Annotated in this window: 221 protein-coding genes, 3 tRNA genes, 3 rRNA genes and 3 pseudogenes (1 of these 230 only partly in view); 126 read left to right on the plus strand and 104 right to left on the minus strand. The window is 69.8% G+C overall.

Going from position 1 to position 224,433, the window contains the following annotated elements; genetic code table 11:
• The 10 genes from dnaA to IT072_RS00050 all read left to right on the plus strand — a co-directional run bounded on the left by dnaA (position 1) and on the right by IT072_RS00050 (position 10,974).
• Positions 1–1,425: a chromosomal replication initiator protein DnaA gene (gene dnaA, locus IT072_RS00005; RefSeq protein WP_223358746.1), complete on the plus strand. Its 1,425-nt coding sequence runs from the start codon at positions 1–3 to the stop codon at positions 1,423–1,425.
• A 426-nt stretch (positions 1,426–1,851) separates the two neighbouring features.
• Positions 1,852–2,997: a DNA polymerase III subunit beta gene (gene dnaN, locus IT072_RS00010; RefSeq protein WP_223358748.1), complete on the plus strand. Its 1,146-nt coding sequence runs from the start codon at positions 1,852–1,854 to the stop codon at positions 2,995–2,997.
• Positions 2,998–3,032: 35 nt separating this feature from the next.
• On the plus strand, positions 3,033–3,920 hold the full coding sequence (gnd, locus tag IT072_RS00015; protein WP_223358750.1) for a phosphogluconate dehydrogenase (NAD(+)-dependent, decarboxylating): 888 nt from the start codon (positions 3,033–3,035) through the stop codon (positions 3,918–3,920).
• A gap of 14 nt (positions 3,921–3,934) precedes the next feature.
• Positions 3,935–5,101 (plus strand): DNA replication/repair protein RecF, encoded by a 1,167-nt coding sequence (gene recF, locus IT072_RS00020; protein ID WP_223358752.1) that lies wholly within the window; start codon positions 3,935–3,937, stop codon positions 5,099–5,101.
• Complete coding sequence (locus IT072_RS00025) at positions 5,094–5,609, plus strand: DUF721 domain-containing protein (RefSeq protein ID WP_223358754.1); 516 nt, start codon at positions 5,094–5,096, stop codon at positions 5,607–5,609. The genes recF and IT072_RS00025 overlap by 8 nt, the downstream gene beginning before the upstream one ends.
• A gap of 123 nt (positions 5,610–5,732) precedes the next feature.
• Positions 5,733–7,742 carry a DNA topoisomerase (ATP-hydrolyzing) subunit B gene (gyrB, locus tag IT072_RS00030; RefSeq protein WP_223358756.1) on the plus strand — a complete coding sequence of 670 codons (2,010 nt, stop codon included), beginning with the start codon at positions 5,733–5,735 and terminating at the stop codon, positions 7,740–7,742.
• 43 nt (positions 7,743–7,785) lie between these two features.
• A complete protein-coding gene (gyrA, locus tag IT072_RS00035) occupies positions 7,786–10,344 on the plus strand; it encodes a DNA gyrase subunit A (protein ID WP_223361030.1) in 2,559 nt (852 codons plus the stop codon).
• On the plus strand, positions 10,334–10,747 hold the full coding sequence (locus IT072_RS00040) for a DUF3566 domain-containing protein (protein ID WP_025159241.1): 414 nt from the start codon (positions 10,334–10,336) through the stop codon (positions 10,745–10,747). The genes gyrA and IT072_RS00040 overlap by 11 nt, the downstream gene beginning before the upstream one ends.
• Positions 10,748–10,813: 66 nt before the next feature.
• Positions 10,814–10,890: transfer RNA gene (locus IT072_RS00045), tRNA-Ile, on the plus strand.
• 11 nt (positions 10,891–10,901) lie between these two features.
• Positions 10,902–10,974: transfer RNA gene (locus IT072_RS00050), tRNA-Ala, on the plus strand.
• A 7-nt stretch (positions 10,975–10,981) separates the two neighbouring features.
• On the opposite strand, the gene IT072_RS00055 is transcribed toward IT072_RS00050, so the two are convergent.
• Positions 10,982–11,446, minus strand: a complete 465-nt coding sequence (locus IT072_RS00055; RefSeq protein ID WP_223358757.1) for an Lrp/AsnC family transcriptional regulator — start codon at positions 11,444–11,446, stop codon at positions 10,982–10,984.
• Positions 11,447–11,539: 93 nt separating this feature from the next.
• Between IT072_RS00055 and IT072_RS00060 the strand changes: the two genes are divergently transcribed.
• The gene (locus IT072_RS00060) at positions 11,540–11,971 is read left to right on the plus strand and encodes a rhodanese-like domain-containing protein (protein ID WP_223358758.1); all 432 of its coding nucleotides are present in this window, start codon (positions 11,540–11,542) and stop codon (positions 11,969–11,971) included.
• Between the two features lie 18 nt (positions 11,972–11,989).
• Here IT072_RS00060 and IT072_RS00065 read toward each other — a convergent pair whose 3' ends face one another.
• Complete coding sequence (locus IT072_RS00065) at positions 11,990–12,853, minus strand: Fpg/Nei family DNA glycosylase (protein WP_223358760.1); 864 nt, start codon at positions 12,851–12,853, stop codon at positions 11,990–11,992.
• 47 nt (positions 12,854–12,900) lie between these two features.
• Here IT072_RS00065 and IT072_RS00070 point away from each other — a divergent pair, with 47 nt between their 5' ends.
• Positions 12,901–13,317, plus strand: coding sequence for an NUDIX hydrolase (locus IT072_RS00070; protein WP_223358762.1), 417 nt, complete (start codon positions 12,901–12,903; stop codon positions 13,315–13,317).
• 19 nt (positions 13,318–13,336) lie between these two features.
• Here the strand turns inward: IT072_RS00070 and IT072_RS00075 are convergent, their stop codons facing one another.
• Positions 13,337–13,537: a PspC domain-containing protein gene (locus IT072_RS00075; RefSeq protein WP_223358764.1), complete on the minus strand. Its 201-nt coding sequence runs from the start codon at positions 13,535–13,537 to the stop codon at positions 13,337–13,339.
• A gap of 108 nt (positions 13,538–13,645) precedes the next feature.
• Positions 13,646–14,188 (minus strand): hypothetical protein, encoded by a 543-nt coding sequence (locus IT072_RS00080; RefSeq protein ID WP_223358766.1) that lies wholly within the window; start codon positions 14,186–14,188, stop codon positions 13,646–13,648.
• Positions 14,189–14,312: 124 nt separating this feature from the next.
• Between IT072_RS00080 and IT072_RS00085 the strand changes: the two genes are divergently transcribed.
• Both IT072_RS00085 and IT072_RS00090 read left to right on the plus strand, forming a co-directional pair.
• On the plus strand, positions 14,313–14,852 hold the full coding sequence (locus IT072_RS00085) for a peptidylprolyl isomerase (RefSeq protein ID WP_223358768.1): 540 nt from the start codon (positions 14,313–14,315) through the stop codon (positions 14,850–14,852).
• A 168-nt stretch (positions 14,853–15,020) separates the two neighbouring features.
• Positions 15,021–15,713 carry a rhomboid family intramembrane serine protease gene (locus tag IT072_RS00090; RefSeq protein WP_223358769.1) on the plus strand — a complete coding sequence of 231 codons (693 nt, stop codon included), beginning with the start codon at positions 15,021–15,023 and terminating at the stop codon, positions 15,711–15,713.
• 246 nt (positions 15,714–15,959) lie between these two features.
• Here the strand turns inward: IT072_RS00090 and IT072_RS00095 are convergent, their stop codons facing one another.
• Positions 15,960–16,211 (minus strand): cell division protein CrgA, encoded by a 252-nt coding sequence (locus tag IT072_RS00095; protein ID WP_223358771.1) that lies wholly within the window; start codon positions 16,209–16,211, stop codon positions 15,960–15,962.
• A 64-nt stretch (positions 16,212–16,275) separates the two neighbouring features.
• On the opposite strand from IT072_RS00095, the gene IT072_RS00100 reads away from it, so the two are divergent.
• The 3 genes from IT072_RS00100 to IT072_RS00110 are packed head-to-tail and all read left to right on the plus strand — an operon-like array spanning position 16,276 to position 17,898.
• Positions 16,276–17,103 carry a class E sortase gene (locus tag IT072_RS00100; RefSeq protein WP_223358773.1) on the plus strand — a complete coding sequence of 276 codons (828 nt, stop codon included), beginning with the start codon at positions 16,276–16,278 and terminating at the stop codon, positions 17,101–17,103.
• Between the two features lies 1 nt (position 17,104).
• A complete protein-coding gene (locus tag IT072_RS00105; protein ID WP_223358775.1) occupies positions 17,105–17,263 on the plus strand; it encodes a hypothetical protein in 159 nt (52 codons plus the stop codon).
• The gene (locus tag IT072_RS00110; RefSeq protein WP_223358776.1) at positions 17,260–17,898 is read left to right on the plus strand and encodes an anthranilate synthase component II; all 639 of its coding nucleotides are present in this window, start codon (positions 17,260–17,262) and stop codon (positions 17,896–17,898) included. The genes IT072_RS00105 and IT072_RS00110 overlap by 4 nt, the downstream gene beginning before the upstream one ends.
• 60 nt (positions 17,899–17,958) lie before the next feature.
• Here the strand turns inward: IT072_RS00110 and pknB are convergent, their stop codons facing one another.
• The 7 genes from pknB to IT072_RS00145 form a co-directional block, all read right to left on the minus strand.
• Entirely contained in the window at positions 17,959–19,653 is a 1,695-nt protein-coding gene (pknB, locus tag IT072_RS00115; RefSeq protein ID WP_223358778.1) for a Stk1 family PASTA domain-containing Ser/Thr kinase, read from the minus strand.
• 91 nt (positions 19,654–19,744) lie between these two features.
• Positions 19,745–21,451 (minus strand): protein kinase domain-containing protein, encoded by a 1,707-nt coding sequence (locus tag IT072_RS00120; protein ID WP_223358780.1) that lies wholly within the window; start codon positions 21,449–21,451, stop codon positions 19,745–19,747.
• The gene (locus tag IT072_RS00125) at positions 21,448–22,902 is read right to left on the minus strand and encodes a peptidoglycan D,D-transpeptidase FtsI family protein (protein ID WP_223358781.1); all 1,455 of its coding nucleotides are present in this window, start codon (positions 22,900–22,902) and stop codon (positions 21,448–21,450) included. The genes IT072_RS00120 and IT072_RS00125 overlap by 4 nt, the downstream gene beginning before the upstream one ends.
• Before the next feature lie 3 nt (positions 22,903–22,905).
• The gene (locus IT072_RS00130; RefSeq protein WP_223358782.1) at positions 22,906–24,318 is read right to left on the minus strand and encodes an FtsW/RodA/SpoVE family cell cycle protein; all 1,413 of its coding nucleotides are present in this window, start codon (positions 24,316–24,318) and stop codon (positions 22,906–22,908) included.
• Complete coding sequence (locus tag IT072_RS00135; RefSeq protein ID WP_223358783.1) at positions 24,302–25,555, minus strand: PP2C family protein-serine/threonine phosphatase; 1,254 nt, start codon at positions 25,553–25,555, stop codon at positions 24,302–24,304. The genes IT072_RS00130 and IT072_RS00135 overlap by 17 nt, the downstream gene beginning before the upstream one ends.
• Positions 25,556–25,557: 2 nt before the next feature.
• Entirely contained in the window at positions 25,558–26,160 is a 603-nt protein-coding gene (locus IT072_RS00140) for an FHA domain-containing protein FhaB/FipA (protein WP_223358784.1), read from the minus strand.
• Positions 26,157–26,897, minus strand: a complete 741-nt coding sequence (locus IT072_RS00145) for an FhaA domain-containing protein (RefSeq protein ID WP_223358785.1) — start codon at positions 26,895–26,897, stop codon at positions 26,157–26,159. Before IT072_RS00145 ends, IT072_RS00140 begins: the two co-directional genes overlap by 4 nt.
• Positions 26,898–27,071: 174 nt before the next feature.
• Between IT072_RS00145 and IT072_RS00150 the strand changes: the two genes are divergently transcribed.
• Positions 27,072–27,155: transfer RNA gene (locus IT072_RS00150), tRNA-Leu, on the plus strand.
• Between the two features lie 76 nt (positions 27,156–27,231).
• On the opposite strand, the gene IT072_RS00155 is transcribed toward IT072_RS00150, so the two are convergent.
• Entirely contained in the window at positions 27,232–27,783 is a 552-nt protein-coding gene (locus tag IT072_RS00155; protein WP_223358786.1) for a TetR/AcrR family transcriptional regulator, read from the minus strand.
• An 82-nt stretch (positions 27,784–27,865) separates the two neighbouring features.
• On the opposite strand from IT072_RS00155, the gene IT072_RS00160 reads away from it, so the two are divergent.
• The gene (locus IT072_RS00160) at positions 27,866–28,846 is read left to right on the plus strand and encodes a ketopantoate reductase family protein (RefSeq protein WP_223358787.1); all 981 of its coding nucleotides are present in this window, start codon (positions 27,866–27,868) and stop codon (positions 28,844–28,846) included.
• 12 nt (positions 28,847–28,858) lie between these two features.
• Here IT072_RS00160 and IT072_RS00165 read toward each other — a convergent pair whose 3' ends face one another.
• The 7 genes from IT072_RS00165 to IT072_RS00195 all read right to left on the minus strand — a co-directional run bounded on the left by IT072_RS00165 (position 28,859) and on the right by IT072_RS00195 (position 35,051).
• Complete coding sequence (locus tag IT072_RS00165; protein ID WP_223358788.1) at positions 28,859–29,743, minus strand: MurR/RpiR family transcriptional regulator; 885 nt, start codon at positions 29,741–29,743, stop codon at positions 28,859–28,861.
• Positions 29,740–30,588 (minus strand): metallophosphoesterase, encoded by an 849-nt coding sequence (locus tag IT072_RS00170; RefSeq protein WP_223358789.1) that lies wholly within the window; start codon positions 30,586–30,588, stop codon positions 29,740–29,742. Before IT072_RS00170 ends, IT072_RS00165 begins: the two co-directional genes overlap by 4 nt.
• On the minus strand, positions 30,585–31,514 hold the full coding sequence (phnE, locus tag IT072_RS00175) for a phosphonate ABC transporter, permease protein PhnE (RefSeq protein ID WP_223358790.1): 930 nt from the start codon (positions 31,512–31,514) through the stop codon (positions 30,585–30,587). Before phnE (IT072_RS00175) ends, IT072_RS00170 begins: the two co-directional genes overlap by 4 nt.
• Positions 31,511–32,308: a phosphonate ABC transporter, permease protein PhnE gene (gene phnE / locus IT072_RS00180; protein WP_223358791.1), complete on the minus strand. Its 798-nt coding sequence runs from the start codon at positions 32,306–32,308 to the stop codon at positions 31,511–31,513. The genes phnE (IT072_RS00175) and phnE (IT072_RS00180) overlap by 4 nt, the downstream gene beginning before the upstream one ends.
• Positions 32,305–33,114, minus strand: a complete 810-nt coding sequence (phnC, locus tag IT072_RS00185; protein WP_223358792.1) for a phosphonate ABC transporter ATP-binding protein — start codon at positions 33,112–33,114, stop codon at positions 32,305–32,307. Before phnC ends, phnE (IT072_RS00180) begins: the two co-directional genes overlap by 4 nt.
• A gap of 76 nt (positions 33,115–33,190) precedes the next feature.
• Positions 33,191–34,216 carry a phosphate/phosphite/phosphonate ABC transporter substrate-binding protein gene (locus tag IT072_RS00190; protein ID WP_223358793.1) on the minus strand — a complete coding sequence of 342 codons (1,026 nt, stop codon included), beginning with the start codon at positions 34,214–34,216 and terminating at the stop codon, positions 33,191–33,193.
• Positions 34,217–34,283: 67 nt separating this feature from the next.
• Positions 34,284–35,051, minus strand: coding sequence for a hydrolase (locus IT072_RS00195; RefSeq protein WP_223358794.1), 768 nt, complete (start codon positions 35,049–35,051; stop codon positions 34,284–34,286).
• A gap of 105 nt (positions 35,052–35,156) precedes the next feature.
• Between IT072_RS00195 and IT072_RS00200 the strand changes: the two genes are divergently transcribed.
• Entirely contained in the window at positions 35,157–35,720 is a 564-nt protein-coding gene (locus IT072_RS00200) for a hypothetical protein (RefSeq protein WP_223358795.1), read from the plus strand.
• Here the strand turns inward: IT072_RS00200 and IT072_RS00205 are convergent.
• Entirely contained in the window at positions 35,701–36,267 is a 567-nt protein-coding gene (locus IT072_RS00205) for a dihydrofolate reductase family protein (RefSeq protein ID WP_223358796.1), read from the minus strand. The two genes, IT072_RS00200 and IT072_RS00205, sit on opposite strands and share 20 nt — an antisense overlap.
• A gap of 38 nt (positions 36,268–36,305) precedes the next feature.
• On the minus strand, positions 36,306–36,566 hold the full coding sequence (locus IT072_RS00210; protein WP_223358797.1) for a hypothetical protein: 261 nt from the start codon (positions 36,564–36,566) through the stop codon (positions 36,306–36,308).
• Positions 36,567–36,750: 184 nt separating this feature from the next.
• On the opposite strand from IT072_RS00210, the gene IT072_RS00215 reads away from it, so the two are divergent.
• The gene (locus IT072_RS00215; protein ID WP_223358798.1) at positions 36,751–37,800 is read left to right on the plus strand and encodes a hypothetical protein; all 1,050 of its coding nucleotides are present in this window, start codon (positions 36,751–36,753) and stop codon (positions 37,798–37,800) included.
• On the opposite strand, the gene IT072_RS00220 is transcribed toward IT072_RS00215, so the two are convergent.
• On the minus strand, positions 37,787–38,233 hold the full coding sequence (locus IT072_RS00220) for a MerR family DNA-binding transcriptional regulator (RefSeq protein WP_223358799.1): 447 nt from the start codon (positions 38,231–38,233) through the stop codon (positions 37,787–37,789). The genes IT072_RS00215 and IT072_RS00220 overlap by 14 nt on opposite strands.
• A 43-nt stretch (positions 38,234–38,276) precedes the next feature.
• Here IT072_RS00220 and IT072_RS00225 point away from each other — a divergent pair, with 43 nt between their 5' ends.
• Positions 38,277–38,504: a hypothetical protein gene (locus IT072_RS00225; protein WP_223358800.1), complete on the plus strand. Its 228-nt coding sequence runs from the start codon at positions 38,277–38,279 to the stop codon at positions 38,502–38,504.
• Between the two features lie 19 nt (positions 38,505–38,523).
• Here IT072_RS00225 and IT072_RS00230 read toward each other — a convergent pair whose 3' ends face one another.
• Complete coding sequence (locus IT072_RS00230) at positions 38,524–38,961, minus strand: MarR family winged helix-turn-helix transcriptional regulator (protein ID WP_223358801.1); 438 nt, start codon at positions 38,959–38,961, stop codon at positions 38,524–38,526.
• A gap of 72 nt (positions 38,962–39,033) precedes the next feature.
• Between IT072_RS00230 and IT072_RS00235 the strand changes: the two genes are divergently transcribed.
• Positions 39,034–41,115 carry a glycoside hydrolase family 10 protein gene (locus IT072_RS00235; RefSeq protein ID WP_223358802.1) on the plus strand — a complete coding sequence of 694 codons (2,082 nt, stop codon included), beginning with the start codon at positions 39,034–39,036 and terminating at the stop codon, positions 41,113–41,115.
• Here IT072_RS00235 and IT072_RS00240 read toward each other — a convergent pair.
• On the minus strand, positions 41,066–41,881 hold the full coding sequence (locus IT072_RS00240; RefSeq protein WP_223358803.1) for a shikimate 5-dehydrogenase: 816 nt from the start codon (positions 41,879–41,881) through the stop codon (positions 41,066–41,068). The genes IT072_RS00235 and IT072_RS00240 overlap by 50 nt on opposite strands.
• 164 nt (positions 41,882–42,045) lie before the next feature.
• Here IT072_RS00240 and IT072_RS00245 point away from each other — a divergent pair, with 164 nt between their 5' ends.
• Positions 42,046–42,204, plus strand: a complete 159-nt coding sequence (locus tag IT072_RS00245; RefSeq protein WP_223358804.1) for an aldehyde dehydrogenase family protein — start codon at positions 42,046–42,048, stop codon at positions 42,202–42,204.
• A 36-nt stretch (positions 42,205–42,240) separates the two neighbouring features.
• Positions 42,241–43,317: a 2,3-butanediol dehydrogenase gene (locus IT072_RS00250; protein WP_223358805.1), complete on the plus strand. Its 1,077-nt coding sequence runs from the start codon at positions 42,241–42,243 to the stop codon at positions 43,315–43,317.
• 172 nt (positions 43,318–43,489) lie between these two features.
• On the opposite strand, the gene IT072_RS00255 is transcribed toward IT072_RS00250, so the two are convergent.
• From IT072_RS00255 to IT072_RS00270, 4 genes are read right to left on the minus strand one after another with little or no spacing between them, the layout of a single operon-like run.
• Entirely contained in the window at positions 43,490–44,164 is a 675-nt protein-coding gene (locus tag IT072_RS00255; RefSeq protein ID WP_223358806.1) for a LysE family translocator, read from the minus strand.
• A 20-nt stretch (positions 44,165–44,184) separates the two neighbouring features.
• The gene (locus tag IT072_RS00260; RefSeq protein WP_223358807.1) at positions 44,185–44,937 is read right to left on the minus strand and encodes an SseB family protein; all 753 of its coding nucleotides are present in this window, start codon (positions 44,935–44,937) and stop codon (positions 44,185–44,187) included.
• 38 nt (positions 44,938–44,975) lie between these two features.
• Entirely contained in the window at positions 44,976–45,812 is an 837-nt protein-coding gene (locus IT072_RS00265; RefSeq protein ID WP_223358808.1) for an amidohydrolase family protein, read from the minus strand.
• Position 45,813: 1 nt separating this feature from the next.
• Positions 45,814–47,157 (minus strand): alpha-L-fucosidase, encoded by a 1,344-nt coding sequence (locus IT072_RS00270; RefSeq protein ID WP_223361031.1) that lies wholly within the window; start codon positions 47,155–47,157, stop codon positions 45,814–45,816.
• 102 nt (positions 47,158–47,259) lie between these two features.
• On the opposite strand from IT072_RS00270, the gene IT072_RS00275 reads away from it, so the two are divergent.
• From IT072_RS00275 to IT072_RS00305, 7 genes are read left to right on the plus strand one after another with little or no spacing between them, the layout of a single operon-like run.
• Complete coding sequence (locus IT072_RS00275; protein ID WP_223358809.1) at positions 47,260–48,624, plus strand: alpha-L-fucosidase; 1,365 nt, start codon at positions 47,260–47,262, stop codon at positions 48,622–48,624.
• Positions 48,625–48,671: 47 nt separating this feature from the next.
• Positions 48,672–49,919 carry an ABC transporter substrate-binding protein gene (locus IT072_RS00280; RefSeq protein ID WP_223358810.1) on the plus strand — a complete coding sequence of 416 codons (1,248 nt, stop codon included), beginning with the start codon at positions 48,672–48,674 and terminating at the stop codon, positions 49,917–49,919.
• A gap of 5 nt (positions 49,920–49,924) precedes the next feature.
• Complete coding sequence (locus tag IT072_RS00285) at positions 49,925–50,911, plus strand: carbohydrate ABC transporter permease (RefSeq protein ID WP_223358811.1); 987 nt, start codon at positions 49,925–49,927, stop codon at positions 50,909–50,911.
• Positions 50,901–51,791: a carbohydrate ABC transporter permease gene (locus IT072_RS00290; RefSeq protein WP_223358812.1), complete on the plus strand. Its 891-nt coding sequence runs from the start codon at positions 50,901–50,903 to the stop codon at positions 51,789–51,791. The genes IT072_RS00285 and IT072_RS00290 overlap by 11 nt, the downstream gene beginning before the upstream one ends.
• Before the next feature lie 29 nt (positions 51,792–51,820).
• Positions 51,821–52,942, plus strand: a complete 1,122-nt coding sequence (locus IT072_RS00295; protein ID WP_223358813.1) for a mandelate racemase/muconate lactonizing enzyme family protein — start codon at positions 51,821–51,823, stop codon at positions 52,940–52,942.
• 2 nt (positions 52,943–52,944) lie between these two features.
• The gene (locus IT072_RS00300; protein ID WP_223361032.1) at positions 52,945–53,937 is read left to right on the plus strand and encodes an aldo/keto reductase; all 993 of its coding nucleotides are present in this window, start codon (positions 52,945–52,947) and stop codon (positions 53,935–53,937) included.
• A 58-nt stretch (positions 53,938–53,995) separates the two neighbouring features.
• Entirely contained in the window at positions 53,996–54,721 is a 726-nt protein-coding gene (locus tag IT072_RS00305) for a GntR family transcriptional regulator (RefSeq protein WP_223358814.1), read from the plus strand.
• Between the two features lie 41 nt (positions 54,722–54,762).
• Here the strand turns inward: IT072_RS00305 and IT072_RS00310 are convergent, their stop codons facing one another.
• Entirely contained in the window at positions 54,763–55,512 is a 750-nt protein-coding gene (locus tag IT072_RS00310; protein WP_223358815.1) for an SDR family NAD(P)-dependent oxidoreductase, read from the minus strand.
• A 44-nt stretch (positions 55,513–55,556) separates the two neighbouring features.
• On the minus strand, positions 55,557–56,405 hold the full coding sequence (locus IT072_RS00315) for a fumarylacetoacetate hydrolase family protein (RefSeq protein WP_223358816.1): 849 nt from the start codon (positions 56,403–56,405) through the stop codon (positions 55,557–55,559).
• 142 nt (positions 56,406–56,547) lie between these two features.
• Between IT072_RS00315 and IT072_RS00320 the strand changes: the two genes are divergently transcribed.
• The 7 genes from IT072_RS00320 (at position 56,548) to IT072_RS00350 (ending at position 64,570) form a co-directional block, all read left to right on the plus strand.
• Positions 56,548–57,840: an enolase C-terminal domain-like protein gene (locus IT072_RS00320; RefSeq protein WP_223358817.1), complete on the plus strand. Its 1,293-nt coding sequence runs from the start codon at positions 56,548–56,550 to the stop codon at positions 57,838–57,840.
• Positions 57,841–57,866: 26 nt separating this feature from the next.
• Positions 57,867–58,196 carry an L-rhamnose mutarotase gene (locus tag IT072_RS00325; protein WP_223358818.1) on the plus strand — a complete coding sequence of 110 codons (330 nt, stop codon included), beginning with the start codon at positions 57,867–57,869 and terminating at the stop codon, positions 58,194–58,196.
• Between the two features lie 52 nt (positions 58,197–58,248).
• Entirely contained in the window at positions 58,249–59,439 is a 1,191-nt protein-coding gene (locus IT072_RS00330; RefSeq protein ID WP_223358819.1) for an ROK family transcriptional regulator, read from the plus strand.
• Between the two features lie 151 nt (positions 59,440–59,590).
• On the plus strand, positions 59,591–61,138 hold the full coding sequence (mmsA, locus tag IT072_RS00335) for a multiple monosaccharide ABC transporter ATP-binding protein (protein WP_223358820.1): 1,548 nt from the start codon (positions 59,591–59,593) through the stop codon (positions 61,136–61,138).
• A 2-nt stretch (positions 61,139–61,140) separates the two neighbouring features.
• Positions 61,141–62,484 (plus strand): multiple monosaccharide ABC transporter permease, encoded by a 1,344-nt coding sequence (mmsB, locus tag IT072_RS00340; protein ID WP_223358821.1) that lies wholly within the window; start codon positions 61,141–61,143, stop codon positions 62,482–62,484.
• Positions 62,485–62,531: 47 nt separating this feature from the next.
• Positions 62,532–63,623: a substrate-binding domain-containing protein gene (locus tag IT072_RS00345; protein ID WP_223358822.1), complete on the plus strand. Its 1,092-nt coding sequence runs from the start codon at positions 62,532–62,534 to the stop codon at positions 63,621–63,623.
• 275 nt (positions 63,624–63,898) lie between these two features.
• Positions 63,899–64,570 carry a GntR family transcriptional regulator gene (locus IT072_RS00350; RefSeq protein ID WP_223358823.1) on the plus strand — a complete coding sequence of 224 codons (672 nt, stop codon included), beginning with the start codon at positions 63,899–63,901 and terminating at the stop codon, positions 64,568–64,570.
• Here the strand turns inward: IT072_RS00350 and IT072_RS00355 are convergent.
• The 4 genes from IT072_RS00355 to IT072_RS00370 are packed head-to-tail and all read right to left on the minus strand — an operon-like array spanning position 64,557 to position 66,621.
• Entirely contained in the window at positions 64,557–64,940 is a 384-nt protein-coding gene (locus tag IT072_RS00355; RefSeq protein ID WP_223358824.1) for a hypothetical protein, read from the minus strand. The genes IT072_RS00350 and IT072_RS00355 overlap by 14 nt on opposite strands.
• A gap of 36 nt (positions 64,941–64,976) precedes the next feature.
• A complete protein-coding gene (locus IT072_RS00360; RefSeq protein WP_223358825.1) occupies positions 64,977–65,282 on the minus strand; it encodes an AzlD domain-containing protein in 306 nt (101 codons plus the stop codon).
• On the minus strand, positions 65,279–66,019 hold the full coding sequence (locus IT072_RS00365; protein ID WP_223358826.1) for an AzlC family ABC transporter permease: 741 nt from the start codon (positions 66,017–66,019) through the stop codon (positions 65,279–65,281). The genes IT072_RS00360 and IT072_RS00365 overlap by 4 nt, the downstream gene beginning before the upstream one ends.
• A gap of 47 nt (positions 66,020–66,066) precedes the next feature.
• Complete coding sequence (locus tag IT072_RS00370) at positions 66,067–66,621, minus strand: TetR/AcrR family transcriptional regulator (RefSeq protein ID WP_223358827.1); 555 nt, start codon at positions 66,619–66,621, stop codon at positions 66,067–66,069.
• 90 nt (positions 66,622–66,711) lie between these two features.
• Between IT072_RS00370 and IT072_RS00375 the strand changes: the two genes are divergently transcribed.
• Positions 66,712–67,980 carry an MFS transporter gene (locus IT072_RS00375; RefSeq protein ID WP_223358828.1) on the plus strand — a complete coding sequence of 423 codons (1,269 nt, stop codon included), beginning with the start codon at positions 66,712–66,714 and terminating at the stop codon, positions 67,978–67,980.
• Here the strand turns inward: IT072_RS00375 and IT072_RS00380 are convergent.
• Both IT072_RS00380 and IT072_RS00385 read right to left on the minus strand, forming a co-directional pair.
• Complete coding sequence (locus IT072_RS00380) at positions 67,964–68,986, minus strand: NADPH:quinone reductase (protein ID WP_223358829.1); 1,023 nt, start codon at positions 68,984–68,986, stop codon at positions 67,964–67,966. The two genes, IT072_RS00375 and IT072_RS00380, sit on opposite strands and share 17 nt — an antisense overlap.
• 19 nt (positions 68,987–69,005) lie before the next feature.
• A complete protein-coding gene (locus tag IT072_RS00385; RefSeq protein ID WP_223358830.1) occupies positions 69,006–70,193 on the minus strand; it encodes a MarP family serine protease in 1,188 nt (395 codons plus the stop codon).
• Positions 70,194–70,333: 140 nt separating this feature from the next.
• Here IT072_RS00385 and IT072_RS00390 point away from each other — a divergent pair, with 140 nt between their 5' ends.
• Positions 70,334–70,495 (plus strand): hypothetical protein, encoded by a 162-nt coding sequence (locus tag IT072_RS00390; protein ID WP_223358831.1) that lies wholly within the window; start codon positions 70,334–70,336, stop codon positions 70,493–70,495.
• A gap of 28 nt (positions 70,496–70,523) precedes the next feature.
• On the opposite strand, the gene IT072_RS21215 is transcribed toward IT072_RS00390, so the two are convergent.
• The 4 genes from IT072_RS21215 to IT072_RS00405 all read right to left on the minus strand — a co-directional run bounded on the left by IT072_RS21215 (position 70,524) and on the right by IT072_RS00405 (position 72,906).
• Positions 70,524–70,652: a hypothetical protein gene (locus IT072_RS21215; RefSeq protein WP_263282054.1), complete on the minus strand. Its 129-nt coding sequence runs from the start codon at positions 70,650–70,652 to the stop codon at positions 70,524–70,526.
• A 45-nt stretch (positions 70,653–70,697) separates the two neighbouring features.
• Entirely contained in the window at positions 70,698–71,462 is a 765-nt protein-coding gene (locus tag IT072_RS00395) for a copper resistance protein CopC (RefSeq protein ID WP_223358832.1), read from the minus strand.
• The gene (locus IT072_RS00400) at positions 71,459–72,187 is read right to left on the minus strand and encodes a YcnI family copper-binding membrane protein (protein WP_223358833.1); all 729 of its coding nucleotides are present in this window, start codon (positions 72,185–72,187) and stop codon (positions 71,459–71,461) included. The genes IT072_RS00395 and IT072_RS00400 overlap by 4 nt, the downstream gene beginning before the upstream one ends.
• A gap of 80 nt (positions 72,188–72,267) precedes the next feature.
• Positions 72,268–72,906, minus strand: coding sequence for a hypothetical protein (locus IT072_RS00405; RefSeq protein ID WP_223358834.1), 639 nt, complete (start codon positions 72,904–72,906; stop codon positions 72,268–72,270).
• A gap of 299 nt (positions 72,907–73,205) precedes the next feature.
• Between IT072_RS00405 and IT072_RS00410 the strand changes: the two genes are divergently transcribed.
• From IT072_RS00410 to IT072_RS00420, 3 genes are all read left to right on the plus strand, one after another.
• Positions 73,206–73,874, plus strand: a complete 669-nt coding sequence (locus IT072_RS00410; protein ID WP_223358835.1) for a response regulator transcription factor — start codon at positions 73,206–73,208, stop codon at positions 73,872–73,874.
• On the plus strand, positions 73,871–75,559 hold the full coding sequence (locus IT072_RS00415) for a hypothetical protein (RefSeq protein ID WP_223358836.1): 1,689 nt from the start codon (positions 73,871–73,873) through the stop codon (positions 75,557–75,559). The genes IT072_RS00410 and IT072_RS00415 overlap by 4 nt, the downstream gene beginning before the upstream one ends.
• 319 nt (positions 75,560–75,878) lie before the next feature.
• Positions 75,879–76,889 (plus strand): hypothetical protein, encoded by a 1,011-nt coding sequence (locus IT072_RS00420; RefSeq protein ID WP_223358837.1) that lies wholly within the window; start codon positions 75,879–75,881, stop codon positions 76,887–76,889.
• 18 nt (positions 76,890–76,907) lie between these two features.
• Here the strand turns inward: IT072_RS00420 and IT072_RS00425 are convergent, their stop codons facing one another.
• From IT072_RS00425 to IT072_RS00445, 5 genes are all read right to left on the minus strand, one after another.
• On the minus strand, positions 76,908–78,089 hold the full coding sequence (locus IT072_RS00425) for an RtcB family protein (RefSeq protein WP_223358838.1): 1,182 nt from the start codon (positions 78,087–78,089) through the stop codon (positions 76,908–76,910).
• 313 nt (positions 78,090–78,402) lie between these two features.
• Entirely contained in the window at positions 78,403–79,074 is a 672-nt protein-coding gene (locus tag IT072_RS00430) for an NUDIX domain-containing protein (protein ID WP_223358839.1), read from the minus strand.
• A 66-nt stretch (positions 79,075–79,140) separates the two neighbouring features.
• Positions 79,141–80,154 carry a YihY/virulence factor BrkB family protein gene (locus IT072_RS00435; protein ID WP_223358840.1) on the minus strand — a complete coding sequence of 338 codons (1,014 nt, stop codon included), beginning with the start codon at positions 80,152–80,154 and terminating at the stop codon, positions 79,141–79,143.
• Entirely contained in the window at positions 80,144–80,413 is a 270-nt protein-coding gene (locus tag IT072_RS00440; protein WP_223358841.1) for a hypothetical protein, read from the minus strand. The genes IT072_RS00435 and IT072_RS00440 overlap by 11 nt, the downstream gene beginning before the upstream one ends.
• Complete coding sequence (locus IT072_RS00445) at positions 80,410–80,868, minus strand: phage holin family protein (RefSeq protein WP_223358842.1); 459 nt, start codon at positions 80,866–80,868, stop codon at positions 80,410–80,412. The genes IT072_RS00440 and IT072_RS00445 overlap by 4 nt, the downstream gene beginning before the upstream one ends.
• 66 nt (positions 80,869–80,934) lie before the next feature.
• Between IT072_RS00445 and IT072_RS00450 the strand changes: the two genes are divergently transcribed.
• The 3 genes from IT072_RS00450 to crcB are packed head-to-tail and all read left to right on the plus strand — an operon-like array spanning position 80,935 to position 82,288.
• Positions 80,935–81,462 carry a universal stress protein gene (locus IT072_RS00450; protein ID WP_223358843.1) on the plus strand — a complete coding sequence of 176 codons (528 nt, stop codon included), beginning with the start codon at positions 80,935–80,937 and terminating at the stop codon, positions 81,460–81,462.
• Complete coding sequence (locus IT072_RS00455) at positions 81,438–81,917, plus strand: fluoride efflux transporter FluC (protein WP_223358844.1); 480 nt, start codon at positions 81,438–81,440, stop codon at positions 81,915–81,917. Before IT072_RS00450 ends, IT072_RS00455 begins: the two co-directional genes overlap by 25 nt.
• A complete protein-coding gene (gene crcB / locus IT072_RS00460) occupies positions 81,914–82,288 on the plus strand; it encodes a fluoride efflux transporter CrcB (RefSeq protein WP_223358845.1) in 375 nt (124 codons plus the stop codon). Before IT072_RS00455 ends, crcB begins: the two co-directional genes overlap by 4 nt.
• Positions 82,289–82,294: 6 nt before the next feature.
• Here the strand turns inward: crcB and IT072_RS00465 are convergent, their stop codons facing one another.
• Positions 82,295–82,657, minus strand: a complete 363-nt coding sequence (locus IT072_RS00465; protein ID WP_223358846.1) for a nuclear transport factor 2 family protein — start codon at positions 82,655–82,657, stop codon at positions 82,295–82,297.
• A 70-nt stretch (positions 82,658–82,727) separates the two neighbouring features.
• Between IT072_RS00465 and IT072_RS00470 the strand changes: the two genes are divergently transcribed.
• On the plus strand, positions 82,728–83,228 hold the full coding sequence (locus IT072_RS00470; protein WP_223358847.1) for a hypothetical protein: 501 nt from the start codon (positions 82,728–82,730) through the stop codon (positions 83,226–83,228).
• A gap of 70 nt (positions 83,229–83,298) precedes the next feature.
• Here the strand turns inward: IT072_RS00470 and panD are convergent, their stop codons facing one another.
• Together panD and IT072_RS00480 are read right to left on the minus strand one after the other, a co-directional pair.
• Positions 83,299–83,712, minus strand: a complete 414-nt coding sequence (panD, locus tag IT072_RS00475) for an aspartate 1-decarboxylase (protein ID WP_223358848.1) — start codon at positions 83,710–83,712, stop codon at positions 83,299–83,301.
• 9 nt (positions 83,713–83,721) lie between these two features.
• Entirely contained in the window at positions 83,722–84,174 is a 453-nt protein-coding gene (locus IT072_RS00480) for a MarR family winged helix-turn-helix transcriptional regulator (RefSeq protein WP_223358849.1), read from the minus strand.
• 132 nt (positions 84,175–84,306) lie between these two features.
• On the opposite strand from IT072_RS00480, the gene IT072_RS00485 reads away from it, so the two are divergent.
• The 4 genes from IT072_RS00485 (at position 84,307) to IT072_RS00500 (ending at position 88,882) form a co-directional block, all read left to right on the plus strand.
• Complete coding sequence (locus IT072_RS00485; RefSeq protein WP_223358850.1) at positions 84,307–85,500, plus strand: MFS transporter; 1,194 nt, start codon at positions 84,307–84,309, stop codon at positions 85,498–85,500.
• Positions 85,501–85,586: 86 nt separating this feature from the next.
• Entirely contained in the window at positions 85,587–86,594 is a 1,008-nt protein-coding gene (locus IT072_RS00490; RefSeq protein WP_223358851.1) for a hypothetical protein, read from the plus strand.
• 82 nt (positions 86,595–86,676) lie between these two features.
• The gene (locus IT072_RS00495) at positions 86,677–88,377 is read left to right on the plus strand and encodes a hypothetical protein (protein ID WP_223358852.1); all 1,701 of its coding nucleotides are present in this window, start codon (positions 86,677–86,679) and stop codon (positions 88,375–88,377) included.
• Positions 88,378–88,495: 118 nt separating this feature from the next.
• Positions 88,496–88,882, plus strand: a complete 387-nt coding sequence (locus IT072_RS00500; RefSeq protein ID WP_223358853.1) for an META domain-containing protein — start codon at positions 88,496–88,498, stop codon at positions 88,880–88,882.
• A gap of 77 nt (positions 88,883–88,959) precedes the next feature.
• On the opposite strand, the gene IT072_RS00505 is transcribed toward IT072_RS00500, so the two are convergent.
• The 8 genes from IT072_RS00505 to IT072_RS00535 all read right to left on the minus strand — a co-directional run bounded on the left by IT072_RS00505 (position 88,960) and on the right by IT072_RS00535 (position 94,445).
• Positions 88,960–89,253, minus strand: coding sequence for a ParB family protein (locus IT072_RS00505; RefSeq protein ID WP_223358854.1), 294 nt, complete (start codon positions 89,251–89,253; stop codon positions 88,960–88,962).
• Positions 89,254–89,386: 133 nt separating this feature from the next.
• Complete coding sequence (locus IT072_RS00510) at positions 89,387–90,445, minus strand: NAD(P)/FAD-dependent oxidoreductase (RefSeq protein ID WP_223358855.1); 1,059 nt, start codon at positions 90,443–90,445, stop codon at positions 89,387–89,389.
• Positions 90,442–90,966 carry an isoprenylcysteine carboxyl methyltransferase family protein gene (locus IT072_RS00515; RefSeq protein ID WP_223358856.1) on the minus strand — a complete coding sequence of 175 codons (525 nt, stop codon included), beginning with the start codon at positions 90,964–90,966 and terminating at the stop codon, positions 90,442–90,444. Before IT072_RS00515 ends, IT072_RS00510 begins: the two co-directional genes overlap by 4 nt.
• Positions 90,963–91,262: a 3-oxoacyl-[acyl-carrier-protein] synthase III C-terminal domain-containing protein gene (locus tag IT072_RS21295; RefSeq protein ID WP_327058930.1), complete on the minus strand. Its 300-nt coding sequence runs from the start codon at positions 91,260–91,262 to the stop codon at positions 90,963–90,965. Before IT072_RS21295 ends, IT072_RS00515 begins: the two co-directional genes overlap by 4 nt.
• Positions 91,259–92,065 (minus strand): type III polyketide synthase, encoded by an 807-nt coding sequence (locus tag IT072_RS00520; protein WP_327058931.1) that lies wholly within the window; start codon positions 92,063–92,065, stop codon positions 91,259–91,261. Before IT072_RS00520 ends, IT072_RS21295 begins: the two co-directional genes overlap by 4 nt.
• Positions 92,066–92,182: 117 nt before the next feature.
• Positions 92,183–92,587, minus strand: coding sequence for a RidA family protein (locus IT072_RS00525; protein WP_223358857.1), 405 nt, complete (start codon positions 92,585–92,587; stop codon positions 92,183–92,185).
• Positions 92,584–93,441, minus strand: a complete 858-nt coding sequence (locus IT072_RS00530) for an IclR family transcriptional regulator (RefSeq protein WP_223358858.1) — start codon at positions 93,439–93,441, stop codon at positions 92,584–92,586. Before IT072_RS00530 ends, IT072_RS00525 begins: the two co-directional genes overlap by 4 nt.
• Positions 93,438–94,445, minus strand: a complete 1,008-nt coding sequence (locus IT072_RS00535) for a sugar kinase (protein WP_223358859.1) — start codon at positions 94,443–94,445, stop codon at positions 93,438–93,440. The genes IT072_RS00530 and IT072_RS00535 overlap by 4 nt, the downstream gene beginning before the upstream one ends.
• Before the next feature lie 126 nt (positions 94,446–94,571).
• On the opposite strand from IT072_RS00535, the gene IT072_RS00540 reads away from it, so the two are divergent.
• The 4 genes and pseudogenes from IT072_RS00540 to IT072_RS21350 form a co-directional block, all read left to right on the plus strand.
• Entirely contained in the window at positions 94,572–95,825 is a 1,254-nt protein-coding gene (locus IT072_RS00540) for an alanine racemase (protein WP_223358860.1), read from the plus strand.
• 10 nt (positions 95,826–95,835) lie between these two features.
• A complete protein-coding gene (locus IT072_RS00545) occupies positions 95,836–96,459 on the plus strand; it encodes a bifunctional 4-hydroxy-2-oxoglutarate aldolase/2-dehydro-3-deoxy-phosphogluconate aldolase (RefSeq protein WP_223358861.1) in 624 nt (207 codons plus the stop codon).
• A complete protein-coding gene (locus IT072_RS00550) occupies positions 96,456–98,069 on the plus strand; it encodes an N-acyl-D-amino-acid deacylase family protein (RefSeq protein WP_223358862.1) in 1,614 nt (537 codons plus the stop codon). The genes IT072_RS00545 and IT072_RS00550 overlap by 4 nt, the downstream gene beginning before the upstream one ends.
• Positions 98,070–98,073: 4 nt before the next feature.
• A pseudogene (locus IT072_RS21350) lies at positions 98,074–98,364 on the plus strand (DUF4411 family protein); the annotation flags it as partial.
• A 71-nt stretch (positions 98,365–98,435) separates the two neighbouring features.
• Here the strand turns inward: IT072_RS21350 and IT072_RS00560 are convergent.
• On the minus strand, positions 98,436–99,167 hold the full coding sequence (locus IT072_RS00560; RefSeq protein WP_223358863.1) for a hypothetical protein: 732 nt from the start codon (positions 99,165–99,167) through the stop codon (positions 98,436–98,438).
• An 844-nt stretch (positions 99,168–100,011) separates the two neighbouring features.
• Positions 100,012–100,167 (minus strand): annotated as a pseudogene (locus tag IT072_RS00565) (IS3 family transposase); the annotation flags it as partial.
• Between IT072_RS00565 and IT072_RS00570 the strand changes: the two are divergent.
• The gene (locus IT072_RS00570; RefSeq protein ID WP_226657629.1) at positions 100,161–100,346 is read left to right on the plus strand and encodes an alpha/beta hydrolase; all 186 of its coding nucleotides are present in this window, start codon (positions 100,161–100,163) and stop codon (positions 100,344–100,346) included. The pseudogene IT072_RS00565 and the gene IT072_RS00570 overlap by 7 nt on opposite strands.
• 58 nt (positions 100,347–100,404) lie before the next feature.
• On the opposite strand, the gene IT072_RS00575 is transcribed toward IT072_RS00570, so the two are convergent.
• The 6 genes from IT072_RS00575 to IT072_RS00600 form a co-directional block, all read right to left on the minus strand.
• On the minus strand, positions 100,405–101,556 hold the full coding sequence (locus tag IT072_RS00575) for a mannitol-1-phosphate 5-dehydrogenase (protein ID WP_223358864.1): 1,152 nt from the start codon (positions 101,554–101,556) through the stop codon (positions 100,405–100,407).
• Positions 101,557–101,568: 12 nt separating this feature from the next.
• Positions 101,569–102,006 (minus strand): PTS sugar transporter subunit IIA, encoded by a 438-nt coding sequence (locus tag IT072_RS00580; RefSeq protein WP_223358865.1) that lies wholly within the window; start codon positions 102,004–102,006, stop codon positions 101,569–101,571.
• Positions 102,003–103,622, minus strand: coding sequence for a PTS mannitol transporter subunit IICB (locus IT072_RS00585; protein ID WP_223358866.1), 1,620 nt, complete (start codon positions 103,620–103,622; stop codon positions 102,003–102,005). Before IT072_RS00585 ends, IT072_RS00580 begins: the two co-directional genes overlap by 4 nt.
• A 67-nt stretch (positions 103,623–103,689) precedes the next feature.
• Complete coding sequence (gene ptsP / locus IT072_RS00590) at positions 103,690–105,378, minus strand: phosphoenolpyruvate--protein phosphotransferase (protein ID WP_223358867.1); 1,689 nt, start codon at positions 105,376–105,378, stop codon at positions 103,690–103,692.
• Between the two features lie 2 nt (positions 105,379–105,380).
• The gene (locus IT072_RS00595; RefSeq protein WP_223358868.1) at positions 105,381–105,647 is read right to left on the minus strand and encodes an HPr family phosphocarrier protein; all 267 of its coding nucleotides are present in this window, start codon (positions 105,645–105,647) and stop codon (positions 105,381–105,383) included.
• Positions 105,648–105,704: 57 nt separating this feature from the next.
• The gene (locus IT072_RS00600; protein WP_223358869.1) at positions 105,705–106,013 is read right to left on the minus strand and encodes a PTS IIB subunit; all 309 of its coding nucleotides are present in this window, start codon (positions 106,011–106,013) and stop codon (positions 105,705–105,707) included.
• A gap of 231 nt (positions 106,014–106,244) precedes the next feature.
• Between IT072_RS00600 and IT072_RS00605 the strand changes: the two genes are divergently transcribed.
• Positions 106,245–108,248: an Ig-like domain-containing protein gene (locus tag IT072_RS00605; RefSeq protein WP_223358870.1), complete on the plus strand. Its 2,004-nt coding sequence runs from the start codon at positions 106,245–106,247 to the stop codon at positions 108,246–108,248.
• A 164-nt stretch (positions 108,249–108,412) separates the two neighbouring features.
• Positions 108,413–110,320, plus strand: coding sequence for a BglG family transcription antiterminator (locus tag IT072_RS00610; protein ID WP_223358871.1), 1,908 nt, complete (start codon positions 108,413–108,415; stop codon positions 110,318–110,320).
• A 127-nt stretch (positions 110,321–110,447) separates the two neighbouring features.
• On the opposite strand, the gene IT072_RS00615 is transcribed toward IT072_RS00610, so the two are convergent.
• From IT072_RS00615 to nucS, 4 genes are all read right to left on the minus strand, one after another.
• Positions 110,448–110,852 (minus strand): hypothetical protein, encoded by a 405-nt coding sequence (locus IT072_RS00615; RefSeq protein ID WP_223358872.1) that lies wholly within the window; start codon positions 110,850–110,852, stop codon positions 110,448–110,450.
• Positions 110,853–110,946: 94 nt separating this feature from the next.
• Positions 110,947–111,627, minus strand: coding sequence for an HAD hydrolase-like protein (locus tag IT072_RS00620; RefSeq protein WP_223358873.1), 681 nt, complete (start codon positions 111,625–111,627; stop codon positions 110,947–110,949).
• Positions 111,628–111,664: 37 nt separating this feature from the next.
• Entirely contained in the window at positions 111,665–112,087 is a 423-nt protein-coding gene (locus tag IT072_RS00625; protein WP_223358874.1) for an SseB family protein, read from the minus strand.
• Positions 112,087–112,782 carry an endonuclease NucS gene (gene nucS / locus IT072_RS00630; RefSeq protein ID WP_223358875.1) on the minus strand — a complete coding sequence of 232 codons (696 nt, stop codon included), beginning with the start codon at positions 112,780–112,782 and terminating at the stop codon, positions 112,087–112,089. Before nucS ends, IT072_RS00625 begins: the two co-directional genes overlap by 1 nt.
• A 50-nt stretch (positions 112,783–112,832) precedes the next feature.
• On the opposite strand from nucS, the gene IT072_RS00635 reads away from it, so the two are divergent.
• Complete coding sequence (locus IT072_RS00635; protein ID WP_223358876.1) at positions 112,833–113,879, plus strand: lactonase family protein; 1,047 nt, start codon at positions 112,833–112,835, stop codon at positions 113,877–113,879.
• Between the two features lie 157 nt (positions 113,880–114,036).
• On the opposite strand, the gene IT072_RS00640 is transcribed toward IT072_RS00635, so the two are convergent.
• A complete protein-coding gene (locus IT072_RS00640; protein ID WP_223358877.1) occupies positions 114,037–115,338 on the minus strand; it encodes an MFS transporter in 1,302 nt (433 codons plus the stop codon).
• A gap of 66 nt (positions 115,339–115,404) precedes the next feature.
• Between IT072_RS00640 and IT072_RS00645 the strand changes: the two genes are divergently transcribed.
• Together IT072_RS00645 and IT072_RS00650 are read left to right on the plus strand one after the other, a co-directional pair.
• Positions 115,405–116,472 (plus strand): LacI family DNA-binding transcriptional regulator, encoded by a 1,068-nt coding sequence (locus IT072_RS00645; protein ID WP_223358878.1) that lies wholly within the window; start codon positions 115,405–115,407, stop codon positions 116,470–116,472.
• Positions 116,473–116,605: 133 nt separating this feature from the next.
• Positions 116,606–117,814, plus strand: a complete 1,209-nt coding sequence (locus IT072_RS00650; protein ID WP_223358879.1) for an amidohydrolase — start codon at positions 116,606–116,608, stop codon at positions 117,812–117,814.
• A gap of 120 nt (positions 117,815–117,934) precedes the next feature.
• Here IT072_RS00650 and IT072_RS00655 read toward each other — a convergent pair whose 3' ends face one another.
• Positions 117,935–119,266: an MATE family efflux transporter gene (locus tag IT072_RS00655; RefSeq protein WP_223358880.1), complete on the minus strand. Its 1,332-nt coding sequence runs from the start codon at positions 119,264–119,266 to the stop codon at positions 117,935–117,937.
• 178 nt (positions 119,267–119,444) lie between these two features.
• On the opposite strand from IT072_RS00655, the pseudogene IT072_RS21355 reads away from it, so the two are divergent.
• The 10 genes and pseudogenes from IT072_RS21355 to IT072_RS00705 form a co-directional block, all read left to right on the plus strand.
• Positions 119,445–119,966: pseudogene (locus IT072_RS21355) on the plus strand (MBL fold metallo-hydrolase); the annotation flags it as partial.
• Positions 119,967–120,144: 178 nt separating this feature from the next.
• Positions 120,145–120,756 carry a hypothetical protein gene (locus tag IT072_RS00665; protein WP_223358881.1) on the plus strand — a complete coding sequence of 204 codons (612 nt, stop codon included), beginning with the start codon at positions 120,145–120,147 and terminating at the stop codon, positions 120,754–120,756.
• Between the two features lie 26 nt (positions 120,757–120,782).
• Positions 120,783–121,514: an HNH endonuclease family protein gene (locus IT072_RS00670; protein WP_223358882.1), complete on the plus strand. Its 732-nt coding sequence runs from the start codon at positions 120,783–120,785 to the stop codon at positions 121,512–121,514.
• Positions 121,515–121,612: 98 nt separating this feature from the next.
• A complete protein-coding gene (locus tag IT072_RS00675; RefSeq protein ID WP_223358883.1) occupies positions 121,613–122,440 on the plus strand; it encodes a hypothetical protein in 828 nt (275 codons plus the stop codon).
• A gap of 107 nt (positions 122,441–122,547) precedes the next feature.
• Positions 122,548–123,465 (plus strand): ABC transporter ATP-binding protein, encoded by a 918-nt coding sequence (locus IT072_RS00680; protein WP_223358884.1) that lies wholly within the window; start codon positions 122,548–122,550, stop codon positions 123,463–123,465.
• Complete coding sequence (locus tag IT072_RS00685) at positions 123,462–125,150, plus strand: ABC transporter permease (protein ID WP_223358885.1); 1,689 nt, start codon at positions 123,462–123,464, stop codon at positions 125,148–125,150. The genes IT072_RS00680 and IT072_RS00685 overlap by 4 nt, the downstream gene beginning before the upstream one ends.
• Before the next feature lie 8 nt (positions 125,151–125,158).
• Entirely contained in the window at positions 125,159–125,632 is a 474-nt protein-coding gene (locus tag IT072_RS00690) for a GbsR/MarR family transcriptional regulator (RefSeq protein WP_223358886.1), read from the plus strand.
• Between the two features lie 145 nt (positions 125,633–125,777).
• Positions 125,778–126,179, plus strand: a complete 402-nt coding sequence (locus IT072_RS00695) for a hypothetical protein (RefSeq protein ID WP_223358887.1) — start codon at positions 125,778–125,780, stop codon at positions 126,177–126,179.
• Between the two features lie 17 nt (positions 126,180–126,196).
• On the plus strand, positions 126,197–128,170 hold the full coding sequence (locus IT072_RS00700; RefSeq protein WP_223358888.1) for a M13 family metallopeptidase: 1,974 nt from the start codon (positions 126,197–126,199) through the stop codon (positions 128,168–128,170).
• A 122-nt stretch (positions 128,171–128,292) separates the two neighbouring features.
• Positions 128,293–129,204: a serine hydrolase gene (locus IT072_RS00705; protein WP_223358889.1), complete on the plus strand. Its 912-nt coding sequence runs from the start codon at positions 128,293–128,295 to the stop codon at positions 129,202–129,204.
• 25 nt (positions 129,205–129,229) lie between these two features.
• On the opposite strand, the gene IT072_RS00710 is transcribed toward IT072_RS00705, so the two are convergent.
• The 5 genes from IT072_RS00710 to IT072_RS00730 form a co-directional block, all read right to left on the minus strand.
• Positions 129,230–130,288: an NAD-dependent epimerase/dehydratase family protein gene (locus tag IT072_RS00710; protein WP_223358890.1), complete on the minus strand. Its 1,059-nt coding sequence runs from the start codon at positions 130,286–130,288 to the stop codon at positions 129,230–129,232.
• Positions 130,289–130,386: 98 nt separating this feature from the next.
• A complete protein-coding gene (locus tag IT072_RS00715) occupies positions 130,387–132,963 on the minus strand; it encodes a bifunctional lysylphosphatidylglycerol flippase/synthetase MprF (RefSeq protein WP_223358891.1) in 2,577 nt (858 codons plus the stop codon).
• Positions 132,964–133,079: 116 nt separating this feature from the next.
• A complete protein-coding gene (locus IT072_RS00720) occupies positions 133,080–134,468 on the minus strand; it encodes a glycine--tRNA ligase (RefSeq protein WP_223358892.1) in 1,389 nt (462 codons plus the stop codon).
• Between the two features lie 91 nt (positions 134,469–134,559).
• Positions 134,560–135,186: a GNAT family N-acetyltransferase gene (locus IT072_RS00725; protein ID WP_223358893.1), complete on the minus strand. Its 627-nt coding sequence runs from the start codon at positions 135,184–135,186 to the stop codon at positions 134,560–134,562.
• Positions 135,187–135,206: 20 nt separating this feature from the next.
• Positions 135,207–136,508: a glutamyl-tRNA reductase gene (locus IT072_RS00730; protein ID WP_223358894.1), complete on the minus strand. Its 1,302-nt coding sequence runs from the start codon at positions 136,506–136,508 to the stop codon at positions 135,207–135,209.
• 113 nt (positions 136,509–136,621) lie between these two features.
• On the opposite strand from IT072_RS00730, the gene hemE reads away from it, so the two are divergent.
• The 11 genes from hemE to hemL all read left to right on the plus strand — a co-directional run bounded on the left by hemE (position 136,622) and on the right by hemL (position 146,517).
• Entirely contained in the window at positions 136,622–137,773 is a 1,152-nt protein-coding gene (gene hemE / locus IT072_RS00735) for a uroporphyrinogen decarboxylase (RefSeq protein ID WP_223358895.1), read from the plus strand.
• Entirely contained in the window at positions 137,770–139,356 is a 1,587-nt protein-coding gene (gene hemG / locus IT072_RS00740) for a protoporphyrinogen oxidase (RefSeq protein ID WP_223358896.1), read from the plus strand. The genes hemE and hemG overlap by 4 nt, the downstream gene beginning before the upstream one ends.
• Positions 139,357–139,375: 19 nt before the next feature.
• The gene (locus IT072_RS00745; RefSeq protein WP_223358897.1) at positions 139,376–139,681 is read left to right on the plus strand and encodes a hypothetical protein; all 306 of its coding nucleotides are present in this window, start codon (positions 139,376–139,378) and stop codon (positions 139,679–139,681) included.
• A gap of 28 nt (positions 139,682–139,709) precedes the next feature.
• A complete protein-coding gene (locus tag IT072_RS00750; RefSeq protein ID WP_223358898.1) occupies positions 139,710–140,120 on the plus strand; it encodes a phage holin family protein in 411 nt (136 codons plus the stop codon).
• A complete protein-coding gene (locus IT072_RS00755) occupies positions 140,110–140,325 on the plus strand; it encodes a DUF3618 domain-containing protein (RefSeq protein ID WP_223358899.1) in 216 nt (71 codons plus the stop codon). The genes IT072_RS00750 and IT072_RS00755 overlap by 11 nt, the downstream gene beginning before the upstream one ends.
• 55 nt (positions 140,326–140,380) lie before the next feature.
• Positions 140,381–141,112: a hydrogen peroxide-dependent heme synthase gene (gene hemQ, locus IT072_RS00760; RefSeq protein WP_223358900.1), complete on the plus strand. Its 732-nt coding sequence runs from the start codon at positions 140,381–140,383 to the stop codon at positions 141,110–141,112.
• A complete protein-coding gene (locus IT072_RS00765; RefSeq protein WP_223358901.1) occupies positions 141,109–142,287 on the plus strand; it encodes a ferrochelatase in 1,179 nt (392 codons plus the stop codon). The genes hemQ and IT072_RS00765 overlap by 4 nt, the downstream gene beginning before the upstream one ends.
• Positions 142,284–143,285 carry a hydroxymethylbilane synthase gene (hemC, locus tag IT072_RS00770; protein WP_223358902.1) on the plus strand — a complete coding sequence of 334 codons (1,002 nt, stop codon included), beginning with the start codon at positions 142,284–142,286 and terminating at the stop codon, positions 143,283–143,285. Before IT072_RS00765 ends, hemC begins: the two co-directional genes overlap by 4 nt.
• Positions 143,282–144,073, plus strand: coding sequence for a uroporphyrinogen-III synthase (locus IT072_RS00775; RefSeq protein ID WP_223358903.1), 792 nt, complete (start codon positions 143,282–143,284; stop codon positions 144,071–144,073). Before hemC ends, IT072_RS00775 begins: the two co-directional genes overlap by 4 nt.
• A 126-nt stretch (positions 144,074–144,199) precedes the next feature.
• Positions 144,200–145,171 carry a porphobilinogen synthase gene (gene hemB / locus IT072_RS00780; protein WP_223361033.1) on the plus strand — a complete coding sequence of 324 codons (972 nt, stop codon included), beginning with the start codon at positions 144,200–144,202 and terminating at the stop codon, positions 145,169–145,171.
• Positions 145,168–146,517, plus strand: coding sequence for a glutamate-1-semialdehyde 2,1-aminomutase (hemL, locus tag IT072_RS00785; RefSeq protein WP_223358904.1), 1,350 nt, complete (start codon positions 145,168–145,170; stop codon positions 146,515–146,517). Before hemB ends, hemL begins: the two co-directional genes overlap by 4 nt.
• 25 nt (positions 146,518–146,542) lie before the next feature.
• On the opposite strand, the gene IT072_RS00790 is transcribed toward hemL, so the two are convergent.
• From IT072_RS00790 to IT072_RS00810, 5 genes are all read right to left on the minus strand, one after another.
• Positions 146,543–146,773, minus strand: a complete 231-nt coding sequence (locus IT072_RS00790) for a hypothetical protein (protein ID WP_223358905.1) — start codon at positions 146,771–146,773, stop codon at positions 146,543–146,545.
• 28 nt (positions 146,774–146,801) lie between these two features.
• Positions 146,802–148,058, minus strand: coding sequence for a sugar ABC transporter permease (locus tag IT072_RS00795; protein ID WP_223358906.1), 1,257 nt, complete (start codon positions 148,056–148,058; stop codon positions 146,802–146,804).
• Positions 148,055–148,897 carry an ATP-binding cassette domain-containing protein gene (locus tag IT072_RS00800; protein WP_223361034.1) on the minus strand — a complete coding sequence of 281 codons (843 nt, stop codon included), beginning with the start codon at positions 148,895–148,897 and terminating at the stop codon, positions 148,055–148,057. Before IT072_RS00800 ends, IT072_RS00795 begins: the two co-directional genes overlap by 4 nt.
• Positions 148,898–149,009: 112 nt before the next feature.
• A complete protein-coding gene (locus IT072_RS00805; protein ID WP_223358907.1) occupies positions 149,010–150,122 on the minus strand; it encodes an ABC transporter substrate-binding protein in 1,113 nt (370 codons plus the stop codon).
• A 147-nt stretch (positions 150,123–150,269) separates the two neighbouring features.
• Complete coding sequence (locus IT072_RS00810) at positions 150,270–151,451, minus strand: ROK family transcriptional regulator (protein ID WP_223358908.1); 1,182 nt, start codon at positions 151,449–151,451, stop codon at positions 150,270–150,272.
• Positions 151,452–151,566: 115 nt separating this feature from the next.
• On the opposite strand from IT072_RS00810, the gene IT072_RS00815 reads away from it, so the two are divergent.
• Entirely contained in the window at positions 151,567–151,953 is a 387-nt protein-coding gene (locus IT072_RS00815; protein WP_223358909.1) for a hypothetical protein, read from the plus strand.
• A gap of 42 nt (positions 151,954–151,995) precedes the next feature.
• Here IT072_RS00815 and IT072_RS00820 read toward each other — a convergent pair whose 3' ends face one another.
• The gene (locus tag IT072_RS00820; protein WP_223358910.1) at positions 151,996–152,385 is read right to left on the minus strand and encodes a DUF1304 domain-containing protein; all 390 of its coding nucleotides are present in this window, start codon (positions 152,383–152,385) and stop codon (positions 151,996–151,998) included.
• Between the two features lie 24 nt (positions 152,386–152,409).
• Here IT072_RS00820 and IT072_RS00825 point away from each other — a divergent pair, with 24 nt between their 5' ends.
• Positions 152,410–153,648 (plus strand): FAD-dependent oxidoreductase, encoded by a 1,239-nt coding sequence (locus IT072_RS00825; protein ID WP_223358911.1) that lies wholly within the window; start codon positions 152,410–152,412, stop codon positions 153,646–153,648.
• A 48-nt stretch (positions 153,649–153,696) separates the two neighbouring features.
• On the opposite strand, the gene IT072_RS00830 is transcribed toward IT072_RS00825, so the two are convergent.
• The 3 genes from IT072_RS00830 to IT072_RS00840 all read right to left on the minus strand — a co-directional run bounded on the left by IT072_RS00830 (position 153,697) and on the right by IT072_RS00840 (position 156,001).
• Positions 153,697–154,077: a DUF1304 domain-containing protein gene (locus tag IT072_RS00830; RefSeq protein WP_223358912.1), complete on the minus strand. Its 381-nt coding sequence runs from the start codon at positions 154,075–154,077 to the stop codon at positions 153,697–153,699.
• A 35-nt stretch (positions 154,078–154,112) separates the two neighbouring features.
• Complete coding sequence (locus IT072_RS00835; protein ID WP_223358913.1) at positions 154,113–155,135, minus strand: MDR family oxidoreductase; 1,023 nt, start codon at positions 155,133–155,135, stop codon at positions 154,113–154,115.
• 89 nt (positions 155,136–155,224) lie between these two features.
• Complete coding sequence (locus tag IT072_RS00840) at positions 155,225–156,001, minus strand: isocitrate lyase/PEP mutase family protein (RefSeq protein WP_223358914.1); 777 nt, start codon at positions 155,999–156,001, stop codon at positions 155,225–155,227.
• Between the two features lie 46 nt (positions 156,002–156,047).
• Here IT072_RS00840 and IT072_RS00845 point away from each other — a divergent pair, with 46 nt between their 5' ends.
• Entirely contained in the window at positions 156,048–157,493 is a 1,446-nt protein-coding gene (locus IT072_RS00845) for an LssY C-terminal domain-containing protein (RefSeq protein WP_223358915.1), read from the plus strand.
• Positions 157,494–157,555: 62 nt separating this feature from the next.
• Here the strand turns inward: IT072_RS00845 and IT072_RS00850 are convergent, their stop codons facing one another.
• Together IT072_RS00850 and trhO are read right to left on the minus strand one after the other, a co-directional pair.
• Positions 157,556–159,142: a cation:proton antiporter gene (locus IT072_RS00850; protein WP_223358916.1), complete on the minus strand. Its 1,587-nt coding sequence runs from the start codon at positions 159,140–159,142 to the stop codon at positions 157,556–157,558.
• An 89-nt stretch (positions 159,143–159,231) separates the two neighbouring features.
• Positions 159,232–160,134, minus strand: coding sequence for an oxygen-dependent tRNA uridine(34) hydroxylase TrhO (trhO, locus tag IT072_RS00855; protein WP_223358917.1), 903 nt, complete (start codon positions 160,132–160,134; stop codon positions 159,232–159,234).
• 170 nt (positions 160,135–160,304) lie between these two features.
• Between trhO and IT072_RS00860 the strand changes: the two genes are divergently transcribed.
• Positions 160,305–161,084, plus strand: a complete 780-nt coding sequence (locus IT072_RS00860) for a polyprenol monophosphomannose synthase (protein WP_223358918.1) — start codon at positions 160,305–160,307, stop codon at positions 161,082–161,084.
• Positions 161,085–161,107: 23 nt separating this feature from the next.
• Entirely contained in the window at positions 161,108–161,641 is a 534-nt protein-coding gene (locus IT072_RS00865; RefSeq protein ID WP_223358919.1) for a YbhB/YbcL family Raf kinase inhibitor-like protein, read from the plus strand.
• An 83-nt stretch (positions 161,642–161,724) separates the two neighbouring features.
• Here the strand turns inward: IT072_RS00865 and IT072_RS00870 are convergent, their stop codons facing one another.
• Positions 161,725–162,360 (minus strand): LysE family translocator, encoded by a 636-nt coding sequence (locus IT072_RS00870; protein WP_223358920.1) that lies wholly within the window; start codon positions 162,358–162,360, stop codon positions 161,725–161,727.
• A gap of 30 nt (positions 162,361–162,390) precedes the next feature.
• Here IT072_RS00870 and IT072_RS00875 point away from each other — a divergent pair, with 30 nt between their 5' ends.
• Genes IT072_RS00875 through IT072_RS00885 form a run of 3 tightly spaced genes read left to right on the plus strand, consistent with a single transcriptional unit; the run spans position 162,391 to position 166,033 of the window.
• Complete coding sequence (locus IT072_RS00875) at positions 162,391–163,962, plus strand: MmgE/PrpD family protein (protein WP_223358921.1); 1,572 nt, start codon at positions 162,391–162,393, stop codon at positions 163,960–163,962.
• Positions 163,962–164,861: a methylisocitrate lyase gene (prpB, locus tag IT072_RS00880; RefSeq protein WP_223358922.1), complete on the plus strand. Its 900-nt coding sequence runs from the start codon at positions 163,962–163,964 to the stop codon at positions 164,859–164,861. The genes IT072_RS00875 and prpB overlap by 1 nt, the downstream gene beginning before the upstream one ends.
• Positions 164,862–164,905: 44 nt before the next feature.
• Positions 164,906–166,033 (plus strand): bifunctional 2-methylcitrate synthase/citrate synthase, encoded by a 1,128-nt coding sequence (locus IT072_RS00885; protein ID WP_223358923.1) that lies wholly within the window; start codon positions 164,906–164,908, stop codon positions 166,031–166,033.
• A gap of 61 nt (positions 166,034–166,094) precedes the next feature.
• Here the strand turns inward: IT072_RS00885 and IT072_RS00890 are convergent, their stop codons facing one another.
• Positions 166,095–167,282, minus strand: coding sequence for an acetyl-CoA C-acetyltransferase (locus IT072_RS00890; RefSeq protein ID WP_223358924.1), 1,188 nt, complete (start codon positions 167,280–167,282; stop codon positions 166,095–166,097).
• Positions 167,283–167,493: 211 nt separating this feature from the next.
• Between IT072_RS00890 and IT072_RS00895 the strand changes: the two genes are divergently transcribed.
• A complete protein-coding gene (locus tag IT072_RS00895; protein ID WP_223358925.1) occupies positions 167,494–168,258 on the plus strand; it encodes a JAB domain-containing protein in 765 nt (254 codons plus the stop codon).
• Here IT072_RS00895 and aspS read toward each other — a convergent pair.
• On the minus strand, positions 168,188–169,516 hold the full coding sequence (gene aspS, locus IT072_RS00900) for an aspartate--tRNA(Asn) ligase (RefSeq protein WP_223358926.1): 1,329 nt from the start codon (positions 169,514–169,516) through the stop codon (positions 168,188–168,190). The two genes, IT072_RS00895 and aspS, sit on opposite strands and share 71 nt — an antisense overlap.
• A 106-nt stretch (positions 169,517–169,622) precedes the next feature.
• Between aspS and IT072_RS00905 the strand changes: the two genes are divergently transcribed.
• The 10 genes from IT072_RS00905 (at position 169,623) to IT072_RS00950 (ending at position 183,405) form a co-directional block, all read left to right on the plus strand.
• A complete protein-coding gene (locus IT072_RS00905; protein ID WP_223358927.1) occupies positions 169,623–170,351 on the plus strand; it encodes a histidine phosphatase family protein in 729 nt (242 codons plus the stop codon).
• Positions 170,351–170,974, plus strand: a complete 624-nt coding sequence (locus IT072_RS00910) for a TlpA family protein disulfide reductase (RefSeq protein WP_223358928.1) — start codon at positions 170,351–170,353, stop codon at positions 170,972–170,974. Before IT072_RS00905 ends, IT072_RS00910 begins: the two co-directional genes overlap by 1 nt.
• A 1-nt stretch (position 170,975) precedes the next feature.
• Positions 170,976–171,716, plus strand: coding sequence for a cytochrome c biogenesis CcdA family protein (locus tag IT072_RS00915; protein ID WP_223358929.1), 741 nt, complete (start codon positions 170,976–170,978; stop codon positions 171,714–171,716).
• Positions 171,700–173,325 carry a cytochrome c biogenesis protein ResB gene (gene resB / locus IT072_RS00920; protein WP_223358930.1) on the plus strand — a complete coding sequence of 542 codons (1,626 nt, stop codon included), beginning with the start codon at positions 171,700–171,702 and terminating at the stop codon, positions 173,323–173,325. The genes IT072_RS00915 and resB overlap by 17 nt, the downstream gene beginning before the upstream one ends.
• Before the next feature lie 9 nt (positions 173,326–173,334).
• Positions 173,335–174,405 carry a c-type cytochrome biogenesis protein CcsB gene (ccsB, locus tag IT072_RS00925; protein ID WP_223358931.1) on the plus strand — a complete coding sequence of 357 codons (1,071 nt, stop codon included), beginning with the start codon at positions 173,335–173,337 and terminating at the stop codon, positions 174,403–174,405.
• 735 nt (positions 174,406–175,140) lie between these two features.
• Positions 175,141–176,664, plus strand: a 16S ribosomal RNA gene (locus IT072_RS00930).
• A gap of 411 nt (positions 176,665–177,075) precedes the next feature.
• Positions 177,076–180,188: ribosomal RNA gene (locus IT072_RS00935) — 23S ribosomal RNA — on the plus strand.
• A 134-nt stretch (positions 180,189–180,322) separates the two neighbouring features.
• A 5S ribosomal RNA gene (rrf, locus tag IT072_RS00940) occupies positions 180,323–180,439 on the plus strand.
• Together the 16S, 23S and 5S rRNA genes form the textbook arrangement of a ribosomal RNA operon.
• A 133-nt stretch (positions 180,440–180,572) precedes the next feature.
• Positions 180,573–182,411 (plus strand): hypothetical protein, encoded by a 1,839-nt coding sequence (locus IT072_RS00945; protein WP_223358932.1) that lies wholly within the window; start codon positions 180,573–180,575, stop codon positions 182,409–182,411.
• Positions 182,386–183,405 (plus strand): HAD-IIA family hydrolase, encoded by a 1,020-nt coding sequence (locus IT072_RS00950; RefSeq protein ID WP_223358933.1) that lies wholly within the window; start codon positions 182,386–182,388, stop codon positions 183,403–183,405. The genes IT072_RS00945 and IT072_RS00950 overlap by 26 nt, the downstream gene beginning before the upstream one ends.
• An 18-nt stretch (positions 183,406–183,423) precedes the next feature.
• Here the strand turns inward: IT072_RS00950 and IT072_RS00955 are convergent, their stop codons facing one another.
• Positions 183,424–184,416: an o-succinylbenzoate synthase gene (locus IT072_RS00955; protein ID WP_223358934.1), complete on the minus strand. Its 993-nt coding sequence runs from the start codon at positions 184,414–184,416 to the stop codon at positions 183,424–183,426.
• 56 nt (positions 184,417–184,472) lie between these two features.
• On the opposite strand from IT072_RS00955, the gene IT072_RS00960 reads away from it, so the two are divergent.
• From IT072_RS00960 to IT072_RS00970, 3 genes are read left to right on the plus strand one after another with little or no spacing between them, the layout of a single operon-like run.
• A complete protein-coding gene (locus tag IT072_RS00960; protein WP_223358935.1) occupies positions 184,473–185,384 on the plus strand; it encodes a 1,4-dihydroxy-2-naphthoyl-CoA synthase in 912 nt (303 codons plus the stop codon).
• A 10-nt stretch (positions 185,385–185,394) separates the two neighbouring features.
• Complete coding sequence (locus IT072_RS00965; RefSeq protein WP_223358936.1) at positions 185,395–186,579, plus strand: AMP-binding protein; 1,185 nt, start codon at positions 185,395–185,397, stop codon at positions 186,577–186,579.
• A 26-nt stretch (positions 186,580–186,605) separates the two neighbouring features.
• Positions 186,606–187,592: a 1,4-dihydroxy-2-naphthoate polyprenyltransferase gene (locus IT072_RS00970; RefSeq protein ID WP_223358937.1), complete on the plus strand. Its 987-nt coding sequence runs from the start codon at positions 186,606–186,608 to the stop codon at positions 187,590–187,592.
• 10 nt (positions 187,593–187,602) lie between these two features.
• Here IT072_RS00970 and IT072_RS00975 read toward each other — a convergent pair whose 3' ends face one another.
• Positions 187,603–187,905, minus strand: coding sequence for a DUF4229 domain-containing protein (locus IT072_RS00975; protein ID WP_223358938.1), 303 nt, complete (start codon positions 187,903–187,905; stop codon positions 187,603–187,605).
• Between the two features lie 42 nt (positions 187,906–187,947).
• Between IT072_RS00975 and IT072_RS00980 the strand changes: the two genes are divergently transcribed.
• Both IT072_RS00980 and menD read left to right on the plus strand, forming a co-directional pair.
• Positions 187,948–188,301: a PLD nuclease N-terminal domain-containing protein gene (locus tag IT072_RS00980; RefSeq protein WP_223358939.1), complete on the plus strand. Its 354-nt coding sequence runs from the start codon at positions 187,948–187,950 to the stop codon at positions 188,299–188,301.
• Positions 188,294–190,135: a 2-succinyl-5-enolpyruvyl-6-hydroxy-3-cyclohexene-1-carboxylic-acid synthase gene (menD, locus tag IT072_RS00985; RefSeq protein WP_223358940.1), complete on the plus strand. Its 1,842-nt coding sequence runs from the start codon at positions 188,294–188,296 to the stop codon at positions 190,133–190,135. The genes IT072_RS00980 and menD overlap by 8 nt, the downstream gene beginning before the upstream one ends.
• Here the strand turns inward: menD and IT072_RS00990 are convergent.
• The gene (locus IT072_RS00990; RefSeq protein WP_223358941.1) at positions 190,125–191,534 is read right to left on the minus strand and encodes an aldehyde dehydrogenase family protein; all 1,410 of its coding nucleotides are present in this window, start codon (positions 191,532–191,534) and stop codon (positions 190,125–190,127) included. The two genes, menD and IT072_RS00990, sit on opposite strands and share 11 nt — an antisense overlap.
• Positions 191,535–191,759: 225 nt before the next feature.
• On the opposite strand from IT072_RS00990, the gene IT072_RS00995 reads away from it, so the two are divergent.
• Positions 191,760–192,719, plus strand: a complete 960-nt coding sequence (locus tag IT072_RS00995) for a helix-turn-helix domain-containing protein (protein ID WP_374758279.1) — start codon at positions 191,760–191,762, stop codon at positions 192,717–192,719.
• A gap of 48 nt (positions 192,720–192,767) precedes the next feature.
• Here the strand turns inward: IT072_RS00995 and IT072_RS01000 are convergent, their stop codons facing one another.
• Positions 192,768–194,216, minus strand: coding sequence for an APC family permease (locus IT072_RS01000; RefSeq protein WP_442786796.1), 1,449 nt, complete (start codon positions 194,214–194,216; stop codon positions 192,768–192,770).
• Between the two features lie 302 nt (positions 194,217–194,518).
• Between IT072_RS01000 and IT072_RS01005 the strand changes: the two genes are divergently transcribed.
• Positions 194,519–196,498 carry a primary-amine oxidase gene (locus tag IT072_RS01005; RefSeq protein WP_223358944.1) on the plus strand — a complete coding sequence of 660 codons (1,980 nt, stop codon included), beginning with the start codon at positions 194,519–194,521 and terminating at the stop codon, positions 196,496–196,498.
• A gap of 11 nt (positions 196,499–196,509) precedes the next feature.
• Here IT072_RS01005 and IT072_RS01010 read toward each other — a convergent pair whose 3' ends face one another.
• Positions 196,510–197,004 (minus strand): hypothetical protein, encoded by a 495-nt coding sequence (locus IT072_RS01010; protein WP_223358945.1) that lies wholly within the window; start codon positions 197,002–197,004, stop codon positions 196,510–196,512.
• Between the two features lie 132 nt (positions 197,005–197,136).
• Between IT072_RS01010 and IT072_RS01015 the strand changes: the two genes are divergently transcribed.
• Positions 197,137–197,841 carry a helix-turn-helix transcriptional regulator gene (locus IT072_RS01015; protein WP_223358946.1) on the plus strand — a complete coding sequence of 235 codons (705 nt, stop codon included), beginning with the start codon at positions 197,137–197,139 and terminating at the stop codon, positions 197,839–197,841.
• On the opposite strand, the gene IT072_RS01020 is transcribed toward IT072_RS01015, so the two are convergent.
• Positions 197,778–198,173, minus strand: coding sequence for a VOC family protein (locus tag IT072_RS01020; protein ID WP_223358947.1), 396 nt, complete (start codon positions 198,171–198,173; stop codon positions 197,778–197,780). The genes IT072_RS01015 and IT072_RS01020 overlap by 64 nt on opposite strands.
• Positions 198,174–198,305: 132 nt before the next feature.
• Between IT072_RS01020 and IT072_RS01025 the strand changes: the two genes are divergently transcribed.
• Positions 198,306–198,851: an acyl-CoA thioesterase gene (locus tag IT072_RS01025; protein WP_223360879.1), complete on the plus strand. Its 546-nt coding sequence runs from the start codon at positions 198,306–198,308 to the stop codon at positions 198,849–198,851.
• On the opposite strand, the gene IT072_RS01030 is transcribed toward IT072_RS01025, so the two are convergent.
• Positions 198,852–200,222 (minus strand): FAD-binding oxidoreductase, encoded by a 1,371-nt coding sequence (locus IT072_RS01030; protein ID WP_223358948.1) that lies wholly within the window; start codon positions 200,220–200,222, stop codon positions 198,852–198,854. It lies immediately after the preceding gene.
• Positions 200,223–200,310: 88 nt separating this feature from the next.
• Between IT072_RS01030 and IT072_RS01035 the strand changes: the two genes are divergently transcribed.
• Complete coding sequence (locus tag IT072_RS01035) at positions 200,311–201,270, plus strand: DNA-3-methyladenine glycosylase family protein (protein ID WP_223358949.1); 960 nt, start codon at positions 200,311–200,313, stop codon at positions 201,268–201,270.
• 15 nt (positions 201,271–201,285) lie between these two features.
• Here IT072_RS01035 and IT072_RS01040 read toward each other — a convergent pair whose 3' ends face one another.
• Positions 201,286–201,840 (minus strand): SRPBCC domain-containing protein, encoded by a 555-nt coding sequence (locus tag IT072_RS01040; protein WP_223358950.1) that lies wholly within the window; start codon positions 201,838–201,840, stop codon positions 201,286–201,288.
• A gap of 108 nt (positions 201,841–201,948) precedes the next feature.
• Complete coding sequence (locus tag IT072_RS01045; RefSeq protein WP_223358951.1) at positions 201,949–203,544, minus strand: phytoene desaturase family protein; 1,596 nt, start codon at positions 203,542–203,544, stop codon at positions 201,949–201,951.
• Positions 203,545–203,672: 128 nt separating this feature from the next.
• Here IT072_RS01045 and IT072_RS01050 point away from each other — a divergent pair, with 128 nt between their 5' ends.
• Both IT072_RS01050 and IT072_RS01055 read left to right on the plus strand, forming a co-directional pair.
• Positions 203,673–207,443, plus strand: coding sequence for a proline dehydrogenase family protein (locus tag IT072_RS01050; RefSeq protein WP_223358952.1), 3,771 nt, complete (start codon positions 203,673–203,675; stop codon positions 207,441–207,443).
• A 4-nt stretch (positions 207,444–207,447) separates the two neighbouring features.
• On the plus strand, positions 207,448–208,302 hold the full coding sequence (locus tag IT072_RS01055; RefSeq protein ID WP_223358953.1) for an aldo/keto reductase: 855 nt from the start codon (positions 207,448–207,450) through the stop codon (positions 208,300–208,302).
• A 25-nt stretch (positions 208,303–208,327) separates the two neighbouring features.
• Here the strand turns inward: IT072_RS01055 and IT072_RS01060 are convergent, their stop codons facing one another.
• The 4 genes from IT072_RS01060 to IT072_RS01075 all read right to left on the minus strand — a co-directional run bounded on the left by IT072_RS01060 (position 208,328) and on the right by IT072_RS01075 (position 211,524).
• Complete coding sequence (locus tag IT072_RS01060; RefSeq protein ID WP_223358954.1) at positions 208,328–209,761, minus strand: sensor histidine kinase; 1,434 nt, start codon at positions 209,759–209,761, stop codon at positions 208,328–208,330.
• On the minus strand, positions 209,758–210,516 hold the full coding sequence (locus IT072_RS01065) for a response regulator transcription factor (RefSeq protein ID WP_223358955.1): 759 nt from the start codon (positions 210,514–210,516) through the stop codon (positions 209,758–209,760). The genes IT072_RS01060 and IT072_RS01065 overlap by 4 nt, the downstream gene beginning before the upstream one ends.
• An 88-nt stretch (positions 210,517–210,604) precedes the next feature.
• Positions 210,605–211,030, minus strand: a complete 426-nt coding sequence (locus IT072_RS01070; protein ID WP_223358956.1) for an SRPBCC family protein — start codon at positions 211,028–211,030, stop codon at positions 210,605–210,607.
• A 56-nt stretch (positions 211,031–211,086) separates the two neighbouring features.
• Positions 211,087–211,524, minus strand: coding sequence for an Lrp/AsnC family transcriptional regulator (locus tag IT072_RS01075; protein ID WP_021763688.1), 438 nt, complete (start codon positions 211,522–211,524; stop codon positions 211,087–211,089).
• A 316-nt stretch (positions 211,525–211,840) separates the two neighbouring features.
• Here IT072_RS01075 and IT072_RS01080 point away from each other — a divergent pair, with 316 nt between their 5' ends.
• From IT072_RS01080 to IT072_RS01105, 6 genes are read left to right on the plus strand one after another with little or no spacing between them, the layout of a single operon-like run.
• Positions 211,841–212,107: a hypothetical protein gene (locus IT072_RS01080; RefSeq protein WP_223358957.1), complete on the plus strand. Its 267-nt coding sequence runs from the start codon at positions 211,841–211,843 to the stop codon at positions 212,105–212,107.
• Positions 212,107–213,957 (plus strand): alpha/beta hydrolase, encoded by a 1,851-nt coding sequence (locus IT072_RS01085; RefSeq protein ID WP_223358958.1) that lies wholly within the window; start codon positions 212,107–212,109, stop codon positions 213,955–213,957. Before IT072_RS01080 ends, IT072_RS01085 begins: the two co-directional genes overlap by 1 nt.
• Positions 213,954–214,475 (plus strand): hypothetical protein, encoded by a 522-nt coding sequence (locus IT072_RS01090; RefSeq protein ID WP_223358959.1) that lies wholly within the window; start codon positions 213,954–213,956, stop codon positions 214,473–214,475. The genes IT072_RS01085 and IT072_RS01090 overlap by 4 nt, the downstream gene beginning before the upstream one ends.
• A complete protein-coding gene (locus tag IT072_RS01095; RefSeq protein WP_223358960.1) occupies positions 214,472–215,203 on the plus strand; it encodes a hypothetical protein in 732 nt (243 codons plus the stop codon). Before IT072_RS01090 ends, IT072_RS01095 begins: the two co-directional genes overlap by 4 nt.
• A complete protein-coding gene (locus tag IT072_RS01100) occupies positions 215,200–215,487 on the plus strand; it encodes a WXG100 family type VII secretion target (RefSeq protein ID WP_223358961.1) in 288 nt (95 codons plus the stop codon). The genes IT072_RS01095 and IT072_RS01100 overlap by 4 nt, the downstream gene beginning before the upstream one ends.
• A 43-nt stretch (positions 215,488–215,530) precedes the next feature.
• Positions 215,531–217,012: a peptide MFS transporter gene (locus IT072_RS01105; protein WP_223358962.1), complete on the plus strand. Its 1,482-nt coding sequence runs from the start codon at positions 215,531–215,533 to the stop codon at positions 217,010–217,012.
• Between the two features lie 48 nt (positions 217,013–217,060).
• On the opposite strand, the gene IT072_RS01110 is transcribed toward IT072_RS01105, so the two are convergent.
• Complete coding sequence (locus IT072_RS01110) at positions 217,061–217,570, minus strand: hypothetical protein (protein ID WP_223358963.1); 510 nt, start codon at positions 217,568–217,570, stop codon at positions 217,061–217,063.
• A 172-nt stretch (positions 217,571–217,742) separates the two neighbouring features.
• On the opposite strand from IT072_RS01110, the gene IT072_RS01115 reads away from it, so the two are divergent.
• The 6 genes from IT072_RS01115 to IT072_RS01140 all read left to right on the plus strand — a co-directional run.
• Positions 217,743–218,612 (plus strand): LysR family transcriptional regulator, encoded by an 870-nt coding sequence (locus IT072_RS01115; protein ID WP_223358964.1) that lies wholly within the window; start codon positions 217,743–217,745, stop codon positions 218,610–218,612.
• 156 nt (positions 218,613–218,768) lie between these two features.
• Positions 218,769–220,058 (plus strand): sugar ABC transporter substrate-binding protein, encoded by a 1,290-nt coding sequence (locus tag IT072_RS01120; protein WP_223358965.1) that lies wholly within the window; start codon positions 218,769–218,771, stop codon positions 220,056–220,058.
• Positions 220,059–220,062: 4 nt separating this feature from the next.
• On the plus strand, positions 220,063–221,040 hold the full coding sequence (locus IT072_RS01125) for a carbohydrate ABC transporter permease (RefSeq protein ID WP_223358966.1): 978 nt from the start codon (positions 220,063–220,065) through the stop codon (positions 221,038–221,040).
• Positions 221,037–221,864, plus strand: a complete 828-nt coding sequence (locus tag IT072_RS01130; RefSeq protein ID WP_223358967.1) for a carbohydrate ABC transporter permease — start codon at positions 221,037–221,039, stop codon at positions 221,862–221,864. Before IT072_RS01125 ends, IT072_RS01130 begins: the two co-directional genes overlap by 4 nt.
• A gap of 10 nt (positions 221,865–221,874) precedes the next feature.
• A complete protein-coding gene (locus IT072_RS01135) occupies positions 221,875–223,389 on the plus strand; it encodes a glycoside hydrolase family 3 protein (RefSeq protein WP_223358968.1) in 1,515 nt (504 codons plus the stop codon).
• Positions 223,386–224,433 carry the 5' portion of an anhydro-N-acetylmuramic acid kinase gene (locus IT072_RS01140; protein ID WP_223358969.1) on the plus strand. Its footprint extends 173 nt past the window's final position, so 1,048 of the gene's 1,221 nt are visible here — the first part of the coding sequence; it begins with the start codon at positions 223,386–223,388; its stop codon lies beyond the right edge, outside the window. The genes IT072_RS01135 and IT072_RS01140 overlap by 4 nt, the downstream gene beginning before the upstream one ends.

The raw sequence follows: 224,433 nt of genomic DNA on the forward strand, positions 1-224,433 counted from the left end.
ATGGCAGGCGGCGAAGAGTCCATTTCTGCGGCATGGCAGTCCGTGCTCGGAAAGCTCGAGACGGACGACCGCATCACCCCTCAGCTCTATGGATTCCTCAGCTTGGTCGAGCCCAAGGGCATCATGGCCGGCACCTTCTATCTGGAGGTGCCGAATGAGTTCACGCGCGGGATGATCGAGCAGCGCAGCCGCGTCCCCCTCCTGAGCGCGATCGGCGCCCTCGACGAGGCCCTCGCCGTCAACACCTTCGCCATCGTCGTGAATCCCGAGATCCAGCAGGAGACGATGGCCGGCCCGGCCGAGCCGGAGCCCGCCCCCTATCTCGAGAACGCATCGCCGAATGTGTCGCCGCCGACCGAGATCACCGCACCGCCGCGCAACGGCGACACGCGCCTCAACTCCAAGTACAGCTTCGACAACTTCGTCATCGGCCAGTCCAACCGGTTCGCCCATGCGGCCGCCGTCGCCGTCGCCGAGGCGCCCGCGAAGGCCTACAACCCCCTCTTCATCTACGGCGACTCCGGCCTCGGCAAGACCCACCTCCTCCACGCCATCGGCCACTACGCGATGAGCCTCTACCCGGGGATCCGCGTCCGGTACGTGTCGAGCGAGGAATTCACGAACGACTTCATCAACTCGATCGCGAACAACCGCGGCTCCTCGTTCCAGGCGCGCTACCGCAATATCGACATCCTCCTGATCGACGACATCCAGTTCCTGCAGCGCGCGGTGGAGACGCAGGAAGCCTTCTTCCACACCTTCAACACCCTCCACGACCACAACAAGCAGGTGGTCATCACCAGCGACCTGCCGCCGAAGCACCTCACCGGCTTCGAGGACCGCATGCGCTCGCGGTTCGAGTGGGGCCTGATCACCGACGTCCAGGTGCCCGACCTCGAGACCCGTATCGCGATCCTCCGCAAGAAAGCGCAGAGCGAGAAGATCCAGGTTCCCGACGACATCCTGGAGTTCATGGCCTCGAAGGTGTCGAGCAACATCCGCGAGCTCGAGGGCACGCTCATCCGTGTCACGGCCTTCGCAAGCCTCAACCGCACGCCGGTCGACATGCCCCTGGTGCAGACGGTCCTCAAAGACCTGATCACGCTCGACGACGACAATGTGATCGCGCCGACCGACATCATCACCAACACCGCGGAGTACTTCAAGCTCAGCGTCGACGACCTCTACGGCTCCAGCCGATCGCAGGCGGTGGCGACCGCGCGCCAGATCGCGATGTATCTCTGCCGCGAGCTGACGAACCTGTCCCTGCCCAAGATCGGACAGCTCTTCGGCGGCCGCGACCACACGACGGTGATGTACGCCAACAAGAAGATCAGCGAGCTCATGAAGGAGCGGCGCTCGATCTACAACCAAGTGACCGAGCTCACCAGTCGGATCAAGCAGAACCACCGCTACGGCAAGTAGCCCTCCGGCGCGCGACGCGCCGTCGAGATCCGAACAGTTATCCACAATTTCGTCCCCAGAGTGGGGAGAGATCGTTATTAACACGTGTGGATAACTTGTGGAGAAGCTCCGGAAAGTCGGCCGATTAATGGGGACGAACTGTCGAGGGCTGTGAAAAGCCGCTCGGAGCGGTCGAGCTCGCTCGGCTTGTGAACAAGCGGATTCCTCAGGTCATCAACAAGTCCCACAGCTGTAGATCCCTGTGATCTCCTGGTCTCAACAGAGTTATCCACAGTTTCCACAGCGGTTAACACGATTATTCATTAACCCTTCTCAGTTAAGGCCGGCCGACAACCTCAAGCGCTCGGTCGAATCACAATTTCTCGCTCAGAAGGCAAGCGCTAGGATTCTTTCGATCCGTATCCGTCGGCTGGCAGGGGTGTCTTCGTGAAGTTCCAAGCAAACCGGGATGTCTTCAGCGAGGCCGTCTCCTTCGCAGTGAAGCTCCTCCCGCAGCGGACGACACTGCCCATCCTGAGCGGCGTACTCATCGAGACGACGGACACCGGCCTCCAGCTGTCGTCGTTCGACTACGAGGTGTCGGCGCAGACCGAGATCCCGGCCGACGTCGAAGAACCGGGTCGCGTGCTCGTCTCGGGTCGACTGCTGGCCGAGATCGCGGCCAAGCTGCCGAACGCCCCCGTGCGGTTCTCGACGGACGACTCCAAGATCAGCGTGCGAGCCGGATCCGCCAACTTCACGCTGCTCTCCATGCCGGTCGAGGAATACCCGAGCATCCCGCAGGTGAGCGGGGACGCGGGGCTGGTCCCGGCGGAGGAATTCGCCGAGGCCGTCGCCCAGGTGGGCGTCGCCGCGTCCCGGGACGATGTCACCCCGGTCATCACGGGTGTGCAGCTCGAGGTGGGGGACAACACCCTCGGTCTCGTCGCCACTGACCGCTACCGCGTGGCCATCCGCCAGATCGACTGGGACAACGGCACCACCTCCGGGGAGGCCCAGACTGCGCTCGTCCCCGCCCGCACGCTGACAGAGATCGGCAAGACCTTCGGTCACAGCGGAACGGTCTCCGTCTCGATCACCAACCGCGACGACCGTGAGCTGATCGCCTTCACCGCGGACAAGAAGACCGTCACCTCGCTCCTGATCAAGGGCAACTTCCCGCCCGTGCGCCGGCTCTTCCCCGAGCAGGTCGACAACTACGCGGTGCTCAACACCGCCGAGCTCATCGAGGCGACCCGACGTGTCGCCCTCGTGCTGGAGCGCGAAGCCGCGCTCCGCTACACCTTCACCGCCGACGGACTGACGCTGGAAGCGATCGGCTCCGAGCAGGCTCAAGCATCCGAGAGCATCGACGCTCTCCTCACAGGCCAGGAGACGGTGGTTTCGCTGAAGCCGCAGTTCCTGCTCGATGGTCTCGGTGCCGTGCACTCCGAATTCGTGCGCATCTCTTTCACCAAGACCGAGAACCCCAACAAACCGGGACCTGTGCTCATCACGAGCCAGACCTCCAAGGACCAGGCGGGCTCGGACTCCTACAAGTACCTGCTGCAGCCCAACCTGCTCCTGCGCTAGGAACGGTCCCACTCCACGAGAGAAGAAGGACAATCATGCACATCGGCCTCATCGGTCTCGGACGTATGGGCAACAACATGCGCGCCCGCCTCGAGAAGAACGGCATCGAGGTCACCGGCTACGACACCAACCCCGCGGTGTCGGATGTCCCGACCCTGGCCGAGCTGGTCGCCGCGCTCCCCGCGCCGCGCACGGTGTGGGTCATGGTCCCGGCCGGCGAGATCACCGACTCCGTCATCCGCGACCTGGAGCCGCTCCTCGAGAAGGGCGACCTCGTCATCGACGGTGGGAACTCGCGCTTCACCGAGGACTTCAAGCACGCCGAATTGCTCGCGCCCAAGGGCGTCGACTTCATGGACGCCGGCGTCTCCGGCGGTATCTGGGGGCTCGAGAACGGCTACGGCCTGATGGTCGGCGGCTCCAAGGAGCAGGTCGAGCGGGTCATGCCGGTCTTCGACGCGCTGCGTCCGGAGGGCCCGCGCGAGGAGGGCTTCGTCCACGTGGGCGATGTCGGCGCCGGCCACTACGCGAAGATGGTCCACAACGGCATCGAGTACGCGCTCATGCAGGCGTACGCCGAGGGCTACGAGCTGCTGGACACGCGGAAGGACATCATCCACGACGTCACCGGCACCTTCAAGGCCTGGCAGCGCGGAACCGTCGTGCGCTCCTGGCTCCTCGATCTGCTGGTGCGCGCTCTCGAGCAGGACCCGGAGTTCGAACACATCGAGGGCTACGTGCAGGACTCGGGCGAGGGCCGCTGGACCGTGGAGGAGGCGCTCAACAACGCCGTTCCGGTTCCGACGATCAGCGCCTCGATCTTCGCGCGCTTCGTCTCCCGTCAGGAGGACTCGCCCGCGATGAAGGCTGTCGCCGCGCTGCGGAACCAGTTCGGCGGCCACGCGGTGAAGGCCGTCGACTGACGAGCTAACCCTCTGTGCGAGTTACACATCTCTCCCTGACCGACTTCCGCAACTATCGCACTGCGGAGGTGCCGTTCGCGGCCGGCGCGAATCTGTTCGTCGGCCGCAACGGCCAGGGCAAGACGAATCTGGTCGAGTCGCTCGGCTACCTGAGCACCCTCGGGTCGCATCGGGTGTCGAGCGACCAGGCCATGATCCGCAAAGGGGCGGACTCCGCGATCGTGCGTTCCCGCATCCAGCACGAGGGGCGTGAACTCCTCGTCGAAGTGCAGCTGAACCGCGGGACGCCCAACCGAGCGCAGGTCAATCGCGCGGCGATCAAGCCACGCGAGCTGCCGCGATACTTCTCGAGCGTGCTGTTCGCCCCCGAAGACCTCTCCCTGGTGCGCGGGGAGCCGGGGATCCGCCGGCGGTTCCTCGATCAGCTGCTCATCCAGCGGAACCCGCGGTTCGCCGGCGTGATCGCGGACTACGAGCGCGTGCTCAAGCAGCGCAACACCCTCCTGAAGTCGGCGCGTGCGTCGCGCGTCAAAGCCGACCAGCTCGGGACGCTCGACATCTGGGACGACCGGCTGATCTCCCTCGGCGCCGAGCTCATCGACGCGCGTCTGGATCTGATCGCGCGACTCAGCGACCCGCTCGTCGCGGCGTATCGCTCGGTCGCCGGGGACGATCACCATCCCCGCCTCCTCCCACAGCTGACCATCCGTGGCGCGCATGTCGAGGACGACGAGGACGGTGACGCCGACGTTGTAACCGACTCGTCTGGTTTCGAGACGGCGGAGCTCTTCCGCCAGGCGCTCACCGCGGTGCGACCCACGGAGCTCGAGCGCGGGTTGACGCTCGTCGGACCGCATCGTGACGATCTACTCTTCGAGCTCAATGGCCTGCCCGCGAAGGGCTACGCGAGTCACGGCGAGTCGTGGTCCTTCGCCCTTGCGCTGAAGCTCGCCTCGGCCGAGCTGCTGCGGCACGAGTCGACCACAGGGGACCCGGTCCTCATCCTCGACGATGTTTTCGCGGAGCTCGACCAGACCCGGCGCCGGATGCTCGCAACCGCCGTAGGAGGTTACGAGCAGGTGCTCATCACCGCGGCCGTCTACGACGACGTACCCGAGGCGCTGGCCGCGCACACCGTGCGGATCGAGGCGGGGGCGGTGGTGGAGGCGACCGATGCCTGAGCGGACCGGGGCGTCCGGCGCACCGGCGCCGTTGGATGAGGCGTCGAGCGTCTACCTCCGCATGAAGGAGCTCTTCACGGGGACGCCGTCGCGCAGACGTCGCACAACGGTGCGGCAGGACGAGGTCGGCGGCAGCAAGCCGTTCGGCTCGGGCCGCGACCCGCGCGGGCTCGGGGACGTCGTCGACGCTCTCGCCGCTCAACTGGGCTGGACCTCCGCTCTCGCGCAGTCCGACCTCCTCGAGGGGTGGCGCGAACTCGCCGGCGAGGAGACCGCGAGACACGCCGTCCCGGATGCCATCACCGACGGGGTCCTCGTCGTGCGCTGCGAGTCGACCGCGTGGGCGACGCAGCTCCGGATGATGCGCCAGGAGCTGCTGGTGCGCATCGGTGAACGGTTCCCTGAGGCCGACATCCAATCGATCCGGTTTCAGGGGCCGGACGCCCCCTCGTGGAAACGTGGTCCCAGGTCGATTCCAGGGCGCGGCCCACGCGACACTTACGGTTGAGTGCACAAAAGAGGTAGACCGAGCGAAGAAAACGCGTCAGAAGGGCATTTTCCGCCATTTCCCCATTCCGCCCACGGTAGAATGGAGAGTCACTGTTGAGTGCGGTCAGGAGCCTAATTTCATATGACGATGGAACCGAACGGGACCGAGGCGGAACACGACTACGGCGCGAATGAGATCCAGATCCTCGAGGGTCTCGAAGCCGTCCGCAAGCGACCCGGAATGTACATCGGTTCCACTGGTCCCCGCGGTCTGCACCACCTGGTCTACGAGATCGTCGACAACTCGGTCGACGAGGCGCTCGCCGGTCACGCGGACAACATCGAGGTGACGATCCTCCCGGACGGCGCGGTGCGCGTGTTCGACAACGGCCGTGGCATCCCCGTCGACGAGCACCCGGTGCAGAAGAAGTCGACCGTGGAGGTGGTGCTCACCATCCTGCACGCCGGAGGCAAGTTCGGCGGCGGCGGGTACGCGGTCTCGGGCGGCCTGCACGGTGTCGGCAGCTCGGTGGTCAACGCGCTGTCCTCCCGGCTCGACGTCGAGGTGCGCCGCCAGGGCTTCTCCTGGCACCAGAGCTACCGGAACGGCGTGCCGGAGGCCCCGCTCGCGCAGGGCGCGCCGACCGACGAGACCGGCACGACCATCACCTTCTGGCCGAGCACGGACACCTTCGAGACCGTCGTGTTCGACTACGACACCCTGCGCACCCGTTTCCAGCAGATGGCGTTCCTCAACAAGGGGCTGCGCATCGCGATCACGGACGAGCGCGCCCCGGAGATCGTGCCCGTGGAAGGGGAGGTCGACGAGGAAGGCGAGGAGTTCACCGCTCGCAGTGAGGTCTTCCTCTACGAGCAGGGTCTCACCGACTACGTTCACTACCTCAACTCGGCCAAGAAGGCGGAAGTCGTGCACGACGAGATCATCTCGTTCGAGTCCGAGGACACGGAGCGCAAGATCGCCCTCGAGGTCGCCATGCAGTGGACGACGAGCTACAACGAGAGCGTCTTCACCTACGCCAACACCATCAACACCCACGAGGGCGGAACCCACGAAGAGGGTTTCCGCGCCGCGCTGACCACGCTGGTGAACAAGTACGCGCGTGAGAAGAACATCCTCAAGGAGAAGGACGACAACCTCTCCGGCGACGACGTGCGCGAGGGTCTCACCGCGGTCATCTCGGTGAAGCTCTCCGAGCCGCAGTTCGAGGGGCAGACCAAGACGAAGCTCGGCAACACGGAGGCGAAGGCGTTCGTGCAGAAGGTCGTCGGCGACCAGCTCTCCGACTGGTTCGATCGCAACCCGAACCAGGCCAAGGAGATCATCCGCAAGGCGCTGCAGGCAGCGACCGCCCGCATCGCCGCCCGCAAGGCGCGTGAGACCGCGCGCCGCAAGGGACTGCTCGAGAGCGGCGGGATGCCCGGCAAGCTCAAGGACTGCCAGTCGAAGGACCCGACGCTCTCCGAGATCTTCATCGTCGAGGGCGACTCGGCCGGCGGCTCCGCGGTGCAGGGCCGCAACCCCGAGACGCAGGCGATCCTCCCGCTCCGCGGCAAGATCCTCAACGTCGAGAAGGCCCGGCTCGACCGCGCCCTCGCGAACAACGAGGTGCAGGCGATGATCACCGCTTTCGGCGCGGGCATCGGCGAGGACTTCAACCCCGAGAAGGCGCGGTACCACAAGATCGTGCTCATGGCCGACGCGGACGTCGACGGCCAGCACATCACCACGCTGCTGCTCACGCTGCTGTTCCGCTACATGCGGCCGATGATCGAGCTCGGCTACGTCTACCTGGCGCAGCCGCCGCTCTACCGGCTCAAGTGGTCGAACGCCGAGCACGAGTACGTGTACTCCGACCGCGAGCGCGACACGTTCCTGTCGGACGGCCTCGCCGCCGGCAAGCGCATCCCGAAGGACAACGGCGTGCAGCGCTACAAGGGTCTCGGCGAGATGGACTACAAGGAGCTGTGGGAGACCACCATGAACCCGGAGACGCGCACGCTGCTCCAGGTGACGCTCGACGACGCGGCCGCCGCCGACGAGATCTTCGCCACACTGATGGGCGAGGACGTCGAGTCGCGCCGCTCGTTCATCCAGACGAACGCGAAGGACGTGCGGTTCCTTGACATCTGACGAATCGACGCCCGACGAGAACGGCACCACGGGAGAGAACATCGTGACGGACGAAGAGAACGCCGGCGCCGCTTTCGGCGTCCACGGCAAGATCGACCAAGTCGATCTGCAGTCGGAGATGAAGCGCTCCTACCTCGACTACGCCATGAGCGTCATCGTGGGTCGCGCGCTTCCGGAGGTGCGCGACGGCCTGAAGCCGGTGCATCGCCGTGTGATCTATGCGATGTTCGACGGCGGTTACCGTCCTGACAAGGCGTTCTCGAAGTGCGCCCGTGTGGTCGGCGACGTCATGGGCCAGTTCCACCCGCACGGCGACTCCGCGATCTATGACGCCCTCGTGCGTCTGGTGCAGCCGTGGAGCCTCCGCTACCCGCTCGCGCTCGGCCAGGGCAACTTCGGCTCGCCGGGCAACGATGGCGCGGCTGCCCCGCGGTACACCGAGACGAAGATGGCGCCGCTCGCGCTCGAGATGGTCCGCGACATCGACGAGGAGACCGTCGACTTCCAGGACAACTACGACGGCCGCACCCAGGAGCCGGCCGTGCTCCCGAGCCGGTTCCCGAACCTGCTGGTCAACGGTTCGGTCGGCATCGCGGTCGGTATGGCGACCAACATCCCGCCGCACAACCTGCGCGAGGTCGCGGACGGCGCGCTCTGGCACCTGGCGCACCCGGAGGCGTCCCGCGAGGAGCTCCTGGAGGAGCTGATCAAGCGGATCAAGGGACCGGACTTCCCGACCGGCGCGCAGATCCTGGGTGTCAAGGGCATCCAGGACACCTACCGCACCGGCCGCGGCTCCATCACGATGCGCGCCGTGGTCAGCATCGAGGAGATCCAGGGCCGCGTCTGCCTGGTGGTCACCGAGCTCCCTTACCAGGTCAACCCCGACAACCTCGCGATCAAGATCGCGGAGCTGGTCAAGGACGGCCGCGTCGGCGGCATCGCCGACATCCGCGACGAGACCTCGGGTCGCACCGGGCAGCGCCTCGTCATCGTGCTCAAGCGCGACGCGGTGGCGAAGGTCGTGCTCAACAACCTGTACAAGCACACGCAGCTGCAGGAGAACTTCGGCGCCAACATGCTGGCGATCGTGGACAAGGTGCCCCGCACACTCGCACTCGACGGCTTCATCACCGCCTGGGTCGACCACCAGATCGAGGTCATCGTCCGCCGTACCCGGTTCCGTCTCCGCAAGAAGGAGGAGCGGGCCCACATCCTGCGCGGCTACCTCAAGGCGCTCGACGCGCTCGACGAGGTCATCGCCCTCATCCGTCGCTCGCCGACCGTGGAGGACGCCCGCGAGGGGCTCAAGTCGCTGCTCGACGTCGACGACATCCAGGCCGACGCCATCCTCGCGATGCAGCTGCGCCGTCTCGCCGCGCTCGAGCGCCAGAAGATCATCGAGGAGCACGACCAGATCGAGCTCGAGATCGCGGAGCTCAAGGCGATCCTCGAAGACCCGGCGCGCCAGCGCACGATCGTGAGCGAGGAGCTCGCCGAGATCGTCGAGCGGTTCGGCGACGACCGTCGCACGGAGATCATGTTCGGCTTCGACGGGGACATGAGCGTCGAAGACCTCATCCCCGAAGAGGAGATGGTCGTCACCGTCACCCGCGGCGGTTACATCAAGCGCACCCGCAGCGACAACTACCGTTCGCAGCACCGCGGCGGCAAGGGAGTGAAGGGCGCGCAGTTGCGCGGCGAAGACGTCGTCGACCACTTCTTCGTCACGACCACGCACCACTGGCTCCTCTTCTTCACGAACAAGGGCCGGGTCTACCGTGCGAAGGCGTACGAGGTGCAGGAGGCCGGCCGCGACGCGAAGGGCCAGCACGTCGCCAACCTGCTCGCGATGCAGCCGGACGAGGAGATCGCCGAGATCCTGGACATCCGGGACTACGAGGCGGCGAAGTACCTGGTGCTCGCCACCCGCGACGGCCTCATCAAGAAGACCGCACTGAGCGAGTACGACACGAACCGCTCCGGCGGCATCATCGCGATCAAGCTCCGCGAGGAGGACGAGCTCGTCTCGGCGCTGCTGGTGGAAGAAGACTCGGACCTGCTTCTCGTCTCGCGCAAAGGAATGTCCATCCGCTTCACCGCCTCCGACGACGCGCTGCGCCCGATGGGCCGCTCGACCTCCGGAGTGATCGGCATGCACTTCCGCGGAGAGGACAGCCTGCTCGACGCCTCCGTGGTCTCCGACGAGGGATACGTCTTCGTGGTGACCGAGGGCGGATACGCGAAGCGCACCTCCGCTGACCAATACCGGCTCCAGAACCGCGGCGGTCTGGGCATCAAGGTCGCCAAACTGAGCGATGATCGGGGCGATCTCGTGGGTGCCCTGATCGTCGAGGAGGACGACGAGGTCTTGGTGGTTCTTGCCAGCGGCAAGGTGGTACGCTCTGCCGTGGCCGAGGTACCCGCCAAGGGCCGTGACACCATGGGTGTCGTCTTTGCACGTTTCGCCGAGTCCGACAAGATCATCGCTCTGGCGAAGAACACCGAGCGCAACCTCGATTCGCAGGATCCAGCCGATGACCAGTCTGATGGGTCAGAATCGGAGGCCGTCGGGAAGGAAGAGACCGTAGATGAGCAGTAGCGTCGCCGAGAAACTGGCCAAGAAGTCGTCGCGCCGGCCCGCATCCTCCAAGCAGGTGCGGCTCAAGCTGGTGTACATCGACTTCTGGTCGACCGTGAAGCTCTCGTTCCTCGCCGGCATCTGCCTCGCGATCATCGCGATCGTCGGAACCTTCCTGATCTGGACCGTCCTCGACCGCACCGGGATCTTCGACCAGGTGAACAGCCTGGTGAAGGACATCTCCGGTGCCGGCGGCGGCGACCTGCGCGCCGTGCTCGGGCTGGGCCAGGTGATGGGCTTCTCGCTCGTGGTGGCCATCCTCGACATCGTCGTGGTGACCGCTCTCGGCGCGGTCTTCGCACTCCTCTACAACCTCTCGGTGAAGATCACAGGCGGCCTGCTCGTCGGCTTCACCAACAACTGAACGGCGGGGTCTACTCGATTTCGTTTGCGGTGACAGATCGGTTATTCTCTTATCTGTTGCCCATTCGGGGATATAGCTCAGGCGGTTAGAGCGCTTCGCTGATAACGAAGAGGTCCGAGGTTCAAGTCCTCGTATCCCCACCATCCACCCACCCGGGGCCTTAGCTCAGTTGGTAGAGCGCCTGCTTTGCAAGCAGGATGTCAGGAGTTCGAATCTCCTAGGCTCCACCCTCACTCACTCGCTCGGCGGTTCGATCGGCCGGGCCGGGAACGGACTCGAGTACGCGATGCTCGTCGTCACGCTGCCGAGGGTTCCGATCGTGCCGCTCACCCGTTCGAGGTGGCGCATGGATGTGGCCACCACTTTCAGGATGAAGCAGTCGTCGCCGGTGACGTGGTGGGCTTCCACGACCTCGGGTGTCCCGGCGAGCAGATCGTGGAGCGGGCCGTAGACGCTGCTCGGGTAGCGGAGGCGCAGATAGGCCAGGATGCCGTACCCCAGGCGTTCCGGATCGACGACGGCACGATAGCCGGTGATGACCCCGGCATCCTCCAACCGGCGGACGCGTTCGGCGACCGCACTGCCCGACATGTGGACGGTGCGCGCCAGCTCGGCGATGGACTGCCGGCCGTCGCGCTGCAGCTCGCTGAGCAGGGAACGGTCGACGGCATCGACCTCGAACGGCGGATTCGCGGGCATGAGGCGATTCTTCCACGCGATTCACGGTGTCGTCCGGCGAACGCCGTTCAAATCCCGTTCAGTTCGCAGTGCGACCGCTCTAGCGTTGTGTGCATGACGAACACGACCGAGGCCTCGCGCCATTTCGCCGCCAAGCTCCGCTTCGAGACGGATCCCTCCGACGTGCGTGCCGCTCAGGAGGCGGGGGAGCGGTTCGCACTGATCGACACCCGTGGGGAGGCCGCGTGGAGGCAGGGGCGGGCGATCGGTGCGATCCACCTCCCGACCGCGGAGATCGCCGAGCGTGTCGCGCGGGTGGTCGAGCCCGGCACTCCGGTGGTCGTCTATTGCTGGGGTCCGGGATGCAACGGCTCGACCAAGGCCGCTCTCGCGTTCAGCCTGCAAGGTTACGAGGTGCGCGAGATGATCGGCGGCTTCGAGTACTGGGCGCGGGAAGGGCTGCCCGTGGAAGACGACCACGGCGACGTCACGCGCGCGGCGGACCCTCTGACGGCACCGGTCGACGGGGTGAGCTGCGCCTGCTGACGCCTGAAGCCGTGCCGCTCACTTCACGAGCCGGGAGAGCACGCGATCCGCGAGCGGCTTGCCACCCGTCTGGCAGGTGGGGCAGTACTGGAGAGTGGAGTCGGCGAAGATGACCTGGCGGATCGTGTCCCCGCACACTGGGCAGGGCTCGCCGGTACGACCGTGGACGCGCAGCCCCGACTTCTTCTCGCTCTTGAGCTCCGAAGCGGCGAGACCGTCGGCACGGGCGAGCGCCTCCCGGAGAGTCGACTGCATCGCGTCGTAGAGCCGATCGAGCTCGTCGTCCGACATGGCGGCCGGCTTGAACGGCGACATCAGCGCCGCATGCAGGATCTCGTCCGAGTAGGCGTTGCCGATGCCGGCGATCACCGACTGATTGCGCAGCACGCCCTTGATCTGCGCGCGGCCCTGCCCGGCGAGGATCCTCGCGAACGCGTCGCGCGTGAAAGACGCGTCGAGCGGGTCCGGACCGAGTCGCGCGATGCCAGGGACGTCCGACGGATCCCGCACCACGGAGATCGACAGGCTCTTCTTCGTGCCGGCCTCGGTGATGTCGAGGCCGGAGCCGTCGTCGAGCACGAGGCGCGCGGCGAGAGGCCCTTTTCCCGGGCGACCGGACGGAGGCGGCGGAGGGGTCTCGCGCCACCGGATCCACCCCGCTCGCGCCAGATGGAGGACGACGTGGAGGTCGCCCGCCGAGATGTCGAGGAACTTGCCGTGCCGCGAGACGCCCGCGATGGTGAGGCCATGCAGCGCTTCCACCGGCGGATCGAACGTCTTCAGCGCCGCGAAAGCGGAGATCGTCAGCCGGTCGATGACGCGTCCGGTCAGCCGCGCGTTCAGATCGGCGGCGAGGGCGGTGACTTCCGGCAGTTCGGGCACCACCCCATACTGCTCCTCTCCGCCGACAACGGCAGTAGGGTGTCGCCATGGATATCAGGGTCGCCGCGTACGGCGTCATCGTGGACGACGGTCGCATCCTGCTCGCCCACTGGAACGAAGGCGGACGTTCGGGATGGACGCTGCCGGGCGGCGGCATCGATCCCGGTGAGGATCCGGTGGATGCCGTCGTGCGTGAGATCGCGGAGGAGACCGGCTATGCGGCGGACGCCGGAGATCTGCTCGGCATCGATTCCAAGGTGGTCCCGGCGGAGCAGCGGTTCACACCGGACGCCGGACCATTGCATGCGCTGCGCATCGTCTACCGGGCAACGGTCGTGGGCGGCACGCTGGCGAACGAGCGGGACGGGTCGACGGACGAGGCGGCGTGGTTCCGGCTCGACGCCATCCCGAACCGGCGGGTCGATCTCGTCGACGTGGCGCTCGGCCTGGCCGGCCTGCGCTGAGCCGGGGGCTGCGAGCCGATCAGACGGTGACGACGTCGCGTCGTTCGCTCGGGATGATGATCCACATCGCGATATAGGCGATGAACTGCGGGCCCGGAAGCAGGCACGAAAGCAGGAAGAGCACGCGGACCGTCGTCGGCGTCAGGCCGAAGCGTTGAGCGAGGCCCGCGCAGACGCCGCCGAGGACGCGGCCGTGGAGGGGACGCTGGAGGATGTTCATGTCTCCAGCTTCGCCGCCCTCGCACCGATCCGCTATCGGGGTAACCCCCGAACGCACCCCGAGACCCCGTCCCGTCGGGACGAGGTCTCGGAGAGGTGAGTCGTGGTGCTACTCAGCGGCGGGGGCCGTGGGCTCCTCGTCGGCGACCCACAGCTCGTCGTCGGCGCGGAACGTCTGCCAGACCGCGTAGAGCACGCCCACGGCGGCGATGGCTCCGAGGCTGATGGCGACGATGGTGCCGGCACCCGGGCCGCTCTTCTTCGCAGGCACCTTCACCTTGCGGGTGATCTCCTTGCGCGCCTTGGCGAAGTCGCCGCTGAAGGCCGCGGCGCGAGCGGCGCGAGCGTGGTCCACCACCGAGAGGGCCGTACCGACCGCGGATCCGACGGCGGGGATGACATCGCCGACGAAACGATCGCGTGCCGCGCCCGCGACCTTGCCAGCGGTCTCTGCGGCCGGGCGCACGTACGAGTCGTAGCCCTCACGAACGCGCGGTGCGATCTCCTCGCGGGTGTAGTAGGCGGCCTGCTTGCGGGCTTCGGCAGCCACGGAGTTCGCGTGCGCGAGCACCTCCTGCTGCTGCCCCCACAGCTCTTCCGCGCTGCTGCGCAGGCGCTTGAGCTCCTTCTTGCGCTTCCGTGTCAGGCTCATCCTGGACCTCCATTGCGTCGGAATAGCGAACCGACTCCATCTTGCCACCGAAAGGGCTGGGGATGGACCGAGAGGTGAAGTCCTCTGCGGATAACCAGCTAACCCCCTGTGTAAGAATTGGGCCATGTCTAAGCACACCGCCGTCGCCACGCTCCACACCAACTACGGAGACATCAAGGTCAACCTCTACGGCAACCACGCGCCGAAGACGGTGCGCAACTTCGTCGGCCTGGCGACCGGTGAGATCGAGTGGACCCACCCGGCGACCGGCGAGAAGACCAGCACGCCGCTCTACGACGGCGTGATCTTCCACCGCATCATCCCCGGCTTCATGATCCAGGGCGGCGACCCGCTCGGCCAGGGAATCGGCGGACCGGGCTACCAGTTCGACGACGAGATCAACCCCGAGCTCGACTTCACGCAGCCGTACATCCTCGCCATGGCCAACGCCGGAATCCAGGGCGGCCGCGGCACCAACGGCTCGCAGTTCTTCATCACCGTCGGACCGACCACGTGGCTGCAGGGCAAGCACACCATCTTCGGCGAGGTCGCGGACGACGCGTCGCGCAAGATCGTCGACAAGCTCGCCGAGGTGCCGACCGACGCACGTGACCGGCCGCTCGACGACGTCGTCATCGAGTCGGTCGAGATCGAGCAGGTCTGAGACCGGACGGGCGAGTCAGCGGAGATGTCTCAGCCCGTCGACGCGCGAGCGAGTTACTGCTATCGGCATCCGGACCGCGTCAGCTATGTGTTGTGCCAGCGCTGCGGGCGCACGATCTGCGGTGAGTGCCAGACGCAGGGTGCCGTCGGCGTCGTCTGCCCGGAGTGCATGGCCGAGCAGCGCGCCACCGCGCCGAAGACCAAGCCGGCCTGGATCCCCCGGCTGACCGGTCAGGGTGCTCCTGTCGTCACCTACGCGATCATCGCGGTGTGCGCGGTCGTGTTCATCCTGCAGTCGCTGCCGGTGATCGGGTCCGAGGTGACCCGTGCCATCCAGTACGCCGGCGTCTACTCGGATCCGCGGGCGTTCGAGCCGTGGCGTCTGCTGACGTCCGTGTTCGCCCACGCGAGCATCATCCACATCCTGCTCAACATGTACACGCTGTGGATCTTCGGCAGCGTCCTCGAGCCGATGCTCGGGAGGCTGCGCTTCCTCGGCCTGTTCCTCATCAGCGGGTTCGCGGGGTCGGTCGGCGTGCTGATGCTGAGCAGTCCCCTGCAGCCGGTGGTCGGCGCGTCCGGGGCCATCTTCGGCATGTTCGGCGCCTTCTTCATCATCCAGCGGAGGCTCGGCGGCAATGCCACGCAGATCCTCGTGCTGGTGGCGCTCAACATCGGCATCGGATTCCTGCCCGGTCTCAACATCGCGTGGCAGGCGCACGTCGGTGGGTTGATCGGGGGCATCCTGGTGGGGCTCATCTACGTGGAGACGCGCAAGCCCTCCCGGCGCAGACTCCAGCTGCCGCTGGTCATCGTGCTGTGCCTCCTGCTGATCGCGCTGAGCCTGATCCGCTTCCTCTGATCCGTGTCGTCGAGCGGTCGTCCGCATTTCCCACAAGGCGTGGATAAGTTATCCACAGGGTTGTTAACAGTGGGGATAATTACACAGATGTAACTCTCCACAGGCTTATTAACACTGGGGAGAACGAGTAACAGTTCGTTGTCCTCAGTGTGGACAACAGCATGTGGATAACTGTGGAAACGAAGAAGCCCGGTCCAGAGCGGACCGGGCTTCTCGACGCGCAGCGTCACAGGCGGGGGAGCGGCGTCACCGCCACCGGGTGGTCATGAGGAAGCCGATGAAGGCGATGCCGAAACCGACGAGGATGTTCCACGCGCCGAGGGCGGGGATGGGGTACTGGTTCTGGCTGACATAGAAGACGATGATCCACACCAGGCCGAGCAGCATGAAGCCGAACATCACCGGCTTGAACCACACCGGGTTCGGCGCCTCCTCTCCGGAGGCGGAGGCGATCCGCGCGCTGCGCTCGGGCTTGGTCTTCGTCTTGCTGCGTGCCATAGCACAACAGTGTAGCGGGACCGGTCTGGGCGTTCCGCCAGCTTTTCCTCCTAGAATCTCCCATATGGCGGACCCGACCGAACCCGAGCTGCGTCGCCCGCGCGGAACCGAGCGTCGTGGCGGCCGGAGCCGGGGCACGAAGCAGCGCAAGCCGCACCGACGGCCCACCGTCGTCGGCGTGCTCGGCGAGATCCTCATCACGGCCGGTGTGCTCGTCCTGCTCTTCCTCGGCTGGCAGATGTGGTGGAACAACCTCGTCGTCGACAAGCAGCAGAGTTCTGCGGCCGCCAGCCAGAGCCAGCAGTGGATCGATGACGCTCTGAAGGCGCCGAAGCCGACTCCGACACCCGATGAGAACGGGAAGATCGACATCCCGGTGATGGCGAAGCCGGCCGACTACCAGGCCTTCGCGGTCATCTACATCCCGCGTCTCGGGGCCGACTGGAAGCGGACGATCCGCCAGACCGTCGACGTCGAGAAGGTCCTCAACAGCTACACCGCCGGCGTCGGGCACTACGCCGACACCCAGATGCCCGGCCAGATCGGCAATTTCGCCGTCGCCGGCCACGACAGCGGGTGGGGCAACACATTCATCGACCTGTCGAAGCTGCACATCGGCGACAAGATCTACGTGCAGACGCAGGACGGCTGGTACACCTACGTGTTCCGCAACTTCGAGTACGTGCAGCCGTCGGCCGTGCAGGTGCTCCTGCCCGTCCCTCGGCAGCCCGAGGCGACACCGACGGAGCGGCTCATGACGATCACGACGTGCAACCCGCCGTTCGCGGCCGGGGAGCGGCTCATCGCCTACAACGTCTTCGACAACTACGCACCGCCCCAGGACGTTCCGAGCGAGATCGCCGCCGTCGTGGGCGCCGGCCAGGGAGGCTGACATGTACGCAGCGCTGTGGCGCATCCTGCCGGGACCGGTGTGGGTGCGCATCCTCATCCTGCTGGTCCTCGTGGTCGCCATCCTGTTCGTCCTGGTGACCTGGGTCTTCCCGTGGGTGGATTCGCTCTTGGGTCCACAGGAAGGTACCGTGGGGCCGTGACCCGCGTACTCGTCATCGACAACTACGACAGCTTCGTCTACACGCTGAACGGCTACCTCCGGGAGCTCGGCGCGCAGACGGAGGTCGTGCGCAACGACGACATCGCCACGGCCGACATCCCGGCACGTCTCGCCGAGTACGACGCGGTGCTGATCTCACCCGGACCGGGCACGCCCGCGGACGCCGGCATCTCGATCCCGGTGGTCGAGCAGGCCCTCGCGACCGGCCAGCCTCTGCTCGGAGTCTGCCTGGGGCACCAGGCGATCGCCGAGGCGTTCGGTGGGGTCGTCACCAACGCCGAGGAGCTGATGCACGGCAAGACGTCGCAGGTCGGGCATGACGACAGCACGCTCTTCGATGGCGTCCCCCAGCCGTTCACCGCGACGCGATACCACTCGCTCGCGGTCGTGGACGGCACGCTCCCCGAGGAGCTCGTCGTCACGGCACGTACGCCGGGCGGCGTCATCATGGCTCTGGAGCACCGCGAGGCGCCGATCTACGGTGTGCAGTTCCACCCGGAGTCGGTGCTCACCGAGGGCGGCTACCGGATGCTCGGCAACTGGCTCGAGGTCGCCGGACTGGCCGGTGCGGCCGAGGCGTCACGCGCCCTGAACCCGCTGGTCAAGTTGGGCTGAGACCGCTCGACTCGGAGGGCCGGGCCTTCTCGCTGCGCACGGCGCAGGCGTGCGGCCGGCTCAGCCCGAGCAGTAGGTCAGATCGACCGTCGAACCCTGTGGGACATCGCCCGGGGCGACCGATTGCGAGTGCACCAACGGGGCGCCAGTGTCCTGCGGGCACGATGAGTCGGGTTTCGGGTTCGCCGTGAGCCCGAGCTGCGAGAGGATGCCTGTCGCAGCCTGGATGGTCTGCCCCGTGAGGTCGGAGAGCGTCACTTTGCCGCTCGAGATCGTGAGCGAGACCGGGTCGCCCTCGTGCGCGTTCCCCGGCGACGTCGGGTCTGTGGAGATGACGATGTTCGCGGCCACCGACGACGAGTTCTCCGAGGTGACGGGACCGACGGTGAGGCCCGCCGCCGTGATGGCGGCCTTGGCGGCATCCAGTGTCATGTTGTGGACGTCGGGGACGCTCACGGTCTTCTTGCCCGTCGAAACGAACAGGTTGATCGTGTCACCCGTCGCGACGACGATGCCCGCACCGGGGTCGCTGCGGATGATCTGGCCCTCGGGATAGGTCGAGCTCGTCTCGGTGGTCTGCGTCCACTTGAGCTTCATCTTCTCGAGGGCGGCGGTGGCCTGGTCGACCGTCTGCCCGGAGAGACTCGGCACGGTGCGCGACGTCTCGGGCATGGTCGTCGTGGGGGCGAGGCGCAGCACCCAGGCGAGCACGGCGACGATGACCACGGCCATCACCGCGATGCCGGCCCAGATCCAGATGACCGGAGGGCGGCGCTGGGTGCGCGTCATCGTCTGGTCCTCGGCGAGCTGGCGGAACGCGGCCTCCGGGCCCGACACCGAGCTCGGCGGGGCGCCGAACAGCGTCTCGGCGAACTCGTCGGTCTCCTTGTGGACGGGAACGCGGCCGGCGGCGGCCTCCTCGAGGTCGGCGCGGAACTCGGCGACCGTCTGGTAGCGCTCGAAGCGGTCCTTGGTCAGCGCGCGCGCCACGACCACGTCCATCGCGGGCGAGACCTTGGGGTTGAGCGTGCTGGGCGCGACCGGCGTCTCGCTCACGTGCTGGTAGGCGACCGCGACCGGGGTGTCTCCCCGGAACGGCGGGCGGCCGGCGAGCATCTCGAACAGGACGACGCCGGTCGAGTAGAGGTCGGTGCGGGCGTCGACGGACTCGCCCTTCGCCTGCTCCGGCGAGAAGTAGCTCGCCGTGCCGAGCACGGCGGTGGTCTGCGCGACGGTCGCCGAGGAGTCGCTGATCGCCCGTGCGATGCCGAAGTCCATCACCTTGACCTGGCCGGTCTTGGTGATCATCACGTTGCCCGGCTTGATGTCGCGGTGAACGACCCCGGCGCGGTGGGAGTACTCGAGGGCCGTCAGGATGCCCTCGGTGATCCGCACGGCCTCCGAGACCTCCAGCGGCCCCTTCTTGATGAGGTCTTTCAGGAGGATGCCGTCGACGAACTCCATCACGATGAACGGGAGCTGGGCCTCGTGGCCGTTGGGCTCGTGCACCGTCTCCTCGCCGGCGTCGAAGACGCGGACGATCGTGGGGTGCGCCATGCGGGCGGCGGCCTGGGCCTCCTGGCGGAAGCGTGTGCGGAAGGCCGGATCCGTCGCGAGCGAGGGCTTCAGCAGCTTGATCGCCACGGTGCGCCCGAGACGCGTGTCGGTGCCGCGGTGCACGTCGGACATGCCCCCGCGCCCGACCAGTTCGCCCAGCTGATATCGGCCTGCGAGCAGGCGGCTATCTGGGCTCAATGCGGACTCCTTCTCAGGCGGTGGCTGTCGGCTAGTGTAGCGGGCTGATTCTGAATGTCTCCCTCGTGCGGGGGCCGTCAGACGATCGCGGTCACGGCGTCGGGGGCGTCGGCGTGCTGCTCGGGTTGATCACGTAGTCGACGGTCGGCGACTGCGCCGACTCCACGGATTCGCCGCAGAAGATCGTGTACGAGAGCTTGTAGGTGCCGGCCGAGGTCGGCGCCCACACGGTCGAGTTGCCGGACGTCGGCGTCTGCTGGGCACCGTTCACGTAGAGTGCCCGGCCGACCAGGTTCTGGCCGGCGGGGCAGGCCGCCGAACCGAAGCTGACGGTGATCTGCGTGGCCGGGTTGGTGAGCGACTGCGGCGACGACGGGTTGGCCGAGACGGTGTCCGTCGGGGTGGGGATGGCCGCGACATCGCCGTAGACCTGCACCGTGACCGTCGAGCCCTTCGGCACCGGGCCGGTCGGGTTCACGCGGTAGACCGTGTTGACCTGTTCCTTGGAGGTCGCCGCGGAGCCTGTCTGCACATCCGCGACCATGCCGAGGTTCTGGAGCATCTGACGGGCCTCGTCCGCGGTCTTGCCGAGGAAGTCGCTCTCCGTGATCTGCGCCGTGTTGGCAGTGGGCGTGGGGGTCGGCGTCGTCGGCTTGGTCGTCGGCGTCTGGCTCGTGGTGGAGGTCTGCGTCGGCTTCGTACCGCTCGGCTGTGCGACCAGCGCGATGATCGTGCCGATCAGGACGAGAGCCAGCAGGGCGATGAGAGCGATCAGCGGCCACGTCCACGGGCTGCGCTTCTTCTCCTCGACCGGCTCCTTCGCCTCCGCCTGCGTCGTCTGAGCCGCGGTGGCCGCCGACGGGAGCACGGTGGTCGACTGCGTCGGCGAGGTCGGCGACGACGGCATCAGCATCGTGGCGGCGTCGGCCGCGGCGACCCCGCCGAGGATGGCGGGAACGGACGCGGCAGCGGCGCGCACGTCGCCGCGGCGCAGTGCCTGGGCGGCGCGCGCGAGGTGGGCGGCGGAAGCCGGCCGGTCCGCCGGGTTCTTCGCGATGCAGGCGAAGACCAGGTTGCGCACCGGTTCGGCGACGGTCGCCGGGAGCTCCGGCGGCGCCTCGTTGATCTGCGCCATCGCGATCGCGACCTGCGACTCGCCGGTGAAGGGGCGACGGCCGGCGAGGCACTCGTACGCCACGATACCCAGCGAGTAGATGTCCGTGGTGGGCGATGCGGGGTGACCGGACGCCTGCTCCGGCGACAGGTACTGCACGGTGCCCATGACCTGGCCGGTGGCGGTGAGCGGGACCTGGTCGGCGATGCGGGCGATGCCGAAGTCCGTGATCTTGACACGGCCGTCGGGCGTGATCAGCAGGTTGCCCGGCTTGATGTCGCGGTGCACCAGGCCGGCGGCGTGGGCGGCATGGAGCGCCGCGGCGGTCTGCGCGACGATGTCGAGCGTGCGGTCGGTGCTGAGCACGTGCTCCCGCTCGAGGATGCTCGAGAGCGCCTCACCGGGGACGAGCTCCATGACGAGGTAGGCGCTGCCCTCCTCCTCGCCATAGTCGTAGACGTTAGCGATGCCCTCGTGGTTGACGAGCGCGGCGTGGCGGGCCTCTGCGCGGAAGCGTTCGAGGAACCCGGGGTCGCCGAGGTACTCGTCCTTGAGGATCTTGATCGCCACCGTGCGGCCGATCACGAGGTCGGTGGCCTGCCACACCTCGCCCATGCCGCCGATCGCGATGCGCGACTGCAGCTCGTAACGTCCTCCGAAGGTGAGCCCTGCTGTGGGTCTCATTTATTCAGCACCGCCTCTAGTACTTTTCTCGCGATCGGAGCGGCGATCGAATTGCCCGTGCCGCTCTGACCCCGTCCACCGCCATCTTCAACGACTACCGCAACCGCGAACCGAGGGTCGTTCGCCGGTGCGAACCCGGTGAACCAGAGCGTGTACGGCTCATCGTCGCCGTTCTGCGCCGTCCCCGTCTTCCCGCCGACCTGGACCCCGTCTATTCTTGCATTGCTGGCCACTCCCTCATTGACGCCGTCGACCATCATCTGCTTGATCGTGTCGGCGTTCTCCTGGGACATCGGCTGCGAGAGCTCCTTCGCCTGGAAACTCTCGATGGTCTGCAGATCCGAGCTGCGGATCGAGTCGACCAGGTTCGGGTACATCAGCTTGCCGCCGTTGGCGACCGCGGCCGACACCATCGCCATCTGCAGCGGGGTGGCCTTGTCGTCCTTCTGGCCGAACGACCCGAGTGCGCGGAACGCCGGGTCCTCGTAGAGCGGGTAGACGCTCTTCTCGACCGGGATCGGGATCTTCAGCGACTGGTTGAAGCCGAATTTGTCGGCCTGGTTCTTGATGGTCTGCGCGTCCAGCTGCATCCCGAGCTCGGCGAACGGGATGTTGCAGGAGAGGATCTGCGCGGTCGCGATGGAGACGGTCTCGCCGGAGCCGCAGGTGGTCAGCGAGTCGTTCTTCACGATGGTGGGGGAGCCGGGCAGCTGCAGCGACGCCGGGTTCGGCAGCTGGCTGTCCTTCGTGTACGTGCCGGTGCCGAAAGCGGTGGCGCTCATGACGGGCTTGAAGGTCGACCCAGGCGGGTTGAGGTCGCCGCCGATGGTGCGGTTGATCAGGGGGTCGCCGGACGCGTCGAGCAGCTGCTGGTACGTGGAGTTGACCGCCTCCGTGTCGTGCGAGGCCAGCACGTTCGGGTCGTAGGTGGGCTTGGACACCATTGCGAGGATGCGACCCGTCTTCGGCTCCATCAGCACGACGGCGCCCTGGTAGTCGCCGAGCGCATCCCACGCGGCCTGCTGCGCGACCGGGTCGATGGTCGTCTCGACCGAGGCGCCCTGGGGGTTCTTGCCGGTGAGGATCGAGTTGATCCGGTCGAAGAACTGCGAGTTGGAGGTGCCGCTCAGCTGCTCGTCGAGCGCGCCCTCCAGGCCCGTGGCTTCGCCGTTGATCGGGTAGAAGCCGGTCACCGCCGAGTACAGCGGACCGTTGCTGTAGACGCGCTGCCACTTGTAGACGTCCTTCGCGGCGACCGACTGCGCGATCGGCTGGCCGGCGACGAGGATGGCGCCGCGCTGGGACGCGTAGCTGTCGTTGCGGGCGCGCGTGTTGCGGGCGTCGGCCGAGAGCGAGTCGGCCTGGAAGACCGTCAGGATGGAGGTCGACACGAGCAGGGCGACGAACATCGCCAGGACGATCATGCTGACGCGTTTGATCTCGCGGTTCATGGTCTAGCTCACCACCAAGCGGGGCTGGTTGCGGACGGTGTCCGACAGGCGCAGCAGCAGCGCGACGATGATCCAGTTCGCCACCAGCGAGGAGCCGCCGGCGGCCAGGAACGGCGTCGTCAGGCCCGTGAGCGGGATGACCCGGGTGACACCGCCGATCACGATGAAGCACTGCAGTCCGACAGTGAACGCGAGGCCCACGGCGAGCAGCTTGCCGAAGTCGTCCTGCCCGGCGAAGCCGATGCGCAGTCCGCGCGCGACGAACACGAGGTAGAGGGCGAAGATCGCGAACAGGCCGGCGAGGCCGAGCTCTTCGCCGATGCTGGCGATGATGTAGTCGCTCTGCGAGACCGGTGTGACCCAGGGCTGCCCCTGGCCCAGCCCGGTCCCGATGAGGCCGCCGTGCGCGAGACCGAAGAGCCCCTGCACCAGCTGGAAGCTTCCGCCGTCGGCGTCGTACACCTTCTGCGCGAACGGGTTCAGCCAGTTCTCGAACCGGTCGTGCACGTAGACCAGCACCTGGCTGGCCACGATCGCACCGCCGACGATGAGCAGGAGGCCGAGGATGACCCAGCTGATACGCGCCGTCGCGACGTACAGCATCACGAGGAAGAGCCCGAAGATGAGCAGGCCGGTGCCGAGGTCGCGCTGGAACACGATGACCGCCATCGACATGAGCCAGACGATGAGGATCGGGCCGAGGTCGCGGGCACGGGGGAAGCGGATGCCCAGGATCTTCGTGCCGACCATCGACAGCGAGTCGCGCGCCTGCACCAGGTAGCCGGCGAAGAAGATCGCGAGGCACAGCTTGGCGATCTCGCCGGGCTGGAAGCTGAACGGACCGATCCCGATCCACACGCGCGCCCCGTAGATCTCCTTGCCGATGCCGGGCAGCATAGGCAGCAGCAGGAGGATGAGCGCCGCGAAACCGAAGATGTACGTGTAGCGCTGGAGCACCCGGTGGTTGCGGATCACGATGATGACCGCGAGCGCGCAGACGATCGCGATGGCCGTCCAGGCGATCTGCTTGACGCCCGCGCTATCCCAGCCGTTGTCGCCGTAGTGGATGTCGATGCGGTAGATCTCGGCGATCCCGATCCCTGTCAGCACGGTCGCGATCGGCAGCAGGAAGGGGTCGGCCTGCGGGGCGACGAACCGCAGCGCGACGTGCATCCCGATCACCAGCACGGACAGGCCGGCGCCGAGGTAGACGAGCGTCAGGTCGACATGGCCGAGTGCGCCCAGCTGGACGAGCACGACGGCGGCCGCGTTGATCGCGCAGGCGATGAGCAGCAGGAACAGCTCCAGGTTGCGGAGCTTCGCGGGTAGGCGCAGCCGCTTGATCGGACCGGTGGCGGTCGTGGCCGCGGCCCGCGCGGCCGATCGTGACTCCGCGACGCTACTGTTTGACGGCATCGCTCAACTGCTCCACGATCGAACGGGCCGCCGCGAGGTCGTCGGCGTTGATGGTCTGCTTGACGAGCTGCTTGTCGTACTCCGGCAGGTCGTCCACCGTCACATCGGTCTGCTCGTAGACGTGCGACAGGCTGATCGGCCCCAGGTCCTGCTGCACGCCCTGGAAGATGGCGACCTTGCCGGCGCTCGACGCCCCGACGAAGAAGCGCGACTGGGTCCACTGATAGCCGATGAACGCGGCGGCGACGATCGCGAGCACGAGCACCACCAGGCCGACCATCCAGGTGGCGCGGCGGCGGCGTGCGCGGCGGGCGTCCTCCTCGATCAGCTCGTCGAGGTAGTCGTCGGACTGCGGCTCGAAATGCGTCGGCCCGGAGGCCGGGCGCACGGGATGCAGGCGGAGGGTCGGCAGGCGCGAGGCGCGCACGGCCGGCTTCGGCTCACTGCCGAACTGCAGCGGTGCCGCGGCCGAGCCGACGGTGATCGGATCCTTGACCACGTCGCCCGGCCCCGTGTCGGCGATGTCGAGGATGACGACGGTGACGTTGTCGGGGGCGCCGGCGTCGAGGCTCTGCTTCAGCAGGCGCTCGGCGACCTGCTTGGGCGCGTCGCGTGTGGCGAGCGCTGCCTGCAGGTCGTCGTTCTTGACCACGCCGCTCAGCCCGTCCGAACAGATCAGCCATCGATCGCCCGGCTTGGTGTCGAGCACCCAGGTGTCGATCTCGGGGGATGCATCGACGTCGCCCAGCACGCGCATCAGGACCGAGCGGCGGGGGTGCACCATCGCCTCCTCCTCGGTGATCCGGCCGCTGTCGACGAGGCGCTGCACGAACGTGTGGTCGATCGAGACCTGCTTCAGCTCGCCGTCGCGGAACAGGTAGATGCGCGAATCGCCGATGTGGGCGAGCGCGATCTGGTCGCCCACGCGGATCAAGGCGCTGACGGTCGTGCCCATCCCGGTGAGCTCGGGATGCTCGAACACCGTCTCGGCGAGCAGGGAGTTGGCGGCGATCATGGCGGATTGGAGGGCGAACTCGGCCTCCGTGGCGGTCGAGTACTCGACGTCGGCCTCGCGGATGCGGCCCACCGCGATCGCGCTCGCGACGTCTCCGCCGGCGTGCCCGCCCATCCCGTCGGCGACCACGAAGAGCCCATGACCCGCGTATCCGGAGTCCTGGTTGTTCGATCGGATCTTTCCGACGTGCGAGAGCGCCGCCGCCCGGTTCGTCGCTGCCACGGCTACCGTCGCAGCTCGAACGTGGTCGTCCCGATCTTGATCGGGGTGTCGAGCGGGACCTGGGTCGGGACCGTCACGCGGCGGCCGTCGAGGAACGTGCCGTTGGTGGAGTCCAGGTCCTGGATCATCCACTCGTCGTTCCAGAGCAACAGCCGGGCGTGGTGGGTCGAGGTGTAGTCGTCGCGGATGACGAGGCCGGACTCGCTGGAGCGGCCGATGGTGATGGGATCGCGGCCGAGCGGGAGCTCCGTGCCGGCCCGCGGGCCGGAGGTGATGACGAGACGATGCGCGGTCTGCACGCTCGCGTTGATGCCGCCGAGAGCGGCGTTCGCGCCGGACGGCAGGGACGACACGGGCGCGTGCCGCTGCACCGGCTCGGTCACGGCTGCTGCGGCGGCGGCGGGGGCGGCACCAGCGGCGGCGGCGGGGCCTCCGCCGGGGAAGGGGGAGGCCGGAGCGGCGGCGCCCTGCGCCTCCGGGAGCTTGCGCACGCGCTGGCCGAACAGGTCGGTGCGGAGCGCGTAGACGATGCCGAAGACGAACAACCAGAGCAGGAGCAGGAAGCCGAACCGCAGGACGAGCAGCGTCAGTTCGCTCGGGTTCACGAGGTGCTCCAGAAGTTGCCCACATCGTGGCGGCGGGTGGCGTCGTCCGGGGCGGAGGCGGGGCGGCCGGGCGCCGCCTGGGGCAGCACGCGGAACACGATGCGGGTGCGGCCGATCGTCACGACGGACTCCGGTTCCAGGATGCCCTTGCGTACCGGCTCTCCGTTCAGCTTCGAGCCGTTGGTGGAGCCGAGATCCTCGACCTGGGCGCGGTGGCCGTCCCACGTGATCATCACATGGCGGCGCGAGATCCCGGTGTCGTCGACGGTGATGTCGGCGTCGCTCCCACGGCCGACGACCGTGCGCGACCGGGTGATCGGGTAGTGGGTGCCGTTGATCTCGAGCACGGGAGTCCAGGCGACGTCGCCCTTCACGTTCTCCGAGTCGATCTGCAGCATCCCCACCGAGATGTCCGCGTCCTCCGCCAGCTCGATCGAGATCCCGCCGGCGAACTGGTAGTGCTGGCTCGTCGCGTGCTTCTGGACGAACGTGATGAGCTCGTCGGTCAGAGCGGCCCCCATGGAGCGCATCCGCTGGTAGTCGGCGGGCGACATGCGCAGCACGAAACGGTTGGGCGCGAGCACCCGGTCACGGGCGACCACGGCGGCCTTCGTGTCGAGCTCCTTGCGCAGCGCGCTGGTCAGCTCCACAGGCTGCAGACCGGAACGGAAGGTCTTCGCGAACGCGCCATTGACAGCGCGCTCGAGCCCCCGCTCGAAGTTGTCCAGTATGCCCACAGTCTCCCGCTCCCGGCTCGCCAGCTACATGCATGTTAGTCGGAACCCTCGGGAACCAGCCTCCGAGCGCCTGACCGTCCGGTGAAGATACACCGATCGGATGAGCCCCGCGACCGGTGGACGCCCGCTGGATTCGTGGTCGGCACGGCTGTCGTGTTACTCTTCCCTGGTTGCGCGCGAGTGGCGGAATTGGCAGACGCGCTGGCTTCAGGTGCCAGTGCCCGCAAGGGCGTGGGGGTTCAAGTCCCCCCTCGCGCACGAGAGTGAAAACGAGAAGGCCTCCGAGAGATCGGGGGCCTTTCGTCATCTCCGGGCCGTCATCCCGCGGGGTCGTTCACGTGCGTTCGCGCACGAGTGCGGCGATGAGCCTCTCGGCGTCGGCCTCCCAGCCGGGGCGGCCGGTGGAGGAGCTGATGCCGTGGAGGGCGGCGAGGATGACGCCGGGGGTGAGGTCGTTGAGGAGGCGCCCGCCCTCGACCGCGGCATCGACCAGGGCGACGATCGACGCGCCGAGCGCGTCGGCGCCCTCCGCCTGAACGTCCGGGCGGTCGCGCATGTGCGTTGCGAGGGTTCGCGCGAGGGCCGGCTCGGAGGCGATGAGGTGCACGAACGAGCGCAGGAAGGCGGCGAGGGCCGCCTCGGGCGGGCTCTCGTCGAGAAGGCGCCGTGCCTCCCGGCCGAGCGCATCGACCTCGTCGCGGTAGATGGCGGCGGCGAGAGCCTCCCGGGTCGGGAAGTGCCGGTAGAGGGTGCCGACGCCGACGCCGGCGAGCGCGGCGAAGTCGTCGAAGCGCCGGTCGGACTCGCCGCGGCGGAAGGCGAGGCGAGCGGCGTCGATGATCGCTTCGCGGTTACGACGGACATCGGCCCGCTCGGCTCTCGTCATCGTGCTGCTTCTTCTCTCGTTGACAAGTGGAGATCGTCTCCATATCGTTCAAGTGGAGATAATCTCCACTTTAACGGAAGCGGTGGCAGCGGTGAAGGTCCTGATGTTCGGGCGTGGGGTGATCGCGTCGATCTATGGGTGGGCGCTGGAGCAGGCGGGACACGAGGTCGAATTCCTGGTGCGCCCGGGGCGCGCTGCCGCGTACGGCGACAGCGTCGAGATGGAGCTGGTCGACCGCCGCCGCGGCTCCGGCAACACACAGGGGACGATCACCTGGTCGCCGCGCTATCGGGAAGAGCTCGTACCGGACGACGGCTTCGACGTCGTCGTCCTGAGCGTGGGACACCACGCGCTGGGGGGAGCGGCGGACTTCCTCGCACCACGCATCGGGAACGCGACCGTGCTCGTGTTCGGCAACGTCTGGGAAGAGCCTCTCGACGCGGTGGCACCGCTACCGGCCAAGCAGCTCGTCTGGGGCTTCCCGCAGGCCGGCGGGGGGTTCGACGCCGTGGGGGTCCTGCATGGCATGTTGATGCGGCGCGTCGTCTTCGGCCCCCTCGACAGGGGCCGGCCGAGCGATCGCGAGCGTGCCGTGCGCGACCTCTTCGCGAGCGCCGGACTGACGGTGGGCGAGCAGCAGGACATCCGAGGCTGGCTCCTCGCCCACTTTGTGGCGGACGTCGGGATGCACGCGGCGGCGCTGCGGGTCGGATCGCTCTCGGCGATGATCGAAAAGCCGCGGAGCTTCCGCGAGGCGTTCCTGATCAGCCGGGAGCTGCTGCCGGTCCTGAGGCGGAGGGGGGTCGACCTGCGCGGGCAGAGGGCCGCGTTGACGCTGCTGCGGAGACCGTCATGGCTGATGGCCGCAGGGGTGGCGCTGGCCACGAGCCTGCCGCTCTTGCGGGTGAGTCTCGCGGCGCACACGGACGCGCTCGCCGCCGAACCCGTGCGGGTGGTGCTTGACGCGCTCGCCGAAGCGCGGAGGCTCGGGGTGCCTGTGCCGCGACTCGAGCGGGCCGCCGCCCTCATCCCGTCGGGCGTCCGGGAGGCCGTGACGGGATGAACACCCCGACTCCTACTCCGCCAGGTTCGTGCTGATCGCGTCGAGAGCGAGGCTCTTCGCGCGGGTGGCGGCGTCGCCGAGGCGGTCGGTCGTGGCGGCGACGAGGCCCTCGATGAGGATGGCCTGGGGGAGTCGGGAGGCGAGCGTGATCTCGTCGCGGAAGGTGAGGTCGGGCATGGTGACGACCAGCGTCAGCGTGGCGGCCTGCGCGATGGGGCTGCGGCCGAACGCGGTGACGGCGACGACGTCGGCGCCGGCGGCCTTCGCGGCGGCGACGGTGCGCAGGGTGACGGCGTTGGAGCCGCTGCCGCTGACGACCAGGAGGAGATCGCCGGGTTCGAGCAGGCGGGCCGTGATCTGCTGGCCGATGACGTCGGACTGGGCCTCCGCGGCGCGGCCGATGCTGGTGAGGCGGGCGGCGGCGTCCGACGCGAGCGGGGCGGAGAGGCCGTTGCCGACGACGACGACGCGGCGGGCGGCGGCGAGCAGGGAGATGGCGCGCTCGATCGAGTCGGCGTCGAGCAGGGCGAGCATGTCGGAGACGCGGTCGGCGAGCTGGGTGAAGGTGTGCGCGACGATGCCGGCCGCGCCGGTGGGCGAAGCGGCGGTCGTCGCCGGCAGAGCCGCGGCATCCCGGGCCAGGAGCACCCGCAACTGCTGGTAGCCGGTGAAACCGAGGCTCTGGCAGGTGCGCACGACCGTCGCCCGGGAGGCGCCCGAGAGGTCGGCGACCTGCTGCGAGCTGAGCTCCACGATCTCGGCCGAGCGCTCCAGGAGCACAGCGGCGACGGCACGCTCCGTGGGGAGCAGTGACGGCAGGAGGCTGCGGATGGTCGCGATGACGGCGCCGGGCCGCTGCTCGCCGGGCCGCTGCTCGCTCTGTCGCGGCTCGCTCATGCGCCGCTTCCCGCCGCGTCGGCGATGCGGGCGACCTCGGTGGCGTCGAGGTCGAAGATCTCCGACCCGTCGTCCGGACCCGGAGCCGGGAGGAACACGACGCGCGGCTCCCCCTCGGCGGGCAGCTCGACGACTGCGAAGCCCGAGCCGACGACGGCGCGCTCGGTTCCTGCGGCCGCGAGGGGGTCCGAGCTGTTCGCGACGCCCGGGGCGACCACGACAGGGATCCCCCGCGCCTGCGCCGCGAGAGCGTGATGGTAGTGGCCGCCGAGGATGAGGCGCACATCGCCGCCGGCGCACACGTCGAGGAGCGCCTCCGGGTTGCTGAGCTCGAGCGCGGCGAGCAGAGCGCTCGACGCGGGCACGGGAGGGTGGTGCAGGGCCACGATGGTACCGTGCGGAGCCGGTACCGCGAGGATCCCGGCGAGACGGTCGAGCTGATCGGTGTCGAGCGCGCCGTAGCCCGCGCCGGGGACGGAGGTGTCCAGCGTGACGATGCGGAATCCGTGGCGCAGGGTCACCGTCTCCCGCGCGCCGAGCACGGCCTCGAATCCGGCGCGGAGGTCGTGATTGCCCATCGCGTAGACGAGGTCGGCGCCGCGGTCGGAGGCGAACGGCGCGAGGCGCGAGGCCAGGAGCCGGTAGCTCTGCTCTCCTCCGTCGTCGGAGAGGTCGCCGGTGGCGGCCACGAGGTCGAGCGTGTCGAGCGACCCGGCGCGGGCGAGTGTCCGATCCAGGGCGGCGAGCGTGTCCACCTGCCCGTAGTGGAGGCGCCCGGCGCTGAACAGGTGGGTGTCGCTCAGGTGCAGGATGCGGAGGCCGGCGGGTGTCTCGGCGAGGGTCACGAGGTCACCCTACTGGCTCGACGGCGAAGCGCGGAGACGACCGGGAGCTCCCACCGGCCGGCGATGATGCGGTGCCGCACCATGCCCGACAGCTGGTCGATGACCATGGTGACCACGACGACCACGAGCATGAGCATCCCGACGACGTCCCAGACGCGGAACTGGATGTTGTCGACCAGCATCTTGCCGATTCCCCCGGCCCCGATGAGGCCCAGGATGGCCGAGGCGCGCACGTTGATCTCGAAGCGGTAGAGCCAGAACGCGAGCACATCGGGCTTGGCGCTCGGCCACACGCCCCAGCGCATGATCCGTACGCGGGAGGCGCCGGCCGCGGTCGCCGCCTCGATCGGGCCGCGATCCACGGACTCGAAGCTCTCGTAGCCCCACTTGCCGAGGGTCCCGATGGAGCCGATCGCGATGGCGAGGGCGCCGGTGTAGGCCGTGAGCCCGGTGACCGACAGCATCAGCACGGCGATGACGACCTCGGGCACGGCGCGCAGCACGGCGAACACCGCGCGCAGCGGCCAGTGCAATACCGCCGGGGTGAGCCCGCGCGTCGCGAGCAGACTGAGCGGGAACGACACGATGATGCCGAGCACGGTGCCGAACCATGCCATGGCGACCGACAGCATCGTGGCCGAGAGGGCGTCGGGGAGCTTGTCCCACGCCGGCGGTAGGAACATCAGCCCGAGATAGTGGGTGAGCTTCTGGGGAAGCTGCAGAAGGGCGTCCCACGAGATGTCGACGCCCCAGAAGGCGGCGACCACGACGGCGGTCACGACAGCCCAGACGATCGCGCGGCCGACGCGCAGCGGGCGCTTCGGGCGCTCCCCACCAGGGCGCTCCCGACCAGGGCGCTCCGGGGATCCCCCGCCCGCGGCCGCACCGGCGACGTGCGAGGCGGTGGTGCCGGTGAGCGCGGTCATCGGAGCAGCTTCCTGCGGGCGATGGAGCTGAGGAGCTCGAGCAGGACGACCAGCACCAGGACCTCCAGGATGATCATGCTCAGGTAGTGGTACTGGTAGAAGGTCCTCACCTTGTCGATGAGCATGCCGAGGCCGCCCGCGCCCACGAGGCCGATGACGGTCGAGGCGCGGATGTTGAGCTCGAGCACATAGATGGTCTGCGACAGGAAGGTGGGGGCGACCTCCGGGACCATTGCGGCGCGGTTGGCGCGGAACCAGGTGGCGCCCGAGGCGAGGGCGGCCTCCTGACCGCCGCGGTCGAGGCCGTCGAGGGCTTCGGAGACGAGCTTGACCAGGATCCCGACGTTGAACAGGACGAGCGCGAGGATGCCGGAGAGGGCGCCTGTTCCGACCACGGTCACGAAGAGCGACGCGTAGAGGAGGTCGGGCACGCTGCGCACGACGTTCATCACGAACCGCACGACGCCGAGCACGACGCCGTGGGGGTTCGTCGCCCGGGAGGCGAGGAACGAGAGCGGGAGCGCGACGACGACGCTCACTGCGGTGGCGATGACGGCCATCTGGACGGTCTGGAGGAGGGCCGGCAGCGTCTCGGGGAAGAACGTGTAGTCCGGCTGGAACAGCTGGATGAAGGTGTTCGATGCGTTCTGCGCGTTGGCGAACAGCGCGCCGACGTCGACCTGCACGGCGACGGCCGACCAGACGGTGATGGCCGCGACGATCAGGACGGCGATCGCCGCCTTCCAGCCCGTGCGCGGCCGCACCGGCCGCAGCGACCCCGGAGCGGTGGTCACAGTTGCACCGCCGGCGCGTCGAGCACGTCGTCCGCGGTCAGCGACCGGCCGTAGATCGACTCGAACACGGCCTCGTCGGCGTCGGCGCCGGTGCCGTCGAAGACGATCTCGCCGCTGCGGAGCCCGATCAGGCGTGAGCCGTAGCGGCGTGCCAGGTCGAGGAAGTGGAGGTTGACCACCACCGTGATGCCGAGCTCCGCGTTGATGCGCTGCAGGTCGCGCATGACGACATGCGAGGTCGGCGGGTCGAGGGAGGCCACCGGCTCGTCGGCGAGGATGACCTTCGGCCGCTGAGCGAGCGTGCGCGCGATGGCGACGCGCTGCTGCTGACCGCCCGAGAGCTCGGACGCGCTGGCGTACGCCTTCGGCACGATCTCGACGCGCTCCAGCGCCTGCATGGCCAGCTCGACATCGTCCTTGGCCCAGGCGCCGAGCAGCGCCCGCCAGGCGGACGTGTGATAGAGCCGGCCCATCAGGACGTTGTTGAGAACCGTGGTGCGCTTGGCGAGGTTGAAGCTCTGGAAGACCATCCCGACGTCGCTGCGGAGCTCGCGCAGCCTGCGCCCGCGCAGGCCGTTCAGCCGGCGATCGCCGACCGTGATCTCGCCCGCGGTGATCGGCACCAGACCGTTGATCGTGCGGATCAAGGTCGACTTGCCCGCGCCCGAGAGCCCGACGACGGCGGCCATCTCGCCCGGGGCGATGTCGAGGCTGACGTCGCGGAGCCCCGCGGAGCCGTTGGGGTAGGTGACCCCGACGTTCTCGAACCGGACGCCGGCGCCCGCCGATGCGGTGGATGCGGTCACTTCTCTCCCTCTCTGCTTCGTCGTGCGGGCCCCGCCGGCGCGCGCTGCGCCGACGGGGCCGCGGTGGTGGGTCGGGTCAGCCGAGGCCGATGCTGGCGGCGGCGTCCTGCGTCTTCTTCAGGCTGGCCGGGTCGGCGTCGACGAGGCCGGTGATCTGGTAGATCGCGGTGAGCGCCTTCACGCCCTCCTCCGTGCTCGCGTAGTCCTTCATCGCGTCGGCGATCTTGGTCTGCCACTTCGCGCTGATCTTGCCGGTGATCGAGACGCCGTCGTTCGGGATCTCGTCGGTCAGGGCGAAGACGACGACCTTCTTGCCGACGTCCGGGGTGTCCTTCGCGACGACGCTGCGGGCGTCCCAGTAACTGGTGCCGACCTCCGCGTCGCCGTTGTAGACCGCGAGGACGCTGGCGTCGTTGGCCGTGACCTGGACGGTCTTGATGTCCTTGTCGACGTCGAGCCCGGCCTTCTTCATGGCCGCGACCGGGAAGATGTAGCCGGCCGGCGAGGCGGCCTGGAGGAGCGAGACGGTCGCGCCCTTGATCTTGGTGATGCTGTCGAGTCCGGCGGGCCCGGTGCCTTTCTCGGTTCCGTTGCAGTAGAGCATGCCGTTGGCGCCGGCGACGGGCTTGTCGGAGCAGTACTTGTCGGGGTCGTTCGTGAAGAACTGGGCGGCGTACGTGCTCTTGCCGTTGCGCTGGGTCTGCAGGGCCGGGACGGCGCCGTACTTGTCGCACGCCTGGCTCATCTGGAGGCTGGGGAGCATGCCGATCTGGGCCTGGTTGCTGCCGATCGCCTCGACCGCGGCCTGGTAGTCCTGCGTGATGACGCCCTTGACCGGGATGCCGAGACGCTGGGTGAGGGCCTCCTCGAGCGGCTTGACCGTCTCGACGAGCTTGCTGGCGTCACCGGACGGGACCAGGGCGAGCGTGAGCTGGGTGGGGTCGGACGCCGAATCGTCCGCAGTGCCGGTGCACGCGGCGGCCGGTGCGGTGGACGATTCGGCCGAGGCGGTCTGCTGCTGCACGCCGCAGCCGCTGAGAGCCAGGGTGGTGAGGAGCGCGAGGCCGGTGGCGCTCGCGGCGGCGGTCTTGCGGAGTTTCATTGCGTTCCCATTCTGTGCGGGTGGTGGGGTCGTGCGATGCGGATGCGGTGGATCGGTGGAGAAGTCGTCAGGCGGAGGCGGGAGTGGACGAGATCGTGCTCCCGACGGGGTGAGCGTCGGCGAATGCGACGGGGTCGGCGGCCCAGGCCGCGATGCCCGGGTAGAGCTCCGGGAACGACGCCGCCACGAGGTTCGCCGGCCCGGCACGGTGGCCGAACCGGTCGATGAGCGCGGTCGCACATCCCGCAGCAGCCGGGGCGGCGAGGTCGTTGCCCCAGATGTCGCCGACCGAGAGCAGCGAGCGCGGGTCGCGTCCGTCCAGCAGGGCGGGCAGCAGGGTCGTCCAGCCCGCCGGCTTGCGCGCCTCGGCGCGCACCCGGTCGATCGAGTCGGCGAGGCCGAGCCCCGCCAGGGTCTCGACGACGCCACCGAGGGGGGCGTTCGTCACGAGGACCCGATCCACCGAGCCGGCGAGCCCGTCCAGGAACGTGGCGAGACCGTCGGGCGCAGTGACGTCGAGCCGGCCGTCGGCGAGCTCGCGGCGGCTGCGCTGGTAGGCGCGCTGGAGCAGCTCCTCGTCCGCGTGGCCCGCGGCGAGCTGGGCCACGGCGGCATAGCCGTCGGCGTACGCGGGGGATCCCGGTTCGCCGTCGAGGAACGCTCCGAGCCGGGCGCGGAGGTCGGAGTCGAGCCGCCCGCCCGCGGAGTCGTCGCGATCGAGGATGCCGGCGATCACGGCCTCCGCGTACGCCCACACGGGCGCGTCGCCGACGCACACCGTCCCGTCGAAGTCGAGGACGAGCACGGGCCTGTGGGAAGAACTTCGGTCGATCACGTTCAGCAGCATAGGTCGCGATGAACGTTCCGTTCATGAAAATCTGGCTGATGAAACGATCGTTCACACAGTGTTCACACGAGGGACCGCCCGTAGACTCTGAGGGTGGTCGACGGCATCCCGGGGTCGAACGAGGCTCTGTTCGATCTGCTCGGGCAGAGCAGCTGGGTGCTCCTTCCGGCGGTCCCCGCGAGAACGGTCGTGGCCGAGCTCGCCGCAGAGGTCCTCGACGACCAGTTCTCCTGGAGCGAGAACCCCCACCTCGGCGAGGGTGGTCGTGTGCTGGTGCTCACCTCCCCGATGAACGGGTGGATGCTGCTCCAGGGCGCGACCGAGACCGTCGGTGCCGTGGCCGCCGAGCTCAGCGAGCGACGCGACGTCTACCGCGCCATGATCGATGTGCGCCTGCCCGTGATGAGCTGGTCGTTCCTGGAGGGCGGCATCCCGGTGAGGACGGTCTCGCTGGAGCTCGGGGACGACGGCGACCTCGTCGCGCGCACCGCGGGCGATCCGCTGCCCTTCGAGCGCGACGGCGCGCTGGATGCGGGAGGGCCGACAGGGCTCGACCCCTTCTTCTACCCGGTGGCCATCCTCGGCGAGCACGGCGTGACGCTGGACGAGCTCGAACGCGCGCTCGACCGGCCGAGCGTCACCGTGCGGATCCGCTGACCCGGTAGCGCAGCAGCACGACGGAGGAGGTGAAGGTGCGCTCCTCCACCAGATCGAGCCGCAGGAACGTCGCGCGGGGGAGTGCCGGGGTTCCACCGCCGACGCTGACCGGCACCACGAACAGCGAGACCTCGTCGACGAGTCCGGCGCGGAGGGCGGCCGCCGCGAGCGTCGGGCCGCCGATCGAGACGTCGGCGCTGGAATCGTCGACCAGGCTGCGCACGGCGACCGGATCGAAGACGGGCTCCAGCCGGGTGCGCGGGGTGGTGACCGCGTCGAGAGTGGAGGAGAAGACGACCTTGTCGGTGTCACGCCAGATCCGGGCGTAGTCGGCGATGACGGGGGGATCGTCCGGGCCGGGCAGTTCCTGCCAGACGCGCATCGTCTCGTACATGCGCCGACCGTAGAGGGCGGTCCCGGTCTCGCGCTCGCGGTCGTTGATGAACGCGTGGACTTCTTCGTCGGGCGCCGCCCAGCCGAACGTCCCTTCGGAGTCGGCGGTGTAGCCGTCGAGCGACGCGATCGCGGAGAAGAGGAGGCGGCCCATGCGCCGACCCTAGGACGCCGGGCCGCCTGCGACTACCCCTAGCCGCTGATGCCCGGGAAGAGCGCGGCCAGCGCGTTGAGCTCGTTGCCGAAGATCAGCGGCACGACCAGATCGATCGCGAGCCAGATCCCGACGGTGAGCAGCGCGGCGCCGGCCGCGACGACGACGAGGACCGCGAACAGCCGGAGGTAGGCGTTCTCCGCGATCGCCGTGAGCACCCCTCGTGCCCGGCGGACCGGCGCTCCGACCTGTGTGACAGGTGCGGTCGCCGTGATGCGGTGGTCCAGCGTCGTCATCATTCTCTCCCTGCGTCCCCCTGAGTCGGACGGACCCCCTCGGCCCGACCGATGAGACAAGTCAAGCCGGGCGCGGGCGCCGTGACATCCTCCCGGGGTCGGGACCAGGTCATCCCTCGGTATGATTCCTTCAGCTCCGAGGCAGCCACGCGCCGATGCAGGAGACTCCGGTGCGAGGGGGACGTCGATGAGGTCACGCAAGCCGCTGTGGATCGCCGTCATCGCGATCGGGACGGTGCTCGTCCTCGGCCTGGGGGCGACGACGCTCGTGCTGTACTTCACGGCACGCGACGCCGCGCGTCCGGAGGCTCTGGTCTCGCGCTACCTGTCCCACGTGCAGCACGGGCAGATCGAGGCGGCGATGAAGCTGGAGGGCAGGAAGGCCGACCCCGCCCAGGTGCTGCTGACCGACGCGGCCTACGCGAAGGTGTCTCAGCAACTGTCGTCGTTCCGCATCGAACGCGTCCGCCCGGTCGCCTCCGACCGCGTACGCGTGGATGCGCAGACCGTGGCCGGCGGTGCGAAGGAGGCGGTGTCCTTCACGCTGACGCACGGCGACGACGGCCCGGTCGGCTGGCTCGGCGTGCACGCGTGGAAGCTCCAGCCCGTGGCGCTCTCGACGGTCACCGTGGCCGTCGGGACGCACGACGCCGTCGACGTGACCATCGCCGGCGCGAAGCTGCACTGGGACGGCAAGGTGCGCCAGCTCCTCGCCTTCCCCGGGCGATACGCGCTCGCTGCTCCGGCCGCCGGCGCCTGGTACTCGATCGCCGGGGCCGACGCGACCGTGACCGGTTTCGGGCAGGGCGTGAACCTGCGCGCCTCCAGCACCCTGACGCCGGCGGGGGTCGACGCGGCGACGGCCGCCACGAACGCCTGGGTGAACGCCTGCCTGGCGGGAGGGCCGCAGCCGAAGGGATGTTCGTTCGGGCTCGACTCCGGTCAGCCCGATGGCGAGACCTGGACCAATGTCCGCTGGGAGATGACCGCCGCGCCCGCCGTCACCTTCTCCGCGTGGGACTTCGACTGCGCACAGGGCACCATCCTGACCGCGGGCTGCTGGCCGGTGACCACATCGACGAAGGGGTCCGCCGACTTCCACGCCGACTACCGTGTCGCCGCGAGCGGGGAGACGGGCGAGATCTACTCGACGACTCCGGGCGACATCGACGTGCAGGGCTCCATCCTGTCGATCGGGCCGGCGGGGGCCGAGTTCCAGTCGATCACGTGGGGTTGACGTCGCACCCGCAGCCGAGCGCGGGTGACGGGATGCTCTCGTCGCGTTCGGCGAGGCGGTGCGCGAGCTGGGCGCGTCGGCGCTCCAGCTCGGCGATCGCGGCGTCCAGCTCCGCGATGCCCTCGCGGTAGGCGGCGACGGAGGCCGGGCACTCGTCGCTGCGGGCGTGTCCCGAGCCGAGGCAGTCGATGAACGGAGCCGCCTTGCCCGGTGGGATGCCCGTCTCGGCGAGGTCGCGGATCTCGAGCACCGCGCGCAGCTGCTCGTCGTCGTAGTCGCGGTAGCCGTTCGGGAGGCGGTCGGGCGCGACCAGGCCCAGCTGCTCGTAGTACCGCACGGCTTTCACCGTCACGCCTGCTCGCCCGGCGAGCTCGCTGATCTGCATGGGAGCCTCCGCCCACAGCGTAAACCCCGACCCCGGGGGCAGGGTCAAGCGCGCTACACTATTAGTTAGTGCCCTAATGAATCGAGGAGACATGTCCGGAGGCTTTGCGCGCTGGTACGCGCGGTGGAACGAGAAGCTCATCCGCGTCGCCGGCCCCGCGCAGCTCGGCGCCGGCCATCCCGAGGGTCCCGACCGCCGCTCGCCCGCCGCGCCCTGCCCGATGTGCGGGCGGCCGATGACGGAGCACACGGTGCTGCGCCCGGGCGGTCAGCGCGACGCGACGCGTCTCGTGTGCCCGGAGGCGCAGGGGGCCGCCTGAATCGTCGCGCGCGCCGGCGCTAGGGTGCGCGTGTGGCCGCGGCGATGATCCCGTGCAGGCTGCCGCGCAGGCTCTCGAGCTCGCTCACTGGCAGGCCGAGACGCTCGACGATGCGGTGCGGGATCTTCTCCGCTTCGGCCCGCAGCGCCCTGCCCGCCGGGGTCAGGCGCACGTCGAGGGCCCGCTCGTCGGCGGTGCTGCGCTTGCGTTCGATGTACCCGGTCGCCTCCAGCCGCTTCAGCAGAGGGGAGAGCGTCGCGGGCTCCAGCTGCAGCGCCTCGCCGAGGTCCTTCACCGATCGCGGCTCCCGCTCCCAGAGGGCCAGCATCACGAGGTACTGGGGGTGTGTAAGCGAGAGCGGCTCGAGCACCGGGCGATACAGCGCGATCACGCTGCGGGCCGCCACGGCGAGGCCGAAGCAGACCTGGTTCTCCAGGGCGAGCAGGTCATCGGACACGGGGCCAGTCTAGGCGCGAGCCGGGGTCGCATCGGTGTTGTCCTCTTCTCGTGTGAATGTTAGTTTCATCGAATGACCAGAACAAGGAAGTCTGTTTCACGTTGGAGTGCCGTCGCGCTCGCCGTCGCGCTGGCGAGCGCCGGTGCGATCGGGGGAGCGTCGGCGGGCGCGGCCGTGGACACGACGCCGCTGACGAAGTGGGTGAGGACGGCGGACGGGTACGGCTACGACCCGGCGCAGCCCGTGATGCTCTACCCGGGGTCGGACCAGCAGGTCCGGATCCCGACCGAGTACGCGCAGCCCGAACGTCAGTTCCGCTCGTCCTGGGTCGCGACCGTCAGCAACCTCAACATCGCGAGACCCACCAGCGAGGCCGACTTCCGCGCGCAGTACACGCGCATCCTCGACCGGTTCTCCGAGGCGAGGCTCAACGCGATGATCTTCCAGGTGCGCCCGGCACAGGACGCCTGGTACCCGTCCCCGCTCAACCCGTGGTCGCAGTTCCTCAGTGGCACGCAGGGTGTCGATCCCGGCTACGACCCGCTCGCGTGGATGGTGGAGCAGACGCACGCGCGCGGGATGGAGTACCACGCCTGGCTCAACCCCTACCGGGTCACGACGACGTCGATCACCTCCGCGGCCGTCCTGGCCGCACTCGGCCTGAGCGCGGACGAGGCCCGTGCTCTGAGCGCGCCGGACGCGGTCCGGGCGCTCGCCGCGGCCGGCCTGCTCTCGGCCGGCAACTACGCGGTCGAGCATCCGGAGCAGGTGCTGATGTTCAACGGGACGCTCTTCCTGAATCCGGGTGAGCCGGCGGTGCGCCAGCACGTGATCGACACCGTGGCCGAGCTGGCCACGAACTACGACATCGACGGCATCCACTTCGACGACTACTTCTACCCGTATCGCACGACCGTCTACTTCGGCGACGCCGGGGAGGACCGTGCAACGTTCGAGGAGTACGGGCTCCCGGCAGGGTACGCGGACACCGCCGACGGAATCGCCCAGTGGCGGCGCGACAACGTCACCGCGCTCGTATCCGGCGTGCACGACGTGCTCGACCGGGTGAACGCCGAACACGGGACGGCCGTGCAGTTCGGGGTGAGTCCGTTCGGGATCTGGGAGCACGCCTCCGTCGACCCGCGCGGCTCGAACACTCCCGCGTCGTCGTCCTCGACCTACTCCCGCTCCGTCTTCGCCGACACGCGCGCGTGGGTGAAGGACGAGTTCGTGGACTACATCGTCCCGCAGGTCTACTGGAGCTTCGATCAGACGGCGGCCCCGTACGGCGAGATCGCGCGCTGGTGGAACGACACGGTGAACGGAACGGACGTGCGTCTCTACATCGGGCACGCGGACTACAAGCACCTGCAGAGCTCGGCGACGGAGGCCGCGTGGGCCAACCCCGACGAGGTGCCGAACCAGCTGCTCTACGACCAGACCCTCCCGAGCCTCTCCGGCGAGGTCTTCTACGGCTACAACGACATCGTGCCGGGGTCGACCACGGGGCTGACCGGTGCCGCTCTGACGGCGATGGAGGCCAAGAACGGCTCGCTCGACCGCATCTTCGGCGACCTCCTCACCGACCGCGTGCTGCCGCCGGCCGACCCGTCGAAGCGGGCGCCGGGACTCCAGGCTCCGGTCGTCACGGCCGGTGACGCGAATGGGATCACCTGGACCGACGGCTCACCAGGTGCCACGAGGGCCTTCGCGGTCTACGTCGACGACCGGCTGCAGTCGGTGCGCTACGCCGACGGATCCGGTGAGTACTCGGTGTCCACCGCATCCGCCGCGGCGCCCGCCGCACGTGCGGGAGGGGTCATCAGCGTGGCCGCTCTGGACCGGGCGATGAACGAGACGGCGCGCATCGCCTTCGCGCCGGCCGAGCCCGGTGGACCGGGCCAGCCGGGTGGGCCGTCGACCCCGTCGGAGGGGAAGGGTGCGGGTGACGGCGCGGCCGGCGACACGTCCGTGGCCGCGGGCGGCGATCAGACCGCGGTCGAGGCCACGAGCCGTCTGGCGAGCACGGGTGCCGACGTCGCACCGGCGCTGATCGTGGCGGGGACCCTGCTCGGTCTGGGGGCGGTCTTGGCGACCGTCGCCGTCACTCGGCGCGCGAGAACTCCGAGGCGCGCGCGACCTGGTCGGCCGTGAGCCGCACGCCGGTGTAGCGCTCGAACTGGCGCGCGGCCTGCAGGGCGATGACTTCCGCACCCGTGATGAGGGTCTTGCCGGCCGCGCGTCCCGCCCGCACGAGCGGTGTCTCGGAGGGGAACGCCACGACGTCGAACACCGTCGAGGCGCGCTCGATGTGCTCCTCGCCGAAGGCCAGCGCCGTCTCGTGGTCGCCGCGCATCCCGAGCGGGGTGACGTTGACGATCACATCGAAGTCGGCGGCCGGCTCGTCGGCGGTCCAGGAGTAGTCGTAGCGCTCGGCCAGCGCCGTTCCCGCCTCCGCATTGCGGGCGAGGACGGTCAGGTCGTCGAAGCCTGCGCCGCGGAACGCCGCGACGACCGCCTTGGCCATGCCGCCCGATCCGCGCAGCAGCACCCGCTGCGCCGGGTCGACCGCGTGCTCGGTGAGCAACTGGGCGACCGCTTCGTAGTCGGTGTTGGAGGCGGTCAGGAGGCCGTCCTCGTTGACGACGGTGTTCACCGACTCGATGGCGACCGCCGACGGCTCCAGGTTGTCGACCAGCGGGATGATCGCCTCCTTGAACGGCATCGACACCGAGCCGCCGCGGAAGCCGAGCGCACGGATCCCGCGCACCGCGCCCTCCAGGTCGCTCGTCGTGAACGCCTTGTAGATGAAGTTGAGGCCCAGCTCGTCGTAGAGGTAGTTGTGGAACCGGGTGCCGATGTTGCTCGGACGGGCGGCCAGCGAGATGCAGACCTGCATGTCCTTGTTCAGGATGGGCATGCGTTCATTGTCGCAGGCGTGCGGGAGGCCACCGGATCCGGTTCTCGTTGTCGTCGACTCGACGGGACCTTCGTCCCGGGATGGCGGGCCCGGGATCGCCGACACTCGTCCTATGGCATCGAACGACCCGCAGGAAGGCTGCGAGGTACTCGCCGGCGGCAGCCGTGCCGACCCACCACCTCTACCCGGCCGGGGCCGCGTTCGGCGGTTACAAGGAGTCGGGCCACGGCCGCGAGACCGACCAGCAGATGCTCCACAACTACCAGCAGGTCAAGAACGTCCTGGCCGACCACGCTCAGAAGCCGCTCGGCTTCTTCGCCTAGCACCACACCGACACGAGTAGACACAGGAGAACGAACATGCGCGCAGCGCGTTGGCACGGCCAGAAGGACATCCGGATCGAGGACGTTCCCGAGCAGAAGCTGGAGCCGGGCACCGTCGGAATCGACGTGGCCTGGTGCGGGATCTGCGGGACGGACCTGCACGAATACCTGGAAGGGCCCATCTTCATCCCGCCGGCGGGGCATCCGCATCCGATCTCCGGAGAGGCCGCGCCCATCACGCTCGGTCACGAATTCTCCGGCGTGGTCACCGCTCTGGGAGAAGGGGTCTCCGACCTGGCGATCGGAGACCACGTCGTGGTGGAGCCCTACATCATCCATGACGACGTGCCCGTGACCGGGGACGCGGAGTACCAGTTGACGCCCGACATGAACTTCATCGGCCTCGCCGGACGAGGCGGGGGCCTCTCCGAGCACATCGTCGTCGAGCGGAGGTGGGTGCATCCGATCGGACCCGACCTGCCTCTGGACGAGGCGGCGCTCATCGAGCCGCTCTCCGTCGGACATCACGCGTTCATGCGGTCCGGCGCGAAAGCAGGACAGGTCGCGCTCGTGGGCGGCGCCGGACCGATCGGGCTGCTCACGGCCGCGATCTGCAAGGCGTACGGACTCACGGTCGTCATCTCCGAGCTCTCCGCGGCACGGAAGGCGAAAGCGGCCGAGACGGGAGTGGCCGACCACGTCCTCGATCCGTCCGACGGCAGTGTCGCCGACCGGGTCCGCGACCTCACGGGCGGCGTCGGGGCGGACGTGGCGTTCGAGTGCTCAAGCGTGAACGCCGTACTCGACACCCTTCTGGATGGCGTACGCCCGACCGGCGTGGTGGTCAACGTCTCCATCTGGGGACACCCCGCGACCGTCGACATGCAGAAGCTTGTCCTCAAGGAGATCGACCTGCGCGGCACCATCGCCTACGCGCACGACCACGCCCGGGTGATCGAGCTCGTACGGGCCGGCAAGATCGACCTGGCGCCTTTCATCACCGGCCGAATCGGCCTCGACGACCTCGTCGACGGCGGGTTCGAGCAGCTCATCCACCACAACGAGAACCACGTGAAGATCCTGGTCTCGCCCCGACCGCTCGCGCGCTCATGACCGCGGTCCGCATCCGCGGAAGCGCTGTCGAGTACCTCGGCCATGCGGGACGGGGCCGAGAGCCCGACAGGGCGGTCCCGTGCGAAGCGCGCGTACGATCTCTATCGTCGACTCGACTCAGCGCGTGCACGATGACCGCAGGAACGCGCAGGCTGACCGTTCCCTCGGCGCCTCACCCCTCGGCGCCGGCGACCACCGTGCCGATCCCGAGCACCGCGAGGATGCCGGCGGAGATGCGCTCGAGAACGCGGGTCACGCGTGGGCGCTTGAGCCAGGCGACCATCCGGGAGGCGAGCAGGGTGATGGCGACGAGGTAGAGGCCGCCGATCGTTGCGTCGACGGCACCGAGCAGCATGGTCTCGCCGAAGCCGGCGTGGGCCGAGACGAACTGGGGCACGACGGCGAGGAAGAACAAGCCGACCTTGGGGTTCAGGAGGGTGGAGAGCAGACCGGCGAGGAGGCTCGGGGTGGAGCCGCGGCGGCGCACCGCGGGAGCGGCACCGCCCGCGACATCCTCCGCGGCCGCGTCGCCGACCGGCCCGGCCGCGGCGGCGCGGGCGCTCCGGCGGGTCGCCAGGAACGCGGACACGCCGAGGTAGATGAGGTAGAGGCCGCCCACGATCTTCACGACCCGGAACAGCTCGGCGGACTGCTCCAGCAGCGTCGCGAGCCCGACCGCCACCAGCGCCGCCCAGACGAGCGATCCGGCGGCGCACCCGGCCGCGGCCGCGAATCCGTCGCGCGCTCGACCCATGCTGTACCGCAGCACGAGGAACGTGTCGGGGCCGGGCGTGAGCGCGAGCACCAGGCAGAGCCCGGCGAACGCCAGGATCGAGAGCGCCGTCATGCGACGATCCTAGGGGGTGGTCAGCTCGCGGCGTCCACCTCGTCGAGCCGCAGCACCGCGGACGGGCCGGCAGGGTCGAGGAGGAGGCCGGCGTAGCCGTCTTCGCGGGCGACGCGGGCGACCGCGGCGACGGTGGTGCCGCGGGCGGTGAGGCCGGGGGACCAGGCGAAGACCTCGGCGGGGGAGGTGAAGACCGGGTGCAAGAGGTCGCCGTCCTGGCCGACGGCCGAGGGGATGGCGCCGTGGCCCTCGTCGAGGCCGACGTAGACGACCGGGGCGGCGGCGACCAGCTGGAGGAACGCGGGCCAGGGGAGATCGCGGTCGACGAGGGCGTTCTTCAGGGCGGCGTTGCGACCCGGCTCGTCGGTCACCTGGCCTCGCAGCTCGTCGGCGTAGGCGATGAGGAGGGCGTCGTCGCCCGGGTCGAGGGCGAGGCCGTCGGCGCGGGACATCGCTTCGGCGAGTACCGACCAGGCCGGCTGGGCGAGCGACCGGAACTCGGCGCCGCGGCGGTAGGCCGCGAGGCGCTCATTGCTCGTGAAGGCGACGAGGAGGTCTTTGCCTGCGGCGTCCGTCTGCTTGGCGAGCGCCAGGGTGTCGCCGGGCCGGAACCCCGCGGACGGGTCGGCGAAGACGGAGGCGCTGATGTCGAGCAGCAGCTCACCCGCGACGCACTGCCGGAGCACGTTCGAGAAGGTGCGGGCCTCTTTGCGGTCGGCCCACGCCTCCAGCGCGGTCTGGACGGGGATGTTGCGGACCAGGCGATCGTTCACCCGTCCAGTATCCCGGAGAGGTCGGCTCTCGGAGCGGCTCAGCGGCCGCCGAGACGGTAGACGCGCTCCGCCGACCCTCCCAGGATCTGCGCGCGCTCGGTCGCGCTGAGTCCGACGATCAGCTCGGCGGCCGTCTCCCAGGTCGCGGCGTACGGCCCCGCGAGGGTGGAGACCGGCCAGTCGCCGCCGTACAGCACCCGCTCCGCACCGAAGGCCGCCAGAGCGTGGTCCGCGAACGGGCGCAGGTCGGCGGCCGACGCCTGCCCGGCCGTGCCGAGAGTGGTGAGGCCGGAGAGCTTGACGGCGACGTTGGGACGCTCCGCGAGCGCCGAGAGGAGGCCGGCCCACGGCTCGCGGGAGGCGGCTCCGACCGGCGGGGTGCCCAGGTGGTCGATCACGAGTTGCAGCTCGGGCAGCTCGTCCGCGATCGCGAGAGCGTGCTCCAGGTGGCGGGGGAGCACACCGATCACGTCGAAGGAGAGTCCGCGCTCGGCGAGCAGCGCCAGGGAGCGGCGCACCGGCGGCCGGCCGAGCCAGTCCGGGTCGGGCTCGTCGTGGATCAGGTGCCGGATGCCGACGAACGTCGGATGCGCGCTCCACTCCTCGACCTGCCGCGCGGCGACGGAGGGGACGAGAAGGTCGACCCAGGCGACCACCCCGGCCACCCGCGGGGAGTCGACCGCGAACATCGCCGCGGAGTCGTCCACGGAGTTCCCTGCCTGGACGAGAACGACGCGGTCGACGCCCGCCTGCGCCAGCAGTGGCTCCACCTCGGCGAACGTGAACGTCCGGTCGATCGGCGCGAGCGCGGAGGTCAGCCAGGGATACTCGACCCGTTCGAGGTCCCAGAGGTGCAGGTGGGCGTCGACCGCCATCTCAGTCGGCCAGGTCGAATCGGACGAGGACCGGGCCGGCGACGGCGGGTTCCGGGAGGCGCGCCACGAGGGCGTCTCCGTCGCGGGTCACCGCCAGAGGGGTGCCGTCGGCGAGGCGGGCGCTCGCCGCATCCACCGCTTCCGAGACGCCGGTCAGGCGCACGTCGCCGGTCGCGTCCACGAACGCGTTCGCGATGCCGCCCGTGCGCGTCCACCGCACCCACGGCTCGTCCGACGGGCCCGCGATGCCGGGATCGAGCGGACGGCTGCCGAAGACGGCGTCGCCGTTCGCCGCGTTCCAGGCGGCGAGGTGCTCGAGGGTGCGGCGCTGGAGGTCGGGCACGGTGCCGCGCGCGGTGAGGCCCACGTTGAGCAGCAGGTTGCCGCCGCGCGAGACGATGTCGACGAACGTGGCGACCGCGGCCGGGCCGCTGAGCAGGTGACGCTCGTCCTCCTGTGTGTTGTGGCCGAACGAGAACCCGATGCCGCGGCAGTTCTCCCATGCGCCGGTGCCCTCCACACTGGTCCCGTTCTGGTACTCGCTGGTGCGGAAGTCCCAGTGCGTCTCCCCCCAGCGGTCGTTCGCGACGCCCTCGGGGCTCGCGGCGTAGAACTTCTCGAACAGGTTCTCCATGCTGAACGGGCCGGAGGGCTTGCCGGCGTCGGGCCACTCGATGTCTCCCCAGAGCACGTCGGGGGAGTAGCGGTCGATGAGGTCCACGACGTGATCGTAGGCGTACTCGGCGTAGGCGGCGTCGACCGGGCGGCCGAACTCCTGGCCCTCGTCGGTGATCGGAGGCAGCTGCGAGAAGTGCCAGTCGAGCCCGCCCGAGTAGTAGACGCCGAAGCGCAGTCCGGCGTCGCGCGTGGCCTTCTCGAAGGCGCCGATCAGGTCGCGCTTGGGTCCGCGGGCCACCGTGTTGCGGCCGTCGGTGCCGGGCGCGTCCCACAGGGTGACGCCGTCGTGATGCTTGGTGGTGGGGACGAAGTAGCCGGCACCGGTGCTCTTGACCAGGGCGAGGAACTCCTCGGGGTCGAACTCGTCGGGGTTCCACTGGTCGAGGAAGTCGTCGTAGGGCGCGCCGCCGTAGACCTCGCGCTGGTGCTCGGCCGCGGGGCTGTCCTCGATGCGGATGGTGTTGAAGTACCACTCGGCGTACGGGTTGTGCGTGAACCAGTACTGCTTCTCGATGGTGCCGAGCTCGCCGATCGGTTCCGCCCAGGCGGGCACGGAGTAGGGGCCCCAGTGTACGAAGACACCGAGCTTGGCGTCCGTGAACCATTCCGGCACGTCCCGTTCGAAGCGGCGGTAGTTCTCGGGGCGGACGGGGTCGTCTTTGAACATTGCCACGCTCTGATGCTCCTTCTTCATTGAATGCATTGTGAGGATTGCTGTCTTCACATATCCTATAGGCAATAGCCATACGACTCAAAGGAGAGCCACGCTGTGACTACCGCACTCGCCGCACCGCCCGCGTCCTTCGTGCGCCCGACCGACTTCACGCTGCCCGGCGGGGAGTGGTTCATCGGCGCGGGCTTCGGCCTGTTCGTCCACTGGGACCACGCGAGTCAGCAGGGGATCGAGATCTCCTGGCCGCTGGTGGGCCGTTCCATCATCCCCGGTTCCGACGGAGTCGAGGACTCCGTCTCGGTCGAGGGGTACCAGTCGAGCGCCCCCACGTTCAACCCGGTCGAATGGGATGCCGTCGCGCTCGCACGTCTCGCCAAGCGGGCGGGCGCCCGCTACGTCGTCTTCACGGCCCGTCACCACGCCGGATACTCCATGTTCCACACGGCGGAGTCGGACTTCGGCATCGAGCACTCGCCGTTCGGGCGCGATGTGACGCGGGAATTCGTCGAGGCCATCCGCGCAGAGGGCATCCGCGTCGGGATCTACTACAGCCTTCCGGACTGGAACCACCCGGACTACCCGGCCTTCACGATGGCCGACCGGCCCTACCCCGAGGAGCACTGGCCGGCCGCCGGGGATCCCGCGAACGCGGGCCGCCCGATCGCCGACGACACCCACCGCCGATCGACACCCGAGCAGTGGGCGCGCTACCAGCGGTACCTGCGCCGCCAGCTCACCGAGCTCCTGACGGACTACGGCACGATCGATCTGCTCTGGTTCGACGGCGAATGGGAGCGGTCGGAGGAGGAGTGGGACAGTGCGGGACTGCGCGCCCTGATCAAGTCCCTCCAGCCCGACGTGGTCATCAACGACCGTCTGCTCGGCCAGGGCGACTACTCGACGCCCGAGCAGGGGTTCCCCGTCACCGCCCCGTCGGGCCCGTGGGAGCTCTGCCTCACGATCGGCCAGATGTGGGCATGGCGGCCGGGCGACACCAAGAGCAAGAGCACGACGTCGCTGATCACGACGCTGATCGAGGTCGCGAGCCGCGGCGGCAACCTCCTCCTCAACATCGGCCCGAAGGGCGACGGGAGCCTCAACGAATCGCAGGTGGCGACGCTCGAGGAGATCGGCGCGTGGATGGACGTGCACTCCGAGAGCGTGGTGGACGTGTCGCCCACGCAGGGCGTCGACTTCTACGGCCCCTCGACCGCGCGACCCGGCACGCTCTACCTGCATCTCGTGCTGCGCCCGATCGAGGAGGTCGTCGTGCGCGGCATCCCGGTCGGCCGGGTGAGCGGGGTCCGCCTGCTCGCGACGGGCGAGCACCTCCCGTACGAGGTCAACCTCGAGGTGCACGAGCAGCCCGCCCCCGGGCAGGACCCGCTCGGCGAGCTTCACATCCCGGCACCGGACGCATCCGGCGCCCCCATCGACGTCATCGCGATCGACTTCGCGTGACCCCCCGCACGATCACAGTGATGAATCCAATGAAGGAGGCACAGCAAGTGACACCACGAAGCACGCGCAAGGCGGTCCGTCTCGGAACCGCCGTCCTGATGGCCGGCGCGCTCGCCGCCCTGGCCGGATGCTCCGGCGGCAATGGCGGAGCAGACGCCAAGGGCCCCATCGCCATGTACACCTGGGTCAGCAGCCAGAGCGACCGCGACCAGTGGCAGGGCTTCATCGACCTGGGCAAGAAGGTCGACCCCTCGCTCGATGTCACGATCGAGGGCCCGAGCTTCAACGACTACTGGACCAAGGTCAAGACGCGCCTCAGCGGCTCCAACCCGCCGTGCCTGCTCACCACGCAGGCCGCGCGCGCCCAGGAGCTCTCGGGGCTGCTCATGCCGCTCGACGACCTCATCAAGAAGTACAAGCTCGACACGTCGGCATTCGACTCCTCGATGCTCAAGGGCATGACGGTCGACGGCACCATCCGCGCCATCCCCTACGACGCCGAGCCGATCGTCCTCTACTACAACAAGGACGCCTTCACGGCCGCCGGCCTCGACCTGCCCAGCACGACCTACACGCGTGAGCAGTTCCTCTCCGACGCCAAGAAGCTGACCACGGGCGACCACAAGGCGCTCGCGATCGCGCCGGGCTTCTTCATCCCGAACGCCTGGGCCATCGCCGACGGCGCGGAGGCGGTCAAGGGCGGGAAGCTCGACCTGACGAACTCGAAGCTCGTCGACCAGGTGCAGTCGTACTTCGACCTGGTGAACAAGGACGGCATCGCCAAGGCCCCCGAAGCGGCCGACGCTTCCGACGCGTCGCAGGCGGCCTTCACCTCCGGTGCCGTCGACATGCTCATCGAAGGCCCGTGGATGTACGGCACCTTCGCGGATGCGGCCAAGTTCGACATGGGCGTCACCATCGTCCCGAGCACGTCGGGAGACGCGCACGGCATGACGGCCGGCTCCGGCTTCGGCATCGCGAAGAACTGCAAGAACCCGGACGCCGCGTTCAAGGCGATCGTCGCGATGACCGACACGAGCGTGCTCAAAGGTCAGGCCGAGAAGCGCGGCATCGTCCCCTCCCGCGCCGACGCGCAGTCCGCCTGGGCGGAGGGCAAGTCGCCGGAGGCGTATGCGGCCGTGCAGGCGCTCCTGAAGAACGCCACCGCACAGCTCACCACGCCCACCTGGAACCAGGTGGAGACCCTGTTCACCCAGTACGGCGTCGAGGGCTACCGGGGTGACAAGACCGCAAAGGACGTGCTGAGCACGATCCAGAACTCGGTGGGGCAGTAGGCAGCATGTCCTCTCCGCTGATCACGGGCGCCGCCGTCTCGAAGGAGACGGCGGCGCCCGCCGCGCCCCCGACCCGTCCGTTCCACGTGCCCCATCCCACCCCGCCGCGCAAGGGCGGCAAGAAACGCCGCGGAGACGGCGTCACCGCGCTGGCGTACCTGTGGCCGGGGCTCGCGGGCTTCGTCTTCTTCATCGTCGTGCCGCTCGTGGGCTCGCTGGTGATCAGCCTCTTCGAGTGGCCGCTCTTCGGCTCGCCGACCTTCGTCGGCATCGCGAACTACCAGAAGCTCTTCTCGGACCCGACGTTCTACACCGTCCTCTTCAACACGGTGATCTTCGCTTTCGTCTACACCGCCCTGAACCTCGTCCTCGCGCTCGCGGTGTCGCTGTGGCTGAACACGCGGGTCAAGTTCGCGGGGTTCTGGCGGGTCATCTTCTTCCTCCCCGCCATCACGCCGATGGTCGCCAACGCGCTCGTCTGGCGACTCCTCCTCAGTGACAACGGCATCGTCAACTCCGCGCTGGCGGGCATCGGGATCGACGGGCCCAGCTGGCTCTCCGACTCCCGGTTCGCCCTCGCCTCCGTCATCGCGATGTCGGTCTGGCAGTCGTTCGGCTACAACGTGATCGTGCTCTCGGCCGGTCTCGGCGGCATCCCGAAGGAGATCCTCGAGGCGTCGCGGATGGACGGCACCAATGCCTGGCAGCGGCTCAAGGGGATCATTCTGCCGATGCTGTCGCCGTCGCTGTTCTTCACCATGACGATGACCATGATCGGCGCGTTCCAGGTGTTCGTGCAGCCGCAGATCCTGACGCAGGGTGGTCCGGGCGAGTCCACGAACACCTTCGTGCTCTACCTGTACCGCAACGGCTTCGTCTTCGACCGGCTCGGCTACGCGTCGGCGCTCGCGTGGATGCTCTTCATCGTCGTCATGCTCATCACCGCGCTCCAGTTCGCGGGACAGAAGAGGTGGGTCAACTATGACAAGTGAGTCCGTCCGCACCCCGGAGCGGATGCGCCCGAAGCCGCGCATGCGCCGCGCCCAGAAGGCCGTCGTCGCGAAGACCTGGCTCAACACCCTGGTGCTCGCCGTCGTCGCGCTGCTCTTCACCTTTCCGTTCATCTGGATGTTCTTCTCGGCCCTCAAGCCGGAGAGCGAGGTGTTCTCGCCCACGCCGTCGTTCATCGGGTCGGAGGTGAAGTGGTCCAACTTCGTCGACGCGTGGACGCTCGTGCCGTTCGGCCGGTTCATCTTCAACGGGTTCTTCGTCGCGGTGTGCGGCGCCTTGCTGTCGGTGATCGTCGCGGTGCTGAGCGCGTACGCGTTCTCACGCCTGCGGTTCAGGTACCGCGACCGCATCTTCCTGCTGTACGTGTTCACGCTCGTGCTCCCGCAGGAGGTGCTGGTGGTCCCGCTGTTCATCATGATGAACCAGCTGGGCCTGGTCGACACCTACGTCGCCCTGATCGTGCCGTTCGCGTTCACCGCGTTCGGGACCTTCCTGCTGCGGCAGTTCTTCCTCACCATCCCGATCGAGTTCGAAGAGGCCGCGATCATCGACGGGGCCTCCCGCTTCCGCACGCTGTGGTCGGTGCTGCTCCCGCAGCTCGCGGCTCCGCTGTCGGTGCTCGGCGTCTTCTCGTTCGTCGGCTACTACAACTCCTACCTGTGGCCGCTGATCATCATCAACAGCCAGGACCTCGCGACCGTGCCCCTCGGTCTCTCGATGTTCACCGGCGAGCACGGCACGCAGTGGAGCCTGATGATGGCGGCCTCCACGCTCGCGATCATCCCGTCGCTGATCATCGTCGCCGTGCTCCAGCGCCAGCTCATCAAGGGCGTCGCGCTGGGCGGCTTCGGCGGCCGCTGATCCCGCCCTCCAGAGAAAGCAGAACGACCATGACCCTTGCCCCGCCCGACACGCGCACCGCAGCCGGCACGATCGTCGGAGCCGACGCGTGGCTCAGCGACCTCGCCGTCGAGACCGTGCGCACGGACGCCGTGCAATCGTTCCTCAAGCAGGAGACGATCTTCGTGCGCCTGCGGACGGCCGGCGGCGTGGACGGCCTCGGCTACAGCTACACGATCGGCACCGGCGGCCCGGCCGTGCTCAGCCTCCTGCGCACCACCCTGCTGGAGGTCGTGACCGGCCTCGACGTCAACCGGCCGGAGGAGGTGTGGCGGGCGATGTTCAACGCGACGCGCGCCACGACGGTCGGGCCGATCACCTCGCTGGCCCTCGCGGCGGTCGACACCGCCGTGTGGGATGCGCGCACCAGGACGGCGGGTGTGCCGCTGTGGGTCGCCGCGGGCGGGGCGCAGCCGAGCATCCCGCTCTACGACACCGAGGGAGGTTGGCTGCACTTCTCGACGGACGAGCTCGTCGCGCAGGCCCTGGAGTCGCGTGCACGCGGGCTCGGCGGCGTGAAGATCAAGGTCGGCAAGGCGCGCGGGCACGAGGACTACGAGCGGCTCGCCGCCGTGCGGGACGCCGTGGGCGACGACCTCGACATCATGGTCGACGCCAACCAGTCGCTGACGGCCGCGGAGGCGATCCGTCGCGCTGCCCTGTTCGAGAAGCTGGACATCTTCTGGTTCGAGGAGCCGCTGCCGGCGGAAGACCTCGCCGGCCACGCGCGGCTCGCCGAGTCCACCAGCGTGCCGATCGCCGTCGGCGAATCGATGTACTCCGTCGGGCACTTCCGGGAGTACCTGCAGCGCGGCGCCGCCGGGATCGTGCAGGTCGACGTGGCGCGCGTCGGCGGCATCACGCCGTGGCTCAAGGTCGCGCACCTCGCGGAGGCGTTCAACGTCGCGGTCGCCCCGCACTTCCTGATGGAGCTGCACGTCTCGCTGTGCTGCGCGGTGCCCAACGCGCTCTACCTGGAGCACATCCCGCAGCTGCGCGCGATCACAACGGCCGAGATGACCATCCGCGACGGGCACGGCGTGCCGTCGGACGAGCCGGGTCTCGGCATACGGTGGGATCTCGACGCGATCGAGGACAGGCGGGTGGCGTGACGATGGCGCAGGCGACGACGAACAGGCGCACGCGGGATTTCGGTCGCGGCGGCCTCACGGTCGGTCCGATCGGCTACGGGGCGGCCGCCCTGGGAGATCTGTACGCACCGCGGCGGGACGAGGAGTGGCCGCGCATCGTGCCCGCCGGCTGGGACGCCGGCGTCCGCTACTTCGACACGGCCCCGCATTACGGACTGGGGCGGTCGGAGGAGCGGCTCGGGGCGGGGCTGCGCGGCCGCCCGCGCGACGACTATGTGCTCTCCACGAAGGTCGGGCGGCTGCTGGAGCCGAACCCCGACTACCGCGCCGGAGACACGGACATCGCGAACCTTTTCGCGGTGCCCGCGACCCTCCGCCGCCGGTTCGACTACTCCCGCGACGGCGTCCTGCGCTCGGTCGAGGACTCCCTGCGGCGGCTCGGCGTCGACCGCATCGACGTGCTGTTCGTACACGATCCCGACGAGCACGAGCGGGAGGCGCTGGAGGGTGCTTTCCCCGCGCTGGAGGAGCTGCGGTCGCAGGGCGTCATCCGGTCCTACGGCGCCGGGATGAACCAGTCGGCGATGCTGACGCGCTTCGTCCAGCAGACCGACCTCGACATCGTGATGTGCGCCGGGCGCTACACCCTGCTCGACCACGCCGCGGAGGAGGACCTGCTGCCCGCCGCCCTCGAGCGGGGCGTCTCCGTCGCCGTCGCCGCGGTCTTCAACTCGGGGATCCTCGCGACCGATCGTCCGGTCGCTGCAGCGAAGTTCGACTACAGCTCGGCGCCGGCCTCCGTGGTGGAGCGCACGAACCGCATCGCCGACATCGCGGCGCCCTACGGCGTCACCGTGCCGCAGCTGGCCGTGCAGTTCCCCCTCCGGCACCCGGCCGTCGCGACCGTGGTCATGGGGGCGGACGCGCCGGAGCAGATCGTCCGCAATGCCTCGCTCGCCGACGCGTCGGTGCCCGAGGAGCTGTGGGGCGAGCTCGCCGCGAGCGGGGTACTGTGACGGGCGATCGTCGATCCTCTATCCTCTCGGAACCCACCACGCGACCTAGGATGTGCACATGAGCATCGAATCCGACACCTCGAACGAGGTGAGAGGCGAGCATTTCCTGCCCGCACGACGAGCTCTCGCCGACGACGTGTACGACGCCGTGCTCGGGCTGCTCATGGACCAGGTGATCGAGCCGGGGAGCCGCGCCAGCATCGACGGCATCGCCCGGCAGCTCGGCGTCTCGCCGACCCCCGTGCGCGAGGCGCTCGCCCGCCTCGAGTCCGAGGGGCTCGTGGTCAAGAAGGCCCTCAAGGGATACACGGCGGCTCCTCTGCTCGACAGCGACGGCCTGCGGGAGCTGTTCGAGATGCGGCGGCTGCTGGAGCCGTATGCGACGCGCAACGCCGCCGGTGAGCTCGACGAGCAGACCCTCGACCAGCTCGGGCAGCTCTGCGAGGAGATGCACCGCAGCGGCGAGGCGTCGCAGACCGGCGAGGACCGCTTCAAGGACTACAAGGACTTCGCCAACCAGGACTCCGAGTTCCACCGCATCATCGCGGAGCACTCCGGCAACGCGCTCCTGGCCGACGCGATCTCGCGCCTCCGTTCGCACATGCACCAGTACCGCATCTACTTCAAGCACGGGGTGGTCGACGAGACCTCCGGCGAGCACGAGGCCGTGCTGGAGGCGCTGCGAAGCGGGGATGCCGCGACCGCCGAGGCCGCGATGCTCGATCACATCACGCGGTCGTATCACCGCATCGCGGCGAGCCTGGAGTCGGCCGAACACGAATAGGCTGCGGACGTTTCAGGGGCGCGGCCGCAGCGAGCCGTGTTTCAGGGGCGCGGCCGCAGCGAATACATGCCGCCGTCGACCGCCAGGATGACGCCGTTGGTGGAGCCCGAGGTGGGCGACGCGAGGTAGGCGACGGCCTCCGCGACCTCCTGCGGCTGGACCAGGCGGCCGCTCGGCTGCCGCGCCTCGAGCGCCGCACGCTCGGCGTCGGGATCGGTGGCGGAATCGAGCAGCCGGCCGACCCACGGAGTGTCGGCCGTGCCGGGGGCGACCGCGTTGACGCGGATGCCGAGCGGGAGGCAGTCGGCAGCGATCGCCAGCGTCATGGCCGAGATCGCGCCCTTCGACGCCGAGTACAGCACACGCTGCGGCAGCCCCGCCCACGCCGCGATGGAGCTGGTGAACACGATGGCGGGCGCCGGTGACTCCCGGAGGTGGGGGAGCGCGTGGCGGACGGTGCGGGCCGAGCCGACGACGTTCACGTTGAGCACACGCGCCCACTCGTCGTCGTCGTTCGCCGTGACGTCTCCCTGCGCGCCGATGCCGGCGTTGGCGACAACCACGTCGAGCCGTCCGGCGTCGCCGACCACCGCGGCGACGGCTTCACGCACGGAGGCGTCGTCGCCGATGTCGCACCGGATGCCGGTGTGCGGCGCGGTGACGCGCGAGGGGTCGAGGTCGAGCGCGTACACGCGGGCGCCCTGCGCCGCGAGCTCGTCGGCGATCGCCCGGCCGAGGCCGGAGGCGCCGCCGGTGACCGCGGCCACCAAGCCGTCGAAGTGCTGGGACATCGGTGTCTCCTTCGTGTGTGCGGGAGGGATGCGATCGGGGCGGCTCAGGCGGGGACGACGGTACTGTGCTGCGCGCCCAGCCCCTCGATTCCGACCTCGACCACGTCGCCGGCCGCGAGATACGGGAAGCGGCCGGAGAGCGCGACGCCCTCAGGCGTGCCCGTGTTGATCAGGTCTCCGGGCTCGAGCACGGTGAACTGGCTGAGGCGGTAGACGATCTCGGCGACCCCGAAGATCAGGTCGCTCGTACTCGAGTCCTGGCGGGTCTCGCCGCCGACGCGTGACCAGAGCCGCAGGCCGGAGCCGTCGCCGACCTCCGCGGCCGGCACGAGCCACGGTCCGAGCGGGTTGAAGGTCTCGAAGCTCTTGCCCTTGCTCCACTGCCCGAGGGAGCGCTCGAGCTGGTACTCGCGCTCCGAGACGTCGTTCGCCACGGCGAATCCGGCGATGTGGTCCAGGGCCTCCTCGGCGGAGGAGAGGTAGCGGGCGCGCGCGCCGATGACGGCGGCGAGCTCGACCTCCCAGTCCGTCGTGGTGGAGCCGGGTGGCAGCAGGATGTCGTCGTTCGGCCCGACGACCGTGTTGGGGTGCTTGTAGAACACGACGATGTCCTTCGGCGGCTCGGCACCCGACTCCCGTGCGTGCGCCGCGTAGTTCATGCCGATGCAGATGACGGCCTGCGGGCGTGCGATGGGCGCGCCGATGCGGAGGCCGGCCGCGTCGAGGACCGGCAGCGTCCCGCCGTTCGCGGCCGCGCTCGCACGAGCCAGGCCGTCCGAGGCGAGGAACGCCCCGTCGATGTCCGCGGTGAGCGGGCGCAGGTCCCACGTCGTCGTCCCGTCGCTCACGGCGGGGATCTCCGCTCCGGGCGCTCCGAGTCGCATGAATCGCATCGAGGGTCCTTTCGCTCGCTGACGCGGGGTCGCTCCCATCCTATTGCTATTTCCTATAGGAATTCAACGTCATCGATAATGCTGGTGTTCATCACCTATATCCAATAGGATGTTGCCGACAGCCGAACGAAAGGACAACGGCGTGAGCATCGTCACCGGCTTCGAGACCTTGGACGTGCGGTTCGAGACGTCCGCCCTGCTCGACGGGTCGGACGCGATGAACCCCGACCCCGACTACTCGGCCGCCTACCTGCGCGTGACCACGGACGCCGGCGACGGGCACGAGGGTCACGCCTTCGTGTTCACCATCGGCCGCGGCAACGACGTGCAGGTCGCCGCCATCGACGCGGTCGCGCACCGGGTCATCGGGCGCGACGTGGAGGGCGTCCTCAGCGATCTCGGCGGCTTCTGGCGCGAGTTCGTGCACGATTCGCAGCTGCGCTGGCTGGGCCCGGAGAAGGGCGTCATGCACATGGCCATCGGCGCCGTCGTGAACGCGTTCTGGGACCTCAAGGCCAAGCGCGCGGGGCTCCCGCTCTGGCAGCTGCTCGCGCGGATGACGCCGGAGGAGCTCGTCGACCTGGTCGACTTCCGCTACCTCAGCGACGCGCTGACGCCGCAGCAGGCGCTGGAGATCCTCCGCCGCGCCGAGCCGGGCCGCGCGGAGCGCGAGGCCGACCTGATCGCCCTCGGCTACCCCGGCTACACGACGACGCCGGGCTGGCTCGGATACTCCGACGACAAGCTCCGGAGGCTCGCCCGTGAGGCGGTCGACGACGGCTTCGAACAGATCAAGCTCAAGGTGGGGGACGACCTCGGCGACGACATCCGCCGCCTGGGCATCGCCCGCGAGACGGTCGGGCCGGACGTCCGCATCGCTATCGACGCGAACCAGCGCTGGGACCGCGACCAGGCGATCGAATGGATCCGCGCCCTCGAGCCGTTCGGCCTGGCCTGGGTCGAAGAGCCGACGAGCCCCGACGACGTGCTCGCGCACGCGGCCATCGCCCGGGCGGTCGCTCCCGTGCCGATCGCCACCGGCGAGCACGGCATGAGCCGGGTGCTGTTCAAGCAGCTGCTCCAGGCCGGCGCGGCCTCCATCGTCCAGATCGACTCCACCCGCGTCGCCGGGGTCAACGAGAACATCGCGATCCTGCTCCTGGCGGCCAGGTTCGGCGTCCCGGTCTGCCCGCATGCCGGAGGCGTCGGCCTCTGCGAGGCGGTGCAGCACTTCTCGATGTTCGACTACGTCGCGGTGTCGGGCTCGCAGGAGGGGCGCATGATCGAATACACGAAGCACCTGCACGAGCACTTCGTCACCCCGGTCGAGCTGCACCGCGGGCGCTACCGTGCGCCGCTCGCCCCCGGGATCGGGATGGAGATGATCCCGGAGTCGCTCCGCGCACACGAGTTCCTGCCGACCCTCGTCGACTGACGACGACCCACCGAAGGAGCACCCGCATGCGCGTCGCCCTCCACTCCGTGCTCCGCGAAGGACACGAGCTCGCCTACGACGAGGCCCACGCCGCAATCCCGGACGACCTGGTCGCGTCGTTCGGCCGCCTCGGCATCCGCGACTGGGCGATCTGGCGGAGCGGGCGGCACCTGTTCCACCTCGTGGAGTGCGACGATTTCGCCGCCGCGATGGCGGCGCTGGAGGACGATCCGGCCAATCGGCGTTGGCAGGAGTCCATCAACCGGCACGTCGGCCACTTCGAGCGGCTCGGCAGCGGAGTGGACGGCCAGGAGCTCCCGCTCGTGTGGGAGCTCTCTCAGCAGCGTGACAGCTGACCGTTACGTTCACAGCTTGACTCCAACCCGAGGATGATTCACGCTTATCCCTATGACCGCCACTCCGGGCCTCGTGCCCCGTGGCGCTCGCAATCCCGGGTCGCAGGGCGCACTGAGGCACCTGAACCAGGAGCGCCTCGTCGAGTTCCTCCTGGCGAACGGCCCCTCCACCCAGGCTGAGCTGGCGCGCGGGACGGGGCTGTCCACCGCCACCGTCTCGAACATCGTCCGGGACATGGCGGTCAAAGGCGTCGTCACCACGACACCCGTCACGTCCAGCGGTCGGCGGGCGCTGCTCGTTCAGCTGAGCGACACCGGAGACATCGCGGTCGGCGTCGACTTCGGCCGCCGCCACGTGCGCATCGTGCTCTGCACGCTCGGGTACGAGGTGCTGGCGGAGCAGGAACTCGTGCTCCCGCTCGGCTACGACGTCACCGGGGCGGTGGCCGACGCCTCCGACCTGCTCGATCGCATGCTCGCCGACGGCGGCCACGACCGCGAGTCGGTGCTCTCGGTCGGCATCGGCATCCCCGGTCCCATCGACCGGCGCACCGGCACGGTGCTGCAGGGCGCGATCCTGCCGGAGTGGGTCGGGGTCAACCTCCGCGACCTCGAGAACGCCTTCCGCTTCCCGGTCGTGCTCGACAACGACGCCAACCTCGGTGCGCTGGGCGAGGTCACCTGGGGCGCCCATCGCGGCGTGCGCAACATCATCTTCGTCAAGATCGGCTCGGGCATCGGCGCCGGTCTGATCATCAACGGCCTCACCTACTACGGCTACCTCGGCATCACGGGGGAGCTGGGGCACACGCCCGTCGTGGACCCCGGCGTCATCTGCCGCTGCGGCAACCGCGGGTGCCTGGAGACGGTGGCCTCGACGACGGTCATGATCGAATCCCTCGGCCGGAGCGGGACGGAGCCGGTGACGACCGCGGACATCCTGCGCCGCGGCCTCGAGCGCGATCCGGCGGCGCTGCGCGTCGTGGGCGACGCGGGGCAGGCGATCGGCCAGGCGATCGGGAGCATCGCCAACGTCATCAACCCCGAGCTGGTGCTGATCGGCGGTCCCCTGGTGGGGCTGGGCGACGCCCTGCTGGAGCCGATCCGGCGCGGGATCCAGCACAACGCGATCCCGATCATCGCCGACACGACGACCGTGAGCGTGTCGTCGCTGGGCGATCGCGCCGAGTCGCTGGGCGCCGCGGCCCTCGTCATCCAGAACGCCCTCGCCGGCGCGGAGTAGCCCCGCCCTCCGCGAAGGCGTACCGTGCACGTCACGCAAACCGTTACCGTCTCGTTGTCTTCACTATTTGACGCCAAGACCAGACATAGCGTTTACTACTTAGGCGCATGACCGAACATGCGTGGCAACAATCCGAAACCAAGGAGCGACGATGTCGTCGAACGCAGTCATCCTCGAGATGCGCGCGATCACCAAGGAGTTCCCCGGTGTCAAGGCGCTGGAGGATGTGTCCCTGACCGTCAAGGCCGATGAGATCCACGCGATCTGCGGCGAGAACGGTGCGGGCAAGTCCACTCTCATGAAGGTCCTCTCGGGCGTGTACCCGTACGGGACCTACTCGGGCGACATCGTCTACCAGGGCGAGGTCATGCGGTTCAAGGACATCAAGTCCAGCGAGCAGCAGGGCATCGTGATCATCCACCAGGAGCTCGCCCTCATCCCGGAGCTCTCGATCACCGAGAACATCTTCCTGGGCAACGAGCCCGGTCGCGGCGGCGTCATCAACTGGAACGAGGCCAAGTCCCGCGCCGTCGAGCTCCTCGCGCGCGTCGGCCTCTCCGACGACCCGGACACGCAGATCAAGAACATCGGCGTCGGCAAGCAGCAGCTGGTCGAGATCGCGAAGGCGCTCAACAAGTCGGTGAAGCTGCTCATCCTCGACGAGCCCACCGCCGCGCTGAACGAGGCCGAGTCGGCCCACCTGCTCGACCTCATCCTGGGCCTGAAGAGCAAGGGCATCAGCTCCATCATCATCAGCCACAAGCTCAACGAGATCGAGCGCGTGGCCGACGAGATCACGATCATCCGCGACGGCCGCAGCATCGAGACGCTCAACGTCAAGGCCGACGGCGTGGACGAGGACCGCATCATCCGCGGGATGGTCGGGCGCACGCTCGAGAGCCGCTTCCCGGAGCACACGCCGAAGATCGGCGAGGTCTTCTTCGAGGTGCGCGACTGGGTCGTCCAGCACCCGCAGGTGCCGGACCGCCTGGTCGTCAAGAACTCCAGCTTCACCGTCCGCCGCGGCGAGATCGTCGGCTTCGCCGGCCTCATGGGCGCCGGCCGCACCGAGCTCGCGATGAGCGTCTTCGGCCGCTCCTACGGCAACTTCATCTCCGGTGAGATCTACAAGGACGGCCGGCAGATCCAGGTGCGCAACGTCTCCGAGGCGATCGCGAACGGCATGGCCTACGTCAGCGAGGACCGCAAGGTGCTCGGCCTCAACCTCATCGACGACATCAAGCAGTCGATCGTCGCGGCCAAGCTGACCAAGATCGCGAAGCACGGCGTCGTCGACGACCTGAAGGAGTACGCGGTCGCCGAGGAGTACCGCAAGAGCCTGCGCATCAAGACGCCGGACGTCGACCGCGGGGTCAGCACGCTCTCGGGCGGCAACCAGCAGAAGGTCGTCCTGGCCAGGTGGATGTTCACCGACCCGGACCTCCTCATCCTCGACGAGCCGACCCGCGGCATCGACGTCGGCGCCAAGTACGAGATCTACGGCATCATCCAGCAGCTGGCCGCGCAGGGGAAGGGCGTCATCGTCATCTCCTCGGAGCTCCCCGAGCTCCTCGGCATCTCCGACCGGATCTACACGATCTTCGAAGGTCAGATCACGAACGAGTTCCCGATCGCGGAAGCGACCCCCGAAGCGCTCCTGAAGAGCATGACATCCGCCAAGAAGAGGGTGACGGCATAACCATGACCACACAGATTTCCGAGAAGAAGAAGTCCGGGGGTATCCGCGACCTCGGCAAGATGTTCGGCAGCGGCCAGTCCACCGGGCGCCAGTTCGGCATCCTGGGCGCGCTCGTCGTCATCGTGGTGTTCTTCCAGATCGTCACGGGCGGCAAGACGCTCGACCCGGTGAACCTCATCAACCTGGTCAACCAGAACGCCTACGTGCTGGTCCTCGCGATCGGCATGGTTATGGTGATCATCGCGGGGCACATCGACCTGTCGGTCGGATCCGTCGCGGCCGTCGTCGGCATCGTGGTCGCCCAGGCGATGACGCAATGGCACATGCCGTGGCCCCTCGCCATCATCCTCGGGCTCGTGATCGGCGCCGTGATCGGCGCCTGGCAGGGCTGGTGGGTCGCCTACGTCGGCGTCCCGGCGTTCATCGTGACGCTGGCGGGCATGCTCATCTTCCGCGGCCTCAACCAGTTCATCGGCAACGCGAACACGATCCCGGTGCCGGACGGCTTCACCTTCATCGGCGGCGGCTTCCTCCCCGAGTGGGGCCCCGACACGGGCTTCAACAACTCGACGCTGCTGCTCGGCCTGATCGTGGTCGTCGCGATCGTGCTGCTCGAGGTCCGCACGCGCCACAACCAGACCAAGATGGGCTCCGAGAAGGCGCCGCTCTGGGTGAGCGTGTTCAAGGTCCTGGTCCTGGGCGCAGTCGTCGTGTACTTCACCTTCCTGTTCGCGAGCGGCCGCGTCGGCACCTCCTTCCCGGTCGCCGGTGTCATCCTCGGCGTCCTGATCATCGTGTACTCGTTCGTCACCCGCAGCACGATCTTCGGCCGTCACATCTACGCGGTCGGCGGCAACTGGCACGCGGCGGAGCTCTCGGGCGTGAAGATCAAGCGCATCAACTTCTTCGTCATGATGAACATGTCGGTGCTCGCCGCGCTTGCGGGCATGATCGCCGTGGCCCGCTCGGTCTCCTCCGGCCCGCAGGACGGTCTCGGCTGGGAGCTCGACGCCATCGCGGCCGTCTTCATCGGTGGCGCGGCCGTCTCTGGCGGCATCGGCACCGTCGCCGGCTCCATCGTCGGTGGTCTGGTCATCGCGGTCCTCAACAACGGCCTCCAGCTGCTGGGAGTCACGAGCGACAAGGTGCAGATCATCAAGGGGCTCGTCCTGCTCATCGCGGTCGGCATCGATGTCTACTCGAAGCGTCGCGGCGGCCCCTCGCTGATCGGCCGGATGTTCGGCGGCGGCAAGAAGCAGGAGGCCAACGCCGTGGGCGCCGACCAGCCCGCCGTGGTCCCCGCGGACGACTCCGCCGAGGCCTCGTCCCGTTCACTGACGAACTGACTTCACCTCACACCTGCACCATCCAACACACAGAAAGTAGAAACGCCATGCGCAAATTCGCACTCGCGACAGTGGCTGTCGCAGCTGCCGCCGCGCTCGCCCTCACGGGCTGCTCGAGCCGTGACGGCTCGTCCGGCTCGTCGACCGCGGCCGGCTTCCCCAAGGACTCGACCATCGGAGTCGCCCTCCCGACCAAGACGTCGGAGAACTGGGTGCTCGCCGGTGGCCTGTTCGAGAAGGACCTCAAGGACGCCGGCTTCAAGGCCGACGTGCAGTACGCCGGCGGCTCCGGCGTCTCCGACCAGCAGTCGCAGATCCAGTCGATGATCACCAACGGCGCCAAGGTCATCATCATCGGCGCCGTCGACGGCGGCCAGCTCGCCGCGCAGGCCAAGGCGGCCCACGACGCGGGCGCCGTGGTCATCGCGTACGACCGCCTCATCCTCAACACGAAGGACGTCGACTACTACGTTGCGTACGACAACGAGAAGGTCGGCGAGCTGCAGGGCCAGGCCCTCCTCGACGGCATGAAGGCCAAGTACCCGGACAAGAAGACCTACAACATCGAGCTCTTCTCCGGTTCGCCGGACGACGCCAACTCGAAGGTCTTCTTCGACGGCGCCATGAAGATCCTCCAGCCGAAGATCGATGACGGCACGCTGAAGGTCGTCTCCGGCCAGACCGACATCAAGCAGACCGCCACTCAGGGCTGGCTGCCGGCCAACGCGCAGACCCGCATGGACACCCTCCTCGCGGCCAACTACGCGTCGACCGAGCTCGACGGCGTCCTCTCCCCGAACGACACCCTCGCCCGCGCCATCATCACCTCGGTGAAGGGCGCAGGCAAGCCGGTGCCGATCGTCACCGGTCAGGACTCGGAGGCCGAGTCGGTCAAGTCGATCATGGCCGGCGAGCAGTACTCGACCATCAACAAGGACACCCGCAACCTGGTGAAGCAGGCCGTCGCGATGGTCTCGTCCCTCCAGAAGGGCGACAAGCCGGAGATCAACGACCCGACGTCCTACAACAACGGCGCGAAGGTCGTCCCGGCCTACCTGCTGAAGCCGGTCATCGTGACCAAGGAGAACGCGGCGGAGGCGTACGCCAACGACCCGACCCTGGAGCCGCTGACCAAGTAGCACCAGCCTCCCGCCCTCGGGCGGACGGCGAAAGGGCCGGAGCGACGATGTCGCTCCGGCCCTTTCCGGTGTCCCCCTGGTTGTCCCCCCTGGCCGAAAACCCGTGACAACCCTATGAGCGGGGTGCCGGACGGGACATCGGGGTCCCCACGGATTCTCGGCACCGTGGAATCCCCTACCGGATGGTTTGTTTTGCGACGGGACGCCGACATGAAGTAGACATATATCAGGGTACCCGCATCCTTCATCCGCCTCACCCGGCCGAAAGAACGCACATGCCCCGCGACACCGAGACACCCACCCGCCCGGTCGCCATCCGATCCGATCGCCGGCTTCTGCGCAACGACGTCTTCGAGCTGCTGCTCGAACGCATCCTCGACGGTTCGCTCGAGCCGGGCGCGCGGCTCAAGGATTCCGACCTGACCTCCTGGCTGCAGGTCTCCCGCACGCCGGTGCGCGAGGCGATCGCGCGCCTCTCGGCGGTCGGCCTGGTCGAGACGGCGCCGAACCGGTTCACGATCGTCGCGCCGCTCTCGCCCGTGGACGTCGTCGACGCGATCGCCGTGCTCCGCCGGCTCTACCCCGACGCGGTGCGGCAGTCCCTTCCCGCTCTCGACGCCGACGCGGATCTGGAAGTCGGCCTGCTCGCCGGCCGTCTGGAACGCGACGACGACCAGAACGCGGTCGAGGTGTTCCTGCGCGTGATGCACGTGGTGCTCGCCTCGCTGCGCAACGCGGTGCTCGCCGAGACGGTGGTCGCCGTGCACCTGCGCGTACTGCGCCATCTGCGACTGGAGCCCGGTGCGGCGAGCGTGCTCCCGCGCCAGCGGGTCCTCGCGTTCGCGGCGGCGTTGCGGGCGCACGATCCTCGGTCCGTGCGCATGGTGGAGCAGGTGCTGGACGATGCGGACGTCGCCGTGGGCGCCCGCGCCCTCAGCTTGCGCTGACCGGGGGAACGGCCGCTGGACGACGCAGGGAGGCCCGGTAGAAGCGCAGCAGCTCCGACGCGCTGGGGCGTTGCGCCTCCATGGTGGTGGAGTCCACCCTCCGTGAGGCCATGTGATGCCGCCACGACTCAGCGGCGCAGCGGTAGTCCCAGGCGACCTTCGCGGCGGCATCCAGGGTGCGGCACCAGCCGATGAGTTCGCGCTCCACGGAGGCGGCGGACCAGGTGACGACCCGGAACCAGATGTCGGGCCGGCCGGGGTCGCCGAACGCGAACCGGCGCACGACCGCGTATGCGGGCCCGGCGGCACCCTGGCGCAGCACCCACTCCGTCGGGTGGGCGTTCGACACGGGATGCCAGGATGCGGTCACGGCGAAACTGTACGAAGGGCCCCCGACACCGTGTCGTCAGGGGAGGAGCCGGATGAGTGCCGCCACCACCGCGGCCGCCGGCACCACCACGATGAACGGCACCCGGAGCGCGTAGAGCCCGGCGGCGATCGCCAGGGCGGGGAGGCGCGCGTCCAGCTCCAGCGACTGCCCGGCCCCGAAGGTCTGAACCGCGATCAGGGCGGCGAGCAGGGCGGCCGTGAGCAGGTCGCTGATCCGGGCGACGGTGGGATGGTCGAGCGCCTTCGGCGGCACCAGCCAGCCGACCGCCTTGAGGGCGAGCACGGCGATGGAGCCCAGCAGGATGATGTTCCAGGTCGTCACGGCTCCACCTCCCGCTCCATCGGGATGGCCTCCGGATGCGGCGGATCGTCGCGCGCGCCGAACAGGTTGAGCGCTCCGACCACGATGGCGACGAGCGCGGCCGCGAGCACCGGGAGCCCCGGCATCAGGAACGGTGTCAGCAGGGTCGCGACGAACGCGGCGGCGACGGCCACCGCTTGCGTCTGGCGGGCCTTGAGGCGGGGCCACAGCAGCCCGAGGAAGGCGGCCGCCGCCGCGGCGTCGAGACCGTAGGCGCGCACGTCGCCGATGAGGTTGCCCAGCAGGGCGCCGGCCAGGGTCATGAGGTTCCAGCCGACGTAGACCACGAGCCCGGTGACCCAGAAGCCCGTCCGCTGCGCGCGGGGTTCGGTCTGAGCGGTCGCGACGGCCGTCGACTCGTCGATCGTCAGCTGCACGGCCGCCGACCTCCGCCAGAACCCATGACCGATGATGCGCGAGAGCCGCAGGGCGTAGAACGAGTTGCGCACCCCCAGCAGCGCGGCGCTCGCGATCGCGGTGCCGCCGGCGGCCGCACCGCCCGAGGCGAGCACTCCGATCAGCGCGAACTGCGAGCCCCCGCTGAACATCAGCAGGCTGAGAACGCACGCCTGCCAGACGTCCAGTCCCGACGCGGTCGCCAGTGCGCCGAACGAGATCCCGTAGGCCGCCGTCGCGAGCCCCACGGCCCAGCCCGAGCGCGCGGCGCTGCGGACCTCGGGGGAACGGTCGTCGGCCATCCTGCGAGACTAGCGCGGCGCGGCGGCACGCGCCGCCGCGGTGGTCGCTAGCGGAACAGGCGCCCGACGAGCCCGTCGGCCGTCGTGTCGTCGAGCGTCCACGGCAGGAAGATGACCCGGTAGATGATCGGTGCGATGACGATGTCGATGATCTCGTCGACGGTGAGGCTGGATTCGGGGTGCCGTTCGAGCAGCATCCCGGCCTCGGTGCGCCGGTTGCGGAGGCAGTCGGACTGGCGTTCGCCGGCGCTCGACGCCCCGCCGCGCAGGAGTGCGGCGTTGACCGGCTTGCGGTAGTGGGCGACGAGTTCGCGGGCCCAGCCGGCGAGGTCGTCCCGCAGGCTGTCCGCCCGTGGGATCGGCCGGTCGGGTTCGAGCCGATAGGTCGCGATGTCGTTGATGAGGGTGGGGAGGTCGCCCCAGCGGCGGTAGATGCTGGTCGGGTTGACGCCGGCGCGCTCGGCGATCATCGGCACCGTGACGCGCTCGCTCCCTTTCTCCTTGACGAGGTCCTCGACCGCGGTGCGCACGTTGTGGATGACCGCGGCGCTGCGGCCCCCCGTGCGCTTGGCGGCGCCCTCGTCGATCGGTGTTTCGGACATGACAACAGCTTAAAGCAAATTCTGTTGCTTTAACTGGTTCGAGCGTTTAGAGTCCACTAAAGCAACCCGATTTGCTTTAAGGAGGCCGTCATGACCACAGCCGACGAGATCTGCCCGACCGGCGCCACCGCGGCGCTGCACGTCGCTCCGCGACCCGCCCGTCGCTCCCTGCGGCTGCGTCCGGTCGCCGCCTTCGCCGGAACGGCACTCGCCTTCGTCGCGGTGGCCCTCGCGGTCGGCGCGCCGAGCCCGCTCTTCGTGCTCTACGAGCAGGAGTGGGGCTTCGCCCCGTGGCTGCTCACGGTCGCATTCGCGATCTACGCCGTGACGCTCCTCATCACTCTGCTCGTCGCCGGGTCGCTCTCCGACCACATCGGCCGGCGACCGGTGCTGATCGGAGCGCTGGCCCTGCAGATCGTCGCGATGCTGATGTTCCTGTTCGCGACCGACATCGGCTGGATCATCGCCGCGCGGGCCGTGCAGGGCGTCGCGACCGGTGCCGCCATGAGCACCTTCACCGCCGCCCTCGTCGAACTGGCGCCCGAGAAGCACAAGAAGCTCGGCGCGACCATCGGAAGCACCGCACCGGTGGGCGGGATCGCCCTCGGTGCGTTCTTCACAGGCCTCGCGGTGCAGTTCACGAGCGCGCCGACCACGCTCGTCTTCGTCGCCCTCGCCGTGCTCTTCGCGGCCGGCGTCGTGGTCGTCGCTGCATCGCCGGAGACCGTGGAGCGGCGACCCGGAGCGCTCCGCTCGCTGGTGCCCCGGCTGGTGATCCCTCGGGCCGCCCGTGGCGAGTTCGTCGGTGCGATCCCGCTCTTCCTCGCGACCTGGATGCTGGCCGGACTGTTCATCGGGCTGTCGCCGTCCATCCTCCACGGCGTCTTCCACCTCGACAGCGGGCTGCTCAACGGCGCGATCGTCGCGGTGCCTCCGGCCGTGGGCGCCGCAGCCGGCCTCCTCCTGACCCGTGCGCCCGCCCGGTTCAGCACGCAGTGGGGGATGGTGGCGATCGTCGTCGGCGTCGTCCTCGCCGGGATCGGCATCGCCGCCGCGGTCCTCCCGCTTCTGTTCGCCGGTGCGACCGTGGCCGGTGCGGGTTTCGGCGCCGGGTTCTCGGCGATGCTGCGCATCCTGGCCCCGCTCGCTCCGAACGACAAGCGGGCCGAGCTCTTCGCCGGCATCTTCCTGATCAGCTACCTCGCCTACGGCGTGCCCGCACTCGTCGCCGGAGAGCTGATCGCCTCCGTGGGGCTGCTGCCGACCGTCCTCGGCTACGCGGTGGCGATCGGGGCCGCGGCCGTCGTCGCGCTGATCGTGCAGACGCTGCGCGCCCGGCGGCTCACACCAGGTCGATGAGCACCTTGCCCACGATGCCGCCCTCGACGGCGTCGTGGGCGGCGGCGGTCTCCGCGAGGGGGTATCGCGTGAGCGGGAGGCCGTGCTCGGCCCCCACGGGCAGGGCGCCGTCCGCGACCGCGGCCGACACCGCGCGCACCGCGGCATCCTTCACCGACGCGGCGGTCGTGTACGTGAGCACGAACTGCCAGCGCAGGTTCTTCGACATGCTGGGCCGGACCGGCACGCTCACCTCGGACTCGCCCGGGGTGTCCGCGTAGATCGCGATGGTGGCGCCGGTCGCGGCGACCCGCACGTCGAGTTCGGCATTCGCCGCGGGGTTGACCTCCACCACGATGTCGACGCCGCGCGGGGCCAGCGCCCCGATGGCCTGCGCGGCGTCGGGATCGGTGTAGTCGACGACATGATGCGCGCCCGCCGCCCGCGCGAGCTCCGCCTTCTCGTGGCTGCTCACGGTCGAGACGACGGTCGCCCCGGCCCAGACGGCCAGCTGGATGGCCGCGTGGCCGACGGCCCCGGCGCCGCCCGCGACGAGCACTGTCCGGCCCGCCAGGCTGCCGGGAGCGAGTTCGGCCGGCGCGTGCTCGTACGATGTCAGCGCGCGGTGGGCGGTCAGCGCCGGGATGCCGAGGCTCGCCCCGACGTCGAACCCGACCTCGTCGGGCAGCGGGACGACCTGCCGTTCGGGAAGCACCACGAGCTCCTGCGCGGTGCCGTCGGGGCGCTGATAGGCCGCATCCCACACCCACACCCGATCGCCCGCGCGGAGGCGGGTCACTCCCTCCCCGACCTCGTCGACGACGCCCGCGCCGTCCTGGTTCGGCACCTGTGGGCGCGCGAGCGGTGCGGGATCCCCGCCGCCGCGACGCGACTTCCAGTCCGTCGGATTGACCCCGGAGACGTGGATGCGCACGCGCACCTGACCGGGACCGGCGTGCGGTTCCTCCCGCTCGCCGAGCACGAGCACGTCGGAGTCGCCGGTGGAGGAGTACGTGACAGCCTGCATGACCCCAGCCAACCACGTGTCAGCCCGCGGAGCACGCCCCCGAGCTGATCGGGGCGCTCCCGACCGAGGAGAGCACGGGGCGCAGCTCGGACAGGGTGAGCGCGTATCCGGTGTCCGGGTCGACGGTGGAGCGGGCGAAGACCACGCCGACGACATCCCCCGACGAGTCGAGGAGCGGCCCGCCCGAGTTGCCCGGCCGGATGGTGCCGCGCAGCGAGTAGATCTCGCGCTCGACGGAGCCGCTCTGATAGATGTCGGTGCCGCGCGCCGTGAGCTGGTCACGCACGCGCTGCGGGCTCACCGTGAAGGGGCCGTTCCCGGGGTAGCCGACCGCGTAGGCCTGCGCACCCGACGCGAGGTCCTGCCCGATGTCGAGCGCGGGCGCACCGAGGCCGGTCACATCGAGCACCGCGAGGTCGCGCGACGGGTCGAAGGCCACCAGGGTCGCCCGATCGAGGGTGCCGCTGCCGGACTCGCGGACCACGATCGAGGATGCGCCCGCGACCACGTGCGCATTGGTCACCACGCGCCCGCGCTGCACCACCCAGCCGCTGCCCTCGGAGTCGACGCCGCAGGCGGGCTTGGAGGCGAGAACGGTGACGACGGACTGCTCCGACCTCGTGACGTCGGCCGGAACCGACGGGTCGGGAGCCGAGATCGTCTTGATCGACTCGTCGCCCTCGAAGACCTTGGGTAAGCCGGCACTGGCGAGCGCATCGTCCATCGCGCCCAGCACGGTCGAGGCGGGCAGCGGGGCGATCCCGTTGAGTGCGGCGACGACGCGGGAGGAGTCGGCCGCCTGCACCACGGTCGCCAGGCTGGTCGACATGGCGAAGCCGGCGACGAGCCACACCACGACGGCCCAGGTCGCGAGGCCGAGGACCGCGCCGATCAGGGAGTCGAGCCAGCGGATCGGGCCGCGGCGCAGCACCTTGCCGAGCAGTGCGGCGATCCCGCCGGCGATGGCGTAGACCACACCGGCGCACACGAGGATGACGACGCCGGCGACGATCGAGCGCTGGGTGACTCCGGTCCAGCCGTAGGAGACGCCCCAGCCGACGACGGTCGGTGCCAGGAACAGGCCGAGCGCGATGCCGCAGCCGAGACCGACGAGCGAACCGGCGGCGCGGATGGCGCCGTTGGTGTAGCCGGCGACCACGGCCAGCACGCCGAGCACCAGCAGCACGACGTCGACCACGATCTCCACGGGCCTTACGATGCCGCACCAGGCTGGGCGCAGCCTCAACCCCGGGTGAGCATCCTCTGGCCCTTGTCTCCGAGCGACCCCGGGGCTACCGTCCGTGGTCCGGTCCGAGAAGGATCAGGCGGCCGGGGAAGGAGCAGACCATGAGCGACGAGCAGCGCGGAGACCTCGATCCCGGCGAGCGGGAGATGACCAGTGCCGACTTGACGGCGCACGACGCCGCGCACGGGAACGAGCCCTCGCAGCAGGATCACCACGATGCCGAGACCGAGGAGGACACCGCTTCGGGTGGTGCGCCGGACTGAGGCGCGTCGACGACGGAGGACGGCCGGATCAGTTCCGGCCGTCCTCCTCGTCTCCATCGTCGATCGACTCGGGCGCCGGTTGCGGCGCCGGGACGATGTCCGGATCCATCTGCTCGTCGGGAACGATGTCCGGCTGGTCGCGCTTCGTTGAGGCCATGCGTGGACGGTACGCCCGCGGAGGCCTCGCGACAACGGGGTCCGGTCAGCTCCCTGCGGCGTCGTCCTTCCCGGCGTCGTCCTTCCCGGCGTCGTCCTTCCTCGGGGCGTCCCCCTGCTCGGGGCCCGAAGGGGTGCCCGCTGCCGCCGGCGGCCTGCGCCGGGCGGTCAGGACGACGATGACCACGCCCGCGATCGCCAGCACGACGATCGCGATCGCGATGCCGATCACCAGGCCGAGCCCGGAGTCGTTCGCGGCCTGCGTCGGCTGCGGCGTGGAGGCCGTCACGAGCGGCTCCGAGCCTCCCGCCGTCGGCTCGGGCGAGCCCGGGTCGGACGCCGCGGGCGTCGCGGTGGCGGGAGCGGTCGCCGCCCCGCAGCCGGTGGTCTCGCTGCCGGCCGCCTCCGGAGTGCCCGCCGGCGGCTGGTAGGCGAACGTGTACGAGTTCGAGACGGTGTGGCCGTCCGCCGAGACGATCTGATACGTGACCGTGTACGAGCCGGCTGCTCCGAGCGCGACGGGCGCGCTGACGTTGCGGTCGGCGACGGTCGCGCATCCCGTTTCGAAGTGGCGCGTCGCCGCGTCGGGGCCGGTGACGGTCAGCAGGGTGCTGGAGCCGTCGCCCGCCAGGTCGAGCACGCGATCGTTGAACGTCAGCGTCACCGTGCTCAGCGGGGCGGTGACCGTCGCATCGGCCGCCGGGTCGCTGCTCACCAGGTAGTCGTGGGCGGACGCGGCGACAGCGGGCAGCACGGCGAGGGCGAGGGCGGCGGCCAGGCCGGCCGCCGCCGCGAGGGCACGACGCATCATGCCCGCACCTTGCCCCGGCGCACGAGCGCCAGCACCGAGATCACGAGGGCGATGGCCCCGAGGGCGAGTCCGCCGATCCCGAGCCCGATCGACACGGCCGTCGCGGCGGTCCCCGCGGAGGTGGAGGCGGGCGTGGTGCCGGTCGTCTCGACCTGCGTCGTCATGGTGCCACCCTCTTCGGCCGGAGCCGGGTCGTTCACGTAGAGCGTGGGGGCGGGGTGCTCGGGCTCCTTGCCGGAGGCGGGAGTCTTGTCCGCCCAGTCGACGACGCTGCCGTCGGAGTAGTACTGGTGCGTCGGCAGCAGGATGGATCCGGTGTCGGGCACCGCGCCGGCGGAGATCGTGAACTCCTGGAACTGCCCGGGAGCGATCTGGGTGCCGTTGTCGGCCGTCCAGGTGATGCGCACCGGCGCTTCGGTGATGGTGCCGTCGTCGGTCTTGACCGGCGTGGCGAGGGTCTCGGTGTCGACGGAGGCCGTCCACCCCGGGATCGGCTGGTAGCTGACGGAGGTGAACGGTGTCGCGGTGGGCAGGTCGACCACGAGCTTCACCGTCCCCGCCGTGGCGGACTCGGTGGGCACCTTGAACGTGAGGGTGGCGTAGCTGCCGGGCGTCGCCGAGTCCGGCGTGACGTGCACGTGGGCGCTGGCCGCGAGCGGTGCGGCGAGGAGCAGCAGGGCGGTGGTGGTCGCCGCGATGGAGGCGGCGAAGGTCGTCTTCTTCATGAGGGTCCTTGGTCTCTTCAGGGTCGTCGAACGCGTGCGCGCGCCGGACGGCCCCGACCGCGAAGAGCGAGTGGATGCCGTCAGAACGCGCCGGCGACGGCCGGAGGCCCGCGATGCCGGAGCCGTGCGAGAGGAAGGCCCAGATCGCGCACGTGCGCCGGCTCGGCCGCGGCGACCGTGGCGACCACGGCGACGACCCGCACCGGAATCGGAGAGGCGCCGGCGACGAGACGCGCGAAACGCAGCACCCCGAGCCGGGCGGTCTCGAACAGGCTCCAGAAGGCGCGCTCGCCGAAGCGCAGCGCGATCACCGTGATGAGCGCCGCGGTGGCGTGCGTCAGCCACATCGACGGCGCCGTGTAGTCGGTGTGCCCGGCCGGCATCGCCGCCCCGGTCATCGTCAGGTGCGACCCGGTGTGCACGTGGACGGCGGACGCGCTCGTGCCGTCGGCGGAGACGAAACGCGCCGTGCCGTCGCCCAGGCTGAACAGCGCGTGGAACAGGAACTGGCTCAGCACGACGGAGGCGACCAGCCTCCAGAGCGACAGCCGGCGAGACGTGAGCGCGATGGAGGCGAGGGTCGCGAACGCCAGGCTCAGCGCCAGGGGGACGACGCCGGGCACCGCTCCGCCGCCCGCGACATGGAACAGGGCGGCGACGAAGATGGCGACGGCGGACGCGAGGGTGCCGCGCATCGCGCGCGCCGGCCTCGATCCCATCGGTCCGTCCTCACTCGTCGCCCTCACGGTGTCGACGAGGGTTCGGAGTCAGTCTACGGAACGGATGCCGCCTCCCGGGCACCCTGGTGGGCCGGCGCCGCCCGGCGGTCCAGTGCGACGGGACGCCCGCGAGGCCGAGACTGAGGGCGCGAAGGCCGCTGAGACCCGCGCGCGCCGGGTGGCCGCGGTCCTGAAGGAGCTCCGCTCCTGACAGCGGCGTCGCGCATCCTCGCCGTGCTCCTCTTATAGGGGCGGGATGCGGGCATGCGCGCATCCCGCAGGCGGTTATCCTGTGCAGGATGAGCCAGGTGGACGGCGGAACGTGGAGCAGGAGGGTGCTCGTGGTGGAGGACCACGCCCTCATGCGCTCCCTGGTCGCCGACGCCTTCCGCCAGCGTGGATTCGAGGTGACGTCCGCCGCGTCCGCGCCCGAGGCGCTGGGAGCCCTCGAGACGGCCGACCCCGACCTCCTCGTCACCGACATCGACCTCGGCCAGCGGCCCAACGGGGTGGAGCTCGCCACCATCGTGCGGGAGCGTGCGCCGCACGTGGCGGTGCTGTTCCTGAGCAACCTGTCCCGGGAGGCCGCCGCGGCGAGGGCGAAGGACACGGTCGCCGACGCGTCCTACGTCAACAAGTCCGCCGTCGAGTCGGTCGACGACCTGGTCGACGCCGCCGAGGCGGTGCTCGCCGACCGGCCCATCGCGCGCGACGCGGAAGCGAGCGGGCAGCGGGAAGCGCTGCTCCGGCTCAGCGAGGCGCAGCTCGAGACCGCACGCCTGCTCGCGGCCGGTCTCACCAATGCCGAGATCGCCCGACGGCGCGGTATCTCGGTGCGTGCGGTGGAGAAGAGCGTCGAGCGCGTCTTCCACGCACTCGGCCTGTCGGCGGAGGAGGGCACCACCCCGCGCGTCGCCGCCGCCACCCTGTACGTCACCACCTTCGGCGATCCCCGCAGCGGCCTATGACCAGCATCGCGCGGGCACGCACGCAGCGCCTGATCGCCCGCGCGACCGGCCGCTCGGCGATCACCGTGTGGACCTGGGTGATCACGGCTCCGTTCGCGCTCACTGTCATGTCGGGGTTGCAGTACATCCACGGCGGGCCGGTCGCGGTGCTCGCGCTCTCGATCACGCAGCACCTCGTCGTCGGGGTGCTTCTCGTGCTCGCCTGGGCGGTGTTGCGGGTCACACCCGCGCGCATCCGGGTCGCCGCGGTGTTCACGCTGTTCGCCGGCATCGGGGTGCTGCGCCCGCTGCTGTTCCTCGCGGTCGGGGAGGTGCTGGGAATCGGCGTCGAGACCGGCGACCTCGTCGGCCGCATCGCGATCAACGTCGTGACCACGGTCACCATCTTCACCCTGATCGCGGTCGGCGTGGATCTCGTGCGCGACCACCTGGGCGTCTACCGGCGCCTGCGGGCCGCCCAGCGGGCCTCGGAGCTCGACGCCGAGCGGGCGGCGCTGCGGGTCAGCGCCATGCGGCACGCAGCGGTCGACGATGTGCTCGCCGAGATAGAGCGCGCCGCCGTCGTGGCGGACGCGCCGCTGCGGCCGAGCGAGGCCGCTCGTGTGCTGCGCGGGCTCGCGTCCGACGTCGTCCGCCCGGTGAGCCACTGGCTCTACGAACGTGAGGATGCGGAGGCCTCCGGCGCAGCGGAGGATGCGCGGGTGAGCAGGCGCGACTGGGTGGTGTCGGTGCTCGGGGGGATGCAGCCCGCCCCGCCGATTCTGCTCGCCGTGCTCTTCGCCGCCCTGGTGACGCCGTTCGGCCTGTCGCAATACGGATTCCTGCTGAGTCTTCCCGCCGTCGTCGGAGGCCTGATCGTCGTCGCCGCCGGCAACGTCGGCGTGTCCAGCTTCGCCGCGCGCTCCCCGCAGCGATACAGGGTGCTCGTCCTCGTCGTCGGCTACGGGGTCGTCGGCATCCTGCTCTCCCTCACGACCGATGCGGCGATCCGCTGGGTGGGCGTCCACCCGCACTTCATCTGGTTCGAGGCCGGCACGTACCCGTTGATCGCCCTCGCCCTGGCGCTCGTCGTCTCTCTCTCCTCACGCATCCGCCTCGACCAGCACGGCCTCGAGGCGGCCGTGCAGGCGAGCGTCTTCGATGCCGCCCGCCTCCGCGCCGACTACGATCACCAGCGCGCCGCGCTCGCCCGCATGCTCCACTCGGGCGTGCAGTCGGAGTTGATCGCCGCCGCGCTCGCACTCAGCGCCGGAGGTGGCGAGGACGCCTCGGGCGAGTTGCGCCGCGTGGTCGACCGCATCCGCGTCGAGTTGCTCGCCCCCGCCGACGAGCCGGAGCCCGAAGCGCGGGTCGGCGCTCTCGTGGAGAGCTGGCGGTCGGCGATCGCCCTGCAGTCGAGCATCGCCGCGGACGCGTGGGACCGTCTGCGCGAGCCCGCGCGTTGCGAGGCCGTCGTCGACGCGATCTCGGAGGGCCTCGCGAACGCGGTGCGGCACGGCGACGGGAGTCCGGTGACACTGGATGTCCGCTCCACGGACGAGTCCGGCGTGTCGGTCGTCGTCACCTCGGGCGGCGCGCTCTCGTCGGCCGCGCCGGGCATCGGCCTGCGGCAGTTGGCGGAGCACGCCGACGTCGATCTGAGAGAGTCGGAAGGTCGGGTGGAACTCGCGGTCGTCGTGCCGTGAGACGCCTGTCGTAACAACCGTACCCGTTGGTTCGGAACCCCCGCGACGGAGCTAGATTCGGTCGGCCGGACCCCGCATCCGTGCACTGTCCCAGCTGGGGCGCTTCTGCGTGACCCGAACACGCGGGATGCGCCCCGTGGAGGCCTCCCTGCGAAGGCCTCGATGATCTATTCGTCTGCATTGATAGAACGTTCAGGCGAAATGGGGTAGAAAAGATCGGGTACGTGCCCGCCCCTGCCCCCTCAGGAAGATCAGCTTGTCCCGTTCCTCTGCCTCACCGCGGCCTCGCCGTGGGTCTCGTGCACCCCTCGTGGTGGATGTGGAACGGCAGACCGAGCTGACGGCCGACCCCGTCGAGGACTTCACCCACGGCGAGCACTTGACCGCTGCCGAGACGACGCAGCCGGTCTACGGCAGCCGCCGCGCCCGGCTCGAAGCCGAGCGCTCGCAGCCCCGTAAGCGGGAACGCGTGGTCGTCACGCCGACCGTCGACCCGGCCGCCGTCGCGACGGCCGAGGCGCGCGCCCCCCGAGTGCGTCGCTCGACGGCCGACCGCTCGAACCGCCACCGGTCGCGGCGCCCCGGCGAGCACCGCCGCCGCGGATTCCACGTCGTCGTCATGCTCGCGCTCACCGCGTTCTTCGGCACCGCCGCTCTGCCCGCCTACGCGACGACGACCGAGGGTTCCCCCGTCGGAACCGCGCGCACCGCCCTCGCCGTGCAGACTCTCACGGGTGGCAAGGAGGACGCCGCCCAGGTCGTCTCGCGCGACGGACTCGGGATCGAGGAGAGCCCGCAGGCGCTCGACTCCACCACCAACTCCACCGTCTCTCCGACCGTGCAGGCCCTCGCCATCCAGCTGATGGGCGCCGTCGCCTCCGGTCGCCTGGTCGGCTCGACGCCGAACCACATCCCCGAGATCGCCAACCTCGCCGAGGGCAAGGCGGTGCAGGGCTGCGGCGTGGACTACCGCGTCCTGCAGACGATCTCCTTCGCTCTCGCGCACTACGGCCAGGTCGGCGTCTCCGACATCAACCGGCGCTGCACGGGCCAGATCGAAGGCGCAGGCACCGCCTCGGCGCACTACGCCGACGGCGGCGGTCACGCGCTGGACTTCTACCTGCTGAACGGCAGCCCGCTCACCGGTGGAGACGCCAAGTCCCTGGAGCTCATCCGGCTGCTCGACCCGATCGTCCCGAACGGCACCGGACTCGGCCAGCTCGGCTGCCGCGGCTCGATCAGCCTCGACAACTTCAAGCCGTTCGACGACACCTGCAACCACGTGCACATCGACTTCCTCAACGCGCAGGGCTCGACGATCAAGTACTGATCGCCGAGCCCCGGCCGGTCAGTCGCCCTTCACGTTGACGATCTGACGCAGCGTGTGGCGCACCTCCACCAGATCGGCCGCGTCCGCCATCACCTGGTCGATCGGCTTGTAGGCCTGCGGGATCTCGTCGAGGAACGCGTCCGTGTCACGGAACTCGATCCCTGTCATCGCCTCCCGCAGCTCCTCGATCGTGAAACGCTTGCGCGCCGCCGATCTCGAGAACCGGCGACCGGCTCCGTGCGGCGACGAGTGCAGCGCGAGCGGGTTGCCGAGGCCCGACACCACGTACGATGCCGTGCCCATCGACCCGGGGATGAGTCCGGGCTGGCCCGGCCTCGCCGAGATCGCGCCCTTGCGGGAGAGCCAGACATCCTTGCCGAAGTGCCTCTCGCGCTCCGTGAAGTTGTGGTGGCAGTTGATCCGCTCGCGCTCCTCCACGGCCATGCCGAAGTGCTCGGCGACCTGGCGGATGACGCGGTCCATCATCTCCTCGCGGTTGAGCAGCGCGAAGTGCTGCGCCCACCGCAGCTCGGCGATGTACGCGTCGAACTCGGCCGTTCCCTCCACCAGGTAGGCGAGGTCGCGGTCGGGCAGATCGATCCACCACGTCGACATCAGCTCCTGCGCCACGCGGATGTGGTGCCCTGCGATGCGGTTTCCCACGCCGCGGGAGCCCGAGTGCAGGAACAGCCAGACGGCGTCCTCCTCGTCCAGACTCACCTCGATGAAGTGGTTGCCCGAGCCGAGCGAGCCCAGCTGCAGCTCCCACGCCTTCGCGTAGGCGCCCGGCTCGAGGCCGATCGCGTCGGCCATCCGGGTCAGCTCCTCCACACGCGGCTGCGCCGTCGCGACCACCTTGTTGTTACGGCCGCCCGCCGACAGCGGGATGGCGCGCTCGATCTGCCGACGCAGTTCGCTCAGGGGCCTGGTGGAGGCGCGTGCGGCGACGTCCTCCCGGGTGAACTGCGTCTTCACCGCGATCATCCCGCAGCCGATGTCCACACCCACGGCGGCGGGCATGACCGCGCCGAGGGTGGGGATGACGGAACCGACCGTCGCGCCGAGCCCCAGGTGGGCGTCGGGCATGAGGGCAAGGTGCGGGTGGATGAACGGCATCCTCGAGGTGGTGACCGCCTGTGCGCGCGTGGAGTCCTCCAGCAGGGAGGCCCAGCTCAGCAGGCGGTTCGAGATTCTCTCCATGGTCCTTTCGTCTCTCGTGAAGGGTGCGGCCGGGGCGGCTCACGCATCCCGCACGGTGACGGCACACAGAGAAGAAGCCCCGGTCCTCGAGGGGACGGGGGCTGCGGCATCCGGGCGGATGCGGTCTCTACAGTCCCCGAGCGGTCTCGAGCGTCCGGTAAGCGCGCTGTTCGCGCTGCAGCTGCAGGCTGAGCTTGCTCGCCATGACTGCATCTCCTCACCGGTCGGCTGATTCCGTGGAATCGGGGCGTCTGCGCCGGTCGGCGCAGGAGATCGACCATACACGCCCGGGCGTGTCGCTGTCTACCGCTGCTCAGCGAGGCCGGAGGAACAGGTTCAGCGCCGCCCACTGCAGCAGGATCACCGTCTTGCCGTCGGCGATGCGGCCATCCGCGATCATCGCGAGGGCCTCGTCGTAGGGCACGACCACGGGCTCGATCTCCTCGCCTTCGGCCTCCACACCCCCGCCGCCGGCGACCTCCGCCGGGCGGTAGGGTGCGGCGTAGAAGTGCACGCGTTCGGTGACCGAGCCGGGGCTCATGAAGAGGTCGAAGAGGTGCTCGAGCTCGCCGATGCGCACCCCGAGCTCTTCGGCGGCCTCCCGCCGGATGGCCTCCTCCGGCGCGTCGCCGTCGAGCAGCCCGGCCGCCGCCTCGACGAGCATGCCGTCGGGATGTCCGTTCACATACGCGGGAAAGCGGAACTGGCGCGTGAGCAGCACGGTGCGCGCGTCGGGGTCGTAGAGCAGCACGGTCGCGCCGTTCCCGCGATCGTACGTCTCGCGAGATTGGGTGGTCCAGGAGCCGTCGCGCCCGCGGTAGTCGAAGGTGGTGCGGCGCAGCACATGCCAGCCGTCGGACGTGACCTCCACGTCGCGCACGCGGACGTCCGGGTTCGCCGCCAGGTCGCGTCCGGTCTGCTGGAGCCCCGTGCGTCCGCGGCCGTCGGGGAGATCGTGCCCGGGCCGCGCATCCTGTCCATTCACGCTGGCGAGCCTATCCCGCTGCGCCGAAGCGCCCCGAAATGCCCCCCGGACTGCCGAGGCGGCCGACTATTCGCCGTCTCGAGGGTCCGGGGTCGCGTGCTGCTTGCGGAGCGTGCGGGCGGCGAGCACCGCGCCGGCCTCGGCGTCGCGGGCCTTCACGATGGCGGTCTCGGACTTGAGGGGGAGGCCGAGACCGTACTCGGCCTCCGCGCCGGCGAGGATCTCGCGCGTGCGCTCGACCTCCTTGTCCAGCTCGCCGCCCAGCAGGAGCGCGTTGTTCGCGATCCAGATCCAGAGCAGGAAGACGATGATGCCCGCGAGGGCGCCGTAGGTCTTGTCGTAGCTGCCGAAGTTGGAGACGTAGAACGCGAGCCCGGCCGACGCGATGCCGATGACCAGGATCGCCGTGATCGAGCCGAGCGTCACCCAGCGGAAGCGCGGATACTTCACGTTCGGCGCGACCCCGTAGAGCAGTGCGACCAGGACGATGAGCGCGAGGACCACGACGGGCCAGCGCAGGATGGACCACGCCGTCTGCGCCTCGTCCCCGAGGCCGATCGCGCCGCCGATCGCCTGCGCGATGGGCCCGGACACCACGAGCAGGATGGCGACGACGGCCACCAGGGCGAGCACCGCGATGGTGACGAGCAGCTGCGCCGGACGCAGCGCGAACGCTGTGCGACCCTCCTGCACGCCGTACACGCGATTGAGAGCGCGACCGAAGCCGCCGACGTAGCCGGAGGCCGACCACACCGAGCCGACGATTCCGATCGCGAGCGCGAGGCCGGTCGCGGGGGAGCCGGCCAGGTCTTCGATCGGGCCGCGGACGACGTCGAGCATCCCCGGCGCCACCTCATTGACCATCCCGAACAGTGCGTCGATGCCCGACCTGCTCTGGCCGACGAGGCCCAGGATGCTGACGAGGGCGATCATCGCCGGGAAGAGCGACAGCACGCCGAAATAGGTGAGCCCGGCCGCCAGATCGGTGCAGGCGTCGCGGGAGAAGCCGCGGAGCGTGCCCTTCAGGACGAAGCCCCAGGGCAGCCGGTACCAGGGCACGAGCGGGCGGTCAGCCGTCACGCCGGCGCTTCCCGATGAGCAGCGCGACCGCACCGGCGGCGGCAGCGGCCACAGCCAGAAGGACCCCGGCCGCGGCGACCGGGTGCGAGCGGATCTGCACGCGCGGGTTGAACGTCGCGAAGATGTCGTCGAGCGTGCTCGCCAGCTCGCTGCGGGTGAGCTCGAGGTCGAGCTGGATGGTGTTCATGCCGGCGTTCTTCGGCAGCGGCGGGCGGGAGCCTGCGGCGGTCGTCCCACGGGCGGTCGTCGGAGCGGTCACGGCTGCTGTCCCTTCAGTGCGTGCGCGTCGGCCCGCAGCTCGGAGCCGAGATCGTCGGGGAGGGGCGGGACGCCGCGCTTGAGGCTCGCGCGTCCGATCAGCGCCGCCAGCAGGGCGAGCAGGATCAGGATGCCCGCCACGATGAGCGCGGCGAGCCACGCGGGGACGACGAGCGCGAAGGCGAGGACGGCCGCGGTCACGAGCACTCCGAGCGCGAAGAACACGAAGACCAACGCGCCGACGAGCAGCCCGGCCCCGATGCCCGCCGCCTTGGCCTTCGCCGACATCTCCGCCTTGAAGAGGGCGAGTTCGGCCGAGACCAGGCGCTTCATCTGGGCAACCAGATCGCGCGTCAATTCCGGCAGCGGTCTGAGACCGCGCGTCGTGCGCCGCCGCTCCCTCGGGAGACCGGACCCTGCCGCGGGGCGGCCCGTACGCGTGCTGTCCTGTGACATCGTGTGGTCATTCTCCCTTCACCCGTACCGTGACCGTACCCCGATGGGATGGTGCACACTAGGGACATGAGCGGTGACGACTCCCTCGGGCGGGGCGGAATCCTGGTGGCGGTCGTCGCCGGACAGCCGGTGGCCGTGCTCGAACAGGCAGCCCGGTTGGCCGACGACCTCGACGTCCCATTGATCTGCGCGACGGTCGACCCCAACCGGTACCTCGTGTCCAATTACGTAGACGGGACCGTGGTCGCGCTCCCGTACGACCCGGACCTCCCGGAGGCGGAGGATGAGGAGTTCGACGCCGAGCTGGAGGAGCGCATCCGCTCGGTGCTCGCCGGGCGGGGAGTGCCCTACACGCTGCGGCAGCTCGCAGGCGACCCGGCCTGGGCGCTCACCCGTCTCGCGGACGAACTGGACGCGCGGTACATCGTCGTCGGCACCCGGGAGGCAGGCCTGCGCGGCAGCCTCCGCGAGTTCTTCAACGGATCGGTCGCGGTGCACCTGGCGCATCGCCAGCACCGGCCGGTGATCGTCGTGCCCCTCGCACCCGTCCCTGGAGCCGAATCGCTGCCGTGGGAAGAGCCGCCGCAGAAGTGACGGCCCGCCGAACTGTCCCGGTGCACCTGCACGGGAGCTCCCTGCTGCTCGTCTTCGTGGGCGGTGCCCTCGGCACGACCGTGCGCTACCTGATCTCGGCGGCCGCGCCACCTGTCCTCGGCCTGCCGCTCGCGACCCTCGGCATCAACGTCGTCGGCGCTTTCGTGCTGGGCTGGCTGCTGGAGGCTCTCGCCCTGCGCGGGCCGGACGAAGGCCGTCGGCGTGCCGTCCGTCTCTTCGTGGGCACCGGCATCCTGGGCGGTTTCACCACTTACTCGGCGTTCGCCGTCGACACGGACGGGCTGATCGTCGCACAGAACGTCGGCGGGAGCATCGTCTACGCCGTCGCCACCGTGGCGGTCGGCGCGCTGGCCTCCGTCGCCGGCATCGCGGTCGGCGCGGCGATCGGTCGTCGACGGGCGAAGCGTGAGCAGCAGGAGGGGGAGGGCTCGTGACACCCGTGCTGGTGCTCGCCGTCGCCGTGGCGGGCGGTCTCGGCGCCGTCGCCCGGCTTGTCCTCGATGGCGTGACGCGCAGCCTCGTGCGCGTGAACTTCCCGCTCGGGACGACCGTCATCAACGTGACCGGCTCATTCCTGCTGGGGCTCGTCACCGGGCTCGCGCTGGCGAACGGGCTCCCGGCCGAGTGGCGTGCCATCCTCGGCACCGGTTTCCTCGGCGGCTACACGACCTTCAGCACCGCCAGCTATGAGACCGTGCGCCTCGCGCAGCAGCGACGCCACCGGGCCGCGTTGTTCAACGGCGTCGGGATGCTGTTGCTCGCGCTCGCCGCGGCCGGACTCGGCCTGTGGCTCGGCCAGTTGTGACGGCGGTCAGTCCTCGCCGCCGTCCTGCTCCATCCACCACTCGGTGAACTCCTCGGCGCGGCCGTCCGGCGCCAGCAGGATCACCCACAGGTTGCTGTAAGTGGGTCCATCGACGTAGTCGGTGACGCCCTCGACGAAATACTGCGGGCCGTCCTGGCCGAGCAACCGCCACTCGAACGAGGCGGCGCCGGGCTCGTCGCGCGCGTCGAGCCAGCCCTCCACGATCTCGATGTGGCCGTCCCACGGCTCCGCGAACGGTTCGGTGCGGTAGCTCGCGTCCTCGGTGAAGAGCGCCCGGATGTCGTCGGGGTCGTTCGACTCCCACGCCCGTCGGTAATCGTCGATCCAGCTGGTGATCGCGTCGGCCATGCCCCCGTTATACGCCCTGCCCGCGTCGACCCGCCAGCCTGGTGCAGCGGCCGCCGATACGATATGCGCCATGACTCCGGAGTTCGAGGACTGGGCGGCGTTCAACACGGCCGTCGCCGGCGCGGGGGCGGCCCTCGGCGGCCTCCTCATCGTCGCTTTGTCGGTCAACATCAGGCAGATCGCCGAGTCGCGCGGGCTCGCCGCGCGGGCGGGCGCCTCCATCGCCGCGCTGATCCTCGGGGTCGTGCTGTGCTGCCTGGGGCTCATCCCGGGCCAGCAGCAGATCGGCTTCGGCGTGCAGGTGCTGGTGGGCACCCTCCTGTGCGCTGTGCTGGCGGTCCTCGCCATCCGCGCCATCCGTGGTGACGGCACCAACCGGGAGTACCGACGCTACGACCTCGGCAACATCCTGCCGTTCGCGCTCCCGCTCGTCTTCTTCCTGGCGGGCGGCGTGCTCCTCATCGGGGCGATCGGCCTGCTCGGGATGGTGCTCGTCGCGATCGGCACCATCCTCGCGATCGTCGGCACCGTGCTGTTCTCGTGGATCGCCCTGGTGGAGGTGCTGAGGTAGTCCGCCCCCGGCTTCAGCGCAGCGCCAGGGAATCGGCGCAGCGCACGGGTTTCAGCGCAGCGCACGGGTTTCAGCGCAGCGCGAAGGGCGGTTCCTCCACTCCGGGTGTGAGGGCCTCGGCCGGATCGGAGCCGACCTCGACGATGCGGTTGCGCTCATCGACGTGTACGACGCTCGGCACGAACGTGCGTGCCTCCGCGTCGTCGAGCTGTGCGTACGACATGACGATCACGAGGTCGCCGACCCCGGCGAGGTGCGCGGCCGCGCCGTTGACGCCGATCACGCCACTGCCGCGCTCGCCGGGGATGAGGTAGGTCTCGAAGCGGTTGCCGTTGGCGATGTCGACGACGGCGACCTGCTCGCCCGGGAGGAGGTCGGCCGCGTCGAGGAGGTCGAGGTCGACCGTCAAGGAGCCGACGTAGTGCAGGTCGGCGTGCGTGACGGTCGCGCGGTGGATCTTGGACTTGAACATGGTGCGGAGCATGGTCTTCTCTCAGCGGAGGGCGAGGGTGAGTTGCGGGAGGGCGGCGACGAGCGCGGCGAGCTCGGGAACGTCGGTCGCCTCCGCCAGCGCACGTTCGAGGGCGGCGTCGTGCACGGGACGGGCGCGGTCGAGGAGCTCGTGCCCGGGGCGGGTGAGCTCCGTGTAGATGCCGCGACGGTCGTCGAGACAGTCGACCCGGGTGAGGAGGCCGCGCTCCTCCAACCGGTTGACCAGGCGCGTGGTCGCGCTCGGGCTGAGCGCGCTCGCACGGGCCAGCTGCTGCATGCGCATGTGCCAGCCGTCCTGCCGGTTGAGGGCGTCGAGCACCGTGTATTCGACGACCGAGAGCCCGGCTTCGCGGGAAAGGGCGCGCTCGAGCCCGGTCTCGATGAAGTTGTGCAGCGCGGCGAGCGTGCGCCAGCCCTGGGCCCGCACCTCGACGGCGTCGTCTCCGATCCCCACGGGGTCTCCTCTGGTCGGTTCGAGTGCTCGGGGTTGCGCAAAGTAATTGCACGTGCAACTATTTATGGCGCGTCTGCAACTAACAGACTACGCGCCCCGAGCATCCACCCCTCACACTCACGGAGTCTTCACATGCCCGCTGGCCTGATCGCCCTCGCACTCGGGGGTTTCGGCATCGGCCTCACCGAGTTCGTCATCGCCGGGCTGCTGCCCGAGGTCGCCGCCGATTTCCACGTCGACGAGGCCACCGCCGGATGGCTCATCTCCGGCTACGCGCTCGCGGTCGCGGTCGGCGCGATCGCGCTCACGGCCGCAGCGACCCGGATCCCGCGCAAGGCCGCTCTGCTCGGCCTCATGGTGCTCTTCATCGCGGGCAATCTGATGTCGGCGCTCGCCCCGACCTACGGTGTCATGCTCGGCGGCCGCATCGTCGCCGCCCTCTGCCACGGTGCCTTCTTCGGCATCGGATCGGTCGTCGCGGCCGGTCTCGTCGCACCGGAGAAGCGCGCGAGCGCCATCGCGATCATGTTCACCGGGCTCACCGCGGCGAACGTCCTCGGCGTGCCGCTGGGCACCCTGCTCGGCCAGGCGGCCGGCTGGCGATCCACCTTCTGGGCGATCACGGGCATCGGCGTGCTCGCCCTGATCGGCGTGGCCGTGCTCGTCCCGCGGGAGGACGCCGACACTGCGGCGCCCGGCCTCCGGCGCGAGCTCGGCGCGTTCCGCTCCGGGCAGGTCTGGCTCTCGCTCGCCGCGACGGTGCTGGGCTTCGGCGGGATGTTCGGCGCCTTCACCTACATCGCGTACACACTCATCGGTGTCTCGGGCTTCGCGTCCGGCGCGGTCCCGTGGCTGCTCATCCTGTTCGGGCTCGGGCTCTTCGCCGGCAATGCGGTCGGCGGGCGGCTCGCGGACCGCTCCATCGATCGGACCCTGCTGGTGCTCCTCGCCGTGCTCGCCCTGGTGCTCATCGCCTTCGCCCTCGTCGCCGGGATGCCCGTCCCGGCGGTGATCGCCCTCGTGCTCATGGGCGCCGCGGGCTTCGCGACCGTGCCCGCCCTGCAGCTGCGGGTGCTGACCTACGCCGATCACGCGCCCACCCTCGCCTCGGGCGCCAACATCGCCGCCTTCAACGTGGGCAATGCGCTCGGCGCCTGGCTCGGCGGGCTCACCATCGCGGCCGGCCTGGGGTACACCTCGCCGCTGTGGGTCGGCGCCGGGATGACCGTCGCCGCACTCCTGGTCGTCGCAGTGGCGGCCGGAGCGGCGAACCGGGCCTCCCGCCGGTCATCGCTCACGACCTCGGAAGAATCCCTTCCGGTCTAGTAGACGACGGCGTACACTCGACCTCGTCTCGAACGGACCAGACGAACCGGAAGTGCTCGGAACCTGACGATCAGGGGGTGATCGTGATGGATGCAGCAGCAGAGGACCTGCTCCCATCGCGGCCTCCTGTCCTCCGGGTGATCCTCGGTTCGCTCCTCGGCGGAGCCGGTCTGGTCGCCCTCGGGCTGTTGTTCGGCGGAGGCTCCGCGCACGCCGACGATGCGACGCCCCCTCCGCCTCCGGCCGCCGCGTCGTCCGGGCTGGGCGGGGTCGTCTCCGGCCTGACGAGCGGACTCGGTGACGTGGTCTCCGGCGTGACGAGCGGGCTCGGCCAGACGGTCGATGCTGCGACGTCGACTGTCGCTCCGGTGCTCCCGGAGCCCGTGCAGCAAGCCGTCTCGGCGGTCGTGACCCCGGTCGCCTCCGCCGTCTCGGACGTGGCCGCAGCGGACCCCGTGTCCACCGTGGTCCAGCCCGTCGCTTCGGCGGTCGACACGGCCGTCTCCTCCACCCCGGTCGTCGGCGACGTCGTGACCGGGCTCGTCGGGAGCGGCACACCGGTCCAGTCGGTCACCGCGCCCGTCACCGGCCTCGTGGACCAGACGGTGACCGGCATCGCGGGCGTCGTGACCGACTCCGTCGCGCCGTTGGCGCCGGGTACGTCGACCCCTCCGGTCGTCTCCCTCCCCGGCCTTCCGGGAGCGGGAGGCCAGGCCGTCCCGACCATCTCCGCGGCGGCTCAAGCGGCCCTCGCTGCGGCGGCCTCCGATGCGACCGACGGCCGCTCTGTCACTGGTCTGTCCGGCCTTCCCCTGCTCTCCGGTCACGCGGGCGCCACCGGTGCGTCTTCCTCCGGCGGAGCGTCCGCTCCTGGACCGGTCGCGCCCGGCGATCCGCGGCCAGACGGCCAGGCTCCTCCCGGCGTGCCCTCGGGCAGCGCGGGAGGCGGATCCGGCACACCCGGTCCCGCGGTCGCGGCAATCGCGGACGGCTCCGCCCTGCCCGGGCGCGCTCTCGGGGTCGCCGCCGCGTCTTCTTCGGACGACCGAATTCCGGCGTCCCCCGTCGCCGACCACGACACCAGCCCCGACTGAGTGGGTCTCGTCTGCCTGCGGGCAGAACGCGACCATGCCTCCCGAGCGGAGGCGCATCGACACTCATTCGAAAGGCTGAATCATGAACAAGTACGTTTCGCGAGGGTTGTGGATCACCCTCTGCGCCGGCGGCCTGTGGCTGGCGGGCACTGCGGCGGCGAACGCCGCGGAGGCCCCGTCCGCAGACAGCGCCGGCTCCGGCGGCGCCCAAGCGCTCGTCGGACTCTCCGTGCCGGTCACTCTCTCCGGCGACGGCATCTCGGTCGTGGGCGACTCCTCGTCCGCGTCGTCCGCCTCCAGCACCCCGGCTCCCGCCCCGGCGCCGTCCGCCACGATCGACCCGTCCGCTGTCGGCGGCATCCTCGACGGCACGCAGGCGGTGGCCGATGTGTCCGTCCCCGTCACGGTCACGGGCAACGCGGTCAGCGTGGTCGGTGACGCGGGCAGCGCGGACTCGGCAGCCACGGCCCCCGCGGCTGCTCCGGCTCCCGCCGCGACGGCCACCGCATCCGGCGGCTCCGGCGACGGCCTGCTCGGCGACGTGCAGGCCCCCGTCTCCGCCGCGGTGCCCGTCACTGTCGGCGGCAACGCGATCAGTGTGCTGGGTGACTCGTCGTCGACGGGCTCGGCGGCGTCGGCTCCGGCTGCCTCCGGGTCCGGGCCGTCGGCATCGGCGACGGGCGCCGGCTCCTCGGACGGCGGCCTGCTCGGCGCCATCCAGGCCCCGGTGGATGCGGCGGCCCCGGTGACGGCGGGCGGCAACGCGATCAGTGTGCTGGGTGACTCGTCGTCGACGGGTGCGGCCACCTCGGTTCCGGCCGGGTCCGGTTCGGGCGCGTCAGCCACCGCGGGTTCCGCCTCCGGCGGGACCGGCTCGGGTCTGCTCGGTGACGTGCAGGCGGTTGTGGGCGCGGACGCTCCCGTGACGGCGGGCGGCAACGCGATCAGTGTGTTGGGTGACTCGTCGTCGACGGGCTCGGCGGTGTCGGCTCCGGCTGCCTCCGGGTCCGGGCCGTCGGCATCGGCGACCGGCGCCGGCTCCTCGGACGGCGGCCTGCTCGGCGCCATCCAGGCCCCGGTGGATGCGGCGGTCCCGGTGACGGCGGGCGGCAACGCGATCAGCGTCGTGGGTGACTCGACGTCGACCGGTTCCTCGACCACCGCGCCGGCGACCGGCGGCACGACGGCCACCGGGAACGGCTCCGACGGCGGCCTGCTCGGCAGCGGCATCCAGCTTCCGATCGATGCGGGAGTTCCGGTGACGGCCGGCGGCAACGCAGTGAGCGTCGTGGGCGACTCGTCCAGCGACTCCTCCACCGTGGTGGCCCCGGCGACGGGTGGCACCACGGCGACGGGAGGGGGCACCGACCCGGGCACGGGGCTGCTCGGCGGCCTGCTCCCCGTCGAGGCGCCGGTCGGACTGGATGTGCCGGTGACCATCGGCGGCAACGCGATCAGCGTGATCGGCGACAGCGGGACGACGGGATCGACCTCGACCCCGACCACTCCCACCACCCCGACGACGCCGACCACACCCACCACCCCGACGACACCCTCGACCCCGGCCACCCCGGGTGACGGCACCGTCATCGGCGCGGCGGGAACGATGCCCGCCTCGGCCGGCGCGGTGGTGGCCCTCGGCACCGGCGGCTCGGCGATGCTCGCGTCGACGGGAACCAACGAACTGGCCCTCGGCGCCCTCGCGGCGCTGCTCGCCCTTCTCGGAGTGATGGCGCTCTTCACGGCGGCCAGCCGCGAGCGTCGGCACCACCGCACGCGGTAGGCGTGCGTTCGGCCTGCGGGCCGTCGGCACCCGGCCGGCGGCCCGCTTCGCCCTGCCCGCCCGCGACGGCGATTTGCCCCATTCCCTGCGCACCCGCCCACCCGCTACGGTGTGAGCCATGAACAGCCTGCGCCGCGTCCGCGCCACCCGCCCCGTCCGTGCCGCTCTCGCCTTCGCCGCGGTCGCTGCGGTGATCGCGCTGAGCGGATGCTCCTCCTCGGCGTCGTCCTTCACGGGGACGTGGGGCTCGACGGCCGCGGGGCAGCCTCATCTGACGATCCAGGACGACGGGACGTTCAGCGGCAACGACGGCTGCAACGACCTGTCGGGCAAGGGGACGGTGAGCGGCGACACGTTCACGTTCGGCCCGTTCGCGTCGACGCTGAAGGCCTGCGAAGGCGTCAACCCGTGGCTGAACATCGCAGTCACGGCGAAGGTTTCGGGCGATGAGCTGGTCGTCTACAAGAACGGCGGAGGCAAGATCGGCACGCTCGCCAAGGGCTGAGCGTGCCGACCCTGTGAGTGAGAGGGCGCCGTGCATGTGCCTTGGGGGATCAGCTGCACGACGCCCCCTCGTCCCGATCAGAACCCGATGGGTCGACCGGGAGTCAGTGGTTCCTCGCTCGCCGAGAAGGGCTTGCCGTCGTTGTGCTCGAGCTCTCGGCGCTCCACCTCGGCGAGCAGTGCCTTCGTGAGCATCTCGGACCAGCTGCTGTCGCGCTCCGCGAACGACGTGGCGCGGTAGACCGCTCGTGCGCGGTTGCGCAGCGCGTCAGACAGATAGAACGTGATCGTGGTGCGCTGCCGTTTGGTCGTCGCCGGCGTGACGGTCGTGGATGGAGACCGGAAGCCTGATGCCTCGGACGGCTTGCTCATTCCCGACCTCCTGGAATATCACACGGTTACAACGGATCTTCCAAATGCTAACGCTGCCGACCCCAAGCGCGCATCATTTAGGCCTTCCTATGCATGCAATACCCGCGCCGCAGTCACCGGCCGGGGCCTGTCGTCAGCGAGAGAGGCGCTCGACGATGGAGCCGAACAGCTCGGGTCGCGCGACGGCCGTGGGCACGATGCGGGGGCGGAAGGGCGACCGCGCGGCGAGGACGAGCGCGGAGGTCAGCATCCGGAAGTCCCTCGTCGTCGCGCGCCAGGCCCGTTCGTACTGAGTGGTGTCGCCCGCGCGCACGGCGGCGACCGCGGCGCGCGCCTGCGCGAACCCGACGCGCATCCCCTCCCCGGTGAGTGCGTCGACGTAGCCGGAGGCGTCTCCCGCCAGCAGCACCCGCCCCGACGCGCGCGACCGGGCGCGCTGCAGCAGCGGCCCAGCCCCGCGCGTCGGTCCCAGCTGCAGGGCGCCCTCCAGTCGCGCGGCGAGATCCGGGAGCGAGGCGAGCACAGCGTCCTGGTCGAGGGGCCGCCGACCGAGCACGGCGACGCCGACGGTCCGGGCGTCGACGGGGGTCACGTACGCCTCCGCCTCCGGAGACCAGTGCACCTCGACGAGATCCGTCCAGGGCTCGACGGCGTAGTGGCGGCGCACCCCGAACCGGCGCCGGCTCTCCGCCTGCGGCCGGTGGTCGAGGCCGAGCAGGCGCCGCACGGGGGAGTGGAGGCCGTCGGCTGCGATCACCCACGGCGCCTCGACCGCGCCGCCGCCGGCCAGTTCGAGGCGCACGCCGTCGCGCCGCTGCGCGAGTGCGCTGACCCGGCCCCTCAGCCTCCGGGCGCCTCGTTCGTCCGCACGGAGCGCGAGGGCGTCGTGCAGCACCGTGCGCCGCACCCCGCGGCCGGGACGCGCGGCGAACCGGTGCTCCACCCGTGCGTCGCCGCGGACGTACGCGATGCCGGCGAGCGGGCTGCCCGGCGGGTCGACGCCGATGCGGTCCAGGGCCGCCAGTGCGCCGGGCATCAGCCCTTCGCCGCACGCCTTGTCGATCGGGCCGTCGCGCGGCTCGATCACCAGCACCTCCATGCCGTGGAGGCGCGCCTCGATGGCGCAGGCGAGCCCCACGGGTCCGCCGCCGACGACGATCAGGTCGGCATCGCCCCGCGGGGCGCCGCTCATGCGCGAGCGGGCAGGACGGTCGCCAGCGCGCGGTCCTCGCACGGGATGCGCACGGCGAGCAGGAGCACGGCGTTCAGGACGGTGAAGGCGATCGCCGTGATCCACGCGGTGTGCACCAGCGGCAGGGCGAAACCCTCGACAACGACGGCGACGTAGTTCGGGTGCTTCAGCCACCGGTACGGTCCGCTCGCCACGAGCGGCAGGTCGCGCACGATGATCACGCGCGTGTTCCAGCGGGGCCCCAGCGCGGCGATGCACCACCAGCGCAGCGCCTGGCTGGCCAGCACCAGCGCGAGCATCGGCCAGCCCAGCCAGGGCAGGAAGGGGCGGTCGCCGAACCAGACCTCTGCGAGGCAGGCGAGCAGGAGGCCGGTGTGCAGCGCCACCATCGGGGGAAAGTGGCCGCGCCCGAACTCCACACCGCCGCGCGCGAACGACCAGCGCGCGTTGCGGGCCGAGACGACCAGCTCGGCGATGCGCTCGCCACCGGTGGCGAGCACGAGCACCGTGTACCAGATCACGCTGCGACACCGAGGGGCTCGGGGACACGCGGGGCGCCGTCCGCCCAGCGGAGCAGGACGAGCTCGCTCGTCACCCCCGGTCCGAGCGCGAACAGGAGGCCGACCGTGCCGGGATCGTGCGCATCCAGCTGCTCGGCGAGAACGTGCAGCACCGCGGCCGACGAGAGGTTGCCCACCCGCGCCAGCGACCGCCAGCTCGCGTCGAGCGCCCCCTCGGGCAGGTCGAGCGCCTGGGCGAACGCCTCCAGCACCTTCGGGCCGCCGGGATGCGCGGCCCACGCGCCCACGTCGCTCACCTCGAGGTCGTGCGCGGCGAGGATCCCGCGGCGTCCCCGGCGAAATTCCGCTCGATCACGTCGGGCACGCCCGCGCTCAGCACGATGCGGAACCCCGTGCCTCCGATGTCCCAGCCGATCACGTCGGCGGTGTCGGGATAGATGCGGCTGCGGGTGTCGACGACCTCCGGCCCGGCGATCCCGAGCGTCAGCGCCCGCTCGTCTCCGACCATCACGACCGCGGCCGCACCGTCGCCGAAGAGGCCGCTGGCGACGATGTTGGCCATCGAGTCGTCGGCCGCCTGCACGGTCAGCGAGCAGAGCTCGACCGAGAGCAGCACCGCGACCTCCCCCGGATGCCCGGCCAGGTAGTCGTGCACGCGCGCGATGCCGGCGGCTCCGGCGACGCAGCCCAGTCCGAAGCTCGGCAGGCGCTTGACATCGGGCCGCAGCCCCAGACGCGAGACCAGCTGGGCGTCGATCGACGGGGCCGCGATGCCGGTGACCGAGGTGAAGAGCAGGAAGTCGACATCGGCCGGCTGCAGCCCCGCCGAGACCAGCGCGCCGGTCACCGCCTGCTCGGCCAGCGTCGTCCCCTCGGCGATGAAGAAGTCGTTGGACTCCTGGAACGAGGCGAGCGAGCTGTACCGCTCCAGCGGCATGACCAGGCTGCGCGTCTCGACCCCGCTGGCCGCGTGGATGCGCCGCATGACGGCCTGGCGCTGCGGGTCCGGGGTGATCATCCCCAGCAGCGCGGTCGTGATCTCCTGCTGGGGGTAGCTGCGGGCCGGGAGCACCGGCGCCACCGACACGATTCGGCTCACACGCGCAACGTACACCCGGCGCACGCCCCACGACGACGGCTCACGGCCGCCTCACATCTGGACCGAATGTCGGCTTCCAGTGCGCGATTCGCGACATTCGGTCCGAATGTGTGCCGCTCAGGCGAGCACGGCCAGCGCGTCGATCTCCACGAGCATCTCCGCCCGGGGCAGCCCGGTGAACACGGTGGTGCGGGCCGGAAGCACGCCGGAGGCGACGCGGGCGCCGACGAACTCGCCGTAGGCCTCGTTCATCGGGCCGAAGTCGTCGCGCGTGGTCAGGTAGACGCGCAGCATCATCACGTCGTCGAAGGTCGCTCCTCCGGCGGCGAGGATCGCCTCCACGTTCTGCAGGGTGCGGATGGTCTGCGCCTTCACATCGCCCGGGTGCAGGTATTCGCTGGTGGCCGGGTCGACCGGGCCCTGGCCCGACACCTGCAGGAAGGGTCCGCGGCGGACGCCCTGCGAGAAGGTGTGCGCGGGCGGCGGTGCGTCGGCGGTGGAGACGGCGAGGCGGTCGGTCATGCGGTGCCTTTCGGTGCGGCGGGCACGGGTGCGCCCGCGTCGGTGGGGAAGGGGGATGCGGTGGAGGATGAGGCGTGGGCGGCCTCCGGGAGCACGGCCAGGGGGATCGACCTCGCGGGCGCCCCCAGCTCGGTGGAGATGCGGGCGGTCGCGGCGAGCAGTGCGGGGAGCAGCGCGAGCACGCCCTCGTAGGGCAGCACGACGTTCGGGACCGACACCGACACTGCGGCGGCGACCCGGCCGTCGGCGCCGAACACCGGTGCTCCCACGCAGTTCATGAACGTCTCGTGCTCCTCGTGGTCTTCGGCCCAGCCGCGGTCGGCGCTCCGACGGACCTCGGCGACCAGGTCGGCGGCGCCGCTGATCGTGCGGTCCGTGTAGTGCTCGAACACCACGGTGGAGACGACGCGATCGAGCTCGGCGTCGTCGAGCGCGCCGAGCAGCACCTTGCCGACAGCGGTCGCGTGGAGGGCGGCGGGCAGCCCGACACGTGAGTACATGCGCAGCGGCTGCCGCGACTCGACCTTGTCGATATAGGTGACGACGCCGTCCTGGTAGGTCGCCAAGTGCACCGTCTGCCCGGTCTCGGCGGCGAGCGAGCGGAGGGCGGTGGAGGCCGCAGTGCGCACGTCGCGGGCGTCGAGGGCGCTCTCGGCGAGAGCGAAGACCGCCGGGCCGAGGTGGTACCGGTGCCCGCTGTCGCGGCCGACGAAGCCGCGCTGCTCCAGCGTCTGCAGGAGGCGCAGCACGGTGCTCTTGTGCACTCCGACCTGGTCGGCCAGCGCATCGAGGGTGGCGGTGCCGCGCGAGACGAGGTCGAGCACGTCGAGTGCGCGGGCGAGGGACTGGCTCATGCGGACCTCCACGGGAGCTCTCCGGGGTGCACCCGCCACCCGGACCACGCCCCTGCGGCGCGCGCGATCGTCTCGCGCTCCGCCACCGTCGGGACAGTGAGCGGACGGTCGCCGTGGCCGATGAGCGTCGCCGCGGCGAGAGCGTGGCCGAGCCGCAGGCAGGCCTCGTCGTCGCGGCCCTCGGCGAGGCCGGCGAGGAACCCGGCGGCGAACGCGTCGCCCGCGCCGACCGGCTCCACGACCTCCACGCTCAGGCACGGCACGTCGGTCTCCTGGCCGTCGCGACGGTGCACCGAGGCGCGGTGGGCGTCGTGCTTGAGCACGATCGCAGTCAGCTGCGGGAACGAGGCGAAGAGCCGCGCCGGGTCGGCGTGGCCGAAGTACGCGCCCGCCTCGTCGTGTCCGGCGAAGAGGAGGTCGGCCTGGGCGACGAGGGCGTCGAGCGGTGCGGTGTCGCGGCCCTCCCAGAGGCGCGGCCGGTGGTTCAGATCGACGCTGATCATGGCGTCCGGGCTGACGGCGTCGCGCAGACCACCGGTCGCCGCGGCGGCGGTCGACGAGAGGGCGGCCGTGATCCCGCTGGTATGCACGTGCGTGGCGCGCTGCAGGAGCGACGCCGCGTTCCCGCGGCGCAGCAGGTCGGCGTCGATCGCCGCTGCGGCCGAGTCGCGGCGGTGGTAGTGCATCCGGGTGCGGACGCCCTCCGGCGCGACCGTGGACTCCTTGATGTACAGCCCGGTGGGGCGTGACTCGTCGCGCTCGACGGCCGAGACGTCCATGCCGGCGTCGTCGGCGACGCGGAGGATTCGCTCGCCGAAGCCGTCCGCTCCCAGCCGGGAGACCCAGGCGGTGGGCAGACCGAGGCGGGCGAGGGAGGTGGCGACGTTGAACTCGGCGCCGCCCACGTCGGAGCCGAAGGTCTGAGCCTCGGCGAGCGGGCGATGCGCCTCCGGGTAGAGCGCGATGAGGGCTTCGCCGAGGGTGACGAGCAGGGGCGACGGCATCGCGCCTCCTCTCCGAGTGCTCTTGGCGGACGTCCAGGGGCATGCTAGAACAGACGGAGCACGACGTGCAACGAGCGTTGCAACATACGCAACGCGCGGCTCCTGATCCCCGTTCGAAGGACCGACGTGAGAGAGTACAAGGCCGTTCCGCTGGGCTACGCGCTCGCCGATGTCGCCGCGCTCGGCACCGCGCGGCCCTCGCTGCGCGAGTTCCCCACTCCGCTCGTGACCCTCAGCGAGAGCGCCGTCGCGCACAACCTCGCGACGATGGCCGAGTGGTGCCGCAGCGCGGGCGTCTCGCTGGCACCCCACGGCAAGACGACGATGAGCCGGGAGCTCTGGCAGCGCCAGCTGGACGCCGGTGCGTGGGGCATCACCGTCGCGACGCCGTGGCAGGCGTCCGTCGCGCTGGGCTGGGGCATCCCGCGGGTGCTGCTCGCCAACGCGCTGGTGCAGCCCGCTGCGGTGCGCGCCTTCGCCCCCCACACCTCCCGGCTCACCGTCTGGGCGGACTCGGTACGCGCCGTCGAGATCATGTCCGACGCGCTGACCGACGCCGCTGCCACCGCGGCGGAGCCGCTCGCCGTGCTGGTCGAGCTCGGCGCTCCCGGCGGGCGCACGGGCGCCCGCACCGTGCAGGAGGCGCTCGCCGTCGGACGCGCCGTCGCGGACTCTCCGGTGCTGCGGCTGGCGGGCGTCGCCGGATACGAAGGAGCCCTCGCGCACGACGGCAGCGCCGAGAGCCTCGCGACCGTGCGGACGTATCTCGAGACGCTCGCAGCCCTCCACGACGCGTTCGAGGAGGCGGGCCTGTACCCGGAGGGCGCACCCGTCGTCCTCACCGCGGGCGGCAGCGCCTACTTCGACGTGGTGGCGGACGTCCTCGCGCCGCGTCGCGACCTGGCAGGATCCCGCGGCCGCATCGTCGACGTCCTGCTGCGCTCCGGCGCCTACGTCACGCACGACGACGGGTTCTACAGCGTCATCACCCCGCTCAGCCGGGTGGGAGGCGGCCCCTTCCGGTCGGCCATCCACGGCTGGGCGACGGTCGTCTCGCGACCGGAACCGGGGCTCGCCCTCGTCGACGCGGGCAAGCGGGACTTCCCGTACGACGAGGGGCTGCCGGTCCCGCAGGCCGTGCGGCCAAGCGGCGCCGACCGCGACCTCCCGCTCGATGGCGCCGTGGTCACCGCCCTCAACGACCAGCACGCGTTCGTGCGCCTTCCTGCGCACGCCACGGTGGAGGTCGGCGACGTGATCCGCTTCGGCCTCTCGCACCCCTGCACCACCTTCGACAAGTGGCGCGCGCTCGCCGTGGTGGACGACGCCCTCGGCGACGACCCGCGGGTCGTCGGCCTGCTCGAGACCGCCTTCGGCTGAACGGACCCCTATGCTGCTCGACACTCTCCGCCACGACCGTGCCCTCGCCGTGGTGCGCGCGCCGCACATCGACGACCCGGTCGCGCTCTGCCGTTCGCTCGCGGCCGGCGGCATCCGCACGGTCGAGTTCACCTTCACGACGCCCGGAGTGGAGTCGGTGATCGCCGCGGCGGTCGAGGGGGAGCACGACGCCCTGGTCGGAGCGGGCACGGTGACGGACGCACGGACGGCCGAGGCGGCGATCGCAGCGGGCGCGCGGTTCCTGGTGACCCCGGGCCTGAGCGAGGGAGCAGCCGCCGTGGCGCGGGAGGCGGGGGTGCCCATCCTGATCGGGGCTCTCAGCCCGACCGAAGTGATGCGGGCGGTCGAGCTGGGTGCCGCCGCGGTCAAGATCTTCCCGGCGTCGCTGGTCGGCCCCGGCTACCTGCGCGATCTGCGCGGGCCCCTGCCGCACGTCCCGATGGTGCCGTCCGGCGGGCTCACCGCGGCGAACGCCGGCGCGTGGATGGACGCGGGCGCGCTTGCCGTGACCGCCGGCTCGAGCGTCGTGAGCGCCGCCGACATCGCGGCCGCGTCGTGGGGCGCCGTCACTGAGCGGGCGCGCGCGTTCTCCCTCGCTGCGACCCGCGCATGAGCGAGGCGCCGTCGACGCTGATCCGCGGCGCGCTCGTGCTCGACGGCGGCGGCCGGCCGGGGCGCGCCGGTGATGTGCTGGTGGAGGGGGACCGCATCTCGCGGGTCGGCGGCCGTCTCGACGCACCCGGCGCGCGCGTCCTCGACGCGGACGGTCTCGCGCTCGCCCCCGGTTTCATCGACATGCACGCGCATTCGGATCTTGCCGTGCTCACCGATCACGAGCACGTCGCGAAGGTCTCGCAGGGTGTGACCTGCGAGGTCGTCGGTCAAGACGGGCTCTCCTACGCCCCCGCCACTCCCGAGGCGGTCGCGGTCCTGCGCGAGCAGCTCGCGGGCTGGAACGGCGTCCCCGACGAGCTCGGTGCCGGCTGGCCGACCATCGCCGACTATCTCGCGGCGGTCGACCGCGCCCGCCCCGCCGCCAACGTCGCCGCTCTCGTGCCGCAGGGCACCGTGCGACTCGACGTCGTCGGCACCGTCGATCGTGCAGCGACGCCCGAGGAGGTCGCCGCCATGCGCGCGTGCGTGGACCGCGGGATGCGCGACGGCGCGTTCGGCATGTCGTCCGGGCTCACCTATGTCCCCGGGATGTTCGCGAGCACGGACGAGCTCGTCGCACTGGGTGAGGTGGTCGCCGCGCACGGAGGCGTCTACGTGCCGCACCAGCGGTCCTACGGTGCCGGGGCGCTCGCGGCTTACGCGGAGATGGTCGAGGTCGCCCGGCGCTCGGGCGTCGCCCTCCACCTCTCCCACGCGACCATGAACTTCCGCGTCAATCGCGGCCGAGCGGGCGAGCTGATCGCACTCCTCGACGCCGCCCTCGCCGACGGCGTCGAGCTCAGCTTCGACACCTACCCCTACCTCCCGGGCTCGACGACGCTCGCCGCCCTCCTGCCGAGCTGGGCGGCCGAGGGAGGCCCGGCGGCGACGCTCGCCCGCCTCCACGATCCGACCGCCCGGGCGCGCATCGCCCACGAGCTCGACGTCGTCGGCACCGACGGCTGTCACGGCGTGCCCGTCGAGTGGGACACGATAGAGATCTCCGGTGTGCGCGACGCCGCTCTCGCCGACCGCGTCGGCCGCACCGTCGCCTCCCTCGCCGAAGCCTCCGGTGAGCCCGCCTCGGCGTTCGCCCTCGACCTGCTGGTCGCCGACCGCCTCGGCACCGGCATCCTGCAGCACGTCGGCGACGAGGCGAACGTGCGCACGATGATGCGGCACTCCCGCCACACCGGGGGGAGCGACGGCATCCTCGTCGGCGACAAGCCGCACCCGCGCGCGTGGGGAACCTTCCCCCGCTACCTCGGCCACTACGTCCGCGACGAGGGAGTGCTCGCGCTGGAGGAGGCGGTCGCGCACCTCTCCGCCCGCCCGGCCGCCGTGCTCGGCCTCACCGACCGCGGCCGCATCGCCCCCGGCCTCGTGGCCGACCTCGTGCTGTTCGACCCCGAGACGGTGGCCGACCGCGCGACGTTCGCCGAACCGCGCCTGCCCGCCGCCGGCATCCCGTGGGTGCTCGTGGCGGGGGAGGCCGTGATCGCAGACGGGCGGCGCACGGAGGCCCGGCCCGGGCGCGCGCTGCGCTCGTCGGCATACGCGCCTTCCTGATCGCATCGTTGCGCGTCGGGGTCGTTGTGGACGCTCATTTCGGAAAGCAGATTCGGCGGGGGAGAGCTGCATCTGCGAGGCGATTCTGCGCGAGGTTCACCGTGGGGGAGATCCCTTGTATGAGCGGGCGAAAAAGCTACCTGGATTCGTGTGCCCTGTGACCGATGCCGAGCTACTCACGGTCGCCCAGCTCGGCGCCGACCATCCTGGCTGGGTTCAGGGTCAACTGAACGAGGCGGACCCGTTCATCATCGCTCACGCGAAGGCAGAGGGGTCAATCGTTGTCACTGAAGAGAACCGCAAGGGCCCAAAAACTGAAGACCGAAATCAGAAGATGGGCGTGAGGAACGTTCTTGGGATCATTTCTCATGCGGTCTCCTGCGTGGCGAGTGGGATGGTCTCGAGGCGACTCATTTCGAGGGTCAAGTCGTTGTTGGTCGATGTCCAGCTCAGGGTCGTTAAGGGGAGTTGTGTACGCGCCCCCTTCATATCGGCCAGGATCTTGGCTAAGTCGTAGGCCTCCTGCGGGTCGAGCTCGTCCCGCAGGTTGACCAAGCCGATTGCGGTGAACTGCTGACGATTCCTGCCGAAGACTGCGCAGACTGCATCCAATAGGCCCCTATCGGAGCAACGTGTAAATTCGAGCGGGAAATAGATCCGGCCTCGATTGAACTGCCCGATGAACGGTCCGTGCATGACCGGCATTAGTGAGGGCGCATCGCGCAAGAGTTGGTTCGCGGAGTTGCGTTGGGCGGGTGTGGGATTCACGTCGCCAATCAGGGTGCAGTGGATATTTGGCGCGCGGGTTTCGATTAGGTCGAAGGCAACCTTTTCAGCGAAGGATGAAGTCGCGAGACGTTGCAGGAGGTGCCGGCACGTGTCTTGGGCCAGGAACGGGCGACCGAGATCCGCGACGATTGACACCCGGGCTCGTGCATACCATCCGTTGTGGTAGTCGCGACCATTCAGGTTGACGAGCGTTCGTGGGTGTCCCGGGGCGACGAGTGGCAGATGAGCTGCCCGGTACTGTTCGTCGAAGATCAGGCCCTCACCTGCCATCGGTGTCCACCGCATTTGGTCATAGGGATCGTTGCTCACGTGGCTGACTCCTCTGTTGACCCGAGTTCGTGAAGTACAACGCTTTTCCATGGCTCTAGCACAATGAGTTCACGTCCATGCTGTCGGTACTTCGCGGGAATCTGCAGGGTCGCGCTTTTCCCTAGCGCGAGGAGGCACAGCGCACTTGAGTTGCGCCCGGTCCGCGTCACGCTGATGACATGGTCACCGAAGTCAGGACCTAAGCCGATGCGGGACCCAGGGTCGAAAGCGTCATACGCTGAAGCAGTCTTGCGGAACTCTCGCACGGCCGCGATCACGCGCGCTCCAATTCCATCACGCACGCTCTCTAGATCTTCAGCAAGTGAAATGGACCCGCGATTTCGAGCTCGCTCATCTCCGGACACCCGCACGAGTTCGTCATCATTGCGTACCCCCAACAGATGCCCGAGGTGGACCAGCGGTGTTCCGCCCAGAATACCGGCGCCGCCGTCACGGCCAAACTTTAGGACCACGGTTGGAGATCTCCGCGCGGCTGCTCGGGATCGAGGCAGGCGGAGCCTGCGCTGTGCTTCTTTGGTGTCCCGCGCGAGCGTGTGACCGGATGCGGCCCCGCCTCCGGCGGCTGTTCTGACTGGTCGGTACCCGCTATCGCGGGTGCACTGTTCATGCCCTTGCGGGGCGTTGCCGCCATCTTGGCCGCCCGAACCTATCGACTCCGCTCGCTCCGGCCAACGGGGCGCCCGCACGCGGGCGCTGGCGGGTTGCGGGAATACTTCCTGGCCGACGCTTCGCGCTTATCGGCCAGAACTTTTCCTGCAACCCACCAGGTGAACCCTCTTATGTCCTCCACTGGGACTGCTGAGCGTTTACGTGACAGTTTCGGTTAGGCCGCGAGGGCCAGGTTCTGGTTCATGATGGTCTCGAACTCGATTGGGGTCAAACGGCCGAGGCGGGCTTGCCTGCGACGTCGGTGGTAGGCACGTTCGATCCAGGTGATGATCGCGATTCGCAGGTCTTGCGTACGAGACGACCATCGTCGCGTCGGACGACGACCCGTTCTGTCCGGAGGGCGCGCAGGCGGCCTACGGGGCGCCGCTCGGCATCCCGGTGCACACCATCCCGGGCGGCGGTCACCTGGAGCTGACGGCCGGGTACGGCGAGTGGCCGTCGATGCTGGCGTGGTCGTTCGACCCGACCACGACCCTCCAGCCCCGCTGAACGCAGGAGGCGCCCCGACCGCGATGGTCGGAGCGCCTCCGGGATGCCATGCGCAGGGTCAGGCCTGCGCCTCCCGCACGATCGCGACGAGCGGGTCGTAGAGCGCCTCGCCGGGCACGACCCCGGTGACCTCGCTCACGATGTCCTCGGCCGGCGCCTCCTCGAGCAGGCGCTTGAGCTCGACGCTCTGGGTGTCCTCCGGCACGTCGAACCGCAGCGCGGCCCCGACGGCGGCGAGCAGGGCCTGCGGCACCGAGCCGACGAACGCCACGTGATCGACGGCCGGTCCGATGAACCGGTCGTTGCGGCCGAGTTTGCGCAGCGGCTCACGACCGACGCGCACCACCTCGTCGACCAGATACCGGTTGGTGAACCGGTCCAGGATCTTCGCGCGGTACGCGGCCATCTCCTCCGGGTCGAGCCCGTGCTTGGCGATGAGGGCCGCGGAGGTCTCCGCCAGGGCGTCCTCCGCGGCCTGGCGCACGGCGGGGATCGCGATGGCGTCGCTGATGGTCCTGGCACCCTGCAGGAACCCGGTGTACGCCACGGTCGCGTGCCCGGTGTTGACCGTGAACAGCTTGCGCTCGATGTAGGGCGCGAGCGAGTCCACGAAGTGGGCGCCCGGGATGGGCGGCACCTGCCCGGAGAACGGGCTGCGGTCGACGACCCACTCGTAGAAGGTCTCGACGGTGACGTCGATGCCCGCGTCCGGCGCCTGGGCGGGGACGATCCGGTCGACGGCGGTGTCGGCGAAGACCGCTTTCGCGCCCAGCGCCTCCCGGGTGTCGTCGTCCGGGAGGCCGTCCATCAACTCGGCGGCCAGGAGGTCCGTCGCGCCGATCGCGTTCTCGCACGCCATCACGGCCAGACGCGGGGCGTCGTCCGCCCGGGCGGCGAGTCCCTTCGCGATGACCGGGGCGACGAAGCGTAGGATGCGCGGTCCCACCGCGGTCGTGACCACGTCGGCGGTCGCGATCTCGGCGACCAGAGCCTCCTCGTCGGTCGCGCTGTTGATCGCGCGGAACCCGGTCACGGTCTTCGTCTGCGACTCCTCGCCGACGAGGTGCACGTCGTAGGAGTCCGCCGCCGCGAGCGCGTCGATCAGCTCGGCGTTGACGTCGGCGAAGACGACCTCGTACCCGGCTTCGTGCAGCAGCAGCCCCACGAAGCCGCGGCCGATGTTGCCTGCGCCGAAATGGACGGCCTTCATCCTGTCCCTCTCCTACTCGTTCACGTCGCCGAGGAGCGCGTACAGAGCGTCCGCGTCCGGGGCGTCGAGCAGCTTCTGCACGTCGTCCTCCTCCGAGAAGAGGATGGCGATCTTGGACAGGATCTCGAGATGCTCGTTGTTCTGCCCGGCGATGCCGACGACGAACCGCACCTCCTCGCCGCCCCAGTCGAGCGGCGAGGAGTAGCGGATGAACGAGAGAGCCGAACGCGTGATCTCGTCCTTGGACTCGTTGGTGCCGTGCGGGATGGCGAGACCGTTGCCCATGAAGGTCGAGACGGTGTTCTCGCGGTCCTGCATCGAGTCGACGTACCCGGGGAGCACGGCGCCGGCCTGCACGAGCAGGGCACCCGCCTCCCGGATCGCGTCCTCCCGCGTGGTCGCGGTGCCCGCGGCCACGACGTTCGCCCGGTCGAGAATGGTGTCGGTCATTTGGTGGCGTCCTCCGGTGCTGCTTGGGCCTGCTGGTTCTTGACGAGGTCGACGACCTCGTCGTACCGCGGGCTGTTCATGAAGTTGTCGACGGACACGTGCACCGAGTCCGGCGACTGGCCCTTGGCGCGATCGGTCAGCTCGCGCTGCGTGATGACCAGGTCGGCCGTGCCGTCGAGGTTCGCGATGGCCTGGTTGGTCACCGTGACGCCGTCGATGCCCGCCTTCTTGATCTTGTTGCGCAGCACGGACGCGCCCATCGCGCTCGAGCCCATCCCAGCGTCGCATGCGAACACGATGTTGCGCACCAGGCGGTCGGTGCCGTCGCCCTGGGCGTCGCCGGCGTCGTGCTCGCCCTCGTCGACCAGGCCCTCGAGCACGCTGGACTGCTTGCCCTTGTTGGCCTCGGTCTGGGCCACGGCGGCGGACAGGTCGCCCGCGTTGCCGGAGGCGAGGTCGCGCTTGCGGCTGGCGCGCAGGATGACCGACGCGACGATGAACGACACGGCCGCGGCGCAGATCACGGAGAGCGTCACCCCGACGAAACTGTCACCCGGCGTCTGGAGCAGTACGGCGATGATCGACCCGGGCGAGGCCGGGGCGCGCAGACCGGAGTTGAACGTCACGTTGACGGCGATGCCGGTCATGCCGCCGAGGATGGCCGCGATGATGATCACGGGCTTCATGAGCACGTACGGGAAGTAGATCTCGTGGATGCCGCCGACGAACTGGATCAGCGCGGCGCCCGGAGCGCTCGCACGGGCGACCCCCAGACCGAAGATCGAGTAGGCGATCAGGATGCCGAATCCGGGACCCGGGTTCGCCTCCAGCAGGAAGAGGATCGACTTGCCGGTCTGCTGGGCCTGCTCGACACCCAGAGGGGTGAGCACGCCGTGGTTGATGGCGTTGTTGAGGAACAGCACCTTGCCCGGCTCGATCAGGATGCTCGCGAGCGGCAGCAGGTGCGCCGACACGAGCCAGTTCACGGCGCCGCCGAGCACCGTGCTCAGCCACTCGACGAGCGGCGCGATGCCGAAGAAGGCGCCGATGGAGAGCAGCATGCCCACGATGCCGGCCGAGAAGTTGTTGACCAGCATCTCGAAGCCGGCCTTGATCTTGCCGTCCCAGATGGAGTCGACCTTCTTCATGATCCACGCGCTCAGCGGGCCGAGGATCATGGCACCGATGAACATCGGGATGTTGGAGCCGACGATCACACCCATGGTCGCGATCGAGCCGACCACGCCGCCGCGGACGCCGTAGACCATCCGGCCGCCGGTGTTCGCGATGAGCAGCGGCAGCAGGTAGGTGATCATCGGGCTGACGAGGCCGACATACTGCTCGAAGGTGTGGCCGTTCGCGTCCTGCGCGAGGACGGTGGCTGCGCCGTCCCAGCCGATCTTGGCCTGGTCGCCGAAGCCGCCGAGGATGCCGTTGATGTCCCAGCCGGTGTTCTGCAGCCAGCCGGTCGCGATGAACAGGGCCGTGATGAACCCCCAGGCGATGAACGCCGGGATGTTCGGCATGACCATGTTCGAGAGGAAGGTCCCGAAGCGCTGCACGTGGACGCGCGCTCCTCCGGGCTTCTTCGGCGTCGTCACTGTCGCCGATGTCATGATGGTGCCTCGTTTCTGTCGGTGATCACGGGGATCGTTGGGGGACGTATCGCTCGGGTTGCGGGCGCTACCGGGGTGGTGCGGTGAGCGTGGAGGCGGCCGCACGGACCGCCTCCCGGGCCTCGGCCGCCCCGTCGGCGGCCAGGGCGACCTCGGCCAGGGACGTCGCCTGGTCGAGGGTGTAACGGGTCAGGGAGAGCCGCACGTCGGCGAGCGCCGCGGGCGACATGGACAGAGTGGTGGCGCCGAGACCCACGAGCACGACGGCGAGCAGCGGGTCGGCGGCGGCCTCCCCGCAGATCCCCACCGGCTTGCCGTGGGCGCGGCCTGCGGTGCCGACCTCCCCGATCAGGCGGAGGACGGCCGGGTGCCACGGGTCCTGGAAGCCGGCGACCGAGCCGAGGAGGCGGTCGGCGGCGAGCGTGTACTGCGTGAGGTCGTTCGTGCCGATGGAGGCGAACGCCGCCGTCTCGAGCACACGGTCGGCGAGCAGCGCGGCCGAGGGGACCTCCACCATCACGCCGACGGTCTTCAGGCCGAACCCGCTCGCGAGCTCGACGAAGTAGCGCGTCTCCTCGACGGTCGACACCATGGGCGCCATGACCCACAGGTCGGCCTCGGTGGCGGCGTCCGCCTCGGCGAGGGCGGTGAGCTGCTCGCGCAGGAGGTCCTCGTTGGCGCGCAGCGCCCGCAGCCCGCGGAGACCGAGCGCGGGGTTGTCCTCGTGCGCGTCGTTGAGGAAGGCGAGCGGCTTGTCGGCGCCGGCGTCGAGCACGCGCACGACGACCTTCTTGCCGGGGAACGCCGCGAGGAGCGCCGTGTACTGCTCGCGCTGCTGCTCGACGGTGGGGGCCATGCGCTGGTCGAGGAAGAGGAACTCCGTGCGGAACAGGCCGACGCCCTCCGCTCCGGCGTCGAGGGCCTTCTGGGCGCCCTCGGCCGAGCCGAGGTTGGCGAGCAGCGGGATCGCGGTGCCGTCGGCGAGGGCCCCGGGCTCGAGGCCGCCCGCGAGCGCCGCCGCGCGCTCGTCGATGCGGCGCTGCGCCTCCGCGCGCTGGTCGGCGTCGGGGGCGACGGTGACGGTTCCGGAGGCGGCGTCGACGACGACCTCGGTGCCGTCGGTCAGCGTGTCCGCTCCGGCCACGCCGACGACCGCGACGATCGCCTTCTCGCGGGCGAGGATCGCCGTGTGGGAGGTCGGGCCTCCCTCGCGGGTCACCAGGCCGAGCACTTTGGACAGGTCGAGCAGCGCTGTGTCGGCCGGGGCGAGGTCGTGGGCGACGAGCACGTAGGGCGCGTCCGACTCGGGGACGCCGGGCGCCGGGCGGCCGGAGAGCGCGGCGATCACGCGCTGCGCGACGTCGTCGAGGTCGGTGGCGCGCTCGCCCATGTAGCCGCCGAGGCCGATGAGCATGTCGCGGAAGACCGCGAATCCCTCGAACACGGCGCGCTCGGCGGTCGTGCCGCCGTCGATGCGGGTGGCGACGTCGTCGGCGAGGGTGGAGTCCTCCGCCATCATCGACTGCGCCTCCAGCACGTCGGCGGCGACGCCGGTGACCTTGGCGGCGCGGCTGCGCAGATCGGCGGCGACGGTGGCGACGGCTTCAGCGACGCGGGCCTTCTCCTCGTCGGGGGTGCGGGTGCTGGGCGTCTCGGCCGGCTCCGGGAGCGGGTCGGACATGCGGAGCACCGTGCCCAGGGCGACGCCCTGGCCGATTCCGGCTCCGGTGAGCTGCGTGGCGGTCGTGTCGGTCATGATCAGGCGTCGTGGTCTGTGGTCAGGATGTCCGCGAGGTCGTCGAGCACCGCGTCCGCGTCGGGCGCGTCGGTGGTGAGGACGATCTTGTCGCCGTGGTCGATGCCCAGGGAGATGACGCCGAGGATGCTGCCGGCGTCGACGGTCTTGCCGCCCTCCTTCGAGAGCTGCACCTTCGCGCCGGAGTTGTTGACCGCCTCGACGAAGAGCTTCGCCGGTCGCGCGTGCAGTCCGTGGCTCGATCCGACGGTGATGATCCGCTCAGCCATGTGTGTTCTCCTTCGATGGTTCGTCGCCCCGGGGTTCCGGGAGGATCGCTCGTGCTCTCATAGTGCCGCCGCCCCGGCGCCGAGAGCCAGGTCCAGCGCCTGTGCGCCGTCGAGGGCCGCCGGCGAGATGGGCGGGAGCACGGCGACCGCGGTGCCCACGGCGGCGGCGCGTTCGCGCAGCGCGGGCACGGAGGCCTCCAGGTGCGCCCCGACGAGGACGACGTCCACGCCGGTCAGAGAGTCGAGCTGGGAGACGCTCCCGGCCTCGACGGTCGCTGCGATGCCGCGAGCGGCCGCGGCGTTGCGGAGCTTGACGGCGACGAAGGTGCTCGAGGCTCCCGCACCGCAGACGACGACGATCTTCATCGACCTGTGCCTTTCGGTAACGCAGTGTTGCTGGGTGGAGCGGATGGATCGTCTGCCATGCTCGCCCGGTTCGCGGGATCCTTCCAGCAGCCTTTCTTCCGGGGGTGCGGAAGCGGAGGCGCGCGACGGTCGCGGGTATGCATTGCGGACTACGGAAACCGGGGGCTCAGGTTTCGGGATGTTGGCGAGCACTCCGGAGACGGGCGTCACCGGTGGCCAGGTTGGGACATCATGCGCCTTTATCCGAGACCTCAGTACCGTCACGCTCGCCGTGGCCGCCGTGCAGCCGGGAGGACTGTCGCCGCGGTCTCGGCCGCAGCCGTCCTCGCTCTGACTGCACCCTCCGCCGCCCTGGCGGATCAGACGATCTCCACGGCCGGCCCGCTCACCTCCGTGCGGATCACTCCCGACCTCAACTGCGCCGTCGACTACGCCGGCGACACGCACGGGTCATTCTTCGACGGAACCGCGTGCGGGACCTTCGTCGCGTTCGGCGAGGGCGCCGAGCGGGTACTCGCCGGGCCGAGCGTCATCCCGGCCGGTGGCGACGTGGCAGCACAGACCATCCCGGTCGTGCCCGTCGAACAGACCATGACCGGTTCCGGCTCGCGGAGAGATCCGTTCGCGGTCACGACGGTCGCGGACGCACGGAGCAGCGCGGGCTCAGCGGTGCTGCGGATCACGCAGGTCGACAGCTATGTCGCCGGAGACAACTACTACGCGACCACCACGACGATCTCGTCGCTGGACGGCGGGGCGCACGATGCCGTGCTCTTCCACGGAGCCGACTGCTACCTCGGCGACAACGATCGGGGATACGGCGACCACTCCGCTGCGACGGGCGCCGTGACCTGCACGTCCGGTCTCGGCGACGCGGCACGGATCGAGCAGTTCATCCCGCAGACCCCCGGGTCGTCGTACTTCTACGGCCACTACCGCCAGGTGTGGTCCCGCATCGCTGCGAAGCAGTCGCTGCCCGACCTGCTCGCCTCGCCGAGCCTCGCTCAGGACAACGGTATGGCGCTCTCCTGGAACCTCTCCGTGCCGGCGGGCGGATCCGCGTCCGCGTCGATGCTCACCAACTTCTCCCCGATGAACATCCGGGCCCTTCCGACCACCATCACGCCGGACGCGACCTCGGTTCGCGCGGGATCGACCGTCACCGTCACCGTCGATGTCAGCAACGCGGACAACGTCATCGACGTGACGACACAGGGCCTCGAGGTGCTGCTGCCGAGCGGGGCGGTCTACGTCGAGGGTTCCGTCGTCGGCGCGTCCGGGCCGGCCATCCAGTCGGACCGCACGCTCACGATTCCGATCGCCGGCGTGGTCCTCGGCGGAGGCTCCACCTCCGTGACCTTCCAGGTGGTCCTCGCCGAAGAGGGTGCGGCGGCATTCGACCTGACGGGCTCCGCCCTCCTCGCGCCGGTGCTCCCGTCGACCGCCTCGGTTGCCGTGTCACCCGCGCCGGCCAAGCCGACCGCGAGCGACGACACCGCATCGACCTCCTACGCGACGGCGGTCACCATCCCGGTGCTGGACAACGACACCGGCGAGGACATCGCGGTCACCGCGGTCGACCAGAGCGAGCATGGCATGGTGACGCTGAACGACGACGGCACGATCACCTTCGAGCCGGCCGCCGGGTTCGCGGGCGACGTGTCGTTCGGATACCGGATCACGGACGCCTGGGGCGTCGACGTGCACGCGTCGGTGACGGTGACGGTGGCCCCGCCCGCGCCCCCGGCGGCGGCCGACGACGCAGCCACCACCGCCTCGGGAACGGCGGTCACCATCCCGGTCCTCGAAAATGATGAGGGCGAGGAGATCTCCGTCGCAGAGGTCGGCGCATCGGAGCATGGCACGGTGACGCTGAACGACGACGGCACGATCACGTTCGTTCCGGTGACCGGATTCGCCGGCACGGCGACCTTCGAGTACACGATCGCAGACGCCGTCGGGCAGCGCGCTTCGGCGACGGTGATCGTCGAGGTCCAGCCGATGATCGGCCTGGACCCGGAACAGCCCGAGGGGCCGGAGCTGCCGGTGACGCCGGAGCGGCCCGAGCCTCCTGCGCAGCCCCAGCCACCGACGGCTCCCGCGGCGACGGGCCCTGACGTGCTCGCGCAGACCGGGTCCACCATCGCGAGCGGCGCCGGCATCGTCGCGCTGGCCGGCCTCCTCGCCGGGGCGGTGCTGCTCATCGTGCGCCGCCGACGGGCCGAGCAGGCGTAGCCCCGCCGCAGGAAGGGGCCGCATCCATCGGGTGCGGCCCCTTCCCGCGCGCCGGGACCCACGACCTCCCCGGGCCGCACTTCCGGGGGAGCGGAAGATTTCCTGGGGGCGACGACCCGGATCGATGTGCTCGTGGTTGACTCGGTCCAGGAAGGTGGTCTCCGGTGGCGCTCTCGGCACAGCAGACGAGGATGCTCGACATCCTTGCGCGCCGCGCTGCCTGGGTGACCGCGGCGGAGCTCGCCCACGACCTCGGCGTCACGACGCGCAGCATCCGCACCTACGCCGCAGCGCTCGGCGAGCTCGTGGAGTCGGGCGCCAACGGGTACCGGGTGCGGCAGGAGGCCTACGCCGCCCACCTCGACGACTCCGGCTCCGGAGACCCCGGCCCCGGCTTCGGCTCCCCGCAGGAGCGCCTCGTGTTCCTCGCCCGTCGTCTGCTCGACGAGCCGGAGGGCGTGGACGTCTATGAGGCGGCGGAGAGCCTCTTCGTGAGCGAGTCGACCATCGAATCCGATCTGACGCGGCTGCGGGGCATCCTCGCGGACACCGAACTCGCCCTGCACCGGCAGGGTCCTGTCGTGCTCCTCACCGGCCCGGAGATCGCCCGGCGCAAGCTGATCAGCCGCCTCTTCCGCGACGAGATGCGCCAGGGCGTCGTCGATATCGCGCGCATCCAGGAGGCGTTCTCCTCCAGCGGCCTGGGCGCCTTCAAATCCGACCTCGTGGCTATGCTCGATGCCCGGGGCTTCTTCGTCAACGAGTACGGCATCAACGACGTGCTGCTGCACATGGCGGTGGCCCTCGACCGTGTCGCGAAGGATCGCGTGCTCCCGGCGGTCGGCGACCCGGAGACGAGCGAGGCCATCCGCTCGCTCGCCGACGACCTCGGCGGGCTGGTCGACACACACTTCGACGTGGTGCTCGACCCGACGGAGCTGCGCTACCTCGCCATCCTGCTCCGCACGCGCGTCATCGCACCGGCCGCCGGGCGCGACACGGTCGAGGAGTTCGTGAGCGAGGCCGACCTGGAGGTCGTGCGCGGCATCGTGGCGCGCGCCTCCACCGAGTATCTGGTCGACCTGCGCGACGAGAACTTCATCGTGCGGCTCACGCTCCACGTGCAGAACCTCGTCGCGCGCGCTCACCAGAAGTCGTACTCGCGGAATCCGCTGACGCGATCCATCAAGAGCTCCTACCCGATGATCTACGAGCTGGCGGTCTACATCGCCAGCCGGCTGCAGGCGGCCGAGGGCATCGAGGTCAACGACGACGAGATCGCGTACATCGCGATGCACGTCGGCGCCTACCTGGAGCAGCAATCCCGTCGACGCGACGCGATCACCTGCGCGGTGGTCTGCCCCAACTACTACGACATGCACATCCTGCTGCGGGAACGGCTCGAGAGCGCCCTCGGCGATGAGCTCGACGTCACGAGCGTTATCACGTCGGCGGACGCGGACTGGGCCGCGATCGACGCGGACCTCGTGCTGACGACGATCGATCCGCGCGGCCGGCGTGAGAACGCGGTCATCGTGCAGCCCTTCGTGACGGAGACGGATGTCGAGCACATCCGGCAGGCCGTCGCCCGCATCCGCCGCCAGCGCCGTCGTGCACGCATCAAGAACGATCTGCTCGAGTACTTCGATGAGCGGCTGTTCCTGCGCAATTTCTACGCGCGCGACGCGATCACGATGATCCGCGCGCTCGGCGACCGCATGATGGCCGTCGGTGCGATCGATCAGGACTACGTCGACCAGACGATCGAGCGCGAGCAGATGTCGTCGACGGCCTTCACCGACTCCCTCGCGGTCCCGCACGCGATGACGATGAGCGCGAAGCGCACAGCGATCGCGATCGTCGTCAACGACACGGCGATGGACTGGGGCGACGCCCGCGTCAACGTGATCGCCTTCATCGCCTTCGACGCCGGAGGCCGCGCCTCCTTCCAGACGGTCTTCGACCAGTTCGTCGAAGTCTTCGGCGACCGGGAGGCCGTACTGGGACTGATCCGCCGTGCCGACACCTTCACCGCTTTCATCGACGAGCTCGTCCGCATCATCGACTCCTGAGCCCGAACCGCCTCCCGACCGCCGGAAACCGCCGACTCCACGAACTCTCGGCGTGCTCGAGGGCGGAGACGACGGACCGCCGGGCGCGCGAGGCGGCCGGCGGTCCGGGGGCGAGGAGGCGCGAAGCCTAGTTCGCGGTGATGGTGTACGTCACCGAGACACCGGGGGTGCCCACGGCGACGGTGTACTTGTCATCGGTGTAGATGGCCTTCGAGTCCGTCGAGCCGGCCTGCTTGGTGTAGCCGGCCTTCTCCAGAGCGGCCGTCGCGTCGGCGAAGCCGGTCTTGGTGGTGGGCTGGACGGTGACCGACCAGCCGTTGACCTTGTCGCCGCGGGCGACGACGATCTGGCCGTCGACGAGCGGGACGTCGCTCTTCGGGAAGTCCGACGGGAGCGAGACGGAGGCCTGCGTCTGCGAGGCGCTCGGAGTGGACGAGGAGTCCGATCCGGAGCTGGAGCATCCGGCGAGGGTTGCGATGGAGAGGGCCGCCACGAGGGCGGCGGGGACGAACAGAGTGGTGCGGGTGCGCATGATATTTCCTCGTGCTGTATATGGTGCGGTGTTACAGCACTCCAGCCTACTCGCGCCCCTGTGACACTCCCGGCCCGACGGCCTGTGGAACCACTCAGCCGAGCAGGAGCCGCCGCAGCTGGTCCGCAGAGTGCACGACGGCGATGGCGCCCGCGGCCTCGGCGGGTGAGCCGTAGCCCCACTCGACGAGGATGGTCGGGAGCCCGTGGGCGCCCGCGCCCTCCACGTCGTACTGCCGGTCGCCGACCATCACCGTGTGGTCGAGCGCGACTCCCGCGTCGGTCAGGCGGCGCAGGGCCTCCTCGACGACGTCCGCCTTGGCGCTGCGCGACTCGTCCTCGGTCGCGCCGGTGATCACCGTGAAGAACGCGGCCAGACCGAAGTGCTCCAGGATGCGGATCGCCTGCGACTCCGGCTTGCTGGTCGCGACCGCGAGGGGGATGCCCGCGGCGTGCAGGTGCTCGAGCAGCCCACGGATCCCGGGGAAGACGGCGCTGTCGAAGGCGCCGTGCTCGGCGTAGTACGTGCGGTAGACGGCGAGAGCGGCGCGCGCCTCGGCCTCGTCCATGCCGGCGAACTTCTCGAGCGAGTCCAGCAGCGGCGGCCCGACGTACTCGACGAGCTCGGCGGGGGTGGGGACGGGGCGGCCCAGCTCCTCGAACATGCGCACGAGAGAGCCGGTGATGCCCGGAGCGGAGTCGGTCAGGGTGCCGTCGAGATCGAACAGCACGCACGTCCACGTCCGGGTGACGGTGGGGGTGATGGGGGTGGTCATAGCCCATCCATCGTATTAGTGCAGTGTGTACGTTCGCTCAGCGGTCGCCGAGAGCGGACTCCACGTGGGAGCGGGCGACGATCATCGTCTGCTCCGACCCGGGGTCGAACTGCACGGCCACGAACTCCGCGGTGCGGATGAACCCGAGGGCCTCGACCGCCGGCACGATGACCGCCTGCACCGTCGTGCCCGCACCTTCCGCCGTCTGGCCGACGGCCGAGCGCAGTGCCTTCATCGAGGTGAAGAGAGGGAGCACGGGCTCCCCGGTCGTCGAGCTGATCGTGCGCAGCCGAGTGTCCTGCGGCGTGGAGCCGGTCACGTCGACGACCAGCCCGCCCTTCAGGGCCGCCGCGAGCAGCGCCTCCAGGTGGGCGAGGGTCGGCTCCGCCGCGATGTCCGCGAGCGCTTTGCGCACCGGGACGTTCTCGTAGGACTGCGGGAAGCGGGGCGCGTTCGCCATCAGAAGAGCCTGCTGTCGCTGTCGTCGAGGCCGCGCATCGCGTCGTAGTCGAGCACCACGCAGCGGATGCCGCGGTCCTCGGCGAGGGTGCGCGCCTGGGGTTTGATCTCCTGGGCGGCGAACACACCGGAGACGGGGGCGAGGAGGGGGTCGCGGTTCATCAGCTCGAGGTAGCGGGTGAGCTGCTCGACCCCGTCGATGTCGCCGCGCCGCTTGAGCTCGACGGCCACGGAGGCGCCGGTCGCGTCGCGCGCGAGGATGTCGACCGGGCCGATGGCGGTCATGTACTCGCGACGCACGAGCACGTGCCCGTCGCCCAGCAGGTGGATCTGCTCCGCCAGCAGTTTCTGCAGATGCGCCTCCACACCGTCCTTCTGCAGGCCGGGGTCGATGCCGAGATCGTGCGCAGAATCGTGCAGCACCTCGTGGATGGAGACGATCAGCATGTCGGCGGTCTTGGCCTGCGTGACCCGCCAGACCTCGGTGACGCCGGCCTCCCGCTGCGGGTCGTCCGGCTCCATGACCGCGAGCGTGCAGGGCGGGCTCATCCAGTTGAGCGGCTTGTACGAGCCGCCGTCGGAGTGGACGAGCAGACTGCCGTCGGATTTGAGCATCAGCAGCCGCTTGGCCAGCGGGAGGTGCGCGCTCAGGCGCCCGGCATAGTCGACGGAGCAGTTGGCAATGACGAGACGCACCGCAACATCCTACGGGGGAGCGGGCGGGGCGTGCCTGGCAGGATGGGGGGATGCCCCACGATCTCCTCATCGGCACCTACACCGAGCGCCTCCCCCATGTCGACGGTCACGCGGAGGGACTCCTCGCGGCGCGGTTCGACGGGACGGAGGTCTCCGCGGTCTCCGTCGCCGCGCGCGTCCGCAATCCCTCGTGGGTGGCCGCGACCGACGACGGCTCGCGCGTCTACGCCGTGTCGGAGACCGGTCCGGACGGGGAGGTCGTGGCCTTCGCGCGCTCGGAGGACGGGGTTCTGACCGGGCTCGGCGGCACGTCCAGCGGAGGGGCGGATCCGGCGCACCTCGCGCTCCACCCCTCGGGGCGCCGGCTGATCGCGGGGACGTACAGCGGCGGATCGGTCTCCGTCTTCGCCCTCGACGGCGACGGGTCGATCGGCGCGCGCACGGGCTTCGTGCAGCACGACGGACGCGGGCCGGACGACGCCCGCCAGGAGGCGCCGCACGTGCACCAGCTCGGTGTCGACCCCGAGACCGGCGACGTCGTCGTGGTCGACCTCGGTCTGGGAGAGGTGCGCTGGTACGCCCTGGACGAGGAAGGAGCGCTCGCGCTGCGCCCCGAGGCCACCCTGTCGTCCGGCGCCGCCGGCCCCCGGCACCTGGCCTTCCATCCCGACGGCCGGCACGCCTTCGTCGTGAACGAGCTCGACAGCACCCTCGACGTGCTGCGGCGCGACGGCGACCGCTTCGTGCGCGTCTCGACCGTGTCCACCCGGGCCGCGGGTGCCGCCGGCGAGAACCTCCCGGCCGCCGTCCGCGTCACGGGCGACGGCTCCACCGTGCTCGCCACCAATCGCGGCGACGACACGATCGCGGTCTTCTCGTTCGACGCCGACGTGTCGCGCGCCGTCCTGGTCGCGACGGAGCCCGCCCGGGGGCGTTCCCCCCGCGATCTGGTCATCGCGCCGGAGGGCGACCGTGTGCTCGCGGCCTGCCAGGACAGCGACGAGGTCACTGTATTCGCGTTCGACCCGCGCACCCGCGCCCTGCGCTTCCTCGCCGCCTCCCCCGTCGCCACCCCTGTCTGCCTCACCTTCGTCTGAAGCGCGGCAGCCCCCCGCCCCCGGGGCCCCGACCGCCTCGATCTATTCCGGAGATCTCCTTCGGCGCGCGCGGAATCACCGGTCGAACGGCGAACTGAGCGGCGTGCCGCGCTTCGGCTCCGGAATTGTCGGGCCGGAGCCGGAGCCGGAGCCCGGGTCAGCCGAACGTCGGCTCGCTCGACGCGCGCTCCTTCTGCGGCCGCACCGCCGGCGCGGCGAGGAACGACGCGAGCAGCAGGGCGAGGATGAGGTAGAGCGCGTTCAGCAGGCCGAACTCCTTGCCGAGGAACCCGATGACCGGGGGCCCGACGAGAAAGGCGCAGTAGCCGATGATCGCGACGGCCGACACGCGCGCGGCCGGGTTGCTCGCACCGTCGGCGGCCGCGGACATCCCGAGCGGGAAGCCCAGGGACACGCCGAAGCCCCACAGCACCGTGCCGATGACGACGACCCACATCGGACCGCCCAGGATGAACAGGAGGAGCCCGACGACACCCATCCCGGCCGTGATGCGGATGGCGTTGACACGGCCGATGCGGTCGACGATCGGCCCGCCGGCCACGCGGCCGACGGTCATCGCGGCGACGAAGCAGCCGAACACCACGGCGCCGGTCGAGTTGGCCTGGCCGTGGCCGTCGACGACCGCGAGCGAGATCCAGTCGTTCGCCGAGCCCTCGCCGAACGCCATGCCGAGCATGACGACGCCGATCAGGATGAGCCGCCAATCCGCCCACACCGACAGCGCCGCACGCATGCGCTCGCCGAAGGGGATGCGCTCCGCCTCGCCCACCTCGTCGCCGAGGTCGGCTTCGCGCGGGATGAAGCGGATGGCCACCACGATCCCGGTCACCAGCGCCACGGCCACGAACAGCAGGTGCCAGGCCACGGCGATGTGGAGGGCCGCCGCTGCGGCGCCGAGGCCCGCGCCGATGACCGTGCCCAGGCTGAAGCACGCGTGCATCAGGGGCATCAGCGTCTTGCCGATCTCACGCTCGACGGCCGTGCCCTCGACGTTCATCATCACATCGAGTGCGCCGTTGCCGAAGCCGAGCAGCACGAGGCCGACCGCGACGATCGGCACGGCGTGGAACACGCTCGAGCCGAGGCCGAGGAGGGCCATACCGGCCGCGGCGAGGGTGAGGGAGGCGAACATCGCCTTGTGCGGGCCGAAGCGGACCAGCACCGGAGACGAGACGATGAGGCCGAGGATCGCTCCGACCGACATGCCCAGGATGAGGAGCCCCACGGCGGAGGGGTCCTTGCCCAGCCCGAGGTCGTCGCGGACACCGGGGATGCGCGCCACCCAGGTCGCCGTGGCGAGCCCGCTGAGGATGAAGACGGCGAAGACGGCGTTGCGCCACGCGACGAGTCCACGGCGGCTGCGCGCCGGGCTGACGGGTGAGGCCTGGCCGGCGGATGCGCCGGAGGACGAGGGAGGGGTCGGGGTCGACTGCGACATCGGCGTTCCTGCGGGTTTGGGGCATCGAATCGTTTCGATCGAAACGATTCGACTAAGCTACCACACGTGAACGACAGCACCGCAGCCCCCGCGACCCGGCCGACGCTGGCCGCGGTCGCCCGCCTCGCCGGCGTCTCCAATTCGACGGCGTCGCTCGCCTTCTCGGGCACCGGCCCCGTCTCCGACGCCACACGCGACCGCGTGCTCGCCGCCGCCAAGCAGCTCAACTACGCCGGTCCCGACCCTCGGGCGCGCTCGCTGCGGCGCGGCCGGTCGGGCATCGTGGGCGTCGTCATGGAGGAGCGCGTCGGCGACGCCTTCCGCGACCCCATCAAGATCGCTTTGCTCGACGGCATCACGGAGGAGATCGGGGCGATCGACGCCGGCCTCCTCATCCTCACCGACGCCGGTGAAGCGGCGCAGCGCATCGAGGACGCCCCCATGGACGCCGTCGTGCTCATCGGATGCAGCCCGCGCCTCGACGAGTCCGTCGCGACGCTCCGGCAGCGCGGCATCCCCCTCATCGCCATCGAGGGCGACCCGGCGGCGGGAGTCCCCACCATCGGGCAGGACAACCGCGAGGCGACCCGCATCGCCGCCCAGCACCTCCACGATCTCGGGCACCGGGAGGTCGCGGTCGTCGCCCTTCCGCTCACGCGTGATCGAGCGCGCGGGCCCTTCACCGCCGCGACCGCCCGTGCCGCCAGCTCCACCACGGCGATCGACCGGCTCGCCGGCGTGCACGACGTCTTCCCGGGGGCGGGAGGCTGGGTCGCCCGCGGCTCCTTCGTCGAGGAGGGGCGCCTCGCCGGTGCCGCCCTCCTCTCCGACCCGAAGACCCGCCCTACCGCGATCGTCGCCCAGAGCGACCTCCTCGCCGCCGGCGTGATCCGCGCCGCCGAGGAGCTCGGCCTCGAGGTGCCGTGGGACGTCAGCGTCGTCGGCTTCGACGGGGTCCGCGTCGACGGCCTCTGGCCCTACGACCTGACCACCCTCGTCCAGCCCGCCGTCGACAAGGGCCGTGCCGCGGGCCGTACCGTCGTCGACCTGCTCGAGGGCCGCGAGACGCGTCCCGAGTCCTTCACCTCCGAGTTCCACCAGGGCAACACCACGGCGGCCCCCGCCCGCCGCTGACCGCCGCTGCCGCCCGCCCCGCACATGTGGACCACATGTCGCGATTCCCGGCGCCATTCCCCGCATTCGGTCCAAATGGGGAGCGCACACTCGCGGCATTCGCCACGAATGCGTGTGCACGTAGGGTGAGGGTATGGATCTTGAGGCTCTCTACCGCGATCTCCACGCCCATCCCGAGCTCTCGTTCGCCGAGCACCGCACCGCCGGGATCGTCGCCGATCACCTCACCGCCCTCGGGGTGGAGGTGCACACCGGGATCGGCGGCACCGGCGTCGCCGGTGTCCTGCGCAACGGCGAGGGGCCGGTCGTCCTGCTCCGTGCCGACATGGATGCGCTGCCCGTCCGCGAGCAGACCGGACTCGAGTGGGCCTCCACCGTCACCACTGAGGACGAGACCGGCACGGTGGTGCCCGTCATGCACGCGTGCGGTCACGACATCCACATCACCTGCCTGCTCGGCGCGGTGGAGGAGCTCGCCGGGTCGACGGACGCCTGGTCCGGCACTCTCGTCGCGGTGTTCCAGCCGGGTGAGGAGCACGGCGGCGGCGCGCAGGTCATGGTCGACAGCGGCCTCTACGACCTCGTCCCGACGCCGGGCGTCGTGCTCGGCCAGCACGTGACCCCGCTGCCGGCGGGAATGCTCGGCGCCCACTCGGGTGCGGCGATGGCCGCGGTCGACACGATGGAGGTCACCCTCCACGGCCGAGGCGGCCACGGGTCGCGCCCGGAGACGACGATCGACCCGGTCGTCATGGCGGCGTCGGCGGTCATGCGCCTGCAGACCGTCGTCTCGCGCGAGATCGCGCCGCAGGACACCGCTGTCGTGACCGTCGGCACCCTGCACGCCGGAACCAAGAACAACATCATCGCGGCCGAGGCGACGCTGGGGATCAGCGTGCGGAGCTTCAACGAGGAGGTCCGCGAGCGCGTGCTCGGCGCGGTCGACCGCATCCTGCGTGCCGAGTCGGAGGCCTCGGGGGCCCCGCAGGCGCCCGACGTGGAGTGGGGCGAGCGCTACCCGGTCACCGTCAACGAGCCCGACGCCACGGCCCGGGTCAACGCGGCGTTCGTCACCGAGTTCGGTGCGGACGCCCTTTTCGACCCGGGAGCGCTCTCGGGCAGCGAGGATGTCGGCAACCTCGCGACTGCGGTCGGAGCCCCGCTGGTCTACTGGATGCTCGGCGGCGGCGACCCGCAGGTGGTCAGGGCCGCGATCGCGGCGGGGACCGTGGACACCGACATCCCCTCCAACCATTCGCCGCACTTCGCCCCGCTCGCGCAGCCGACCATCCCGACCGGGGTGCGCGCGCTGGTGGTGGCGGCGCGGGAGTGGCTGGGCTGATTCCGGAGTCCGGCGCCGCCGCGCCGCTCACTTCTCCGTGCGGACGGAGTCCCGTACGGGTGTCGGCGGGATCTCCGGATCCGCGGGGTGCGGGAGGCGGCGACCGCTCGGCTGCGACCGCTAGTCCGCTCCGGCGCGCATCCACACCCGCCCGTGGGCCCGCAGCCCGAGGGTGACCGCTCGCGCGCCGAGGTAGCCGAACACGAACGCGGCCGTGAGCCAGGCGAGTCCGCTCGCGTCGTGCGCCGCCCAGGCGACGACGGCGAGGGCCAGGGGCACGAAGACCGCGACGTTCGCGATGCCGGTGAGGGCCAGGTAGCGGGCATCGCCGGCGCCGATCAGCACGCCGTCGAGCACGAAGACGTATCCGCCGAGCGGTGCGCCGATCCCGACCAGGGCGAGGGAGACGGGCAGGAGGGAGGCGACGGTCGCGTCGCTCGTGAAGAGGCCGGCCGCGACGGGGCTGAGCAGCACGGTCGCGGCGCCGAGCACGATGCCGGATCCGACTCCCCACTGCAGGCAGCGGCGCAGCACGGCGCGCACCTCGTCCAGCTCGCCCGCTCCGAGCCCCTTCCCGATCAGTGCCTGCGCGGCGATCGCGAGCGCGTCGAGGGCGAACGCGAGGGTCGCGAACACGGTCATCGTCACCTGGAACGCCGCCAGCTCGTCCGGACCGAGCCGGGTCGCGGCGAAGACGGCGAGCAGCATGGCGGCGCGCAGGCTCGCGGTGCGCAGCAGCAGCCAGCCGCCGGCGCGAGCGCTGCGGCCGATGCCCGCGTGGTGGGGGAGGAGCGGGGAGCCGACCCGGCGCGCGTGTCGGACGACCACGACGACGTACACGACGACCATGCCCCATTGCGCTGCGACCGTCCCGGCGGCGGACCCGGCGATTCCCCACCCGGCGACGTAGATGAAGAGGTAGTTCAGGACGATGTTGGCGGCGAAGCCGGCGACGGCGACGGCGAGCGGAGTCCGGGTGTCCTGGAGCCCGCGCAGCAGACCGGTTGCCGCGAAGACGAGCAGCATCGCCGGCAGCCCCGGCATCGACAGCTCGAGGTACCGGGTCGCCTGCGCGGAGACATCGACGGACGCGCCGAAGAGGCCGACCAGCGCGGGCGAGGCGAACCATCCCGCCGCCGCCAGCACGATGCCGAGCGCGAGGGCGAGCCAGCTGCCGTCCACGCCCGCGGCGACCGCTCCGCGTTCGTCCCCGGCGCCGAGCCGTCGCGCCACGGCGGGCGTCGTGGAGTAGGCGAGGAACACCATCAGCCCGACGATCGTCTGCAGCACGGCGCTCGCTATGCCCAGCCCGGCGAGGGAGGAGACGCCCAGGTGGCCGACCATCGCGGAGTCGGCGAGCAGGAACACCGGCTCGGCGACGAGCGAGCCGAGCGCAGGCACGGCGAGGCGGAGGATCTCCCGGTCGACCGGGCGGCGGAGGAGGGCTTTCACGGCGACGTCAACGCTAGCGCGCTGCGACGACGCCGGGGCGCAGGCGGAGGCCGCGGCTGCCGAACCACAGCCGTGCCCTGCCGTGCCCCACACCCCTTCCCGATACGATCGCCCGATGCGGCTCACCACCCTCGGCGTCTCCAGCCATTACCCGCTCCCCGGCGCGCCCTGCGTCGGGATGCTGCTCGAGCACGACGGCACGGCGGTCTGGATCGACGCCGGGCCGGGCACGCTGGCCGAACTGCAGCGCCATGCTCCGCTGGCCGGTCTCTCCGCCGCGTGGATCTCGCACGGCCACGCGGATCACGCCGCCGACCTGCTTCCTGCCTTCTACGCCTACCGCTACGGCGACGTGGGAGCACCGGCACGGCTGCCCGTGCTCGCCCCGGGGGATGTGCGCGGGCGTCTCGCCGGCTTCCTCGGCCCCGCGTCCGGACCGGAGCTCGACCGCGTCTTCGCTTTCGACCCGCTCTCCGACGGCGGCGAACGAGAGTTCGGCGGCCTCTCCCTCCGCTGGTCCGCCGTGCGTCATGACGCACCGGCGTTCGCCCTGCGCGCGGAGGCGGCGGGAGCCTCCCTCGTCTACACCGGCGACTCGGCACCCTGTGCGGCGCTGGACGACCTGGCGCGGGGCTGCGACCTGCTCGTGAGCGAGGCCGGCACAGACGTGCGGCAGCCCGGAGATCCGCCGGTGCACCTCACCCCCGAGGAGGCCGGCGAGCTCGCCGCGCGGGCCGGCGCACGCCGGTTGCTGCTGACGCCCTCGGCCTGCGCCCCGACGACGCGGTGCGCCGCGCCGCGAGCCGGTTCGACGGCCCGGTGGAGGCCGCGGTCGTGTCGGGCGAGCCGATGTCGGTGGACCTTCCTACAGTGGAGTCATGAGCACCCTCATGCCGCAGCTCCTCGCCACCTGGACCTGGCGCTTGGAGCGCGTGCGAAGCGGGCGCACCATCCTCAGCCGCGGGCAGGCGACCACCGCCCGCGGCGACCTCGTGAACGATCGCGCCTCGCAGCCCGAGGCGTACGCGGTCTACGAGGAGGAGTATGCGGCCGCCCTCGATGCGCTGGAGGTGCTCTCCCGGCAGCAGAACCGCCGCGACGACCTGCTGTCCGTGCTCTCGACGGAGCGCCGCCGTCGCGAGGGCGATGGCGCGGTCGTCGCCGGGACCGACCGCGGCCGCGTCTCGCTCGCGCCGGAGCACGATCGCGTGCCGGCCGGTCTGCCGGAGATGCTCGACGAATGGGTGCACCGGCTCATCCGCTATCGGAGCGGCGCCAAGCTCATCGCCCCGATCGAGGCCTCCCGGGCCGAGATCCGCCTCCGCAACGAGGCCGACCTGCACCCGGGCGCCTACCGCAACAGCACCGCAGCGCCGTTCTACGGCCGGGTCATGCGCGAGCTGGGTGAGATCGCCACGAGTGAGCGTCCGGGCGTCCACCTGGGCGGCCGCGGCCTCCATCGCGGCATCCCGAGCGACAGCCTCCGTTGACGCGGCGGCGATCCCGCGCCCGGCTCGTGACGACCGTGGTGGGGACGGCGATCGCTGTCGTGCTCGCGCTCTGCGGGTATGCGGTGATGTCCGGGAACGGCGCAACGGGGCCGGACGCGCCCGCTCCGTCGGAGACCCGGACCGCGGACGCACCGGCAACGGGGGCGACCGCGGCGTCCCCGTCCGGCCGGGATGCGGGCGTGCCGGGTGCGGCGGAGGCGCGCGCCTTGCTCGCCGCGCTGCCGGTCAAGGGCAGCGCCCCGGCGACCGGCTACGACCGGGTCGGTGACTTCGGTGAGGCGTGGCTGGATGTGGACGGCAACGGCTGCTCGACGCGCGACGACATCCTGGCCCGCGACCTCTCCGATGTCGTTCGGCGCGGCGCGTGCACCGTCGTGTCGGGAACCCTCGACGATCCGTACACCGGCACCCGCATCGCCTTCGAGCGCGGCGTCGACACGTCCGCGCGGGTGCAGATCGATCACGTCGTCCCGCTGCTCGACGCGTGGCGGACGGGCGCTCAGCGGCTCACCCCGGAGGCCCGGGAGCGCCTCGCGAACGACCCGCTCAACCTCGTGGCGGTCGACGGGCCCACCAACCAGCGCAAGGGCGCGGGCAATGCCGCCACCTGGCTCCCGCCCGCGAAGTCCTACCGATGCACGTACGCGTCGCGTCAGGTGGCCGTGAAGGCCGAGTACGGGCTGTGGGTCGTCCCCGCGGAGCGGGCGGCGCTGCAGCGCATCCTGGCCCGGTGCTGACAGCGTCCGGGGTGGAGCGGACCCGTGCGGCGGGAGCGCCCCGCACGGGGGTGGTGCGATGCCTCCTGCGCGACGCGACCGGGCACTAGCATCGAGCCATGCTGAGCCCCGCCGAGGCCGCGGCACTCCTCGGAGTGAGCCCGACCGCCCCCACGCACGAGGTCGAGGGCGCCTACGCCGCCCGGCTCGGAGCCGTACCCGCCGCCGACACCGTGGCCCGCGATCGTCTCACCGCCGCGCGAGACGCCCTCCTGGCGGCGTCACACTGGCAGGCACCGCAGCAGCCGTACCCGATGCCACAGCCTCCGCACCCCGCGTTCCCGCTGCAGCCTGCGTACGCCGCGCCGCCTGCGTACGCCGCGCCGCCTCCCTACGCCGCGCAGCCTCCCTACGCCGCGCCGCCTGCGTACGCCGGGCAGCCTCCCTACGCCGCGCCGCCTGCGTACGCCGGGCAGCCGCCCTTCCCCGCGCCACACCCGCAGTACGCGCCCTACCCGCCATACGGCCCGCCCCGCCGCGGCCCGTCGACCGGTGCGATCATCGGCTGGGTTCTCGGCGGGTTCGCGGTGCTGCTCGTGGTGGTGGTGGTGGTGGCGGTGGTCGCGATCGTGGGGTCGGCGCACCCGGTCGCGCCGCACGGGGACACCGCAGGAGGGCCGAGCGCGTCCGGCGGCGGTGAGTACGTCGTCGACGGCGTGCGGGTGAAGTACAACGAGGATGGCTGGGACTTCACGCTCACGTCGCCGCAGGACTGCCCGGCCGCGACGGTCACCGTCGGCTTCAGCGAGGACGACGAGGGCGCCTCGGTGGAGGAGTTCACCGACACCGTGGCGCTGGTCGCGGACACCCCGCACATCTACACGGTGCCGTACGACGCCTCGAGCCTGCAGTACGCGAGCATCGACGCGATCGACTGCGGAACCTGATCCGAGGCGGGCGCGCACACCTCTTCCCGCACCCTCGGAGGGACTCCGCCGCGAGTAATCCGTAAAAACTTTTCACAAATTACTGAAACAAGCGTAGAGTTCCGCGCATGGACACGGTGATCCGGGCCTCCGGGCTCGAGAAGCGATTCGGGCGCGTGCACGCCCTCGACGGACTGGACCTCAGCGTCTCCGCGGGCGAGGTGCACGGCTTCCTCGGCCCGAACGGCGCGGGCAAGTCCACCACGATCCGGGTGCTGCTCGGGCTCGCGCGATCCTCCGGCGGCACCGCCACCGTTTTCGGCCGCGACCCGTGGAAGGACGCGGTCCAGCTCCACGGTCGCATCGCCTACGTGCCGGGCGACGTGAGCCTCTGGCCGAACCTCTCCGGCGGCGAGGCGATCGACCTGTTGTCTCGGCTGCGCGGGGGTACGGCTGATCGTGCCGCGTACGCGGAGCGCAAGAAGCGCCTGATCGACGTCTTCCAGCTCGATCCGACGAAGAAGGGCCGCGCGTACTCGAAGGGCAACCGGCAGAAGGTGGCGCTCGTCGCGGCGTTCGCCACGCCGGCCGACCTCTACATCCTCGACGAGCCGACGAGCGGCCTGGACCCGCTGATGGAGGCGACCTTCGATGCGGAGATCGCCCGTGTGGCCCGGGAGGGCGCGACGGTTCTGCTGTCGAGCCACATCCTGTCCGAGGTGGAGCAGCTGTGCGATCGCGTCAGCATCATCCGGGCCGGCCGGACGGTCGAGTCCGGCACCCTCGCGGAGCTGCGGCACCTCACGCGTACGGAGGTGTCGTTCGCCGCGGACGGGGTGGCGGAGGAGGCGCTCGCGCGCATCCCGGACGCCCACGACCTCCGCGTGCACAACGGCCGCGTGACGTTCACCGCGGACAGCGATGCTCTGCCGCCCGTGCTCAGCGCCCTCGCCGGCCTGGACGCGAAGAGCCTCACGGTCGCGCCGCCGTCGCTGGAGGAGCTCTTCCTCCGCCACTACGACACGGAGGAGGCGACCGCGCGATGAGCGCCGCCGCCGCGACCGACCGTCCGGCCGCCCACGCCGCTGCCGGCTCCGGCGGCGGGCGCACGCTCCGGGCCCTCCTCCGCCAGCGCCTCCGCCGTGACCGGTGGCAGCTCGTCATCTGGCTCGTGAGCATCGGGGTGCTCGCCGCGTTCTCGGCGGCCGCCATCGCGCAGACTTACGGGGATGCGACCAGCCGCGCCGAGCTGCTGCGCCTCGCGATCGCGAACCCGACCGTCCTGCTGCTGCGCGGCCTGCCCGACGGCACGAGTTTCGCGGCGGTCACGTTCTTCGAGATCTTCACCTTCCTCGCGCTGCTCGCCGGGTTGATGAACACGTTCCTGGCTGTGCGGCACTCGCGGGCGGAGGAGGAGTCGGGTCGCGCGGAACTGATCGGCTCCACCCCGGCCGGACGGCTGCTTCCGACCGTCGCGACCGTCCTGCACGGGGTCCTCGCGAACATCGCGCTCGGCCTGATCGTCGCGCTCGGCTTCATCGCCGCCGGTCTGCCCGCGGGCGGATCGTTCGCCGCGGGCGCCGCGACGGGAGGGGTCGGGATCACGTTCGTGGCCGTCGGCCTCCTGCTCGCACAGATCATGAGCACCTCCCGCGGCGCGAACGGCTTCGCCGCGGCGCTGGTGGTGCTCGCGTACGTGGTGCGCGGGATCGGCGACGCCCTCGGTACGCCGAAGGGCGACGGGACGCACCTGGTCGCCGCGTGGCCCAGCTGGCTTAGCCCGATCGGCTGGGGCGAGCAGTTCTCCCCGTACTCGACGGCCGACTGGTGGCCGCTGCTGCTGCAGCTCGGCTTCGCCGCCGTGCTGATCGCGGTCACCTTCTCCCTGCAAGCCGGGCGCGACTCCGGGGCCGGCGTCATCCCCGAACGGGCGGGAAGGCGTGACGCGCGGCCGTGGCTGCGCGGCTCCCTCGGACTCGCCTGGCGTCTGCAGTGGCCGATCATCGTCGGCTGGGCGGTCGGCGGCGCGTTCACCGGCGTGCTGGCGGGGGCGCTGGGGACCCTGGTCAGCAGCTCGATCGCGAACGATCCGGGTCTCTCCGACATCCGCACCGCCATCGCTCGGATCGGAGCGGGCGGGTCCGGTCCGCTCACACAGCTCTTCATCTCGGCGTTCTTCTCGATCGTCGGGGTGCTCGCGGCGGCCTGCGCGGTACAGTCCGTCATCCGCCTGCGACAGGAGGAGGCGGCGGGGACGGCGGAGGCCGTGCTCACGACCCCGGTCTCGCGCGTCCGCTGGCTGCTCGAGTTCGTGCTCGTCGGGGTCGTCGCGGTGGTGCTCGTCCTCGTCGCGGCCGCCCTCGCCTCCGGCCTCTCGGCCCTGGCGGCGGGGGAGGACGCCGCCCGCATCGGCGACTCGTTCGTCGCCGCATCCGCTCAGCTCCCCGTCGCCCTCGTCTACCTCGGGGTGCTCGCACTGGTGTTCGTCCTCGCGCCGAGCTGGACCATCCCGGTCGGCTGGGCGTCCCTCGGGTTGGGTGCGTTCATCGGCATCTTCGGCGGCCTCATCGACCTGCCCGACCCGATCCGGCACCTCTCGCCCTTCGCCGACGCCCCCGTCGTTGTGGGTGACGTGGACTGGACAGGGGGATACTGGATGTTCGGCATCGCGATCGTCGCCCTGGCTGCGGCCGCCGCGCTCATCCGCCGCCGAGACCTCGCGATCGGATAGGAGCTGGCATGGCGAAGGACCCGACCGCGCTCGCCGACGTGCGGGAGCACTCGGCCGCCATCCTCGCCGCTGCCGGCTTCCCGAAGATGCCGGCCCGCGTGCTCATGGCCCTCACCGTGACCGAGCAGCCCGGCCTCACCGCCGCCGAGCTCGCCGACACCCTCGCCGTCAGCGCGGCCGGAATCTCGGGTGCCGTCCGCTATCTCCAGACCCTCGGCATCATCCGCCGCGTCTCGCAGTCCACGAGCCGCCGCGACCGGTACGAGCTCCCCTCCGACTGGTACGCGCTCATGGTCCGCAACAGCCCCGTCTACGCCGCCCTCGCCGACCAGGCGGACGTCGGCCTCGCCGCCGTCGGCGACCCGGGCTCCCCGGCCACCGAGCGCCTCCGCGACATGGCCGGCTTCTACCGCTTCCTCCAGGCGAGGCTGCCCGAGCTGATCGGGGAGTGGGAGGGCGTGCGCGCGGCCTCGCAGCCCTGATCCGCCCCACGCTGATCCGCCTCCCGGCCGTTCGCCCGGGCGTCGGCCAGACTGGATCCAGCACCACCGCCCGCCGCCAGAACGGGCACGCACCACCGGCAGCACCGCGCCGGCACCACCGGCGTCAGCACCACAGGGGGATCCCATGCGTTTCACCACGCCCCGGCAGAAGGCGATCGTCATCGCCGTCCTGATCGCCGTCGACCTCGCGCTGATCTTCCTGTTCGACGCCCTGCACTCCGAGATCGGGTCGATCGCGCTCACCGTGCTGCAGACCGCCGGGTGGTATCTCGTGACGCGTGTGTTCCGGGGGCCGGGGGAGCCGCTGCAGGCCGCCCGGCCGTGGTGGCGGATGACCAACCGCCCGCTGCTCTCGGCGGTCTTCGGTGCCCTCTACGGCGTCTCGGCGTTGGCCAACACGATCTTCTCGTTCGCCGGGTACGGCAGCCTCTCCGGGTGGGTGTCGATCCTCGGACAGGCCGTGCTCGCCGCGCTCTTCCTCACCTCGGCGAGCCGCCTGCGCGCCCTGGCCCGCGTCCCGGCCTGAGCCGTAGGCTGGTGGGCATGACGCTCGCCTCCGGTATCGCTTCCGACGAACTCGACCCCACGATCCGCCCGCAGGACGACCTGTTCCGGCACGTCAACGGCAAATGGATCGACCGCACCGAGATCCCCGACGACAAGGCGCGTTGGGGCTCGTTCATGGTCCTGGCAGAGCAGTCGGAGGCTGCGGTCCGCGAGATCATCCAGTCCGCTCAGTCGGCTCCCGAGGGCACGGAGGAGCGCAAGTTCGGCGACCTGTTCGCCAGCTTCATGGACGAGGAGCGGGTGGAGGCGCTCGGCATCCGGCCGATCGAGGCCCAGCTGGCGCTCGCGAGCGACGTGAGCTCGATCGGCGAGCTGCTGCAGACGCTGGGCCGGCTGGAGCGGCACGGCGTCGGCGGCTTCTACCAGCTGTTCGTCGACAACGACCCGGGCGACCCGGAGCGCTACCTCGTCTTCGCCGAGCAGGGCGGCATCTCGCTGCCCGACGAGTCCTACTTCCGTGAGGAGCGTTTCGCCCCGGTGCGGGAGGCGTTCGTCGCCCACATCCAGCGCCTGTTCGAGCTGGCCGGGATCGACGACGCTCCGGCGCGAGCGCAGCGCGTGTTCGACCTCGAGACCGAGATCGCGGCCCAGCACTGGGACAACGTGACCTCGCGCGACTCGGAGAAGACCTACAACCTGTTCAGCTGGGCCGACGCCGCGGCGCTGTTCGCGGGCGGCGGAGGCGACCCGGCGGCCTCCCTCGACGAGTGGGCCGTCGCGCTGGGGGCTCCGGAGGGCGCCCTCTCGGAGCTCGTGCTGCGTCAGCCGTCGTTCACGTCCGGCCTTGCCGGCTTGCTCACCGAGTCGCGGCTCGAGTCGTGGAAGGACTGGCTCGCGTGGCAGATCATCCACGGTGCGGCGCCGTACCTGCCGGGCGACTTCGTGGACGCCAACTTCGACTTCTACGGCCGCACGCTCACCGGCACACCGCAGATGCGCGCCCGCTGGAAGCGCGGCGTCTCGCTGGTCGAGGGGGCGATGGGGGAGGCCGTCGGCCGCATCTACGTCGAGAAGCATTTCCCGCCGGCCGCGAAGGATGCGATGGACGACCTCGTCGCGAACCTCATCGAGGCCTACCGCCGGAGCATCCGCACGCTCGAGTGGATGGGCGAGGAGACCCGCGACCGCGCACTCGACAAGCTCGAGAAGTTCACGCCGAAGATCGGCTACCCGGTGAAGTGGCGCGACTACTCCGCGCTGCCGGTCGACGCGACGGACCTGGTCGGCAACGTGCGCGCCGCCGCGCTGTTCGAGTTCGACCGCGAGCTCGGCAAGATCGGCAAGCCGCTGGACCGCGACGAGTGGTTCATGACCCCGCAGACGATCAACGCCTACTACAACCCCGGGTTCAACGAGATCGTGTTCCCGGCGGCCATCCTGCAGTACCCGTTCTTCGACGCGGGCCGCGACGCCGCCGCCAACTACGGCGCGATCGGCGCGGTCATCGGCCACGAGATCGGCCACGGCTTCGACGATCAGGGTTCCAAGTTCGACGGAGACGGCAAGCTCGAGGACTGGTGGACCGCCGCCGACCGGGCCGCCTTCGAGAAGCGCACCGGCAGCCTGATCGAGCAGTACAACGCGCTGGCACCGGCGCAGGTGCCCGAGCACCACGTGAACGGCGCGCTCACCATCGGCGAGAACATCGGCGACCTGGGCGGCCTCGGCATCGCGTGGAAGGCCTACCTGCTGTCCCTCGACGGCCAGGAGCCGCCCGTGATCGACGGCCTCTCCGGCGCGGAGCGGTTCTTCCTCTCCTGGGCGCAGGCATGGCAGCAGAAGGGCCGGGACGCCGAGGTGATCCGCCTGCTCGCGATCGACCCGCATTCGCCGAACGAGTTCCGCTGCAACCAGATCGTGCGCAACATCGACGCCTTCTACGACACCTTCGGTGTGGCGGAGGGCGACGCGCTCTGGCTCGACCCGCAGGAGCGCGTCACCATCTGGTGAGGTCGGCGCGTGCGTCGCCGATCGGTGACGCACGTGTCCCCTGATCGGGGTAGCATCGACCCCACGCGGGTTCGGGGGGACCGCGCGAACCGCACCACTCTCGCAGGAGAAACCCGAACCACGTGACGATGCAGATCCAGGAGTCCGAGCGCCGCCGGCGCCACGCAACCGCCCGTCGGGCGCGCCACCGGGGACCGGCCGCACCCGACGACGCCTTCTCGCGCAGTTTCAACAGCCTCGGTCAGCTCGCCCTTCAGGGCGTGCAGGTCTCGGCGCGCGCGACCGACCTGACCACCGGCGCGGTGCTGTTCTCGGTGGACGATCACGTCGTCATGCCGACGGCGAGCATCGGCAAGGTCCTGCTGCTGGTGGAGGTCGCCGCGCGCCTTCAGTCTGGCCAGCTGAGCCCGCTCGCGCAGCTCGACCGCCTGCCGCAGGACGCCGCCGGCGATTCCGGGATCTGGCAGCACTTGCAGGTCCCGGCGCTCCCCGTGACCGACCTCGCCGCCCTCGTCGGCGCGACGAGCGACAACCTGGCGACCAACGTCCTCCTCCGCCGGGTCGGTCTGGAGGCAGTGAGCGCCCGAACGGAGGCTCTCGGCCTGACGCGCACCGCCCTCCTCGACCTGGTGCGCGACCATCGCGGTCCGGATGACGCACCGCAGCTCTCGGTCGGCAGCGCGAACGAGCTGACCTGGCTGTTCTCGTCGCTCGCGCGGGGCGAGATCGTGGATGCGGCGACCAGTCAGCGGGTCATCGGCTGGCTGTCGCTCAACAGCGACTTCTCGTTGGTGTCGAGCGCGTTCGGCCTCGACCCGCACGCGCACCGTCACGCCGAGCACGGCATCCTCCTGGTCAACAAGACGGGCATCGATGTCGGCGTCCGCAGCGAGGTCGGCGTCCTGCGCGGTCCGCGCGCGGGCGTCACCTATGCCGTCTCGACCTACTTCGACGATTCCGATCTGCAGGACCGTCTCACCGTGATCGACGGGCTGCGCACGGTCGGAATCGATCTGCTGGAGTACGTGTTCTGATGCCCCTCGGTGGGGCGCGCCGCGGTCAGCGCGCCGCCAGGAAGGCGTCCTCCGCCGCATAGTCGAACCAGCGGTCCTCGGCCGCCCGCGTGGCGAGCCCGGGGAACGCGCTCGTCCAGTCCTCCTGCCTCCGCTCGGCGGCCTTCACCTCGCGCACCGCCCAGTCGACCGCGGCGGCGACCGCCTCCGCGTACCCGACCTGCTGCCGGTAGCCGAGTTCGACCTTCGCCGCCGCCATGCTGAGCAGCAGCGGATGCGCTACGGTCCACGGGGTGCCGCCGACGCCGTCCTGGGGAGGTCCGGGGAACGCGTCCACCTCTACGTCGCGGCCGAGGGCGCGGTAGACGGCCCGGGCGATCTCGGCGACGCTGAAGCCGTCCTCGTCCACCGCGTTGAGCACGCGCCTGCCCGGCTGCTCGGCGCACAGCGTCACGAGTTCGGCGATGTTGACGGTCGAGGAGGTGCTGAAGCGGTTGGCGCCGCTGTCGGAGAGCACCACGCGCTCGCGGTCGTCCAGCGCCCGCTTGATGAAGTACCACTCCCGCAGGGCCGGGCTGAACGGGCCGTACACGGCTCCCGGGCGCAGGATGCTGACGGGAAGGTCGTCGACGGCGAGAAGGGTGCGCTCGAGGGCCGCTTTCAGCGGGGAGTAGGTGCGCTCGGCGTTGTCCACGGTCGGGTCGGTCTCGCGAAGCGGCAGCGGGTAGTCGGGGAAGTCCTCCGGGCCGGTGACGGTGTCGAGGTAGCCTCCGTTGCGCCCCGTGTAGACCGAGCCGGTCGAGATGACGACCAGCGAGCCGACATCTCCCGCGAGCCGGGCCAGCTGCTCCCCGTGCCGGGGCTCGTACGCGACGGTGTCCAGCACCAGGTCGTGTCCGCGCGCCCGTTCGACGAGCGCGTCGGTGTCGTCGCGGTCGAGGCGGATGCTCGTCACGTCGTACTCCGTGAGCTCGGTGTCGCCGTGGTGCTCGCCGCGGTGGGCGACGAGCACCGACCAGCCGTCCGCTGCCAGTCTCCGTGCCGCGGCGGATCCGATCTGTCCCGTGCCGCCGATGATCATGGCCGTGCGCGTGGTGTCCGACATGCGCCCACCGTACGCCGGCCGGCCTGCCCGAGGCCGTGCGGACGGGGCCGATCTGCTCAGCGCAGACGGCTCAGCGCAGACGGCTCAGCGCAGACGGCTCAGCGCAGGATGGTGCGGGCCAGTGCGACGTACTCGCGCGCGTTGGCGTCGGGCAGGTAGGCCTTGCCGATCGCGTTCCCGATGGCCGGGAGCGCCATCGGGTCCGCGTACGCCATGAAGATCGTCTCGTACGTCGGATTGAACTTGCTCTTGAACCTGAATAGGGAAGCGAACCCGTAGGCGGGCTCGAGCGTCCGGGCGAGGAAGCCGAGCAGGCGGTCCATCGCGTCGGGCTCTCCGGGTTCCTCGCCGGGTGCGAGCGGTTTGCTCGCGAGGGGAGCGCCCGAGAGGCTGAGCGTCTCCACACCGTCCTCGCGCATCCGCAGCGCCGCGGACGCGATGATGAACTCCATGATCCCGGGGATGCTCTCGTCCGCCCGTCGCATGAAGTCGATCGTGTAGGCGACCACCCGCCCGTCGCGCCAGGTCGGCAGCCAGCTCGTCACGGCCTGCAGACCGCCCGCGGGGTCGAACGCGAGGAAGAGACGCACGTCCGGGTCCTTCAGCTCGGCCATGCCGCCGAGCGTGAACCCCATCTCCGGCAGCTCCTTCTCGGCCACCCACTGCTCGCTGATGGAGGCGATCTGGGTCTGGTGCAGCGGGGGCAGGTCGTCCCAGGTCGACCAGACGGTGGTGATGCCCTCTTTGAGCCCGCGGTTGTGCGCCTGCCGTACCTTCTGCCACGGCTTGCCCGCCATGTCGAAGGTCTGCGGGTGCATCAGCGTCTCCTCGCCGACGGAGACCGACTGCCAGCCGAGGGAGTCGAACACGGGCAGGTACGCACCGTGGATGCTGTAGAACACGGGCACCCAGCCGTTGGCGTCGCAGAACCCGATGAACTCGATGATCGCTCGCTCGGCGCGGTCGGGGCGGCACACCGGGTCCGAGAGCGTGATCGCGATGCCGTTGATGACCCGGTAGGCGACCGCCGCGTCGTTCTCCTCGCTGAACCAGTAGACGTTGCCCGGCCAGGTGCCCATGAAGCCGAGCGTGCCTCCTCCGCCCGCCCGCAGCAGCTCACGGAAGTGCAGCTCGTCGCCGATGGTGCGGCCGGTGGACGTCGCGCGGTAGAGCCGCATGGTCGCGACCACGAAGATCAGCCAGAACACCGGCCCGACCCACTGATAGAGAACGATCACCGCGGGTGCGGTCGGCACGATCACCTGCCCGAGAACCGACTCGAATCCGGACGGGACGAACCGCCGGAGGGTCGAGGCGAAGACGTCGCCGATGGTCGCGTCGGGCACGAACTCGACCAGGGAGGCGAGCCCGGCGATGAGGTACGCGACGCCCAGGAGCACGAACGACGAGACCACCAGGAGGGTGAACCGCACGACGGACTCCCGCGGCGCCCGGATCTGGAACTGCCGCCGGGTGGCGATCAGCAGCACGATCGACGCCAGCGGCACGACGATCACCGCGAGCACCCACGCCAGCGCCTCGATCGCCGGGGCGAGGGCGTCGATGCCGTCCACGTCGATGCGGAGGTCGCCGTCGGGAAGCGCGGTGAACGGCAGCACGATCATGGCCGCGTTGACCACGATGCCCAGGATGAGCGCGAAGTGGCGCCCGCGGCGCAGACCGATCGCCGTGACGAGCAGGAGCACCAGCGGCAGCAGCGTGAGCAGCAGCGGCCCGATGCCCTGTACCGACACGACCGCGAGCTCCAGGCGGCAGTTGGAGGTGTAGACCTGGTCGCACTGCTGGAGCACGGTCGCCGTGTCGAGCTGCTGGTGCTGGAAGAGCGTCGCGATGAACGAGAAGGGGCCGAGGCCGCCCGGCGGGAGCAGAGCCACCAGTGGTCCGAGGGCAGTGATCGCGACGATCGCCGCGACGAGATTGCGCGTCTCGCCGTGGGAGCTGCGCCGGATGCGCTGGATGCGACCGCCGCGCAGGATCGCCCCCAGTGCCAGTCCGACGAGAGCGGCGATCAGCCGGTACACGTTGTTCTGGTCGCCGTTGTAGAGCACGAATGCGAGTACGGTCGCGAAGGTCAGGAGGCGGATCCGCCGACGCCAAAGTGCGGACGCGAAGGCGCTCGCGGTGATGAGCGCGCCGACGATCCCGATGGTCGGGTCGAGTGTGAAGTCGAACTCGGTGGCTGTCGCCCACAGCTCGCCGACGCTCGCGGCCGCCCACTGGCCGACGACGCCCAGCGTGATGCCGACCACCCCCGTCACCAGGAACGCCAGGGAGGCGCGCAGCGTCCCGAGCAGTCGCTCGGCGACCGCCATCAGCGTGAGCGCCAGCACGAGGGCGACGACGAGCTGAGCGACGTCCTCCGGGACGAACAGGGCCGTCAGCGGCGTCCACCAGAACCCGCCCTGGATGGTCGTGGTCACCCCGGCCGCCCAGACGAGGGCGGTCCCGCTGCCGGCCGCCGGGCTCCACATCGTGCCGGTGACGATGGATGCGGCCAGCCCGACGACGGCGAGCACGATGTCCGCGGGCGCGACCCGGGCGAAGCGGCTCAGGGCGACCCAGAAAGCGGCGGGCGGCGTTCGGCCGCGACCGGGCTCCGCGGGCGCCTGCTCGGCGTCCGCTCGTCGCTCGCTCGCGGTGGGGGCGCTGCTCATGCTCGCTTCCGGTCGTCGACGGACGAGCCCGGTCGGGCTCCTGAAGACGAGTATGGCCTGAGGAGCGGCGCCGGCCTACCCACCGACCCTCTCGTCGCGTGTCGACGGGCGGATGATCAGATCTCGCGCAGGCGCTCCGCCAGGTATCGGTCGAGGCCCTCGAGCGGGATGCGCTCCTGCTTCATCGTGTCGCGGTCGCGCACGGTCACGGCGTCGTCCTCCAGCGAGTCGAAGTCGACGGTGACGGCCAGCGGAGTGCCGACCTCGTCCTGACGGCGGTACCGGCGGCCGATGGCGCCCGAGTCGTCGAAGTCCACGTTGCGGCGCTGACGCAGGCGGTCGGCGAGCGAGCGCGCGAGCGGTGAGAGTGCCTCGTTGCGGGAGAGCGGAAGCACGGCGACCTTCACCGGCGCGAGGCGCGGGTCGAGGTGCAGCACCGTGCGCTTGTCGGTGCCGCCCTTGGCGTTCGGCACCTCCTCCTCGTCGTACGCGTCGACCAGGAACGCCATGAGCGCGCGCGTGAGGCCGAACGACGGCTCGATCACGAAGGGCACGTACCTCTCGTTCTTGTTCTGGTCGAAGTAGCTCAGGTCTTTGCCGGAGTTCTCGATGTGCGTCTTGAGGTCGTAGTCGGTGCGGTTGGCGACGCCCATGAGCTCGCCCCACGCGTTGCCCGCGAACTCGAACTTGTACTCGATGTCGATGGTGCGCTTCGAGTAGTGCGCCAGCTTGTCCTTCGGGTGCTCGAAGCGGCGGATGTTCTCCGGGTCGATGCCGAGGTCGACGAACCAGTCCCAGCACAGGTCGATCCAGGTCTGGAACCACTCCTCGTCGGTGCCGGGCTCGACGAAGAACTCGATCTCCATCTGCTCGAACTCGCGGGTGCGGAAGATGAAGTTGCCCGGCGTGATCTCGTTGCGGAAGGCCTTGCCGATCTGGCCGATGCCGAACGGCGGCTTCTTGCGGGCCGTCTGGAGCACGGCGGCGAAGTCGGTGAAGATGCCCTGGGCGGTCTCGGGGCGCATGTAGTGCAGGCCGGACTCGTCGTCGACCACGCCGAGGTAGGTCTTCATCAGTCCGGAGAACTGGCGGATCGGGGTCCACTGGCCGACCTTGTCCGGATGGTCGGGGTCGGCGATGTCGTCGAGGCCGTTCGCCGGCGGGTGGCCGTGCTGCGCCTCGTACGCCTCGAAGAGGTGGTCGGCGCGGTAGCGCTTGTGGGTGATGAGCGACTCGGTCAGCGGGTCGCTGAACACCTTCACGTGACCCGACGCCTCCCACACCGCGGTCGGGAGGATGATCGCGGAGTCGAGGCCGACCATGTCGCCGCGGCCGCGCACGAAGCGGTTCCACCACTCGCGCTTGATGTTCTCCTTGAGCTCGACGCCGAGGGGGCCGTAGTCCCACGCCGAGCGCGTTCCGCCGTAGATGTCACCGGACGGGAAGACGAATCCGCGGTGCTGAGCCAGCGTGATGACGGAATCCAGCTTCGACGTGGCGGCCATGGTGCTCCCTGTTCGTGGGGTCGGTGCGGAGGGTGGAGAAGTCCGCAACCATCCTAACGAGGATGCGCAGGTGCCCGCGCCGGGCCGTCGGTCAGCGGGAGCGCCACTCCTGCTCGAGCAGGGCGTAGACGGCCGTGTCGGACCACTCGCCCTTGAAGATCTCGGTCTCGCGCAGGAGGGCCTCCTGCCGCATGCCGATGCGCTCGCACAGCCGGGCCGACGCCTCGTTGCGGGCGTCGAGCTGGGCGAACACCCGGTGGGCGCCGAGGGTGTCGAAGCAGAGGCCGAGGATCGCCTCCGCCGCCTCGCTGGCGAAGCCGTTGCCGTGGAAGGCGGGATGGAACACCCAGCCGATCTCGAACTTGCCCCACGCCGCCGACTTCAGGAACACGCTCATGTCGCCGATGACGCGGCCGTGGCCGCCATCGGGGTCGGGCAGCTCCACCGCGTAGACGATGCCCTCGCCGTCCTTCTCGAGGCGGTTCATCGCGATCCGCTTGCGCAGGTGCTTGGCGGACTCCTCGTGGTCGTGCACCTCCCAGTAGAGGTAGCGCACGACGTCCTTCAGCTTCTGGTAGGCGTGCACGTCGTCGAGATCGCCCGTGTTCAGAGGGCGCAGGAGCAGCCGCTCGGTGCGCAGCTCCTGTGCGGCGTAGGGGAGCCCCGTCGCGCCATGCGGCTCGACGGTCTCGGTGGGGGCTGCGGCGTCGTCGCTCACGGGTCCTCCGGTCGGGGTGGTCAGGATGCGGCCGTCTCGTCGTCGACGGCGCTCAGCCGCGGCCGCGCGGCGGCGGCCTCGATCTCGAGACCGAACAGGGCTGCGGCGCCTGCGACGAACGCGTCGGCGTCGCCGCTGCGCGCGAGCTCGCGCGCTCGCACGGACGGGGTGTGGAGGAGCACACCGGCGAGGTGGCGCAGGGCGACCTCCGTCTGCTCGTCGGCACCACGCGAGCGGGCACGCTCGATCTCGGCGTCGAGCACGTCGAACACGTGCTTGCGGAGCGCGACCAGCGCCGGCGTCACGGCCTGCTCGGCGGTCTGGGCGGCGAACTCCGCGGCGGCCTTCCCGACGATGCTGCGGGCGTCGTCTGCGGCCGAGAGCTCCTCGAGGGGAGCGTGGATGCTGATGGTCTCGAGGTCGAGCAGCTCCACGCCGTCGAGCTCGGCGACGGTCGGGTCGACGTTGCGGGGGAGGCCCAGGTCCACGACCAGGCGGCGCTCGGCGGCCCCGGGCTGCGCGAGTGCGTCGGCCAGGAGTTCACGGGTGAGCACGTAGTCGGTGACCGTGGTGCAGGTGACGACGAGGTCGGCCCGGGCGAGGGCCTCGAGCAGTCCGCCCTCGACGACGGGGCGCACGTCATGCGACAGCGCGAACTTCGCGGCGCGTCCCGACGCCGAGTGGACACGCACGTCGTCCGCGCCCTTGTCGCGCAGCGCGGCGAGGCTCGCACCGGCGTACTTGCCGGTGCCGACGAGCAGCACGCGGGTCTGCGACCAATCGCTGATCCGGCTCTCGGCCAGGTCGAGCGCCAGGCGGACCATCGAGCGGCCGGCGGTCATGATGCCGGTGCGGTTCTTGACCCCGCGGGAGGTGCGGGAGGCGACCTGGAACAGGCGCTCCAGCTCGCTGGTGACGGTGCCGGAGGCGCGGGCCGACTCGAGCGAGCGGCGCACCTGACCGGCGATCTCGCCTTCGCCGACGACGACGGACTCGAGGCCGCTGGAGACCGCGAAGAGGTGCTCGGCGACCGAGTGGTCGCAGTACACGGTGCTGGAGGTGCGCAGCTCGTCAGCGGGGATGCCGCTCGCGGCGCTGACGGCGTCGATCACGGTCTCCGATGAGACGGCCCGCGCGGACGGCAGCGGGTCGTCGATGTCGAGGTAGGCCTCGAAGCGGTTGCAGGTGGCGACGACGACCGATCCGGCGACGAGCTCGCTGTGCTCCGCGAGCGCCGCGGTCACGGCCGGCGCGGAGCGCTCAAGCCGTTCGAGGAGGTCGAAATCCGCCGTGCGGTGGCTCGACGAGAAGCAGAGAAGCACGGGCGAAATCCTACGCTCGACGGCGACGAACCTCGAATCGGCGGGGGCTCCCCGGCCGTCGGGCGCGCCTATTCCCGGGGTATTGGCAGATTCGACCCTGGCAGAATCAGGGGGTGACCGCACTCGCACCCGCCCACCCCCTCGCCGCCGGCCGCACGACCTCCAGCCGTCTCGTCCGCGCCTACCAGGGCGACCGCCCCGAGACGACGCCCGTCTGGTTCATGCGCCAGGCCGGCCGCTCCCTCCCGGAGTACCGGGAGCTGCGCGTCGGCACCCGCATGCTCGACGCCTGCCTCGACCCGGCGATGGCGAGCGAGATCACGCTCCAGCCGGTTCGCCGCCACGGCGTCGACGCCGGCATCTTCTTCAGCGACATCGTGGTGCCGCTGAAGCTCGCCGGCGTGGAGGTGGAGATCCAGCCCGGCAAGGGGCCGGTCTTCGCGCACCCCGTGCGCACGGCGGCCGACGTCGATCGGCTCGCCGCCGTCGACCCGGCCGCGCTCGGCGACGACGTGTTCGCACCGATCGCCGAGGCCGTGCGGCTCACGATCGCCGAGCTGGGTGACACCCCCTTGATCGGTTTCGCCGGTGCGCCCTTCACTCTGGCCGCCTACCTGGTCGAGGGCGGACCTTCCAAGGACCACATCCGCGCCCGCACGCTCATGCACGCCGACCCCGACGCGTGGGCGCGCCTCATGGCGTGGGCCGCGGACATCTCCGGCGCGTTCCTGCGCGCGCAGGTGCTCGCCGGGACGAGCGCGGCGCAGCTCTTCGACTCCTGGGCGGGCTCGCTGTCCCTCCACGACTACGTGCAGCACGTCGCCCCCGCCTCCGCCCGGGCGCTCTCGCACGTGCGCGACCTGACCTACGCGGTGCCCGGAGCTCCAGCGGCGTCGGACGACCTCGCGGCGCCCGTCGAGCCGGAGACCCGCAACGTCCCGATCGTCCACTTCGGCGTCGGCACCGGCGAGCTCCTCACGGCCATGCACGATGTCGGCGCCGACACCGTGGGCGTCGACTACCGCATCCCCCTCGACGAGGCGAGCCGCCGGCTCGGGCACGTGGTGCCGTTGCAGGGCAATGTCGACCCGGCCATGCTCGACGCTCCGTGGGAGGTGCTGGAGGCGCATGTCGACGATGTGCTCGAGCGCGGCCGCGACGCCCCCTCCCACGTCCTCAACCTCGGCCACGGCGTCCCTCCCGAGACCGACCCGACCGTGCTGACCCGGTTGGTCGAGCACGTGCACGGCTGGCGGCCCGAATGAGCGACGACACGCTCGCCGACGAGATCCGGCACGCGGTCGAGGCGCCGCCCACCCGTATCGTCGTGATCGGCGGCGGCGTCGCCGGGCTGGTCGTGGCGCGCGAGTGCGCCCGCCCCGGGTTCGAGGTGACGGTGCTGGAGGCGTCGGAGCGCGTCGGCGGCTCGGTCGCCCCACTCGACCTCGACGGACTCACCCTCGACGCGGGTGCGGAGAGCTTCGCCACCCGCGGCGGGCACGTCGCCGAGCTGATCGAGGAGCTCGGCCTCTCCGGCGACGTGGTCGAGCCGAACGCCGCCGGCGCCTGGGTGCGGCACGGCCGCCGTTCCGTGCCTCTTCCGAAGGCCGGCCTCCTCGGCATCCCGAGCTCCCCGCTGGCGCGCGACGTCGTCGCCGCGGTCGGATGGGGCGGCGCCCTCCGCGCCTACCTCGACCGCCTCACCCCCGTGCTGAAGATCGGTCGGGAGAAGAGGCTCGGTACGCTCGTCCGCTCCCGGATGGGCGCGAAGGTCCTCGACCTCCTCGTGGCTCCGGTCGTCACCGGGGTCTACGCCGCCGCGCCCGACGACCTCGACGTCGATGTGGTCGCCCCCGGCCTCAATGCCGCGCTCACCCGGCTCGGCTCGCTTTCCGGCGCCGTCGGCGAGCTGCGCTCCGCCGCGAAGGCGGGCAGCGCGGTCGGCGGCATCCGCGGCGGCATGTGGCGCCTCCCAGCAGCGCTGGCCGAGGACATCGCGTCACGCGGCGGGACGATCCGGCTGCACGCTCCGGTCGCCGCGATCGACCCCTGGGCGGCGCCGAGCGGCCAGGAGCAGGCGGCGGAGGCCGTCGAGGCCGCCCTGGCGGGCATCCTCGCCGACGAGTTCGAACTCCCGGCGCCGACGGTGGTCGGCGACGTCGACCGCCCGGCGCGCTGGAGCGTCCGACTCGCCGACGGGGAGCGGATCGACGCGGATGCCGTCGTGCTCGCCGCCCCCGCGGATCCCGCGCTCGCCCTGCTCGCGACCGCCGACGATGCGCTCGGCGACCTCGCCGGGCTCGAATGGCCGGCTTCCTCGAGTGTGGAGCTGGTCACGCTCGTGCTCGCCGACGACCGCCTGGGCGCGGCTCCGCAGGGCACCGGCGTGCTGGTCGCCGACACCGCCGACGCGGACGTGACTGCCAAGGCGATGACCCACTCCAGCGCCAAGTGGGCGTGGGTCGCGGAGGCCGCCGGCCCCGGCCGCCACGTCGTCCGCCTCTCGTACGGTCGCGCCGGCCGTCCCGCCGAGTCGCGCGAGCTTGACGATGCCGCACTGCGCGCCCTGGCCGTCGCGGACGCCGGCCGGCTGCTCAATATTCCGCTCCGGGAATCCGACCTGGTGGCATTCGCCCGGACCCCCTGGACGAACGCCCTCCCCTATGCAACAGTGGGGCAGCGGGACCGCATCCAGCGGGTCCGCGACGGAGCCGAAGCCGTCGAGGGCCTCGAGGTCACGGGGTCCTGGCTGACGGGCACCGGACTGGCCTCGGTCGTCCCGGACGCCCGCCGGGCGGCCGAGAACGCACGGGGTCTACGCTGGAAGGCACTGACCGACAACCTGTAGGCAGAGCAGAGGGAGCCACATGCGCGGAAAGATTCTCTTCGTCACGGGTGCGGCCGTGGGCTACGTGCTCGGCACGCGCGCCGGCCGCAAGCGCTACGAGCAGATGAAGTCGGCCGCGACCAAGGTCTGGGAGTCTCCTGGCGTGCAGAAGCAGGTGCACGCCGTGGAGGACTTCGTGGCCGAGAAGGTCGGGGAGTTCCCGGAGACGGTGTTCGTCACCGTGAAGAAGTTCGTCGTCCGCGCCAATGAGCGCCGCCGCGAGGCGCGGGAGACCTACCCTTCGCCCGCCGCGGAGGCCGCGCTGCGGGCCGAACGGGACGCTTGAGAGCGGCGACCGGAAGGGAGTGAGCGGAATGACCGATCGGGAGCGCGCCCGCGCGAAGTCCCTCGTCGAGCTGATCTCCGACCTGCCCCGGCTGGTGATCGAGCTGGGGAAGGCCGAACTCGCGCACCTCAAGGCGGAGTTCGCCGCGAAGGCGAAGTATGCCGGCGTCGGCATAGGCCTGTTCGTGGTCGCCGCCGCGTTCCTGTTCTTCGCGCTCGGAGTGCTCGTCGCCGCAGCGGTGCTGGGTCTCGCCGTGGTGCTTCCGGGATGGGCGGCCGCACTCATCGTGTTCGGGGCCCTGCTGATCCTGGCGGCGCTCCTCGCGCTCATCGGCGTCGGGTCGTTCAAAAGGATCGGCGGCGTCGCGCCGCAGAAGACCATCGACAGCATCAAGGAAGACGCGGACGCTCTGAAAGGGCTGGGCAAGTATGACAACTGACCGCAGCGACGTCGACCGCGCCCGCGCCGAGCTGGCGGCGACCCTCGACGCCATCGAGTACAAGCTGAACGCCCCGAAGCGGGCGACCGAGCGGGTGAAGCGCATGGCCGCCGACAACCCCCTCGCCTTCGCCGGTGTCGCCGCGGGGGTGGCCGCCGCGATCGGCGGCGTCGTCTGGGGCGTCGTGCGCCTCACCCGGCGCTGACGATCCTCCCGGGCCGCGTTTTGGCCTTCACAGGAATGAGAGGGAGACTGTGGGTATGAGTACCCCGGCTGCCGTTCCGGCAGAGTCGACCGCACCCGAAGAAACCAGCGACACTCCGACCGGATTCGCCCTCTGGGCGGTTCTCCGGCGCGACCCCGCCCGCCCCGACGACCTCGACGGCACCGACGTGCCGAAGGCCGTGTCGGAGCTCGAAGGCGTGATCGCCGATCTCACCCTGCAGGGCGTCACCACCCGCGGGCTCTACGACGTCTCCGGCCTCCGCGCCGACGCGGACATCATGATCTGGCTGCATGGCCCCGAGGCCGAGGGCCTGCAGTGGGCGTTGCGCCAGTTGCGCCGCACACAGCTCTTCAAGGCGCTCCTCCCGACGTGGAACGCGATGGGTGTGCACCGCGACGCCGAGTTCAACAAGGCCCACGTCCCCGGCTTCCTCCGCGGCAAGGAGCCCAAGGGGTGGCTCTGCGTCTACCCCTTCGTGCGCAGCTACGAGTGGTACCTGCTCCCCGACGAGGAGCGCGGCCGGATGCTCTCGGAGCACGGCCGCAAGGGCGCCGCGTTCCGCACGGTGCTGGCCAACACGGTCGCCTCCTTCGCCCTCGGCGACTACGAGTGGATCCTCCCGCTCGAGTCCGACGAGCTGGTCGACCTCGTCGATCTGATGCGCGACCTGCGTCAGACCGACGCCCGCCTGCATGTCCGCGAGGAAGTGCCGTTCTTCACCGGCCGCCGCGTCGAGCCGGCCGAGGTCGTGGAGGTGCTCCAGTGACCGCGGAGACCACAGCGCGCGTCATCGGGGCGACGCCGGCGGCCGCCTCCGGCCCCAAGCACGTCACCGAGCCCGTCGCGTACGACGCCATCCTGCTTGCCGGGTTCGGCGGACCGGAGGGGCAGGACGACGTCATTCCGTTCCTCCGCAACGTCACCCGCGGTCGCGGCATCCCGGAGGAGCGCCTGGAGGAGGTCGCGCACCACTACCGCCACTTCGGCGGCGTGAGCCCGATCAACGACCAGAACCGCGAGCTCAAGGCGGCGCTGGAGGCGGAGCTCGCCGCGCGGGGCATCGACCTGCCGGTGCTGTGGGGCAACCGCAACTGGGACCCGTACCTCGAGGACGCCCTGAAAGAGGCGCAGGAGCAGGGCTTCACGAAGCTGATCGCCATCGCCACCAGCGCGTACTCCTCCTATTCCAGCTGCCGGCAGTACCGCGAGGACTTCGCCCGCGTGCTGGAGGAGACCGGGCTCGAGGGCACCATCCAGATCGACAAGGTGCGCCAGTTCTTCGACCACCCCGGCTTCGTCGAGCCGTTCATCGAGGGCGTCAAGAACGCGGTCGCGGAGGTGCAGGAGAAGGTCCCCGGCATCGATCCGGCGACCGAGATCCGCATCCTCTACTCGACCCACTCCATCCCCTCGACCGATGCCGCCAAGTCCGGGCCGGCCGAGCGCGGCTTCGGCGAGGGAGGCGCCTACGCGGCTCAGCACCTCGCCGTCGCGGAGGTCGTGTCGCAGGCCGCGACCGGCGGCGTCATCGGCTGGGACCTGGTCTACCAGTCCCGTTCCGGCCCGCCGTCGATGCCGTGGCTCGAGCCCGACATCAACGACCGCATCGGCGAGCTGCCCGCGACGGGCGTCAAGGCCGTCATCATCGTCCCGCTCGGTTTCGTGAGCGATCACATGGAGGTGCTCTGGGACCTCGACAACGAGGCCATGGAGTCCAGCGAGGAGAACGGCCTCGTCGCCGTCCGGGTGCCGACTCCCGGCACCCATGCGAAGTATGTGAAGGGCCTCGTCGACCTGGTGCTCGAGCGGCGTGACGGCGTCCCGGTCGATCAGCGACCGGCGATGACCGACCTCGGTCCCTGGTACGACGTGTGCCGACCCGGCTGCTGCGAGAACGTGCGCCTCGGCTTCAAACCCGCCGCCGCGGGGCTCGCGCCGTGACCGGCGCCGTGCGCCGTGCCGAGGGGCCGGCCGAGCGTCGCGAGGGCGTGCTGCGCGTGGGGACACGCGGCAGTGCGCTCGCGGTCGCGCAGACGACGGCGGTCGCCGAGGCGATCGCCCGCGCGACCGGTCTGGACGTCGAGCTGGTCACGATCACGACGCACGGCGACACGTCGCGCGAGTCCCTCTCCGAGCTGGGCGGCACCGGCGTCTTCGCCACCGCGCTCCGGGAGGCTCTGCTCGCCGACGAGTGCGACCTGCTGGTCCACTCCCTGAAAGACCTCCCGACCGCGGCGGCCCCGGGGCTCGTGATCGGCGCCGTGCCCAAGCGCGCGGATGCCCGCGACACGCTCTGCGCCCGCGACGGCCTCTCCTTCGACGACCTGCCGGAGGGCGCGCGGATCGGCACCGGTTCCCCGCGCCGCGTCGCTCAGCTGAAGGCGTCCCGGCCCGACCTCGACATCGTCGACATCCGCGGCAACGTGGACACCCGGCTCGGTCGCGTCGCCGATGGCGACCTCGACGCCGTCGTGCTCGCCGCCGCCGGATTGGGCCGGCTGGGCCGCCTCGACGCCGTCACCGACTACTTCGCGCTCTCGCAGATGCCGACCGCCCCCGGGCAGGGTGCGCTCGCTCTCGAGGTGCGAGCAGGCGACGAGAAGGGGCGCGGACCGATCGCCCGCGCGCTCCACGCCGTCGACCACGTCACGACGCACGCCGTCGTCACCGCCGAGCGCGCCGTGCTCGCCGGACTGCAGGCCGGGTGCGCCGCACCGATCGGGGCGACCGCCCTGGTCGACGACGGCCTGCTCTTCCTCACCGCCTCGGTCTACCGTCCCGACGGCACCGAGCGGATCACCGCGTCCCATGCCGCGACCCCTGACTCCCTGAGCGCCGCCCACCTCGACGAGGCCGCACGCGACGTCGGGGAGCGTGTGGTCTCCGAACTGCTCGGCGCGGGGGCCGCCGACCTGGCTCCGCTGGGGAGTACCCGATGACTCAGCCGTCCGCCGCCCCGAAGCCGCTCTCCGGCTGGCGCGTCCTCGTCCCGCGCGGCGGCCCTTGGGGTGACTCGGTCGCGGCCGATCTGCGCTCCAAAGGCGCCTCCCCGGTCGTCGCCGCCATGATCAACTTCGCCCCCACGGCGGACGCCCCGGCGCTGGAGCGCGCGCTGGAGCGGCTCGCCGCCGGCGATTTCGACTGGATGACGGTCACCAGCGCGACGACGGTGGACGTGCTCAGCGCCCAGCGCGCCGTCGTTCCCCCGAGCACACGCGTGGCCGCGGTCGGCGAGACCACCGCGGCGGCGCTCGCGGCGGCCGGCTACAAAGTCGACCTCGTGCCGTCGGAGGACAACTCCGCCCGCGGCCTTCTCGAGGAGTGGGAGGCGGCCACGCAGGGCGCGGTGCCGCTGCGCATCCTGACTCTCCGCTCCGAGATCGCGAAGCCGTTGCTGACCGAGGGCCTGCGGCGCATCGGTCACGATGTGGAGTCGGTCGTCGCCTACCGCACCGTCGGCGTCTCGGTCCCGGAGGCCGTGGTGTCGGATGTGCATGACGGGCTGGTGCAGGCCATCCTCGTGACCAGCGGCTCCGTCGCCGAGCAGGTCCAGCTCCAGCTCGGGCCGATTCCCGAGACGACCCTCGTCGCCGCGATCGGTCCGCAGACCGCCCGGGACGCCCGGGCCTTCGGCCTGCGCGTCGACGTGATCGCCGCCGAGCGCACGGCGTCCTCCCTGATCGACGCCGTCGCCGAGGTCGCCCGCGCCCGCTCCCGCGCCTCCTGACCTCTCCACATCTGGACCGGATCGCCGTTCCGGCGCCGCGAAAGCCGACTTCTGGACCGAATCGGCACGTGCCGGAGCCGGGTAGGCGCCCAGCAACGCAGGCGTAGGCTTGGGCGAGTGAGTGAGCTGCATCCCGTCATCCGCCCGCGTCGCCTCCGGCAGAGTCCGGCCCTCCGCCGTCTGACCGCGGAGACGCGGCTCCACCCGGCCGAGCTGATCCTCCCGATGTTCGTGCGCGAGGGCACCGCCGAGCCGCTGCCGATCGCGTCGATGCCGGGGGTGCAGCAGCACAGCATCGACTCGCTCAAGCGCGCGGCCGTGCAGGCGGCCGAGGCCGGCGTCGGCGGCGTGATGCTGTTCGGTGTGCCGGAGACGCGGGATGCGGTGGGCAGCGCCGCGACGGACCCCGACGGCATCCTGAACGTCGCCACCCGTGCGCTGGTCTCCGAGGTCGGCGACGCGCTCGTGGTGCAGACGGACCTGTGCCTCGACGAGTTCACCGACCACGGGCACTGCGGCGTGCTCGACGACGCCGGCCATGTGGACAACGACGCGACGCTGGAGCGGTACCGCGACATGGCCATCACCCAGGCGGAGGCCGGTTCTCAGCTGCTCGGGCTCTCCGGAATGATGGACGGCCAGGTCGGGGCGGTGCGCGACGCGCTCGACGCGGCCGGCCGCCACGACGTCGTGCTGCTCGCCTACGCGGCGAAGTACGCCTCCGCTTTCTACGGGCCGTTCCGTGAGGCTGTCGACTCGCAGCTCTCCGGCGACCGCCGCGCCTACCAGCAGGACCCGGCCAACCGCCGCGAGGGACTCCGGGAGGCGCGCCTCGATCTCGACGAGGGCGCCGACATCCTCATGGTCAAGCCGGCCCTGAGCTATCTCGACGTGCTCAGCGATGTGGCCGCGATCAGCGACGTGCCGGTCTGGGCTTACCAGGTGTCGGGCGAGTACGCGATGGTGGAGGCCGCGGCCGCGCACGGCTGGATCGACCGTCGCCGCATCGTCGAGGAGACCCTGATCGGCGCCCGCCGGGCCGGAGCCGATGCGATCATGACCTATTGGGCGACCGAGGTGGCGGGGTGGCTGCGATGAGCGACGTGCAGGGCAGCGACGTGCAGGGTCTGGCCGACGGCGCCGCTCTCGGCGACGTCAATCTCGCGCAGTTCGAGCGCGCGCAGCGTGTCATCCCCGGCGGCGTCAACTCGCCGGTACGGGCATTCCGTTCCGTCGGCGGGACGCCGCGCTTCATGGTGTCGGCCCGCGGTCCCTACATCACCGATGCCCAGGGGCGCGAGTACGTCGACCTCGTCGCGTCGTGGGGGCCGGCCATCCTGGGTCACGCGCATCCCGCCGTGGTCGCCGCTGTGCAGCAGGCCGCGGCTCACGGCCTGTCGTTCGGCGCATCCACGCCGGCCGAGACCGAGCTGGCGGAGGCCGTGCTCGGGCGCGTGCCGTTCATCGAGAAGCTGCGGCTGGTCTCCACCGGCACCGAGGCGACCATGACCGCCATCCGGCTCGCCCGGGGCTTCACCGGCCGACCGCTGCTGATCAAATTCGCCGGGCACTATCACGGCCACTCCGACAGCCTCCTCGCGGAGGCCGGCTCCGGCCTCGCGACGCTGTCGCTCCCTGGTTCGGCGGGCGTCACCGAGGCGACGGCCGCGCAGACTCTGGTGCTCCCGTACAACGACCTGGACGCCGTGCGCGCCGCCTTCGAAGCCAACGGCCCGGACATCGCCGCTGTCATCACGGAGGCCGCGGCCGCCAACATGGGCGTCGTCCCGCCGGACCCGGGCTTCAACGCCGCCCTCGTCGACCTCGCCCATGAGTTCGGCGCCCTGCTCATCCTGGACGAAGTGCTTACCGGGTTCCGTGTGAGCGAGGCCGGATTCTGGGGTCTGGACCGCGGCTACACGCCCGATCTCGTCACCTTCGGCAAGGTCGTCGGCGGCGGAATGCCGTTGGCCGCGCTCGGCGGTCGCGCTGAGCTGATGGACTTCCTCGCCCCCACCGGCCCCGTCTACCAGGCGGGCACGCTCTCCGGCAATCCGGTCGCCGTCGCCGCCGGGCTCGCGACTCTCGCGCACGCGGACGAGGCCGTCTACGACAGGCTCGACGTCGTCGCCGAGACCGTCTCCGCAGCCGTCTCCGCCGCGCTCGCCGCCGAGGGCGTCGCCCACCGCGTGCAGCGCGCGGGCAGCCTGTTCAGCTTCGTCTTCGGTGAATTCGCGACGGCTCCGCGCACGTACGCCGAGGTGCAGACCCAGGAGGCGTTCCGCTATCGCGCCTTCTTCCACGCCATGCTCGACGCGGGTGTCTCGCTCCCGCCGAGCGTCTTCGAGGCGTGGTTCGTCACGGCCGCGCACGACGACGAGGCGATCGGCCGCATCCTGGAAGCACTCCCCGGTGCCGCCCGTGCGGCGGCGGCAGCGGTCTGAACTGACCGGCGGGGCGTGTTCCGGCTCAGTCGTCCGCCGCCGACCGCGCCGGTGACAACGTCTGCACGAAGCTGTAGGTCGCCGTCGCGGGCCAGCCGTCCGCGTCGAGCAGGGCGTAGATGTCGTACATGCCGCCTGCGGACGCCCGTCGGCGCAGCGTGCGCGGCGGCGCGTCCGAGGGGGCGCGCTCCGTCACCGTGCGCGGTGCCTCGCCTTCACGCAGAAGGCGGGCGCGGAAGGTGGTGGTGCGGGTCACCCGACCACCTTCTCACACCCGCCCCTGCTCAGGCTTGGCCGTGCGACGCCCTCGACCGGCGCGACAGCGAGTCGATGATGACCGCCAGGAGCAGCACGGCGCCCGTGATCATGAACCGGTAGGACGAGTCGAGGTTCATGAGGGTCAGGCCGTTCGAGATCGACTGGATGACCAGGATGCCGAGGAGCGCGGACCAGGCGGAGCCGCGCCCGCCGAAGAGGCTCGTGCCGCCGATGACCGCCGCGGCGATCGCGTTGAGGTTGGTGTCCGTGCCGCCGGAGCCGGCGCCCACGGAGGCGAGCCGGGCGGCCGCGAGCAGACCACCGACGGCGGCGAAGGTGGAGCAGAGGATGAACACGCTGATGAACACGCGGTTGACCTTGATGCCGGCTCGGCGAGCCGCCTCGACGGAGCCGCCGACCGCGAAGACCGAGCGGCCCCACTTGGTGCGGGTGAGAAAGAAGTTCATCACGATCACGAGCACCACGAAGAAGAGGAACATCGCTCCCGTGCCGCGGTCGGTCGAGAGGTACCAGACGGCGATGCAGAGACCGATGAGGAGCAGACCGGCCTTGAGTGCGACGGCGGCCGTCGAACCTTCCGAGAGCCCCGCGTTCCGGCGGCGCACGTTGCTGCGCCAGTCGGAGACGAACATCCCGCCGGCCGCGATCACCGCCAGCGCGTAGGCGGCCCACGGCGGCAGGAACGTCTGCTGGGCGAACTGCACGATCCACGAGTCGTAGGGGATGTTGATCGAGCTGTTGGCGCCGAGGATCCACAGTTGCACGCCGAGGAAGCCGAGGAGGCCGGCGAGCGTGATGACGAAGCTCGGCACGCCGAAGCGGGTGAAGAGCAGGCCGTAGACGTACCCGATCACCGCGCCCGCGAGGATCGCCACGATGACGGTCGCCCACAGCGGCCAGTGGAGCTGGGTGAAGCCGACGCCGAGGATGGCGGCGGAGACACCGCTCACGGAGCCGACCGAGAGGTCGATCTGGCCCAGCAGCAGCACGAGCACGATGCCGATCGAGATGGTCCCGATCGCCGCGCACTGCAGCGTGAGGTTCACCAGGTTGTTGGCGCTGAGGAAGTTGGGGTTGAGCACCTGGAAGACGACCCAGATCACGACGAGGCCGATGACGACCGGCAGCGATCCGAGGTCGCCGCCGCGCACCCGGCGGCCGAAGCCGCGCAGCGCGCCGCCGAGGCCCTCCTCCCGGATGAGGCGCTCGTCCTGCAGGTCGGCCGCGACCTCCGCGGGGGTCTCCGCTGTTGCCTTGCTCATGCGTCGGCCTTCCCTTCGCTGCTGCCGGTGGTCTCGACCGTGCTCTCGCCGGCGCGACCCGCCCGGCGGCTCACGACGTTGTCGGTGGCGCCGGTGATGGCCGAGATGATCTCCTCGTAGCTGACGTCGGCCACGTGGAATTCGCCGTTGTTGCGGCCGAGGCGGAGGACCGCGACCCGGTCGGCCACGGCCTGCACGTCGGCCATGTTGTGGCTGATGAGGAGCACGCCGAGCCCGCGCTCGCGCAGCCGCTCGATGAGGTTGAGCACCTCGGCGGTCTGCGCGACGCCGAGGGCGGCGGTCGGCTCGTCGAGGATGACGACGCGCGGGTCGCCGATCAGCGAGCGGGCGATCGCGACGGTCTGGCGCTGGCCGCCGGAGAGCGACGCGACCGCGATCCGGACGGAGGGGATGCGCGCCGACAGCTGGCGGAGGAGGCTCCACGACCGCTTCTCCATCTCCTCCTCGTCGAGCGTGCCGTGGGTGATCTCGCGCCCCAGGAAGAGGTTCGAGACGACGTCGAGGTTGTCGCACAGTGCGAGGTCCTGGAAGACGGTGGCGATCCCCAGCTCGCGCGATGCGGCGGGCGACGGGATGGTCACATCCTGCCCGTCGAAGGTGATGGTGCCCGAATCCTGCGGGTGCACGCCCGCGAGGATCTTCACGAGCGTGGACTTGCCGGCGCCGTTGTCGCCGACGAGGGCGACGACCTCGCCCGGGTAGACGTCGAGATGGATGTCGGTGAGCGCCTGAACGGCGCCGAAGCCTTTCGAGACGCCGCTCAGCGAGAGTACGGGCCGGCGCTCGGTCCGCTCCTCCTCGGCGATCGCGGATTCCATGGTCACGGCGTTCTCTCCTTCGAGGTGAGCTGGTGGTTCGGGTCCATCGTAGGGCGGGTGCACGCGGCCCTCCAGGTGCGGTGGCGCATCTGGAGGGCCGCGCTGCCAGGTGTTACTTGATGCCGTACTTGTCGCACGCCGCCTTGTAGTCCGCCGTGCAGATCTTCGCAGCGGAGTCCGCTCCGTAGAACTCGTCCTTGACGACGGTGCTCTCGATGTTGTCGGTCGTCACGGCGACCGGCTTGAGCAGGAACGAGGCGATCTTCGCGCCGCCCGCGGTGTCGACGCTCGTGTCGCCGGCAGGCTTCTGCCCCTTGGTGAGCGCGATCGCGAGCTCGGCCGCCTTCTCAGCCTCCGGCTGGATGGCCTTGTACACGGTCATGTACTGGTCGCCGGCGAGGATGCGCTGGATGCCGGCGAGCTCGGCGTCTTGACCGGTGACCGGCGGGATCGGGGAGACGTTGGCCGCCTTGAGTGCGGCGATCGCGCCGCCGCCCGTTCCGTCGTTGGCCGCGTAGATCGCCGTGATCTGGCTGCCGAACTGCGTGATCTGGCCCGACACCCAGTTCTGGGCCTGTGCCGGGTCCCATCCTGGTGTGTCGTACTCGGCGAGCACCTTGTAGCCGCTGGTGTCGATCACGCTGTGCGCGCCCTTCTTGAACAGGGTCGCGTTGTTGTCGGTGGGCGAGCCGTTGACCATCAGGATGCCGCTGCCTGCCGCGACGCCGTCCTTCTTCAGCTTGTCGACCAGCGCGGTGGCCTGCAGCTTGCCGACCTCCTCGTTGTCGAACGAGATGTAGTAGTCGACGTCCTTGCTGTTGATCAGGCGGTCGTAGGAGATGACCGGGATGTTCTTGGCCTTCGCCTCGCCGACGATGGAGGCGGCGGCCTCGCCGTCGAACGGGTCGAGGACGAGCACCTTGACGCCCTGGGTCAGCATGGACTCCGCCTGCTGCTGCTGCTTGCTGGCGTCGCCGTCTGCGTTCGCGTAGAGCACCTTGCAGTCGGGGCAGAGGTCTTTGATCTTCGCTTCGAAGAAGGGCTTGTCGGCCGCCTCGTAGCGGGCGGTCACGGAGTCGGGGAGGAGAAGGCCGATCTGGGCCTTCGAGGCGTCGGCGGTGGAGGAGCCCCCGCTGCCGGAGCCGTTCGAACAGGCTGTGAGACTGAGTGCGGTGAGGAGGACCGCGGCCGACGCGATCAGTCCTCTCTTGGTGGCGATCTTCATTGAAAAACCTCCGGTTCGAGCCCGCCGTCCTTGGCGGCTGGGTTGAGTGTGTCAGGTGCACGTCTTGGCGTCAATACTTGAATCCAACGCATTCGATAACGGTTCGTCACGTTCGGGGGGCAACGGGGGACAGCGCGGTCGGAGGGGTCAGTTCGACGCGCTCTGAGGCGTCAGCGAGACCCGGTCGACGGCGTACGCGACCGCGCCGAGGGTAGCCGCCCGCGTGCCGAGCTGCCCCTGCACGATGTCGGGCATCAGCTCCTCGCCCACGATGATGGACCGCTCGACGGCGTGCCGCATCGGACCGAGCAGGAGCTCGCCGGCGCGGGCCAGCTCGCCGCCCACCACGACGCGCTCCGGGTCGAGCAGATTGCAGAGGTTCGCCGTGGCCACGCCGATGTGCTTGCCGGCGTCGGCGATGGCGCGGATGCAGCGCGCGTCCCCCGCCATCGCCTGCAGCACGACGTCGCCCAGCTTGAGGCTGCCGAGGTGGTCGCGCAGCTCGTCCAGGATGGCCGGACCCCCGGCGATCGCCTCCAGGCAGCCGCGGTTGCCGCACCGGCAGAGCGGTCCGTTCTCGCGGATCGTCGTGTGGCCGAACTCCCCGGCGGTGCCGTTGTTGCCGCGGAACAGCTGGCCGTTCAGGAGGAGGCCCGCGCCGATCCCGTCGCCCACGTCGAGCGTGATGGAGTTGCGCTTGCCGCGCCCTGCGCCGAACCGGGACTCGGCCAGGGCGGTGAGGTTGGCCGCGTTGTCGACGAACACCGGCCGCTTCACCCGGCGCTCCAGCGCGTCCGCGAGGACCACGCCGTCCCAGCCGCGCATGATCCCGCTGCGGGCGATGGTCCCGCTCGCGCGGTCGAGCGGGGCGGGCAGGGCGATGCCGATCGCGAGCACCTCGTCACGGGAGGCCTCGACCGAGTCGAGCATGTCGCTCAGCAGCATCGAGACTTTGTCGAGCTCGTTGTCCGCCCGGTGGTCGCGGGCGAGCGGCATGTGGTTCTCGGCCACGACCGTGTGCGCGACGTCGGCCAGCGCGACGCGCAGGTGCCGGGTGGAGAAATGGACGCCGACGACGAGCCCGAGCGCGTGCGCCAGCGTGACGTGCTGGGCGCGCCGGCCGCTGCGGATGCTCTGCGTCGTGTGCAGCACGCCGGAGGTCGAGAGCTCCTTCACGATGTTCGACACCGTGGCGGGCGAGAGGCCCGTCGCGCCGGCCAGCTCGACCTGGGTCAGGCCGCCGTGCTTCTTGATGGCGTCGACGATTCGAGCTCGGTTGGCTTCACGAAGTGAAGTCTGCGAGCCCGGAGTCCGTCTCTGGGTGGCCACGACGAGAAGGATACATGCCCCGCCGAGGGAGCGACCCGTCGTGCACAACCCAAGGGTTATGGCTTTGTGAGGTTCGGCACTGCCACGGGCTCCGGGGTGTTGGCAGGATAGACGTATGGCCGATCTGCACGTTCACCCCGACCGCTTGGAGATCCATCTCACGCGGGCGGAGAAGGTGCTCGCCCTCAAGCGGGACGACCTGGTCATCCCGCGCGACAGCATCCGGTCGGTCGCCATCACCGAGGATCCGTGGATCTGGATCCGCGGCATCCGCGCTCCGGGTGCCGCTGTCCCGCTGACACTCTCCGTCGGCACGTGGAAGTTCCACGGCGGTCAGGACTTCCTGCTGATCAAGGGCAAGCAGCGCGCGGCCGTGGTGATCGACCTCGACGGCGAGGAGTATTCGCGCGTCATCGTCTCGACGCCGCACGCGGCGAAGCTCGTCGAGACCCTGCGCATCGACGTCGCCGACATCCCCGCCGAGGGCGAGATCATCGAGTAGGTCCGCCTGCTCGGCGGCCCGCCGGCTCCGCCGGACGCCAGCTCAGCCTGCTTGGGCGACGACGAACAGCACCAGCCCGACGAGCGGCGGGATGCCCTGCACCAGCGCGGCCGTGGGCGTTCGACCCCCGACGGTCAGTTGCACCACCGCGGCGAGCACCATGCAGGTGCAGGTGAAGAAGATCAGCCCGAACCCCACGTGGTGCAGGGTCGTCCAGTAGAGCACCAGGCCGACGATCGCGCCGCCCGCGAGGAAGAGATTGTAGAAGCCCTGCGTGTAGGCGAGCGGGCGCCCGACATCCGCGTCCCGCTGGCTCGCGACGCCGTAGCGCCGCCAGACGCCCGGTGACGACCACGCGATCGTCTGCGAACCGAACACGGCGAGGTGCACCACCGCCGCGAAGGCGACGAAGACGGACGCGACGATGGCCATGCCGGGAGGATACGCTGCGGAGGCATGGATGTGCTTCAGGCGACCTGCGTGATCTCGGGCGGCGGCCCGGCCGGCATGATGCTCGGCCTGCTGCTGGCCCGCAACGGGGTGGATGTCGTGGTGATCGAGAAGCACGCGGACTTCTTCCGCGACTTCCGCGGCGACACGATCCACCCTTCCACGCTCGGCGTGCTGGGAGAGCTCGGGCTGCGCGAACGGTTCCTGGGCCTCCCGCACACCAGCGTCCGCACCCTCGACGCCGTCGTCAGCGGGACCAGGCTGCATCCCGTCGACTTCTCCCGACTGGCGCCGCCGGACGACTTCCTCGTGCTCGCGCCGCAGTGGGACTTTCTGTCGTTCCTCGCCGACGAGGCGGCGGAGCGTCCCGGGTTCCGTCTGCTGATGGAGACGACCGCCACCGGGCTGACCTGGCGCGACGGCGCGGTGACCGGCATCACGGCGCGGGGTCCGGCCGGCGACCTGGCGATCGCCGCACCCCTGGTGGTCGCCGCCGACGGGCGGGACTCGGTGCTGCGGGAGGACGCCGGGCTGCGGCCGCAGCGGTTCGGTGTGCCGATCGACGTGCTCTGGTTCCGCCTGCCGAAGGCCGCGGCGACGCCACCGAGCACGCTCGCCTACCTGCGTCACGGTTCGATGGTCATCACGATCGACCGTGGCGACTATTTCCAGACCGGTCTCGTCATCGCGAAAGGCGGTATCGACGACCTGAAGGCGGCCGGGATCGGCGCGTTCCGGGATGCGGTCGCGGCGGCGGCGCCCTTCCTCCGCGACGCACTGCTGAGCATCGACGGCTGGGAGCAGGTCAAGCTGCTGAGCGTGCAGATCGATCGGCTCGGCCGCTGGTACCGGCGCGGGTTCCTGGCGATCGGGGACGCCGCCCACGCGATGTCGCCCGCATTCGGTGTCGGCGTGAACTATGCCGTGCAGGACGCGGTCGCGGCCGCGAACGCGCTCGTCGATCCTTTGCGCGCGATCCAGGGCGGAGCCTCGGAGGAGGTCGACCTCCGTGTGCTCGACGGCCTCCAGCGCCGCCGCCTCCCACCGGTCGCCGCCATGCAGCGCATCCAGCTCGCCGCCCACCGGGGTATCGCGCGCCCCAATGGTCCGGATGCTCTCCCCGACCCGCTGCCGCTCCTGGGCCGCGGGGCGCTCGCCGTGGCGACCCCGCTGCTGCAGCGCGCCACCGCCCGGTTCATCGGGCGCGGGCTGCGGCCGGAGTCCGTCAGGCCGAGCTTGCGCTGAGCCGGACCGTGCGTCGCGGAGGCCCGCGCTGCGGCGTGCGGCCTCCCGTCAGGAGAGCAGCATCAGGATGAAGCCGATGAGCGGCAGTGAGCCCTGCGTGAGGGCGGCGCGCCAGTACCCCTTGCCCGTGGTCAGCAGCACGACCGACGCGGCGAACATGCACGCGGTCGTGAACAGGATGAGCGCCAGGCCGGCCGGGTGCAGCCCGACGCCGTAGAGGATCAGGCCGATGACGGCGCCGATCGCGAGGAACAGGTTGTAGAAGCCCTGGTTGTACGCCATCGGCTTGGTGGTGTCCGCTGCCTCCTGGTTCGCGACGCCGAATCGCTTCCAGACGGAGGGGCGGCCCCAGGCGATGCTCTCCATGAAGAAGATCGCGATGTGCAGGGCGGCCGCGAGCGTGACCACGACGGTGGCGAGGACGATCATGCCGCCAGCATACGGCGGTGCCGGAGCGAAGAGGATCAGGCGCGCACGTCGACCACGGTGCGGCCGTGCAGCCGGCCGCCGAGGATCTCCTCCGCGGCCGGGATGGCGTCGGTCAGCGGGATGACCTCCGTCATCGCCGCGAGCGTCTCCTCACCGAGGTCGGTCGCGAGGCGGCGCCACGCGGTCTCCCGCAGGGCGATCGGCGCCTCGACCGAGTTGATGCCCACCAGGCTGATCCCGCGCAGGATGAACGGCAGCACGGTGCCGGGGAGGTCGGGGCCCTGGGCGAGCCCGCACGCCGTCACCGTTCCGCCGTAGCGCGTCTGGGCCAGGGCGTTGACGAGGGTGTGGCTGCCGACGGCGTCGATCACGCCGGCCCAGCGCTGGCTTTGCAGTGGCCGGCCCGGGTCGGAGAGCTCGGCGCGGTCGAGGATGGTGGTGGCGCCGAGGTCGGTCAGGTAGCCCCGCAGCTCGTCCGGGCGTCCGGTGGAGGCGGTGACGGGGTAGCCCCGTCCGGCCAGCACCGCGACCGCCACCGAGCCGACTCCGCCGGCGGCCCCGGTGACGAGGACGCTGCTGCCGCTGTCGCGCACCTCCTCGGGGTCGACGCCGTTGCGCTCCAGCGCGAGCACGGAGAGCATCGCCGTGAAGCCGGCGGTGCCGATCGCGGCCGCCTGAGTGGAGGAGATCGCGTCGGGGATGCGCACGAGGGCGTCGCCGCGCACACGGGCCCGTTCGGCGAGGCCGCCGTGGTGCGATTCCCCGAGGCCGTCGCCGTTCAGCACGACGCGATCGCCGGGGATCCACCGCGGGTCGTCGCTCGCCTCGACCGTTCCGACCAGGTCGATTCCCGGGATGAGCGGCGAGGTGCGCGCCACTCCGGGGCGTCCCGCGATGGCGAGGCCGTCCTTGTAGTTGAGGTCGGAGAACTCGACGGCGACGGTCACACCACCCGGCATGAGGAACGCGTCCGTGACGCGCCGCACCTCCGCCGTGTGGGCGGTGATGCGACCCGCCTCGATCTCCTGCTCGATCACGATCGCCCGGAAGTCGCTCATGGGTGCAGCCTACGCGGGGGTGCTCGACGACGGGCCGGGGGCGGCCCCCAAACGGTCCCGGCCACGGAGCCGACCTCGTCGGACTGCGTTCAGTTGAGTGCGCGCGTGCCGCTCGGCAGGGTGCCTCCCGCGTAGAGGGCCTGCGCCGCATCCTGCAGCGCGGTGAGGGCGACGCGCTGGCTCCACGGGCCGTAGGAGACGCGCGTGACCCCGAGCTCGTGGAGGCGTGCGGGCGGGAGGGAGCCCGGCACCGCGATCACGCTGAGCTTCCGGTCGCCCAGCCCGCCGACCAGAGCGGTCACGGTCGGCTCGTCCAGCAGACCGGGTACGAACACACTCGTCGCGCCCACGTCGAGGAAGGCACGGCCGCGGCGCACGGCCTCCTCGATCTTCTCCTCGGTGCTGGGGAACGCGTTGCGCAGGAAGACGTCGGTGCGGGCGTTCAGGGCGAACGGCACGCCCTCCGCCTCGGCCGCGCGAACCGCGTCGCGGTTGACGGCGACGGCCTCGTCGAACGGGCGCATCCGGTCCTCCAGGTTCGCGCCGACGACGCCCACCCCGATCGCGCGGCGGACCGTCTCGCCCGCGTCGGCGTAGCCGCCCTCGAGGTCCGCGCTGACCGGCAGGTCGGTCGCCCGCACGATGCGGCCGACCATGTCGAGCATCAGGTCGAGCGGGATGTTCTCGCCGTCCTCGTAGCCCAGCGTCGCCGCGATGGAGTGGCTGGCGGTCGCGAGGGCGTGGGTTTCGGGCAGCGCGGCGATGGTCGTGGCGCTGATCGCGTCCCAGACGTTGACGACCTGCAGCAGTTCGGGAGCGTCGTGGAGTCGGCGCAGTTCGGCGCCGCGTTCGGTGATGGTGGCCATGACCGTCACCCTACGGCGGTCCGCGCGCGGCCTCTAGGATGTCCCCATGACGCTGCCGGAGGCTCCTCGCGAGGCGAGCGCTCCTGCACCGGGCGCCGGCCGCAAGACCCTGTCGGCGACGGCCAGGCGGATCTCCATCAACGCCGTCGTCGACTACGCCTTCTTCATCTTCGGCGGGGTCGCCGCGATCTGGCTCGCCTGGCTGGTGCTCACGGAGAGCTTCAGCTGGGGCTGGTTCCTCGTCCTGTTCTTCGTTCTGTTCTGGCTCGTGCTGGCGTATCTGGTCCTGCCGCGCCTGCACCGCATCCTCACCCAGATCTACGTGCCTGACTACTTCATCGGCCGCGCCCGCACCAGCGACGGTCTGCTCGGCGACCCGGTGAACCTCGCCCTGCTCGGGTCGGAGGCGCAGCTCGACGACGCCATGCGCGCCGCCGGGTGGACCCGCGCCGACGACGTCACCCTGGCCTCCAGCCGCCGCATCGTCACCTCGACACTGCTGCGGCGCAGCTACGACGAAGCCCCGGTGAGCCCCCTGTTCCTGTTCGGTCACCAGCAGGACGTCGCGTACCAGCAAGAGGTGCTCGGCAACCCGGCCAAACGGCACCACGTGCGGTTCTGGAAGTGCCCGGACGGCTGGCTCCTGCCCGGTGGACACAAGGTCGACTGGCTGGCCGCCGGCACCTTCGACAAGTCGGTCGGCTTCTCGCTGTTCACCTTGCAGATCACCCACAAGATCGACGCGAACACGGACATCGAGCGCGACCACATCGTCTCCACCTTGCTCGCAGCGGATGTCGGCGTGGAGGTCGAGGTCATCCGCGACTTCTCCACCGGCTACCATTCCCGCAACGGCGGCGGTGACAGCATCGAGACCGACGGCGACCTGCCCGTGGTGAACCTCGATCGCGTCCCCGTCGACGCGGAGGCCCAGCGTGTCGTCCAGCAGGCCGAGGCCCGCCGCATCGCACTCGCCGAGCGCCGCCCGGTCCCGACCGCGCTCGGCTTCCTGCTCATGCTGCTGCGCGTCGTCGCGGGCGCGATCTTCGTCGCCCTCACCCTCCTCAGCTGGCGTGTCTGGACCGCCTCGCTCTTCACCTCCGGCGACCTCGAGGGAGTGACCCGTCACGAGGCCGACATCGTCTTCGGCGTCCTCCTCGGCATCTTCGCCGCCGGCCTGGTCTTCTATTTCCTTCTCGCCCTCCTCGTCTTCTTCGGCAGCAACTGGGCCCGCATCGCCTCCATGTCGTACAGCTCCCTGCTCATCGTCATCTCGGCGATCGACTTCTTCGACGGCGGTCCACAGGTCACCCTCCACAACAACCTGCTCGGGCTCCCCCTCGACATCCTGGTCGTGCTCGCCCTGTCATCGCAGCGCTCCCGCCAGTGGGCCCGCCGCCCCCGCGGCGCCCGCCGCCCTGGCACCGAGGCCGCCGCCGCCGTGGCGCTCGCCGCAGCCCGGGCGCCGGCGGACGACACGCGGGCGGGGTAGGGCCGGACCTCGGGCGCGCGGGCGCGTGGGCGCGCTGGCGGGCGGGCGGTCGCACCGGAGCGCTACATCAACGTCCTCTTCCCTCCCGGTCCCGACGATTTGAGCGCCGCCTCCTCGGCGTCGAGGAACGCCAGGACCGAGCGGACGGCGGGCTCCTGATAGCGACCCTCGGCACGCGCGGTCAGCACCGCCTGCCGCTCCGCGACGATCATGGTGCGCCGCAGGTGTCGGTACTCCATGGGTGTGTCCTCGGTCTCGTCGGGGGAGGGGTTCTCCAGTGCGTCCGACAGGAACACGGCGTTGATCCGGAGCCGCTCGATCACGCGCTCGTCCTCGTTGCCGGTCACCTGCGACTCCAGATGCTCCAGGCCCGCCGTCTGAGCCTCCGCGAGAAGCCGCTGCATCTCGCTCGCCTCCTGCGCGAAATCGGGTGACGGGAGGTGCAGCCGCCGGATGATCCAGGGCAGCGCCAGCCCCTCCAGCAGCGTCGCCACCACCACGACGAAGGCGAGGAACTGCAAGAACTCCCGATGCGGTGTCTGCTCCGGCAGCAGGAACACTGCGGCCAGCGTCACCACCCCGCGGATGCCCGCGAACGACACGGCGATGCCGGTCGGCCACGACCACCCCCGCTCGCGCAGCCGCTGCGGCCCGTAGCGGTACAGAGCCGTCGTCCCCACCATCCACAGGATCCGGGCTACGGCGAGGGCGACGAGCACCACCACGCAGATGAGCACGGTCTGCCACACCGTGATGCCCGATCGGAAGGCGCCGCTCAGGATGCTCGACAGTTCCAACCCGATGAACAGGAAGACCGCGTTCTCCAGCAGGAACTGGATCGTGCGCCAGTTGATGGTCTCCGCGATCCGCGCCTCCGCGGTCTGGATGGTCGGCGACCGGTACCCGAGGTAGAGGCCCGCCACCACGACCGACAGGATGCCCGACCCGTGCAGGAGCTGCGACGGGATGAACGCCAGGTAGGGCGTGATCAGCCCGAGCGACGTGTCGAGCACGGGGGAGCGCAGTTGCTTGCGGATGAGGGAGAGTACCCAGCCGATCACGAGGCCGACCCCGACGCCCACGACCACCGCCAGGCCGAACTCGCCGGCGATCGCCAACGGATTGATCACACTGACGATGGCGGCGATGCTCGCGTTCAGAGCGACGAGGGCGGTCGCGTCGTTCAGCAGGCTCTCGCCCTCGAGCACGGTCACGAGCCGCCGCGGGAGGTGAACGCGCCCGGCGATCGCCGTCACAGCGACCGTGTCCGTCGGGGCGACCACCGCCCCGAACGCGAAGGCCGCCGCGAGCGTGATCGCAGGCACGACCAGCCAGGTCGCGAACCCGACCACCACCACGGTGAACGCCACCAGCCCCACGGACAGCAGCAGGATGCCGTCGCGCCTCGCCCGCACATCCACGATCGAGGTCTGGATGGCCGCAGCGAACAGCAGCGGCGGCAGCAGACCGTACAGCACGACCTCCGGCTCCAGCACGATCTGGGGGACGCCCGGGATGAACGAGGCGACCGCACCGACGACCACCAGCACCACCGGCGCCGACCAGCCGACGCGGCGGGACAGCCCGGTGACGGTGACCGTGACGAGGACGAACGACACGATCCAGACGATGGTTGCTACCGGATCCATGCTGTTCATGATGGCCGCAACGCGAACGGGCCAGCAATGGTTCCCGCAGGTCGGTGGAGAACCCGTTCGCCGTCAGCGTTGGGGAGGAATCAGTGCCGGGGCGAGTCCGCCGCGTGCTCCGTGCACCGCAGCACGTCGCACGCCTCGCACGTCACCAGCTGCTCCCGGCACGAGACGTCGGCGCAGTTCCGCATCCGGCTCGTGGCCGCGCCGCATCCCGCGCACCGACCCACCACGGCGGGGTGCTCGCCGAAGGTCACGGCTCCGCGCCCATCGAACACATAGAGCGACCCCTCCCAGAGCCCGCCGTCGCCGAACGTCTCGCCGTACCGCACGACACCCCCGTCGAGCTGATACACCTCCTGGAACCCGCGCGACTTCATCAGACCGGACAGCACCTCGCAGCGGATGCCGCCGGTGCAGTACGTGACGACCGGCTTGTCCTTGAGGTGGTCGTACGCGCCGCTCTCCAGCTCGGCGACGAATTCGCGTGTGGTCGAGACGTCCGGGACGACCGCGCCGCGGAACCGCCCGATCTCGGCCTCGAAGCGGTTGCGTCCGTCGAAGAACACCACGTCGTCGCGTTCCTCGACCAGACGGTGCAGTTCGGCTGGCTGCAGGCGCTCGCCGCCTCCGACGACCCCCGACCCATCGACGCGCAGCTCGCCCGGCGCGCCGAAGGAGACGATCTCGTCGCGCACCTTGACCGACAGCCGCGGGAAATCGGTGCTGAAGCCGTCGTCGTCGAGCGGCGACCCCGCACTCCACTTGGCGTCGAGATCACGGAACCCGGCGAACTCGCGCGTCTTACGGAGATAGCGCTTCATCGCGGCCAGCTCGCCGCCGACCGTCCCGTTGATGCCGTCCTTCGAGATCAGGATGCGTCCGCGCAGCCCGAGCAGCTCGCAGAGGTCGCGCTGCCACAACCGCACGGCCTCAGGGTCGGCCAGCGGAGTGAACGCGTAGTACAGCAGGATCTTCGGGACGGCCACCAGACGATGGTAGGCGACGGAGGTGGGGCCGGGCCGTGCGCCCGCAGCGGCGCCAAGCTGCGAGGGCCGGAAGTTTCGTTCGCCATCTGTTCAGGCAGTTCAGGCAAGGTGGGAGTAGCCTCCCAGGCACCGTCCCGGGTGGGCACGCACGTCGGCAGAAAGGCGGTTCCTTGCGAACCCTCGTCATCATCCCCACCTACAACGAGCGGGAGAACGTCGGCCCCATCGTCGGACGCGTGCGCGCGTCCGCTCCGGATGTCGAGGTGCTCGTGGTGGACGACAACTCGCCGGACGGTACGGGCGAGATCGCCGATGCGCTGGCCGCGACGGACGCTCACGTGCACGTGCTGCACCGCACCGCGAAGGACGGTCTCGGGGCTGCCTATCGCGAGGGGATGGGATGGGCGCTCGCCGCCGGCTACGACCGCGTCGTCGAGATGGACGCCGACGGCTCGCACCGTCCGGAGGAACTGCCGCGGCTGCTGGAGGCCCTCCGCACCGAGGAGCCGGGAACAGGTGCCGATCTCGTGCTGGGGTCCCGCTGGGTGCCCGGTGGAGGAGTTGTGAACTGGCCCGCACGCCGCCGGCTCCTCTCGCGCGGGGGCAGCGCTTACTCGCGGATCGCGCTCGGCGTCCCGGCACGCGACGTGACCGGAGGCTACCGTGCCTTCACCGCCGACGCGCTGCGCCGCATCCACTTCGACGACGTCGCGAGCCAGGGCTACTGCTTCCAGATCGACATGCTGCGCCGCGCTTACCGCGCGGGCCTGTCGGTCGCGGAGGTTCCGATCACGTTCGTCGAGCGCGAGCACGGCGCCTCGAAGATGACGGGCGGGATCGTCGCGGAGGCCATGCTCCGTGTCACCGGCTGGGGCATCACCGGGCTGCCGGGGCGGCTCCGTCGGCGGCCCTCGCCGGTGCCCGTCTCAGAATCCGCCCAGCGCGTCTGACCGGGCGAGCGTAGGTTACGGGTATGACTTCGATCGATCCGTTCGAGCGCTTCGGCGCCGTGCCCCAGTTCACCCTCGAGAGCGACGACGTCGCCGACGGCCGCCCCCTCTCGCGTGCCCAGTGGGGGTCGGGAGGCGGCGGTGACAACGTGTCGCCCCAGCTCTCCTGGAGTGGATTCCCGGCCGAGACGAAGAGCTTCGCCGTAACCATCCACGACCCGGATGCCCCGACCGGTTCGGGCTTCTGGCACTGGGCCGTATTCAACATCCCGGCGGAAGTGACCACGCTGGCGGCAGGCGCCGGGGCGGAGGGCGGCGGGAGCCTGCCGCAGGGGGCGGCCATGCTCTCGAACGAACTCCGCTCGAAGAGCTTCACCGGAGCGGGACCCCCTCCCGGAACCGGAACCCACCACTACGACATCGTCGTGCACGCCTTGGATGTCGAGCGACTCGACCTCGACCCGGAGTCGACTCCCGCTGTGCTGGGCTTCAACGCGCACTTCCACACGCTGGCGCGAGCCGTGCTGACGCCGGTGGCGACGGCGGGCGACATCTGAGGCCGGCTTCCTGATCGGCGCTGCCGTCTTCCGGGGGGCCGCGTGCCGTCGGAGGGCCGGCAGCCCGGTCGACGCCCTCGGGCTCAGTGCTTCGTGCCGGTGAGGGCCAGGACCCCGCCGAGCCCGATCATCAGCACCCCGCCGGTGGCCCCGAGTCGCTCCGCGCGCTTCGGCGAGCGCCCGAACCACTGACGCGCGGTCCCGGCGGCGAGCGCCCAGACGCTGTCGAACGTCAGCGCGAGCAGCAGGAAGACGACGCCGAGCTCGAACAGTTGCAGCGTGATGCCGCCTGCGCGGTAGTCGACGAACTGGGGGAGAACCGCCACGAAGAAGACGAGCGACTTCGGGTTGGTGAGCCCGACGAGAAATCCTTCGCCGACGATCCGCCACGCCGATCGGGACGGGTTCGCCTCGTGCGTCACGGCCGTGTGCCGCCGGTGCCGGATGGCCTGGATGCCGAGGTAGACGAGATAGCAGGCTCCCGCGACCTTGATCATCGTGAAGAGCACCAGCGACTGCGCGACGATCGCGCCGACCCCCAGCGCCACCGCGATCACGAGGGGCAGCATCCCGAGCGCGTTGCCGAGCACGCTCAGGAGGCCGCCCGCTCGTCCGAGGGAGAGGGAGCGGCCGATGACGAAGAGCACGCTCGGCCCGGGAATCACGATGAGCGCCACCGAGGCCAGCGCGAACGCGAGCAGAGACGGCACGGAAACCATGAGCAGAGCGTAGCGAGGTAGGTTCGATACGTGAAGAACCACAACGTCCGTGTGCACCGCAGCGACGAGAACCTCGCCCGTCAGGACCAGCTCGCCTGGAAGATCGCGCAGGTCGCCGCCGACCCGGTCGAGGTCGACTCAGAGGTCGTCGACATGGTCATCAACCGCGTCATCGACAATGCGGCCGTCGCTGCGGCCTCTCTGACCCGCCGTCCGGTCGTGTCGGCCCGCTCGCAGGCGCTCGCGCATCCGTTGCCATCGCGTCAGCTCGACGAGATCGTCGCGGCCGTCGAGCGCCCGCAGGACGGATCGACCGTCTTCGGCGAAGCCCCCGAGGTGCGGGTGTCGCCGGAGTGGGCCGCCTGGGCGAACGGCGTCGCCGTCCGCGAGCTCGATTATCACGACACCTTCCTCGCGGCCGAGTACTCGCACCCGGGCGACAACATCCCGCCGATCGTGGCCGTCGCTCAGCACGCCGCGCGCGCGTTCGGGCTCACCGGGCGCGACGTGGTGCGCGGAATCGCGACCGGTTATGAGATCCAGATCGATCTGGCGCGGGCGATCAGCCTCCACGCGCACAAGATCGATCACGTCGCGCACCTCGGTCCGTCGGCCGCAGCCGGCATCGGCACCCTGCTCGCGCTGCCGCCGGAGGTCGTGTTCCAGGCGGTCGGGCAGGCGCTGCACACCACCACCGCCACCCGGCAGTCCCGCAAGGGCGAGATCTCCAGCTGGAAGGCCCACGCCCCGGCGTTCGCCGGCAAGATGGCCGTCGAGGCGATCGACCGGGCGATGCGCGGCGAGACGAGTCCGACCCCGATCTACGAGGGGGAGGACGGCGTGATCGCGTGGCTGCTCGATGGCCCGTCGGCCTCGTACGACGTGCCGCTGCCGGAGGCTGGTGAGGCCAAACGCGCCATCCTCGATTCGTACACCAAGGAGCACTCCGCCGAGTACCAGGCTCAGGCCTGGATCGACCTCGCGCGCAAGCTCCACCGCGAGCACCCGGAGGTCGCGGATCCCGAACGCGTCGAGAGCATCGTCATCCACACCTCGCACCACACGCATTTCGTGATCGGCTCGGGAGCGAACGACCCGCAGAAGTACGATCCGACGGCGTCGCGGGAGACTCTCGACCACAGCATCCCGTACATCTTCACCGTGGCCCTGCAGGACGGAGGCTGGCACCACGTGGAGTCGTACCTGCCGTCTCGCGCCGCCCGGCCCGATACGGTCGCGCTCTGGGGCAAGGTCACCACGACCGAGGATCCGGAATGGACCCGTCGCTATCACTCGACCGATCCCGCCGAGAAGGCATTCGGCGGACGGGTGGAGATCCGCCTCGTGGACGGTCGCGTCATCACGGACGAGATCGCCGTCGCCGACGCGCACCCGCTGGGTGCGCGTCCGTTCGCGCGAGCCGACTACGTGGCGAAGTTCCGCACTCTCGCCGACGGCATCCTGGAGGCCGCCGAGATCGAGCGCTTCCTGTCCGTCGCTGAGCGACTGCCTCACCTCACGGCCGCCGAGCTGGCCGGTCTCACCATCACGGCCGCTCCGGGGGTGCTCGACTCCGTTCCGGCTCCGAAGGGACTCTTCTGATGCTGTACTCCTCTCTTCCCGCGCACGAGAAGCGTGCGGCTTTCCGTGCCCGTCTCTCGTCGGGTGAGCTCGTCCGCATGCCCGGTGCCTTCAACCCCCTCAGCGCCCGCCTCATCGAGCGCAAGGGCTTCGAGGGTGTGTACATCTCGGGCGCCGTGCTCTCCGCCGATCTGGGGCTCCCCGACATCGGGCTGACCACTCTGACGGAGGTGGCCGGCCGTTCCGCCCAGATCGCCCGGATGACGGACCTTCCGGCGCTGGTCGATGCCGACACCGGCTTCGGTGAGCCCATGAACGTCGCCCGCACCGTCCAATCGTTGGAGGACGCCGGTGTCGCCGGTCTGCACATCGAGGACCAGGTGAACCCGAAGCGCTGCGGCCACCTCGACGGCAAGCAGGTGGTCGACGAGAACACCGCTCTCAAGCGCATCCGCGCCGCCGCCGATGCCCGCCGCGACCCCAACCTCCTCATCATGGCGCGCACGGACATCCGAGCCGTGGACGGCTTGGCTGCCGCGATCGACCGGGCGAAGGCCCTCGTCGACGCGGGTGCGGACGCCGTCTTCCCCGAGGCCATGGCGGATCTCTCCGAGTTCGAGGCCGTCCGCCGCGCCATCGATGTGCCGATGCTCGCCAACATGACCGAGTTCGGCAAGAGCGACCTCTTCACCGTCGACCAGCTCCGTGACGTCGGCGTGAACATCGTCATCTGGCCGGTGTCTCTCCTGCGTCTCGCGATGGGCGCCGCCGAGCGCGGTCTCGATCAGCTCCTCGATGGCGGGACGCTCGAGCCGATGCTGGGGGAGATGCAACATCGCGCCGACCTGTACGACCTGATTGACTACGAGGGATACAACGCGTTCGACACTTCGGTGTTCAATTTCGACGTGCGCCGCTGACCCACGAGGTCGCGGCGCGTGGCAGCTGTAGCGAAGGAGCTCGCATGACCGATCCGCAGATCCACAAGGGTCTCGCCGGCGTGGTGGTGGACACCACGGCCGTCTCGTCCGTCAACCCGGAGACGAACTCCCTGCTGTACCGGGGGTATCCCGTGCAGGAGCTCGCCGCGCGCTGCTCCTTCGAGGAGGTCGCCTATCTCCTCTGGAACGGTGAGCTGCCCACTCCGGAGGAGCGCGAGGCATTCAGCGCTCGGGAGCGCTCCCTCCGGCGTCTCGACGATCGCACCCGTCGTGCCCTCGACGACATCCCCGCGTCCGCGCATCCCATGGACGCTCTGCGTACTGCGGTCAGCCAGCTCGGCGGACTGGACGACACCCTCCAGCAGACGGATGGCATCCTCGACCCGGATCTCAACTACGGCCGTGCCCTCTACCTCCTCGCGCAGCTCCCCACCGTCGTCGCCTACATCCAGCGTCGCCGTCGTGGCCTCGAGGCCGTGGAGCCTCGCGAGGATCTCGACTACTCCCGCAACTTCTTGTGGCTGACCTTCGGCGAGGTCCCCGACGACGCGGTCGTCGATGCGTTCCGTGTCTCCCTGGTGCTCTACGCGGAGCACTCGTTCAATGCCTCCACCTTCACCGCCCGTGTGATCGCCTCCACTCTCTCCGACATCTATTCGGCCGTCACGGGTGCCATCGGCGCCCTCAAAGGCCCCCTGCACGGGGGCGCCAACGAGGCCGTCATGCACGCTTTCGACGAGATCGGCTCCGCTGAGCGCGCGGAGGCCTGGCTGGACTCCGCCCTCGCCGAGAAGCGCAAGATCATGGGCTTCGGCCACCGCGTCTACAAGAACGGCGATTCCCGGGTTCCCACCATGAAGGCTGCTCTCGAGTCCTTGGTCGAGCACTATGACCGTCCCGAGATGCTGGACCTCTATAACGCTCTCGAGTCCGCGATGGCCGACCGCAAGAACATCAAGCCCAACCTGGACTACCCCTCCGGCCCCGCATACAACCTCATGGGCTTCGACACCGACACGTTCACCCCCCTCTTCGCCGCCGCTCGCATCACCGGCTGGACCGCCCACATCTTCGAGCAGTACGCCGCCAACTCCCTGATCCGCCCCCTCTCCCTCTACAACGGCCCGGACGAGCGCCACCTGGACAGCTGACCCGGTGGGCGCCGGCCGGCCGGCACCTCTTGGCACCCGAGAAGCTCAGTGTCAGAGAAGCTCAGCGCCAGAGAAGCAGTGCGTCCCCCTGGCCGCCACCACCGCAGAGAGCGACGGCAGCCCGTCCCGTTCCACGGCGGGCGAGCTCGTGAGCAGCGTGGCCGGCCAGTCTGGCGCCGGACGCACCGATCGGGTGGCCGAGGGCGATCGCTCCGCCGTGGATGTTCACCCGCTCGGCGTCCACGCCCAGGTCGGCCATCGACTGCAGGGCGACCGCGGCGAAGGCCTCGTTGATCTCGATGAGATCGAGGTCGTCGGTCGACCAGCCGGCTCGCGCGAGGGCGGCCTCGATCGCGTGCGACGGCTGCGAGTGGAGCGAGTTGTCCGGTCCGGCGACCTGGCCGCTCGCGCCGACGACGGCAAGCCAGTCGAGGCCCAGCCGTTCGGCGTTCGCGCGGGTCGTCAGCACGAGCGCCGCTGCTCCGTCACTGAGCGGTGAGGAGTTCCCCGCGGTCAGCGTGCCTCCCTCGGCGAAGCTGGGCTTCAGCCGCGCCAGCGCCTCGGGTGTCGACTCCGGCCGTACGCCCTCGTCGACGGTGACGACCAGCGGCTCCCCCTTGCGCTGCGGGATCGTGACCGGCGCGATCTCGTCCACGAAGACGTCGTTCGCGTGTGCTGCTCCCGCGCGCTGGTGCGAAGCAGCGGAGAAGGCGTCCTGCGCTTCTCTCGTCAGACCGAGCCGCTCCGTGTAGCGCTCGGTCGAGGCTCCCATCGAGATACCGTCGAAGGCGTCGGTCAGGCCGTCGTACGCGGCTGAATCCAGGGCTTCGATCGAGCCGTACGTCCATCCCGTCCGCGACCCGGGCAGGATGTGCGGCGCATTCGTCATCGATTCCTGGCCGCCCGCCACGACCACCGTCGCCTCCCCGGCGCGGATGATGCGTGCCGCGTCGATGACCGCTGCGAGGCCCGACAGGCAGACTTTGTTGATCGTCGTGGCGGGGACGTCCCAGCCGATCCCCGCACTGATGGCCGTCTGTCGCGCCGGGTTCTGACCCGCGCCGGCTTGCAGCACTTGCCCGAAGATCACAGCGTCGATCGATCCAGCATCCACGCCGCTCTGCGCGAGTGCTCGGGAGAGCGCGGTTGCGCCGAGCTGGACGGCGGTCTGCGACGCGAGCGTCCCCTTGATCTTGCCGAACGGGGTGCGCGCGGCCGACAGGATGACGACATCGTCAGGACTGGTCATGTGGGTGCTCCTTCATCGCTGGAATGAGTCCATTGTGGCTCTGCGGGATCCACCGTTTGGGGGTCGCGAAGAATCCGTGGACAGATCGTCGTTCCGCACGCCTGTGGAGAAAAAGCGTCAACGCTCTCCACAGGCTGGGCCTGATTTCGACTTCTCCACAGATTTCGCAATGCTGCACTGCTGTCGACCGTCTGCTTCCTACCGTGGATTCATGTCGTCCGAAGCAGCTGAAGAGGAGGAGTCCCTTGCGAACGTCCCCACGCATGATCGACCGCGCGAGAGGATGCGTCGCCTCGGTGTCGGCGCCCTCACGGACGACGAGGTGCTCGCTCTCGTCCTCGGCTCCGGCCAGACCGGCAGAAGCGTCCGCGCGCTCGCACGGTCGATACTCCGACGCTCGGGAGGCTTCCCCGGACTCGCGACGATGGACTTCGCGCGACTCGAGACGTTGCCTGGAGTCGGCCCCGCCACAGCCGGCCGGCTCGTCGCGATCATCGAGATCTGGCGCCGTGCAGGCAGCTCGTCGGCATGGACGCGGCTGGTCGACGATCGGGCGATCGCCGAGATCGTGCGACCCGAGCTCCTGCATCGCGACAGTGAGCGATTCGTCGTGGTCATCGCGGATCGGGCTGCGCGCCCGCTCGAACTCGTCCTGCTCCGGGACGGCGGCGTGGACGACGCCAGCATTCAGCCTGCCGACGTGCTGCAATCGGTCCTCACCCGCGGTGGACGGTCCTTCGCGGTCGCGCACAACCATCCGTCGGGCTCGATCGATGCTTCGGTCGCCGACCTCGTCCTCACCCGAAGGCTGGATCAGGCCGCGGCGACCATCGGGCTCCGGTTTCTCGGGCACATCCTCGTCGCCGGCGACAGCTGGTCGGCTGTGGCCTCCAACGGCGCGTCGGCTACGGGGTCAGGCGGCTCGGTCCGCGGAACAGGTAGGTCGTCTCGCGCAGGTTCGAGAGGTGCAGCATGAGCATCAGGACGCGGGCCAGCCCCATTCCGAACCCACCGTGCGGCGGCACGCCGTAGCGGAAGAACGCCAGAACGTCCTCGAGCTCTTCGACGGAGAGCCCCTTCTCGCGGGCCTGCTTCTCGATCAGGTCGACGCGGTGCTCACGCTGCGCTCCGGTCGAGATCTCGACGCCGTTGAAGATGAGGTCGTAGCTCTTGGTGATCGTCTCGTCGTCCGGGTGACGCATGTGGTAGTACGGGCGGATGGTCGCCGCGTAGTCCGTCAGGAAGACGAACTCGTGACCGTAGGTCTCCTTGACGTATGCAGAGATCTGACGCTCGCCCTCGGGGTCCATGTCGTCGTCGTCGCGCGGGACCTCATAGCCCCGCGAGGCGACGATCCGCTTGGCCTCGGCGAGCGGGATGCGCGGGAACGGTGTCGCCGGGACGGTGACCTCGACGCCGAAGAGCGCCTCGATCTCCTCACCGTGCTTCTCCTTGACCGCGGTGAACCCGGCGACGAGGAGGTCCTCGTGCACCTTCATGACGTCCTCGTGGCTGTCGATCCAGCTGAGCTCGGTGTCGATGCTGGTGAACTCGGTCGCGTGACGGCTCGTGAAGCTCGGGTCTGCGCGGAAGGCCGGGCCGATCTCGAACACGCGGCCGAAGCCCGCGGCCTGGGCCATCTGCTTGAAGATCTGCGGGCTCTGCGCGAGATACGCCGTCGTCTCGAAATAGTCGAGTTCGAAGAGCTCGGCGCGCGACTCCGAGGCGGAGGCCATCAGCTTCGGCGTGTGGATCTCGACGAAACCGTTCTCCACCCAGTACTGCCGCAGAGCATGCTCGAAGGTCGTCTGTACGCGGAAGATGAGGTTGTTCTTGGGCTCTCGCAGGTCGAGGAAGCGCCAATCCATGCGCTTGTCGATCCCGCTGTCCGCGGCGATCGGCGTCTCGGGGATCGCGGCCGTCTCGACGGTGAGGGAGCTGAGCTTGATCTCGATGCCGCCGAGCTTCACACGCTCGTCGTGCTTGAGCTCGCCGGTGGCGCGCACGAAGCTTCCCTGAGAAAGACCGGAGATAGTGGTCGCGGGCTCGTCGGCAACGACGGTCCCGTCCTCCGCCACGGTGCGAGGATTGACGAGCTGAACCGCTCCCGACTCGTCGCGCAGCACGACGAACTGCACCTTCTTCTGGTCGCGGACGGTCTCGACCCATCCGGCGACGCTGACGGGGCCGTCGGGGTGGGCGGCGAGGTCCTTGATCAAAACGCGTGCGGTCACGATCAGCAAGCCTACCGCCCGCGCATACCGCCCCGAGGTGGTCCGAGCGAGGGCTACGTGCCCGCGCTCAGTGAATTCAAGGGAAACGCCTCCGTAGACTGGCCTCGTGGTAGCAAGCCAAGTTCACCTCGTCCGTCACGGCGAGGTGTTCAATCCCGACGGCATCCTGTATGGCAGGCTGCCGGGCTTCGGCCTCTCCAAACTCGGTCATCGAATGGCGCAGGCCGCCGCGGACGAAATCGTCTCGCGAGGCCGTGCGGTCCTGTCCGTTCGCGTCTCACCGCTGCAGCGCACGCGCGAGTCCGCAGCGCCGATCCTGTCTGCGGTGGGTCTCGAGCCGACCATCGACGATCGGATCGTCGAGCCCACGAACCACTTCGAGGGGACGGTCATGCGTCGTGCTCTCAAGAAGCCGCAGAACTGGCCATTCCTCGTCAACCCGCTGCGACCGAGCTGGGGCGAGGCCTACTCCAGCATCGAGAAGCGCATGCGCGCGGCCATCGACGAGGCGTTCGAATCTGTCGACGAGGGCGATGTCGTCCTCGTCAGCCATCAGCTGCCGATCTGGGTCGCGCACCTGTCCGTCGCTGGGGAGCGGTTCTGGCACGACCCGCGCACACGTCGGTGCGCACTTTCCAGCATCACGACGTTCGAGCGCACGACGGCCCCGGCCGAGGCCGCGCCAAGAGAGTCGACCCTGTCCGGCGGAGGCGGCCTCGACGGCGCTCCCGAAGAGAAGGCTCAGGCCGCCCCTGCTGCCCGCCTCATCGAGGTCGGGTACGTCGAGCCGGCCGCCGATCTCCTCGCTTCGGCGACCGATGTGGGAGCCGTCTGATGCGCACCCCGAGTACCCGACCCTTCCGTCGTCGCCTCGCACTGGCACTGCCGGCGGCCTTCGCCGCGACGGCCCTGCTGCTCAGCGGATGCACGGCCAACGACAGCCTCGCGCAGCAGTACCGATCCGGCAACGGGCAGAACTACATCGCCGGAGACGGCACCGTCAGCGAGTTCGCTGCGGACAATCGAGGTGCCGCCGTCGACTTCACAGGAACGCTCACCGACGGCACCCCGGTCTCCTCGAAGGATTACGCCGGCGACGTCCTCGTCGTGAACTTCTGGTACGCGGGCTGCCCGCCCTGTCGTGTCGAGGCTCCGGACCTCGAGGCGCTCTACCAGAAGTACAAGGCGGAGGGCGTCGGATTCCTCGGCGTCAACCTCTACGATTCGGCGAGTACGGCGGAGAGCTTCGAGAAGGACAAGGGCGTCACGTACCCGTCGGTCCTGGACCGGGACACCGGCTCCGTACTGCTGGCCTTCAGCAAGACCGTCCCACCGAAGGCCACGCCGACCACCCTCGTCATCGACAAGAAGGGGCGCGTCTCCGCGCGCATCCTCGGCGCCCTGCCCGACCGGAGCATCCTCGATTCGCTGATCTCCGACGCCGTGGCCGAGAACTGACGTGGGCGGCATCGGACAGATCGTCTTCAGCGGCCAGCTGGTGCTGGCACTGCCGATCGCGCTGCTCGCGGGTCTCGTGTCGTTCGCATCGCCCTGCGTGCTGCCGCTCGTGCCCGGCTATCTCGCGTATGTCGGCGGGATGAGCGATCCGGGTGCGAAGCGTGATCGCTCGAGAGTAGTCACCGGGGTCGCGCTCTTCATCCTCGGGTTCGCGGTGGTGTTCATCGCCTATGGTGCCGCGTTCGGTGCGCTGGGACTGTGGCTCGTGCGTTGGCAGGAGATGGTGATCCGCGTCCTCGGCGTGCTCGTCATCATCATGGGCCTCGTCTTCATCGGCCAGTTCTCCTTCCTCCAGCGGACCATCAAGCCGGGATGGCGACCGGCGACGGGGCTCATCGGAGCACCCCTGCTCGGCATCGTCTTCGGCCTCGGCTGGACGCCGTGCATCGGCCCGACGCTCGCAGCCATCAGCGCTCTCAGCGTCGGCACGGGCTCGCCGTGGCGCGGAGCGCTCCTCGGGCTCTTCTATTGCATCGGCCTGGGCATCCCCTTCCTGCTCGTCGCACTCGGCTTCGACTGGGTCGCGGGATCCGTGGCCTTCATCAAGCGGCACATCCGCACCATCAACATCATCGGCGGCGTGCTGCTGGTGATCATCGGCATCCTGATGGCCTCGGGTCTGTGGAGCGCCATCATGTCCCAGTTCTTGGCGGTGATCCAGGGCTTTGAGCCGGCCATCTGACCACATCGACTCCGCGCCTCCGCATGTCGACCCGGACGTGGTCCAGCCGAAGCTGGGCCCTCTCGGCTGGCTGCGATGGTTCTGGCGGCAGCTCACGAGCATGCGCACGGCGCTGTTCCTCTTGCTGCTGCTCGCCATCGCCGCCGTACCCGGATCCCTCGTGCCGCAGCGGAGCTCCGACCCCAATGGCGTCACCCAGTACTTCACCGACAACCCGCAGCTCGCGCCGGTGCTGGACAAGCTGCAGTTCTTCGACGTCTACACGTCCGCGTGGTTCTCCGCGATCTACCTGCTGCTGTTCGCGTCGCTCATCGGCTGCATCATCCCGCGCACCAAGCACCACTTCCAGGCGATGCGGGCCAAGCCGCCGAGGACCCCGGTACGCCTCACCCGCATGGCGGGCTTCCAAGCGCGAATCCTGCCGGCCGAACTGCGCTCCACCGCTTCCGACCCGATCGCGGAGGCGCAGGAGGTCCTGAAGAAGGCCCGCTACCGCACCGCGATCTACGAGAACGCCCGGTCGATCTCCGTCTCGGCGGAACGCGGATATCTGCGCGAGTCCGGCAATCTCGTCTTCCACATCGCCCTGCTCGGCGTCCTCGTCGCGATCGGCGTGGGCGGCGGGTTCGGCTACACCGGGCAGAAGGTCGTCGTCGAGGGGCAGAGCTTCGTCAACAGCCTGCCCTCGTACAACTCGTTCAATCCCGGCCGCTTCTTCAGCGATTCGGCGCTCGCCCCGTTCTCGATCCGCGTCGACAAGCTCGACGTCTCGTACGAGACGAAGAACCAGAATGCGGTCGGCACTCCGCTCGACTACACCGCCCACGTGACGACGACCGGACCGGGAGACACGAGCCAGAGCACGACCATCAAGGTCAACGAGCCGCTGGCGATCGGCGGGACGAACGTCTACCTGCTCGGCAACGGCTACGCCCCGACGATCACCGTGCGCGACACCAAGGGGAACGTCGTCTTCTCCGATTCGGTGCCCTTCCTGCCGCAGGATGCGCGTCTCACCTCGCTCGGCTTCATCAAGGTCCCGGACGGGCTCAAGCAGCAGCTCGGGATGATCGGGTTCTTCTATCCGACGGTCGGCGCCAGCCAGACCGCGAGTGGCGCTCTGACCTCGACGTTCCCCGGTCTGAACGACCCGGTGTTGAGCCTGAACGTCTACGTCGGAGACCTCGGGGTGGACAGCGGGGTCCCGCAGTCCGTCTACAGCCTCAACACCGACAAGCTCACGCAGCTCGCTGGACCGCCGACCAAGACCGAGGCGCTCAAGCTCAAGCCGGGGGAGACGGTGGACCTCCCGAACGGACTCGGCACCATCTCCCTCGACAACGTGAAGCGCTACGCCTCGCTCGACGTGCACCACGACCCCGCGCAGGGATGGGTGCTCGCCTTCGCCGTGCTCATCTTCGCCGGACTCCTCACCGCCCTGTTCGTGCCGCGACGGCGTATCTGGGTGAAAGCGGTCGAGAACGAGGACGGTTCGCTGACCCTGGAGTACGCTGGCCTCGCACGTGGCGAGGACCCCAACCTGATCGCCGCCGTCTCGGCTGTCGCCGAGGAGCACGCGGCCTCCCTCACCCGACCACAGAAGAATTAGGCTTTCACCGTGACCGAGACCCTGTCCCAGCTCTCCACCGTGTTCATCTACGCGGCGATGGGGGTCTATGCCGCCGCGTTCATAGCGTTCGCACTCGATTTGGCGCGGCGGGGGGCACGCGTGACGGCCGTGGAGGCCGCATCGGTACCGAGCGCAGTGGCTCGGAGGACGGCGGTCCCCGCACAGGTCGGCGCCCCGTCCACGATCCTCGCGGCCGGTGGCGGGTCCTCCGAGGGCGGCGCCCCACCGAGTTCGGCGCTCGGTCGGCTGTCGACGAGGATCAGCTCGCGCATCGAGGACGACGTGATGAACGGCTCTGTGTCGTCCGCGTCGATCCGCTGGGCGTTCGTCCTCACGATCATCGGCTTCGGGTTCCACCTCGTGGCGACCGTGCTCCGCGGTATCGCGGCTGGACGGGTCCCGTGGGCGAACATGTGGGAGTTCTCGATGACGGGGACACTCGTCATCATCGGCGTATTCCTCGTCGCCAACCTCAAGTGGGACATCAAGTACCTGGGGACGTTCATCCTCGGACTGGTGCTGGTGCTCCAGGGCATCGCGCTCCTGCGTTACTACGTCCCGGTCGTCCCTTTGCAGCCGGCGCTCCAGTCGTACTGGCTGGTCATCCACATCATCGTGGCCGTGCTCGGTACGGCGTTCTTCGCTCTCGGCTTCGCCCTCTCCGGACTCCAGCTGCTGCAGTACCGCCGTGAACGTCAGATCGTTGAGTCCCGCCCGCAGCAGTTCCGGTTCCTCGGCACCCTTCCGAGCTCGGTCGCCCTTGAGAACCTCGCGTACCGGATCAACATCGTCGGCTTCATCGCCTGGACCTTCACGCTCATCGCGGGAGCGATCTGGGCCGAGAAGGCGTGGGGGCGTTACTGGGGTTGGGACACGAAGGAAGTCTGGACGTTCATCATCTGGGTGATCTACGCCGGGTACATCCACGCCCGCGCCACCCGCGGATGGCGTGGATCGCGCTCGGCCTGGCTGGCGATCATCGGCTTCGCCGCTGTGCTCTTCAACTTCGGAGTCGTCAACGTCTTCTTCAAGGGGCTGCACGCGTACTCGGGTCTGTGACCCGAGTGTCCACCTCTCGAGCAGAGCGCCGGTCGGAATCCTCCCCAGGAATCCGGCCGGCGCTTTCGTTCTTCGGCGTAGAGGACCGCCCCTCCAGACGGGTATCCCGATCCGTCACGGCCGGCGCCGACGTGGTGAAACCGCGGAATCACGCGGAAGTCAAGCACGACACGCCCGGGATGTCGGTGAGATTTGCACGCTCCCAGGAGCCTGCGTAAAGTACTTACTTGTCACCCCAAAGGTGCGGGAGAGCGGAAGAGCTCCCCGGCCTCAAGCGGGACCAAATCCTAAGCCTAGCGGCAAATCTGAGCTTGAAAGAGTTCCTCTGTTGCGCTTAGGATTAACACCCCACTCACTGAGCAGGTCTAACCGGTTCGGTTCGTGTGAATCGGATGTATCCCACGATGGATGAACGAAAGAGCGCGAAACGGCCGACTTGACAAACTGACTGAGAGTGGTAAGGTAGAGAAGTTGCCTCACAGAGCAGCCCGAGAGGGTGAAAGGTGAGAGCGTCCGATCCTTGAGAACTCAACAGCGTGCACAATGTCAAATGCCAAACAACCTCGGCATTGACTCGAAGACTCCGGTCTGACGGTCGATGCGAGATTCCTTTGGATTAGAAACAGAATGTCAGTAGATATTCGAAACTAGTCAAGACAAACTCGCAGCGCGAAGACACATTTCCTGTCCAGCCTGCACTATGTTTCCAGTCGCTTGCGACTTGGAGCTAAACATTTTACGGAGAGTTTGATCCTGGCTCAGGACGAACGCTGGCGGCGTGCTTAACACATGCAAGTCGAACGATGAACCAGGAGCTTGCTCTTGGGGATTAGTGGCGAACGGGTGAGTAACACGTGAGTAACCTGCCCTTGACTCTGGGATAACCTCCGGAAACGGAAGCTAATACCGGATACGAACTGCGGAGGCATCTCCAGCAGTTGGAAAGAACTTCGGTCAAGGATGGACTCGCGGCCTATCAGGTAGTTGGTGAGGTAACGGCCCACCAAGCCTACGACGGGTAGCCGGCCTGAGAGGGTGACCGGCCACACTGGGACTGAGACACGGCCCAGACTCCTACGGGAGGCAGCAGTGGGGAATATTGCACAATGGGCGCAAGCCTGATGCAGCAACGCCGCGTGAGGGATGACGGCCTTCGGGTTGTAAACCTCTTTTAGTAGGGAAGAAGCGAAAGTGACGGTACCTGCAGAAAAAGCACCGGCTAACTACGTGCCAGCAGCCGCGGTAATACGTAGGGTGCGAGCGTTGTCCGGAATTATTGGGCGTAAAGAGCTCGTAGGCGGTCTGTCGCGTCTGCTGTGAAAACCCGAGGCTCAACCTCGGGCCTGCAGTGGGTACGGGCAGACTAGAGTGCGGTAGGGGAGAATGGAATTCCTGGTGTAGCGGTGGAATGCGCAGATATCAGGAGGAACACCGATGGCGAAGGCAGTTCTCTGGGCCGTAACTGACGCTGAGGAGCGAAAGCGTGGGGAGCGAACAGGATTAGATACCCTGGTAGTCCACGCCGTAAACGTTGGGCGCTAGATGTGGGGACCATTCCACGGTTTCCGTGTCGCAGCTAACGCATTAAGCGCCCCGCCTGGGGAGTACGGCCGCAAGGCTAAAACTCAAAGGAATTGACGGGGGCCCGCACAAGCGGCGGAGCATGCGGATTAATTCGATGCAACGCGAAGAACCTTACCAAGGCTTGACATACACGAGAACGGGCCAGAAATGGTCAACTCTTTGGACACTCGTGAACAGGTGGTGCATGGTTGTCGTCAGCTCGTGTCGTGAGATGTTGGGTTAAGTCCCGCAACGAGCGCAACCCTCGTTCTATGTTGCCAGCACGTAATGGTGGGAACTCATAGGAGACTGCCGGGGTCAACTCGGAGGAAGGTGGGGATGACGTCAAATCATCATGCCCCTTATGTCTTGGGCTTCACGCATGCTACAATGGCCGGTACAAAGGGCTGCAATACCGCAAGGTGGAGCGAATCCCAAAAAGCCGGTCTCAGTTCGGATTGAGGTCTGCAACTCGACCTCATGAAGTCGGAGTCGCTAGTAATCGCAGATCAGCAACGCTGCGGTGAATACGTTCCCGGGCCTTGTACACACCGCCCGTCAAGTCATGAAAGTCGGTAACACCCGAAGCCGGTGGCCCAACCCTTGTGGAGGGAGCCGTCGAAGGTGGGATCGGTGATTAGGACTAAGTCGTAACAAGGTAGCCGTACCGGAAGGTGCGGCTGGATCACCTCCTTTCTAAGGAGCATCTGGCACCCCCGGGTGTCCAGGCGCCGGATCTGAGCGAACGTCTCAGCCGGTTAGCTCATGGGTGGAACATTTACATTGGTGCGGAGCCGAACGGCTCGAACTCAGTACGCCTCCTCGGAGGAAGGAACGGTTCGGATCACTAGGCGCCGCACACGCACGCTGTTGGGTCCTGAGGGACCGGGCCTCATCGAATGATGAGAACTGGACCTCTGGACCTTTTCTTGTCGGCATCACTTGCCGGACGGAGAAGGTACCGCCCGTACTTTGAGAACTACACAGTGGACGCGAGCATCTTAGATTCGAACCTTCGGGTTCGGATCACAAAAGATGATCTGATTTATTAGATCATTGGTCAATCTGCTCATCTTCGGATGAGCCGATCGATTCAAACTCATGTGATTTCAAATTTCTAAGAGCAAACGGTGGATGCCTTGGCATCTGGAGCCGAAGAAGGACGTAGTAATCTGCGATAAGCCTCGGGGAGCTGATAAACGAGCTTTGATCCGAGGATCTCCGAATGGGGAAACCCCGCTGGGCCCTTTGGGTGACCCAGTGACTCCCGCCTGAATATATAGGGCGGGTAGAGGGAACGTGGGGAAGTGAAACATCTCAGTACCCACAGGAAGAGAAAGCAAAAGCGATTCCGTTAGTAGTGGCGAGCGAAACCGGAAGAGGCTAAACCGATCATGTGTGATAGCCGGCAGGCGTTGCATGGTCGGGGTTGCGGGACTTTTCTGCTGCTTCTGCCGAACAGCAAGCGTTACAGAGGATCATAGGTGAATGGCATTGAAAGGCCAGTCATAGAGGGTGCCAACCCCGTAACCGAAATGGTCCAATGGCGCGAAGAGTATCCCAAGTAGCACGGGGCCCGAGAAATCCCGTGTGAATCTGTCAGGACCACCTGATAAGCCTAAATACTCCCAGATGACCGATAGCGGACAAGTACCGTGAGGGAAAGGTGAAAAGTACCCCGGGAGGGGAGTGAAATAGTACCTGAAACCGTTTGCTTACAAACCGTTGGAGCCTCCTTGTAGGGGTGACAGCGTGCCTTTTGAAGAATGAGCCTGCGAGTTAGCGATATGTGGCGAGGTTAACCCGTGAGGGGTAGCCGTAGCGAAAGCGAGTCTGAATAGGGCGATTCAGTCGCATGTCCTAGACCCGAAGCGAAGTGATCTATCCATGGCCAGGTTGAAGCGACGGTAAGACGTCGTGGAGGACCGAACCCACTTAGGTTGAAAACTGAGGGGATGAGCTGTGGATAGGGGTGAAAGGCCAATCAAACTTCGTGATAGCTGGTTCTCTCCGAAATGCATTTAGGTGCAGCGTTGCGTGTTTCTTGCCGGAGGTAGAGCTACTGGATGGCCGATGGGCCCCAAAAGGTTACTGACGTCAGCCAAACTCCGAATGCCGGTAAGTGAGAGCGCAGCAGTGAGACGGTGGGGGATAAGCTTCATCGTCGAGAGGGAAACAACCCAGACCACCAACTAAGGTCCCTAAGCGCGTGCTAAGTGGGAAAGGATGTGGAGTTGCACAGACAACCAGGAGGTTGGCTTAGAAGCAGCCACCCTTGAAAGAGTGCGTAATAGCTCACTGGTCAAGTGATTCCGCGCCGACAATGTAACGGGGCTCAAGCACGCCACCGAAGTTGTGGCATTGACATTATTGGTAGGCTTTCGTGGTCCAGCCGTGTTGATGGGTAGGAGAGCGTCGTGTGGCGAGTGAAGCGGCGGTGTAAACCAGCCGTGGACGCCACACGAGTGAGAATGCAGGCATGAGTAGCGAAAGACGGGTGAGAAACCCGTCCTCCGAAAGACCAAGGGTTCCAGGGCCAGGCTAATCCGCCCTGGGTAAGTCGGGACCTAAGGCGAGGCCGACAGGCGTAGTCGATGGACAACGGGTTGATATTCCCGTACCGGCGAAGAACCGCCCAAGCTAATCCAGTGGTGCTAAGAGTCCTAATCCAGGTGACTGATCCCTTCGGGGTGACGCTCCTGGCCTAACGCTCGACCCCATGCTGGTGCGGCTAGCGTATTAACAGGTGTGACGCAGGAAGGTAGCTGTACCGGGCGATGGTTGTCCCGGGGCAAGGATGTAGGGCAAGAGATAGGCAAATCCGTCTCTTACATAGCCTGAGATCTTACGCATAGCCGTCAAGGCGAATTCAGTGATCCTATGCTGCCGAGAAAAGCATCGACGCGAGGTTCCAGCCGCCCGTACCCCAAACCGACTCAGGTGGTCAGGTAGAGAATACCAAGGAGATCGAGAGAATCGTGGTTAAGGAACTCGGCAAAATGCCCCCGTAACTTCGGGAGAAGGGGGGCCTGAGGCGTGAAGGGACTTGCTCCTGGAGCGTTTGAAGGCCGCAGAGACCAGTGGGAAGCGACTGTTTACTAAAAACACAGGTCCGTGCCAAGTCGCAAGACGATGTATACGGACTGACGCCTGCCCGGTGCTGGAAGGTTAAGAGGAAGGGTTAGCTTCGGCGAAGCTCAGAATTTAAGCCCCAGTAAACGGCGGTGGTAACTATAACCATCCTAAGGTAGCGAAATTCCTTGTCGGGTAAGTTCCGACCTGCACGAATGGCGTAACGACTTCCCAGCTGTCTCAACCGCGAACTCGGCGAAATTGCACTACGAGTAAAGATGCTCGTTACGCGCAGCAGGACGGAAAGACCCCGTGACCTTTACTATAGTTTGGTATTGGTGTTCGGTGTGGCTTGTGTAGGATAGGTGGGAGACTTTGAAGCGGGAACGCCAGTGTTCGTGGAGTCATTGTTGAAATACCACTCTGGTCACTCTGGATATCTAACTTAGAACCGTAATCCGGTTCAGGGACAGTGCCTGATGGGTAGTTTAACTGGGGCGGTTGCCTCCCAAAAAGTAACGGAGGCGCCCAAAGGTTCCCTCAACCTGGTTGGCAATCAGGTGTCGAGTGTAAGTGCACAAGGGAGCTTGACTGTGAGACTGACAAGTCGAGCAGGGACGAAAGTCGGGACTAGTGATCCGGCAGTGGCTTGTGGAAGCGCTGTCGCTCAACGGATAAAAGGTACCTCGGGGATAACAGGCTGATCTTGCCCAAGAGTCCATATCGACGGCATGGTTTGGCACCTCGATGTCGGCTCGTCGCATCCTGGGGCTGGAGTAGGTCCCAAGGGTTGGGCTGTTCGCCCATTAAAGCGGTACGCGAGCTGGGTTTAGAACGTCGTGAGACAGTTCGGTCCCTATCCGCTGCGCGCGCAGGAAATTTGAGAGGATCTGACCCTAGTACGAGAGGACCGGGTTGGACGAACCTCTGGTGTGTCAGTTGTTCCGCCAGGAGCACCGCTGATTAGCTACGTTCGGGATGGATAACCGCTGAAAGCATCTAAGCGGGAAGCCGGCCTCAAGATGAGATTTCCATGCCTTCGGGCGAGAGGCTCCCAGCTAGACTACTGGGTTGATAGGCCGGATGTGGAAGTGGGGACTAAAGACCCATGGAGCTGACCGGTACTAATAAGCCGATAATTTGATAATCACTATTCTCATGCTGTTGTAAGGCTGGCATGAGGAGCCAAGATTGCTTGCGTCCACTATGTGGTTCTCGATGTACGGTCGAGAACTGAAACAATCGTGATGATTGTTCGTTCACTTTGATACATCAATAGTGTTTCGGCGGCCATAGCGAGAGGGAAACGCCCGGTTACATTCCGAACCCGGAAGCTAAGACTCTCTGCGCCGATGGTACTGCAGGGGGGACCCTGTGGGAGAGTAGGACACCGCCGGACTTCTTTGTGAGATGGCCACCCAGTGATGGGTGGCCATTTCGCGTTAACAGGTCCATTTTCCGCGCTCGCAGATCCGCGCGTGAACACCCAACGTAGGCTGGGTCCGAGATCCCGCCATCCGACAGGAGACGTCGTGAGCGACACACCAGACGATAAGGACGCCCGCTCGAACGGGCGCGACGGCGAGCGAGGCTCCGGCTCTCGGGGCAGCCAACGTCGCGGATCGGGCCAGGGCGGGCGACGCGCTCCCGGCAATGGTCAGGGCGGCCGAGCTGCCGGCGACCCTGGCGGATATTCGCGCGACGGACAACGTTCTGGCGGCGGCCGTTCTGGCGGTGGCTATTCGCGTGATGGACAGCGCTCCGGTGGCGATCGTTCCGGGGGTGGATATTCGCGTGACGGCCAGCGTTCTGGCGGTGACCGTTCCGGGGGCGGATACTCGCGTGATGGTCAGCGCTCCGGCGGTGACCGTGGCGGCTTCTCGCGTGACGGCCAGCGTTCTGGCGGTGACCGTTCCGGGGGCGGGTACTCGCGTGATGGGCAGCGTCACGGCGGTGAGCGGACCGGCGGTGGCTATTCGCGTGAGGGGCAGCGTTCCGGCGGCGGGTACTCGCGTGATGGGCAGCGTTCCGGTGGCGGCCGTTCCGGCGGCGGGTACTCGCGTGATGGGCAGCGTTCCGGTGGCGGCCGTTCCGGCGGCGGGTACTCGCGTGATGGGCAGCGTTCCGGTGGTGACCGTTCCGGCGGTGGCTACTCACGGGACGGACAGCGTCCGGGCGGCCCGCGCGGTGGTTCTGGGCGCGGGGATCGGGACGAGAAGCTGTGGACGCGGGATGGGCGGCCAGCACGCGGTGATCGCGATGCGCGTGAGCGGGAGCTGCGAAGCGACGAGGAGATCGAGCGCTCGCGGGAGCTGCGGTCGGTGCGTCCGCAGCATGACGACCCTGAGATCCCGAGCGATGTCAGTGCACGAGACCTCCCTGGCGAAGCCCGATTGGAGTTGAAGACGCTCAGCAAGGACAACGCTGAATGGGTGGCTCAGCACCTGGTCATGGCCTCCCGGCTTATCGAGGCCGACCCGGAGCTCGCGCACCGTCACGCGACGTCCGCCGCACGACGTGCCGGCCGCATCGGCGTGGTACGTGAGACGCTGGCGATCACGGCGTACGCGACCGGGGACTTCGCGCTCGCGCTCCGTGAGCTCCGCACCTACCGCCGAATCTCCGGCTCCAACGACCAGCTGCCGATGATGGTGGATAGCGAACGCGGAGTAGGGCGCCCCGACCGGGCCCTCGAGCTCGGCCGATCGGTGGATCGCGCGACGCTTCCGGCCGACGTGCAGGTGTCCCTTGCGATCGCGATGTCCGGCGCACGCCTCGACCTCGAGCAGCCGGAGGCCGCCCTGGCCGAGCTGGAGATCCCGCAGCTCGACCCCAATCGGGCGTACAGCTGGAGCCCGGACCTCTTCCACGCGTATGCCGAGGTGCTCGAAGAGCTCGGGCGCGGCAACGAGGCGGAATCGTGGCGCGAACGTGCCCGCTTCGCCGACGAGGCGCTGGCGGAGGCGCATTCCGTCGACGAGCACGAAACGATCCACGTGATCGAAGAGGAGATCATCCTCGATGCGGGCGATTCGCCGACCGCGGTCATCGACGAGGAGATCGTCGATGAGAGCGACCTGCCGGCTGCCGTGGTCGAGGAGGAGATCGTCCTCGAGCCGGGCGACCTGTCGGCCGCAGCGCTGGAAGCAGAAGTGGACGAGCTCCTCGCCGACGAAGACGAAGACGCCCCGGACGAAGAGACGGACCTCGACGGCCAGGACGCAGAGAGCGGTTTCATTGCCACCGATACTGACGAGGACGGCGCCCAAGCAGGCGATGCGGCTGGGTCGCGCGATGCCGCCGCGCGGGTAGCGGACGACTCCGAAGAGAAGGGCGAGCCGGACGATGGCGCTGTTTCGACGGAGCGCTGAGACCGCGACCCCGCTGGACGGGGTGGACCTGGTGCTCGCCGACCTCGACGGTGTGGTCTACAAAGGGCCCGACGCGATTCCCTTCGCCGTGGAGAGCCTGAACCGAGCCGCAGAAACCGTGCGAGTCGGTTACATCACGAACAACGCCTCCCGTACGGATGCGTCCGTGGCCGAGCACTTGAGCGATCTGGGGCTGCACGTGCAGCCGTCCGATGTCGTGACGTCCCCGCAGGCGGCCGTGCGTCTCCTGGGTGCGCATGTCGCGCCGGGCGCCACGATTCTCGTGATCGGTGGCGCGGGCCTGGTCGACGAGGTGGAGAAAGGCGGATTCACCGTCACGCGCTCCGCCGACGACGAGCCGGCCGCCGTGATCCAGGGCTTCGCGCCCGAGGTCGGCTGGGCACAGCTCGCGGAGGCCGCCTTCGCGCTGCAGGGCCGCACCGACGACGAGCGCCCGTGGATCGCGACGAACACCGACTGGACGATCCCCGTCGCCCGCGGCATCGCCCCGGGCAACGGGACGCTGGTTTCCGCCGTCCACACCGCTGCGGGACGACTCCCGCTGGTCGCGGGCAAACCGGAGGTCGCGATCTTCGAGGAGGCGGTCTCCCGCTTCGGCGCGGGAAAGCCGCTGTTCATCGGCGACCGGTTGGACACCGACATCCTCGGGGCCAACCGCGCGGGCATCGACTCCGTGCTGGTGCTGACCGGGATCGACCGCGCGAAGCAGCTCATCGCGGCGGACGCGAACGCGCGGCCGACCTACATCCTCGGTGACCTGCGCGGGCTGGCTCAGCCGTACCCGGCGACCTCGGTCGCCCGGGACGGTGCCGTGACGGTGGGCGACGCGACGGTCGCGGTCGAGGGGAACGACGTGCGGATCCGTGCAGAGGGAACCGACGAGCTCAACCTGCTCCGCGCCGCCTGCGCGGCGATCTGGAACTCGGGCCGGGCAATCTACGGGCTCGACGTCCCGGAGCGCCTTTACGCCTGAACCACCGGAGCGCCGAGCTCAGAGGGCCGTCGTACGTTCGACGAGGCGATAGCACCGCCGCACGCGGTCGAGCCACCATTCCCGGCGATCGGCCGATGCCTCAACGGCGGAGACTCGCATCGTGTCGACGGTCGGGCGGACGACCGGGACGAACCCGTCGACGGGGAGCAGCGGCTCCTCCGCCACATCCTGAACGAACATCGCGACCGTCCCGAGGCCGCAGTCGAACTCCAGGTCGGGGACCGCGGCGGCGAGGTGTGCGCCCATGGCGATGCCCACGGAAGTCTCGATCGCGCTCGAGACGACCACAGGCAGGCCGGCCTCGGCGACGATCCGCAGCGCCGCGTGGATGCCACCCAGCGGCTGTGCTTTGACGACGAGCAGGTCCGCAGCGCCCGCGCGCGCAACGGCGAGAGGGTCCTCCGCCTTGCGGACACTCTCGTCCGCTGCGATCGGGATGCCCATGTACTTCGTCCGGCGCCGGATCTCGACGAGCTCGTCGACGCCGGCGCACGGCTGCTCCACGTACTCCAGATCGAACGGTGCGAGCGCGTGGATCGCGTGCTCGGCCTCGTCGACGTTCCACAGTGTGTTCGCGTCCACCCGGATCCGGCCCTCCGGGCCGAGCCGATCGCGGACCGCGCGCACCCGCTCCACATCGTCGACGAGGGATTGGCCGGGCTCAGCGACCTTCACCTTGGCCGTTCGCGCTCCGGGGTAGCGGTCGAGGACCGCAGCGACGTCGGCGGCCGGCACGGCGGGAACCGTCGCGTTCACCGGGATCCTGGCGCGCAGGCCGGGAGGTGCGGCGCGCCAGCCGAAGTCGATCGCCGCGTGCAGCCAGGGGGCGGCCTCGTCGTCGCCGTACTCGACGAACGGGGAGAACTCCGTCCAGCCCTCGGGGCCCTCGAACAGCACCGCCTCGCGAACGGTGATGCCGCGGAATCGCGACGTCATCGGCACGCTGACCACGCGTGCAGTCCCTAACAGGTCGCGCAGTTCCGGCACCATTCCACAAGTTTGGCACGGCCGATCCCGGGGGAGGCGGCCGACCGTAGGCTGGGACCATGGCAGCGGCAATCTCAGAGATCTTCGATCCGACGCAGTGGGTGGATGCCCCCGGTTTCGACGAGCTCACCGACATCACGTATCACCACGACGTCAGCGGGCGGATCGCCCGCGTGGCCTTCAACCGGCCGGAGGTGCGGAACGCGTTCCGGCCGCACACCGTCGACGAGCTCTACGCCGCGCTCGAAGACGCTCGGACCAACCCCCGGATCGGCGTGGTGCTGCTCACCGGCAACGGGCCCAGCCCGAAAGACGGCGGCTGGGCCTTCTGCTCGGGTGGTGATCAGCGCATCCGCGGCCGCGACGGCTACAAGTACGCTGACGGGGAGACGGCGGTGGGCATCGATGCCGCCCGGAGTGGTCGCCTGCACATCCTCGAAGTGCAGCGATTGATCCGCTTCATGCCGAAGGTCGTGATCGCGGTGGTCCCGGGATGGGCCGCCGGAGGGGGTCACTCGCTCCATGTGGTGTGCGACCTCTCGATCGCGAGCTCTGAGCACGGTCGGTTCAAGCAGACGGACGCCGACGTCGGTTCGTTCGATGCCGGGTACGGCAGCGCCTACTTCGCCAGGCAGGTCGGGCAGAAGGTCGGGCGCGAGGTGTTCTTCCTCGCGCGGGAGTACTCGGCGCAGCGGGCGTACGAGATGGGGGCGGTCAACGCCGTCGTACCGCATGCGGAGCTGGAGTCGACGGCCCTCGATTGGGCGCGGGAGATCCTCACGAAGTCGCCGACGGCGATCCGGATGCTGAAGTTCGCGTTCAACGCGGTCGATGACGGCCTGGTGGGTCAGCAGGTGTTCGCGGGCGAAGCGACCCGGCTCGCGTACGGTACGGACGAGGCCGTGGAGGGGCGCGACTCCTTCCTTCAGAAGAGGGAGCCCGATTGGTCGCCTTTCCCGTGGCAGTATTGAGGCCCGCCGCATGACGCGTGAGGTGCGGGCTGTCGACGCGGCAGAGCCGGAGTCGGTGTACCGCGCGCTGCGGGAGGCGCTCGCTGGGGGCGGACCGGCGGTGGTGCCACGTGAGGCCTGGGCGGCGACAGACGAGGCCGGCCATGGTCGAGGCGAGCGCGTGGCACAGAATGTGGCGCTGGTGATCGAGACCTCCGGATCGACCGGGAGGCCGAAGCGGGTGGCGTTGTCCGCGGACGCATTGCTGGCGAGCGCGGCGGCGTCCGCGGGAGCGATGGGCGGGCAGGGACAGTGGGTGCTCGCCCTGCCGGCGCATTACGTGGCGGGGGCGCAGGTGCTGGTGCGCTCGCTGGCGGCGCAGACCGAGCCGCTCTACTACGGTGTGGGGCATTTCGATGCGGAGCGTTTCGCGGCGCTCGCCGCGGAGGCGACGAACGACCTGCGCTACACCTCGCTCGTGCCTGTCCAGCTCGCGCGGCTGGTGGACGCCGCCGAGGGCGGGTCGCGCGCGGTGGAGGCGGCGCTGCGGCGGTTCGACGGGATCCTCGTCGGTGGGCAGGCGCTCACGCCGGCGTTGCGTGAGAGGGCGGAGCGTGTGGGCGCGCGCATCCTGAGCACCTACGGGTCGAGCGAGACGGCGGGCGGATGCGTGTACGACGGCGTTCCGATCGGTACGACCACGGTTCGAGAGGTCGACGGGCTGCTCGAGATCGCAGGGCCGACCCTTGCGGAGGGCTACCTCGGGGACGCGGAACGCACGCACGCGGCGTTCCACGAGGCGGACGGCGTGCGGTGGTACCGCACGGGTGACCTCGGCGGCGTCGTCGACGGCCGGGTGACCGTGTTCGGCCGAGCGGACAACGTGATCATCTCGGGCGGAGAGAAGATCCTCCTCGACCGGGTCGAGCAACTGGTACGTGCGGTCGCCGGCCTCGAGCACGCGGTCGTCGTCGCTGCCGAGGACGCGGAGTGGGGACAGGTGCCGGTGGTGGTGGCGGTGCTCGACGAAAGTGCCGTCGCGGAAGGCGAGGACCTCCTGCGGCGCGTCCGGGCCCGGGTCGCGGAGGGAGCGGGGCGAGCGGCGGCTCCCGCGCGGATCGCGGTCGTGGCGGAGCTTCCCGCTCTGAGCAGCGGCAAACCCGACCGTGTGGCCGCGGCCCGGATGGCCGCCGCGGCCGGCGACGAAGAGGCATAGCCGATGTTGTTACGATTCGCTCTGTGATGAGTCAGAACAACCCACGCATGCAGAGGATGGCGCCGCCTCAGGCCCGCGGACCGCGCGGAGGCAAGAGCGGGCGGCCGGGTGCTGCGAAGGCGACGGCGGCGCGGCCGGCGACGGCGCGGGACTGGATCGCCGGAGCGCGACTGCGGACCCTTCCGCTGGCGATCGCGCCCGTCCTCATCGGTGTCGGCGCGGCTAAGGTGGCCGAGGGTCCGGGAATCTGGCACCCCGTGCGTGCGCTCCTCTGCCTTGCGGTCGCGGTACTGCTCCAGATCGGAGTGAACTACGCGAACGACTACTCCGACGGCATCCGCGGCACGGATGAGTACCGGGTCGGCCCCGGCCGGCTGACCGGTTCCGGCAAGGCGGCGCCGAAGAAGGTCCTGACGGTCGCGCTCGTCTTCTTCGGGCTCGCCGCGGCGGCGGGCCTCGTGCTCGTCATCGTCACCCAGCACTGGTGGGTACTGCTCATCGGCGCCGCGGCGATCGCCGCCGCGTGGTTCTACACGGGAGGCAAGCGTCCGTACGGGTACTACGGCCTCGGCGAGGTCTTCGTCTTCGTCTTCTTCGGGCTGGTGGCCACCGCCGGAACGACCTTCATGCTCGCCGGGACGGTGAACCAGGAGTCCTGGTACGGAGCGGTGGCCGCCGGGCTGATCGCGTGCGCGGTGCTCATGGTCAACAACATCCGTGACATCGGACCGGACAAAGAGGCCGGCAAGCGCACACTGGCCGTGCTGATGGGGAACGTGGCGTCACGCATCATCTTCTGCGTGCTGCTGCTCGTCCCGTTCGCGATCGTGGCTCTTCTCGCCCTCTTCTACCCGATCGCCTGGTTCGGGATGTTCGCGCTCCTCGCCGCACTGCCGGCGTGCGCGATCACCCTGTTCGCGAAGACGTCGCGTGAACTGATCACGGCCCTCCAGCTGACGAGTCTCACCGGCCTGCTGATCGGGATCGTGCTCGGCGCCGCCTTCGCGTTCTGAGCGGACGCGCTCAGTCGGACCTGGGCGTCGCCTCGGGCGCGGGCTGTGCGGAGGCGGAGTCGACGGCGGCGTCCTCGACCTCGTCGTCGACCGACGGGACAGGCTTCTCACGGTGCCGGACCTCGTAGAGCTCGGTCGAGACCGCGTTGCGGGGCTTGCTGAGGAAGATGTACGAGAGGCAGAGGCCGATGAGGGCGGCGGCGATCACCGACGCCCACCAGACGATGCCCAGGAGGAGCAGGACGGCGAGCGGGATCGCGAACACCAGGAGCCGCAGGACGGTGTAGATCAACCAGGAGGGAATCCGCTTCACCCTCCCAGCTTAGAGACGGACTCTGAGAGTTACGATTGACGCATGGTTCGCCTCTGGATAGTCCTCGGCGTCGCAGCCGCGGTCTTCTACATCTATTCGGTGGTGGACTGTGCGCTCTTCGACCGCTCCCGGGTGCGCGGCCTCCCCAAGCCGCTCTGGCTGCTGGTCATCATCCTGTTCCCCGTCATCGGCGGCATCCTCTGGTTCCTCATCGGCCGCGGGCGCCGCCGGGCCGCCGAGCGCAGACTCGTGGCACCCGACGACGACCCCGAGTTCCTCGGCAAGCTGAAGCTCGACCGCGACCAGGAGGAGCGGATCCGTCAGCTCGAGAAGGAGCTCGCCGAACTCGACGACAACGGCCCCGACTCGGACCAGACCGGCCGCCGGGATGGCTGAAGCCGTCAGCGCGGGCCCCGAACAGGGTGCCCGCGGCACGGGCACGCCTGCCGCCGAGCACAGCGCTGTGGGCGAGGACGAACGGGCCACCGGCAACCCGGCCACCGACTACGCGACCGCCCTCCTGAGGACGTTCGTGCGCAACGGCGTCCGCGACCTGGTCGTGAGCCCGGGCTCCCGCTCGCAGGCGCTCGCGCTCGTCGCCGCCGAACTGGAGCACAGCGGACAGGTGCGGCTGCACGTCCGCATCGACGAGCGGGTGGGCGGCTTCCTCGCGCTCGGGCTCGCCCGCGAGACCGGCGCGCCCGCGGTCGTCATCACCACCAGCGGCACGGCGACCGCCAACCTCCACCCTGCCGTGCTCGAGGCGCACGAGGCCGGGATCCCGCTCATCGTGCTCACGGCGGACCGCCCGCACGAGCTGCGCGGCATCCGCTCGAACCAGACCACGCACCAGGACGGACTGTACGGTGTCGCCGTGCGCTGGTCGCAGGACGTCGACGCTCCCCGGGCGAACGACGAGGCAGCGCGCCGGACCGAATCCGGTGCGGCGGAAGCGCTGGCGCTCGCCGCCGTCCGCGCGGCGGTCGGGGCGGACACCGCCGATCCCGGTCCGGTGCACCTCAACGTCGCCTTCCGGGAGCCGCTCTCGGTCGCTGCGCCGTCTTCGACGGAACCTCTCGCGGGGCCCCTTCCGTCGACCGCCGGCCCCGCGGCGCTCGGGCGCCGCGTCATCGAGCTCGACGACCGTCCGCGTACGGTCGTCATCGCCGGCGCCGACTCCGGCGCGGCCGCCGAAGAGCTCGCGCGCGCCGCCGGCTACCCGCTCCTCGCCGAGGTGTCCAGCGGTGCACGATTCGGACCGAACCTGGTCGTCGCCTACCGCGAACTGCTGCGGGAGGAGACGTTCGGCGGCCGCGTCGAGCGCGCCGTCGTGTTCGGACATCCGACGCTCAGCAGAGAGGTCCCCGCGTTGCTCGCGCGCCCCGACGTCGAGGTGATCGTCGTCGCACCGACGGGAACGCAGACGTACGACCCCGGTCATCGCTCGCGCGTCCTCGGCGGCGTGCATCCGCCCGCCGGGGTCGACCTGCGCTCGCCGGAGGTGCGGGGCTGGGTCGGCAGCTGGGTCTACGCGAGCCGTCGTCTCATCGAGGAGGCCGAGCGTGCTGCGGACCCGGCGGCGCAGGCCCCGGATGTGGACAAGGCACGCTCGTACGAGCCGGCGGACGCGCTCGCGTTCGCCAAGGCGGAGCTCGCCGCCGTGCGCGCGCCGATCACCCGCCCATTGCTCGCCGAGGCGGTCTGGCGGTACACGTGGCCGCACGACCGCCTGGTCCTGGCGGCCTCCCGGCTCATCCGGGACGCGGACCGCATCGTGCCGGGCAAGAAGATCTCGGTGCACTCGAACCGCGGTCTCGCCGGTATCGACGGGACCATCGCCACGGCGACGGGCATCGCGATGGCGAGTCAGGCCGCCGCCGCCGAAGCAGGAGCTCCGGCCGGGGTGACACGCGTGCTGCTCGGTGACCTCGCCCTCCTGCACGACGCGGGCGCGCTGCTCGGTGCGGCGGGGGAGGAGCGGCCGCACCTCCAGCTCATCGTCGGCAACGACGGGGGCGGGACGATCTTCGACGGACTGGAGGTCGCCTCCACGGCCGGCACGGCGGCGTTCGATCGCGTGCTCTACACACCGCACGAGGTCGATATCGCGGCCCTTGCCCGGGCGTACGGCTGGGCGTACCGCGCCGCGCGGACGAAGGGAGAGCTCGATCAAGCGCTCTCCGCTCCGCCCGCCGGCGTCAGCATCGTCGAGGTGCCGCTCAGCCGTTGATGATGCGCGGCACCGAGACCGCCTTCAGCCCCTCCACGCCGAACTCGAGGCCGTAACCGGAGCCCTTGACACCGCCGAACGGGATCATCGGGTGCACGCCGCCGTGGGAGTTGATCCAGACGGTTCCGGCGTGGACGCGGTTGGCCACGGCCAGCGCCTCGTCGCGGTCGGCGGCCCAGACGGAGGCACCCAGGCCGACGTCGAGGCGGTTGGCGCTGGCGACGGCGTCGTCGACGTCCGAATAGCGGATGATCGGAAGGGCGGGACCGAACTGCTCCTCGTCGACGAGGGCGACGCCATCGGCGACGTCGGCGACGAGGGTGATCGGGTAGAACAGCTCACCCAGCTCGGTCGCGGGGGACCCGCCGGTGACGATGCGGCCGCCGTTCGCTTTCGCGTCCTCGACCAGCCGGTTCACGATGTCGAACTGCTGCTTGTTCTGCAGCGGGCCGAGCACGTTGTCCTCCTCGAGACCGTTGCCCATCGGGGTGGAGCGCGCGACCTCGGCCAGCGCCTCCACGGTGGCGTCGTAGATGGAGTCGTGTACATACAGGCGCTTGAGCGCGGCGCAGGTCTGGCCGGTGTTGATGAAGGCGCCCCAGAAGAGATCCTGTGCGATGGCCTGGGGGTCGGCGCTCGGGAGCACGATGCCGGCGTCGTTGCCGCCGAGTTCGAGGGTGAGGCGGGCGAGGTTGCCGGCCGAGCTCTCGATGATCCGGCGGCCGGTCGCGGTGGACCCGGTGAACATGATCTTGTCGACGTCCGGGTGGCTCGCCAGACGGGCGCCGACGTCGCGGCCGCCGGAGACGGCGATGAGCACGTCGGCGGGCAGTGCGGAGTTCAGCACGTCGACGAGGGCGAGAACGCTGAGCGGGGTGTACTCCGACGGCTTCAGCACGACGGTGTTGCCCATCCGCAGCGCCGGTGCCAGCTGCCAGATGCCGATCATGAGCGGCCAATTCCACGGGCCGATCGCTCCCACGACGCCGGCCGCACGGTAGTGCAGCTCGGCGCGGATCTCGCCGTCGTCGATCAGCACCTCTGTCTCCATCGGGAGAGTCGCCGACGTGCGCAGCCAGGCCGAGCACGCACCGATCTCGAAGCGCGCGTTCGGGCCGTTGAGTGGCTTGCCCTGTTCACGCGAGAGCAGCTGGGCGAGTGCCTCGGCCTCGGCGTCGATCGCCTCCGCCGCTCGCAGGAGGATCTCCGTGCGGGCGTCGTGGCCCAGCGCCTCCCATGCGGGCTGCGCGGCGCGGGCGCGGACGATCGCGGCGTCGAGGTCGTCGACGGTCGCCTCCGGCGCGCGGCCGAGCTCGGCGCCCGTTGCGGGGTCGTGGATCGGGCGGCCCGATCCCTCCGGCGCGCTGACGCGGGCGAGCAGTTCGGTGTAATCCGACATCGGGTCTCCTCCAGTGGAACGGTCCTCGACCCAGTCTCGATCGGGGAGCTGCGCCGCGCTTGACCGTGGACGCACGCCGGATGACGGGCGGTGCAGAACTGTGCCGGTCGGCGGCGGGGATGGACCCGGTCGTCTCCTGGCACGGGCCGGGGACCGGATGATACGATCCACATCACGGATCGTATACAACGTCGTCCCCGGTCCGGAGTGAGGTCGACCGTGCTCATCGATCAGCAGCAGACGCGGAACAACCGCGTGACATCCAGCGCCACGCGCGACTTCAGCGCGTTCCGCACCGCCGTCTCCGAGTCGTTCGTGCCGCTGCACGTGACGAGCGAGCGGCCGGATCCGTTCTGGGGTCGCATTCGGATGGCCACCGCGGACACGGTGCACGTCTCCGAGGTCAGCGCCTCCCAGCACGTCGTGGAGCGCACCCCCGAACTGATCGCGCGCTCGGATCGCGACTACTACAAGCTCAGCATGATGCTCTCCGGGACGGGCCTGCTCATCCAGGACGACAGGGAGGCCGTCCTCCGCCCCGGCGACCTCGCCGTGTACGACACGCACCGGCCGTACTCCCTCGTCTTCGACGACGACTTCCGGACCATGGTCGTCATGTTCCCGAAGAGCCTCGTCGATCTCCCGCGTGAGCTCGTGTCGCAGCTGACCGCGGTCCGTTTCGACGGGAGGTCCGGCGTCGGCGGGATCATCGTGCCGTTCCTGGCGCAGCTGGTCGGCAACCTCGACCAGCTCTCCGGCCCCACGGGAACGCGGCTCGCCCACAGCGCCCTCGACCTGGTGACCACACTGTTCGCCGACGAGCTGGACGCGCGTACCGAGACCATCGACCCGCACCGGGCGCTGATGCAGCGCATCCGGATGTACATCGACGCCAACCTGGCCTCGACCGATCTCGGGCCGACCCAGATCGCGGCGGCCCACTTCATCTCGACCCGTCACCTGCAGGGGCTGTTCCAGGAGCAGAGCACGACCGTCTCCGCGTGGATCCGCACCCGGCGTCTCGAGCGCTGCCGCCGCGACCTGGTCGACCCGCTGCACGCCGACCAGTCTGTGGCCGCCATCGCCTCGCGCTGGGGGTTCGTCGATGCCGCCCACTTCAGCCGGGTCTTCAAGGCGGCGTACGAAGAGTCGCCGTCGGACGTGCGGGCGGCCGCGCGCGCCTGAGCCGACCGATGAGTGCGGCGGCAGGCGCGCGCGGCCGGCGCGCGGGGTTCAGTCCTCCTCGACGCCCAGCTCGGGAGCGCCGGCCTCCTCGGTCCCGTGGCCGATCTGAGCGTAGACCCTGGGGTTGCGACGCTTGAGCGCCATCCCCCAGAACACCCCGACGACGCCCGGGACGATCACGATCGCGGGCAGGACGAACGTGGTCGCGGTGGGCGGTGCCGTCGGGTCGCTCGTCAGCAGGGTGTTGAAGTAGACGAGGATCAGCACGAACACCACGGTCAGCGCGACCCCCGACACCACGGGCGCGATCACCCGCTGCCAGGAGCCGACGCCGCGTCCGTCGCGCCGGAAGAAGCCGATCACCGAGAACGAGACGACCGCCATCAACAGCACCAGGCCGAGTGCGCCGCTGTTCGTCAGCCAGGAGAACAGGGTGAGCACGGGGAAGAGGGCGGCAGGAGCACCCTCCGGAGGAACCCATCCCGCGCCGGCGATCGCGAAGGCGACGATGACGACCGCGGCGAGGATGCTCTGGGTCACCGAACCCGCCCACGGGGCACCGCTGTGCGCGCGGATGCGGGAGAGCCAGCCGGGCAGCACACCCTCGCGGCCGAGCGAGAAGAAGTAGCGCGCGACCGCGTTGTGGAAGCTGACCAGCGAGGCGAACAGGCTGGTGATGAAGAGCAGCTGCGCGATGTCGCTGACGATCACGCCGACGTGCGAGCCGAGGAATGTGAAGATCAGGTCGGGGCCCTGCTCGGTCGAGTCCTTGATGACGTTGCTCGGGCCGGAGCCGACCGTCATCGCCCAGGAGGAGAGGGCGTAGAAGATCGCGATGACGCCGACGGCCGTGTAGGTGGCGCGCGCGACGGTGCGCTTCGGGTCCTTCGACTCCTCGCCGTAGATCGCCGCCGACTCGAAGCCCATGAAGGCCGCGATGCCGAATGCGAAGACCGCGCCGATGCCGGGGACGAACAGATTGGACGGGCTGAGCGCCTCCGCGCTGACGCCCTCCGGAGCCACGATGAAGGAGGCGATGTCGTAGACGATGACCACCACGAACTCGAGCGCGACCAGCACGCCGAGCACTTTCGCGGAGAGGTCGACGCGGTTGACGCCGAGCGCCGCGATGATCGCGATGCACACGAGCACCGGAATCCACCACGGCACGTCCCAGCCGAACTTGCCCGCCAGCAGGGACGAGACCTGGAACCCGAACATCCCGTACACGCCGATCTGCATGGCGTTGTAGGAGATGAGCGCCACGATCGAGACCCCGACTCCGCCGGGTCGGCCGAGCCCCTGGGCGACGTAGGAGTAGAACGCCCCGGCGTTGGTCACGAACCGGCTCATGGCCGCGTACCCGACCGCGAAGACCGTGAGGGTCGCGCCCAGGATGAGGAACGACAGCGGCACGCCCAGCACGCCCGTGACGGCGAACGTCGTGGTGACGCCGCCGGCCAGCACCGTGAGGGGTGCGGACGCGGCCACGATCATGAAGGTGACGGCGGGGACGCCGAGGCGCCGGTGCGCCGCGGTCCGGGTGCCGACGGCGGTGTCGGCGTGCTCTGTGGAGGTCAAGGGGTTCTCCTCGTTCGGTCCGCGCCTGGGGTGGGGGCCGCGCCGCGAGAGCACGGGGGATGCGCGATTGCTGACGATTGAAGCGGTTCGGGGCCATCGACGGCTTGGCCTGCGACGCAGACCGGTTGTCTGAATCGGAACGGTCGCCTCCGCTCGCCTTCCTGCGCGCTCGGGGAGTCCCGGATACTGAACGGATCAGCTCGACGTAAGGAACACGGATGTCCCACCAGCACACCTCCACCGTCACCGCGCCCACGGAAGTGCGGCATCCCCTCGACGCACTGACCGCGCAGGAGATCGCCGACGGGCGCGACATCCTGGTGGCGGCGGGGCTCGTGGGGGAGTCGACGCGTTTCCCGTCGGTGCTGCCGGTGGAGCCGTCGAAGGAGGCCGTGGCAGCGTACCGCGAGGGCGACGAGATCGACCGGCGCATCCTGTTCGTGCTCCTCGACACCGCAACCGGCGCCTCCGCCGAGGCGATCGTGTCGGTGACCACCCGGGAACTGGTCGACCATCGCCCGCTCGGGACGGCGGTGGCGCCGTACGGCCAGCCGCAGTATCTCTTCGAGGAGTACGTGCGTGCGGAGGAGATCGCCAAGGCGTCGCCCGAATGGCGGGCCGCCATGGTGCGCCGCGGGCTCGAGGACCGCATCGAGCTGGCCTTCTGCGCGCCGCTCGCTCCCGGCTTCCACAACCGTGCCGAGGAGTCCGGTCGCCGCGTCATCCGCTCGCTGACCTTCCTGCGTTCCACCCCGACCGATTCGCCGTGGTCGCATCCGGTCGAGGGCCTCATCGTGCACATCGACCTCACGACCGGCGCGGTCCTGCGCGTCGAGGACGACGGCGACATCCCGGTGCCCGACCTCGACGGCAATTACGACGCCGCCACGATCGGAGCCGCACGTACCACTCTCAAGCCGATCGAGATCACACAACCGGAGGGGCCGAGCTTCCGGGTCGACGGCCAGCACGTCGAGTGGGAGAACTGGAAGCTGCGTGTCGGCTTCAACGCCCGCGAGGGGCTCGTGCTCAACCAGGTGACCTTCCGCGACGGCGACGAGGACCGCTCAGTGCTCTACCGCGGTTCGGTGCCCGAGATGGTCGTGCCCTATGGCGACACGACATCGACCCGGTTCTGGATCAGCTACTTCGACGCGGGTGAGTACCTGCTCGGCAAGAACGCGAACACCCTGACCCTCGGCTGTGACTGCCTCGGCGTCATCCACTACTTCGACGGGATCGTGGCCGACGACCACGGCAACCCGGTGACCATCCCGCAGGTCGTGTGCATGCACGAGGAGGACTACGGCATCCTCTGGAAGCACACCGACCTCGATGGCAAGACGGAGGTGCGCCGCTCCCGCCGCCTCGTCATCTCGTACTTCTCCACCATCGGCAACTACGACTACGGGTTCTTCTGGTACCTCTACCTCGACGGCACGATCCAGGTGGAGGCGAAGGCCACCGGCATCGTCTTCGCGGGCGCCGGGATCCCCGGCTCGACCGACCCGCACGCTCCGGAGATCGCCCCCGGTCTCTTCGCACCCGTGCACCAGCACCTCTTCTGCGCCCGCTTGGACGTCGCGATCGACGGCGACCGCAACGCGCTCTCCGAGGTCGACGCGGTCGGCATCCCGATCGGCCCCGACAACCCGCACGGCAACGCCTTCACCTGGACGAACACGCCGCTGAGCCGCGAGTCGCAAGCGCAGCGGCTGGCCGACCCCTCCCGCGCACGGGTATGGGAGGTGCGCAGCACGACGCGCAGGAACGCCGTGGGCGCACCAACGGCGTACCACCTCCTCCCGCAGCCGAGCGCGACACTGCTCGCGCAGCCGGAGTCGACGGTGTGGGGACGGGCGACGTTCGCCACCAAGCACCTGTGGGCGACGCCGTTCGACCCGGCCGAGCGCTTCCCGGCCGGCGACTACCCGAACGCGCACGCGGGCGGGGCAGGGCTCCCCGCATGGACCGCGGCCGACCGGTCGCTGGAAGACGCGGACCTCGTGCTCTGGCACGTCTTCGGTCCGACGCACATCCCGCGTCCGGAGGACTGGCCGATCATGCCCGTCGACTATTCGGGATTCGCGTTCAAGCCGTACGGGTTCCTCGACCGGAATCCGGCGATGGACCTGCCGGACGGCGCGGCCGCCGGCGCGAGCTGCTGCAGCGGCGGGGAGTGCAGCTGCGGGCGCTGAGCGGACGACGTTCAGCTCGGGAGGAGCATCGCGGCGGCCATGACCGACATGGCCGCCGCCGCGAGCACGGGAAGGGTGCCTCGCGCGAGGCCGACCGTACGGGCGTGACGCACCGCGAGCACGGGGCAGACCACCGCCGAAGCGGCGACGGCGACGCCGAGCACTGCGGTGAGCCAACCGAGGTGCGAGTGGTGACCGGAACCGGCGGCCTCCGTCACCGGCGCGGCATGCGTGTGGAAGAGATCCAGTATCACCATCAACGCCATGGCGAACGGCTCGACGGCGAGGTGTGCGACACCGGCGCGGGTACTGCGGGCGGTATCGCGGACCGGGCGGGAGGAGACCGCGCAGCCGATCGCCGCTGCGATGAGCACGGCGGCCCACGCGAGCGGAGACAGCAGCGGGTATCCCGTGATCATCGCCGCGGTCGCCGCAAGCGAGAGGATGGCGACGGCAGACGATCCCGTCACACCGCGGCCTCTCGAGCGTAGCAGGACGGAGGTCATGCCTCGACGATAGGGAGGGAGACGAGACTCGCCTGTGCCGGTCACGCAGCGATGTTGTGCGCGGCGGCAGGATCCGCCCCGGAGCGGCGACCGGGCGAACCCGCAGAGTCTGGGCCGTGACAGGATCGGTGCGTGTACAGCGAACGGGAGGTCGACGGAGACCGGATACTGTGGCGGTCCGCGAGCGGGGCGTCGACCGTCATCCCCGCCGACGGGTGCCTCGACGTGATCCTGCACGACGACGTCGTCCGGGTCGCCGGGCCGTCCACGCGGTGGCTGCAGACGCGCGCGGACGGGGACACGCCGACCATCGGGATCCGCTTCGCGCCCGGCGCCGCGAACGCCCTCCTGGGCATCGCCCTCGCCGAGCTCCGCGACGACGATGTCCTTGCAGCCGACGTGCTGGGCCGACGGGCTGCCGCGCGGATCGCCGACCAGCTGCGCCGCTCCGCCCGGTCCTCATTCATCGGGACGGATGCACTGACCGTCGACGTACCCGACTGGGTGGCGGCCGTCCGTCGTTCGGCTCGGCTGGCTCAGCCGGTCTCCGCCCTGATCACCGAACTCGGCTGGTCAGAGCGCCGGTTGCGGCGCGGGATGTCGGCGACCTTCGGCTACGGCTATGCGACCCTCGTGCGCCTCGAGCGGGCTCGCCGTGCCCAGGCCCTGCTCACGCGGGGCGCATCTCTCGCAGACGCGGCGTTTCGCGCCGGCTACGCCGACCAGCCGCACCTCACGCGGGAGTTCGATCGGCTGGTCGGAATCACACCCGGTCAGTTCGCCGCGGCCGCGAAGAGGTCGATCGAATTGCCGTCCGGGTCGAGCACGGTCGCGTAGCGCTGGCCCCAGTGCGCGTCCCACGGCTCGACGTGCGGCGGGTATCCGGCTGCGCGCAGCTCCTCCACGGCGGCGTCCACCGCGTCCGGCGTCCCCTTGTCGAACGCGAGCGCGATCCGGTGGCCGCCGGTGGCGGGCACGAAGCCGGCATCGAAGGAACGGATGGTCTCCAGCGTGTCCCAGGAGAGGGTCGTGCCGTCCTCGATTGCCGCGTCGACATGCGGGGCGTCGTCGAGGCCCTCCGGGATGCTCACGCCGAGGGCACGGTAGAAGGCGAGCGAGGCCGCCATGTCGGAGGTCACAATGCCGATGAAGCCGAGTGCGAGTGTCATGACGCCAGCGTAGGTCGGCACCTCCCCAGAGGTCTTGAACAGAACGGCCGCGGTCAGGGCCACCTCACCTTGGAGATCGCGCACAATGATTCCGCGGGATCGTTGGCTGCTGACTACTCTGGCCCGGTGCACATGATCTTCCGGACGATGCTCCATTTCTGGCTCGCGCGCTTCGGGCCACGACTCGACCACTGGGATGTGGCGCGAACGAAGTTCCGGGTGCTGCCGACCGACCTCGACATCCTCAAGCACATGAACAACGGGGTGTACCTGTCGATCGCGGACATCGGGCGGTTCGACCTGCTGTCGCGCAGCGGCATCTGGGCGATCTTCAAACAGCGTGGCTGGTACCCGGTGGTGGCGTCGGAGACGATCTCGTTCCGCAAATCGCTCGAGCTGTGGCAGCCCTTCGTCGTGGAGTCGCGCATCCTCGGCTTCGACGAGAAGGCCGTGTACGTGGAGCAGCGGTTCACGGTTGACGGCGAGATCTACACGCAGGCGTTCATCCGGGGCCGGTTTCTGAAGCGCGGCGGGGGAATCGTCACGATCGAGGAGCTGCTGGAGGCCGTCGGCCCGTCGCCGACGGACGTCACGGTGCCCCAGTGGCTGATCGAGTGGGGAGCCGACGCTGCGCTCCCCTCGACGCGGGCCGCCGCGCCGAGCATCTGGAACGAGTGATCAGGCCGGTCCGAACGCGAACACGCGCTCCGGATCCCACGCCGCCCGCGCCGTCGACAGCCGATCGAAGATCTCCTCCGGCCACAGGCACCGGAACGCAGCGGGGTCGCTCGGATCCGCCACCCAGTTGATGTTCGTGACGGCGGAGATCCGGTCGCCCAGCACCTCGGCGATCGCTGCGGCATGCGCGGGCGCGGCATCCCCGAAGGTCGCGGGGTCGGCCGCGATCGAACTGAGGGCGTGGGTGCTGGCGCGGCCGCCGACAGCGGTGCCGTCCGCCGTGTCGCGGTGGGTGGCCCCGCCGAGTTGACGCACCTCGACCGCGAGGAACGGGGTGGCCGCGGTCGTGCCGATCAGCGGCAGGAGGTCATCGGCCAGCGCGCGGTCGAATGAATCGAGCATATGGCCGCGGATCCAGCTCGGGCCGCCCTGCTCGGGATCGTTGTGGATGGTGGCCACAGCCGTCGTGGGCATCTCGCCGACGAAGTCGAGGTAGACAGGTGCGGCGCCCCGCATCGGCGCGAACAGCCGCTCTCCCTCCGCCGCATCGCCGGGGAACGCGAAGCGCACGCTGAACAGGGAGCGCCCGCGCAGGGGTGGCGGAGGCCCGTCGACGTCGGGGATGCGCAAGAACACGGCGGAGGTGGTCGCCTGGTCGACGAGCGAGGCCGACCAGTCGGCCCAGACGCGGAAGGCCTCGTCGGCGGCATCCTCGTCGAAGAAGACGCTGCCGCCGTAGAGGGTGGTGAGCGGGACGAGCTCCAGCACCATCTCGGTCACGACGCCGAGGCCGCCCTTGCCTCCGCGGAGCGCCCAGAAGAGATCGGAGTTCGTCACGTCGTCGGCGACGACGAGCTCGCCGTCGGCCGTCACCACGCGGAAGCTGCGGACCCAGTCCGCGGTGAAGCCGTGGCTGCGCGCCAGCGGGCCCAGGCCACCGCCGAGGGTGTAGCCGACCGCGCCGACGCTCGTGGACGACCCCGTCACGGGAGCCAGCCCGTACGCCGCCGCCGCTTCGATGATGGGCGCCCAGCGCACCCCCGCCCCGATGCGCGCGCGTCGGGCATCCTTGTCGATCTCGAGCGCGTCGAGGTCACGGGTGATGAGGAGCAGGCCGCCGGAGACCGGGTTCTCGGCGCCTTGGCCCGTCGCCTGGATGCGGAGCGGCAGGTCGTTCTCCCGGGCGAAGCGCACGGCCGCGGCGACGTCGGCTTCGTCGCGTGCGGCCACCAGGATGTCAGGGTCGTGCCGGATGGTCGGGTCGAAGCAGGCGGCTTCGGCGGCGAGTCCCTCGTCGCCGCGGAGGAAGACGGCGCCACGGACGGACTCACGCAGCCGAGCGACGCGCGCCGCGTCGAGATCGATTCCCATGGCGCCGAATGTAGGGGATGCCGCAGACACGCGGGAAGGGGGTGATCGCTGCGCATCCGCTGTCAGACGGCTGACGTACGATTCCGGCATGACAGCCGTGCTCCCCGCCGCCCCCGGGTCGCACGCGCTCCCCGATGCAGAGACCGTCTACCGTCCCGACCGTCCCCTGGACCTGCCGGGCATCCTCGGGCTCCTCGGACGCGGTCCCTTCGATCCGACGACGCAGTGGGACCTCGGCGGGATGTGGCGCACCTGGCGCACTCCGCTCGGAGCGGCGACGCTGCGCATCCACCGTCCGGCATCCGACGGCTCGATCCCGGCCGCCGCGTGGGGGCCGGGCGCGGCGTGGGCGATCGAAGCGCTGCCCGGCCTCCTCGGCCACGGAGACGACTGGTCCGGTCTGGACGTGAGCAGCCACCCGCTGCTGCGCGGCAGTCTGCATCGCAACCCCGGCCTCCGACTCTCACGCACCGGCCTGCTGCTGGAGGCGCTCCTCCCCGCGATCGTGGAGCAGCGCGTCACGAGCCTCGAAGCGTATCGCTCGTGGGCGCGGCTTCTGCGCTGGTACGGCGAGCCGGCGCCAGGTCCTGGTCCGACCGAGCTGCGTGTAGTGCCCACCATCGAGCAATGGCGCGGTATCCCTTCCTGGGACTGGCATCGCGCCGGTGTCGACCCGCGACGTGCACGAGCTGCCCAGGCAGTCCTCGCCGTTGCGCCGTCGCTCGAGCGCGCTGTCGCGCAGGCCGGCTCGCTGGACGCCGCATCGATCGCGCTGCGCACCATCCCGGGCGTCGGCCAGTGGACGACCGCCGAGACGCTGCAGCGCTCGCACGCCCACCCCGATCTGGTGAGCGTCGGCGACTATCACCTCGCCCACTACGTCGGCGAGGCCCTGATCGGCCGGAGGGTCGACGACGACGGGATGCTCGAACTGCTCGAACCCTGGGCCGGGCATCGTCAGCGCGTGGTGCGGCTCATCCTGGCGAGCGGCTTCCGCTTCGAGCGGCGCGGGCCGCGGCTGGCCGTGCAGGACCACCGCTGGCACTGAGGAGAGGGGTCGCGGTCAGCCGTTCGTGCCGTCGCGCAGCGCCGCGGCGTGCTCGGCCTTGATGTCGCGGTCGAGCTCTCGGCACAGCGTCGCGTAGTGGTCGAGGAAGTCGGGGTAGTAGTCCTCCCAGACGGGCAGCGGCTTGCCGTCGTGAGCTGCGATCATCCGGTCGAGGTAATAGTCCCAGCCGACTCCGTAGTCCGCCCCCTCGGCGACCGTGTGGAGCAGGTCACCGAAGGTGATGGTGGTGTGACCGCTGGACTCCGTCAGGTGCACGAACATCCGACGGGATCCCGGCGCCGATCCGACGTCGACGTGGAGGCGGCGCGGGGCGTCGCACAGCATGATCGCGACGTTCTCCCACTCGGCGCCGTCGCCCTCCGCGTTCATGCGGAACTTCACGGCACCCGTCGACGGAGTCCCGGTGAACTCGCCGATCCAGCGGCTGAGGTAGGCGGACCTGCTGAAGTAGGCCCACACCTCCTCGATCGGCGCGTGGACGATGCGGTCGAGGACCACGTAGACGCCGTCGTCCTTCCTGACCAGTCTTCCCGTCGGCTGCGGCGTCATGATGACCTCCTAATGAGTCCGCCCCTCCTGGACTTCACGATAGTCACGACGCGTCGGTTGTGGCAGGGGGCGCCCTGGACGGCGCGTGGACGGTGGATGCGAGTCCTCTCAGCCCTCCAGCACGGCCATCGCCGCGTTGTGCCCGCCGAGTCCGCTCACGGCGCCGCCGCGCTGCGCGCCCGACCCGCACATCAGGATGCGCGGGTGCGGCGTGGCGACGCCCCAGCGCCGTGCCGGCGTGTCGAGCGCGTCGTCGTCCTCGGCGAACGGCCACGACAACGGCCCGTGGAAGATGTTGCCGCCGGGCATGTTGAGCGCCCGCTCGAGGTCACGGGTGGTCTTGGTCTCGATGCAGGGGTTGCCGTCGCCGTCGGTCAGCAGGAGGCTCTCGATCGGCTCGGCCAGCACCGAGTCGAGGGAGGCGAGCACGGCGTCCTGCAGGCGCTGCCGGGTGGCGTCGTTGTTCTCGTCCGTCAGCCACCGGTCGGGGGTGTGCAGGCCGAAGACGGTGATGGTCTGCGCTCCGGACTCCGCCAGCTCCGGGTCGAGGATGCTCGGGTCGGCGAGGGTGTGGCAGTAGATCTCGCACGGCAGCAGTTCGGGCATCACGCCGCGCAGCATCCCGGCGTGGGCGGCCTCCAGTTGCGTGTAGGTCTCGTTGATGTGGAAGGTGCCGCCGAACGCCGCCCGCGGATCGAGCGACTCGTCGCGCAGGCGCGGGAGGCGGCGGAGCAGGAGGTTGACCTTGACCTGCGCGCCCTCCGCGGGCGGGCGTCCGGCGGTGTCGGTGGCGTCGGAGGCGAGCAGACGATCCAGGACCTCCGGGGCGACGTTCACGAGCACATGGCCGCCCTCGACGCGGCGCTCGTGGCCGTTGCGGATGTACTCGACCGAGCCGTCGGGGCGGATGGCCGTTACCTCCGCACCGGTGACGACGCGGGCGCCGGCCTCGCGGGCGACACGGGCGAGCTCCCCGGTGACCGCGCCCATGCCGCCGATGGGGACGTCCCACTCGCCGGTGCCTTGGCCGATGACGTGATAGAGGAAGCAGCGGTTCTGATCCAGGGACGGGTCCCAGACGCTGGCGAAGGTCCCGATCAGCGCATCCGTCGCCGCGACACCGCGCACGAGGTCGTTCTGCAGTCGTGACTCGATGAACCCGCCGATCGGGTTCTCGATCAGGGCATCCCAGAGCTCGTCGTCGCCGACGAGGGTGCGCGCTTCGGAGCGCGTGAGCAGCGGCTCGGTCACCGTCGGCCAGAGCGCGCGGGCGAGCTCACCGGTCGACGCGTAGAAGGCGTCGAACGCCTCCGCGTCCTCCGCGGCCCCGATGCGCGCGAAGGACGCCGCCGTCGCCTCCTGGTCCGTGTTGTCGATGAGCAGGCCGGCGCCGCTCGCGTCTCCGGGGACGGGCGTGTACGACGAGTAGCGCCGACGCGCCAGACGGATGTCGAGCCCGAGGTCGTCGATGATGCGCTGCGGCAGGAGGCTCACGAGGTACGAGTAGCGGGAGAGGCGCGCCTCGACGCCCGGGAACGCCTGCGCGCTCACCGCGGCGCCGCCGACATCGTCGAGACGCTCGAGGAGGATGACGCTCTTGCCTGCTTTCGCCAGGTACGCCGCAGCGGTGAGGCCGTTGTGACCGCCGCCGACGATCACGACGTCGTGCGTCGCGGCGGGGGAGGAGGGTGCGCTGTCCGTCATGCAACAGAGCCTAGGCGACGCATCGCACGGACAGAGGGCCCTCCACAGGGGTCCGGGACGCTGCGACTTCTCCACATGTTCGAGCGCCCTCGGCGTGCAGCAGGGTCGGGATGATTACAGTCGTGGTCATGGTGGATGACACGGACGGCACCGCGGTGCGCCCCGCTCAGCTGGCTCACGAGGCTGTCGAGCTGGTGCGCGTCTGGCTGGCCGAGAGCTCGCGGACGGGCGACGGCGCCCCCGCTCAGGACCCCGCGGCGGAGCGACTGGCGGGTGTGCTGCGCGACCCCGACGGGTTGGACTTCACCGTCGGATTCGTCGACGGCGTCGCGCGCCCGCAGGATCTCTTCGTCGCCGGGTACAACCTGCAGCGGCTCGCCCGACGCATCCCTCGTTTCCTCCCCTGGTACATGCGCGCGGCCATCTGGCTCGGCGGCGTGTTCGGACCGGTGCTGCCCTGGGTCGTCGTTCCCATCGCCCGCCGGGTGCTGCGGAGGATGGTGGGCCACCTCGTGATCGATGCGACGCCGCAGAAGCTCGGCCCGGCGATCGCGCACCTGCGCTCCGCGTCCGACCCGCACGGGCACGGCGCTCGGCTCAACCTCAATCTGCTCAGCGAGGCGGTGCTCGGCGAGACGGAGGCGGCGCGACGACTGGAGGGCACCCGCGCGCTGCTCGCCCGTGACGACGTCGACTATGTGTCGATCAAGGTGTCCTCGATCGCCTCGCAGCTCTCGATGTGGTCGTTCGATGAGACCGTGCAACGGGTCGTCGAACGCCTCACGCCCCTGTATGAGCTGGCCGCGTCGTCCCCCACCCCGAAGTTCATCAACCTCGACATGGAGGAGTATCGCGACCTCGACCTGACCATCGCGGTCTTCACCGGCATCCTCGGCAAGCCGCGGTTCCGGGGGCTCGAAGCCGGAATCGTGCTGCAGGCCTACCTGCCCGACGCCCTCGACGCCCTGCAGTCGCTCACCGAGTGGGCGGCCGGGCGCCGCGCGCAGGGCGGGGCGCCCGTGAAGGTGCGCGTCGTCAAGGGGGCGAATCTCGCGATGGAGCACGTGGACGCCGCGATCCACGGCTGGCCCCTCGCGACGTACGGCAGCAAGCTCGAGACCGACACCAACTACAAGCGCGTGCTCGACTGGGCGCTCACCCCCGAGCACACCGACGCGGTGAAGATCGGCGTCGCGGGCCACAACCTGTTCGATGTGGCATACGCCTGGCTGCTCGCATCGAAGCGCGACGTCACCGCGCGCGTCGACTTCGAGATGCTGCTCGGGATGGCGACGGCGCAGGCGGATGCGGTGAAGCGCACGGTGGGAGGCCTGCTCCTCTATACGCCCGTGGTCGACCCCGCGGAGTTCGACGTGGCGATCTCCTACCTCATCCGCCGGCTCGAGGAGAACGCGAGCCCGGAGAACTTCATGTCCGCGGTGTTCGAGCTCGATGCGGATCCGGCTCTGTTCGACCGCGAGAAGGAACGCTTCCTCGCCTCGGTCGCAGCGTTGGAGTCCGACCCGCTTCCTCGCGGGGCGGCGCCGGTCCCGCATCGCCAGCAGGACCGCACGCACGAATGGGAGGAGGCGACCGCGCCCTCCTTCACCCGGTCGCCCGCCGTTCCGGTGGCACCGGCGGACGAGGGGCTGACCAGCGTCGTGCTGGGATTGTCCCGCGGATCGGCGGGCGACGGGATGCTCGACGGCTCGGAGCGGGGAACAGCACTCGGATCCGAGCCGGACGGCGGGATGGAACCGCCCACCCTCGGCGACGTGGACGGGCAGGAGCACGAGCGTCACGATGGGGCACTCTCCTCTCCGGCCGCGACGCCCTGGACGGCGGCCGCGAACTTCCGAAACGCACCGGACACGGACCCGTCGATCGCGGCGAACCGCGCCTGGGGCCGGCGGATCCTCGCACGTTCCGGCACCTCCGACCTCGGCGCGGCGACCATCGAGGCGGCGGCGGTTCCCGACGCCACTCGGCTGGAGACGATCCTGCGGCAGGCCACGACCGCGGGAGCGGCCTGGGGAGCGCGCACCGGCTTCGAACGAGCGGCCGTGCTCGACCGCGCGGGTCACGCGCTCGAGGCGAACCGCGACCGGCTCATCGAGGTCATGGCCTCCGAGACGGGCAAGACGATCGCCGAAGCCGACCCGGAAGTCAGCGAAGCGGTCGACTTCGCCCACTACTACGCGGCGCTCGCGCGCGACCTCGACGCCGTGCAGGGGGCTCGCTTCGTGCCGTCGGCACTCACCGTCGTCACTCCTCCGTGGAACTTCCCCGTCGCCATCCCGGCGGGTTCGGTGCTGTCGGCGCTCGCCGCCGGGAGCGGGGTGATCATCAAGCCCGCGCCGCAGGCGAAGCGGTGCGCGGCCGTGCTCGTCGAGGCGCTGTGGGAGGCGGGCATCCCGCGCGAACTCCTCACCCTCGCCGACGTTCCCGAGAACGAGCTCGGCCGGGCGCTCATCGCCGACCCGCGCGTCGAGCGGGTGATCCTGACAGGGTCGTACGAGACCGCCAAGCTGTTCCGGTCATGGCGCCCCGACCTCCCCCTTCTCGCCGAGACGAGCGGCAAGAACGCGATCATCGTGACACCCAGCGCCGACTACGACCTCGCCGTCTCCGACATCGTCAAGAGCGCGTTCGGGCACGCCGGGCAGAAGTGCTCTGCGGCGAGCCTGGTGATCCTCGTCGGATCGGTCGCGCGCTCCGAACGGTTCCGCCGCCAGCTGATCGACGCCACGCAGAGCCTGCGTGTCGGGTACCCCTCCGATCCGACGAGTCAGATGGGGCCGCTCATCGAGCCCGCCTCCGGCAAGCTGCTGCACGCCCTCACGACGCTCGGCGCCGGCGAAGAGTGGCTCGTGGAGCCGAAGCGGCTCGACGACACCGGACGTCTGTGGTCGCCCGGAATTCGCACGGGGGTCGAGCCGGGCTCCTACTTCCACCTCACCGAGTTCTTCGGACCAGTGCTCGGGATCATGACGGCGCGCTCCCTCGAGGATGCCGTGCTCTACCAGAACGCGGTCGAGTACGGCCTGACGGCGGGGCTCCACTCGCTCGACACCGACGAGCTCGCGGAGTGGCTCGACACGGTCGAGGCCGGCAATCTCTACGTCAACCGGGGGATCACGGGGGCGATCGTGCGGCGACAGCCGTTCGGCGGGTGGAAGCGCTCTTCCGTCGGTGCCGGCACGAAAGCGGGAGGCCCGAACTACCTGCTCGGGCTCGGGACCTGGGTGCCGGAGTCCGGACGATCGAGCGCGAGCCTGCACCTGCGCGGCCTCGAGGACCGCGTCTCCGACCTCATCGAGTCGGGACAGTCATCGATGGACTACACCGCTTTCGACCTCGTCCGGCGGTCGGCGCTCAGCGATGCGATCGCGGTCGCCACCGAATACCGCCAGGTCAAAGACGTCTCCGCGCTGGGCGTCGAACGGAACCTCTTCCGCTACCGGCCGGTCCCGGTGACGATCCGGCTCTCCGAGGGAGGGACCCTCGCCGAACTGCTCCGCATCATCGCCGCCGGCACGATCGCCCGCTCCCCGCTCTCGGTCAGCACCGCGCACAAGCTGCCTCGTGCCACCCACCAGCTGCTGCGCGAGCGCGAGGTCGAGGTCGTGGTGGAGGATGACGCGACGTGGCTCGCACGGGTGCGTGCCGGCCGGGCGACGGCGCACCGCATCCGATTGATCGGCGGCGATCCGGTGGCGCTCGCCGAGGCACTCGACGGGAGCCCCGACGTCGCCGTGTACTCCGGCGCGGTCACGCCGTCCGGGCGCGTGGAGGTGCTCCCCTTCCTGCGTGAGCAGGCGATCTCGATCACCCACCATCGGTTCGGCAATCCCACCCGCTTCTCGGACGAGGTGATCCGAGCGGCGAGCGTAGGCTGAGCGCATGACGACTCCCGGACCCGTTCCGTCCACCGTCCCCGCCCTTCCGTTGAACTCGGGCGGGAGCATCCCGCAGCTCGGGCTCGGCACGTGGCCGCTGGACGATGCGGCGGTCGAGAAAGCCGTGGTCGCGGCCGCCGGCCTCGGCTACCGGCACGTCGACACGGCGGTGAAGTACGGCAACGAGGTCGGAGTCGGCCGCGGACTGACCGCCAGCGGTGTCGCGCGCGACGAGTGGTTCGTGACGACGAAGCTCGACGGCGAGTACCAGGGCCAGGATCGCGCCGTCGCCGGGCTGGAGGCCAGCCTCGAGCGGCTCGGCCTCGACTACGTCGATCTGCTCCTCATCCACTGGCCGCTCCCGGCCCGCGACGAGTTCGTCTCCACCTGGGAGACCTTCGTCCGCCTCCGGGAGGCGGGCAAGGCGCGCGCCATCGGCGTCTCCAACTTCAAGCCCGCCCACCTCGACCGGCTCATCGACGCGACCGGGATCGTCCCCGCGGTCAACCAGATCCAGCTCAGCCCGGCGATCACGCGCCGTGAGCAGCGGGCCTACGACGCAGAGCGCGGCATCCTGACGGAGTCATGGAGTCCGCTGGGCGGCGGCCAGGGCGACCTCCTCTCGGCGCCCGTCCTGGCGCAGCTGGCGCAGAAGCACGGCCGTACGCCGGCCCAGATCGTGCTCCGCTGGCACATCCAGAACGGGCTCGTGGTCATCCCGAAGTCGGCGAACCCGCAGCGGATGGCCGACAACCTGGCCGCGTTCGCATTCGAGCTCGACACCGATGACCTCCGGGCGCTGGACTCCCTCGACGAAGGCCCGGGCGCGGGCGTGGACTCGGATCGCAGCGGTCACTGACGCCGACGGTCGCCGACCGCGACGGTCACTGGTCGTTCGAACGCACCAGCGGCAGCGACACCGTGACGATCAACCCCGCGGGCTCACCGTTGGCGAGCACCACCTCCCCGCCGGCTGAGCCCGCCAGTGCGGCGACGATCGCCAACCCGAGGCCGCCGCTGCCGCCCGACGTCGACGTGCGCGCGCCGTCGGCACGGGTGAAGCGATCCAGTGCGACGGGGATGAAATCCTCGGGCATGCCCGGTCCGGTGTCCCGCACCGTGAGCACGACCCGTTCCGCCTCGAGCGCGATCTCGGCCGTCACGGTCGCCTCGCCGTGGTCGGGAACGGAGCGGATCGCGGTGATCGCATTGCCGAGCAGGTTGTCCAGGATACGGCCGACATCCGTCGGGCTCAGGGCGATCCGGGCATCCGTGGCGGGGCGGCGCCGGGGGTCGTACTCGAAGTCGACCGAAATGCTTCCGGCGTCGTCATCGCCGCTGGCGAGGAGCCGCGCGCGGTCGATGGCGTCGGTGAGCTCGTCCACGAGCGTGCGCCAGTCGATGCGGCCGCTCGTCGGGCCGGCCTCGATGCGGGAGAGCTCGAGCAGGTTGTTCGCGAGCTGCCCGAGGCGCAGTGCCGTCGCGTGCGACGAGCGGATGTCGACAAGCAGTGCCTCCGGGTCGCCGGCATCGAGCTCGGCGAGCTCCAGCTGTCCGCGCAGCACGGCGAGCGGTGTCCGCAGCTCGTGGCTGGCGTCCGAGACCATCTGCCGTTCGCGATCCGCGGAGGCCCGGAGGCGCCGGATGAGGTCGTTGAGGGTCGTGGCGAGCTCGGACAGCTCGTCCTGCGCCGGGCCGACGGTCAGCAGTCCGATCGACGGCTCCTGATTGGAGCGCTCCTCGCCGGCGATCAGCTCGGCCTGCTCGCGCATCCGGCTCACCGGGCTCAGTGCTGCACGCGCCAGCAGCCACGACGCGCCGCCGAAGCCCAGGATGAGCACGCCGGCGCCGATCAGCAGCGCGGCCGTCAGACGGTCGAGGATGAGGGCGGTCGTCTCGTCGTTGCGGGCGGCGACGATGTGCACGACGCCGTTCGTGGTGTCGACCTTCTCGGTCAGGACGAGATACTGATCGTCGCCGAGCTGGAACATCGTCGGGGTGTCGCCGATCGAGATCAGCTTGTCGATCTTCGGCTCCATCGCCGCAGGAAGCGTGGAGGCGAGGAGCTCGCCGTTCGCGTCCACGACGGCGAGTTCCTGTCCGCCTCCGGGGAGGTCGAACGGGCCGCGCGGGCTGTTCTGCACCGACTCGGCGGGAGCCGCGATGTCGTTGTTGAGGAGGGTGACGGTGGCATTGTGGAGGATGGACGCGACCCCGATGCGGATGACGACGACCGCCGCCAGGCCGAAGAGCGAGGCGACGAGGAGGCTGCCGATGGTGATACGCGCCGTGATCGACAGCCGCCGCAGCCACCTCACGACGTCGACTTCTCCGTCAGCTTCTCGTCCGCCGCGACCTCCGCGGAATCCCGTGCGTCTGCGGAACCCTTCGCGTCGAGCGCGTTCTTGGCATCGAGCCGGTATCCCCGTCCGCGTTCGGTGACGATGGAGAGACCGGCCTCCGCCAGATCGAGCTTCTTGCGCAGGTATGAGACGTACTGGTCGATCACGTTGGTGCCGATGTTCTCGGTGGTGCCCCACACCGACTCGAGGATGTCCGCGCGGGAGAGCGTCTTGTCCGGGTTGGTGGCGAACAGGCGCAGCAGCGTGAACTCGCGACGGCTGAGCGGCATCTCGTGGCCGTCGACCAGCGCCTGGTGCTCGTGCGAGTCGACGGTGAGGCGGCCGACCGTCACCTGCGGCCGCATCCCGGTCGGCTCGCGACGGAGGAGTGCGCGCACGCGCGCGGCGAGCTCCGCGAAGGCGAACGGCTTCGTGAGGTAGTCATCCGCACCGGAGTCGAGGCCGTGCACGCGGTCCTCGATCGCGTCTCGCGCGGTGAGCAGGAGGATGGGCATCGGGTTCGCCGCCTCACGGATGTGGCGGCACAGCTCGAACCCGCTCATCCCCGGCAGCATCACGTCGATGGCCGCCGCCGAATAGGCGTCGCTGCGCAACGCGATCAGGGCGTCCACGCCGTTGGTCACGAGGGTGACGTCGTATCCTTCGGCGGCGAGACCGCGCTGGACGAGGCCTCCCATGTCCGGGTCGTCTTCCACAACGAGCAGCTTCATGCGCCCATCGTGCCACTGTTCGCCGTGGTGGCGCTCGGTTCCGGGGGCCGAGGGGATCGCGGGGGATGAGGATTCTCGCAGAGGACGTTCAGACTTCTTCGACGACCGCACGCAGGGATTCCAGTGTCGCGGCCCAGTTCGCGCTCATGCGCTCGGCTTCCCCCCGGTCGGCGCAGCCGTCCTGGGTGATGGTCACGACGGTGCCGTCCCCGTCGTCCGCGAGCTGGTAGGAGACCGTCTGATAGCTCTGCGGCTCGTCGGGTTTGCCGCTCAGCGGGCTGTAGTAGCTGGTCACGAGGCGCTCGCCGGGGATGATCTCGAGGATCGTTCCCTTGTCCTCGTACGCTGTTCCCTCCCATTCGCCCTGGTAGACGATCGGTGACCCTTCGCGCCAATCCGTGGTCACGCGGGTGCCGTACATGTACCGCGCGATGGTGTCCGCGTCCGTCAGGGCATTCCAGAGGGCATCCCGGTCGGCGGCGATATGAATGTCGGCTCGTGCTGTTTCGCTCATGCCTGCAGTCTGGGCCGGGCCGGGCGTCGCGTCTTGAAGTTTCGCGACGCGATCGGTCAGGAGTTGCCGCGGTTGATCAGCCGCGACAGGACGATCGCGCTGCGGGTGTGATCGACGTTGGGCGCGAGCCGCACCTTCTCGAGCGCCGCCTCCAGGCTCGGGATGTCGCGGGAGCGGATGTGGACGATCGCGTCCGCGCTGCCCGTGACGGTGCCGGCGTCGACGACCTCGGGCACCGCGGAGAGGATGCGCAGGAGTTCCTCCGGCGACACGGTCCCGCGGCAGAACAGCTCGACGTAGGCCTCGGTGCTCATGCCGTCGATCGCAGGGTCGACCTGGATGGTGAACCCGCGAATCACGCCGTCGGCGACCAGGCGGTCCACGCGGCGCTTCACGGCGGAGGCGGAGAGGCCCACGACCGAGCCGATGTCGCCGTACCCCGCGCGAGCGTTCTGACGGAGGAGGTCGAGGATGCTGCGATCGAGGTTGTCCACGGGCGCAAGCATACGGTGGATCGTTGCGTGTTCGTCAGTGTTACGCGGGAATCATGCGCGGAGGGTGAGGGGGGCTCTTCTCGGAATTGTGTAAACGCGGGGCCATGACGCAGTCGAGCGAGCGTCACTGCTCGACCGGGTAACGATTCGGTGCGTCACGGCCTGTTTTCCAGCACGTTTCTTGTGTGGCACGATCCGATGCGAGCGCTGGGTCGATGCCGCCGACTCCGAGCTTCGCGATGGATTTGTGACGTCTCACGAGATGCATGAAATACAAGCATTGATGTTTGTATTGCATGTCGATTACGGTCGATGCATGGTAACCGTGGGGGTGGAGACTGAGTCGATCGGTGCGTGCGAAGGGCGTTTCGCGGGGTTCCCGGAGCCGCCCCCGGCCGCGCCCGTTTTCGGAGACGGTCCCGTGCGCGCCGCGGCCACGCGGGTGTCGACAGCCTGGAGAGGGGCTGACGCGGCGATCGCCGGCGACGAGATGGAGTTCGTCGCACGGGTGCGCCGCACGGTCGCTCTGTATGGCGAGGCCGACGCGGCGCTCGCGAGCCGCGGCCACGTCGGAGGGAACTGATGGGCAGCCTGGGGGAGGTCACGGATCCGGGCGCTCTGATCGCGGGCGATCCGTCGGGGGAGCGAGAGCAGGCGGAGCTCTGGGCGGCGCACGCCCGTTCGATCGAGGTCGCCGCGGCCTCCCACCGTACGGCGGTGGTCGACTCCTGGACGGGGGCGGGGGCCGACGCCTTCGAGTCGGCCCGCGAGCGACATCTCGCCCGGGTGGAGGCGGCCGGGGCGGCCTATCACGACGCCGCATTCGTCCTGCGATCGCACGCGGAGGAGGTGGAGGCGGCGCTCCGGTCCGCGTCCCGGGCGATCGAGGAGTGGTCGCGCGGTGAAGCGGCGACCGCGGCCGCTCGCCGTGAATACGACCAGGAGCAGGCTCGCGCAGCGAGCACTCCGTTCGCGCTGCCCGTCGTGTCCGTCTTCGTCGATCCGGGGGTCGCCATCCGCGACAACGCCGAGGCCCTCCTCGACGACGCGCGCGCGGCGATCGCGGAGAGCGACGCGGCCACGGCCCGGGTGCTCGGCGCCATCGCCGACCGCGCCGTGACCGGCTCCGTGTTCGGCACCGCTCCGGTGCCCGCCGGCCTCGCCGAGGTGATGGCGCACGCCGGAGAGAAGAAGCTCCTCCGCGACCTGCGCCGAATGAGTCCCGCCGAACTCCAGTCGTACGCGGCGGCGCACCCCGGCCTCCTGGCCCGCCTTCTCGATCTCGGGCCGGCCTCCGTCGCCGCCTGGTGGCGGGGCCTCGACGACGCCACACGGTCTCGCCTCGCCCAGAACCTCCCGCGCGTCATCGGCAACCTCGACGGCGTCGACGCCCGCACTCGCTCCGAGGTCAACGCTCGCATGCTGACGAACGACATCGCCGACGCCGAGAAGCGACGCGAGGACGCCCGGAGGCTCCTGGAGAGCTCCGACCCCGGGACACGCGCGGCGGCACGCGCCATCGTCGAACGCGAGGAGAAGCTCCTCGCCGAACTCAACGCCATCCGTCGCGCGTTCGGCAGCGGCCCCGACGGAACCCCGCCGCACCAGCTCTACGCCTATCAGCCCGGCGACCGCACCAAGGTCGCCCTCAGCACCGGCCTCATCGACGACGCCGAGCACATCAGCCTGATCGTCCCGGGTATGGGCACGACGGCGGGGGATGTGGGGCGGTACGGGATCGCGTCGGCGACGCTGCGAGACCAGCAGTCGTTCGTTTCGGGGGTCGACCTGTCCAAAATCGCTGTGATCGCCTGGCTCGACTACGAGCCGCCTGGCCCGCTCGACGTGGTTGGCGTCGCCCGCAACGAACTCGCTCAGGCGGGAGCGGACCGCTTGGGCAACACGCTGCAAGGGCTTCAGGGAATCCAGGAGTGGGGCGAGCACCCTTCGGGTCTGTCTGTGGTCGCACATTCCTACGGCACCAACGTGGCCGCTATCGCGCTTGCTCGTCCAGGGGTGAGTGCCGGAAACGTCGTCCTCCTCGGCTCGGCTGGTGTCTCCGGCGGGGCGCCTGCGGCAGCGGGGCTCCATGTTCCGCTCGGTGGAGTGTTCGCAACGCAGGCGAACGCCGACGAATGGGCTCCGCTCGGACAGGTGATCTCAGCGCGCGCCGACCCGACGAACCCCGACTACGGCGCGCATGTCTTCGCGTCTGAGCAAGCCACCATCGACGGCAAGCAGTTCGCCGGAGTAGGGAAGCATGGCCCGTTCGGGCCGGAGGAAGTGCCGAGCTATCTGGATGGTCTCTCGTCGGCTCACTATGCGACAGCGAAGGCGACCATGGGGCGCGGTGACGAGTTGCTGTACGAGGGCACTCCCGACGATCGATCCCGTTGGCGTGTCCAGAATCGGGCCCAGGAGATCGGACGATGACCGGGAGACGCGGTTCCGTAGTGTTCGCGACAGTAGGGATCGTCACGGTGGCGCTGGCACTGACTGCGTGCGACCAGGTCGAATTCGAGGAAAGGATCACGAGTCCTATGGACCATGACGAAGCCAAAGGCGAAGTCGAATCTCTCTACAACGAGGTGATCGAGGTCGTGGGTGAGGGGTGGAACGCACCGGAGGCGGCTTGGCGCGATTGCCGAGCCGTCGGCGAGGAGGAAGCGTGGGCGCAGATGAGCCAAAGGTTTGGCGACCTCGACGCGACTCCGGACGTGCTCGCCTCTAAGGTCGCAGAAGCCTGGCGAGGTCTGGGCTACGACGTAGCCGTCGTCTCCGATTCGACCATTACGCCGCCGCGCAAGGTCGTCTCGTATCCGGCGTATCTCACCGGAACCACTGACGACGGCTTCGGCGCGGTCTTCAGTGTGGGTGAGGGATACGCCGACTTCCGCGGATACGGTCGCTGCGTCCCCATCGACGCCGACAGGGATGATTTCTCGTCATGACCGAGTTCCGCGTGGATCCGGAGGACCTCGACGAGTTTGGCCGCGGAGCTTCGGCGTCGGCGGGATCGGCCGGTCGAGGGGCGGGAGGAGCTCGCGTCCTTGGTCACGGTGGAACGCGGTGGAGAGCTCCCTGCAGGCGGTACCCCGGACGATCGATACGGGTGGCGGACGGAAGAGCGGATCAGGCAGTGGGGTCGATGAGGGGCCCGCGCACGGCGCTTCTCGGTGCGTCGCTGATCGCGCTCGCTGTGTCGGCTGTGATTTCGGGCTGCTCAACGGCCGCGGTGGAGGAAAGGAACCACGAGTTGGATCACCATAGGGCGAAAGCGGAAGTCGACTCTCTCTACACTCAGACGCTCGCAATCGTCGGCGACGGATGGAATCCCCCGTCGTCGGAGGAATGGCGAGGGTGCGGGCGGACGAGCATGGCGGGCGAGAACGAAAGCTGGTCGCGATTCACGCAAAGATTCGGTCAGCTCGATGAGACACCGCAGAGGCTCGCCGAGAAGGTCGCTGAGCTCTGGACGAAGCTCGGGTACCCGGTGCATGTAGTGTCCGACGATCGCATGAGTCCTCCCCGCGAAGTCGTCTCGTATCCTGCGTACCTCACCGGGACAACCCAAGACGGTTTCGGCGCGGTCTTCACGGTCGGCGACGGGTACGCGGATTTCAGCGCCGGGAGTCGCTGCGTCCCGATCGACCTCGACCAGGAATCGAGCTCATCATGACCGAGTTCCGCGTGGATCCGGAGGAGCTCGACGAACTGGCCGCGGAGCTTCGGCGTCGGCGGGATCGGCTGGTCGAGGGGCGGGAGGAGCTCGCGAAGGCGGCTCGGATGGTGGGGGAGAAATGGTCGGGCGGCGCGCGGGATCGTTTCGTCGAGGTGCACGCGCGGTGGGAGGGCGACCACGGCGCGCAGGTGGAGGCACTGGCCGGGGCGGCAGACCTGGCCGCGGAGGCGGCGGTCACCTACCGGGAAGTCGATCGGGCGGTCGCGGAGATGTTCGAGTGAGCGCGGCCTCCCCTCGGTGCAGGTGCGGTGGGAGCATGTGGACATGAGCGACACCAAGGACGTGAAGGCGGTGCCGTCGCGGGGCGATCGGGAGGGCCGGGGGTTCTTCGGGCAGCCGCGGGCGTTGGCGAACATCTTCGGCGTGGAGATGTGGGAGCGGTTCTCGTTCTACGGGATGCAGGGCATCCTGCTCATCTACCTCTACCACTCGGCCACGGAGGGCGGCCTCGGGCTCGACAAGGCGACCGCCGCCGGCATCGTCGGCGCGTACGGGGGCGCCGTGTACCTCTCGACGATCCTCGGGGCGTGGCTGGCCGACCGGCTGTTCGGGTCGGAGCGTGTGCTGTTCTGGAGTGCGGTCGTCATCATGGCAGGACACGTCGCGCTGGCGCTGCTCCCCGGGTTCTCGGGCGTGATCGTCGGCCTGATCTTCGTCGCCGTCGGCAGCGGCGGGCTGAAAGCGAACGCCACCCGGATCGTCGGAACGCTCTACGCGGAGCACGACTCTCGGCGGGACGCCGGCTTCTCGCTGTTCTACCTCGGCATCAACCTCGGGGGGTTCTTCGGCCCTCTGCTCACCGGGCTGATGCAGACCACGCTCGGGTTCCACTACGGGTTCGGGCTCGCCGCGGTCGGGATGGCGATCGGGCTCATCCAGTACTCCCTCGGACGCAGACGGCTTCCCGACGAAGCGCGCGCCGTGCCGAACCCGCTGCCCGCGAAGCGCTACCCGCTCATCATCGGGATCAGCGCGGCGGGCGTCATCATCGTGCTCGCGCTGGTGCTCACCGGAGTGATCACGGCGCGCAACCTCGCACTCGTCGTCATCGTGCTCACGGTCGCGGCGGCGATCGCATACTTCGCGGTCATCCTGTCGTCCCGCCTCCTCAGCGCCGACGAGCGCTGCCGCATCATCGCATTCATCCCGCTCTTCATCACGAACGCCGCGTTCTGGTCGCTCTACCAGCAGCAGTTCACGGTGCTGACGATCTACTCCGACGAGCGCCTCGACCGGAACCTCTTCGGGTGGGAGTTCCCGGTGTCGTGGGTGCAGTCCATCAACCCGGTCTTCATCATCATCCTCTCGGGCGTCTTCGCGGCGATCTGGACCACATGGGGCGAGAAGCAGCCAGCCACGCCGCTCAAGTTCGCGGCGGGCACGGTGCTGATGGGGATCGCATTCTGGCTGTTCCTGTTCTGGGCGGGGGGAGGCGAGAACAGCACCCCGTTGCTGGCCATCATCGGCATCCTCTTCGTCTTCACGGTCGCCGAACTGCTGATCTCGCCTGTGGGTCTCTCGGCGTCGACCAAACTCGCACCGCACGCGTTCCAGGCCCAGATGGTTGCCCTGTACTTCCTCTCGGTCGCCCTCGGAACGGCGATGGCGGGACAACTCGCCACGCTCTACGCGCCGCACACCGAGGGCATCTACTTCGGGATCATCGGGGGAGTCGCCGTCGGGGTCGGCGCGCTGCTCGCCCTCCTCAGCCCGTGGGTGCTCCGGATGATGCGCGGAGTCCGCTGACCGATCGCGAGAACGGCCGGCAGGTCCGACAGCCGGCAGGAGCGAGGGTCACCGGGCGCAGTGCCCGGACGGGTCGGGCGCCCCTGCACCCGCCGAAGCGTCCTCCGCGCGCGAGCGGGCTGCGCGGTGCAGGTCGACCTGGCTGCGGGTGATGCGGCCGTGCGCGGGGAGAGCGACACGGTCGCCGTTGTGGAGGTCGGTGGGGAGCTCCAGGAGCAGCGGTCCGAGGTGGGCGAGGCAGAGCGGCGCCGGGGATGCGCGTCCGATGAGCCGTGCCTGCGCCGTCTCCGCCGCCACGGCTGCGATATCGGCGTCGAGTCGGATGTCGAGGCCGCCGCCGGGGTGCGGGGCCACCGCCGTGACCGTCGCGACGATCGCGGCGGCATCGTCGTCGGTGTGGACGCACGGTGTCGTGCACCAGTCGGCGAGCCGGGCGAGGGAGACGCCGGCGATGACGACATCGGTGGTCGTCGGGTGGGTGTGCGCGGGCCAGCGCGACGCGTCCAGAGGTTCGGGGATGCTGCGGCGGAGGGTCGGAAGGATGCGGGTGAGTGTCATGCTCCCGGTCTAGGCCGTGCGCAGGTGCCGGACGCCGATCCTGACGGAACGCATGCGGCAGCGGCCGCGATCCATGCGGTCCGCTCGCGGTGTCCCTCCCACACGCGGACGGCGTCCCGCCGGGATCACCCATTCAGATCGAGGTCCGTCGATTCAGCACTATCCTGGATGAATGGAACTGCGCCAGCTCGAGCACTTCGTCACCGTCGCCGAGGAGCGCCACTTCACCCGGGCGGCCGAACTGCTGCAGATCTCGCAGTCGGGTCTCTCGGCCTCCATCCGCTCCCTGGAACAGGAGCTCGGCACCTCCCTCTTCGTCCGCAGCACACGCCGCGTCGAGCTGACCACCGCAGGCCAGGCGCTGCTCGCCGACTCCGTGCGCACGCTCGCCAGCGCGGCCGCCGCTCGGGACGCGGTCGCCGCAGTGCGCGGCCTCCAGCGCGGCCGCCTGACGATCGGGGCCGAACCCTGCCTGGGCTCGGTCGACCTCCCGGCCGAACTCGCAGCCTTCCGCACCGCCAACCCCGGGGTGGAGGTGCGGCTGCGCCAGACCGGATCCGTCGAGCTGGTGGATGCGGTCGCGAACGGACAGGTCGACGTCGCGCTCGTGGTCGACACCGGCCACACGCCGGCGGGGGTGCGCCTGCGCCGGCTCAGCACGCAGGACCTGCTCATGCTCTGCCACCCGGATCACCGCTACTCGGGCGAGGACGCCCTTCCGATCGAGAGCCTGCGCGACGAGACGATGATCGGCTTCCAGGAAGGCTGGGGTGCGCAGGCGCTCACCCGCCGCGCGTTCGCGGCGGCCGGCATGGACTATCGCCCGGCGATGGAGGTCAACGACGTGCACCCGCTGCTCGACCTGGTCGGTTACGACCTCGGTGTGGCGATCGTGCCGATGAGCTTCGCGCGCAAGCGGCCGGAGCAACTGCGCGCCGTGCCGCTCGCGGGCGACGTGCCGAAGTGGACGGTCGCGGTCGCCGCGGCGGAGGAGCCGAGCCCCGCGGCGGCCGCGTTCCTGCGCCAGGTCAGCATCGACTGAGCCACCCCATCGGATCCTCGTCCGCTGTAACACAACTTTTACTTGTGTAGGGTGGAAGCAACTTGCATGCTGTTAGCGAAGCATGAAGGATAGTTTCACCGGGGCGAGACGCTTCGTCCGCCGACACATTCCCGGTTTCGAAGAGGAGACAGCACCATGAAGAAGCGCTACCTCTCCGTCGCCGCCGTCACCATCGCCGCGCTGGCCCTCACGGCCTGCTCGAGCGGTGGCAGCAGCGATGGAGACTCGGTCGACGCGAAGGGCCAGAAGCTCAGCGTGTGGATCATGCAGGGCACCAACCCCGACTCCACCGCCTTTTTCAAGGAGGTCGGCGACGCGTTCACGAAGGAGACCGGAGCCACGCTCGACGTTCAGTTCGTCCAGTGGGCCGACGCTCACGACCGGTTCGTCACCTCGATCGCGGGCAACACCACGCCCGACGTCGCGGAGACCGGCACCACCTGGACCGCCGAGTTCGCGGACGCGGGCGCCCTCGCGCCGATCGGCGACGAGGTGAAGAAGGCCGGTCTCGAGGACGACCTGGTGAAGGGCCTCAAGGAGTCCGGCACCTATGACGGCGAGCTCTACGGCATGCCGTGGTACGCGGGCGTCCGCAGCCTCGTCTACCGCGCCGATGTCTTCCAGGAGCTCGGCATCGAGGCGCCCAAGACGTGGGACGACATCGTTGCCGCGGGCGAGAAGATCAAGGCCGCGAAGCCGGACATGATCCCGTTCGCCGTACCGGGCACCGCCGAGTTCGGTGTCTACCCGTGGGTGTGGGGTGCGGGCGGCCAGGTCGCCACCGAGAAGGGCGGCACCTGGACCTCGGGTCTCGACAGCGCCAAGTCGCGTGAGGGCATCCAGTTCTACACCGACCTCGCGACGAAGTACGGCTTCTCCACCTCCGGCGCCACCACCTGGAAGGAGACCGACGTGCTCGACAACTTCAACCAGGGCAAGGTGGCCATGGCCATCCAGGGGTCGTGGACCCCGGCCACCATCGTGCAGAAGGCCCCCGACCTCAAGGGCAAGATCGCGGCGACCCCGATTCCGGGCAAGGACGGCGGCATCAGCCCCTCGGTGCTCGGCGGGTCGCACCTCAGCGTCTTCAACACGGCGAAGAACAAGGACCTGGCCTGGAAGTTCGTCGAGCTGATGACGACCGGCAAGTTCGCGTCCGAATGGGCGTCGCAGACCGGCTACTTCTCGGGCCTCAACTCTCTCGTCAAGAAGGCGATGGAGTCCGACGACCCGCTGGTCAAGCCGTTCGCCACGCAGATGGTCGACGGTGGAGCGTCGGTGCCGGTCACCCCGCAGTTCGGCGCCGTGCAGGCCAAGCAGACGACCAACGCGATGATCCAGTCCATCCTCTCCGGGCAGAAGACGGTCGACCACGCGACGACCGACGCGGCCAAGGAGATGACCCAGTTGCTGAACGACAAGTAGCCCGATGGCCATCGACGTTCACCCCGAGACGCCGGCCGTGCGCACCGCGCGCGGCCGGCGCCCCGGCGCCTCCGCCCCGAAGCGCAAGCGCTCGTTCATCGCCGTGAGCCGGCCGTGGCTGCTGCTGGCGCCCGCTCTCGTCGTGCTCGCAGGCCTGCTCCTCTGGCCGCTGGTGCGTGTCGTGATCTTCTCCCTGCAGGACTACGGCCTGCGCGAGATCGTCAGCGGCAAGACGAACTTCATCGGCTTCGACAACTACGCCGAGATCTTCGGCAATTCCACGCTGTGGACGGTGGCGCTTCCGAACACGGTCGTCTTCGCCATCCTGTCGGTCGCCGGCACCGTCGCCCTCGGCACGCTCGTCGCGCTGCTGATGGCGAACCTCGGGCCCACGTGGCGCACCGTCGTCGGCAGCGCGATCATGGTCGCCTGGGCGATGCCCGCGGTGACGGGCACCTATGTCTGGATCTGGATCTTCGACGCCGACAACGGCATCGTCAACCAGGTGCTCAAGAACCTCGGCCTGATGCACGAGTCGTTCAACTGGTTCACCAATCCGATCAGCTTCTACGCGATCGTGCTGCTGAACGTGATCCATCACGGCTTCCCGTTCGTCGCGATCACCGTGCTCGCGGGCCTCCTGGGCGTCTCGAAGGAGATGCTGGAGGCGGCCGCGATGGACGGCGCCGGCGCGGTCCGCCGCTTCTTCTCGATCATCGTCCCGTCGCTCAAGCAGGTCTTCGCGGTCGTGATCATCCTGTCCACCATCTGGGACTTCAAGGTCTTCGCGCAGGTGTACCTGATGCCCGGCGGCTCCGGCTCCAACCGGCAGGTGCTCAATCTGGGCGTCTGGTCGTACGTGGAGTCATTCGGTCAGAACCGCTACGGCTTCGGCTCCGCCATCGCGGTGCTGCTGACCATCGTCCTCCTGGTGATCACCGTGATCTACGTCCGCACCATGCTCAAGGAGGAGAAGCTGTGAAGCGCACCGTCCGCGGCAACATCGGCAAGGCCGTCGCCGTCACCGTCCTCCTGATCTTCACGCTCTTCCCGGTCTACTGGATGATCTCCAGCGCGTTCGACAAGCGCGCCTCGAGCGGCGGGCAGTCGCTCGTGCCGCAGGAGTTCACGCTCGACAACTTCACCTACGTCCTGACGCAGGCGGGCTTCGGCGTCTTCCTGCGCAACTCGCTGATCGTGGCCGTCGCGGTGGTCGTCATCTCGGCGGTGCTCGCGCTGCTGGCCTCGGTCGCTGTGGCCCGGTTCAACTTCCGGTTCCGCACCGCGATGCTGTTCATGATCCTCACGGTGCAGATGGTGCCGCTCGAGGCGCTCGTGATCCCGCTCTTCGTGCAGGTGCGCGACCTCGGCCTCCTGAACCAGCTGCTCGGCCTCATCGTCGTGTACGTCGCGCTCTCCCTGCCGTTCGGCATCTGGATGCTGCGCGGGTTCGTCGCGGCCGTACCGGTCGAGCTGGAGGAGGCCGCGTACCTCGACGGCGCCAGCTGGTGGCGGATGTTCCGCTCGGTGCTGTTCCCGCTGGTGATGCCGGGCCTGGTCGCGACCAGTGTCTTCGCCTTCATCACCGCTTGGAACGAGTTCATCTTCGCCATGACCCTGCTCGGCGGCGCCACCGAGAACTACACCGTGGCGATCGGTCTCAAGCAGTTCTTCGGCGAGCACACCAACGAGTGGGGCTACGTGATGGCGGCGTCGACGCTCATCACCATCCCTGTCATGGTGTTCTTCGTGCTGGTGCAGCGCCGCCTCTCGAGCGGCCTGGTCGCCGGCGCGGTCAAGGGCTAGGAGGCACGGGATGAGCGCGAGCACCGATCCCGCCGTCCGCTCGCTCGTCGCGGGCGTGCTGTGGCCGGGATTCCTCGGCATCACTGCACCGGACTGGCTGTTGCAGGCGTTGGACGAGGGCCTGGCCGGAGCCGTGTACTTCGGCCAGAACATCGATGCGACGGACCCGGCGCAGCTCCCCGCCCTCTCGGCCCGGCTCCGTGAGGCGCGCCCGGGCGTGCTCCTCGGCGTGGACGAGGAGGGCGGTACGGTCACGCGGCTGGAGGCGGCGGGCGGCTCCACGCTCCCGAGCGCGTCCCAGCTGGGTCGCGTCGACGACACCGCGACCACCCGGGCGGCGGGAGTCGAGCTCGCGCGCCGCGTCCGCGCCTCCGGTGCCGACGTCGTGCTCGCGCCGGTCGCCGACGTCAACACGAACCCGCGCAACCCCGTCATCGGGACACGCTCCTTCGGGTCGACCGCGCCGCTCGTGGGGCGGCACGTCGCCGCGATGGTCTCGGGGCTGCAGGCGGGCGGGGTCGCCGCCTGCGTCAAGCACTTCCCCGGCCACGGGGACACGGCCGTCGACTCGCACCTCGGGCTCCCGCATGTGAGTCTGTCCGGCAGCGAGGTGGAGGCCGAGCACCTGCCGCCGTTCCAGGCCGCGATCGACGCGGGCGTGGCCGCCGTGATGACGTCGCACGTGGTCGTCGACGCGTTCGGCGACCTCCCCGCCACCCTGGACCCTCGCGTCCTCGGGATGCTGCGGGAGCGCGGCTTCACCGGCGCCATCATCACCGACGCCCTCGACATGGCCGCCATCCGCGCCGAGTTCGGTGCCGGCCCGGGGGCGGTCCGCGCGATCCTCGCGGGCGCCGACCTGCTCTGCATCGGCAACCCCTCCGACCTCGGACCCAAGCACGGCGCCAGCAGCGACCTGGACGACTACGCGGAGGTGCGCGATGCGCTCTTCGCCGCCGTCGACGACGGGACCCTCCCGGTCGCCGCGCTCGAGCGGGCCGCCCGTTCGGTGGCGGACCTGTCCGACTGGACGGCGGCGGCTGCGCGCGCCGGAGGCGCCTCCACAGGCGAGCTCGGTGAGTTCGACCCGGCCCGGGTCGTGCGCGAGGCGCTCGTCGTGCGCGGCGACGTCGTCGTGCCAGCGCGCGATCGCGTGGTGCTCGACCTGCGGGATCGTGCGAGCGCCGCGGTGGCCTCGACCGCGGAACCGTTCAGCGCCGCGCTCGTCGCCGCGCGGGTGGTCGTCGGTCCGCTCGGTGGCCGTGACGTGGTCGGCGTGCTCGGAGACGCGCTCGTGCACATCCCGGAGGAGTCCGCTGTCGTCGCGCTGGTCGACGCGGTCCAGCCGGGCTCGCCGCAGCGCCGTGCGCTCGGGCTGCTCGCCGCGGCCCGCCCCGCTTCTGTGATCGTGAACACCGGCCTCCCCGCGGCGGACGAGCTCCCGCTGCCGGGCCTCGACACCTTCGGCTCCAGCCGGGTGACGGCCGACGTCGTCGCCGAGACACTCGCGGGGGTGACCGCGTGAGGATCCTCTCGCTGCAGTCCGGTACGAGCGTCGACGGCATCGACGTGGCTGTGGTGGACATCGACGAGGTCGACGCGACCGACCGCCCGGCCGTGCGCCTGACATCGGTGCTCGCGCGCACCGTCCCCTGGTCGGGCCGGACGCGCGAACTCCTGCTCTCCGCCGTCGAGGGGCACGTGCTGACCCCGGCCGATTTCGTCCGGATGGACACTCTCGCCGGCCAGGAGTTCGCGGATGCCGCAGCCGGCGCCGCCGACGAGACGGGCGGAGTGGAGTTGGCGGTCTCCCACGGTCAGACGCTGCATCACTGGGTCGACGGCGGCCACGCCCGCGGCACGCTGCAAGTCGGTCAGCCCGCCTGGATCGCCGAACGGCTGGGGGTCCCCGTGCTCTCGGACGTCCGCTCCGCCGACATCGCGGCGGGTGGCGAAGGCGCCCCGCTGATGGGGCTCTTCGACCGTGCCTGGCTCGCGGGGGAGGCAGCGCGTGAGGGCCGACCGGTCGCGACGGTGAACCTGGGCGGAATCGCCAACGTACAGATCGTCGAGCCGGACGGCGGCCTGATCGCCTTCGACAGCGGCCCCGCGAACGCCCTGATCGACGCGGCAGTCGCACGTGCCACCGGAGGCCTCCAGGGTCAGGACACGGACGGCCTGCTCGCGGCGAGCGGCCGGGTCGAGGAGGCGCTCCTCGCCGAGCTGCTCGCGCATCCCTACTTCACCGCGCCCGTCCCGAAGAGCACCGGACGCGAGACGTTCGACCTCTCCGTCGTCGACGCGGCGGCGGAACGAGCGGGCGTGCAGCCCGACCTCGCCGACCTGGTCGCCACGCTCACCGCGCTGACGGCGCGCACGGTCGCCGACGCGGTGCGCTCCTCCTCCTCGCGCGTCCCGTCCCGGGCGATCGTCTCCGGCGGCGGGACCCGCAACCCCGCCCTCATGCGCGCGCTCTCCGCCGTGCTCGGCCTCCACGGCGTCGACGTCCGTCCGAGCGATGCGCTCGGCATCGACGCGGACCACAAGGAGTCGCTGCTCTTCGCGTTCA

The sequence above is a fragment of the Leifsonia sp. ZF2019 genome (genome assembly GCF_019924635.1).
Taxonomy (GTDB): domain Bacteria; phylum Actinomycetota; class Actinomycetes; order Actinomycetales; family Microbacteriaceae; genus Leifsonia.

Coding starts and splice junctions, on each gene's coding strand:
- IT072_RS00425 (WP_223358838.1), bottom strand. CDS start 78,089: ATGGAGAGAATCTCGAACCGCCTGCTGAGCTGGGCCTCCCTGCTGGAG.
- IT072_RS00310 (WP_223358815.1), bottom strand. CDS start 55,512: ATGTCCCAGCACTTCGACGGCTTGGTGGCCGCGGTCACCGGCGGCGCC.
- IT072_RS00375 (WP_223358828.1), top strand. CDS start 66,712: ATGACCACAGCCGACGAGATCTGCCCGACCGGCGCCACCGCGGCGCTG.
- IT072_RS01050 (WP_223358952.1), top strand. CDS start 203,673: ATGGTGGATGACACGGACGGCACCGCGGTGCGCCCCGCTCAGCTGGCT.
- IT072_RS00745 (WP_223358897.1), top strand. CDS start 139,376: ATGCGCGGAAAGATTCTCTTCGTCACGGGTGCGGCCGTGGGCTACGTG.
- IT072_RS00870 (WP_223358920.1), bottom strand. CDS start 162,360: ATGGTTTCCGTGCCGTCTCTGCTCGCGTTCGCGCTGGCCTCGGTGGCG.
- IT072_RS00210 (WP_223358797.1), bottom strand. CDS start 36,566: ATGATGACGACGCTGGACCACCGCATCACGGCGACCGCACCTGTCACA.
- IT072_RS00380 (WP_223358829.1), bottom strand. CDS start 68,986: ATGCAGGCTGTCACGTACTCCTCCACCGGCGACTCCGACGTGCTCGTG.
- IT072_RS00525 (WP_223358857.1), bottom strand. CDS start 92,587: ATGACCGACCGCCTCGCCGTCTCCACCGCCGACGCACCGCCGCCCGCG.
- IT072_RS00085 (WP_223358768.1), top strand. CDS start 14,313: ATGTCTAAGCACACCGCCGTCGCCACGCTCCACACCAACTACGGAGAC.
- IT072_RS00330 (WP_223358819.1), top strand. CDS start 58,249: ATGACCGCCACTCCGGGCCTCGTGCCCCGTGGCGCTCGCAATCCCGGG.
- IT072_RS00075 (WP_223358764.1), bottom strand. CDS start 13,537: ATGAACATCCTCCAGCGTCCCCTCCACGGCCGCGTCCTCGGCGGCGTC.
- hemQ (WP_223358900.1), top strand. CDS start 140,381: ATGAGTACCCCGGCTGCCGTTCCGGCAGAGTCGACCGCACCCGAAGAA.
- IT072_RS00285 (WP_223358811.1), top strand. CDS start 49,925: ATGTCCTCTCCGCTGATCACGGGCGCCGCCGTCTCGAAGGAGACGGCG.
- IT072_RS01095 (WP_223358960.1), top strand. CDS start 214,472: ATGACCGAGTTCCGCGTGGATCCGGAGGACCTCGACGAGTTTGGCCGC.
- IT072_RS00960 (WP_223358935.1), top strand. CDS start 184,473: ATGGCAGCGGCAATCTCAGAGATCTTCGATCCGACGCAGTGGGTGGAT.
- IT072_RS00105 (WP_223358775.1), top strand. CDS start 17,105: ATGTACGCAGCGCTGTGGCGCATCCTGCCGGGACCGGTGTGGGTGCGC.
- IT072_RS00155 (WP_223358786.1), bottom strand. CDS start 27,783: ATGACGAGAGCCGAGCGGGCCGATGTCCGTCGTAACCGCGAAGCGATC.
- IT072_RS00835 (WP_223358913.1), bottom strand. CDS start 155,135: ATGAGCGACTTCCGGGCGATCGTGATCGAGCAGGAGATCGAGGCGGGT.
- IT072_RS00800 (WP_223361034.1), bottom strand. CDS start 148,897: ATGGAATCCGCGATCGCCGAGGAGGAGCGGACCGAGCGCCGGCCCGTA.
- IT072_RS00600 (WP_223358869.1), bottom strand. CDS start 106,013: ATGAAGATCGTCGTCGTCTGCGGTGCGGGAGCCTCGAGCACCTTCGTC.
- IT072_RS01065 (WP_223358955.1), bottom strand. CDS start 210,516: ATGAAGCTGCTCGTTGTGGAAGACGACCCGGACATGGGAGGCCTCGTC.
- IT072_RS00100 (WP_223358773.1), top strand. CDS start 16,276: ATGGCGGACCCGACCGAACCCGAGCTGCGTCGCCCGCGCGGAACCGAG.
- IT072_RS00675 (WP_223358883.1), top strand. CDS start 121,613: ATGCTGAGCCCCGCCGAGGCCGCGGCACTCCTCGGAGTGAGCCCGACC.
- IT072_RS00295 (WP_223358813.1), top strand. CDS start 51,821: ATGACCCTTGCCCCGCCCGACACGCGCACCGCAGCCGGCACGATCGTC.
- IT072_RS00240 (WP_223358803.1), bottom strand. CDS start 41,881: ATGCCCATCCTGAACAAGGACATGCAGGTCTGCATCTCGCTGGCCGCC.
- IT072_RS00585 (WP_223358866.1), bottom strand. CDS start 103,622: ATGACATCGGCGACAGTGACGACGCCGAAGAAGCCCGGAGGAGCGCGC.
- IT072_RS00805 (WP_223358907.1), bottom strand. CDS start 150,122: ATGAAGATCGCCACCAAGAGAGGACTGATCGCGTCGGCCGCGGTCCTC.
- dnaA (WP_223358746.1), top strand. CDS start 1: ATGGCAGGCGGCGAAGAGTCCATTTCTGCGGCATGGCAGTCCGTGCTC.
- IT072_RS00720 (WP_223358892.1), bottom strand. CDS start 134,468: ATGGCCGCCACGTCGAAGCTGGATTCCGTCATCACGCTGGCTCAGCAC.
- IT072_RS00885 (WP_223358923.1), top strand. CDS start 164,906: ATGACCGATCCGCAGATCCACAAGGGTCTCGCCGGCGTGGTGGTGGAC.
- IT072_RS00795 (WP_223358906.1), bottom strand. CDS start 148,058: ATGAGCAAGGCAACAGCGGAGACCCCCGCGGAGGTCGCGGCCGACCTG.
- IT072_RS00755 (WP_223358899.1), top strand. CDS start 140,110: ATGACAACTGACCGCAGCGACGTCGACCGCGCCCGCGCCGAGCTGGCG.
- IT072_RS00290 (WP_223358812.1), top strand. CDS start 50,901: ATGACAAGTGAGTCCGTCCGCACCCCGGAGCGGATGCGCCCGAAGCCG.
- IT072_RS00445 (WP_223358842.1), bottom strand. CDS start 80,868: ATGTCACAGGACAGCACGCGTACGGGCCGCCCCGCGGCAGGGTCCGGT.
- IT072_RS00370 (WP_223358827.1), bottom strand. CDS start 66,621: ATGTCCGAAACACCGATCGACGAGGGCGCCGCCAAGCGCACGGGGGGC.
- IT072_RS00060 (WP_223358758.1), top strand. CDS start 11,540: ATGACGAACACGACCGAGGCCTCGCGCCATTTCGCCGCCAAGCTCCGC.
- IT072_RS00415 (WP_223358836.1), top strand. CDS start 73,871: ATGACCAGCATCGCGCGGGCACGCACGCAGCGCCTGATCGCCCGCGCG.
- IT072_RS01090 (WP_223358959.1), top strand. CDS start 213,954: ATGACCGGGAGACGCGGTTCCGTAGTGTTCGCGACAGTAGGGATCGTC.
- gnd (WP_223358750.1), top strand. CDS start 3,033: ATGCACATCGGCCTCATCGGTCTCGGACGTATGGGCAACAACATGCGC.
- IT072_RS01030 (WP_223358948.1), bottom strand. CDS start 200,222: ATGGGAATCGATCTCGACGCGGCGCGCGTCGCTCGGCTGCGTGAGTCC.
- IT072_RS00315 (WP_223358816.1), bottom strand. CDS start 56,405: ATGCGATTCATGCGACTCGGAGCGCCCGGAGCGGAGATCCCCGCCGTG.
- IT072_RS01085 (WP_223358958.1), top strand. CDS start 212,107: ATGGGCAGCCTGGGGGAGGTCACGGATCCGGGCGCTCTGATCGCGGGC.
- IT072_RS00410 (WP_223358835.1), top strand. CDS start 73,206: ATGAGCCAGGTGGACGGCGGAACGTGGAGCAGGAGGGTGCTCGTGGTG.
- IT072_RS01010 (WP_223358945.1), bottom strand. CDS start 197,004: ATGACCTCCGTCCTGCTACGCTCGAGAGGCCGCGGTGTGACGGGATCG.
- IT072_RS00255 (WP_223358806.1), bottom strand. CDS start 44,164: ATGACGGCGCTCTCGATCCTGGCGTTCGCCGGGCTCTGCCTGGTGCTC.
- IT072_RS00325 (WP_223358818.1), top strand. CDS start 57,867: ATGCGCGTCGCCCTCCACTCCGTGCTCCGCGAAGGACACGAGCTCGCC.
- mmsA (WP_223358820.1), top strand. CDS start 59,591: ATGTCGTCGAACGCAGTCATCCTCGAGATGCGCGCGATCACCAAGGAG.
- IT072_RS00405 (WP_223358834.1), bottom strand. CDS start 72,906: ATGGGATCGAGGCCGGCGCGCGCGATGCGCGGCACCCTCGCGTCCGCC.
- IT072_RS00535 (WP_223358859.1), bottom strand. CDS start 94,445: ATGCCGTCGCCCCTGCTCGTCACCCTCGGCGAAGCCCTCATCGCGCTC.
- IT072_RS00025 (WP_223358754.1), top strand. CDS start 5,094: ATGCCTGAGCGGACCGGGGCGTCCGGCGCACCGGCGCCGTTGGATGAG.
- IT072_RS00865 (WP_223358919.1), top strand. CDS start 161,108: ATGACTTCGATCGATCCGTTCGAGCGCTTCGGCGCCGTGCCCCAGTTC.
- IT072_RS01005 (WP_223358944.1), top strand. CDS start 194,519: ATGTCCCACCAGCACACCTCCACCGTCACCGCGCCCACGGAAGTGCGG.
- IT072_RS00580 (WP_223358865.1), bottom strand. CDS start 102,006: ATGACCGACACCATTCTCGACCGGGCGAACGTCGTGGCCGCGGGCACC.
- IT072_RS00345 (WP_223358822.1), top strand. CDS start 62,532: ATGCGCAAATTCGCACTCGCGACAGTGGCTGTCGCAGCTGCCGCCGCG.
- IT072_RS00500 (WP_223358853.1), top strand. CDS start 88,496: ATGAACAGCCTGCGCCGCGTCCGCGCCACCCGCCCCGTCCGTGCCGCT.
- IT072_RS01115 (WP_223358964.1), top strand. CDS start 217,743: ATGGAACTGCGCCAGCTCGAGCACTTCGTCACCGTCGCCGAGGAGCGC.
- IT072_RS00620 (WP_223358873.1), bottom strand. CDS start 111,627: ATGACCACCCCCATCACCCCCACCGTCACCCGGACGTGGACGTGCGTG.
- IT072_RS00365 (WP_223358826.1), bottom strand. CDS start 66,019: ATGGCCGACGACCGTTCCCCCGAGGTCCGCAGCGCCGCGCGCTCGGGC.
- IT072_RS00095 (WP_223358771.1), bottom strand. CDS start 16,211: ATGGCACGCAGCAAGACGAAGACCAAGCCCGAGCGCAGCGCGCGGATC.
- prpB (WP_223358922.1), top strand. CDS start 163,962: ATGCTGTACTCCTCTCTTCCCGCGCACGAGAAGCGTGCGGCTTTCCGT.
- IT072_RS00235 (WP_223358802.1), top strand. CDS start 39,034: ATGACCAGAACAAGGAAGTCTGTTTCACGTTGGAGTGCCGTCGCGCTC.
- IT072_RS00955 (WP_223358934.1), bottom strand. CDS start 184,416: ATGGTGCCGGAACTGCGCGACCTGTTAGGGACTGCACGCGTGGTCAGC.
- IT072_RS01070 (WP_223358956.1), bottom strand. CDS start 211,030: ATGAGCGAAACAGCACGAGCCGACATTCATATCGCCGCCGACCGGGAT.
- IT072_RS00205 (WP_223358796.1), bottom strand. CDS start 36,267: ATGGGCCGCCTCCTCTTCTCCGCGATCGCGTCGCTCGACGGCTACACC.
- IT072_RS00465 (WP_223358846.1), bottom strand. CDS start 82,657: ATGGCCGACGCGATCACCAGCTGGATCGACGATTACCGACGGGCGTGG.
- IT072_RS00680 (WP_223358884.1), top strand. CDS start 122,548: ATGGACACGGTGATCCGGGCCTCCGGGCTCGAGAAGCGATTCGGGCGC.
- IT072_RS00215 (WP_223358798.1), top strand. CDS start 36,751: ATGAGGTCACGCAAGCCGCTGTGGATCGCCGTCATCGCGATCGGGACG.
- panD (WP_223358848.1), bottom strand. CDS start 83,712: ATGCTCCGCACCATGTTCAAGTCCAAGATCCACCGCGCGACCGTCACG.
- IT072_RS00990 (WP_223358941.1), bottom strand. CDS start 191,534: ATGTCGGATTACACCGAACTGCTCGCCCGCGTCAGCGCGCCGGAGGGA.
- IT072_RS00305 (WP_223358814.1), top strand. CDS start 53,996: ATGAGCATCGAATCCGACACCTCGAACGAGGTGAGAGGCGAGCATTTC.
- IT072_RS00470 (WP_223358847.1), top strand. CDS start 82,728: ATGACTCCGGAGTTCGAGGACTGGGCGGCGTTCAACACGGCCGTCGCC.
- IT072_RS21215 (WP_263282054.1), bottom strand. CDS start 70,652: ATGGCCTCAACGAAGCGCGACCAGCCGGACATCGTTCCCGACGAGCAG.
- IT072_RS00635 (WP_223358876.1), top strand. CDS start 112,833: ATGCCCCACGATCTCCTCATCGGCACCTACACCGAGCGCCTCCCCCAT.
- menD (WP_223358940.1), top strand. CDS start 188,294: ATGGCTGAAGCCGTCAGCGCGGGCCCCGAACAGGGTGCCCGCGGCACG.
- IT072_RS00615 (WP_223358872.1), bottom strand. CDS start 110,852: ATGCGCACCCGCACCACTCTGTTCGTCCCCGCCGCCCTCGTGGCGGCC.
- IT072_RS00965 (WP_223358936.1), top strand. CDS start 185,395: ATGACGCGTGAGGTGCGGGCTGTCGACGCGGCAGAGCCGGAGTCGGTG.
- IT072_RS00970 (WP_223358937.1), top strand. CDS start 186,606: ATGAGTCAGAACAACCCACGCATGCAGAGGATGGCGCCGCCTCAGGCC.
- IT072_RS00395 (WP_223358832.1), bottom strand. CDS start 71,462: ATGATGCGTCGTGCCCTCGCGGCGGCGGCCGGCCTGGCCGCCGCCCTC.
- IT072_RS01020 (WP_223358947.1), bottom strand. CDS start 198,173: ATGACACTCGCACTCGGCTTCATCGGCATTGTGACCTCCGACATGGCG.
- IT072_RS00910 (WP_223358928.1), top strand. CDS start 170,351: ATGCGCACCCCGAGTACCCGACCCTTCCGTCGTCGCCTCGCACTGGCA.
- hemG (WP_223358896.1), top strand. CDS start 137,770: ATGAGCGACGACACGCTCGCCGACGAGATCCGGCACGCGGTCGAGGCG.
- ptsP (WP_223358867.1), bottom strand. CDS start 105,378: ATGACCGACACGACCGCCACGCAGCTCACCGGAGCCGGAATCGGCCAG.
- IT072_RS01040 (WP_223358950.1), bottom strand. CDS start 201,840: ATGACGCCGCAGCCGACGGGAAGACTGGTCAGGAAGGACGACGGCGTC.
- mmsB (WP_223358821.1), top strand. CDS start 61,141: ATGACCACACAGATTTCCGAGAAGAAGAAGTCCGGGGGTATCCGCGAC.
- IT072_RS00775 (WP_223358903.1), top strand. CDS start 143,282: ATGACTCAGCCGTCCGCCGCCCCGAAGCCGCTCTCCGGCTGGCGCGTC.
- IT072_RS00650 (WP_223358879.1), top strand. CDS start 116,606: ATGGATCTTGAGGCTCTCTACCGCGATCTCCACGCCCATCCCGAGCTC.
- IT072_RS00390 (WP_223358831.1), top strand. CDS start 70,334: ATGAGCGACGAGCAGCGCGGAGACCTCGATCCCGGCGAGCGGGAGATG.
- IT072_RS00685 (WP_223358885.1), top strand. CDS start 123,462: ATGAGCGCCGCCGCCGCGACCGACCGTCCGGCCGCCCACGCCGCTGCC.
- IT072_RS00165 (WP_223358788.1), bottom strand. CDS start 29,743: ATGAGCGAGCCGCGACAGAGCGAGCAGCGGCCCGGCGAGCAGCGGCCC.
- IT072_RS00710 (WP_223358890.1), bottom strand. CDS start 130,288: ATGTCGGACACCACGCGCACGGCCATGATCATCGGCGGCACGGGACAG.
- IT072_RS00550 (WP_223358862.1), top strand. CDS start 96,456: ATGAGCGAGGCGCCGTCGACGCTGATCCGCGGCGCGCTCGTGCTCGAC.
- IT072_RS00070 (WP_223358762.1), top strand. CDS start 12,901: ATGGATATCAGGGTCGCCGCGTACGGCGTCATCGTGGACGACGGTCGC.
- IT072_RS00265 (WP_223358808.1), bottom strand. CDS start 45,812: ATGGCGGTCGACGCCCACCTGCACCTCTGGGACCTCGAACGGGTCGAG.
- IT072_RS00495 (WP_223358852.1), top strand. CDS start 86,677: ATGAACAAGTACGTTTCGCGAGGGTTGTGGATCACCCTCTGCGCCGGC.
- gyrB (WP_223358756.1), top strand. CDS start 5,733: ATGACGATGGAACCGAACGGGACCGAGGCGGAACACGACTACGGCGCG.
- IT072_RS00300 (WP_223361032.1), top strand. CDS start 52,945: ATGGCGCAGGCGACGACGAACAGGCGCACGCGGGATTTCGGTCGCGGC.
- phnE (WP_223358790.1), bottom strand. CDS start 31,514: ATGACCGCGCTCACCGGCACCACCGCCTCGCACGTCGCCGGTGCGGCC.
- IT072_RS00190 (WP_223358793.1), bottom strand. CDS start 34,216: ATGAAACTCCGCAAGACCGCCGCCGCGAGCGCCACCGGCCTCGCGCTC.
- IT072_RS00830 (WP_223358912.1), bottom strand. CDS start 154,077: ATGATCGTCCTCGCCACCGTCGTGGTCACGCTCGCGGCCGCCCTGCAC.
- IT072_RS00850 (WP_223358916.1), bottom strand. CDS start 159,142: ATGGATCCGGTAGCAACCATCGTCTGGATCGTGTCGTTCGTCCTCGTC.
- IT072_RS00605 (WP_223358870.1), top strand. CDS start 106,245: ATGCGCCTTTATCCGAGACCTCAGTACCGTCACGCTCGCCGTGGCCGC.
- IT072_RS00270 (WP_223361031.1), bottom strand. CDS start 47,157: ATGTTCAAAGACGACCCCGTCCGCCCCGAGAACTACCGCCGCTTCGAA.
- IT072_RS00450 (WP_223358843.1), top strand. CDS start 80,935: ATGAGCGGTGACGACTCCCTCGGGCGGGGCGGAATCCTGGTGGCGGTC.
- IT072_RS01100 (WP_223358961.1), top strand. CDS start 215,200: ATGACCGAGTTCCGCGTGGATCCGGAGGAGCTCGACGAACTGGCCGCG.
- IT072_RS00825 (WP_223358911.1), top strand. CDS start 152,410: ATGGATGTGCTTCAGGCGACCTGCGTGATCTCGGGCGGCGGCCCGGCC.
- IT072_RS00120 (WP_223358780.1), bottom strand. CDS start 21,451: ATGAGACCCACAGCAGGGCTCACCTTCGGAGGACGTTACGAGCTGCAG.
- IT072_RS00665 (WP_223358881.1), top strand. CDS start 120,145: ATGAGCACCCTCATGCCGCAGCTCCTCGCCACCTGGACCTGGCGCTTG.
- IT072_RS00625 (WP_223358874.1), bottom strand. CDS start 112,087: ATGGCGAACGCGCCCCGCTTCCCGCAGTCCTACGAGAACGTCCCGGTG.
- IT072_RS00845 (WP_223358915.1), top strand. CDS start 156,048: ATGACGCTGCCGGAGGCTCCTCGCGAGGCGAGCGCTCCTGCACCGGGC.
- IT072_RS01080 (WP_223358957.1), top strand. CDS start 211,841: ATGGTAACCGTGGGGGTGGAGACTGAGTCGATCGGTGCGTGCGAAGGG.
- IT072_RS00490 (WP_223358851.1), top strand. CDS start 85,587: ATGGATGCAGCAGCAGAGGACCTGCTCCCATCGCGGCCTCCTGTCCTC.
- hemL (WP_223358904.1), top strand. CDS start 145,168: ATGAGCGACGTGCAGGGCAGCGACGTGCAGGGTCTGGCCGACGGCGCC.
- IT072_RS00950 (WP_223358933.1), top strand. CDS start 182,386: ATGGCGCTGTTTCGACGGAGCGCTGAGACCGCGACCCCGCTGGACGGG.
- IT072_RS00125 (WP_223358781.1), bottom strand. CDS start 22,902: ATGAACCGCGAGATCAAACGCGTCAGCATGATCGTCCTGGCGATGTTC.
- IT072_RS00400 (WP_223358833.1), bottom strand. CDS start 72,187: ATGAAGAAGACGACCTTCGCCGCCTCCATCGCGGCGACCACCACCGCC.
- IT072_RS00485 (WP_223358850.1), top strand. CDS start 84,307: ATGCCCGCTGGCCTGATCGCCCTCGCACTCGGGGGTTTCGGCATCGGC.
- IT072_RS00055 (WP_223358757.1), bottom strand. CDS start 11,446: ATGCCCGCGAATCCGCCGTTCGAGGTCGATGCCGTCGACCGTTCCCTG.
- IT072_RS00980 (WP_223358939.1), top strand. CDS start 187,948: ATGGTTCGCCTCTGGATAGTCCTCGGCGTCGCAGCCGCGGTCTTCTAC.
- IT072_RS00640 (WP_223358877.1), bottom strand. CDS start 115,338: ATGTCGCAGTCGACCCCGACCCCTCCCTCGTCCTCCGGCGCATCCGCC.
- IT072_RS00690 (WP_223358886.1), top strand. CDS start 125,159: ATGGCGAAGGACCCGACCGCGCTCGCCGACGTGCGGGAGCACTCGGCC.
- IT072_RS00840 (WP_223358914.1), bottom strand. CDS start 156,001: ATGGCCACCATCACCGAACGCGGCGCCGAACTGCGCCGACTCCACGAC.
- IT072_RS00575 (WP_223358864.1), bottom strand. CDS start 101,556: ATGAAGGCCGTCCATTTCGGCGCAGGCAACATCGGCCGCGGCTTCGTG.
- IT072_RS00820 (WP_223358910.1), bottom strand. CDS start 152,385: ATGGCCATCGTCGCGTCCGTCTTCGTCGCCTTCGCGGCGGTGGTGCAC.
- IT072_RS01055 (WP_223358953.1), top strand. CDS start 207,448: ATGACGACTCCCGGACCCGTTCCGTCCACCGTCCCCGCCCTTCCGTTG.
- IT072_RS00350 (WP_223358823.1), top strand. CDS start 63,899: ATGCCCCGCGACACCGAGACACCCACCCGCCCGGTCGCCATCCGATCC.
- IT072_RS00505 (WP_223358854.1), bottom strand. CDS start 89,253: ATGAGCAAGCCGTCCGAGGCATCAGGCTTCCGGTCTCCATCCACGACC.
- IT072_RS00090 (WP_223358769.1), top strand. CDS start 15,021: ATGGCCGAGCAGCGCGCCACCGCGCCGAAGACCAAGCCGGCCTGGATC.
- IT072_RS00545 (WP_223358861.1), top strand. CDS start 95,836: ATGCTGCTCGACACTCTCCGCCACGACCGTGCCCTCGCCGTGGTGCGC.
- IT072_RS00700 (WP_223358888.1), top strand. CDS start 126,197: ATGACGCTCGCCTCCGGTATCGCTTCCGACGAACTCGACCCCACGATC.
- IT072_RS00595 (WP_223358868.1), bottom strand. CDS start 105,647: ATGGCTGAGCGGATCATCACCGTCGGATCGAGCCACGGACTGCACGCG.
- IT072_RS01025 (WP_223360879.1), top strand. CDS start 198,306: ATGATCTTCCGGACGATGCTCCATTTCTGGCTCGCGCGCTTCGGGCCA.
- IT072_RS00895 (WP_223358925.1), top strand. CDS start 167,494: ATGTCGTCCGAAGCAGCTGAAGAGGAGGAGTCCCTTGCGAACGTCCCC.
- IT072_RS01135 (WP_223358968.1), top strand. CDS start 221,875: ATGAGCGCGAGCACCGATCCCGCCGTCCGCTCGCTCGTCGCGGGCGTG.
- IT072_RS01045 (WP_223358951.1), bottom strand. CDS start 203,544: ATGACGGACAGCGCACCCTCCTCCCCCGCCGCGACGCACGACGTCGTG.
- IT072_RS01105 (WP_223358962.1), top strand. CDS start 215,531: ATGAGCGACACCAAGGACGTGAAGGCGGTGCCGTCGCGGGGCGATCGG.
- IT072_RS00510 (WP_223358855.1), bottom strand. CDS start 90,445: ATGAGCGGCGCCCCGCGGGGCGATGCCGACCTGATCGTCGTCGGCGGC.
- IT072_RS00130 (WP_223358782.1), bottom strand. CDS start 24,318: ATGCCGTCAAACAGTAGCGTCGCGGAGTCACGATCGGCCGCGCGGGCC.
- IT072_RS01000 (WP_442786796.1), bottom strand. CDS start 194,216: ATGATCGTGGCCGCGTCCGCACCCCTCACGGTGCTGGCCGGCGGCGTC.
- IT072_RS01120 (WP_223358965.1), top strand. CDS start 218,769: ATGAAGAAGCGCTACCTCTCCGTCGCCGCCGTCACCATCGCCGCGCTG.
- IT072_RS00890 (WP_223358924.1), bottom strand. CDS start 167,282: ATGACCAGTCCTGACGATGTCGTCATCCTGTCGGCCGCGCGCACCCCG.
- IT072_RS01125 (WP_223358966.1), top strand. CDS start 220,063: ATGGCCATCGACGTTCACCCCGAGACGCCGGCCGTGCGCACCGCGCGC.
- IT072_RS00750 (WP_223358898.1), top strand. CDS start 139,710: ATGACCGATCGGGAGCGCGCCCGCGCGAAGTCCCTCGTCGAGCTGATC.
- IT072_RS00530 (WP_223358858.1), bottom strand. CDS start 93,441: ATGAGCCAGTCCCTCGCCCGCGCACTCGACGTGCTCGACCTCGTCTCG.
- IT072_RS01110 (WP_223358963.1), bottom strand. CDS start 217,570: ATGACACTCACCCGCATCCTTCCGACCCTCCGCCGCAGCATCCCCGAA.
- IT072_RS01035 (WP_223358949.1), top strand. CDS start 200,311: ATGACAGCCGTGCTCCCCGCCGCCCCCGGGTCGCACGCGCTCCCCGAT.
- IT072_RS00250 (WP_223358805.1), top strand. CDS start 42,241: ATGCGCGCAGCGCGTTGGCACGGCCAGAAGGACATCCGGATCGAGGAC.
- IT072_RS00080 (WP_223358766.1), bottom strand. CDS start 14,188: ATGAGCCTGACACGGAAGCGCAAGAAGGAGCTCAAGCGCCTGCGCAGC.
- IT072_RS00715 (WP_223358891.1), bottom strand. CDS start 132,963: ATGAGCAGCGCCCCCACCGCGAGCGAGCGACGAGCGGACGCCGAGCAG.
- IT072_RS00695 (WP_223358887.1), top strand. CDS start 125,778: ATGCGTTTCACCACGCCCCGGCAGAAGGCGATCGTCATCGCCGTCCTG.
- IT072_RS00225 (WP_223358800.1), top strand. CDS start 38,277: ATGTCCGGAGGCTTTGCGCGCTGGTACGCGCGGTGGAACGAGAAGCTC.
- IT072_RS00040 (WP_025159241.1), top strand. CDS start 10,334: ATGAGCAGTAGCGTCGCCGAGAAACTGGCCAAGAAGTCGTCGCGCCGG.
- IT072_RS00815 (WP_223358909.1), top strand. CDS start 151,567: ATGGCCGATCTGCACGTTCACCCCGACCGCTTGGAGATCCATCTCACG.